Raw genomic sequence first — 221890 nt, 5'->3', positions numbered from 1 at the left:
CCGGAAAAACCGCGGGCAAGGCCGGCAAGACAGGCAGCGGCGGCGAACATGGCGAGCAGCATCGGACTATGCGCGGTGATGAGCGATGAGAAAAAATCGAGATGGGACATGGGGGACGGCACGGTTTCGAATAGCTCTTCATTAATCCCGGCTGCGGGGGCTGTCGCGGAAATTCTCTTTCGCGGTAATCGCGCCGTCCTTTCGAATCGACGTTGCCCGAGAATCATGATTAGAGTTGTAGCGCACGAACAAAGGATGAACAAATGCTCTCTGCCCTGATGCACCGGTTCGAGGCCGCCTCGCAGAAATATGCCGATGACAACGGGATCGCCCGTGATCCGGACTGGTACATGCTGAAGCTTCAGGAAGAGGTGGGCGAGGTCACGCAGGCCTGGAACAGATTGACGGGGAGGGGACGCAGCAAAGGCAGGAGCGAAGAGGAGATGAAACGGGATCTGGCCGATGAGACAGCCGATCTCCTCGGCCATGTGCTGTTACTTGCGCATCATAACGGTCTTGATATCGAAGGATCGATCGAGCGGAAGTGGCGCTTCAAGCCACAGGTCTGACGGTTTTGCCATCATGAGAGCGAGACAACAAAGAACAGAATTGCAAGAACCGCGGATATGGGCGTCATGACCCTCCGCTCCGCGCGGCTTCGCGACATGGCGTTCAACCCGATGCTTACCGCGAGAGTGCAGGCGATGGTCCAGATGCCGGGCTCGATCCATGCTCTTGGCCAGAAACTGACGAAACCTGCCTTTTGCAGCAGAAAAGAAGCGGCAATGGCATAAATCGGCACAGAGGCCACGCTGGCGATGCGCTGCATGGCGGGCAGAACTCTGTATTCTCCGCCCCAGGCGAAACGACCGAAGGGCGCACCGGCCGCAAGGGCAATCTGAAATACGGAAAGAGCGAGCAATATAAATGTTGCGAACGATACGGCGAGAAGCTGCATGACCCCTCCGTTCATGGGTCGCGACAATGAATTCGAACAAACCGGCCCCCAGCCGATATGGGTTTCACCATAAGGGCCTATGGCTAAAGGCATGTGACGTGGTTTTCAGGTCTTTGGAAGCGGCAGCTTTTGCAGCAGGTCCGCCACCGCATGCAGGTCGCTCGCAACGGCAATGCATTTTTCCCGCATTTCATCGGTCGGCGGTGCGACATCCGGCACCATGATGGTCATCATGCCTGCTGAGGAGGCGGAGCGGACGCCGGAATAGGAATCCTCCAGCGCCAGGCACAGGCGAGGCTCAAGCGTTAGCCGCCGCGCGGCGGTGAGATAGGGCATGGGTGCGGGTTTCGGCTCGGTATAATCGCCGCGCGCGACGATGGTGTCGAAACGCCTGAGAAGATCGTAAGGGCCGAGATGGCGCGTCACCGAATCGTGCCGTGACGAGGTGGCGATGGCGCGGCGGATATCGAGCCTGTCGAGAAGATCGAGGATTTCAACGACGCCGGGTTTCAGCGCCACGCCATCCGCCATCATCAGGCCAAGATGCCGAAGCCAGGCGTCCCGGAAGGCCTCGATCGGAAAATCCGCGCCATAATCGGCAAAAATGGTGCCGGTGATCACATCCCACGGGCTGCCGCAGACCTTCTGATAGGTCTCGACCTTCATGCCATGGCCGCCTTCCTCGGAGGCCGCCAGAAACGAATCGCGATAGAGCCTCTCGCTTTCGATCAGCAATCCGTCCATGTCGAACACCACTGCGTGCGGCAGAAAGGGCAGCATGGTCGCTCAACCGAACCGGAAGGGGCGTTCGCCGAGGCTTTCGAACGGGCGGATCAGATACCCGTCCGGATCGGCGACGATGAATTGCCGGTTGCCCACTTCAACCGTGCCGCGCCTGTACCATTTTTCCTCCGGCGGCATCACGAGACCGATCGAGGATCGCTCCAGCCGGGAAAGAATGGGTTGCAGGGAAGGAACGGCGAGCTGCAGGTTCATGCCGCGGCCAAGCGGCACGTCGAGCGCGGCATTGCCCGCCACGAAGGTCCGGGTTGCGCCGATCTGGTCGATCATCAGCTGCGCATCACCCAGCGCCAGATAGGCGAAACCCTCTTCGGGGCGTTCATAAGCCACGTGGAAACCGATGAGATCGCAATAAAAGGCGCGGCTCTTCTGCCAGTCGCTGACGGCAAGTTCAGGAACGAGGGCATTTCGTATGATGGTCAGGGTCTCCTTTGTCGCGCAGGCCCCGGCGATGGGAGGATGGCCCGCCATAAACGGTGATCTTAGCGTCTTCCGGGCGACACGCCAGAGGAAACCTCATCATGGCAGCCATGTGCGGGGCTGTGGGCTGGGGGTGACCGAGACCGGTTCCACTTTTCTTGCAGCCGCAATTCTCCGTGCCGTCATGCCGGACTTGATCCGGCACCCCCCAGCCAGCCCGGGCCTTTGGGCTGGAAGGACCCCTCTCGCCGCGTAGACACGCGGGGCCGGATTCCGGCTCGAGGTCGGAATGACGGATATTGGTTTCGCCACATGACGACACAGGCCGCAGTGCGAGCCGTAGCTGCCGGCCGAAAGCCCTACGCCTTCGTGCCACCCACGGTGATCTGGTCCATGCGCAGATGCGGCTGGCCGACACCCACCGGCACCCATTGCCCGGCCTTGCCGCAATTGCCGATGCCGGTATCGAGCTTGGAATCATTGCCAATCATCGAGACGCGCTTCATCGCATCCGGGCCGTTGCCGATCAGCATCGCGCCCTTCACCGGCGCGCCGATCCTGCCGTTTTCGATGAGATAGGCCTCGGTGCAGCCGAACACGAATTTGCCGGAGGTGATGTCCACCTGGCCGCCGCCGAAGGAAACGGCATAGATGCCCTTCTTCACGGAGGCGATGATTTCTTCCGGCGTCTTGTCGCCCGACAGCATGTAGGTGTTGGTCATGCGCGGCATCGGCACATAGGCATAACCCTGGCGGCGGCCGTTGCCGGTCGCTTTCGCGCCCATCAGCCGGGCGTTCTGGCGGTCCTGCATATAGCCCACCAGCCTGCCATTCTCGATGAGTACATTATATCCCGATGGCGTGCCTTCGTCGTCCACCGTCAGCGAGCCGCGGCGGCTGTCGATGGTGCCGTCATCCACGACCGTCACGCCCGGTGCTGCCACCATCTCGCCCATCAGGCCGGCAAAGGCCGAGGTCTTCTTGCGGTTGAAATCGCCTTCCAGACCGTGGCCGACCGCCTCGTGCAGCATGACGCCCGGCCAGCCGGAGCCGAGCACGACATCCATGGTGCCCGCCGGCGCATCGATGGCGGTGAGATTGACCAGCGCCTGCCGCAGCGCTTCATCCGCACCGCGCTGCCAGTTTTCCGTGGTAATGAAATCGCCGAAGCCGACGCGGCCGCCAATGCCGTAGGAGCCGCTTTCCTGCCGGTCGCCTTCGCCCGCCACCACCGAGATGTTGATGCGGGTCATGGGGCGGATGTCGCTGACCCGATGACCATCGGCGCGCAGAATATCCACGACCTGCCAGCTGGCGGAAATCGTCGCCGTCACCTGCCGCACCTTGTCGTCCCTGTCGCGCAGATAGGCGTCGATATCGGTAAGCAGCTTCACCTTCTCCTCGAAGCTCGGGCTGCCAATCGGGTTCTCGTCACCATAAAGCTTCTTGTTGGTGCGCTGGGGGGCGGCGGCATAGGAGCCGGAATAACCTCGGGTAACGGCACCGACCGCATCCGAAGCGCGCTTCAGCGCGCTTTGCGAAAGCTCGCCCGCATGGGCGTAACCCACCGTCTCGCCGGCAACGGCGCGCAGGCCAAAACCCTGATCGGTGTTGAAGGAGCCGCCCTTCAGGCGGCCATTGTCGAAGGTCAGCGATTCGGCCTGGGCATGTTCAATGAAAAGCTCGCCATCATCGGCCCCGGCAAGCGCCTCGCCAACGAGCTTGCGCAATTGCGTTTCATCGCAATCGAAGAGTTTTACAAGGTCGTCGGTCATCTCAGGCTCCAGTCATGATCGTTCATGACCGATTTAGGCACTGGAGCGGGCAGACGCAAGGCTGCCCTTTACCAACGATGCCTCAGGGAAGTGCGTCGTAGCCCTCGGCAAAGCCGGAAAGCTCGATCGGAATGCCGACCCGGTCCTGATCGACGGATTCGCGCAGCGCAAAGACAGCGTTCTTGCCGGCGCGCAGCACCTTCAGCAGCTCGTCGTCAATATCCACTTCCACATAGCAGCCTTCGGAGAAGCAGCGGGTGAAATAGGCGCGGCCGATATTGTTATTGTCGATATAAAGCTCCATGCCATCCTTCAAAAGCACGCCGAGCGGCGCGAGGATGCGCAGGATACGCGACTTGCGGTCGGCGGTTTTCAGAACCACCACCGAAAGGCCGACTTCCGGGCGGTCATCGGCAATCACGTTTTGCATCAGCGCGCATTGTTCTTCTGATGCGCCGGCCGGCTTGTCGCAGATGACCGACCATGCCCCATGCGTCGACTTCGGCGTTCCGGGCTGCTGCTGTTGCGCCAGCGCCGCAGCGGCGGGGGCGATGATGGCAAGACCGGCGGCGGCAAGAAAAGTGCGCGCGAGCGGGGAAAGACGCATGGATACCTCTGGGATTCGAATCAGTGCGGCTATTTTGACGCCATAATCCGGAAAAAAAAGCCTTGAGCCTTCAATTCCAGCGGAGTTGGGCGGAAATAGGACCTGTTGGCCTGCGCAGGCGTCCAGTTTGCCGGGCGCGTCATTTGTTATCCGGCGATGAAACCGGCTGGAGGACGGGGCTTTGTCGCATTTGGGATGTTCGAAATCGCGTTCGGCCGGTCAGCTTGAACATAGGGTGCGGGAAAGTCGACCGTGGATTGATCAATGGCAAAATTGGGGCGCATCCGTGTCCCGACGCATATTGCGGCAGAGGGCAAACTGTGGTTTGAAGTTAGTACCATTAGCATGGATTCTGCGTCTGTGATTGATCTAGATCAGACGCGTGAGGGAGAGGGTACCGTGAGGAATAGGATTTACGCAGCACTGGCGGGGATGACCTGTCTGCTCACGGCTGTCGGCGCCCACGCCGATCAGCCGGTGCATTGGCAAATGGGCATGCAGGAGGCAGCCACGCCGATCATGCACGAAATACGCTGGTTTGAACAATATACACTGTGGTTCATCATTCCGGTCACGCTTTTCGTTCTTGCGCTGCTCATCATCGTTGCCTTGAAATTCCGCGCCGCGAAAAATCCGGTGGCGTCCAAGACCAGCCATAACACGGCGATCGAGGTGGTGTGGACGCTCGCGCCGGTGCTCATTCTCCTGTTCCTTGCTTTCCCTTCGTTCAATCTGTTGAACGCGCAGCTGACGCAGCCGGAAAACCCGGACCTGACGCTGAAGGCGACCGCCACGCAATGGCTGTGGAGCTATGAATATGCCGCCGCCGAGGGTGCAGAGCCGCTCTCCTTCGACAGCTATCTGCTGAAGGATCAGGACCGCGCCGCCGCCGGCAAGGAAGACAAGGCCCGTTATCCGCGTCTTCTCGCTGTGGACAATGAAATGGTCGTTCCCGTCGGCAAGACCGTTCGCCTTCTGGTGACGGCGGCTCCGACGGATGTGATCCACGCCTTCGCCATGCCCGCTTTCGGCGTCAAGATCGATGCCGTTCCGGGCCGCCTCAACGAAACATGGTTCAAGCCGGAGAAGGAAGGCCTGTATTACGGCCAATGTTCCGAGCTTTGCGGCAAGGACCACGCCTTCATGCCGATCGCCATTCGGGTGGTTTCCGAACAGCAGTACAACGCCTGGCACGCCGCCGCCGCTTCTGACCTGAACGGCGCGAACCGGGCGCTGATGGCCGCAGTCGATGGCGCTCCGCGCACCGTCGACGTTGCCGCCAACGAAACCAACTGACTCTGGAGTGAGGACAATGGCTGGACCTTCCGCACACGACGATCATCACTCGCATGGTCATTCCGCACATGATGGGCACGCTCATGACGACCATTCGCATGATGCACATCATTCCCATAAGCCGGGCTTCTTCGCCCGCTGGTTCCTGTCGACCAACCACAAGGACATCGGCACGCTCTACCTGATCTTCGCGATCATTGCCGGCATCGTCGGCGGCGGGCTTTCCGTCGTCATGCGCATGGAGCTTCAGGAGCCGGGCATCCAGATCTTCCACGGTCTGGCATCCATGGTTTACGGCTTCGAGGGTGATGCTGCCATCGATGGCGGCAAGCACATGTTCAACGTCTTCACCACCGCGCATGCGCTCATCATGATCTTCTTCATGGTCATGCCGGCGCTGATCGGCGGTTTCGCCAACTGGATGATCCCGATCATGATCGGCGCTCCGGACATGGCTTTCCCGCGCCTGAACAACATCTCCTTCTGGCTGATCGTTCCGGCCTTCATCCTTCTCATCCTCTCGCTCTTCGTCGAAGGCCCCGCGGGTGCCTATGGTGTGGGCGGCGGGTGGACCATGTATCCGCCTCTATCGACCAACGGCATGCCGGGACCGGCGGTGGATCTGGCGATCTTCGCGCTGCACGTTTCGGGTGCGTCGTCGATCCTCGGTGCGATCAACTTCATCACCACCATCCTCAACATGCGCGCTCCGGGCATGACGCTGCACAAGATGCCGCTTTTCGCCTGGTCGGTTCTCGTCACCGCATTCCTGCTGCTGCTTTCGCTGCCGGTTCTGGCGGGCGGCATCACCATGCTCCTGACCGACCGCAACTTCGGCACGGCATTCTTCTCGCCGGAAGGCGGCGGTGACCCGATCCTTTACCAGCACCTGTTCTGGTTCTTCGGCCACCCGGAAGTCTACATCCTGATCCTGCCGGGCTTCGGCATCATCAGCCACATCGTGTCCACCTTCTCGAAGAAGCCGGTCTTCGGTTACCTCGGCATGGCCTATGCCATGGTCGCCATCGGCGCCGTCGGCTTCATCGTCTGGGCACACCACATGTACACGGTCGGCCTGTCGCTCGAAGCGCAGCGTTACTTCGTCTTCGCCACCATGGTCATCGCGGTGCCGACGGGTATCAAGATCTTCTCGTGGATCGCGACCATGTGGGGCGGTTCGCTGACCTTCTCGACACCGATGGTCTGGGCGATCGGCTTCATCTTCCTGTTCACGGTCGGTGGCGTCACCGGCGTGCAGCTCGCCAATGCCGGTCTCGACCGTTCGCTGCACGACACCTACTACGTCGTGGCCCACTTCCACTACGTTCTGTCGCTCGGCGCCGTCTTCGCGATCTTCGCCGGCTGGTATTACTGGTTCCCGAAGATCAGCGGCTACATGTATAGCGAGTTCCTCGGCAAGCTGCATTTCTGGGTCATGTTCGTGGGTGTGAACCTGGTGTTCTTCCCGCAGCACTTCCTCGGCCTTGCCGGCATGCCGCGCCGCTACATCGATTATCCCGATGCCTATGCCGGCTGGAACATGGTATCGTCCTACGGTTCCTATATCTCGGCCGTCGGCGTGCTGATCTTCCTCTTCTGCGTCTGGGAAGCCTTCGCCAAGAAGCGGATCGCCGGCAACAATCCCTGGGGTGAAGGTGCGACGACGCTCGAATGGCAGCTATCCTCGCCGCCGCCATACCACCAGTGGGAACAGCTTCCGCGCATTCGCTGATGCGCGGGCCGGAAATCGCGGGCAAGGCTCGCGAGTTCCGGTTGCTGAAAAAGAGGGACGGCGCGGTTCGGTCCGTGCCGTTTCCCGAACGGGCAGCTTCTCCTGCCGCGTGACATTTTGTCCAAGCGATGCCTGCCGTCCGACGTGATACATGCCCCCGGACGTGATAAATGCCAAATCTGGCCTTTATGAAAAGCAAGCGCAGACGAATGGCGGCGGGGTGCGGCGAATGGCCGGCACATGCTGGCATCGGTTTGGTCCGATGCCCTCCCTGCCAGGACATTCGGGACCGATGAATTGACGCATCGCGCATGCCGGAAATCACATTCGTTTTTCGGGCCGGTGCAAGGGATGTCGCCGCAGGCGGCGTCCGAAGGAAACAGGACAGGAAATGACCGTTATCGACAATCGCGAACTGCTGGGCGAAAAAGGCTCCGAACTTTCGGAAGCCGGCGCACGCGATTATTTCGAGCTGCTGAAGCCGCGCGTCATGTCGCTTGTCGTCTTCACGGCCTTTGCCGGCCTCGTGCTGGCGCCGGGAGAAATCAACCCGATCCTCGGCATCATCGCCATTCTGTGCATCGCGGTCGGCGCCGGCGCCTCCGGTGCGCTCAACATGTGGTACGATGCCGATATCGATGCCGTGATGAGCCGCACCGCCAAGCGGCCGATCCCGTCGGGTCGCGTTGCGCCGGGCGAGGCGCTGGCCTTCGGTCTGACGCTGTCGGCCTTCTCGGTGGTCATCCTCGGCCTTGCGGTCAACTGGTTCTCGGCCGGCCTGCTCGCCTTCACCATTTTCTTTTACGCCGTCGTTTATACGATGTGGCTGAAGCGCTCGACACCGCAGAACATCGTCATCGGCGGTGCCGCCGGCGCTTTCCCGCCCATGCTCGGCTGGGCCTGCGTCACTGGCGGCGTTTCGCTGGACAGCATCATCCTGTTCCTCATCATCTTCCTGTGGACACCGGCGCATTTCTGGGCGCTGGCGCTGTTCAAGATGCGCGATTACGGCGCCGTCGGCATTCCGATGATGCCGAATGTGGCGGGTGAGCGCTCCACCAAGAACCAGATGATCGTCTACGCGGTGCTGACCGCGGCGGCGGCTGTTGCGCCTTATTTCACGGGTCTGGCGAGTGTCGGTTATGGCATTTTCGCCGCCGTGCTGAGCGCGATCTTCGTCTACTGTTCGTTCGATGTCCGGCGCATGCCTGAAGGCGACGAGAAGATGTTGCCCGCCAAGAAGATGTTCGCCTATTCAGTGCTTTATCTCTTCGCTATTTTCTCCGGCCTTCTGGCCGATCATTTCGCGCCGGCCCTGAAGGCCGTGATTTCGGGAGTCCTGTGATGGAAACGGTGGAACTGAGCGCGGCACAGAAAAAATCGAGACGCGGGCGCAATATCGCGCTGGGCGTCGTGCTTGCCGGTCTGGTGGTGCTGTTTTACGTCATCACCATCATCAAGATCGGCTCACATTGATCGTCTGAGCGCAGGAGAGGAGGGGAGGACATGGCGAATATGGAAGCAGAAACGACGCGGGCCGGTACGCAGCGGGTGAGCAACCGCTCCATCCTCGTGCTCTGCCTCGTATTTTTCTGCGGCATGATCGGCATGGCCTATGCCGCCGTGCCGCTTTACAGCCTGTTCTGCCGTGTCACCGGTTACAACGGCACGACACAGCGTGTGGAGCAATATTCCGACATCATTCTCGACAAGACCATCAACGTCACCTTCGACGCCAATACGTCGAACGGCCTCAACTGGGATTTCCGCCCTGTCGACAAGATGGTCAAGCCGAAGATCGGCGAAACGATACAGGTGACCTTCAAGGCGACCAACCGTTCGCCTGTGGCGACCACGGGCACGGCGGTCTTCAACGTCACGCCGATGGAAGCCGGGGCCTATTTCAACAAGGTGGAGTGTTTCTGCTTCACCGAAACGACGCTGCAGCCGGGCGAAACGCTGGAAATGCCGGTGGTGTTTTTCGTTGATCCTGACATCGCCACGGCGCGCGAGACCAAGAGCATTCATACTTTAACGCTGTCCTATACGTTTTATCCGGCCAAAACCGAAAAACCGGTTGCGTCCTTGCCGGTAAAAACTGAATCTGGCGAAAGCAAACTGTGAGAGGAGGTCTGGCCTTTTCGTTAAGGCCGGATCAGGGAAGAGACATTCGGGGATTGTCGCAATGGCAGATACGCATCAGAAGAACCACGACTACCACATCATCGATCCAAGCCCATGGCCGCTTCTGGCCTCGATCGGCGCCTTCATTCTGACCTTCGGCGGCGTCTGTTACATGCGTTTCCTGTCGGGCGGCTCCTTCAAGCTGTTCGGCGCGGAACTGGCCAATCCCTGGCTGTTCTATATCGGTCTCGTCATCGTGCTTTACACCATGTATGCGTGGTGGTCCGACACGATCAAGGAAGCCCATGAGGGCAACCACACCCGCGTCGTCTCGCTTCACCTGCGTTACGGCATGATCATGTTCATCGCCTCCGAGGTGATGTTCTTCGTCGCGTGGTTCTGGGCCTATTTCGATGCCAGCCTGTTCCCGAGTGAAGCCATCCAGGCGTCGCGCCTGCAATATACCGGCGGGCAGTGGCCGCCGAAGGGCATTGAGGTCATCGATCCCTGGCATCTGCCGCTCTACAACACCGTCATCCTGCTTCTGTCGGGCACCTGTGTCACCTGGGCGCACCACTCCCTGCTGCACAATGACCGCAAGGGCCTGATTACCGGCCTGCTGCTCACCGTCGCGCTCGGCATCCTGTTCTCCACCGTGCAGATTTACGAATACATGCACGCGCCGTTCGACTTCAAGAACTCGATCTATGGCGCCACCTTCTTCATGGCCACAGGTTTCCATGGTTTCCACGTCTTCGTCGGCACGGTCTTCCTGCTGGTCTGCCTGTTCCGCGCCATTGGCGGCGGTTTCACGCCCAAGCAGCATTTCGGTTTCGAAGCGGCTGCCTGGTACTGGCACTTCGTTGACGTCGTCTGGCTGTTCCTGTTCTTCGCCATCTATATCTGGGGTGGCTGGGGCGCGCCGGTGCATGGCTGATTGCCTACGGTAGTGGATTGAGGTCCAGGCAGGTTATCTGCCTGTGAAACGAGAGGGTGCGGTTTGTCGCCTTCTCCCCGCCGGGGAGAGGGTCGCGACAGCGGGGTGAGGGGGGAGAGGTCTCCGAATTCCGGCAGCGTCGCCCCTCATTCGACCCTTCGGGCCACCTTCTCCCCGGCGGGGAGAAGAAACAAGCCGCAAAACCGGGCGGAAGACGATGCCTTGGTTGAGGCGGTCTTCCAACAGACTCGACGTCATTCTCGGGCTTTGGGCAATTTTGCGGGAGGTCGTCATGTCTGAACCATCAAACGGCAATTTCGCGCCGGTCGATCCCATCAAGGTCGGGCTGAAGGGCTGCTGCCCGCGCTGCGGCAATGGCCGGCTGTTCGACGGTTTTCTGAGCATAAAACCCAGCTGCAGCGCCTGCGGGCTGGATTATGGCTTTGCCGATGCGGGGGATGGTCCGGCCGTCTTCGTCATGCTGATTGTCGGTTTTCTGGTGGTCGGTCTGGCGCTCTGGGTCGATCAGCGTTTTGCCCCGCCCGTCTGGGTGCATGTCATGCTGTGGTTGCCGTTTACGGTGATTGTCTCCCTCGTGCTGCTGCGCAAGCTGAAAGGGATCATGATTGCGCTGCAATACCGCAACAATGCAAGCGAAGGCAGGCTTGATCGTGAATGACGTGTCTCACATGAAGGCTGCGGAACGGCGGGTCTGGTTCGCCGCGCCGCTGGTGCTGCTCGCGCTTGCCATTCTTCTCGGGCTCGGCACCTGGCAGGTGAAACGGCTCTACTGGAAAGAGGCATTGCTGGCCGATATCGAAGAAAGGCGCAGCGCAAGTCCCGCCACGCTTTCAGATATCGAGGCCATCGCGAAAAGCGGCGGTGATATCGAATATCGCCATGTCAGCCTCTCCGGGGTGTTCGATCATGCCCGCGAGCGGCACTTCTTCGCCACCCATCAGGGCCAGACCGGTTATTATATCTATACGCCGCTGATGCTCGCCGATGGCCGCATGGTTTTCGTCAATCGTGGTTTCGTGCCCTTCGAGATGAAGGACCCGGCCAAGCGGCCCGACGGGCAGGTGGCCGGCGCGGTGACGATCACCGGGCTGGCGCGCGCGCCGCTGGTGGCAAAACCCTCCTCGCTTTTGCCGGACAATGATATCGCCAAGAATATCTTCTACTGGAAGGATCTGGCGGCGATGGCGTCCAGCGCAGCGGTCCCGTCCGACCGGCTGGTCAAACTCTTCGTGGATGCAGACAATGCGCCCAATCCCGGCGGCTGGCCGCAGGGCGGTGTGACGCTGATAGATTTGCCCAACAATCACCTGCAATATGCGATAACGTGGTATGGTCTGGCGGCGGCCCTTGTCATCGTCGCCGGTTTTGCCTATTTCCGGAACGGTAAGGCGCAGGGCGAATAAAGCCCGCCCCGTCCGGTAAGGCAGGCTATCGGGCAAGACCAGGGCGCTGGCCAAGGAGCACGAATGAACATCGCCGTTTCCAAACCCCCTTTGACGATAAGGCTGTGCGGACCGCGCGGCTTTTGCGCGGGCGTGGACCGGGCGATCCAGATCGTCGTGCTGGCGCTGAAGGCCTATGGCGCACCGGTCTATGTTCGCCACGAAATCGTGCATAATCGTTACGTTGTCGAAGGGCTGGAAGCCAAGGGCGCGGTTTTTGTCGAGGAGCTGCATGAGATCCCGACCGAACACCGCGAACAGCCGGTGGTCTTTTCCGCCCATGGCGTGCCAAAATCCGTGCCGGAGGATGCGCAGGCGCGCAACCTCTTCTATCTCGATGCCACATGCCCGCTGGTCTCCAAGGTCCACAAGCAGGCCATGCGCCACCAGCGTCTCGGCCGCCACGTCATCCTGATCGGCCATGCCGGCCACCCGGAAGTCATCGGCACCATGGGCCAGCTTCCCGAAGGCACGGTCTCGCTCATCGAAACGGTGGAAGACGTAGACCGCTACGAACCGCTCGACCGTGAAAATCTCGGATTCGTCACCCAGACGACGCTGTCGGTCGATGATACTGCCGGCGTCATCGTCAGGCTTCAGGAGCGGTTCCCCGCCATTCAGGCACCCGCCGCCGACAGCATCTGTTACGCAACCACCAACCGTCAGGATGCGGTGAAGCAGGCGGCCCCCGGCTGCGATCTCTTCATCGTCGTCGGCGCCCCCAATTCCTCAAATTCCAAGCGATTGGTGGAAGTGGCGCTGCGGGCCGGCGCGAAGCGCTCCGTGCTGGTGCAGCGAGCGTCGGAAATCGACTGGGACGCGATCGGCGATATCCGCACCGTCGGCCTCTCGGCCGGAGCATCGGCACCTGAAGTCATCGTCGATGAGATCATCGAAGCCTTCAAGGCGCGTTTCGATACGACGCTTGATCTTGCGGTGACGGTGGAGGAAACGGAACATTTCCTCGTCAACCGCGAGCTGCGCAGCATCGAGCTGACGACGGACGACATGGCTTTCGTCAATGGTGATGCCAGCAACGCATTGCCGCCGAAAAGCGTCGCCGGTATCTAAAGCGGGATGGCACTGAATGGGGGCGGTTTCGCCTCACATGTGTCATCCTCCCCCGAGATTTCCATTCCATCCTTCATCAAGAGATTTGAAATTGGCAGTTTATACGGACATCACCGAAGATGATCTGAGGAATTTCCTCACGCAATATGACGTCGGCAGCCTCACCTCCTATAAGGGCATTGCCGAAGGCGTTGAAAACTCCAATTTCCTGCTGCACACCACAAAGGATCCGCTGATCCTGACGCTTTATGAAAAGCGCGTGGAGAAAAACGATCTGCCCTTCTTCCTCGGCCTCATGCAGCATCTGGCCGCCAAGGGCCTTTCCTGCCCCTTGCCCCTGCCACGCAAGGATGGCGAATTGCTCGGTGAATTGTCGGGCCGGCCGGCGGCGCTCATTTCCTTCCTCGAAGGCATGTGGCTGAGAAAGCCGGAAGCGAAACATTGCCGCGAAGTCGGCAAGGCGCTGGCCGCCATGCATCTTGCGGGCGAGGGGTTCGAAATCAAGCGCCCGAACGCGCTCTCCGTCGAGGGCTGGAAGGTACTGTGGGACAAGTCCGAAGCCCGCGCTGACGAGGTGGAAAAGGGCCTGAAGGCCGAAATCCGCCCGGAAATCGATTATCTCGCCGCCCATTGGCCGAAGGATCTGCCGGCGGGCGTCATCCATGCGGATCTGTTTCAGGACAATGTATTCTTCCTCGGTGACGAACTCTCCGGCCTGATCGACTTCTATTTCGCCTGCAATGATCTGCTCGCTTATGACGTGTCGATCTGCCTCAACGCCTGGTGCTTCGAAAAGGATGGCGCTTACAACGTCACCAAGGGCAAGGCGCTCCTGGAAGGCTATCAGTCGGTGCGGCCGCTGAGCGAAGCGGAGCTGGAAGCGCTGCCGCTTCTGGCGCGCGGTTCGGCGCTGCGTTTCTTCCTCACCCGCCTTTACGACTGGCTGACGACGCCGGAAGGCGCGCTGGTGGTGAAGAAGGACCCGCTGGAATATCTGCGCAAGCTGCGGTTCCACCGTTCCATCGCCAATGTCGCCGAATATGGGCTGGCGGGCGAATGAAGCACGTCGATATTTTCACGGATGGCGCCTGTTCCGGCAATCCCGGTCCGGGCGGCTGGGGCGCCGTGTTGCGTTATGGCGAGGTGGAGAAGGAACTGTCGGGTGGCGAGGCCGAGACCACCAATAACCGCATGGAGCTGCTGGCGGCGATTTCGGCGCTCAATGCGTTGAAGAGCCCCTGCGAGGTCGATCTTTATACCGACAGCGCCTATGTGAAGGACGGCATCACCAAGTGGATTTTCGGCTGGAAAAAGAAGGGCTGGAAAACCGCGGACAACAAGCCGGTCAAGAATGTCGAGCTGTGGCAGGCGCTGGAGGCGGCGCAGGAGCGCCACAAGGTCACGCTGCATTGGGTGAAGGGCCATGCCGGCCATCCCGAAAACGAACGTGCCGATGAATTGGCGCGCAAGGGCATGGAGCCCTTCAAACGCCGGTAATGCAAGCCTGCTTTCTTGCCGGTGGGACAGGCCCGGAATGGGCGCGACGCACAATCCCGATTGGGACCCGATTGAGACCGATTGGGGGTTGTGAAAACCGAAACCCGACTTATCTTGTCGTCAAACAGCCGGACGGCGTTCCAGCGGAGGAGACATCGGATGATCCTGCATTGTGTATTTCTAAGGTTCAAGGCTGCGACGGCATCCTCTGAAAAACATGCCGTTTTCGAGGCGATTGCAGCCCTGAAGGACGAGATACCGGGGATCATCGACGTTAAATACGGCCAGAATGTCTCGCCCGAAGGCCTGAACGGCGGTTTCGTCGACGGCTTTATCGTGACGCTGGAAAGCCCGGAAGCCCGTGACGCCTATCTCGCCCATCCCAAGCACATGGATGTGGGGGAGCGGCTGGTTTCGCTCACCGATGGCGGTCTGGCCGGGCTTCTGGTGTTCGACATGAATGTATAAAAAGGGCGCGGCCGGTCAGACTATGACCTGCCACCCGGCCGAACCCATAGGTCGGCATCGTCGCCCTCCGTGGTGGCGGTCCAGGCCCACGAAATTATATTCGCGGGCCTGATGAATGTGTGGCGTTATTTGTATTTAAGTGGCGAGCTTTTTAAAGCTGCTCGATCATCGCCGCAGCGGCCGAAACGGTCGCCTGGCCGGGGTTCTCTTCGACATTCAGAGATTTCACCACGCCGTCTTCAATCAGCATGGAATATCGCTTGGAGCGCACGCCGAGGCCGCCGGCGGAAAGATCGGCGTCGAGGCCAAGCGCCTTGGTGAAGGCGGCATCCCAGTCCGCCAGGAAGTGAATCTTGCCCTGGCCGCCGGATGATTGCGCCCAGGCGCCCATGACGTGCCAGTCATTGACGGAGACGACGGCGATGTCATCCACGCCCTTGGCGAGAATGGTATCGCGGTTTTCGAGATAGCCCGGCAGGTGGTTCAGCGAGCAGGTTGGGGTGAAAGCGCCGGGCACGGCGAAAAGCACCACCTTCTTGCCGCCGAAAAGGGCGTCCGTGGTGGTTTCCACCGGGCCATCGGCCGTCTTTTCCTTGAAGGTTGCGGAAGGCAGTTTTTCGCCGATCTTGATGGTCATGTCCATGCTCCTGTGGCCGTTCGGTTCGGCGCGACTATAGAGCAGGGACATGAAATCTGTCATGCGGTTTTCGTTTGAAATGCCGCATGCCGGACACCCGCTCAGGGCTTGGGGAAATTCAGCATCGTTTCCATCGCCCGGTCGCCGGATTTGACCAGAATGGGCCAGCTGTTGCCCTGCACCTGATAGGTTTTCGGCAGGCCCTTGATGTTCATGTAGAAGGAGAGCTTGCGCTTGTCGCGCACCATGTTCTGCGGTTCGTAATAGGCAAAACCGGAAGGGCCGGCGATAAAGATCTCGGTCTCCTTCGGTGCGTTTTCCGGCAATTGCAGCTGCACGCCGAGCATGGTCTTGTCGGGCGTGATGTGGAAATCGATCACCTTGAAATCGTCGGAAGCCGCCTCGGGCAGCGTCTCGCGCGCCTCCTCGAGAAGGCGGCGTTCCTCATTGTCGTCAGCGCCAGCATTGCCGCGCTCGATTGAAAACTTCGCCTCGAAGGGAATACAGATATTCTGGCACACGCCGATGAAGGCGGTGAGGTCGATCTTCCCGCTCGCCGCCGGGTCGGCGGCTTTCAGCTGAAAGGGCAGGCTGATGGCGTGATCATAGCCGATATCGGTGATGTCGCCGTTCTTGATGAGCTTCGGAACGGGATAGGCCATGGCAGCAAGCGTCGCGCCGCTGGCCGGATCGAGCGTGATCTGGGGCGGTATGCCGGCTTCACCGGGCTCGCGCCAATAGGTTATCCAGCCGTCCTTCGGCTCGATCTGCAGCACGCCGCGCAGCACGCCATTCGCATCCATGGCAAGGCTTGCCACGCGCATCTGGCCGCCTTCGCTTCTGGCCCAGTCGGTAATTTCGGCCCGGGCAGCTTCAGCGCCGCCGAGGAGGGCGGCAAATGCGGCCACGAGACGAAGATGTGAAAATCGAAAGAATATCCTGACGCTCATACTTTCCGTCTAACCCAACATCGCCCGGCGGACCAGTTACGAATTCGTGCGGTTCATCATTTTCGGTTGATTGATCGGGCGCTATGTCGCATCCTGTCCTTTGTCGAAGTGCGAACGCCGTTTACCGTTTGAATGACGGAATTCGGTCTGCTGGAGGCGCCGGTGAGCTTTTCAACCCTGATGGACAAACGCGAACGTGGCTTTCTCGATGGTCAGTTCCTCATCGCGATGCCGGGGCTGGACGATGGCAATTTTGCCCGTTCGGTGATCTATATCTGCGCCCATTCGGATGCCGGCGCCATGGGCTTCATCATCAACCGGCCGCAGCAGATCACCTTTACCGATATCCTGTTGCATCTGAAGCTGGTGGACAGCAATGACGCCATCATGCTGCCCAATCGCACCCGCGAATTTCCGATCCAGTGCGGCGGCCCGGTCGAATCCGGTCGCGGTTTCGTGCTGCATTCGGATGATTATCTGAGCGAATCCTCCATTCCGGTCAGCGACGATATTTCGCTGACGGCAACGCTCGATATCGTCCGCGCCATCTCCAACGGCCGCGGCCCGCAAAAGGCGACCATGATGCTCGGTTATGCCGGCTGGGGGCCGGGCCAGCTGGAAAACGAGATCGCCAATAATGGCTGGCTGAATTGCCCGGCGGCGGAAGAGCTGATCTTCGACCGTGGGCTGGACAATAAATACGAGCGGGCGCTGGCCCTGATGGGCGTCGATGCCCGCATGCTCTCCACGGATGCGGGCCACGCCTGACACTCCGCAGCACCGCCTGCGCTTGCGGGCTGGAACCAAAACTTGCCCCCTGACGTTACTCACCTGGAAAGCCGGACAGACAGTACGGCTCAACTAGGGAGCAGTCATATGGGTAGCACATCCGACAAGATCGCCGGTAAAGCCAACGAAGTTGCTGGCAAGGTCAAGAAGAACATCGGCGAAGCGACGGGCAACAATGAATTGCGCGCCAAGGGTGCCGCCCAGGAAACCAAGGGCAAGGTTCAGACCTCCGTCGGCAAGGCAAAGGATGCCGTCAAGGGTGCCATCGACCGCATGTAATCCTGCATGAAGTGATGCGCCTCTCCCACGGCAGGGCGCATGGAGCGCATGTGTCATCGCACATGCGCTCTTGTCGTGTATGGGCCAGGGCGACCCGGTCGTCACGCCGTCACGACCGCATTTTATGTCTGCCTCCTCCCGATCATCGCAAGGGTTTCATCCATGAAGCTTTTCTCCTGCGCATCCTGCGGCCAGCCGGTTCATTTCGACAATCGCTTCTGCGTCTCCTGCGGCCATCGTCTGGCCTTCGTGCCGGAACGGCTTGCCATGGAAGCGCTGGCGCCTGTGGGTGAACCGAACTGGCAGATCGTCGCGGAGCCGGAAAAACAGGTGCGGTTTTGTGCCAATGAGGTCAACGATATCTGCAACTGGTCGGTGCCTGCGGAAAGCGCCAGCGCCTTTTGCCCGGCCTGCAGCCACAATCGCCTGGTGCCTGACATTGCGACCGAGCAGGGGATTGCGCAATGGCGCCGCATCAGCCAGGCGCAGCGGCACCTGTTTTATTCGATCCTTCGCCTTGGCCTGCCGCATCCCAATCGGGATGCCGATCCGGCCGGTGGTCTCGTTTTCGACTTTCTGGTCGATGAGGTGGCGCCCGATGGTTCCGTCATACCCGCCATGACCGGCCATGATGAAGGCCTGATCGCCATCCGCGCGGCGGAAGCCGATGATGTGACGCGCGAGCAGGTGCGCGCCAATATGAACGAGCCCTATCGAACCATGCTCGGCCATTTCCGCCACGAGGTCGGTCATTTCATCTGGAACAAGCTGGTGCGGGACGTGAACCGGCTGGAGGCCTGCCGTGCCGTCTTCGGCGACGAGCGCGAGGATTATGACGCGGCGCTGCAACGCAATTACGATGCCGGGCCGCGCCCCGACTGGCAGGAGAATTTCATCAGCTCCTATGCCTCGGTCCACCCCTGGGAGGATTTCGCCGAATGTTTCGCCCATTACCTGCATATCGTCGATACACTCGAGACCGCACGCGCCTTCGGTGTGGCGATCGATCCGGACGGACATGAGGAAATGGCGGCGGAGGTGACCTTCGACCCCTACAATGCCCGCAGCGCCGCACAGCTGGTCAAGGCCTGGATCCCGCTCAGCGTTGCCATCAACTCCATCCAGCGCAGCATGGGGGAGGCGGACCTCTATCCCTTCGTGCTGAAGCCGCCGGTGGTGACGAAGATGGAATTCATTCACGACCTCCTGCATGGGAAGGTGGCGGCGGATGTGCCGCAGGCGGCAATGGGTTAGCGAATACGAGAGTTGATAGTCTGGGAAAGCGCGCTTCCCCATCTCCGTCATACCGGCCTTGAGCCGGTATCCAGCCAGCCCAAGTCTTTGGGCTGAAAAGACTCTTTCCGCCACGCAGACGCGCGTCGGCTGGATTCCGGCTCAAGGCCGGTTGACGGAAGTAATAGAGTGACCTTCTATTACTTCCCGCCTCAATACCCCTTACGAAGCCCGCTTCGTCGGCTGAAACCGTTCCCGCAGAAGCTTCAGCGCCGCATCGCCCGAGACGGGGGTGCCGAACAGGAAGCTCTGGCCGAAATGGCAGTTCATGCGCGACAGTTCCGCCGCATCCTCAGGTGTTTCGATGCCTTCCGCCACCACCTGCATGTCAAGCGCGCGCGCCATGGCGATGACGGAGCGCAAGAGCACGTTGCGCTTGTCGCTGGTATTGGCCACCAGCGCCTTGTCGAGCTTGATGGTGTCGAAGGGGAAGCGGGTGAGATAGGCGAGCGACGAATAGCCGGTGCCGAAATCGTCCATGGCGAGGCTGAGGCCGGTTTCCTTGAGTTTGGAAAGCACGAGCCTCGCCTGTTCCGGGTTTTCCATGACGACCGATTCCGTCAGTTCCAGCTTCAGCTGCTGCGGATTGCAACGTGTGCGGGTCAGCATGCTGCGCACGTCGTTGTACAATTCGTTGTTCAGCAATTGCGCGCTGGAAATATTGACGGAAATGAAGATCGGCATCTTCTCGATGGCGTGCTGCCAGTCCATCAGATCGGTCGCGGCCCGTTCCAGCGCGAACATGCCGAGCGGTTCGATCAGGCCGGAGGCCTCCGCAATCGGAATGAACTCGCTCGGCGGAATATTGCCGCGCTTGGGATGCTCCCAGCGCATCAGGGCCTCGAAACCGGCCAGTTCGCCATCGTCAAGCTTGACGATCGGCTGATAGGCCAGCGACAGTTCCTTGCGCTCGATGGCGCGGCGCAGGTCGCTTTCCATCTGCAGGCGATCGGTGCCGGAGGTGCGGAAGGCGGGGCGGAACGGCTCGACGCGATTGCCGCCGGCGCGCTTGGCGCGGTACATGGCCAGTTCCGCATCGCTGAGCAGTCCGGCAGCACTTTCCTGCTGGTCGATCCACGAGACGAGGCCGATCGAGGCGGTGAGGATGATTTCGCGATTGGCGAAATTGATCGGCACCATGATCGCCTTGTTCACCGCATCGGCGAAATCGGCGACACGCTGCGGATCGCGCTCGGACGTCAGGATCAGGCCGAATTCATCACCGCCGAGACGCGCCAGCGTATCCTGCGGTTTCAGCAGGCGGCGCAGGCGGCGGGTGAGCGCGATGAGGATATTGTCGCCGGCAGCAATGCCGAGTGTGTCATTGACCAGCTTGTAACGGTCGATATCGATCGCCATCACGGTCGGGCGCACGCCCTCGCTGTCGGGAGAGAGGTTCAATATCGATTGCAGACGGTCGAGAAAGACCTGCCGGTTCGGAAGCCCGGTCAGATTGTCGTTCATCGCATCCTGCAACAGCCGCTCCACCGAGTTCTTCTGTTCGGTGATATCGGTGATGGTGCCGACGCAGCGGATGATTTCGCCGTTGGAACCGAGAACCGGACGGGCGCGGATTTGCAGCCAGTGGAAATGGCCATCCTCGGCGCGGATGCGGAATTCGTGGTTGAGGCGGCCCTTGCGATGGTCGAGCAGCACGTCGAGCGTTGCCTTGAAGCGGTCGCGGTCATCCGGGTGCAGGCGCGGCAGCCAGTTGCGGGCCGCACCATGCATGGTGCCGGGTTCCAGCCCCAGCCGGTTGGAAATGTCGGGCGTGGTGACGATGCGGTCACGCGTCACGTCCCAGTCCCACACGGTATCGCCGCTGCCCGTCAGCGCCAGCGATTGCCGCTCGAGATCGGAGAACAGGCCCTGCTGATAGGCGCTGCCGGCAAAGGCATGCTGGATGACGGTGAAGCCGATCAGAAGCACGATCAGCACCAGCCCGCCGCCAAGTGCGGGCTGCACGATGTCGTTGTCCAGCTGTCCCGTCACCGTCAGCCAGCTGCCGAACAGCCAGACGAGGATCAACGCCCAGGAGGGCACGAGCAAAATCGCCCGGTCGTAACGGTTGAAACCGAGATAGATGATCAGCGCGATACCGGCCGTCGCCGTCAGCGCGAAGGAGACGCGGGCGATACCGGAGGCGACCGAAGGGTCGTAGATCGCAACGCCGAACAGCAGCGCCAGCCCCACCACCCAGGCAAAGGTCGCATAACCCAGATGCGCGTGCCATCGGTTGAGATTGAGATAGGTGAAGAGGAAGACCACGAAGCTGGAGGCGAGCGCCACTTCCGCGCCCGCCCTCCATATTCGCTGATCGCTGGATGTGACGGTGATGAGCTTTTCGAGAAAGCCGAAATCGACGCAGATATAGGCCAGCACCGCCCAGGCGAGCGCGGCCGATGCCGGCAGCACCGAGGTGCCCTTGACAACGAAGAGAATGGTCAAAAGCACGGCCAGCAGGCCGGCGATGCCGAGCACGATGCCGCGATAGAGCGTGAACGCGTTGATCGTGTCCTTGTAGGCTTCCGGTTCCCACAGATAGATCTGCGGCAGCTGCGGCGTGGAAAGCTCGGCGACGAAGGTGATGACGGAGCCGGGATTGAGCGTGATGCGGAAAACGTCGGCATCCGGGCTCGGCTGCCGGTCAAGCGCGAAGCCCTCGCTCGGGGTGATGGCCATGATGCGCTGCGAACCGAGATCGGGCCAGAACAGCTTGGAATTGACGAGGCGGAAATGCGGGGCGACGATGACGCGCTCCAGCTGCTCTTCGGAGACGTTGGCGAGCGCAAAGACCGCCCAGTCGCCCTGATGGTCGTTGGAACTGGCGCGCACTTCGATACGGCGGCGGATGCCGTCCGGGCCGGGCGCGGTCGAGACCTGAAAGGCTTCGCCCTGATTGGCATAGATATCGGTCGTCGCGGTGAGATCGAGCGCCGTGTCGTCACGGGAAATCTTCACCGGCTCGAAAGCAAAGGAATGGGAAGCGAAAAGCAGAAACAGCAGGAAAAACGGCGCAGCCAGCGCGATTGCCGCCAGACGTTTCGCAAGGCAAGGCGCAGTGTGAGTGTAGGTCATGTATCGTACTTCGTTCCGCCGGAGCTTTGCTTGTCGGCAAGAAGGGAAAACATCATATGATCCCGCCATTGGCCATTGATTTTCAGATATTCCCGCAAGAGACCTTCCCGCTGGAACCCGGCATTTTCGAGAAGCCGGATGCTTTTGAAGTTTTCCGGAATACAGGCTGCCTCGATACGGTGCAACTGAAGTCCGTTAAAGATGTATGGTATTACCAATTTTAATGCGGCAGACATATGGCCTTGCGCGGCGTAGCGCTCGCCAATCCAGTAGCCGATCATGCAGCTCTGCGCCGCACCCCGGCGGATGTAACCGATGGTGATGCCGCCGACCAAGAGCGTCTCCTTTTCGAAGAGCAGGAACGAGACGGCGGTGCCGGAGGAAAATTCCTGGCCGTTGCGCACCACGCGTGTGCGGAAGGCGCCTTCCGTCAGCTCGTCCGGACGCCAGGTCGGTTCCCAGGGCTGGAGAAACTGCCGGCTTTCCGAGCGGAGCACATGCCATTGCTTGAAGTCGCCGTAACGCGGCAGTCTGAGAAGGTGATTGGCGCTGCGCAGTTCGGGCGTATCGTTATGTCGGGAAAGAAAACGCAGCATTCACGATCCCTGTGCGGCAGACATCGCCATCCGCGAACGGGATGGCGAAAAAGGTGAGCGGTCTTCGCCTTTAAATCCCGCCCTCATATCGGTTTATCCGTTCGCCTTTATCCTTGCGGGCTGCTGCGCGGAAAGCGCGGCAGTGATGTCTGAAAGCGGCGGCAGATGTTCGAGCGGGCCGATTGCAGACAATGTCGGAACTGTATCGAAAAACAGCCGGCCCGCAAGATCGGTCAGGCGTTCCCGGGTGATGTGTTCCAGGCGCTCCATCATCTCCTCATTGGGGATGGGGCGGCCGTAAAGCATCATCTGCCGGGCGATCTGGCCGGCGCGGGCGGCAGGGCTTTCCTGTCCCATCAGCAATTGCGCACGGATCTGTGCGCGGGCGCGGTCGATTTCTTCCTGATGGATGATCTGGGAAGACTTGCGCAATTCGTCAACGATGACGGGCATCAGTTCAGGCAGGTCGTTGCCGCCGGTCGCCGCATGCACGCCGAAAATGCCGGTATCGGAAAAACCCCAATGGAAGGCATAAACGGAATAACACAGGCCGCGCGCCTCACGCACTTCCTGGAAGAGGCGAGAGGACATGCCGCCGCCGAGAATATTGGCGAGAATCTGCGAACAGTAGAAATCCCGGGCGTGATAGGCCTTGCCCTCGAAACCGAGCAGCACCTGCGCGTCCATGAGGTCGCGGGTCTCGCGGATTTCGCCGCCGGTATAGATCGCCTTTTCCATGACGGGCGGTGCCGCGGGCACGAGCGGCAGCGAAGCGAAACGCTCTTCCACCTGCTTCACGAAGCTTTCGTGATCGACCGCGCCGGCCGCGACGACGAAGATGCGGTCCGTGGTGTAATTGCGGGCAAGATAATGACGGATCTCGCCGCTGGTGAAGGATTGCACGGTTTCCGGCGTGCCGAGGATCGGCCGGCCGATCGTCTGGTCGCGATAGGCGACACCGGAGAAATTGTCGAAGATCACGTCGTCAGGCGTATCGGTCGCAGCGCCGATTTCCTGGAGGATGACGTTTTTCTCGCGCTCCAGCTCATCCTCGTCGAAGAGCGATTCCGTCAGGATATCGGCAAGGATATCGACGGCGAGCGGAACATGATCCTTGAGGACGCGGGCATAATAGGAGGTCGTTTCCGTCGATGTCGCAGCGTTGACTTCGCCGCCGACATTCTCGATCTCCTCGGCGATCTGCCGGGCAGTGCGCCGCGCCGTGCCCTTGAACGCCATATGTTCGAGAAGATGGGCGATGCCGTGCTCGGCAGTCGTCTCGTTGCGGGAACCGGATTTGATCCACACCCCAAGAGCGACGCTTTCGAGATGTGGCATTCTTTCCGTAACAACGGTCAACCCGGACGAAAGCCGGGTCAAATTTACTCTCATACTCAACGTCTTTCCGCGTCTCTATTTGCCGGCGCGTGCATGTTTGCCGATGAAGGTTTCCACGGCTTTCAGTTCCGCATCCAGAATATCGAAACGCTCCTCCCGGTTCATAATGTCAGCTAACCATACTGGAAGCGCCGGGTCGATTGCGCAAGCGGATTTTACGGCGGCCGGGAATTTAGCCGGGTGGGCGGTCGACAGAACCACCATCGGGCTTCCCGCCTTTTCGTGCTTTTCCGCTACGAAAACACCGGTCGCCGTGTGCGGATCGATGAGATAACCGGTCTTTTCCAGCGTGTCGCGAATGGTCGCCGCCACCTGCTTTTCGGTGGCACGGCCGGCGCGGAAATCCTTCTTGATGAATTTCAGCGCGTGCGGCGGAATTTCAAATGCGCCGGACTGCTTCAGGCCATCCATCGATGCCTTCACCGCGGCGGAATCGCGCTCATAGGCTTCAAACAGCAGGCGCTCGAAGTTGGACGAGATCTGGATGTCCATCGAAGGCGAGGTGGTGGGCTTGACGCCGCGCATCTCGTAACGGCCGGTCTTCAGCGTACGCGCCAGAATGTCGTTGTCATTGGTGGCGATGATGAGCTTGTCGATCGGCAGGCCCATCTTCTTGGCGACGTAACCCGCGAAAATATCGCCGAAATTGCCGGTCGGAACGGTGAAGGAAATCTTCCGGTCAGGGCCGCCCAGCGAAAGCGAGGCGGTGAAATAATAGACCACCTGCGCCATGATGCGCGCCCAGTTGATGGAGTTGACGCCGGAAAGCTTCACGCCGTCGCGGAACTTCACGTCGTTGAACATCTCCTTCACCAGCGTCTGGCAATCGTCGAAATTGCCGTTGATCGCCAGCGCATGCACGTTGGAAGCCGTCGAGGTCGTCATCTGGCGCTGCTGCACCGGCGAGACCTTGCCGTTCGGGAACAGGATGAAGATATCGGTGCGCTCACGCCCGGCAAAGGCGTCGATCGCTGCACCGCCGGTGTCACCCGAAGTGGCGCCGACGATGGTGGCGCGCTCGCCACGCTGGGTGAGCGTGTAATCCATCAGGCGGGCGAGAAGCTGCATCGCCACATCCTTGAAGGCGAGCGTGGTGCCGTGGAAAAGCTCGAGAACGAACGTATTCGGGCCGGTCTGGACCAGCGGAACGACGGCCGGATGGCGGAAGGTCGCATAGGCGTCGTCGATCATCGCCTTGAACTTGTCGGCCGGAATTTCGCCGCCGGTGAAACGGTAGAGGACCTCAAAGGCGACGTCCTGGTAGGACTTGCCGCGCAGGTTGCGGATTTCCTTCTTCGACATGGAAGGCCATTTGCGCGGAACATAAAGCCCGCCGTCACGGCCAAGGCCCGCCAGAAGCGCGTCGCAAAAACCAAGCGAAGGGGCCGCACCCCTGGTCGATACATATTCCACGAGATAGTCCCTTATCCGTTGCCGGTGTGATCGGCATCTTTTGCGCAGCGTCTCGCCGGAATGAGGCGATTGGGCAGCTAATGAAGGGCTTTTCTGAAAATTCAAGCAAAACCGAACATGCCAATCGATTTTTTCCGGCGTCGCTGCTATAGACCATCGCCAACCTGGGTGAAAGGTCAATAAACAGCGTCTCCGGTTCTGTTCCGGGACAATGGAGAGGGAATTAGAAGAGTGTCAGGGAATTTCTTGCGTTTGTCCGCCGCGATGTCGCTTCTGGCCGTTGTTGCAGGATGCAATTCCTCCAACCCGTCGGACTCGCTTGCCGTCAACCCGCCAACAGCGCAGGCTGCGCCGACGGCTGCCGTGGTTCAGGCCAACTGCCCGGCTGTGACGGTTCTCGACGCCAGTGCCGTTCACCGCGTCTACACCGGTGGCGCCAAGGACGATCCGCAGAAGCTCGCCTATCAGGTCTCGCTGTCCGATACCACGCGCTCCTGCACCGCCAATGAATCGACGCTCACCGTAAACGTGCTGGCCCAGGGCCGCCTCGTTCCCGGCCCGATGGCCAAGCCCGGCCGCGTCACCGTGCCGATCCGCGTGACGGTGAAGGATGGCGATGGCGAGATTTACGGCGAAACGACCAATTTCGCCATCGATGTCCCCGCAGGCGGGGCCGGCACGCAGTTCATCTTCAACAACGACCACGTCGCCATCCCCAACGGACCGGGCGGCGCACCGAAATCGGTCAGCGTCTATATCGGTTTTGCCGAGCAGGGCGCGAAGGCGAAGACCAAGCGCCGGTGATCTGACGGGCAAAAAGCGAAGCCGGAGGCTGCTTTGGCAGGCTCCGGCCTTAAATGGAATGGCGCCTTTAGATTCCGGCAGCTTTCCGCAAAGCGTCGTTGATGCGGCTCTGCCACCCTCTGCCGCCCTCGCGAAAACGCTCCAGCACGTCCTCATCAAGGCGTAAAGTTACCTGTTTTTTTGACTTTTCCAACGCCGGGCGACCACGCGACTTACGAAACTCGTCAATGGCCTCGAAAAAGGCGGGGGGCAGAACCTCTCGGGCAGGACGCGCATTTGCGAGTTCCTCATCGGTCATTTCCGGGAAATCGACAGCGTCCCAATCCGCTTCGGTATAGCCGCGTCCGGGTTTGAATTTTTTTAGTTTTGCAACTTTGGCCATGGCAACCTCCTTCTTTCCCTGGAACTTGCCCGTCGGAAGCTGATGATGGATATCGCTTCTGTTCCGACAGTCGCAAAAACGACAGCCATAGTCCCGTTCCGAAAATATCCGATCGCTTTGAAGCGCGAACTTCCAGGTCCGGTCAGGCTTTTCTCGATGATGGCGTTATCCCAGTCAAAGCCATCGATATCCGCAAAGTCGAAACCGTGCTTCTCGATATTGGCGAGCCTCTTGGGCTCGTCCCATGTGATTTTCATGAATTAATGTAGCTACATTTATTAAAATATCAATGCAGCAAGTCAGATCACGAAAGAAGCGCTTTCACAACTCAAAAAGCGCCTTCCCACTCCGCCATCGCCGCAATCACCGCCGGCAGGTCCTGCATGCGCGAGATCACCGTTTCGGCGCCGGCATCCGTCAGTCGGTCGGCGTGGCTCGGATAGGTGTGGGATGCGCCGGTAAAGCCGATGACCCGCATGCCGGCGGCTCTCGCGCCATGGATGCCGTGCACGGAATCCTCGACCACGACCACGCGGTCGGGAGAAACACCGAATTGCGCCGCACCATGCAGGAAGATATCCGGTTTCGGCTTCACGCGGTCGGCGCCAAGGTCCTTGGCGGAATAGATATGCGGCGCGAAATAGGGCTTCAGGCCCACCTTCGTCAGCATCATGTCAAGCCGATGGCTGGAGGAGTTGGAGCAGATGCAGCGTGGCGTCGTCAGACGCGAGAGTGCGAATTTGACGCCTTCGATGATCTTCACATCGCGTTCCAGCCGCATGTCGAGCAGTTTTTCCGATTTGTCGAGCAGCGAGGCGGAAAGCGGAATGCTCGCTTCGTTTTCCACCTGCAGGAGAATGTTCTTCCAGGTCATGCCGGCGAAGCGCTCGCCCATTTCCTCGACGGAGATCGGATAACCGGCCTCGGTCAAAAGGCGGGATTCCACCTGCGCCGCGATGATTTCGGAATCGACCAGAACGCCGTCGCAGTCGAAAATAATGAGGTCGAAGCCGCTCATGGGCGCTCCCGTATCGGATTTGTTTGGAAGAAATGATGCCGGGCTTTTAGACCATGTCCGCGCCAAGCTCAACCGGCTCACCCGCAAGGGTCGGTCCCGCCCGGCTCATAGCTTGGTGGGGATGCGGCAAGCAAGCCGCGCTTCCAATATTCGGCTTTGCGTATATGGGGCGCGCAAAAACCGCTACACACAGTCGCGCCATATGCGTTATGGGATGTTATGCCCAAGACAGTGAAAAACACGCCTGAAGACACCATTGCCGCACGCATCAGCCGCACGCTGGCCGACCGCATCGTTCGCGGCGAGCTGTCGCCGGGCGAACGTCTTCGGCAGGATCATATCGCCGCCGAATTTGGCGCCTCGCATGTGCCAGTGCGCGAGGCCTTCCGCCGGCTGGAAGCGCAGGGTCTGGCCGCCAGCATTCCGCGCCGGGGTGTGAGGGTCGCGGATTTCGGCCTCGACGACGTGCGTGAAGTGGCGGAAATGCGCGCAGCCCTCGAGGTGCTGGCGCTGCGCCACGCCATTCCCAACATGACACCCGCCATCCTCGATCAGGCGGAGGCTGCGACGCTCGAAGGCGATAGCGCCGTCGATGTGCAGCATTGGGAGGAGGCCAATCGTCGTTTCCACCGCCTCATCACCGCGCCCTGCAACATGCCGCGCCTGATGGAGGCGATCGACGGCCTGCATGCGGCGAGCGCCCGTTTCCTGTTTTCCGCCTGGCGGGCCGGCTGGGAGCGCCGCACCGATACCGATCACCGCGCCATCATCGATGCGCTGCGCGGCGGTCGCGCCGAGGAGGCGGTGCGCATTCTTGACGGACATGTGCAATGGATCGGCCGCAAGGCGATCCGCACCTCGTCCGGCTCGGTGCGTGACGCCTTCGCCATCGTTGGATAGGGCGGGGCCCGTGACCGTCCGCCTGCGGCCCCACCACCTTCTCTGCATGCTGACCTATATCGGCAAGGGCTACACATCCGGCTTCGTGGAAAATTACGACCGTGTCGCCGCCCGGTTGAATGCGGGCGAAGATATCGAACTGGTGGAAGGGGCGGACGACATCTGCGAAGGCCTGCTCTGCGAAAGCCATGCGCACTGTTTCAACGAAGGCGTGGTGCAACGGGACGAGACGGCCCGTCTCTCGGTTTCGGCGCTTCTGGGCGAAACACCAGTCGCGGGCAAAAGGCTGCAGGCGACGCCGGATTTTCTCGCGAAAATGCGCGCGGCTTTCGCTGCCGGAGACATCCGGCAGGCCTGTCGCGGCTGTCAGTGGATCAGGCTTTGCGACCGCATCGCGGCCTCGGGTTTTGCCGGCGTGAAAATCGGTGCGCCGTTACAGGTCGTGCCGAAGGATGCGACGCGTCCTTCGATGCACCCGATGCTCAGGCCCAAATATGGACCATCGGGCCGGAAATTGTGACGCCCCAACGCGACTACTCCGCCACAGTCGTTTCGGTCCGTTCCGCCGCCTTGACGGTCGCCCTGATCTCCTTTGGGTCACGGCCGGATTTCTTGTCGTAGCTTACCTTCACCGAATAATCGCCGGGATGCAGGGTTTCCTGATGTTTCGTGCCGTAACGGCCGGAAATCTCCTTCTGCGTGCCCTGAATATCCCTGGTCGTTTCAACGATATCGATCCGTTCAGCACCAGGGGCGGTGATTGCGAGAACGCCCGCATCGAGATCGACGGTGATTTCCGTGCGTTTTCCGGCCGTCACGGTGAAAGGCTGTTCCACCGTCACCTTGCCGAGACGGGCGCGCATGACGAAATCCCCGGCCGGCATTTCCATCATCTTGCCGGTGCCGTAAATGCCGTTGATGGTCTCGCGCGTGCCATCCAGCGTTTCCTTGGCCGACATGGCCTCGAAGCGGATATCATCCGTTTCGACGGCCCTGCCGCCTTCCGCATAAACCGCCTTGGCGACGACCACCCCGCTCGGAATGACCAGTTCGTGGCTGATCTTCTCGCCGGCCTTGATGGCAAGGGTTTCCTCAGCCCGCGCCGGGCCTATGCTGCCGGTAAGGGTGATCTCGCCCGCCGGCACGAAGACGGTATTCTGGCCGTAGACACTGTCCTTGAAATCGCCCCTGGTGATTTCGGTTTTCGCCTGCGTTTCCACATCGCCGCCCGCGCTGCGTTTCGGCACGACAGTCAGTTCCGTCGCGTCGAAATTCACCTTCGGCCGCGCGATGCTTCCCTCCTTTACCTCAAAGGGCACTTCGCGGGTCACATTACCGAGTGCCGCCACGCCGACATATTTGCCAGTCGGCAGCTTCGCCTCGAAGGTCGCGTCATAGGAGCCGCCGGCATTCACGTCGGTGCGCGCGCCGGTCCGGTCGGCCTTGTAGAAATCCCATCGCACCCTGCCGCTATTGCCGAGCGAGGGGCCGCCATCGAACAGCACCGCGTCGGTGACGACGTTATATTGCGGGGCCGGTTCCTGCGCCTGCGACAGCGCTGGCAGCGCCGTTGCGAAAAGAGCGGCGCAAACGACATTCATGGAAAAAGAAGCCATTTTCATCACGGACCCCATTGCGGATTCCCCCCTGCCAGACCGGTCCTCCCTGAGCCCGGAACAGGCGGAACTGGAGAACCCATTGTGCACAACGTTTTTGCCGCACTTCGGGTTCCCCGCCTGGCGTTGCAAATCGCGCCTGCGCGTTGCAACAGCCATTTATTTCGCATTTTCCGTGACTTGTTCAGGCTTTGATAACCATCTTCGGTAACCATAAGCGTCAGTAGAGAGTAAGCGTATGGAGCGAGTACCAATGGCAGCAGTTTTTCCGCTGGCCGATTTTCGGCGTGCCGGTTTTGATCGTGCGGGCGAGAGCGACGCCTGGAAAGACAGCATCATCAAAGGTGATTGTGTCGCTGCCTTGGATGCCCTCCCGAGCCAGTCGGTGGATGCGATTTTCGCCGATCCGCCCTATAATCTCCAGCTTGGCGGCACGTTGCACCGGCCCGATCAGTCGCTGGTCGATGCCGTCGACGACGAATGGGACCAGTTCGCCTCCTTCGAAGCTTACGATGCCTTCACCCGCGCCTGGCTGCTTGCCTGCCGCCGGGTGCTGAAGCCCAATGGCACCATCTGGGTCATCGGCTCCTATCACAATATCTTCCGCGTCGGCGCCATGCTCCAGAACCTCGATTTCTGGATCTTGAACGATATCGTCTGGCGCAAGACCAACCCCATGCCCAACTTCAAGGGCCGCCGTTTCCAGAACGCCCATGAGACCATGATCTGGGCGAGCCGCGATCCGAAAGCCAAGAACTACACCTTCAACTACGATGCGCTGAAGGCCTCCAATGACGATGTGCAGATGCGCTCGGACTGGCTGTTCCCGATCTGCAGCGGCCACGAACGCTTGAAGGGCGACGACGGCAAGAAGGTGCATCCCACCCAGAAGCCGGAAGCTTTGCTCGCACGCATCATCATGGCCTCCACCAAGCCGGGCGATATCGTGCTTGACCCGTTCTTCGGTTCCGGCACCACGGGTGCCGTTGCAAAACGCCTTGGCCGCCACTTCGTCGGCATCGAGCGCGAACAGGATTACATCGACGCGGCATCCGCCCGCATCGCCGCCGTCGAGCCACTCGGCAAGGCGGAACTGACCGTCATGACCGGCAAGAAGGCCGAACCGCGAGTCGCCTTCAACACGCTGGTGGAAAGCGGCCTCGTCCGCCCCGGCCAGGTGCTGACGGATGTAAGGCGCCGTTATAGTGCCATTATTCGTGCCGATGGTACCCTTGCATCCGGCGGGACCGCCGGCTCCATTCACCGCCTCGGCGCGAAGGTGCAGGGTCTCGATGCATGCAACGGATGGACATTCTGGCATTTCGAGGATGGCGACGACCTGAAGCCGATCGACGATCTCAGAACCATCATCCGAAGTGAAATGGCAAAGGCCGAATAGTCGAGAGCCGTGAAGGCTGGAGACGGACGATCCACCGCCCGCCCTTGTCAGAATACGTCTCTGTCCGGTTTAGTACCTTCAGTCCCGGATGGAGAACGACCAACGCCCGGCACCTCGGTGTCGGGCGTTGGTATTTTCGAATATATAATTTTAGTTAGACAAGTTTCGCGCAAGAGACGGCCAGTACTGTCTCAATCAAAGCAGTGGTTGTGAAAATCCGGTTCGGAAGGCTCACAAAAACATTGCGTCCGATGCCGCTTGCGGCAGGACTGGCGCAGGCCGGAGACCGCCATTTCCGCCTGCGCCAATTTCTTTTCCCGATCTGTTTTGACAAACTTTGCCAAATTCTGCGCCCTGTCTTCAAAGGAGATACAGATGGCGACCATGAATATATCGTTGCCTGGCCCGATGAAGGAATGGGTCGAGGCCCAGTCGAAAACAGGCCGTTACTCCAACGCCAGCGACTATGTGCGCGATCTTATTCGCAGGGATCAGGAGCGGGGCGCGAACGGGACGAATTGCTGCCGCCGCTGCGCATTCATCGCTTCAGGGCGCATCTGGTTGTCTATAGGATCGACGCGGACGACGAAGTGTTCATCGTCCGCGTGCGCCATGGACATGAGGACTGGGTGAATGAACCCTAATCCTTGACATGAAGTGATATCAGGGTCGGTATCCTACACCTCCACCCCATAATCCTGCAGATCCTGCTTCAGCTTTTCCGCGCCGGTGAACTGCACCGCCTGCCAGCCTGCCGCCTTTGCGCCTTCCACATTGATGAGCGTGTCATCGATGAAGAGGGTGGCTGCGGGGTTGAGGCCGAAGTCGCGGGCGTGCAGCTCGTAAATCGCGACGTCCGGCTTGATGAGCTTGATGTCGCCGGAAACGGTGACGCCGCGCGGCAAGGTGAGGAACGGGAACATCTTCTGCGCTTCGCGGAAGGTGTCGGAGGCGAAGTTGGTCAGCATGGTCACATCGTGGCCGCTGTCGATCAGGCCAACCATGATTGCGACGCTGTCGTCATAGGAATGCGAGACCATCTCGTGCCAGAACTTGCGGAAGAAGCGGATGTGTTCTTCCCTCTCCGGGAACTTCTCCACCAGCAGCGCCTCGGCATCTTCCCAGCGGCGGCCGCGATCCTGTTCGAGGTTCCAGTCATGGGTGCAGACATTCTCGAAGAACCACTTGCGCTCGTCGGCATCGGGAATGAGGCGGCTATAGGGAATATGCGGATCGTAGTGGATCAGCACCTTGCCGATGTCGAATACGATATGGTCAATCTTGGTCATCGAACTTTCCTGCTTTTATCGAATGCGGATGGAATAGCCTCTGCAATGACTTTTTTCATCACCGTTGGCAGCGCCTGCGCGTCAAGATTTGTAACCGGCTCCCACCATCCGTCATCAGGGCCGGTTTGAAGGCTATCCGGAACCTGCGCGCGATAGACGGTGAGCCGTAGTTCGAAATGGGTGAAGACATGCACGATGACACCCGCCGCCTGCCAGCCGGCAGCAAAGGGCGCGTGGCTTGCATCCGTGCCGCCATCCATGCGCGCGGTCCATGCCGTTGTCGGCACCTCGGTCATGCCACCCAGAAGCCCGCTCTCGATGCGTCGCCTGAGCAGAATCTCGCCCTCTGTATTCACCGCCACGAAGGCGGCGCCGAGCCGCACGGGCTTTGCCTTTTTGGCGGCCTTGACCGGAAAACGCTCCGGCTCGTCATGGGCAAGCGCAAGACAGGCGCCATTGAAGGGACAGAGCGCGCAGGCCGGCCGTTTCGGCGTGCAGATCGTCGCGCCGAGATCCATCATCGCCTGGGCAAAATCGCCGGGGCGATCAGAAGGCGTAAGCTCGGCCACCTTCGCTTTCATGGCGGGCTTTGAGCCGGGCAGGGGAGCATCGATGGAAAAGAGGCGGGAGATGACGCGCTCCACATTGCCATCCATCACTGCCGCCCGCCGATTGAAGGCGATGGCCGCGACGGCTGCGGCGGTATAATCGCCGATGCCGGGCAGTTCCTTCAGGCCCTCTTCGCTGTCCGGAAAGGTGCCGCCATGTTCGCGCGCCACGGCTTCCGCACATTTTTTAAGGTTGCGGGCGCGGGCATAATAACCGAGCCCCGCCCAGGCGGCCATGACATCCTCGACCGGCGCCGCTGCCAGATCGCTGACGCGCGGCCAGGCGGCAAGGAACTTCAGGAAATAGGGTTTTACCGCCTGCACCGTCGTCTGCTGCAGCATCACTTCGGAGAGCCAGACGTGATAGGGATCGGCGCGTTTTCCCTGTGCCGCCATGGATGGCGAGGTGCGCCATGGCAATTCGCGATGGTGCCGGTCGTACCATGCGAGAAGTTGTTCCGCCGTCGGATGTGATGTTTGTTGTCGCGCATATGTGTTCATCGCCGCTGAACATAGAGACGACGCGGCAATCTGCAACAGCAGCCTGCCGCTGCAACGTGGAAAACCGTGTCCGGCAATGAACGCCACGACAATCGCAACCTGATCCGATTTAGGAGGAAGAGCCCATGCTGAATGCGCTGCAGGATAATATACCGCAACCGTTCCTTTATGTTGTCGGGGTTCTCTCGGCCCTTTGCCTGATCGGAAACCTGTTGAACCATATTGGCCGGCTGTATTTCGGTCGGCAAAACAGCGTGGCGTTTGTGGTCTCCCGCCTGATCGGGGAAGTCCGTGAACTGGAAAAGATGAGAGGCAAACCCTCCCGCCGGTTTCGAATTCTCGAATCCGGTTTCTGGGCGATTTTCTGCCATGGCCTGTGGATATACCTCTCCGTCGTGCTGATCTGCATGTTGGTGATTGCCGCTATCTCGGATAAGCCGGGAACAGGGCATCTGAAGATTTTGGCTGGCGGATATTTCCTCTTTGGATGTTTGGTGGCGAGAATGATACGCTTAGGTGCCTGCCGGGACTGGCGACGATTCCGCACATTGTTGCGCGGTGAAGAAGATGACGATGGCGCGACCGCTTGAGGTCGCTTGGCCTCTGTCGAGGAGAGCATGAAGAAACCCGCAGATTCATTTCGCAAAGGCGTCGTCCAGATCGCCGAAGTCGCCAATGGCATCATGGACCCCGTGCTGTCGAAGCGGGCGGGCATCAACACGGCGCTGCTCGGCTCCTGGGACGAGATTGCCGGTGACGATTTTGCCGATTGCACGCGGCCGGAAAAGATCACCTGGCCGCGCCGCGACGAAGGCCCGGATCGCGGCGGTTATCAGCCCGGCGTGCTGACGATCGCCTGCGAAGGCGCGCGTGCCTTGTTCCTCACCCATGCCCAGGGTGAACTTATCGCCCGCATCAATGGCTTTTTCGGCTTTCCGGCGGTGCGCCAGATCAGGATCGTGCAGAAACCGGTGTCGCAGACCATCAACCGCCGGCGCAAACCGCAGCCCCTGCGTGGCGATGCGGCAAAACGTCTCGATGACATGATGGAAGGCATCGAGAGCGAGGCATTGCGCAAGGCGGTGGAACGACTTGGCACGGCGGTCTTGCAGAAGAAGCCGCGTGGCCGAACGATTTGATCGGTGCGGTTGTCCTTGACTGGTCACAATTCTTTGACAAGAAGAGACCAAAACCCCGCTTGTGATGAACAGGCCGTCGCTATATCGGAATCAACGGACAATAGAGTCTATTACCAACAGGTGCTTTCATGCATTTTCCCGAACTGACCATTTCCCGTCGCAGCCTTCTCGGCGGTGTTGCCCTCGCTGCTGTTGCCACGGCCCTGCCGTTTGCCTTCACGCCCGGTATTGCCGAGGCGCAGGAACTGCCTGAATCCACCGGTGATGTGGACATGGCTGCGGTGATGAAGCCCGGCCCGCTGCCGGAAGCCGCACTCGGCGATGCCAACGCACCCGTCAAGATCGTCGAATATATGTCGATGACCTGCCCGCACTGCGCCAACTTCCACAACAAGACCTTCGAAGAAATCAAGAAGAAGTACATCGATACCGGCAAGGTCTATTTCGTGCTGCGCGAATTCCCGTTCGATCCGCGCGCCGCTGCTGCCTTCATGCTGGCACGCTGTGCACCGGAAGGTCAGTATTTCCCCTTCGTTTCCATGCTGTTCAAGCAGCAGCAGAGCTGGGCCGTAGCCCAGGATGCGCGCGCCGCCCTGCTGCAAATGTCGAAAATGGCCGGTTTCTCACAGGAGTCTTTCGAGGCCTGCTTGACGAACCAGAAACTTCTGGATGATGTGAACGCAACCATGCAACGCGGTGCGACGGAATTCGGCGTCAACTCCACGCCGACTTTCATCATCAACGGCAAGAAATACGCAGGAGACATGTCGGTTGAAACCATGTCGGCTGTCATCGACAAGCTGCTCTGATCACCGAAGCCTTCAGAAAGCGGGCGGCGGATATTTCCGCACGCCCGTTTTTTATTGCCGTTTTTCTAGCCGGGGCGTGAGGGCATGAAGTTCAACAAGCTCCGCCTCGTCGGTTTCAAGTCCTTCGTTGAACCTTCCGAATTCATCATCGAGCCGGGGTTGACCGGTGTCGTCGGTCCCAATGGCTGCGGCAAGTCCAATCTGGTCGAAGCGCTGCGCTGGGTGATGGGCGAAAACTCCTACAAGAACATGCGCGCATCCGGCATGGATGACGTCATCTTCTCCGGTTCCGGCAACCGCCCGGCCAGAAATACCGCCGAAGTCGGCCTTTATCTCGACAATTCCGACCGCACCGCGCCCGCCGCCTTCAACGATGCCGATGAAATTCAGGTGACGCGCCGCATCGAGCGTGAAAACGGCTCCGTCTACCGCATCAACGGCAAGGAAGCCCGCGCCAAGGATGTGCAGCTGCTGTTTGCGGATGCCTCCACCGGCGCGCGCTCGCCCTCCATGGTGGGGCAGGGGCGTATCGGCGAGCTCATCAACGCCAAGCCGCAGGCCCGCCGCCAGCTGCTGGAAGAGGCCGCCGGCATTTCCGGCCTGCATTCTCGCCGCCACGAGGCAGAGCTTCGCCTGCGCGCCGCCGAGACCAATCTGGAGCGGCTGGAAGATGTGACCGCCCAGCTGGAAAGCCAGATCGAAAGCCTGAAACGCCAGGCGCGGCAGGCCAACCGCTTCAAGATGCTGTCCGCCGATATCCGCGCCCGCGAGGCGACCCTTCTGCACATCCGCTGGGTGGAGGCGAAGGAAGCGGAAGGCGAGGCGGAAAGCGCCCTCAACCAGGCCACAAACATCGTCGCTGAAAAGGCGCAAGGCCAGATGGAAGCAGCCAAGCAGCAGGGCATCGCCAGCCTGAAACTGCCGGAGCTGCGCGAGGACGAGGCACGCGTGGCCGCCGCCTTGCAACGCCTGCAGATCGCCCGCACCCAGCTGGATGACGAGGCGAACCGCCTGCTGCGCCGTCGTGATGAGCTGGCGCGCCGTCTCTCGCAGCTTGGCGAGGATATCGTCCGCGAGGAACGGCTTGTCTCTGATAACGCCCAGATACTCGCGCGGCTGGATGAGGAAGAAGCGGAACTCCTCGAAATCCTCTCCGATTCCGGTCGCCATGCGGACGAGATGCGCGAAGCCTTCGAGGCTGCGACCGTCAAGCTCTCGGAAAGCGAAGCGATCTTCACTGCCATCACCGCCGAACGCGCGGAAGCAGCTGCCGGCCGTCAGCAACTGGAGCGGGCGATCCGCGATCTTTCCGACCGCAAGCTGAGGCTTGAGCGGCAATCGCAGGAGGCATCCGCCGAGATCGAGGCCATCGACGAAAAACTCTCCGGCCTTCCCGATCCCGCGGAGCGGCGCGAGGCGGTCGAGGCGGCGGAGATTGCCGTCGAGGATGCGTTGATCGTGGCGGAAGAGGCCGAGGCTGCCGTTGCAGAGGCGCGTTCCGCCGAAGCACTGGCGCGCGGACCGCTGGAAACCGCGAAAAACCGGCTGAATGCGCTGGATACCGAAGCACGCACCATCACCAAGATCCTCGCCTCCAGTGCCGCCGCCAATGGCAGTTTCACGCCGGTGGCGGAAGAAATGACGGTAGAGCGCGGTTATGAGGCCGCATTGGGCGCAGCGCTCGGCGACGATCTCGAAAGCCCGCTCGATGCGGCTGCGCCCGCTTATTGGGGCGGTAATGGCGATGGTGCGGATGATCCCGCCCTGCCGCAAGGCGCGAAACCGCTTCTGGATTATGCGCAGGCACCCGCGGCTCTCAGGCGTGCTCTCGCACAGATCGGCGTCGTTGCAGACGTTTCGGAGGCCCGGCGCCTTCTGCCGTCGCTGAAAGCCGGCCAGCGGCTGGTAACGCGCGAGGGCGCGCTGTTTCGCTGGGACGGCCATATCGCTAGCGCAGATGCGCCGGGCGCTGCAGCCCTTCGCCTGTCGCAGAAGAACCGCCTCGCCGAAATCGAAGCCGAACTGGACGAGGCCCGTTCCATTCTGGAAGAGGCCGAAGACCAGCTTGCCGCGAAAACCGAGGCCATCAGAAGCAGCGAATTGCGGCTTTCGGAAGTGCGCGACCGGAGCCGGCTTGCGACCCGGCAGCTGGCCGAGGCACGCGAGGCGCTCACCGCCGCCGAACGGGCCTCGGGCGATCTGCTGCGCCGCCGGGATATCGTTTCCGAAGCACTGAACCAGATCGGCGCGCAGATCGACGAGATCGCCATTCAGGAAGACAATGCCCGCATCGAAATGGAAGATGCGCCGGACCTTTCCGTGCTCGATCTCAAGCTGCGTGAAAGCCAGCTCGAAGTCGCGACCGATCGTGGTCTGCTGGCGGAGGCCCGCGCCCGTCATGAGGGCGTTAGCCGCGAGGCGGAAAGCCGCCAGCGCAGACTTCAGGCAATAGGGCAGGAGCGTTCCACCTGGCAGTCGCGGGCAGCAAGTGCAGCCGACCATATCGCCACGCTGCGCGAACGCGAGGAAGAGGCGCGCGAGGAAATCGCTGAACTCGACATAGCGCCGGAAGAATTCGACGAGAAACGCCGCAACCTCCTCAACGAATTGCAGAAGACCGAAGACGCCCGCCGCGCGGCCGCCGACCGGCTGGCCGAGGCGGAAAACCTGCAACGCGCCGCCGACCGGGTGGCTGCAACAGCCCTTTCCGAACTGGCCGAAGCCCGCGAAAAGCGCGGCCGTGCCGAAGAGCGGCTGGTTTCCGCCCGCGAGAAACGGCAGGAGGCCGAACACCGCATCCGCGAAACGCTGAATTCCGAGCCGCATATGGCGTTTCGCCTGACCGGCCTTGGCCCGGACCAGCCGAAGCCGGATATTCGGGACGTTGAACGTGATCTCGACCGGCTGAAGATCGAGCGCGAAAGGCTTGGCGCGGTCAATCTGCGCGCAGAGGAGGAGCAGGCGGAGCTTTCCGCCAAGCTGGAAGCGCTGATCAAGGAGCGGGACGACATCATTGATGCCGTGCGCAAGCTGCGCGCCGGTATCCAGAACCTCAACCGCGAAGGCCGCGAACGGCTGATCGCCGCCTTTGATGTGGTCAATTCGCAGTTCCAGCGGCTGTTCACCCACCTCTTCGGCGGCGGCACGGCGGAATTGCAGCTGATCGAATCCGACGACCCGCTGGAAGCCGGCCTCGAAATCCTCGCCCGGCCGCCGGGCAAAAAACCGCAGACCATGACGCTGCTTTCCGGCGGCGAGCAGGCGCTGACGGCCATGGCGCTGATCTTCGCGGTCTTCCTCACCAACCCCGCGCCGATCTGCGTGCTGGACGAGGTGGACGCGCCGCTCGATGACCACAATGTCGAGCGCTACTGCAACCTGATGGATGAAATGGTGGCCTCCACCGAAACCCGCTTCGTCATCATCACCCACAATCCCATCACCATGGCGCGCATGAACCGCCTGTTCGGCGTCACCATGGCAGAGCAGGGCGTATCGCAGCTCGTCTCCGTGGATTTGCAGACCGCCGAACAGCTGCGCGAAGCCGTCTGAGGCGGCTTGTTCGGGATCATCTCCCGACTTTTGCTCAATGTGAATTTATCTTGCCGTATCACCCATTCGGGTGAGCGACAATGCGCTGCATTTTGCTATGTATTGGTCACAAGCCTAGGGTTCTCTCCAGACCCCACCATCCGGTTTCCTGTACCGGATGGAATGCCTTGCGAGGCCGCTGCCGTGGCCTCGCAAGGCTTTCTTTTCAGGGCGGGTCATAGGGTTGCTCGGGATGCGAGCTGGTAATGTTCCCGGTCTGCAAACTGCCTCCGTCATACCGGCCTTGAGCCGTTATCCAGCCAGCCCAAGTCCTTGGGCTGAAAAGACCTCTCCCCTCCGTGCGAGAGCCGCCTCGGCTGAATTCCGGCTCAAGGCCGGAATGACGGGAGGAGGGGACGAAACGAATCGCTTTAAACACCTGGCCTGCTGCAACTGCCAATCGCGTGATGTGCGAGTTTCTCCGTGCATCATGCATGGAGGCCTGCCATCACTCACCCCGGCACCAGCCGCAGCCGCGTGCCCCAGGGATCGATCGCCTCCACCACATCGTTCTCCATCTCCACCAGCACATAACCGGCGGCCCGCAGCCGCTCCTTCTGCGCTTCGAGATCGGCGGGATTTCGAATGGTGAGAGAAAACCAGTCGAGGCCGGTTTCCATGGTGTTGCGTTCCTTTGCGCCGCGGCTGTTCCATGTATTCACCGCCAGATGGTGGTGATAACCGCCGGAGGAGAGGAAGGATGCATCCGAGCGGGCATCCTGCGTCGGTTGCAGGCCGACGGCCGCTTCGTAAAAGGCGCGGGCGGCGGCAATTTCGCCGACCCTGAGATGAATATGCCCGATGCGCATCGCCGGAGGCGCGGCCTCGTAATCGCTGGTTTTGGTATCGGTGAGCGTCACGAGATCATCGACATCGAGCGGTTCGGTGCCCATCTTCACCACACGGCCGCTCCAGACCCATGTGTCCTTCGGTCGGTCGCTGTAAACCTCGATGCCATTGCCTTCGGGATCGTTGAGATAGATCGCCTCGCTGACATTGTGATCGGCAAAACCTGACAGAGGCACCTGCTTCAGCGCCGCATGCACCAGCCAGCGGGCGAGATCCTTGCGGGAGGGCATCAGATAGGCGATGTGAAAGAGGCCGGCGGAGGTGGGGCTTTCGAAATCGGCCGCCGGCTTGTGCACGAGATCGAGCAGCGGCACGGCGCCGACACCGAGCGTCACGCCCCTTGCGGTGCGTTCCACCTCGTTCATGCCCAGCACCGAACGGTAATACTCGATCATCGGGTCAAGTTCGCGCACGCGCAGCGCCGCCTGGCCGACATGCATCGGTGTCGTTAATGCGAAGGGCAGGGCGGCATTTGCGGGGGGCGTGCCCCCCTCGGCTTTGAGCGCACCGGCAAGAGCGGTGGCGGCACAGGAAATTCCGGCAAATTTCAACGTATGGCGGCGGGTAAATTGCATGAACAATCTCTTTGCGGCGATTTGAATGGCTTAGGCAACACTCCGTTTCAGCGCATTACACGAATGCGTCAATCATGCCGTTATTTGGCCTTTGCGGCAATTCTTGCGCGCAATTCGCCGCAATTATGCTGCACTGCGATGTAAACTGCACGTTGCGGCGTTCCCAACATGCCGCCAATGCTGTAGATGATAGAAAAATGACAACGCTTCTGGGTGGAGAGCGTGGAATGAAAAAGTGGGTTTATACCTTCGGCAATGGTGCTGCCGAAGGCAGGGCAGGTGACGTTGCGATATTGGGCGGCAAGGGCGCGAACCTTGCCGAAATGGCAAGTCTCGGCCTACCCGTTCCCCCCGGCCTCACCATCATAGCCGATGCCTGTGCGCTTTATCACAAGAATGGTCGCGATCTTCCCGAAGAGCTGAAGCTGCAGGTCATGGCCGGCCTGCATGGCATGGAGCTCGTGACCGGCAAGACCTTCGGCGGAAGCCATTCGCCATTGCTTCTTTCCGTCCGCTCCGGCGCCCGCGCTTCCATGCCCGGCATGATGGACACGGTCCTCAACCTCGGTCTCAACGATCGCACGGTCGAGGCGCTCGGCCATGATGCGGGTGATGCCCGATTTGCCTGGGACAGTTATCGCCGCTTCATCCAGATGTATGGCGATGTCGTCATGGGCCTCGATCATGAAATGTTCGAGGAAATCCTGGAGGACGAAAAAGGCCGTCTCGGTCATGAATATGATACCGACATGTCGGCGGTCGAATGGCAGCACGTCGTTTCGCTCTATAAGAAGCTGATCGAGGATGAACTCGGCGAAGCCTTCCCGCAGGACTGTCATGTGCAGCTCTGGGGCGCCATCGGCGCTGTTTTCGCCAGCTGGACCAACCATCGCGCCGTCACTTACCGCCACCTGCATAATATTCCGGGTGACTGGGGTACTGCGGTTAACGTGCAGGCCATGGTCTTCGGCAATCTCGGCTCGTCCTCGGCAACCGGCGTCGCCTTCACCCGCAATCCCTCGACCGGCGAGGCGGAGCTTTACGGCGAATTCCTCGTCAATGCGCAGGGGGAAGACGTGGTGGCGGGCATCCGCACGCCGCAATCCATCACCGAGGCGGCACGGCTGGCGTCGGGTTCCGATAAGCCCTCCATGGAAAAGCTGATGCCGGAGGCTTTCGGCGAATTCCTGACCATCTGCAAGCGGCTGGAAACGCATTACCGTGACATGCAGGATCTGGAATTCACCATCGAGCGCGGCAAGCTCTGGATGTTGCAGACCCGTTCCGGCAAGCGCACCACCCGCGCCGCCATGAAGATCGCCGTCGATATGGTGGAAGAGGGGCTGATTTCGCAGGAGGAAGCCGTCTGCCGCATCGAGCCCTCGTCGCTTGACCAGCTCTTGCACCCCACCATCGATCCCGGCATTGCCCGCCCCATCATCGGCTCCGGCCTGCCGGCCTCCCCGGGGGCGGCGACGGGCGAAATCGTCTTTACCGCGGAAGAGGCGGTTGCGGCGGAAGCGGAAGGCCGTCGCGTCATTCTGGTGCGCATCGAAACCAGCCCGGAAGATATTCACGGCATGCATGCCGCCGAAGGCATTCTGACGACGCGCGGCGGCATGACCAGCCACGCCGCCGTCGTTGCGCGCGGCATGGGCATTCCCTGCGTCACGGGCGCGGGCTCCATGCGCGTCGATATGCGCAACAGGGTGCTGATCGGTGTCGGCTGCATGCTCAAACGCGGTGATGTCATCACCATCGACGGCTCTTCCGGCCGAGTGCTGAAGGGCGAAGTGCCGATGACGCAGCCGGAACTTTCGGGCGATTTCGGCAAGCTGATGGAATGGGCCGACAATCTACGCAGGATGACCGTGCGCACCAATGCCGATACGCCGGCCGATGCCCGCGCCGCCCGCGCCTTTGGTGCGGAAGGCATTGGGCTGTGCCGCACCGAACATATGTTCTTCGAGGGTGACCGTATCCATGTGATGCGCGAAATGATCCTCGCCGAAAGCGAAAAGGGCAGGCGGGCCGCGCTCGATGAGCTTCTGCCGATGCAGCGTTCGGATTTCACCGAACTTTTCCAGATCATGCATGGCCTGCCGGTAACGATCCGCCTGCTCGATCCGCCGCTGCACGAATTCCTGCCGAAGACCGATGGCGAGATCGTCGAGGTGGCCGCCGCCATGGGCATGCCGCAGACGGTGTTCCGCCAGCGACTGGATGCGCTGCATGAATTTAACCCCATGCTCGGCCACCGCGGCTGCCGGCTGGCGATTTCTTATCCCGAGATCGCGGAAATGCAGGCCCGCGCCATTTTCGAAGCCGCCGTTGAGGCGGCGCGCATCACCGGCGCACCCGTCGTGCCTGAGATCATGGTGCCGCTGGTCGGTCTGCGCTCGGAGCTGGATTATGTCACTGAGGTCATCGACGGCGTCGCCGCTGCCGTGGCGCAGGAAACCGGCATGGAGATCGAATATCTCACCGGCACCATGATCGAACTGCCGCGCGCCGCCCTTCGCGCCCATGTCATCGCGGAAGCGGCGGAGTTCTTCTCCTTCGGCACCAACGACCTGACGCAGACCACCTTCGGCATTTCGCGCGATGACGCGGCGCGGTTCATCAATACCTATCAGCGCAAGGGGATCATCGAGCGCGACCCGTTCATTTCGCTCGATTTCGACGGTGTGGGGGAACTGATCCGCATTGCCGCCGAACGCGGCCGCCAGACGCGGCCGGAATTGAAGCTCGGCATTTGCGGCGAACATGGCGGCGACCCGGCCTCCATCCATTTCTGCGAGGATGCCGATCTCGACTACGTGTCCTGCTCGCCCTTCCGCGTGCCCATCGCCCGCCTGGCCGCGGCGCAGGCAACGCTTGCGGCGAAGAGGGATGAGGGCAGGGTGGCGAGCAATGTCGCCTTCATTCCCGTCAGGGGTTCTGTTGGACGATGATGCGCCGCTCCACCACCACGGGGCGGTAGAACATGTCGCGGTTCATCTGCGCCTGCCAGGCGCGGTTGTCGGCGCGGCGGTCCATTTCCAGATCGAGAAGGCACCCGGCCATCGGGTCCGTACCGGGGCGGAAACCATAACCCCGGCATGTCGCCTCATCCCGCGCACGGCGCTCTTCCGGCGTCAGTGTCTGGCAGGCGGTGAGCGCCAGGAGCGCGGCAAGCGAACCGAGGACGATGGAAACACGCATCTTGTTTCTCCCTTAACATGACAGCCTTGCGGCACTTTTATTGCCGCGATTGATACGCCTGTTTGCATTTGGGGAAAAGCCGCGTCGGGGTGGAAAGTTGCGTTTGGTCCAAGAACATATCAGTCGTTCAAGCCGGCTTGGAGATCGCCATTTCAGCGCGCATCCAGCTTGAATCCCCCCATGTCGAGAGCCAGATCATCAGGTCGGTGAGAAAGCCGATAATCGGCAGAAGAAGCCTGTGACCCAAGCCGTGTGACGTCTGGTTTTTCTCGGCTTCCTGTAGATGCGCCAATTCCTGCTCCTGAATTGAGGCGATAAGCTTGTGAAGCTCTGGATCTCTTGTTTGCAGAAAGGCCAATTGATCTTCCAGATGGCGGTGAACAGTACTTTCAACGGCTTCAGTGCAAATCCAGATCATGTTTCGTCCGCCGAGCGCGGTCAGGAAGCCGAGCAGAAGACCTCCGAGGCTCCAAAACGCCATGACGCGACAAGGCTTTGCGTTTCTGGCTGGCATGGCTTCTCTGAACAGGCGGCAATGATCGATCTCGTCTTCCCGCATCTCTTGAAGAGCGGGGACGACGTCCGGAAACAGCCAGCGAGCCACCCATATCTGCGCTCCATAGATACGAATAGCGCCAAACTCGCCCGCGTGATTGACCTTGAGAATACGCCGAACGGTGAGAGCTGGGTCGTGTTTACCGGAACGGCCAGACATTCGAAACTTTTCCAAAGCGCGTTCCAGTCCAACCGGATGTGGCAGATTTTACCGCCGCAATGCGAGCAGTTGTCGCCGCCATTGATAAGTCGGTTCTTGTGTGGGGAAAACCCCATCCCGGTGGAAAGTTAGGCCCAACATGGTGGAAGATGCGGGTCTGCGAGCTTCCGTCGATCACGAAACCAAATGTCCTGGTTCCATTCAAAGTTCGCGAAGAAAAGAGGGCGGGAAAATGCCCTGCAGGATGAGCCAGTCACTCAATAGAAGCGTGAGGATGGCGGCGAGAAGGATGCCGCCCATGAAGGCGATGAGGCCGAGCGTGGCGCGTGGCCACCGACGGGTCTGATAAAGATAGATGGCAAGACCGACAGGCGCGAGCAGAATGGTCGCGATCTTGGCGGCGGAACTGCGCCGGAGATCCCGTTTTTCGGCATCCTCTATCTGCCACCAGGCAAACAGCGTGATGATGCCGATCATCTGCACCAGATCGTTTGCGGTAAAGGAAGTTGGAGGTCCGGCAGGCCAGACGGCCGCGTCTATGAGAAGACCGAGGGAGAGGAAGGCGAGCAGACCGACATAAATCCAGTTACGTTTCGCCATGCACAGGTTCCGCGGAAAGTTGCGTTAGTGTCTGTACCGCTATGGCTATCGATCAAACCATCTCCGTCAACCCCAAACTCTTGTGGAACAACGGAATTGGTCATCGTGGGGCGCCTCCCTTTCGAATGGAAACACCCCACGATTATTATTGTCAGGCCGTCGCTATTTCCCGGTCATCGAGCGCGTCGATGTCCTTGGCGTTGTTGTAGACGGCTTCATTCAGAATGCCCTCGCGCTTGGCGACGAGGGTGGGCACCAGCGCCTGACCGGCGACGTTGACCGCCGTGCGGCCCATGTCGAGGATCGGATCGATGGCGAGCAGCAGGCCCACACCTTCGAGCGGCAGGCCGAGGGTGGAGAGCGTCAGCGTCAGCATTACCACCGCGCCTGTGAGACCCGCCGTTGCAGCGGAACCGAGCACCGAGACGAAGACGATCAGCACATAGTCCTGAATGCCGAGCGGCACCTGGAAGAACTGCGCGATGAAGATCGCCGAAATCGCCGGATAGATGGCGGCGCAGCCGTCCATCTTGGTGGTGGCGCCGAGCGGCACGGAGAAGGCGGCATATTCGCGCGGCACACCAAGGCTCTTTTCCGTCACGGTTTCGGTGACCGGAAGTGTGCCGATGGAGGAGCGCGAAACGAAGGCGAGCTGAATGGCCGGCCATGCGCCCGCAAAGAACCGCGATGGCTTCAGGCCATGGGCGATCAGCAGCGCCGGATAGACCACGAAGAGCACCAGTGCCAGACCGATGTAAACGGCCGCCGCATACCAGCCGAGCTGCGAGAGCGTCGTCCAGCCATATTGGTCAACCGCGCGGCCGAGCAGGCCGATGGTGCCGATGGGGGTGAGGCGGATGACCCACCACAGGATTTTCCGCACGATGGCAAGCAGCGACTGGTTGAGGGCGAGGAATGGTTCCGCCGCCTTGCCGGCCTTCAGCGCCGCGACACCAAAGGCAATCGACACGACAAGCAGCTGCAACACGTTGAAGTTCAGCGAGGTGCTGGCCGCGCCATTATTGACCTTCGTCGAGGCTTCGAGGCCGAAGACGTTGGCCGGGACGAGACCCTTCAGGAAATCCAGCCAGGAGCCGGTGGAAGAAGGGGCCGCCGCTGCCGTATTGGCAATCGCGGTGTTGACGCCCGGCTGGATCACGAGGCCGAGCACGATGCCGATGACGACGGCAATCAGTGCGGTGATGGCGAACCACAGAAGCGTCTGCCAGACGAGCTTTGCCGCATTGGAGAGGTTCTTGAGATTGGCAATGGAGGCGACGATGGCCGTGAAGATCAGCGGCGGCACCAGCGCGCGCAAAAGCTGCACGAAAATGCTGCCGATGGTCTGCAGCGTCACCGAAAGCCAGTTCTGGCTGCCGGCGGCATCGGGACCGATGTTGCGCGCAAGGAGGCCGAGCAGCAGGCCGATGACCATGGCACTCAGAACCTGAAAGCCGAAATTGCGATAAAAGGGTTTGGGCCCGGAGGGGCCGGCGGACGTCGTTGCCTGTGACATGACATGTCTCTTTATTGTGCAAGAAAACGAGAATGTTGCACTTTTTACACGCATTCTCGAGGGAGGTCGCCGAGGATACGCCGATTTCCTCAGCAATTAAGGGATGGACTTGCGTATTTGTTGCATTGTCGGGGTATTATTCTCTCGGAACGACGATATGCGGAAAAATATTCTGCATTTTAGAAGGACCAGCTTTTCATAACGCACTCACATGTCATTCTCGGGCTTTGTCCCGAGGATCTGCAACGTTTGATCTGGCATGGCGTTGGCGGTTGGGATCAGCCGGAATTTAAGGATCAAACCCCTCCTTTGTTTTCCTCGCCGCAAATCCGGTCTATGACATCATATGCAGGTGATTCCCTGCCAGAATTCGGGTGCAACGCTTTTAAGCCAATGCGATCTAACGGATATCCGCTTTCATGACTGTGCGTTTCGTCCGGCCTTTTTCGGTTGCAGCCTATCTTTCCCGGTATCTGGGTCTTGCGGCGCTTGCGCTTTTTCTCATCGCCGCCGGCATCCACCGTTTCGGGCCGCTGACGACGCCCGATCTTGTCGGGCTGCTCATCATTGCCGCCGGCATTGCTCTTCTGGCCGTGCTTCTGGCGCTGATCGGCCTGGAGCGGCTGTGGACGACGGGTGCGCGCGGCGGGCTTTCGGCGCTGGCCGCGCTGCTTCTCTCGGCCCTGCCGCTCGGTGTCGTCGGTTATGGCGCGTTTCTTTATTGGCAGCAGCCGAAGATCTACGACATTTCCACCGATCTGAGCGATGTGCCGGAATGGCTGGTGACGCCGGCCGCCAACCAGCAATGGCTGGTGCGGCCCGCGACCGTGACCAAAGCCGACCGCGATGCGCAGATGGAGGCCTATGCGAGCCTGGCCGGCCGCCGTTATGAAGGCGCGATCGACCGCATCTATGCCGCCGCCAAAAAAATGGCGACCGCCCAGAATATCCGCATCACCCACACCAAGGGGGTGATCGGCGCGGAAGATGCCCCCTCCATCGGCGTGCCGCCACAGGACAGGACGCAACCCGCGGAGGACGCGCCAGTGGAAGACCTGCCCTCCATCGTGCCCGTGCCCATGGCCCGCCCGGCTGAAGCGCCGCAGCCCACCTTCTTCAATGGCAGCGGCGTGGTGCTGATGCAGGGCGAAACCCGCACCCGCATCTGGGGTCTGCGTTTCGACCTCCTCATCCGCCTGAAGGAAGAGGCGGAAACCACCATCGTCGACGTGCGCGTCGCCTCCCGTTACGGCCCGCATGATCTCAGCATGGGTGCGGCGATTGCGGAGGCCTATCTCGATGCGCTGGATGCGGAAATGCAGGGTCTGAACGATAATTGAGTTCCTGACGCCGAAGGCCTAGCTGGCGCTAAGCTTCGGCAAGGTCAGGGCTCTGCATCGCCGCGAGTTTCTTCTCCCCGCCGGGGAGAAGGTGGCCCGAAGGGTCGGATGAGGGGGCTAGCTCTCCGAATATCTCTATCCTCGCCCCTCATCCCGCTGCCGCGGACTTCTCCCCGGCGGGGAGAAGAAACGAGTGGCACTCGCCCGCGCCATCAATGGGAGAGCGATGGCTGAGGCGATAGCAAGATTTGAAATGCTGCTGTCAAAACCCCGTCAGGCCGGAAAATATTCGCCCAGCAGCGAAGGCGCGCCATCCGTTCGCACTTCGCCTTTTTCGATCAGGTCCTCGATATGCGCGAGCACGGAAAGGGCTGCCGCGCCATGCAGGCGCTTGTCGGTGCTGGCATAGATCACCTTCACCATATCGGCGATCAGCCTGTCACCTTGCCTGATCCGCTTCAGAACGGCCTTTTCCCGCATGCGGCGGTGGGCGCGCAAGCCCCGCATGAAGGCGGCCGGATCAGTGACCGGTCCGCCATGGCCGGGCAGAAACAGCCGGTCGTCGCGGGTCAGCAGCCGCTCCAGCGAGGCCATGTAATCGCTCATCGCTCCATCCGGCGGTGCGACAATGGTGGTGGCCCAGGCCATGACATGATCGGCCGAAAAGACGATGCCGTTGCCCTCAAGTGCAAAGGCGGCGTGATTGGCGGTATGTCCCGGCGTATGCAGCGCGGTCAGCGTCCAGCCATCGCCGGAAAGACTCTGCCCGTCGCCTAGCGCAATGTCGGGTGCGAATGCCGTATCGGAACTTTCGGCAAAGGGATTGGTTTCGCCCACATGCAGCGGCCGGGCGGCGCGATGCGGGCCTTCCGCTACCGTCAGCGCCCCGGTCGCCTGCTTCAGCCGCCGGGCGAGCGGCGAGTGATCACGATGGGTGTGGCTGACGAAGATATGGGTCACCTCGCGGCCATCAAGCGCCGCCATCAAAGCCTGAAAATGCGCCTCATCCTCCGGGCCGGGATCGATGACGGCAACGGAGCGGTCACCGACGATATAAGAGTTGGTGCCGTGGAAGGTGAAGGCGGAAGGGTTGTTGACGGTGATGCGCTGGATGAGCGGGGCGACAGGAACCGCCTCGCCATAGGCCGGCTTGAAGTCGAGATCGAATGCCGGGTCCGCCATCGAGACCTCCTGAATGAATGCCATGCCGCCCGTGCCGGCGGCACCCGCCGCACAATCGCCAAGCCCTATCATGCCGTCTGCGGCGCGGCACCCAAAAAGCTTGGATTTTGTGAAAAAATTGGTCGCCGGGTCATTGCCGCGCCGGGCAGGCTTTGCTAATCAGGCGCGGTTCAGGCAGCGGCGTTTCGCTCTCGCTGCCCTGTTGGGGCGTCGCCAAGCGGTAAGGCACCGGTTTTTGGTACCGGCATTCCCAGGTTCGAATCCTGGCGCCCCAGCCATCACTTCCAAAGTCAAAACAGTGTCCGCAGGTCCCGGCGACCGTCGATCACACGAATGATTTCCACGCAGCATACGTCGTCGCCGTCCGTATCCGGCACGGTTTCGTAGAGAATGACGTAGGGTGCTTCGACGAGCATGCGGGCAGACGGAAAAATTTCCGGATGGCGTTCGCCGAGGTGGGGATGATCGACCAGGCTTTCCGCTTTGGCCCGGAATCGGGCAAAATACCGTTCCGCAGCCAAGGGCTGTGACTTGCCGATATCGACGTAGATTTTCTTCACATCGCTGCGTGCGCGGGGCGTCCAGACAAGTCTAATGGTCACGATTTTTCAACGAAGCCAGTTCCGCCCGCGCTTCATTGAGCGTCTCGTCAAAATCCACTTCGGTTGAATTGCCGCTGGCTTTGCCCTCGGCCCACAACGTGCGCAACTTGGTGATGTCCTCGCGTCGCTGAACCCATTTCGCCGACCAGTCGCGCATCGCCTCACGGATGACTTCGCTGCTGCTGGCATAGGCACCGCTTTCCACGGCGTCACGCAAGATTTCGGCGTGCTGGGGCGTCATGGAAACGCTGATCTTCTCCACATTGGCCATATGTGATCTCCTCGGCATTTGGTGGCAATTATTACTACCAAATGGATTGTGATACTATCATTTTCGGCGTGCGAAGTGGCCATCCGACCCGGACCTGCCCCCCGAGCATCTGCAGCCGATTGATTCTGTGAGATGTGAGCAAATCCTCGGCACAAGGCTGAGGATGACGGTGCGTATCGAGAAGTCGCGTCTAACAAAAACGCCGCGCGTCCAAAGACACGCGGCGTCCAATCTCAAAGATCGTGGCTAGGCCTTAAAGCGCGATATCCGGCACCTTCTTCACCGGCGCACCCGCAGGAGCCGCACCGGCGCCCTTCAGCGCTTCGAGATCGATCTGCGGCGGGGTCGGCAGCTGCAGGTGTTCGGCGGTGTAGGCCCACTCCTCGCGCACCTTTTCCGGGTCGTCATTCAGCTTGGTGCCGTAGCTCGGCACGATCTGGCGCAGCTTTGTCTGCCACTCAGGCGTTGCCACCTTGTCCTTGAAGACTTTTTCCAGAACGCTGAGCATGATCGGGGCTGCGGTGGAGGCGCCCGGCGAAGCGCCGAGCAGGCCGGCGATGCTGCCATCCCCTGCGGCGACGACTTCGGTGCCGAGCCGCAGCACGCCGCCCTTTTCTTCGTCGCGCTTGATGATCTGCACGCGCTGGCCGGCCTGCCACAGGCGCCATTCGCCCTGTTTGGCATTGGGGAAATATTCCTTCAGCGCGGCAAAACGGTCGTCATCCGACATCATCAGCTGGCCGGCGAGATATTCCACCAGCGGATATTCATCGATGCCCACGCGCACCATCGGCCAGGCGTTGCTGGTCGTGACGGAGGAGACGAGATCGAAATAGGAGCCTTCCTTCAGGAACTTGGTGGAGAAGGTGGCGAAAGGTCCGAACAGGATGACACGCTTGCCACCCAGCACGCGGGTATCGAGATGCGGAACCGACATGGGCGGCGAGCCGACCGAGGCCTTGCCATAGGCCTTGGCCAGATGCTGCATCGTCACATCAGGGTTTTCGTTGATGAGGAACGAGCCGCCCACCGGGAAGCCGGCATAATCATCGGCTTCCGGAATGCCGGACATCTGCAGCAGGTGCAGCGCACCGCCGCCGGCGCCGATGAACACGAATTTTGCATCCACCACCTGTTCGGCATCGGTCTTGGTGTTGGTGTAGGTCACGCGCCAGCTGCCGTCGGCGTTGCGCTGGATATCGGACACCTCGCTATTGACCTGCAGGTCGAAATTCTGGTCGCTCTGCAGATGCGATACGAATTGCCGGGTGATCTCGCCGAATTCCATGTCGGTGCCGAGCGGCGACCAGGTTGCGCCGATCTTCTGGGAAGGATCACGGCCTTCCATCATCAGCGGCACCCACTTCTTGATCTGCTCGGGATCGGTGGAGAATTCCATGCCGGCGAAAAGCGGGCTGGCCTTCAGCGCCTGATAACGCTTTTCCAGATAGGCGACGTTCTCGTCACCCCAGACGAAGCTCATATGCGGCGTGTGGTTGATGAAGGAGCGCGGGTTCTTCAAAACGCCGTTGCGCACCTGCCATGCCCAGAACTGCCGGGAAATCTGGAAGGATTCGTTGATGTTGATCGCTTGGCTGATCTTGATGTTGCCGTTTTCGTCCTGCGGCGTGTAGTTGAGCTCGGCAAGGGCGGAATGGCCGGTGCCGGCATTGTTCCAGCCGTTCGAGCTTTCAAGCGCAACGCCATCCAGTCGCTCCAGCATCTGCATGGACCAGGTGGGCTCCAGTTCGCGCAGCCACACACCGAGCGTCGCGCTCATGATGCCGCCGCCGATCAAAAGCACATCGACCTTCTTGGCAGCCGTATTGGCGAGAAGCGGGGAAGAGGGCAGTGCCGCTGCGGCAATTCCGGCGAGCGCGCCGCCCAGAACTTGTCGGCGGTTCAGCGGAAATGCATGGGAGAGATCAGTGAGCTGGGATTTGTCTTGATCGATAGGAGTCACGGCCATACCTGATTCTTGTTTTGTGTTAAAAACATTCCTCCCGATCGCCCCGTTATAGCAAAGCGCAAAGCGGCACAACCCGGACTCATTCACTCCAGTTCAAGCGTTTTTGCAGGGATTTGGCCGGGACATATGGTCGCGCCGGCAAATTTTGCGCATTTGCGGATCGTCATTTTCAGCGCAGTGAAGATTAGGCGATGCTTTCAAACGGTTGAAAGGGTTCTATGAGCCGGATATCGCAAAAAGCCCAACCGACTGCGCCTTGCAGGCCATGACGATTGGCGCGGCGCTACTGCGGGCTGAATTTTTTTCAGAAAAATGACGATAATCCCGAAAAAGTGAAAGGCCCGCCGTTTCGGGCGGGCCTTGTATTGTGTTCGGTCTGAGGCCGAAAGCTCAGTTTGCGGCGAGGAATTCCGCGCAATAGCTCGGGCCGTTGACGCCGGGGCGGTCGGAGACCGTGCGCACGGCAGTGATCTTGTAGTCGCTGGAAACGACGAGCTGCACCGTGCAGGAGAGCGAAGCGGTACGGGCCGGCGAGATCTGGCGACCCTTCTTGCCGTCCTTGCCTTCTTCGAATTTGGCGGGAATGGTGGCCTTCTTGTAGCCGCCGCGCCAGTTGTAGACGGTGGAGCTGCCGCTTTCCGTATCGCTCAGCGGCGGGCCGAATTTTGCGAAGAAAATGCCTGCGGACTGGCCGACCCAGCGGGTTTCAACCGGGCTCTTCTGGGCAAAAGAGGGGGCGGAGCCGCCGGTGGAGGTGGTGCAGGCGGAGAGCGCAATGGCAAACGCTGCGAGCGTTACGCTGCGGAATAGCATGGTGAAATGTCCTTTGTGCCGTGTCCGGCTTCCCGCCGGTCATTCCGTTCCCCTAGCAGATTTGGCGGCGGCGGGCAGGGGAGGTGTGCGGCTTGATGAAAATTTCCTGCCACAATTGCTTTTTTGTAACGTTTTCCGCCCTTCCGCCCCGCTTTGCAGGCGCTTGGCGGGGCTGTTTCACCGGATGGAAAAAACTTGTCATAAAAAATGCAATAAGCCGCTTGTCGAATGCCGGAGGCTGGTCTATAGAAGCGCCGCTGGTCACGGAGTGTAGCGCAGTCTGGTAGCGCACCACGTTCGGGACGTGGGGGTCGGAGGTTCGAATCCTCTCACTCCGACCAGCTTAAAGCCAATGAGAACAGTGGCTTGCAAATGATCCCGAAAATCCCTGAAATCAAAGTCGCGTAGTTAAACCGGACGGTTTGAAACCTCACCGATTGAGGGTATTCGTTGTCCGCGTCTGCAAAATCCGGCTTTACATGCGAACAGGCTCGCTTCGGCGGGCTTTTTATTGCAGTACCCGGCGCCCGAACGAAAGAGGCCCGTCGCTCCGCCAAGCGCCAGGCCTCAATGTCGCGGCCTTGTTTCAGGGGACGCGCGACATCCGACGTCTTAAAAGCGTCAATTCCGATCCACAACCTCAGAAGTTACCCGTCACCGCCCTTAGCCCCGAATTTTCGGGGCGTCGTGATGATCAACTTATCGCGATCAAAAAAGAGGCCCGCTGTTCTTTCGAACAACGAGCCTCTGTTGGATCGCTTGGCGGAGCGACCGCATGCAAATTCGCCTTTTGCGCATGAACGTCAAATGAACAAACGGCTTTCTTGAGGGCCGAGAAACAACCCGTAAAAATCAGGGGCGCATGGATCGGAAAGCTGCCCCAGCCGTTATCTCCCCACAGCAACAATGGAGGATAACATGCTGAAGGGTATCGCATTGTGGGTTATGGGCGTTCCGGTCGTCGTGATCATTCTGCTTTATATGTTCGTGTTTTAAGTCGCGCCTGACGACAGGCGCAAAACAAAAAGGCGACCACATCGTGGTCGCCTTTTGTCGTTTATGCGGGCATTTTCAGTCGAGATCACCGATCAGCCGCGAGGCTGTCGCCGCATCCGTGCGGCGGATGTCGATCTCGTCGCGGTGTTTGGCGAGCAGTTCACCGGCGAGCAGCTTTTCCGCAAGTCCGGCGGGGAGTGAGAGGATGACGCGGTCGCCCTGTTCCTCCGTCGCACCCGTGCTGCGCTTGCCGGCGATCATGCCGCCCGCAACCGTATTGTTGGTGTCGGGGTCGATCAGGATGAAGGAGCCGGTCGCCCGGTTCTGTTCATAGGGATCGAAGATCGCCGTCTCGTCGAAGGAGAGGCGCACCTTGCCGATGGCGTTCATCGGCAGCGAGGTCTCATGCGCCTGCCATTCGCCTTCCTTCAGGTTCAGCTGGCTGACGGGCTGGACGCTGACGCGCTGGCGGCGGCTGCCGCTTTTGAGCCAATAACGTTTGCCGGCCTCGATGCCGCCCGGCTGCAGCGCAACAAGCTGTGCGTCGAAGGCAAGTCCCGTGAGCGGCTGCGCCTCGATGGAGACGATCATGTCGCCGCGCGAGACATCCACCTGACGGTCGAGCACCAGCGTGACGGCATCACCCGCCACGGCGGCGTTGCGCACCAGATCGAAGGTGACGATCTGTTTGACATTGGCGACCATGCCCGAAGGCAGGACCACGACGCTGTCGCCCGGCTTCACCGAGCCGCCGGCAACCGTGCCCTGATAGCCACGGAAGCTTTCACCCGGACGCGACACGCGCTGCACCGGCAGGCGGAAGCCGCCGGATTGCGCGGAGCGCACGGTGGCAAGCTCCAGTGTTTCAACCAGTGTCGGGCCTTCGTACCAGGGCATGGAGGCTTTGCCGGAAAGAACGACGTTTTCGCCCTTCAGCGCCGACATCGGAATGGCGGTGATCTGCTTGATGCCGAGATTGGAGGCAAACTCGCGGAACTCGTGGGCGATCAGTTCGAAACCGGCCTTGTCGTAATGAGTCAGGTCGATCTTGTTCACGGCCAGCACGAACTGCCGGATGCCCATCAGGGCGGCAATGGTGGCGTGGCGGCGTGTCTGTTCGAGAATGCCGGTGCGCGCATCGACGAGCAGCACGGCGAGATCGGCCGTGGAAGCGCCGGTCGCCATGTTGCGGGTATATTGCTCATGGCCGGGTGTGTCGGCCACGATGAAGGCGCGCCGGTCGGTGGCGAAATAACGATAGGCGACATCGATGGTGATGCCCTGTTCGCGCTCGGCCTGAAGACCGTCGAGCAGCAGCGCGAAATCGGGCAGTCCGAGATCGTTCTGCTTGCCGCTGTCGCGGTGCAGCGTGGCGGCCTGGTCTTCCTTGACGGCCTTGGTGTCCCAGAGGAGACGGCCGATCAGGGTCGACTTACCATCGTCCACGCTGCCGCAGGTGATGAGGCGGAGCGGACGCGTGTCGCGCGCCACCTTCGAATGTTCTGCAAAGGGCAGGATGGTGGCGGAAGAGGAGGGGGTGTTGACGGCGGCAGTGCTCATCAGAAATAGCCCTCGCGCTTCTTTTTCTCCATGGAGCCGGACTGGTCGCGGTCAATCGCGCGGCCCTGCCGTTCGGAGACGGTGGCGATTTCCAGTTCGGCGATGACGTCCTGAAGCGTCGCCGCCTCGGAGCGGATCGCGCCGGTCAGCGGGAAGCAGCCGAGCGTGCGGAAGCGGATCGAGCCGTGCTTGATCTCTTCGCCGGGCAACAGTTCCAGCCGCTCGTCTTCGGCCAGGATCATCATGCCGTCGCGTTCCACGTAAGGACGCTCGGCGGCGTAATAGAGCGGCACCAGCGGAATGTTTTCCGCCTCGATGTAACGCCAGATATCCACTTCGGTCCAGTTGGAGAGCGGGAAGGCGCGCACGCTTTCGCCCTTGCGGACCATGCCGTTATAGATGTTCCACAGTTCCGGGCGCTGGTTGCGCGGGTCCCATTTGTGGTCGGGCGTGCGGAAGGAATAGATGCGTTCCTTGGCGCGGCTCGCCTCTTCGTCGCGCCGTGCGCCGCCGAAGGCCGCGTCGAACTGGCCGGCGTCGAGCGCCTGGCGCAGCGCTTCCGTCTTCATGATGTCGGTGTAAAGCGCCGATCCATGGGAGAAGGGGGTGACGTTTTCGCTCTCGCCACGCGGGTTGGTGTAGGAAATCAGATCGAGATCGTATTCCTTGACGATATTGTCGCGGAACTCGATCATTTCCTTGAACTTCCAACCGGTATTGACATGCAGCAGCGGGAAGGGGATGCGGCCGGGGAAAAACGCCTTGCGCGCCAAATGCAGCAGCACGGACGAATCCTTGCCGATGGAATAAAGCATGACGGGCTTGTCGAATTCGGCGGCGACTTCGCGGAAGATGTGAATGGCTTCGTTTTCAAGCGCCTTCAGATGGGGATCGAGAGGCGGCTTGGCTGCGACAGTATTCTTGCTGTCCGTCTCGTGGACTGCGTTGGACATTGTAAACTCCGGGATTACTGAATGATTATCGTTGCGGGATGGCGGAAACGGCGGGTGTCTGCTCCGCACCGGCGACGTGAAGACCGCATTCGCGCTTCTCGTCGTTTTCCCACCACCATCGTCCGGCGCGCTCAGGCTCACCGGGCTTGATGGCGCGCGTACACGGCTCGCAGCCGATGGAGGGGTAACCGCGCGCATGCAACGGATTGACGGGGATGTTCTCCTTGGCGACATGCGCCCGGATGAGGTCGATATCCCAGTCAGCCAAGGGATTGATCTTGATGAGATTGCGATCCGCGTCGAACTCGGCGAATGGCGTCGTCGCGCGATTGCCCGACTGGCCGCGTCTGAGGCCGGTGATCCAGAAGGCTGCACCCTCCAGCGCCTTGCCGAGCGGGATCAGCTTCCTGACATGACAGCAGGCGTGGCGCGCCTCGACGCTTTCGTAAAAGCCGTTGAGACCATACTTCGCGGCATAGGCGTCGATATCGTCCTGTTCGGGCCGGAAGCGGCGGATTTCGATGCCGAAACGTTCTTCGGTTTCATCGATGAGATCGACGGTTTCCTTGAACAGCCGGCCGGTCTCCAGCGTCACGACGTCGATCGGCAGACGATGCGTGCCGATGGCGGCGGTGATGACCTGATCCTCTATGCCGAGGCTGGTGGTGAAGACCGCCCGCCCGCCGAGGCCGGCGATAAACGAAAGCCGACCCGCCAGATCGAGCCCGGCAAGCGTGGCGTCGAGGGAAGCGGCATCGGCAGAGGCATTTGCTGAATTGATCGTCATTGTCACGTCCGGGATTTCCATGGCCGATTATTGTTGAAATCCGGCTATGGGAACAGAAATGACAGTCTTTGTGCGCTGCACTTGAGAGCAAAAATGCCTCATGCGCGCGTGGTATGAGCAAAAGATGCCCGTTCACCTTCTTTGCAGCTTGGATTTGAATTGTGACAACTTCTGCGCTAAGCCGGAATTGCCGGGTTTCCGGGCTTGTGGTCTACTGGTTTTACGATGATTTCGCAGAAGGCAAAATATGCGCTGAGGGCGCTTCTTTCGCTGGCAAAGGCCGACGGCGGCTGTCCTGTGCAAATTTCCGACATTGCCCGTGAACAGGCCATTCCGAAAAAGTTTCTGGAGCAGATCCTTCTTGAAATGAAGAAGGAACGGATCGTCGAAAGCCGGCGCGGCAAGCAGGGCGGCTACCTTCTGGCGCGCCCGGCCGCGGACATCACCTTCGGCGAGGTGCTGCGCCTTATCGACGGACCGCTCGCCCCCTTGCCCTGCCTGTCACAGACCGCCTATCGCCGCTGCGAGGATTGTGACGGCGAGAAGCAGTGCGAGATCCGCCACGTCTTCGCCCGCGTGGCCGATGCCACCCGCAACATCCTGTTCAACACCACCATCGCCGATGCCGTGGCCGGTGTCGAAGTGCCCGAGCTTTTGACGGCCTAACGAAAAAATCGTCTAAAACCCCATAATATTTTTCGCCATCGCGGCAAAAAACCGTCAAAAATGTGAAATGCTTTTGCATTCAGAAAAGTTTTACACGACGCTTGTTGCGCCTTTCGCTTATGCTGCGCTGTATTTGTTGCCTGGGAAAACGCTCTCGGGAAACACTTTTTCGATCGTATTCGGCCTCATTGACCAACTCTACTCAACCGGTAGAGTTAAGCCATCGCAATCAGGAGGGAATACCGATGTCCAAGCTTCTGTCCGGTTTGAGCGTTATTGCTCTTAGCCTTTCACTGGCTTTTGGCGGCGCTGGCTCGGCCGCCGCGCAGACCAAGCTGCTTAATGTGTCCTATGATCCGACCCGTGAGCTCTACAAGGATTTCAACGAGGCCTTCGCCAAGAAGTGGAAGGCTGACACCGGTGAAGACATCACCATCCAGCAGTCGCATGGCGGCTCCGGCAAGCAGGCACGCTCGGTCATTGACGGTCTGGAAGCCGATGTTGTGACGCTCGCTTTGCAGAGCGACATCGACGCCATCGTCCAGAATTCCGGCAAGATCAACAAGGATTGGCGCACCCGCCTGCCGCATAATTCCTCGCCCTACACCTCCACCATCGTTTTCCTGGTGCGCAAGGGCAACCCGAAGGGCATCCACAATTGGGGCGATCTGGTGAAGGGCGACGTGCAGATCGTGACGCCGAACCCGAAGACATCCGGCGGTGCCCGCTGGAACTATCTTGCTGCCTGGGCCTGGGCCAATGAAGAATTCAAGGGCGATCAGGCCAAGATCAAGGCCTATGTCGGTGAACTCTACAAGCGCGCCCCGGTTCTCGATACCGGCGCCCGTGGCTCCACGGTCACCTTCGCACAGCGCCAGATCGGTGATGTGCTGCTCGCCTGGGAAAACGAGGCCTATCTGGCCGGCCAGGAATTCGGCGCGGATGCCTTTGACATTGTCGTGCCGCCGATCTCGATCCTTGCCGAACCGCCGGTCGCCGTGGTTGACGCAAACGTCGACGCCAAGGGCACCCGCAAGGCGGCGGAAGCCTATCTGCAATATCTCTATTCCGACGAAGGACAGAACATTGCGGCCAAGCACTTCTACCGTCCGTCCAATCCCGCCGTTGTCTCCAAGGACCTGCTGAAGCAGCTGCCGGACATCAAGCTCGTCACCATCGATGACCCGATCTTCGGCGGTTGGGCCAAGGCGCAGCCGGAACATTTTGGTGACGGCGGCGTCTTCGACCAGATTTACAAGCCCGCAAAGTAAGCGGATGATGGGGTGAAACGCGATCACCCCGTCCACAGGGACAAGACAAAAGAACCTGTTCGACCGGACAACCGTGCCGGTCGAACTTTTATAAGAAAAACGCCGGGGAACACCGGCTCCCAGAGGGCATTTCCAGGAAAAGCGAACTCCGGTTTCCTGGCCTGGAAATGTACAAAACAAAGATTATCCGGAGCCTTGATGAGCAATAATACATCCGGAAACAGGTGGAAATGGCGGCAGTCGAGCGTCATACCCGGCTTCGGCCTGACGTTTGGTTACACAGTGACCTATCTGTTTCTCATCATTCTTATTCCGCTCGGCGGCCTTGTCTGGTCCACGGCGAAACTGGGTTTTGCAGATTTCATTGCGATTGCCACCGATAGCCGCACGCTGAACGCGCTGCGGGTCAGTTTCGGAACGGCCTTCCTTGCCGCGCTGGTCAATGCGGTTTTCGGCGTCATCGTTGCCTGGGTGCTGACGCGCTACCGGTTTCCCGGTCGCCGTTTCGTTGATGCCATCGTTGACCTGCCCTTCGCCCTGCCGACGGCGGTGGCCGGTATCGCGCTCACCACGCTTTATGCCAATCGCGGCTGGGTCGGTTCGCTGTTCGAACCCCTGGGTATCAAGATCGCCTTTACCCCGACCGGCATCGTCATCGCGCTGATCTTCATCGGCCTGCCTTTCGTGGTCCGCACCGTGCAGCCGGTCATGGAAGAGATCGACCGGCAGGTGGAGGAGGTGGCGGCGACGCTTGGCGCCAACCGGTTCCAGACCATCACCCGCGTTCTGCTGCCGAGCCTCACACCCGCGATCCTCACGGGTTTTGCGCTCGCCTTCGCCCGCGGTGTCGGGGAATATGGCTCGGTCATCTTCATCGCCGGCAATATTCCTTACGTCTCGGAAATCGCGCCGCTCCTCATCGTCATCCGGCTGGAGGAATTCAATTATGCGGCGGCGACCGGCATTGCGACCATCATGCTGATCATCTCGTTTGCCATGCTGTTCCTCATCAATCTCATTCAGGCCTGGAGCCGCAAGAGGTACGGTTATGTCTGAGACCGCTTCCCGCACCACGCCCCGGCCGTTCCGCGATCCCGCCAGCGAGAGCTTTCCCGCCCGGCTGGCGCTGATCGCCATCGCCTTCCTGTTCCTTGCGGCCTTTCTGGTCCTGCCGTTGATCTCCGTCTTCTTCGAGGCTTTCCGCAAGGGTGCGGAAAGCTTCTGGGAGGCGATCGTCGAGCCGGATGCGCTCTCCGCCATCCGCCTGACGCTGCTCGTCGCCGCCATTTCGGTGCCGCTCAACCTCATCTTCGGGGTTGCCGCCGCCTGGGCGATCGCGAAATTCGAGTTCAAGGGCAAGGCTTTCCTGATCACGCTGATCGACCTGCCGTTCTCGATCTCGCCGGTCATTTCGGGTCTCGTTTATGTCATCCTGTTTTCCGCCCACAGCGTGCTCGGGCCATGGCTGAAGAGCTACGGCATCGAAATCCTCTTCGCGGTGCCCGGCATCGTGCTGGCCACCATCTTCGTCACCTTTCCCTTCGTCGCGCGTGAACTGATCCCGCTGATGCAGGAGCAGGGCAATGGTGATGAGGAAGCGGCGATCTCGCTCGGCGCGACCGGCTGGCAGACTTTCTGGTATGTCACGCTGCCCAATATCAAATGGGGCCTGCTTTACGGGGTGCTGCTCTGCAACGCCCGCGCCATGGGCGAGTTCGGTGCCGTCTCGGTGGTCTCCGGCCATATTCGCGGCGAGACCAACACCATGCCGCTGCATGTCGAGATACTCTATAATGAGTACAATATCGGCGCCTCCTTCGCCGTGGCGACGCTGCTTGCCGGTCTCGCGCTCGTGACGCTCGTTCTCAAAACCATTCTCGAAATACGCTTTGGCGCGGGCAACGCAGCCGGCAAGCATTGAAAGGCATCTTCATGGAAGTGAAAGTTTCCGGCATCACCAAGCAGTTCGATCGCTTTCCGGCGCTGAACGACGTGTCGCTCGACATTCGTTCCGGCGAGCTGATCGCGCTGCTCGGTCCTTCCGGTTCCGGTAAGACGACGCTGCTGCGTCTGATCGCCGGTCTCGAGCAGCCGACGCAGGGCCAGATTTTCTTCGGCGACGAGGATGCCTCGCACCGCACGGTGCAGGAGCGCAATGTCGGTTTCGTGTTCCAGCATTACGCTTTGTTCCGTCATATGACGGTGGCCGACAATATCGCCTTCGGGCTGAAGGTGCGCCCTTCCGCCAAACGTCCGCCGAAGGCGGAAATCCGCAAGCGGGTGTCCGAGCTTCTCGACATGGTGCATCTCTCGGGCCTTGAGAAGCGCTATCCTTCGCAGCTTTCCGGCGGCCAGCGCCAGCGCGTGGCGCTCGCCCGCGCCGTCGCCATCGAACCGAAGGTCCTGCTGCTCGATGAGCCCTTCGGCGCGCTCGATGCCAAGGTTCGCAAGGAGTTGCGCCGCTGGCTGCGCGAATTTCACGACCGCACCGGCCACACCACCGTCTTTGTCACCCACGATCAGGAAGAGGCGCTGGAACTGGCGGACCGCGTCGTCGTCATGAGCCAGGGCAAGATCGAGCAGGTGGGCACGGCGGACGACGTTTATGACACCCCCAACTCTCCCTTCGTTTTCTCCTTCATCGGTGAATCCTCCAGCCTGCCGGTAACGATCCGCGACGGTCATGTGCTGTTTCAGGGCGAAAGCATCGGCATCGATGAAAGCGGCACGGGCGAGGGCGAACTTTTCTTCCGTCCGGAAGATGTGGTGCTGACGGAGGCGAAGGACGCGCTATACGGCAAGGTCACCACCTGTCGCCGCCTCGCGGGCACCCGCATTGCCGAAATCGACATCGCCAATAACGGCCATGACCCCTATCACCTCGAAATCGAAGTGCCGCTCAACGCCGCTGTAGCAGTGGGCGCGGAGCTGCGGTTCCGCCCGACGCGGTGGAAGGTGTTCGGGAAGAAGTAGGCAGAGGCGGCGCGATTGGCGGCCTTGGTTCTGCAGTCGCCCTCAGCTCTCCGTCATATCGGCCTCGAGCCGGCATCCAGTCAGCCCAGGTCCCTGGGCTGAAAAGACCTTCTTCGCCGCGCAGACGCGCGTCGGCTGGATGCCGGGTCAAGCCCGGCATGACGGGAGAAAGCTTTCCGGGCAATGCAGAACACCTAACCTGCCGCAGGAGCATCCCGGCGCGTGATCGTCAAAGACAGATAACCCCGAAAACGGAAAAGGGCCGCCGAAGCGACCCTTCCATGAGTTTGGTTCTGTATACAAACCCGGGACTGTTTCTCAACGTTCCGAAGGTAAAGCTGTTTACGCCGAGGGCTGCCCCGTCGAAAACACACCCTTTCCATTGCCTGCACCAGAGACCGAAATCTCATTAGACATTGGATCACCTCCTTCCGATACGTTGAACATAACTAGAAGGTAGTACGATTCGTCATTAATGCAAGAGGGTTACTTTTAACAGGCGTCCGGCATCTATGCCGCATCTGCGGCATTCACGTCGAATTCGAAGTGAATGCTGTCATAGGGAAATTCGATACCAGCCTCGTTCCGGTCGATAACGCCCGCATGGAGGAGCGTCGTCACATCGCGGTGAACGGCCTGCACATCCCGCCCGATCCGGCGGGCAACTTCACGGATCGAAAGCGGCCCCTGTCCCGCAAGAGCCTTGACGATGGCAAGGCGCAATGGTGCGAGAATGCGGTGCAGGTCCTCATAACTTGAAAATTCGATGGATGGTTTCGCCTCGACCGGTTTTCCGGACATTGCCAGATTACCTGCGGCAACAAAGCGGCTCTTGATATCCTTGACCGTGCTGAGACGTACCGTGAGCGTCGTCATGACAAAACCCTTTCCATATCCGCCTGAAATGCATCGAAGAGCGCTTCGAGCGTGGTGAATGCGATGGCATCTTCACGCCCGTCCATATGGCGATGATCGCCCTTGCCGCGTTCATTGTCATAAGGCAGAACGCATTCCCCTTTTATCACCAGCGCCAGCCGATATTTGAAGAGATGGGCGCTACCGGGAACGGGCTCGAGAAGATGCCACAGGACAACCTCGAAAAAGGCCGTCTCGTCGATCACTTTGCGCGTCTTTTCGAGCAGAACGGCCTTCATGTTGTTATTCATGACAACGCTCTGACCTGTTGTCAATGAAAACAACGATCTCGTTCAATGTGTCACGACACCCGCATCACGATCTTGCCGATATGATTGCTGCTTTCCATCAGCCGGTGCGCTTCAACAACCTCGTCCAGCGTGAAGACCCGGTTGATGACCGGTGCGACCTGACCGTTTTCGATGAGCGGCCAGACCTGTTCGACGAGCTCATCGCGGATGGCGCGTTTCTCGTCTGCCGTGCGGGGACGCATGGTGGAGCCGGTGACGGTGAGGCGTTTGACCATGATTGGGGTGAGATTGACCTTCTCAGCCGTGGCACCGCCCAGAAAGGCGATGATGGAGAGGCAACCGTCCCTGGCGAGCGCCGCAAGGTTCTTTTCGAAATAGGTCGCGCCGATCATGTCGAGAACGACATCGACGCCCTTGCCGCCGGTTTCGGATTTCACGACGTCGGCGAAATCCTCCTCGCGGTAATTGATGGCGCGCTTGGCGCCGAGCTTTACGCAGGCCTCGCATTTTTCCGCCGAGCCCGCCGTGGCATAGACCTCCGCGCCAAAGGCTTTTGCGAGCTGGATGGCCGTCGTGCCGATGCCGCTGGTGCCACCGTGGATGAGCACGGTTTCGCCTTCGGTGAGGCCCGCCATCTGGAAGAGATTGGCCCAGACGGTGAAGAATGTTTCCGGTAGTGCTGCGGCCTTGACGGCGTCATAACCTTTGGGGAAGGGCAGGGCCTGTCCGGCGGGGACGGTGCAATATTGCGCATAACCGCCACCATTGGCGAGCGCGCAGACCCTGTCGCCCGGCCTGAATTCGGTAACGCCTTCTCCCAGCACCACCACTTCGCCGGCGATTTCCAGCCCGAGGATCGGGCTTGCACCCTTCGGCGGCGGATAGGTGCCCTGTCTCTGCGCGACATCGGGACGATTGACCCCCGCCGCCTCGACCTTCACCAGGATCTCGCCTTTGGCGGGTTTCGGCAAAGGCGCCTCGGAAAGCCGCATCACCTCCGGCCCGCCATGGGAGGGAAGGTCGATGAAGCGCATTGTTTCGGGCAGGGTCTTGGTGTCGGACATGGGCAGGGGCAACTCCTCGCTTGTCGGCGTCACCTGAAGATGTAGGTCAGATGTGCGCTTGAGGGAAGGAGGCCGTTTGTCGCGAGTGTCAATTTGCCTCGCCGAACACCCGCACGACGAGACCGCTTTCATTTTCCTTCGCGGCCGCCTTGACGCCGGCGATCTCGCTGCCGATACGCTCGGGATTGGCGATGATCAGCCCCTTCGGCAAGGTGAGGACGCCGATGGAGCAGCGCAGCAGCGCAAAGTCCCGCTCGTTGCCATGGCGATCCTGGCCCTTCATGCATCCGGCGGCGCGGTCTTCGTCCGAATAGAGTTCGGCGACATCGTCGTGAAAATCGCTGAGCAACCGCTCGAGAATTTCCATCAGCTCCTCCACCGTCCAGTCCCGCACGCCGATGAAGAAATCATCGCCGCCAATATGGCCGAGGAAACAATCGCCCGCGAAAAAGTAACGGCGCATCAGCGCCGAGAACAGGGTGATGGCGTGGTCGCCGGCGTTGAAGCCGTATTTGTCGTTGAAGGGTTTGAAATTATCGAAGTCGCAATAGCAGAAGAAGCGCGTCTCGTCGCCGTCGCTGCAACGGTCGGCAATAAAGCCGCCAATCGCGCGGTTGCCGGGCAGCGCCGTCAGCGGGTTCTGGTCCTGCGCCATCTTCAGCTGTTTTTCGTTGATGACCTTGATGAGCGAAGCGGCCGAGACGATGCCGGCATAACGCATGTTCTCGGTGAGGATGATGCAGGCGCTGCCGCCCATGCTGGCGAACATGTTCATCAGCTGGTCGGCATCGGCATCGAGGCCGACGATCGGCGCGGGGTCGACGAAATGCGATATGGTGCGCTCATAGATCTTGTTCTTGAGCAGGTCGCGGCCGAAGGGGCGGTAGATATATTCTTTCAGGTGATATTCGTTGATGACGCCGCGCGGTTCGCCATTGGCGTTGAGAACCGGAAAAAACGCCTGCTGCGGATTTCTGCGGAACAGTTCGAAGACACTGTCGACACTGTCATGCTCGAAGACGGTGGGGAGGCGCTCTATCTCCCGGCGGATCAGGATTTCGTCCAGCGTCTGGCTGCTGCGCCGCGCAACGCCGATGCGGTTGAGATGCGGGAAGCTTTCCGGGAGCTCGCTGGTGAAGATCGTCGGCTTGGCGATCAGCCAGCCCTGCACCAGATCGACGCCGAATTCGCGGCAGGTCAGAAATTCCGCTTCCGTTTCGATGCCTTCGGCAATGACCCGCACGCCGAGAACATGGGCGATGTTGACGATGTTACGGACAAGATGCTGCTTGCGCGGCAGATGGTCGACACCGGTGATGAAATGCCGGTCGATCTTCAGGTAATCCAGCGGAAAATCGCAGAGCAGCTTCATCTCGCCATGGCCAACGCCGAAATCGTCGATCGCCAGCTTGAAGCCTTCCTTGCGCATGCGGGCAATCAGCGCCGTGAATTCCGGCACGCTGGTATTGTCGAACCGTTCGGAAAGCTCGAAGCAGATGGAGGAGGCAGGAATGCCGGCACGCGCCAGATGACCGACCAGCTTGTCGAGGATGGCATCACCATGCGGGATCAATCGTACATCGAGATTGAGGAACAGGGTGGCGGAGGAGAAATCAGGCAGGGTGGAGAATTTCGCCAGCGCGCGGCTCGCCAGCATCTGCTCGAAGGCCTTTAATTCGCCATCCACGGCAGCCTGGTCGAGAAGGGCCAGCGGATTGGAAAATCCAAGCCGGTCATGGCCGCGCATCAACGATTCATAGCCGAAAATCGTGCCTGTCGTCGCCTCGACAATCGGCTGGAACGCCGTCTCAAGCACCAGCTTCGCCATGGGAAACATATGCCCGGAGGCAAAACGTCTGACGACATCGTTCTCCAGCGTGACGGCCTGCATTTCTGTTCTCCGCTATTGCCGATCCCCAGCTTGGCTAACGTAAGGGGAGCCTGTCTCTTTTGAGGCGAACAATCGCAGATTACAGGTCAACAAAAGCTTTCACGACTGTGAAGCTTTCATGAACGTTTTGTTACAACCCCACGAACCCATGGGGTTGTTGCGCCGGGCCTCATGCCCGGCGGATATGTCCGGTGTGCGCGGCGTAAAGTTCCGCCACATTCATGCGTTCCCGGTCCGCTTCCACAGGTTCCGTGGACTTTACGCCGACGCCGTGCTCGGCGGAGGCCGCCCATAGTCTCAGCGCTGCCCTGACGACCTCGCTGCCGGACGCGTAAGCGCCGCAATTCACGGCCTCGCGCATTCTTGCTGCCTGTTCCGGGGAAATCGATACTGTCACCATTGGCATGATATCACTCCCTTCTTTTGATGGCCGCCACGCGAAACCCGATAGATGCCCGCTTATGCGGGCGGGGCGAGGGCGGTCTTTCTGGGCGGTCGTTTTTTTAAGTTTTCGTCTGGACGCCGCCTCCAGCGAAATTGGTATCACTGCTTATCTTACCACGAAACGCGTTCCATACCCAATTTGCAGTATATTGGGGTTTAGTTTTTCCCCGTTCGGCGTGGTTCCGATACGGCGTTGCACATGCCTTTATGAACGCATTGCCAGCGCCAGCGTCACCATCGCGAAGCCCTGCATGATGAGGTCTATCGCGAGAAACAGGCCAAGCACCCAGAGGCTGTTGACCGGCCAGCCGGCGGCAATCACCAGACCCGCAAGCGTCGTCACCGCGCCGGCCGTGGCGACCCAGCCCCAGCCCGTCGCCGGTTTCAGCCTGAAGCCGACAACGAGGCGGAAAATGCCGGCGACAATCAGCGAGATCGCCATCAGCAGGGTCAGCACGGCGGCCGTCAGATCGGGGTTCTGGAAGGCGATGACGCCGGCAATGGCATAAAGCAGGCCGCTCAGCGTCCAGAACAGCGCGCTTTCCCATCCCTTCACCTGAAAGGCATGAAAAAGCTGCAGCACGCCGCCAGTCAGCATCATGACGCCGATATAAAAGACGGAGGCAACGGTGGCGATGAAGAGATTGCCAAGCGCGATGACGCCAAAGGCCAGAAGAACGAGGCCGAGGGCCAGCAACCAGCCCCACTTTGCTTTCAGCGGTGAAAATCCGGATGCATTGAGACTCTGCGTCATGTCGCTGTCTCCATGAATGGGTCGGGTAAAGCTATCACGATTGCACCGTAGCGCAATGTGCATGCCGAATATTTGATCCAGATCATGAGCCCAAGGGGGCGATAAACCGCCTCTATCCTTCACCCCGTTTCACGCCAGCCGATCCGCGACATGAAATGGCGTATTTTTTATTGATTGATCGATCAATCAAGAATATTTTGCCTGCCGTCAAGGAGACACTTATGCCCAAGATCGGAATGGAGCCTTTGCGCCGCAAGGCGCTTGTGGATGCGGCTTTGCGCACCATAGGCCACCATGGTTCGCTGAATGTGACAATGTCGGATATTGCCCGGGAAGCGGGCGTGTCGGCGGCGCTGGCGCATCATTATTTCGGCAGCAAGCAGCAGCTGCTTCTGGAAACCATCCGCAGCCTGCTACGTGACTTGCGGCGTGATGCGGTTGCGGCGCTGACCCGCGCTTCCGGCCCGCGCGAAAGACTGAGCGCCATCGTGCATGTCTCTTTCCAGAGCGACCAGTTCACGCCCGAAACGGTGGCGGCATGGCTTGCCTTTTACGTCGAGGCGCAGCGCTCGGAAGAAACCCGCCGCCTGCTCGTGCTTTATTCCCGCCGCCTGCGCTCCAATCTCATGGCCAGCCTCAACCGGCTTTGCCCGCCCGATGATGCCGCGCGGATCGCCGAAGGTGCGGCGGCGCTGATAGACGGGCTTTACATTCGCCACAGCCTGCGTTCCGCCCCGCTCGGCCTCGCTTCCGCGCCGGTGCTCGTCGAGGATTATTTCGACATGCAGCTCAAATCTTTTCCCGATGGACAGCGCCCGAAGCCGTCCGTCCGCGTTCTTTAAGGAGACTTCGACATGACCATCGCGGCAACTGGCGACAGGGGGCTCAAGGCCCAGCCGAAAGCCTCGCATTTCATCGACGGCGATTATGTCGAGGATAATACCGGCACGCCGTTCGAAAGCATCTTCCCGGCCACCGGCGAGGTGATTGCAAGGCTGCATGCGGCAACGCCTGCCATCGTCGAGCGCGCCATCGCCTCGGCCAAACGCGCCCAGAAGGAATGGGCGGCGATGAGCCCCATGGCGCGCGGCCGCATCCTCAAGCGCGCCGCCGATATCATGCGCGAGCGCAATGATGCGCTTTCGACGCTCGAGACGCTGGATACCGGCAAGCCAATTCAGGAAACCATCATCGCCGATCCCACCTCCGGTGCCGATGCCTTCGAATTCTTCGGCGGCATCGCCCCTTCCGCGCTGAACGGTGATTACATCCCCCTCGGCGGCGATTTCGCCTATACCAAGCGCGTGCCGCTCGGCGTCTGCGTCGGTATCGGCGCCTGGAACTATCCGCAGCAGATCGCCTGCTGGAAGGCGGCGCCGGCCCTCGTTGCCGGCAATGCCATGGTCTTCAAGCCCTCGGAGAATACCCCCCTCGGCGCGCTGAAGATCGCCGAAATCCTCATTGAGGCCGGCCTGCCGAAGGGCCTCTTCAACGTCATCCAGGGTGACCGCGATACTGGCCCGCTGCTGGTCAACCATCCCGATGTCGCCAAGGTTTCTCTCACGGGTTCAGTGCCGACCGGCCGCAAGGTGGCGGCTGCCGCTGCCGGGCATCTGAAACATGTGACCATGGAACTCGGCGGCAAGTCGCCGATGATCGTTTTTGATGATGCCGATATCGAAAGTGCCGTCGGCGGTGCCATGCTCGGCAACTTCTATTCCTCCGGTCAGGTCTGCTCCAATGGCACGCGTGTCTTCGTGCAGAAAAAGGCGAAGGACCGTTTCCTCGAAAACCTGAAGCGCCGCACCGAGGCAATGATCCTCGGCGATCCGCTCGATTACGCCACCCATCTCGGTCCGCTGGTCTCCAAGGCCCAGCAGGAAAAGGTTCTTGCCTATATCGAAAAGGGCAAGGCGGAAGGCGCGACGCTCGTCACCGGCGGCGGCATTCCCAACAATGTTTCGGGTGAGGGTGCCTATGTGCAGCCGACCGTTTTTGCGGATGTAACCGACGATATGACCATCGCCCGCGAGGAAATCTTCGGGCCGGTCATGTGCGTGCTGGATTTCGACGATGAGGACGAGGTTCTCGCGCGCGCCAATGCCACCGAATTCGGGCTGGCCGGCGGTGTCTTCACCGCCGATCTCGCCCGCGCCCACCGCGTCGTGGATCGGCTGGAGGCGGGTACGCTGTGGATCAATACCTATAACCTCTGCCCGGTGGAAATCCCCTTCGGCGGCTCCAAGCAATCCGGTTTTGGCCGGGAGAATTCAGCGGCGGCGCTGGAGCATTATAGCGAGCTGAAGACGGTTTATGTGAGCACGGGGAAGGTGGACGCGCCTTATTGATGGTTGTTGGGTGGGGCTTACCCCCCTCTGCCCTGCCGGGCATCTCCCCCTCAAGGGGGGGAGATCGATATGCGGCGAGGGTCGCGCCCATCTCAAGGTCAGAGAATGAAGTGGCGGTAGCGCCTCTTGCCGATCTCCCCCCTTGAGGGGGAGATGCCCGGCAGGGCAGAGGGGGGTAGCCCACCCGCCGACAGTCAATCGGAACAACCGCTCATCGGAGAGCACAAATCATGCAAGCAGATTACGTCATCGTCGGTTCGGGTTCCGCGGGCTCCGCCATCGCTTATCGCCTGTCGGAAGACGGTCGTTATTCTGTCATCGTCATCGAGGCTGGCGGTTCCGATTTCGGCCCCTTCATCCAGATGCCGGCGGCACTTGCCTGGCCGATGAGCATGAAGCGCTACAATTGGGGTTATCTTTCCGAGCCTGAGCCCAATCTCCACAACCGCCGCATCACCGCCCCGCGCGGCAAGGTCATCGGCGGCTCGTCCTCCATCAACGGCCTCGTTTATGTGCGCGGCCATGCCGAGGATTTCAATCGCTGGGAGGAGCTTGGCGCGCATGGCTGGGCCTATGCGGATGTGCTGCCTTATTTCAAGCGCATGGAGCATAGCCATGGCGGCGAAGAGGGCTGGCGCGGCACGGATGGGCCGCTGCATGTGCAGCGCGGGCCGGTCAACAATCCGTTGTTTCACGCCTTCATTCAGGCGGGCGCGCAGGCCGGTTTCGAACTGACGGATGACTATAACGGCTCCAAGCAGGAGGGTTTCGGCCTGATGGAGCAGACCATCCACCATGGCCGTCGCTGGTCTGCCGCCAATGCCTATCTGAAACCCGCACTGAAACGCGGCAACGTCACGCTGGTCAGCGGTTTTGCCCGCAGGATCGTCATCGAGAATGGCCGTGCCGTGGGCGTCGAGATCGAGCGTAAGGGCGTGGTGGAAACCATCAAGGCCGGTCGCGAGGTTATTGTTTCCGCCTCCTCCTTCAATTCGCCGAAACTGCTGATGCTCTCGGGCATCGGGCCTGCCGCCCATCTGCAAAAAATGGGTATCGAGGTGAAGGCGGATCGCCCCGGCGTGGGTGCAAATCTTCAGGACCATATGGAGTTTTATTTCCAGCAGGTCTCCACCAAGCCGGTCTCGCTCTATTCATGGCTGCCCTGGTTCTGGCAGGGCGTGGCGGGCGCGCAATGGCTGCTGTCGAAAGGCGGGCTCGGCGCCTCCAACCAGTTCGAGGCCTGCGCCTTCCTGCGCTCCGCACCCGGCCTGAAACAGCCGGACATCCAGTATCATTTCCTGCCGGTCGCCATATCCTATGACGGCAAAGCCGCCGCGAAAAGCCATGGTTTTCAGGTGCATGTCGGTTACAACCTGTCGAAATCGCGCGGCAACGTCACGCTTCGCTCCGCCGATCCGAAGGACGATCCGGTTATCCGCTTTAACTATATGAGCCATCTGGAAGACTGGGAGAAATTCCGCCATTGCGTGCGCCTGACCCGTGAAATCTTCAGCCAGAAGGCCTTTGACGATTTTCGTGGCCCGGAAATCCAGCCGGGTGAAAAGGTGGAAACGGACGAGCAGATCGACGCCTTTTTGCGGGAGCATCTGGAAAGCGCCTATCACCCCTGCGGCACCTGCCGCATGGGTGATCGAAACGATCCGCTGGCCGTTGTCGACCCCGAATGCCGGGTGATCGGCGTCGAAGGATTGAGGGTTGCTGACAGCTCGATCTTCCCGCATGTGACCTATGGCAACCTCAACGGCCCGTCGATCATGACGGGCGAAAAGGCGGCGGATCACATCCTCGGCAAAACCCCGTTGCCGCGCTCCAATCAGGAGCCGTGGGTGAACCCGCGCGCGGCCGTCAGCGATCGATGAGGATCAGTGGTAGTCATCCTCGCGCTGGTGGCGGTTCGGGGCTGTCGATGCCGAAATAACCGAGCCCCGGTATCTTCACGCCGGGCCGGATGAAATCGATGCCCGCGACCAGACCGAGGAAATTGATCTCGAAGCCGCTGCGCGCGCCTGCCGAAATGCCGAACAGCCCGCCGAGCGACAGGCTCGCATCCTTCCAGTCATCGGCGATGTGGTAAAAGGCGCCGTTGGGCAGATAATCGCGGCCCACCGCATCGGGCGGCAGCACCGCGCCCAGTTCCGGCACGCTGCGCAGCACATGCGCAACGAAGGTGCTGGAGTTGGGGCCGGGATAGATGCGGTAGCCGCCCGGTTGCCCGTAGGGATAATCGGCAATGGCTTTCTCGATTTTCGGAATGAGCCTTTCCGCTTCCGCGCCGTGAATGGCCACGACCTCGCGCGGCATGTTGGAATACCAGTAGGCGTCCGCGGCATAGCCGTTGCGGCGGATCGGCATGCCCCAGCCCACCTTGTCATAACGGTCATAAGCTTTCGCACCCGGCTTTTTCAGCACGATCCAGGCATGGCTGGCGACGGAGCCCTTGAAGCCGCCGGTCATGGCGGAAAAGACGTAAACCGCCGCCTGACCATCGGCGCTGGCTGCCGGCAAAGTGCCGGACGAGGACCAGCGGGCGTCACGCCAGCCCTGCGGATGTTCCCGCATGGCCCACAGACCGGCCGACGCCAGTGCGGGAAGCAAATAGACAACGGCAATCGCCAGTAGCAGACGTTTTGCAAATTTCACGAACAGCCCCGTGCATCGAAAAATCAATTGCGGTATCAACGGCATAAAATCAGAATTTTTTGAGGCTGCGAAAATGAACAATTCCGTTACCGTCGAAGTCACCCGTGGCAATCTCGTTGAAAGTCGCCATCAGGGCCTTGCGGTGGTGGTGGATGGTGATGGCGGCGTGCTGTTTTCGGCGGGCGATATCGAACGCGGCGTTTTCCCGCGTTCCGCCTGCAAGGCCATGCAGGCACTGCCGCTGGTGGAAAGTGGCGCGGCGGATGCCTATGGTTTCGGCAACCGCGAACTGGCGCTTGCCTGCTCCTCCCATTCCGGCGAGGACGCGCATGTGGAACTCGCCGCCGCCATGCTTGCAAAAGCCGGCCGCAATGTAGAGACGCTGGAATGCGGCGCGCATTGGTCTTCCGACCAGAAGACCATTATTCGTCAGGCCCGCACGCTGGAAAAGCCGACGGCGCTTCACAATAATTGCTCCGGCAAACATTCCGGCTTCATCTGCGCCTGCTGCCACACGGGCACCGACCCCAAGGGTTACGTCGGTTTCGACCATCCCCTTCAGAGGCAGATTCGCGCCACCATGGCAAGCCTGATGGGGGCGGCGCTCGGCCACGACAATTGCGGCGTGGATGGTTGCTCCATTCCCACTTATGCCGTGCCGCTCAAGGGGCTGGCGCATGGTTTTGCCAGGATGGCGACGGGCAGGGGCCTTGAAGCGGGCCGCGCCACAGCTTCGCGCCGTCTCATCGAGGCCTGCATGGCCGAGCCCTTTTACGTGGCGGGCACCGGCCGCACCTGCACCAGGCTGATGGAGATCGCGCCGGGCAAGATTTTTGCCAAGACCGGCGCGGAAGGCGTCTTCGTGGCCGCCCTGCCGGAAAAGGGCATCGCGATGGCGGTGAAATGCGAAGACGGAACGGCGCGTGCGGCAGAAGCGATGGTTTCGGCACTGCTCGCCCGGTATTTCGATGAAGGCAGCGCCGAGCAGCAGGCGCTGAGCGGCATGGCCAACCGGCAGATGCGCAACTGGAACGGCATCCATGTCGGCGATATCCGCGTCGTCGGCGCTTAAATAACCTTTGACGCGGCCGGTTGCCGGCACGATGATGGCTTGCCCCTGCGCGTCATGGCTGCCTCAAGGCCGCCAGCGAGGGCCGGCGTCCGCGTGAGGAACAGGCGGGCGCCCTCATTGCTTTGGAGGTTGCATATCCATGTTCACACTGTTTTTCTCCCCCGGTTCCTGCTCCCGCGCCAGCCATATCGTGCTTGAGGAATCCGGCCTGCCTTACAAGGCCCAGCGCGTCAATTTCGCGGAGGGCGAGCAACGCTCCGAGGCATTCCTGAAGATCAATCCGAAAGGCCGCGTGCCGGCACTGGCCACAGCGAGTGGGGTGCTGACGGAGACGCCCGCCATCCTGGCCTTCATCGCCCAGATGGCGCCGGAGAAGAAGCTCGCGCCACTCGACGATCCCTTCGAATTCGCGCTGATGCAATCCTTCAACGCCTTCATCTCCTCCACCGTGCATGTCGCCCATGCCCATGGCCGTCGCGGCAGCCGCTGGGCGAATGAGGACAGCTCGCTTGCGGATATGAAGGCCAAGGTGCCGCAAAATATGGGGGATTGTTTCGAACTGATCGAGCACGGCATGCTGCACGGCCCCTGGGTTCTGGGCACGGCCTATTCGGTGGCCGATCCATATCTCTTCGTCATGTCCGGCTGGCTGGAAAGCGATGGCGTGGACATTGCCCGTTTTCCCAAGGTGCACGACCATTTCCGCCGCATGAACGACCGCCCGGCGGTGCAGCGGGCGTTGGCAGGGGAGAGGGGCTGAAAGGCTCAGTATTTCCGTCATGCCGGATCAGGTCCGGCATGACGAAAGGAAAGGGGGCTTGACGATCAAGCCGCCTCGGCGGTCCGGCTGTCCCACATGGATTTGAACGCCGTGCGCGCCTGGCAGCGGGTGAGCCAGGCTTTCAGCGCCGGATGCGCATCGAACAGCGACGTGTGACCCTGCGCGTAACGAACGATTTCCGCGGCATTGAGGTCGGCCACGGTGAAGCGGTCTCCCACCAGATAATCATGGGTAGCGAGATGCTGCTCCAGCACCCGGAAGGGGCGCTTCAGCAGGCGCCCGGCGACATCGATCACCGCCTTGCCGGCATCGCTTTCCGACAGGCCTTCGGCGATGGCGGAGGAAATCTTCAGCGAATTGGTCTCGATTTCGGTGGCGGCGAAGAAAGACCATTGCAGCATCGCCGCATCTTCCTTCAGGTCGACCGGGGCGAGCGGCCCGCCATATTTGCGGGCGAGATAGAGATTGATGGCCATGGATTCGTAAAGCACCATGCCGTCATCCTCGATGCAGGGAATGGTGCCCATCGGGTTGATGGCGAGAAAGGCGGGAGACAGCGTGTTGAGCGGCGCATCGGCTGCCAGCGGGTCGGCAAGGCGGCGGGCCTGGATGACCGGCACATGCTTGAATTCTATGCCCAGTTCTCCCGCCAGCCACAGCGTGCGCGTGGCGCGGGAACGGTAAACACCGTAAATCGTCAACATCGACATTACCCCTTCAACCTGTTCAATGCCGGCACGTTACGGTCTCGTCGTTTTAAAGTGAAGTTGCAGATCGCCGGGTCACTCATGATTTTTTCTGATCCGTGAAGACGTCCGTATCCGGCGAGAGCCGGCATTCGAAACGGTCGATGAACCGTTCGAACAGGCGGGCGAATGTCTCCACATCCTCCGCCGGCCAGCCATCCATCACGTCCTCGATGACGCTCATCTTGGTTCGGCGCATTTCCTGCAGCAGGCTGGTGCCGAGCGGCGTGATCTCGACGATGCTGCGGCGGCCATCCTCCTGGGAAACGCCACGTTTCAGCAACCCGCGCCCCACCATATCAGCCACCACCCGGCTACCGCGCGAAGGGTCGATGCGCATGCCCTCGGCAATCGCACCAACGGTGACATCGCCTTCCGCACGGCGCAGAATGTCGAGCACGTCGATATGGGAGAGTTCAAGACCAGGAGCGATCTTGGCAAGCGCCATGCGGCCGATGATGCGGCGGCCGATCATGATGCGCATGCGCGTCATCGTATTGCCGATCCGCTTGATGTCGTCGGGCAAATCCTCGTTCCAGTCTTCCTCAGTCGCCACGCTTCGCCGTTCCTTTCCTGTCAGTCGGTGATCACATTTAGCGTCATTAGCACAGATGTCAAAAACTTGCCATTGACATATATGTGCTGATAGCACACAAATTGCCGCAGCAAAATCGCCGGAACTCAACGAGATTTTTCATGGATATGTCCACCGCCCCCGTGGCGCCGCTTGTGTCGGATCACCGGCGCAGGCTCATCGTCTTTCTGTTTCTGATGCTGGCCATGTTCATGGCCACGCTCGACAACCAGATCGTCTCGACAGCGCTTCCCACCATCGTCGGTGAATTCGGCGCGCTGGAGCGCTTCGGCTGGATCGGCTCGGCCTATCTTCTGGCGACCAGCGCGGTCATGCCGGTCTATGGCAAGCTCGGTGATCTGTTCGGCCGCAAATATGTGATGATCGCGGCGGTCGTCATCTTCACGCTCGGTTCGCTCGCCTGCGGTCTCGCCTGGTCGATGGATTCGCTGATTGCGGCCCGTGTCCTGCAGGGGCTGGGCGGCGGCGGCATCATGGTGTCGATTTTCTCCGTTAATGCGGATCTGTTCGAACCGCGTGAACGCGCCCGTTACCAGAGCTATTCCAGCCTCACCATCATGGCATCCGGCAGCGTCGGACCCATCCTCGGCGGCACGATGAGCGATCTCTTCGGCTGGCGCTCGATCTTTCTCATCAACCTGCCACTCGGGCTCATCGTCATCACCGGCCTTGCGCTGTTGCTGCCCTATCGCCGGCCGGCCCGTCAGCCGAAGATCGATTATCTCGGCGCAGTCCTTCTCGCAGCCACCATTGCCAGCGTGGTGTTCTGGGCCGATAGCAGCGAATTGTTCGGCTCGCTGATCGCCGGCCCCAGCCTCGGCATCATCGCCTTCGCCGTCATTGCCGCCTTCCTGTGGGTGCAGGTGGAGCGCCGCGCGCCGGAACCGGTCGTGCCGCTCAGGCTCTTCAAGGACAGCACCTTTCCGCTGTTGATGATCGTCTCGCTGACGAGCGGCGGTATCGGCATCGGCATGGTCAATTATTACGCCCTGTTCCTGCAGACCACGACCGGGCTTTCTCCCTCCCACGCCGGCCTGTTCTTCATCGCCGTCACCGGTGGCATCGTCATGGGCTCGCTTTCGGCGGGACGGCTGATCTCGATTACCGGCGTCTACAAGCCCTTCTCGGTGGCCGGCCTCACCATCAATGTCATCGCCATGCTGGCCTTCACGCAGATGCATGCCGGAACGCCGCTTTGGCTGATCGCGGTACTGATGCTGGCGCAGGGTTTCGCCGTTGGCCTCGGCCAGCAGGCGCCGATCATCGGTGTGCAGAATTCCGCTCCCAAGGCGGATATCGGTGCGGCGAGCGGCGCGGTGACCCTGACCCGCATGGGTGGCGCTGCCATTGCCATCTCGGTCTATGGCGCCATCGTGTCGTCGAGCCTGAAAGGTGTCGCGGTCGATATTCCCGGCGTCGGCAAGATCGAGGAACTGACACCGAAAATGCTCGCCGAACTGCCCGCCGCCTCCCAGGCCGCCGTCGCCTCGCTTTATTCGGATGCCTTCACGCCGCTGTTCTTCGCCGCTGCCGCAACCGCCGCCATCGGCCTTGCTGCTGCGCTGATGCTGAAACCGGTGCGCCTGCCGGCGGCGGTTGAGGCGAAGCCGGCGGAAGCGGCGGGGGAGTAGCGCGGCGGCAAACGTTGTCACCTTTGTTTCTCGCTGAGACCTCTCCTCCGTCATACCGGCTCAAGGCCGGAATGACGGAATCTCTCCAAAAAACAAAAACACGTTCACTGGAAATATAAGGCCCGTTCCGCGTTAACATCGAAAATCTCTCGATTCGCGCGGGCGGCCTTATCTCAATGAATATGAAGCCGGAACAGCTTTTGAATTCCACGCCGAAGGGCCTTTATTGCCCGGCGGGTGACTTTTACATCGATCCCGTGCGCCCCGTGGCGCGGGCGCTCATCACCCATGGCCATTCGGATCACGCCCGCGCCGGCCATGGTGCGGTGCTGGCCACGCGCCAGACGCTCGATATCATGCGCATTCGGTATGGCGAGGATTTCTGCGGCAGCGAGCAGGCGGTTGCCTTCGGCGAGACGGTGGTGGTGAATGGCGTCACCGTCGGTTTCCATCCGGCCGGCCATGTCCTGGGCTCCGCACAGATTTCCGTTGAAATGAACGGCCTGCGCATTGTTGCCTCCGGCGATTACAAGCGCGGCATCGACCCCACCTGCACGCCTTTCGAGACAGTGCCCTGCGATGTCTTCATCACCGAGGCCACCTTCGGCCTGCCGGTGTTTCACCATCCGCTGCCGCGTTTGGAAATCGGCAAGCTGCTCACCTCCATCCGGCAGTTTCCCGAGCGCACCCATCTGGTCGGAGCCTATTCGCTCGGAAAGGCGCAGCGCGTCATCCGGCTTTTGCGCGACAATGGTTATGCCGACCCAATCTACATCCACGGCGCGCTGGCGCGGCTTTGCGATTATTATGTTTCGCAGGGTATCGATCTCGGCGATCTCAGGCCCGCGACGCTTGAGAAAAGCGATCCTGCCGATTTCAGGGGCGCCATCGTCATCGGCCCGCCTTCGGCCTTTCAGGAGCGCTGGGCGCGGCGTTTCAACGAACCGCTGATCGCCTTTGCCTCCGGCTGGATGATGGTGCGGCAGCGCGCCATGCAGGGTGGCGTGGAACTGCCGCTGGTGATCTCCGACCATTGCGACTGGCCGGAACTCCTGGAAACCATCAGGGAAATCGGCCCGCAGGCCGTCTGGGTGACGCATGGCCGCGAAGAGGCGCTGGTGCGCTGGTGCGAATTGCAGGGCATTGCCGCCAAGCCGCTGCATCTCGTGGGTTACGAGGATGAGGGGGATTGAGATGAAAGCCTTCGCCACGCTTCTCGACCGCCTCGTTCTCACCCCATCCCGCAATGGCAAGCTGAAGCTGCTGACTGATTATTTCCGCGATACGCCCGATCCCGACCGGGGTTATGGGCTGGCGGCGATTGCCGGCACGCTGGACCTGAAGAGCGTCAAGCCGGCCCTGTTGCGCGAGCTGGTGCTGGAGCGCATGGATGAGGTGCTGTTCCGTTATTCCTATGATTATGTCGGCGATCTGGCCGAGACCATCTCGCTGGTCTGGGGCAATATCGGCGGCGCGGATGACGCCGAGGCACAGGATCCGCGCCTTGGCGAGGTAGTAACGCTGATGAATTCGCTCGGCCGCACCGAGGTGCGCGGTGCGGTGCGCGATCTGCTCGACCGGCTGGATACGTCCTCGCGTTTCGCCTTCCTCAAACTCGCCACCGGCAGCCTGCGCATCGGCGTTTCGGCAAGGCTGGCGCGGCAGGCGCTGGCGGATTTTGCCGGCAAGGACATCACCGAAATCGAAACCCTCTGGCACGGCCTGACGCCGCCCTATCGGTCTCTCTTTGCCTGGCTGGAGGGCAAGTCGGACCGACCGGTGCTGGCGACGCCCGCCATCTTCCATTCGGTGATGCTGGCGACGCCGGTGGCGGAAGGCGATCTTGATGCGCTCGACCCCGCCGATTATGCGGCGGAGTGGAAATGGGACGGCATTCGCGTGCAATTGTCCCGCTCAGGCGCCACGCGCAAACTTTATTCCCGCTCCGGCGACGATATTTCCGGTGCCTTTCCCGATGTTCTGGAAGCGATCGATTTCGAAGGCGTGATGGATGGCGAATTGCTGATCGGCGGCACTGCGCGCTCCAACAATCTCACCCGCACCTTCTCGGATTTGCAGCAGCGGTTGAACCGCAAGACGGTGACGGCAAAGATGCTGGACGACTATCCGGCCTTCATTCGCGCCTATGACCTGCTGTTCGATGGCGAGAGCGACATTCGCGCGCAGAACTACCTGCAACGCCGCGGCCGGTTATCGGATATCATCGAGCACGCCCCGCATGATCGCTTCGACCTCTCGCCGCTGATCGGCTTTTCCAGCTGGGCCGAGCTCGACGCGCTGCGCGCCGCCCCGCCCGATCCGGTGATCGAGGGGGTGATGATCAAGCGCCGTGACAGCACCTATCAGGCCGGGCGCGCCAAGGGACCGTGGTTCAAGTGGAAACGCGATCCCTACAATATCGATGCGGTGATGATGTATGCGCAGCGCGGCCATGGCAAAAGATCGAGCTATTATTCCGATTTCACCTTCGGTGTATGGGCGGAAGGTGAGGATGGCGAACAGCTCGTGCCTGTGGGCAAGGCCTATTTCGGTTTCACCGATGCGGAGCTCGAAGTGCTGGACAAATTCGTGCGCGACAATACGGTCGAGCGTTTTGGCCCGGTGCGGGCGGTGCGCGCCACGCCGGATTTCGGTTTCGTGCTGGAAGTGGCCTTTGAAGGTATCAACCGCTCCAACCGCCACAAATCCGGCGTCGCCATGCGGTTTCCGCGCATTGCGAGGTTGCGCGCCGACAAGCTGCCGGCCGAGGCGGACCGGCTCTCGACGCTGGTGGCGCTGATCGACGGCGCGGAAGGGTAGGGTGGCCGTCCAGAAATTGCCATGAAGGCTGCGAATACATTGTTGTCCTTCGCGAATCCGTGATTGGACAGCCTCCCGCCGCAGTGCTGAACTGCAACCACAATCATCCCGTCAGGTGCACCCATGGTAGAAAAGCGCTTTCTTTCCTCAGCCTTCGGACAGGAAGAGAGCGGCATGATTTCCCCGAGCCTGACGCGGCGCAGCCTGCTGGCCGGCGCCATGGGCCTGTCTGCGGCCGCGCTTCTGCCGCCGGGTGCAAAAGCCTCCATTGCCGCGCCGGAGGTTCTGCCGCTGGAACGGCAGGATTATGCGGAGGCGCGGCGGCATTTTCACACCCATCTGTTGCGCAAGATGGCCGCGCCAGAAAAATCCTCAGCGCTCGGCACGCCGCCCGGTGCGGATCGTGTCACCTATCCCGGCGGGCCGGATGGCTCCATCGAGCTCGTGGCCTGGCTTTCCCGCTACCAGCCTTCCAAAACGCCAAGACCGGCGGTGCTTTTCCTTCACGGCGGCAATGCCACGGGGGATGGCCATTGGGCGATGATGAAACCCTATTGGGAAGCGGGCTTTGTCGTGCTCCTGCCATCCTTCCGGGGCGAGAACGGCCAGAACGGCAATTATTCCGGTTTCTACGATGAGACGGCGGATGCGCTGGCGGCTGCGACCTATCTGGAAAGCCTGCCCGGCATCGACAGGAATCGATTCTTCATCGCCGGCCATTCCAACGGCGGCACCCTGACGCTTCTGGCCGCCATGAGCCGCAAATTCCGCGCCGCCACGCCCATCTCCGCCGGCGTCAACTCATGGCGTTATTTCAATCGCTATACCGAAGAGATCTGTTTCGACGAAACCGACGAGCGCGAATTCATCATGCGCTCCTCCGTCTGTTTCGGCCCCAGCCTCAAATGTCCGGCGCTGCTTTTGCGCGGCACGGAGGAGCGGCCTTTCGACGCTGATCACCAGCTTTTCGTGGATCGCGCCCTGACATCCGGGTTCAAGGTCGACAAAAAACTGCTGCCCGGCACGCATAATGGCGTTGTTCCGGGCGCGGTGGCGGAAAGCATCCGCTTTTTCAATCAATTCATTTAAGAAGTTTCGTAGTCGACCTCATCCCCGGTGGGACCGGGGACGAGGTGACGGAGTTTTCATGCCTTTCGGCAACCGTCAGGCGCTCTTCTTGAAATAACCGAGCAGCCGCATGGCATTGGCGGTTACCAGAACCGTGGCACCCGTGTCGGCGAAGACGGCGAGCCACAGGCCGGAAACGCCGGTGACGGTCGTGACCAGGAACACCGCCTTCAGGCCGAGCGCGATCGTCACGTTCTGGCGGATGTTGCTCATGGTGGCGCGCGACAGGCCGATGAGGCGGGCGGCATCGCCGACATTGTTGCGCATCAGCGCCGCATCCGCCGCTTCCATCGCCACGTCGGTGCCCGAGCCGATGGCGACGCCGACGCTGGCCGCCGCAAGGGCCGGCGCGTCGTTGATGCCGTCGCCCACCATCACCACGGTCTTCTTTTCGGCGAGCTTGCGGATTTCCTCGACCTTGTTCTGCGGCAGCAATTCGCCGCGCGCCTCAAGACCCAGCTTGTTGCCGATTGCCTTCGCCGTGCGGGCATTGTCACCCGACAGCATCAGCGAGGAAATACCCATATCCTTCAGCGCCTTGATGCCTTCGGCCGCATCCTTGCGCGGCTCGTCGCGCATGGCGAAGAGGCCGCTTGCCGCACCCTCGGCTATGACAACGGCCACGGTCTTGCCTTCGCTTTCCAGCTTGGCGATGCGATCGGACAGGTCCTTCGAAACGTTGCCGACTTCGGTGGCGAAGCGCGGTGCGCCGATGAAGAGGCGCTTGCCGCCGACATTGCCCTGCATGCCGCGTCCGGAAATCGCCTTGATCTCGGAGCCGGGCAGGGGCTTCACGCCCAGCTTTTCGGCGTGGTTGACGATGGCCCGTGCCAGCGGATGGCTCGATTCATGTTCGATGGTCGCGGCCTGCGCAATCAGCTCGGCCTCGTTGCCGTCAAGCGCCACCACGTCAGTCACCACGGGTTCGCCGAGTGTCAGCGTGCCGGTCTTGTCAAAGGCGACGGTTTCGGTGCGTGCCAGCATCTCGATGACCGCGCCACCCTTCACCAGCATGCCGTGGCGTGCCGCAGCCGAAAGGCTGGAGGCGATGGCCGCGGGAACCGAGATGACCAGTGCGCAGGGGCAACCGATCAGGAGCAGGGCGAGACCGCGATAAATCCAGGTATCCCAGTCCCCAAGGCCGGCGAGCGGCGGCACGATGATCGTCAGCACCGAGATCGCCACGATCAGCGGCATGTAATAACGCGAGAAGCTCTGGATGAAGCGTTCCGTCGGGGCGCGGGCATCCTGGGCTTCTTCGACAAGCGTGATGATGCGGGCAATGGTGTTGTCTTCCGGCGCGCGGTCGACACGGATGCGCAACGAGCCGTCATGGTTGATCGACCCGGCAAAGACGCGAGCGCCCTTTTCCTTGGCAACGGGAATGCTTTCACCGGTCATCGGCGATTCATCGACGCTGGACTGACCTTCCATGACGACGCCATCGGCGGCGATGCGGTCGCCGGGGCGTGCCACGACCACCTGGCCGATGCGCACCTGATCGGCGGCGATCTGCCGAAGCGAGCCGTTTTCCTCCACCAGCGCCGTTTTCGGCAGCAGCGAACCGAGCGTCTTGATGCCGGAGCGTGCGCGGGCGGCCGCGAAACCTTCCAGCAATTCGCCGACGGAGAACAGCAGCACGACGATGGCCGCCTCTTCCGCCTCACCGATGATGATCGCGCCGATGGCGGCAATCGTCATCAGCATCTCGATGGTGAAGACCGCGCCGAAACGGGCGGCGTTGAAGGCATTCCTCGCGATCGGGAAAAGCGTGACCAGCGTGGCGACGATGAAGGCATAACCACCCCAGGCCGGGAAGGTCAGTTCCGCCGCATAGGCAATGGCGACCAGAATGGTGCCGGTGAAGGTGTTGCGCGCCTTTGCGGTGCGCCACCATGCGCCTTTTTCATCCGCGCCATGGGCATGGCCTATCTCGGCGCTCTGGCTTGCGGCGGCAGGTGTAGCAGCGTGTGAGTGGCCCGCATGGTCGTGGCCGGAATGATCGTGGCCTGAATGATCATGGCCGGCGTGATCGTGGTCATGCCCCTTGCAGGACTGGTGATCGTGTCCCGAATGGTCATGCGCCGCGTGGTCGTGCCCTGAATGGTCATGGTCTGAATGATCATGCCCGGAATGGTCATGATCGTGGTGATGGCCGCCGCATGTCGCGTGGTCATGCTCGTGATTCTGCTCCGGCGCCTTTTCGCGCGTGGCCTTTTCCTGCGGCAGCAGAGCGGGTTTGAAGCCGAGCTTGCGCAGCGTGTCTTCGATCTTTTCGACCGGGGTTTTGTTTTCGGCCAACGAGAGGTTCAGCCTTTCGCGGGCCACGGATACCTTGACGTCGCCAACGCCGGGCAGGCGGGAAAGCGCGGTTTCGATCTTCGCCGCGCAGCTGCCGCAATCCATGCCGCCCACCGAAAACGTCAGCGCATTGTTCTTGTCGGCAGCCGTTTCGGCCTCGTCATGGTGGTGGCCGCCGCAGGTGGAATGATCGTGGTGATCGGCCTCCACCTTGGCCTGGGGAGCTTTGTCGCGCGGCAGGAGGGCGGGTTTGAAGCCGAGCTTGCGCAGCGTATCCTCGATCTTTTCGACCGAGGTTTTCTGTTCGGCGACGGAGAGGTTCAGCCTTTCGCGAGCGACCGACACCTTGACGTCTGCAACGCCGGGCAGGCGGGAAAGCGCGGTTTCGATCTTCGCCGCACAGCTGCCGCAATCCATGCCACCGACCGTGAAGGTCAACTCCTCCGATGTCCCATTCAAACTGCCACGTGTCGAAATATTCATGGTTCTCGCTCCTGAATTCCAGTAGACAGCCAATCTGGCACCTCTAGCAACTAGAGCTTCAAGAGGAAAAATGCGGTTTTCCGATTTTTTTTGAAAAACCCGACGCCAGCTTCGCGCCAGCCGCGCGGTTCATCATGCCGGCAGATTGGATTCCATGAAGCGGTTCAGATGATAGCACTCCTTTTGAAAAACGGTCGCCGGGCGGCCTCTCTGGTGGGCCTTGCGGTTCTGCCGCTCCTGAGCGGCTGCCTTTTCGTGACGGATACGACCCGGATGGACCCGGATGTCTTCGTCAGGGAAACGGCGCCGGTCTTCAATTTTAACTCCGTCAGCTCCAATCGCCAGCCGGAACTGCCGCCGCAGCCGGGCCAGCTTTCGACACGCCCGCCGGATCTGTTCAGAACGCGCTTCCATCAGGAGTACGGCCCGCCGGTGCGCGGGCAGGGGCTGCAAGCCCCGCAGGTGCAGGGGTCTAACAACGCATCGCAGCCGCAGGGTCAGACGATGGCCTATGGCCTGCCTGTCTCCAACCCGCTGCACCGGGTCATGTATGGCCCGATCCGCGACGAGGACCGCTCGTTGCCGGCCATTCCCTATGGCCGTATCGATCCGCGTTATCTCAGGCAGGAAGTCAGCTACCAGACGGCGGAGGCGCCGGGCACCATCGTGGTCGATACCAGGCAGCATTTTCTCTATCTCGTGCAGTCCGGCGGCAAGGCGATCCGTTACGGCGTCGGGCTCGGGCGTGATGGTTATGCCTGGTCGGGCCGCGGCAAGATCCAGTGGAAGGCGAAATGGCCGCGCTGGACGCCGCCCGATGAAATGGTCAAGCGCCAGCCGGAACTCGCCTCCATCTCCGCCGCCAATGGCGGCATGACGCCGGGTCTCAACAACCCGCTCGGGGCGCGTGCGCTTTATATTTTCAAGGATGGCAAAGACACGCTTTACCGCGTCCACGGCACGCCGGACTGGCAGTCCGTTGGCAAGGCGACGTCCTCCGGCTGCGTGCGCATGCTCAATCAGGATGTGATCGATCTCTACGAACGGGTGCCGCAGGGCGCGCAGATTGTGGTTATCTGACCACGTTCTAAAAGAAAGAGATGCGGGCGCGGTTCCGCCAGCGCCTTGTGACTCGCTTTTAGCGGTCGGTTAACTATTTTCGCAATACGCATGACACGGAACAAATGACGTACAACGGCGATCTAGCCGTTCGAAATGTGGGACAAACCGGCCTTATGACAAGCACCGACACAGATCTTTCCAGACGCACCTTCCTTTCCCTCCTCGGCCTCTCTTCCGCTTCGCTTCTCGCAGGCTGTGCCTCCTCGGGCACGGGAGACGCCATCCGCCAGCAGGCAAGCGCCATCGGCAGCGATTTCCGGCAGATGTTCTCGCCGGGCGTCAGTGATGCGGAACTGGCCGTCATGTACGGTTCGGTTGAAGATGGCGGTTACGTCATTCCCGCTGTGCCCTACCAGAAAATCGACCGCCGTTATTACCGCCAGCGGGTTGTCGACCCGACCGGCGAGCGCCCCGGCACCGTTGTCGTCGATACGCGCTCGCGCTTCCTTTACGTCGTGGAGCAGGGCGGCAGCGCCATGCGTTACGGCGTCGGCATCGGCCGCGATGGTTTCGCCTGGTCGGGCGAGGGTGTCATCCAGTGGCGTCAGAAATGGCCGAAGTGGACCCCGCCGGACGAAATGGTCGCCCGCCAGCCGGAACTGGTCAAATATTCCTCCAAGAACGGCGGCATGCCGCCGGGCCTGAAGAACCCGCTCGGCGCCCGCGCGCTCTATATCTTCCAGAACGGCAAGGACACGCTTTACCGCCTGCACGGCTCGCCGGAATGGAACTCCATCGGCAAGGCCGTCTCCTCCGGCTGCGTGCGCCTGATGAACCAGGACGTCATCGACCTCTACGACCGCGTGCCGCAGAAGGCGCGTGTGGTGGTGTGGCAGTAAGCCGAAAATTCTTCGCATAAAAGGCGGCCTCCGGCCGCCTTTCGTTTATGGGGCCTGCCCCACATACTCGGCGTCATCCTCGGGCTCGCCCCGGGGATCTAGTCGCGTCGTATTTAATCAATGCGTTGCAGATGCTCGGGACAGGCCCGAGCATGACGGACGAGAGCTTCTAGCCCTTGTGGTTTGCCGGAGGATTACGGCCTGGAGAGGCCTTCCTTCAGCGCATTCACCTGATCGCGCAGCTGCGCCAGTTCTTCCAGCCCGCAGCCGGTGGCGCCGCCGATTGCGGTCATGATCTTCACACCCTCTTTCTTGAGGTCGGCACCCTTTGGGGTCAGCGCCACCAGCACCTGCCGCTCGTCCACCGTGCCGCGCTTGCGGGTGATCAGACCGGCATGTTCGAGCCTCTTGAGAAGAGGGGAAAGCGTGCCCGAATCGAGACCCAGCATTTCGCCGAGCGCCTTGACGGTGGAAGTCTCCTTTTCCCACAGCGCCATCATGACGAGATATTGCGGATAGGTGAGCCCGATCGGGTCCAGCAGCGGTTTATAGGCGCGGGTAAAGGCATGCGCCGCGCCGTAAAGGGCAAAACATATCTGCTGGTCCAGCCTCAACAGGCTTTCCATTGTCTTCTCGTTGCCCTCTGCGCCCATTGTCCTGCTCCAAAATCAACCGGGAAGGGAACAATCAGCCCCCGCTTTCGGTTCCTGCCGCATGGATGCGCGGCGAAATTTCGTGAAAATTATCGCAAAAAACAATTTCGCATTCAACGTACAAAATTATATTGCGCACAATTGAATTGTTCGCTATAAGAACGTCAACACCAACCCGAAGGAGTAAATGCCATGCCCATTCTCTACACGACCAAAGCATCCGCCACCGGTGGCCGCGCTGGCAACGCCAAGTCGGAAGACGGCGTTCTCGACGTAACGCTCACCGTTCCGAAGGAACTGGGCGGCGATGGCGCCCGTGGCACCAATCCGGAACAGCTTTTCGCGGCCGGTTATTCCGCCTGCTTCCTCGGCGCGCTGAAATTTGTCGCCGGCAAGGAAAAGGTAAAGATTCCTGAAGACACCACTGTGACGGCAACCGTCGGCATCGGCCCGCGCGAAGACGGCGGCGGCTTCGGCATTGAAGTCTCGCTGAAGGCCAATATTCCGGGCGTTGAGCGCGAAGTCGCCGAAAAGCTGGTTGCTGCCGCACACATCGTCTGCCCCTATAGCCACGCCATGCGCACCTCCACGGAAGTGCCGGTCTCGGTGGCCTGATAAAGCGGCTACGCACTGGATTGTCACTCTTGGGGCCGGGTTCATCCCGGCCTTCTTGTTTACAGAAAGAAATATGCTATATTCTTTCCAAGGAAAGGATAGGAGCCATGAATATTCACGCCAAGACCGCCATGGATCCCGCATCGCAGGGCAGGGTCGTCACCAAGGCCGTCATCGCCGCCGCCGAGCGGCTGGGCCTGAACGCTGCCCGCACGGCCGATATTCTGGGTGTCTCCGCGCCAACGGTCTCGCGCATGAAGCGGCTCGATTTCCTCCTGGAGCCGGGCGCCAAGTCCTTCGAGCTTGCGGTGTTGCTGATCCGGGTTTTCCGCTCGCTGGATGCCATTACCGGCGGCGACGAGGCGGTGGCCAAAAACTGGCTGCGCAATCACAATACGGCGCTGGATGCCGTGCCTGCCGAAAGGCTCACCACCATTACCGGATTGATCGATGTCCTCTCCTATCTGGACGCCCGACGCGCTCCTGTCTGAAAAACGCGCCGCATCGGGAAAATACTGGCGGCTGGTGGAAGCGCAGCATCAGGTTTCCACCATGAAGCTGGTGGATACGGTGGAGGAGCAATCCCTGCTGGAAGACATTCTGGAGACGAGCAAACGGCCGTTTCCGCCGGAATGCGCCGGTTTCGATTATCTTCTCGCCACGCCTTTCCGATATGGCGCCGCTTATCCACATGGCTCGCGCTTCCGCCGCGCGGGTTATACCGAAGGCGTTTATTACGCCGCCGCGAAGGTGGAAACGGCGCTCGCCGAAATGGCCTTTTACCGGCTGCTGTTTTATGCCGAATCCCCCGGTACGCCGCTGCCGGCCAATCCCGCCGATTATTCCGCCTTTGCCGCCCGTATCGCCACCGATGCGGCGCTTGATCTGACGCAACCGGAACTGAACCGCGACGAAGCGCTCTGGACCGATCTTACGAATTACGAGCCATGCCAGGCGCTGGCCGAGCAGGCGCGACTGGCCAAGGTGGAGGCGATCCTCTACCGTTCGGTGCGCGATCCCGCCGCTGGCCTCAATATCGCGATCCTCTCTCCCAAAGCCTTTGCCGAAAAAGCACCGGTGGAACGCATGAGCTGGCGCATCCGCCTGTCGAAGACGGGTGTGCAGGCATTGTGCGAATTTCCGATGCGCAGAACGGGTTTTGCGGTCTCGGATTTCGCCGGCGATCCACGCCTCGCCAGCCTGCTGGGCTGACAAGGCGTTATTATCGGCAGTTTCATGCCGAGGCGAAAAACGCCTCGGGATCATCGACTTCCACAAGCTTGCGCTTTTCGATCAGCCAGAAGCGGGTTCCGACCGTCCGCACGAAACTCCGGTCGTGCGAGACAAGCACGCAGCTGGCTTCACGGCTGATGATTTCCGCCTCCAGCGTTTCCTGGCCATCTATATCAAGATGGTTGGTGGGTTCGTCCAGCAGGTAGAAATTCGGCTCCGCCAGCCGCAGTGCCAGCATGGCAAGCCGCGCCTTCTGTCCGCCGGACAACCTCGCGATGCGGCGTTTCTGCATTTCCATGTCGATGCCGGCGCCGGCGAGCAGGCCGTGGATGCGCTGGTCGCCAATGTCGAAACGGCGGGACAGCAGCGCCGCCGGCGTGCTGTCGTCGTCGATTGCGGCCAGCGACTGATCGACATATCCGGCCACCAGCGACGGCGTGGCCTTTATGCCGTCCTGTATCTGGCCGGCACCCGTCACCGCTGCCTGCAGCAGCGACATCAGCCGCGTCTTGCCGACGCCATTGCGGCCGAGAATGACGATGCGGTCGCCCTGGCGGATAAATTGCCGGCCGGTGCGAAACAGCACTGTTCCATCCGGCGTCGAGACCGGCACGTCCTCCAGCGTGATGAGAACCTTGGCATGGGTGCCGCGATTGGCGAGCTGGATCTTGCCGGCGGATCGCTCGATATGGGCGGGCCGCGCTTTATCCTCGATTTTTTCTGCACGCTCACGCAATTGCTTGGTCTTGATGGTCAGGAGATCGCTGCCGGAATTGATGCCGATATTGTTGAGCTTGGCCGCCTGCCGGCGCAATTGCTGCGCGGTTTTCATGTCGCGCTGGAAACGTCGCTCATCGGCGGCATCCTCCTCCTCCAAGGCTGCGCGCGCATGGCCATAGGGCAGGCGGAACAGCGCCGAGTTTTCCGGCCGCAGAAATAGCGTCGTCCGTGTGACGTTGTCGAGAAAGGCGCGGTCATGGCTGACGATGATGACGGCGGTATCGCGCGGCAATTCACCGAGCCAGCTTTCCAGCACGTTGATCTTTTCGAGGTCGAGATGGTTGGTCGGCTCGTCGAGCAGCAGCACGTCAGGTTCGGTGATCCAGGCCTTGGCCAGCATGGCAAGCCTCTGCCAGCCGCCGCTCAATTCTTTCAAGCGGCGCTCGCGGAACGGTTCGGGCACCAGCATGGCGTCGAAGATGATGTCGGCGCGCCAGCTTTCGCTGTCGATCGTGTCCGCCGGCAGGGCGGAAAGCACGGCATCCCGCATCGTGTGGTCCATCAGCGCGGAGGGCAGATTCTGGTGGACGATCGACTGCGTCAGCCCGCGCAGCCGGGTCATGTCGCCGCTGGTGGGCTCCATGTCTCCCGCAAGGCAGTTGAGCAGGGTGGATTTGCCGCAGCCATTGGCGGCAACGATGCCGATGCGGTCTCCCGCATTCACGGTGAGGCTGAGATTGGAGAAAAGCGGCTTACCCAGAATGATTCCGAGGTTTCGAAGCGTGATGATGGTCATGAAGTCGTCTCTGGCAGGACGGACCCGTCAAGAACCGTGGTCTGCCGCAGGCAGTACCGGGTTTCGGTTCGTGGTGATCCGTCGTGAAAACATGCGCAACGGCAGACAAGCTGCATTCTGCGCGGCCTTTTAGGCAAACCAGAGTGTTCGTGTTCCGGTCAGCCCTGCAAACGTGTCCGCAGGGCAAAAAGGTGGCAGAGCTGACGATTGCGCCAGAAGCAGGAAATATCCATGCGAAGCCTCCTTTCTTGAAACGGGTTGAACTGCTCGACCATTACCAGCCACGGCTGTTCGTGACAACCATTTTGACGCGGGATAAAAGCCGGAAGATGCGGGAGGGGGCGGTGCGGCAAGTGCCTTCCCCAGGGCGGGGGAGGCGATGAAGGCCGCACCTCATCGGTTCATTCGGGTTTTGCTCTCAGCCGGAAGGGCCTATTGTTTGGCGACACGCGCGCGCAGCTCTTCCACATGCGCGGCGATTTCCGGTGTCACCGCCTCGCCGAAATCTTCCATCTCGAACATCGGGCGGATTTCGATCTCGCTCTTTTCCAGCATCGGGTTCGGGCAGCGTTTCACCCATTGCACCGCCTCGTCCATGTCCTTCACGTTCCAGATCCAGAAGCCGGCGACCAGTTCGTTGGTGTGCGGGAAAGGGCCGTCGATGACGGTGCGGCTGTCGCCGTCGAAAACAACCCTCTTGCCTTTGGAGGAGGGGTGCAGGCCGTCACCGGATTGCATGATGCCGGCATTGACCAGTTCCTCATTGAATTTTCCCATTGCCTCCATGAGTTCGGTGGTGGGCATGACGCCTTCTTCGCTGCTCTTGGTGGCTTTTACAAAAACGATTGCACGCATGATCATTCCTCCTTGATTTGCGCTTTCTTGGTAGTTTCGCTCCCGGGCACGACGGCCGGATGACATTGTTGCCGACAAAAGTGGCACCATGCCGTCAATCCGGTCAGCCGAGGTCGATAAGGTCGCGGCGCAGCCGGTCGGGGTCGCCGCTGCCGATACGCGCTTCGACTTCGGCGTGAGTGTCCTGCCAGATGGGGAAGGCCGCAGCGAGAACGGCCATGCCGTCCGCCGTCAGCCGCAACCGCTTGCCGCGTTTGTCTTTCGGGTCCTGCTCAATGCTGACCAGCCCGCGCCGCTCCAGCGGCTTCAGCGCCGCCGTCAGCGTCGTGCGGTCCATGGCCAGAAGATGTGCGACCGGCCCCATCGGCGGCGGCTCCGGCCGGTTGAGCGACATCAGCAGCGAAAACTGGCCATTGTTGATGCCGATGGGTTTCAGCGCATTGTCGAACAGTCGCGCCAAAGCCCGCGCCGCACGCTGCGCATGCAGGCAGAGACAGGCGTCCCGCACGAAAAGAGTTGTCGAAAAAGGAATCACACCGGTGTTTGACATGGGATAAATATGTTGATATCAACCTAATTAGTCAAGCGGAACTTGATGCCCCGCAGACTGTTTATTGCCTTTCAACACAGAAATAAGCGGTGCCCACCGGTGGAGCGGAGCGGTGCCGTGGTGAAAGACGGATCCAAGGAGGAAAGATCATGTCTCATCCCGTCGTTTCGAAAGACGAGTGGCTTGCGGCCCGCCGCGATCTGCTGGTGAAGGAAAAGGAACTGACCCGCGCCCGGGACAGGCTGAACGAGGCGCGGCGCGCGCTGCCCTGGGAAGAGGTGACGAAGGATTATATCTTCGACGCACCTTCCGGCCCCAGATCGCTAAAGGAGCTGTTCGGTGATTGCAGCCAGCTCATCGTCTATCATTTCATGCTGGCGCCGGACTGGGAGGAGGGCTGCGTCGGTTGCTCCTTCTTTGCCGATCATGTCGATGGCGCGCTGATCCACCTCAAGCATGGCGATGCGGGTTTCGTCGCGGTTTCGCGCGCGCCGCTTGAAAAGATCGAAAGCTACAAAAAACGCATGGGCTGGAAATTCCCGTGGGTTTCAGTCGAGGGCACTGATTTCAACTATGATTACCAGGCCTCGTTTCGCGACGAGGACATGGCCAAAGGCGAAATCACCTATAATTACCGTGACATGGCGCCCTATGGCGACCTGAAGGACCTGCACGGCATCAGCGTTTTCGCCAAGGGCGATGACGGCAAGATCTACCATACCTATTCCACTTACGCCCGCGGCGCGGAACAGACGCTCGGCACGCTGATGCTGCTCGATCTGGTGCCAAAAGGCCGTAATGAAGAAGAGGTAATGGATTGGGTGCGCCGCCACGACCAGTATGAGGACGCGCCGAAGGCCGCAGCCTGCTGCCACTGAAAAGAGAGACGAGGAGGAGACGACAATGGAAATGCCAAGTGTGAAGCCGCAGAAGGAACACGAATTCCTGTCGAGGCTCGTCGGCGACTGGATCATGGTCGCCGGCCATGACGGATACAACCCCGATGATCCCAACCAGCGTTTCACCGAGACCGTCCGCTCCATCGGCGGCTTGTGGGTCATCGGTGAAGGCAGTGGCGGAATGCCCGACGGCGACCGCATGACGGCCGTGATCACGGTTGGTTTCGACCCGGCCAAGGGCAATTTCGTCGGCACCTGGGTGGGCTCGATGATGACCAATCTCTGGGTCTACAAGGGCTGGCTGGAAGAGGACGGCAAGACGCTGACGCTCGAAGCGGAAGGTCCGGCCTTTGACGGTTCCGGAGACACCGCCACCTATCACGACGTGCTGGTGCTGCATGACGACAATCACCGCAGCTTTTCCGGCAGCGTCAAACAGCCGGACGGCACCTTCAAGACCTTCATGACATCGGAGTTTCGGCGCAAGGCATAAGCTGCGCCGGGTTCTGCCTGCACGACAAGCGCCGCCGCACGCTGCGGCGGACACCCAACAAATCCTATGCACTCAATCTCCAGAGGAGACGACAATGTCCGATACACACGGAAAATTCATCTGGGTCGAACTGATGACGCCCGACATGGAGGCGGCGGCCCGCTTTTATGGTCATGTCGTCGGCTGGCAGACCAAGGATTTCGGCTCACCGGAAATGCCCTATCTGGTGCTGGAGGCCGACGGCAAAGGCATGGGCGGCGTCATGGAACTGACGGACGAACACAAGGGCCAGGGCATTCCCCCGAACTGGACGGCCTATGTCGATGTCGATGATGTCGACGCCACGGCGAAACAATTCGCGGCGAAGGGCGGCGCGATCAGACGCCCGCCACAGGATATTCCCGAAATCGGCCGTTTTGCCGTGGTCGCCGATCCCTTTGGTGCTGTACTCTGCATCATGACGCCGCAGCCGATGGAAACCGGCGGTTTCCCCGAGGATATGCAGGAAAAGCAGGGCCATGTCGGCTGGCATGAGCTCTTCACCGACAATGTCGATGAGGCCATGGCCTTTTACGGCGATGTTTTCGGCTGGACCAAGGACCATGATTTCGACATGGGGGAAATGGGCCCGTACCGCATCTTCGCCTATAAGGGCAAAGCCGTCGGCGGCATGATGAAGCGCATGCCGCAGGTCCCCGTCTGCCATTGGGGTTATTATTTCAATGTCGACGGCATCGACGACGCGATCACCCGTGTCAGCGCTGGTGGCGGCAAGGTCGTCAACGGCCCGATGGAGGTGCCCGGCGAAAGCTGGATCGTCAACTGCATCGACCCGCAGGGTGCTTATTTCTCTCTGGTTTCGCAGAAGAAATAGCCGTGTTTTCTGACGATCTGCCGGGGTTCGCTCCGGCAGATCACCGTTCTCTCGACAGCCGGACGTGATCGATGAAGGCCCGCAGTTTCGGGGCAAGATGACGGCGGCTGGGATAATAGAGATAAAACCCCGCAAATGTCGGGGAATAGTCCTCCAGCATGGAAACTAGTTGCCCGCTCGCCAGATAGGGGCGGAATGTCTCCTCCATGCCGAAGGTGATGCCGGCGCCGGCGCAGGCCAGCTTTATCATCAGCTGCATGTCATTGGTGGTGAAGGACGGCTCCACCGCCACCGCAAATTCGCGGCCGTTTTCGGCAAATTCCCACCGATATGGTGCCACACCCGGACGGGACCGCCAGCCGATGCATCTGTGATCGATCAATTCGCGAGGCTGCTTCGGCACGGCGAAGCGGTCACGATAGTCAGGGGAACAGACGGCGAGCTGCCGTTGTGGAGCCGAAACCGGAACGGCAATCATATCCTGCGCGATCAGCTCTCCCAGCCGCACGCCGGCATCGTAATGTTCGGCGACGATATCAAATTCCTCGTCCGTCACGACGATATCGAGCTGCACCCCGGGATGCATTTCGGCAAAGCCTGCCAGCAATGGCCCCGACAGGAAGCGCTCCGCTATGGAAGAAACGGCAAGCCTGAGCTGCCCGCGCACGGTGCCGCTTAATGAAGAGGCGGCCGTTGCGGCCTGCATCAGGTTGCCGATCGATGGTGAAACATCCGCATAAAGCTGCTGCCCCGCTTCCGTCAGGCTGACGCTGCGTGTCGTGCGCCGCACCAGCGCTATTCCCATTGTCTCTTCAAGCTTGCGGATGGTCTGGCTGACGGCGGACCGCGTGACGCCGAGCCTGTCCGCAACGGCCCGGAAGTTACGCTCCTCGGCAACCATGCAGAATGTTGAAAGCGCGTTGAGATCGATATTCATTGGTTAGAAAGTCTACCCATTGAGGTTAGGATTGAGACGGTTATCACGACAATGCCCAAGCTTTATCTTGTCCGCAACGGCCACTTCCGGAAAAAGCCGGCCGTCACATCAAGGAGAAAGCCATGACATTGAACAAAGTCGTTCTCATCACAGGTGCATCGAGCGGGATCGGTGAGGGTATCGCAAGGGAACTTGCGGCCGCCGGGGCGAAGCTGGTGCTGGGCGCTCGCCGCATGGACCGTTTGCAGGCCCTGGCGGAAGAATTGCGCCAGAAGGGTGCCGAGGTCGCCATCCATCCGCTTGATGTAGCGGAGAGGCAGAGCGTCGAGGCCTTTGCCGAGGCGGGGCGCAAGGCCTTCGGGCGGATCGACGTCATCGTCAACAATGCCGGCATCATGCCACTATCGCTGATGTCGTCGCTCAAGGTCGATGAATGGGATCGCATGATCGACGTCAACATCAAGGGTGTGCTTTATGTCGTCGCCGCCGTTCTGCCGGAAATGACCGCACGCGCCTCCGGCCATATCATCAACATCGCCTCCATCGGCGCGCTGGCGGTTTCGCCCACCGCTGCCGTCTATTGCGCAACGAAATTTGCGGTGCGTGCCATTTCGGATGGCTTGCGGCAGGAAAACCGCGATCTGCGCGTCACCTGCATTCACCCCGGCGTGGTGGAAAGCGAACTTGCCCACACCATCACCGATCCGGCCGCCGCCGAACTGATGCAGAGCTACCGGGCCATCGCCCTGAAGCCCGACGCTATCGGCCGTGCGGTGCGTTACGCCATCGAGCAGCCCGATGATGTCGATGTCAACGAAATCGTCGTCCGCCCCACCGCGGCATGAGGAGGATTTGGCAATGAATATTGTTTCGACGTCAGTTGCGGTTCTGCTTGCAACGGCTTCTGCCGAGACGGATTCCCGCAAAACAAATAACACCATGGATGTGAAGATGACCGAAACGGCTCAAACCCAGAACCATCCATATGTCGGCATGTGGGTCACCGGCGATGGCCATGTCCGTCAGGAGCTTCTGCCGAACGGCCGTTATGACGAGGCGCGGGGCAAACGCAAAAGCGCCTATCAGGGACGATACGAGGTGAGGGGAAACCACATCAACTATTGGGACGATACCGGTTTTACGGCCGACGGCGAATTCGTGGACGATGTACTCTATCACGGCGGCATGATCTTCTATCGCCAGAAGTAGCCGTCACGCCAATAAAACGCCGCCTGCTCCATTAAGAGCGGGCGGCGTATGTTTTTACCGCTTCAGACTTCCCAAAATCCCGCGAACGAGGGCGCGTCCCACCGAGGTTGCGACCGAGCGGGCCGCACTTTTCATCGCCGCTTCGATCACCGTTTCGCGCTGGTAGCCGCTCGTCTTGCGCGCGCCGCCGTTGCGGGAGCCGTTGGAGGTCTGCGCGGGTTCCTCGTCGCCGAAACCGGGCAGGCGCCAGCGGCCGGAAGCGCTTTCGGACTGGCTGGATGCGTTTTCCTCTTCCGCACGCTTGGCGGCTTCCGCTTCGGCGACCTTCTGGGCGCGGGCGGCGAGGATTTCGAAGGCCGATTCCCGGTCGATATCCTGGTCATATTGCCCGGCGACGGGGCTTAGATCGATCAGGGACTTGCGCTCCGCATCCGTCAGCGGCCCGACGCGGCCGGAGGGCGGCCTGACGAGGGTGCGCTCGACGATGGAAGGCGCACCTTTGTCATGCAGGGTGGAAATCAGCGCCTCGCCGGTGCCGAGCGTGGTGATGGTGTCGGCCGTGTTGAAGGCCGGGTTCTGGCGGAACGTATCGGCCGCCGTGCGCACCGCCTTCTGTTCGCGCGGCGTATAGGCGCGCAGTGCGTGCTGCACGCGGTTACCGAGCTGGGCGAGAACGGTTTCCGGCACGTCGAGCGGGTTCTGCGTCACGAAATAGACGCCCACGCCCTTGGAGCGGATAAGGCGTACGACCTGTTCCACGCGCTCCACCAGCACGCGGGGTGCATCGTTGAAGAGCAGATGCGCCTCATCGAAAAAGAATACCAGACGCGGCTTTTCCGGGTCGCCCACTTCCGGAAGTTCCTCGAAGAGTTCCGAAAGCATCCAGAGCAGGAAGGTGGCGTAAAGGCGCGGGTTCATCATCAGCTTGTCGGCGGCGAGAACCGAAATCGTGCCAAGCCCATCCGTACCCACGCGCATGATGTCGGCGATCTTCAGCGCCGGTTCGCCGAAGAAATTCGCCGCACCCTGCTGTTCGAGGACGAGCAGCCCGCGTTGCAGCGAGCCGACCGAAGACTTGGAAATCAGGCCGAACTGGTTGGAAAGTTCGGTTGCGTTTTCGCCCATGTAATTCAGGAGCGATTGCAGGTCTTTGAGATCGAGCAGCGGCAGGCCGCCCTGATCGGCGATCTTGAAGGCGATGTTGAGCACACCTTCCTGCGCTTCCGAGGCGTCCATCAGCCGGGCGAGCAGCAGCGGCCCCATTTCGGCGATGGTGGCGCGCACGCGATGGCCTTTTTCACCATAGAGATCCCAGAAGATCACCGGCGATTTGCCATAGGCAAAATCGGTGAAGCCGATCTGTTCGGCGCGTTTCTGCACCCAGTCCTTCGCTTCGCCCTGCGCCGCGATGCCGGAAAGGTCGCCCTTGATATCGGCGCAGAAAACCGGAACGCCGGCCTTGGAGAAACCTTCGGCCAGAACCTGCAGCGAAACGGTCTTGCCCGTTCCCGTCGCACCGGTGATGAGGCCGTGGCGGTTGCCGAATTTCAGTTCCAGATATTCGCCCTTGTTCAGGCTGTCATCCGGATTGCGGCTGGTCCCGATATAGAGCTGTCCGTCCTGCAACATCGACCATTTTCTCCTGCGGCTGATACGTGCCCCCCAAAATCCCGATGGATTTCACAAAAGTCACGTCCGAATTAAAAGCGTGGCTGGCATGCCTTGCCGTTTCCGGCGAAAGCGGCCTTTTCATAGTTTGGTTGTGATGATCTTATAAGGACAGTTTCAAGGCGCAACAACTGCTTGATGGCGATGAAGAAAAACCGTCTGGTGAAAGTTGCCGCGCCCGCCCGCCGCCCGCTTGAATGCGGGGAGAGATTGTTTTACGTTGACGTTAACGTCAGTTATTCGATGTTGGCGTCGTTTTCAACAGGAGGCAAGAATGAACGAAGTCGTGGATCAGATCGCCGTAAAGGCGGGAATTGACCCGGAACTGGCTGAAAAGGCCATTGGCATGATTCTCGGTTTTCTCCAGCGCGAGGCGGAAGACGGCCCGATCGCCCGGATGATCGAAGCCATTCCCGGCGCCAGCGATCTGGTGGCGCAGTATAATGGCGAAGGCGCCGGCAATGGCGGCGGTCTGCTCGGCGGCCTGATGAGCGCGCTCGGTGGCGGCGGTATCATGGGGCTGGGCCAGCAGCTGATGAGCCAGGGCCTCGGCATGAGCGAGATTTCCACGCTTGCCAAGGAAACCATCGCTGTTGCCCGCCAGCATGCCGGCGATGAGGTCGTCGACCAGGTGATCGCTTCGGTGCCGGGCCTCAGCCAGTTCGCGTAAGGCGAATTCACTCCATCGCGGGGCGCGGCGGCTGTTCATTGAAACGCCGCCGCGCCTCTTCTATTTCGGCATGGTGCGTTTCCGCCCAGATCCACACGCCGCAAAAGGCGCTGCCCAGCGTGCGGCCGAGATCAGTCAGGCCATAATCCACATGCGGCGGAATGACGGGGTGCACGGTGCGGCGCACCAGCCCGTCGCTTTCCATCTGCCGCAGTGTTTTTGTCAGCATCTTCTGGCTGATATTGCCCACATGTTTGCCGATCTGCGTGAAGCGCTGCGTGCCGTGCTCTTCCAGCACTTCCAGAATGAGCATCGTCCATTTGTCGGCGACTTTCGCAATGATGTCCTGAACCAGCGCCTCTATCGCCGGATCGCTTTCCGTTGGCGGCGGAACCTTGCGCCGGCTCTCGATGGCCGGATCGGCGGCGTGCCGTTTCATCTTATACTCTCCTTTTTGTAAGTATAAATCTTTTGGGTGCCTACTTTCGATTGGAGAGTATCATAGCTAACTTCCTTTCACCCAACAAGCAAAGGATGCTGCAATGAAAATCACCGGCAATACCATTCTCATCACCGGCGGCGGTTCGGGCATCGGCCGGGCGCTGGCGGAAGCTTTTCATCAGGCGGGCAACAAGGTCATCATTTCCGGCCGCCGCCAGGCCGTGCTCGACGAGGTGACGGCCGCAAATCCCGGCATGGCCTCGATGGTCATGGATGCGACGGATGCAGAAGGCATCCGCGCCTTCGCCGAGGCGCTGGTGAACGCCCATCCGGCCCTCAACGCCGTCATCAACAATGCCGGCATCATGCGCCCGGAAGAAATCGCCGCCGCGCCGGATTACCTCGACACGGCGGAAGAGACCATCGCCACCAATCTCCTTGCCCCCATCCGCCTGACGGCGGCGCTTTTGCCGCATTTCCTCAGGCAACCGGCCGCCACGGTGCTGACGGTCTCCTCGGGGCTTGCCTTCGTGCCGATGGTACTTACCCCCACCTACAGCGCTACCAAGTCGGCCATCCACGCCTATTCCGTTGCGCTGCGCGAGCAGCTGAAGGAAACGCCGGTGGAAGTCATCGAAATCGTGCCGCCCTATGTGCAGACGACACTGATGGGCGAGGGGCAGGCCAATGACGAAAGAGCCATGCCGCTCGAGGCCTTCATTTCCGAGGTAATGGATATTCTCGGCAATCGCCCGGATGAGAAGGAAGTGGTGGTGGAACGCTGCAAGCCGCTGCGTTTTGCCGCGCAGAATGGCAATTTCGATCACGTCTTTGCCATGGTCAACCACATGCACCCGTAAACCGGGCGGCGCCTGTCGCGGGCAGGCATCCTGTGATAGCGTGGCGCTCTTTCCTGCGGAGCGCGCGCTTTCATGGCCCAAGGCCAGTTCCTGATGCCGAAAACCGTTCTGCCCGGCGTTGCCGCCGTGGTGGCGGATAGCGACCGCGCCTTTCCGCGCCACATGCATGACCAGTTCGGCATCGGTCTCATCCATCGCGGTGCGCAGAAATCCCTCTCCGGTCGCGGCATGGTGGAGGCCGGCGCCGGCCACGTCATCACCGTCAATCCGGGCGAGGTGCATGACGGCATTCCGCTCGGAGAGGGCGGTCGCGCCTGGCGCATGCTTTATCTCGACATCGATATCGTTCGCGACGCCATTGCCGATATCGGCGAAAGGGATCGCGGTGCGTTCGAATTCGCCTATCCGGTCGATACGAGACCTCTGGCGGCTCGGTTCAATGCGGTCTTTTCAGCCATGACGGCAAGGGAGCGGCCGGGCGAAACCCTGCATGGCGACGAGACCCTGCTGATGCTTCTGGCGGGCGCGATGGAGACGGCGGCGAAGCCGCCCGCCATGGCTGCGCCCGACAATATCCGGCGGGCAAAAAGCAGCATCGATGACGATCCCGCCCGGTCGTTTCGCTTGGCCGGTCTGGCCAGGGAGGCCGGCATGAGCCAGTTCCGCTTCCTGCGGGCCTTCTCCAGGGCGACGGGCATGACACCGCACAGTTACCTTCTCCAGCGCCGCATCCATCTGGCGCGGCACGCGCTGGCCGGCGGCACCCCACCTGCCCAGGTCGCCTTCATCGCCGGCTTTGCCGACCAGAGCCATCTCAACCGGTTCTTCGTGCGGCAATTCGGCGTGACGCCGGCGGCCTATCGGGCGGCGACAGGCGGCTGATCGTCGCTCTCTTCCGTCATGCCGGAACTGAGCCGGCGGGGGCCAGGGTTACGGTGTGCGGATGTGGCGCTGCAATTTCATCCAAGACACCAACCCCACGCGCCATCATGCTCCCATCCTCCACCCCAGGAGGACATACCCGCATCATGACACCCGAATTCCTCATCACATCCTTCATCGTCGCCGCCTCTCCGGGAACCGGCGTGGTCTACACGCTCGCCGCCGGTCTTTCGCAGGGGGTGAGGGCAAGTATCGTTGCGGCCTTTGGCTGTACGCTCGGCATCGTGCCGCATCTTCTGGCCGCCATCACCGGCCTTGCCGCCATTCTACACACCAGCGCGCTGGCCTTCAGCGTGGTCAAATATCTGGGGGTTGCCTATCTCCTTTACATGGCGTGGAACACGCTGCGGGAGGACGGCGCGCTGAAGATCGATGACGCCCGGCAACGGCAAAAGGCCGCCCGCGTCATCGGTGAGGCGATCCTTATCAATCTGCTGAACCCGAAACTGTCGATCTTCTTTTTCGCCTTCCTGCCGCAATTCATCGCGCCGGGCGAGCTTTCACCGACAGGGCGCATGATCGATCTCGGGCTGATCTTCATGGCCATGACGTTTCTCGTCTTTGCGCTCTACGGCTGCTTCGCCGCCTCGGTGCGGCGGCAGGTGGTGTCACGCCCGGCCGTGCTCACCTGGCTCAGGCGCAGTTTCGCCGCCGCCTTCGTGGCGCTGGGCGCGAAACTGGCCCTCTCCGAACGGTGAGACCGAACCGGACGCCCCCGCCGCCTCAGTCGTCCCAATCGGGCGCAAGGTGGCCGGGGTTGACGATGCGGCCATTCGGCCGGGCAAGCGCGTGGATCGCCTGCATTTCCTCTTCCGTCAGGGTGAAATCGAAAATGTCGAAATTCTCCTTGAGGCGGCTTTCCGTCGCCGTCTTGGAAAGCGCCACGACATCCGGCTGCTGCACCGCCCAGCGCAGGGTCACCTGCGCCGCCGTCTTGCCGTATCTCGCGCCGATATCCTTCAGCAGCGGATCGTTCGGCACCTTGCCATCGGCCATCAGATAATAGGCCGTCACCGAAAGCCCGTGTTTGCGCGCGGCCGAAATCACCTTCGTCTGGTCGAGATAGGGGTGATATTCGATCTGGTTGGTGGCAAGCGGCGTGTCGGAGAGTTTCACGGCCTCTTCGGTCAGCGCCACGTTGAAATTGGAAATGCCGATATTGCGCACCTTGCCGGCCTTGCGCACCTCGTTCAGCGCGCCGATCCTCTCCGCCAGCGGCACATCGCTTTGCGGCCAGTGCAGGAGCAGCAGATCGACATAATCGGTCTTCAGCTTCGCGAGGCTTTCATCGACAGAGGCGAGGAAATCGTCGTGGCGGAAGCGGTCCACCCACACCTTGGTGGTCAGGAAAATATCATGCCGGGAAATGCCGGACTGCGCGATGACCTCGCCGACGGCGCCCTCATTCTTGTAGATCTGGGCCGTGTCGACATGGCGGAAACCGAGTTTCAGCGCTTCCGGCAGAATGCGCTGCACATCGTCTTCCGGAATGCGGAAGGTGCCGAAACCGAGGGCGGGAATAGTCGCGCCATTCGCGTTGACGTGATACATGGGTGTCTCTCCTGTTTGCTGAAAACATGGCCGGCGGAAGAGGCCGGATGGGGAAGCCGTCTTTCTTTTAACTGGTGTCGGCGTGATCGGTTTCAACCGTGCCGGAACGATATCACATCAGCACATAATCCACCGGGCGCGGGTCTTCAGGCAGATCGGTCTCGCCCATCGCCTCGCGCAGGTTGATCTCGATGGTGGTGGCGAGCGCATTGATCGGCAGCGCATTGAGGCCGGTGCCGAAGGGATCTTCCAGCTCGTCGGACAGCGCATCGAGACCGAAAAACGTATAGGCGACGAGCGTGCTGGTAAATGGCGTTGCCCAGCCGAGCAGATCGGTAAAACCGAATGGCAGGAGAAGGCAGAAAAGATGCGCGGTGCGGTGCAGCAGCAGCGAATAACCGAAGGGAACCGGCGTGTGGCGAATGCGCTCGCACGAAGCCTGCGCGGCCGCCATCTGCTGCACGGTTGCATCCAGCATCTGCAGCTGGATATCGCTGATCTGCCCCTTCGCGTTGGCGGCGATGAAAGCGCCGGAGATTTCGCGCAGCAGCATGTCCGGCCGGTTGCGGCTGCGGGTATAGGTCTCAGTGAAATCGTCCGGGATGAAGCGGGCAGCGTTGGCGGTCGCCTCACCGGGCCGCAGATGCGAGACCAGCGTGTGGCAGAAGGCGATGGCGAGATCGATCACCCGCCGGCGCGCCACCGGTTCGGCCACATCCTGCCGGTTCTCGAGCAGCGCGCTTTGGCGCGCCAGCGTGCGGGCCACGGTAATCAGCGCGCCCCATTGTTTGCGGGCTTCCCACCAGCGGTCGTAACAGGCATTGGCGCGAAAACCGAGGAACACCGAAAGCGCGATGCCGAGCAGCGAAAACGGCGCACCGTTCAGCGCCGGCACCAGATCGGGCCGATCCTTGTGTGCCCAGACGACCAGCGTCGACAGCACAAAAACGGCGAGCACCTGCGGAAAGATGCGGACGATGATGGAGCCGCGCACAATGAATAAAAGCTGCAGCAGGTTCGGTTTTGAACGAACGATCATGGCGAAAACCCGAAAGGCCTGGGATGGTGGCGAGGATGCGAAAATCCCGGCCCCTATCTACATGATGGCGGCTCGGGCTTGTCCACCCTTTTTTGCACGGTTGCGCCCGGCGACGGGCGGGGTTACCCCTCGGGGCACCGGGAAACGTCACCGGTATGATCCGACGATGCGGATGGAAGGAAATCTCGCGTGTCACGCTCACAACGGCTTCTTGATCTCCTGCAGATCCTGCGCTCCCACCGCATGCCGGTCAGCGGTGCGGACCTTGCCGCTGAGACCGGCGTCAGCCTGCGAACGCTCTATCGCGATATAGCGACGCTGCAGGCGCAGGGCGCGGATATCGGGGGCGAGGCCGGCGTGGGTTATGTGCTGCGCCCCGGTTTCCTGCTGCCGCCGCTGATGTTTTCGCAGCAGGAAATCGAGGCGCTGGTGCTGGGTTCGCGCTGGGTGGCAGGCCGCGCCGATGCGGGGCTGGCCGAGGCCGCGCGCGCCGCACTCGTCAAGATCGCCGCCGTCCTTCCGGATGGCTTGCGGGAAGAACTCGACAATTCTACGCTGCTTGTCGGGCCGGGACAGTCTGCCGCGCCGATAGGGTTCGATCTTTCGGCGGTGCGCAGCGCCATCCGCGCCGAGACAAGGGTCGCGATCGCCTATCGTGATGAAAAGGGAGAACCGACGGAGCGGGTGATCTGGCCTTTCGCGCTCGCTTTTTTCGATCTGGTGCGGGTGGTGCTGGCATGGTGCGAGACCCGGCAGGATTTCCGCAGTTTCCGGGCCGATCGCATCGAAAGCTTCCGTCCCCTCGACAGCCGTTACCCGCGCCGCCGCCAGGTGCTGCTGAAAGAATGGCGCGAGCGGGAAAAACAGCGGCGACGCAATCATGCTGACAAAAACTGACAGCAGGCGGGTCTAGAAACCGTTCATCCGCAACACAGGAGAACGACCATGACCCACCCCGATTTCACCATCCTTTATGTCGACAACCCGCCGGCCAGCACGGAATTCTACAAGGCGCTGCTGGGTGTCGATCCCGTCGAATCCTCCCCGACTTTTTCCCTCTTCGTCCTTCCTAACGGCATGAAACTCGGCCTCTGGTCGCGGCACACCGTGGAGCCCAGGGCATCCGTGACGGGCGGCGGCGGAGAGCTTGCCTTCCGTGTCGAAAACGATGCGCAGGTGGATGAGACTTTTGCCGGGTGGAAAGCAAGAGGTGTCGCCATGCTGCAGCAGCCCGCGAAAATGGAGTTCGGTTATACCTTCACGGCCGCCGACCCCGACAGCCACCGCCTCCGGGTCTACGCCTTCGCGGGCTGACGACAAGGGCTTTGGGCTGGCTGGATTTCTGTGACAGGCACAGGAATGAGGGTAGAGGGGATGCGCCCGCGTGCGATAACGCGCGCATCGCGTGCCCTGCTACTTCTTCACTGCCACCACGAAAAGCCGCGGAAAACGCAGCAGTAACCGGCCATCTGCCATGGGCGGATAGGCCGTCCCGATGCGCCGTGTATAATCGGCGAGGAAGGCCTCGCGGTTTTCCTCGCCGGCGGCGGTGAGATAGGGGCGCAGCCCCGTGCCCTTCACCCATTCGACGATGCTTTCCGCATCCTTCATCGGGTGATTGTAGATGGTGTGCCACACATCCACGCGGGCCGATTTCGGTGCCAGCGCGTTGAAATAGTCTGCTGGCGCGGGCAGGGGCTTGCGGCGCAACTTGCCGCCGGAAAACGTCTCTTTCCACGGACCGTTTGCGCCGGTTTCCTCCATGGCGGTATGGGTCGGCTCCTGCAGGTTGTCCGGCATCTGCACGGCCAGAACGCCGCCGCTTTCCAGCTGGTCCATCAGTTGCGCAAGAACGGCAAGATGATCCGGCACCCACTGGAACACCGCATTGGCGTAAAGCAGGTCCGCCTTCTGCACCGGTTTCCAGTGTGCGAGATCGGCTTTGCCGAAACGGGTGTTGGGCAGCCGGTCCGCCGCCTTTTCCAGCATGTCGTCATCGCTGTCGATGCCGGTGATGACATTGACGCCGTAACGGTCGGTCAGGAGTTCGGTGGAGTTGCCGGGGCCGCAGCCGAGATCATAACCGTTCAGCACCCGCTCCAGCGGCACCTGCGCCAGAAGATCCCGCGCGGGGCGTGTCCGCTCGTCTTCGAATTTCAGATATTGGTGGGCGGACCATGCCATGATTGCCTCCTGCGGACTGCCGTCAGATCGTCAGCATCGCATGGCCGAAACGGCCCCGCCATCATCGGATCAATGAATTATTGTGATGAATCTATTCATCAACCTTTTGTTTCGCCTCACAAAACGTCTTTGTCAGGGCCTGCATTTGTTATTTTCCATCAAAATCAAATATGGTGGCAATTAAAACTTGACCTGTCTGGGCGAGAGGCATTCACTCCGGCCGATTTCCAGCAGATGCCGGTTAAGAACGCGCAGCGTTTTGCTTCCGGAAATGCATCAAGACAAAAGACGGAGCGTTTTCGCCGGACGGAAATGCTTGAGACAGGAGACTATCATGAGCGTCGATACCGCACCCCGATCAACCACCTGGACCTATGTTGACGGTCAATGGCTGCCCGGCAATCCGCCGCTCATCGGCCCGACCTCGCATGCCATGTGGCTGGCCTCGACGGTGTTCGACGGCGCGCGCTGGTTTGATGGCGTGGCGCCCGATCTCGATCTGCATTGCCAGCGCGTCAACCGCTCTGCGGTCAACATGGGCATGAAGCCGACCATGACGGCGGAGGAGATCGAGGCTCTGGCGCTGGAAGGCGTCCGGAAATTCGATGGCAAGGTCGCGATCTATATCAAGCCGATGTATTGGGCCGAACACGGCATGCCGGGCAGCGTCGTGGCGCCGGATGCCGGTTCCACCCGTTTTGCACTCTGCCTGTTCGAAGCGCCGATGGATGCCGGCAAACCGCTGACGCTCACCGTCTCGCCGCTGCGCCGTCCTTCGCCCGAAACCGCGATGACCGACGCCAAGGCCGGCAGCCTTTATCCCAATAGCGGCCGCGCCATTCTGGAAGCCCGCTCGCGCGGTTTCGACAACGCCCTGATGCGCGACATGAACGGCAATGTCGCCGAATCCGCCTCGTCCAACATCTTCATGGTCAAGGACGGTGTCGTTCTCACGCCCGTGCCGAACCGCACCTTCCTTGCCGGCATCACCCGTTCGCGGGTGATCGGCCTTCTGCGGCAGGCCGGTTTCGATGTCCGTGAGGCAACGCTTTCGGTCGAGGATTTCCGCGAGGCCGATGAGATTTTCTGCTCGGGCAATTATTCGAAGGTTTCGCCTGTGGTGAAGCTGGATGACCGCGAATTGCAGGCAGGTCCGGTCGCCCGCAAGGCACTCGATCTCTACATGGACTGGGCGCGTCTCGGCGCGGATGTCTGAGACCTGTCAATAATCCTGTTTTCAAAGGCCGCGGCGGGTCGGACCCGTCGCGGCTTTCTGCTTTGAACGGTAAGATTTCCCGTGGAAATTAAGGGGCGATTTAATCCAATCTTAGAAAAATACCCTGTAGTTTGCGGCACTATCCTTTTGGGCTATGGGGGCCGCAAATGTCTTTCAGCATACGCAATATACTTGTGGGCTTTTTCCTGCTTGTCGGCATCGCGCTGGCGGGTTTCGTGGGCAATGCCATGTGGCAGTCCGTTCATCGCGCCCGAACTTTTTCGGAAGTCGCGCATCTCGTTTCGCTCGACAGGCTTCTCTTTAACACCCTGCTGAATTTCCGCAGCGAACGCGGCAACAGCGCCTCGGCCCTGACGGTCGATCCGGCGAAGACAGCCAATACCATCGCCAGCGTGCAGGCATCGCGCCAGAAGGTGGATGCGGCGATGAGCGCTTTCCTCGAACAGTCCGCTGCAATCGATCACGCAGCGCTCAAGGCCTCGCTTGACCGGGTGAAGGAGATTTACGCGCAGTTTCTGGATTTGCGTAAAAAGGTCGATGCCAACGTGACCCTGCCGCTCGACCGCCGCGAAACCGGCCTCGACAAGACCGTGCTGACGCTCGGCCAGGATTTCCTGACCACGCTCGAAACGGGATCGACGGCGGTGGAGGGCGAAATCCGTTCGCTCGATCAGAGCCTCACCGGTCTTATCCAGCTCCGGTCCTACGGCTGGTCGGCGCGCGCTCTCGGCGGCAGCGCCACGGTCGTTATCAACGCGGTGGTAGCGCAGCAGCGACCACTCACCCCGCAGGAAACCCAGCAACTCAACAATTTCGATGCAGGCGCGGCCTTCGCGTGGAAAGCTACCGGCGACCTCGTTGCGCATGAATCGACACCACAGGCGCTGAAGGATCTGTACGCCACCGCCGACCGGACCTATTTCAAGGGTGATTTCATCACCCAGCGCACCAAGCTGATTGATGATCTGAACAACGGCCGCACGCCGGCCTTCACCATCGACACCTGGCGCAACACCGTCACGGCCAACCTCGACACGGTCGCGAAAATCGCGTCGGAAGCCATGGATACGCTCAACGCCAACGCTGAGAAAGCCAAGCAGGACGCCTTTATCGGCTCGATGATCTATCTCGCTGCCTTCATTGTAACGCTGGGCGTCTGCATTCTCTGCCTGGGCGTCATCGTTGGCCGTGTCACTCGTCCGATCAGCAATCTCACCCGGGCGATGATGGAACTGTCCACCGGCAATCTGACCATCGACGTGCCCGGCGCCCGGCGCTCCGACGAAATCGGCGAAATGGCCCGCGCGGTGGAGGTCTTCCGTGAGGCGGCCATCCGCAACCGGCAGCTGGAAACGGACGCCGTCGCCAACCGCGAGCAGGCCGAGCGCGACCGTATCGAGTTGCAGCAGCGTGCGGAGGCCGAGGCCGAAGAACGGCTCAATCAGGCCACGGGTTCGCTGGCGGGCGGTCTTCGCCGTCTCGCTTCGGGTGATATGGTCTGCGAGATCGCCACGCCTTTCGCTCCGCAATTCGAGGCCCTTCGCCACGATTTCAACAGCTCCGTGCATCAGCTGCGCGAGGCGCTGACAAGCGTCGGCCAGTCCGTACAGACGGTGAATGGCGGCGCCCACGAGGTTTCCTCGGCATCCGACGATCTCTCCCGCCGCACCGAGCAGCAGGCCGCTTCTCTGGAAGAGACCGCCGCCGCGCTGGAAGAGATCACCGCCAATGTTTCCGCCACCTCCAAGCGCGCCGGCGAGGCGCGTGATACGGTGCGGGAAGCAAGGGCAAAGGCCGATCTTTCCGGCAAGGTGGTGCGCGACGCCGTCTCCGCCATGGAACGCATCGAACATTCCTCGCGCCAGATCGGCCAGATCATCGGCGTCATCGATGAAATCGCTTTCCAGACCAACCTTCTGGCGCTGAATGCGGGCGTCGAGGCGGCAAGGGCGGGCGATGCCGGCAAGGGTTTTGCTGTCGTGGCGCAGGAAGTGCGCGAACTGGCGCAGCGTTCCGCCAATGCGGCCAAGGAAATCAAGCAGCTCATCAATACCTCGGCCGTTGCGGTGGGCGAGGGCGTGAAGCTGGTTGCCGATACCGGCGTCGGGCTCTCCGAAATCGAGCAGCTGGTGCTGTCCGTCAACACCCATATGGATGCCATCGCCACCGCGGCGCAGGAACAGTCGGCGGGTCTCTCCGAGGTCAATACCGCTGTCAACCACATGGACCAGGCCACGCAGCAGAATGCCGCCATGGTCGAGGAAATGAACGCGGCGGGTGCCGGTCTCGCGCAGGAATGTACCAATCTGCACACCCTGCTTGCGCAATTCCAGCTCGGCCAGCAGACCTCTGCATTGCGGGAGACGGCGCGGCAGATGCAGCGCGCAGCAAGCCCGGCGCGCGCGCCTGCCGCCCAAACCTCCCCGGCTGCGAAGGCCCGCCCGGTTGCCGCTTCGCGCGGTAACGCGGCGCTGGCCGTGAAGGGGGACGACTGGACGGAGTTTTGAGGACGGAGCAAGTTTGCCGGATATAACGGTGAACGAGCTGTCGCACCCCGTCACCCCGGACTGGATCCGGGGTCCAGTGCGATCAAGCCTTGATCGCAGAAAGCTCCTTCACCGCGCAGACGTGCGGTGGCCGGATGTCGGCTCTAGTCCGGCATGACGGAGGAGAAGATACAGGTCCTCGTCATCAACAGGTCGAAGCCCGCGCCCGAAACCGGTGCGGGCCTCATCCTTTCCGGATAGCCGGCAGCGCAGTGGCAAGTGCCCTGAGCGGTGCAGTCATATGTTTGTCGCGCCGCAGCGCGAGCGCGATCCGCCGTTCGAGCGGCGGGTCAAGGGAGCGCCATTCGAGCCCGGATGCCTCCCCCTCATGTTCCACGGCCATGCGCGGCACGATGGCAAGGCCAAGCCCCGCACCCGCGAGTTTCTTGATAGCCTCGACGCTGCCCAGTTCCATGGCGGGCTGCACGGTGCGGCCGCTTGCGGCAAACCATTGGTCCACGAGCTTGCGCGTATTGCCGCCCTCGTAAAGCAGCAGCGGTTGCGCCAAAAGCGTTTCGGCGGTCAGCGCCATTGCGGCAGGTACGGAGCTATGCGGGAAGACTGCGACGAGTTCGTCGAGGTGGATATCGCGGATATCGAGGCTACGGCCGCTGGCGGGCAGGGCCACCACCGCCGCGTCGATGGTGTTGGCCTCCAGAAGCCGCAATATATCGTGGGTATTGCCGGTCTGCACGACGATATCGATACCCGGCATGGCCTGCCGGATTTTGCCCAGCACCGGCGGCAGCAGATAGATGCAGGCGGTGGCGCCCGTGCCGATGCGGAGCCGCCCCGTTACCCCGCTGCGATGCGGCGCGACGGTATCGATTGCATGCGCCACCTCTTCGGCAATGCGCCTTGCATGGATAAGGAAATCCCGCCCCGCCGCCGTCGGCTGCGCGCGCCTGCCCACTCTTTCGATCAGCCGCACGCCCAACTGCTTTTCAAGCAATCTTATGTGCAGGCTGATGGCCGGCTGTGTCAGCCCCGCCTTGTCGGCGGCCGCGGAAAAACTGCCGAGATCGGCCACATCCATGAAACTGCGCATCTGCCTGAGATCGAGGTCCATCATCAAAGAAAACCTTATCGTTTGTATAAGACAGATAATCTTTATTTTGGCTGCGTCGCAATGCACAATGATGGCGTGAATGATCCGCAGGACAAGAGAATGACCCTTTCCACCGTTTCCAGCCTTTTGATCCGCCCCTGTGAAGAGGCGGATATTGCAGCCATTACCGAAATCTACCGGGATGCCGTATTGCATGGCCGCGCCAGCTTCGAGATCGATCCGCCGAATGTGGAGACGATGGCCGAGCGCCGCCGCCTGCTGGTGGAAGGCAATTATCCCTATCTCGTCGCCGAGCGCGATGGAAAGGTAGCCGGATATGCCTATGCCGGCGCCTATCGCGCCCGCCCGGCCTATGGCGCGACGGTCGAGGATTCCGTTTATATCGATCCGGCCATGAAGGGCATGGGCATCGGCCGCAAACTGCTCGATGCGCTGATCGTGGAAGCCACTGCGCGTGGCTTCCGGCAGATGATCGCCGTCATCGGCGACAGCGCCAATGCGGCTTCAGTCGGCGTGCATCGCGCTGCCGGTTTCGAACTTGTCGGCACCTTCAAATCCATCGGCTGGAAACATGGCCAGTGGCTGGACACGGTGCTGATGCAGCGTGCGCTCGGCGAAGGCGACACCACGCCGCGTTTCTGAACCGTCAGGACGGGATGGCGGAAAGTGTGAGCGGTTTTCGCCTGAAATCCCGCTCTCACTCCAGGAATCAAGGCTTCGCGGAGCCCGGGATTTCCACCTTCAGCGTATCGCCGGCAAGCTCGCTGCCCAGCTCCACCGCCTGGGTCTTCTTGTCATAGACGCAGATATGGCTGACCGTCGCATCCGCGCCCCCACTCTTCCCGGTGAGTTTGACCTTGCCGGTCAGGATGGCGAGACCGTAATTTTCGCTGCCGACCGGATCGACCACAACCTTGGCGTCCTCGATCATGTCCCTGGATGCGCCGAGGCAGGCCGTCTGCACATCCGCCACGAATTCCTTCCAGGCATCGTCCGACGATGCGGCAGCCGGCAGTGCGAGGGTGGAGAGGGCGGCGACGAGGATAAGGGGGCGGATCAGAGGGTGGGTCATGGAATTTCTTTCCTGCAAATTTGGTCCGGAGCGAACCGATAGGGTGGAAAACGGTACGCCGGGGTTGTGAAACAAATATGGTCGCCGCCGGCAGGAGAGGAATTTTCTCCTTTGTCGGAACATTTTGATATTTCGCAGGTTGCCCAAACGGAGCTTCGCTCCTATGGTCCGCTCACACGGTTTCTAGGAGCGGTAACCCGCTGCAAAAAGGAGTAAAAACCATGGCCTTCGAACTTCCCGAACTCCCCTACGACTACGACGCGCTTGCACCTTACATGTCGCGCGAGACGCTCGAGTTCCATCACGACAAGCACCACAAGGCATATGTCGACAACGGCAACAAGCTGGCTGCCGAAGCCGGTCTTTCCGACCTGTCGCTGGAAGAAGTCGTGAAGAAGTCCTTTGGCACCAATGCCGGTCTCTTCAACAATGCTGCCCAGCACTACAACCACGTCCATTTCTGGAAGTGGATGAAGAAGGGCGGCGGCGGCAACAAGCTGCCGGGCAATCTTGAGCAGGCCATCGCTTCCGATCTCGGCGGCTACGACAAGTTCAAGGCCGATTTCATCGCTGCCGGCACCACGCAGTTCGGCTCCGGCTGGGCATGGCTCTCCGTCAAGAACGGCAAGCTTGAAATCTCCAAGACCCCGAACGGCGAAAACCCGCTGGTTCACGGTGCAGAGCCGATCCTCGGCGTCGACGTGTGGGAACACTCCTACTACATCGACTACCGCAACCTGCGTCCGAAGTACCTCGAAGCCTTCGTTGATAACCTCATCAACTGGGATTACGTCCTCGAGCGTTACGAAGCCGCTGCCAAGTAAGGCTTGCGGAACGGAATTTTCGAACACCCGGCCTTCGTGCCGGGTGTTCTGCTTTTGGTATGTCGGGTATTGTCACAAGCCTGTCATCAGCCGGGGTTATCGCGGCGCATCATGACTGAAAAAAGCACACCTCTCTTCTCCTTCGGCATCGTCGCCGATCCCCAATATGCCGACGCCGATCCCCGCCCGGACATGGGCCGTTATTATGCCGAAAGCCCGAAAAAGCTGGCTGAGGCGATTGACGCCTTCAACCGCGAGGAGCTGGCCTTCGTGGTGACGCTCGGTGATATCATCGATCGCGGCTTTGAAAATTTCGATGCGATCCTCAGCGTTTATGACGCGCTTCGTCATCCTTCGGTGCTGCTGCCGGGCAATCACGATTTCGCCGTCGCGCCCGAGCATCTTTCCGCCATCCATGCCCGCCTTGGCATGAAGGCGCCATGGCATGATTTCGCCATCGGCAACATCCGTTTCGTCGTGCTTGACGGCAACGAGGTCAGCCTCTTCGCCCCGCCTCCCGGTGATCCGCGCCGCGCGATCGCGCAGGAGCGATTGAAGGGTCTCAAGGATGCGGATGCCATCAATGCGCAGGACTGGAACGCCTCACTGAGCGACGGGCAATTCGAATGGCTGCGCACCGTTCTGGAAAAGGCGGATGCGGCGGGCGAAAAAGTGATCGTGCTGTGCCATTATCCCGTTTATCCGGAAAACGCCCACAACATGTGGGACGCGCCCCGTATCCTCGATCTTCTCGGCTCCCATCCGTCCGTTGCCGCATGGTTCAACGGCCATAATCACGAGGGCAATTACGGCCTGCTCGGCACCACCCATTTCGTGAATTTCAAGGGCATGGTGGATACGCCGGACCAGAACACCTTCGCCATCGCCGATGTGTTTGCGGACCGGATCGTCATTCGCGGTTTTGGGCGGGAGGAGAATCGCCTTTTACGGCTGTGAGTGCGGGCTCGCCGGCTGGTTGCTCTGCCAGCCGCTCATCCACAATTGCCGCAGCTTCTCCCCTTCCATCTTGAAGAAGCTGCCCGTCGCGGCGCAGCCCAGCACCCGGTCGGAACGGAAATTGCGGATCGCGTGGCGCAATTCGCACCAGGCGACGATATTCACCGTCTCGGAATAATAGATCACCGCAATCGGCCGAATCCGTCGCTGTGTCTCCGCGCCGGTCTCGTCGCGATAGCTCAGGTCCAGCCGCTCTTCATCACGCACCGCCCGCCTGACCATCGCAAGATCGATGCCGGCGGGGGCTGGCGCGATACTGCCCCAGGCGTGCAGAGCATTGGCGGAAAGCGTCTTCGACAGCGGTTCGGGCAGGGAGGCGGCGATCTTGTCGCTGACCTTTTTCGCCGCCTGGCGCAGTTCCGCATCACTGGAGCGGCCGACCATGGCGAGCGCCAGCACGATAGCCTCGGTTTCTTCGATGGAAAACATCAGCGGCGGCAGGTTGAAGCCGGGACGCAGGATGTAGCCGACGCCGCGCTCGCCTTCGATGGGCACGCGCATGGTCTGAAGCGCGGCGATGTCGCGATAGACCGAGCGCACCGTCACTTCCAGCATGTCAGCAATCGTCTGCGCGGTCACCGGGCGGCGCGCCAGCCGCAGGATCTGGATGATCTCGAACAGTCTCGATGCCTTGCGCATTGCCGTTTCCTGGTGGTTCTCCCGACACAACTGACACAACGCTGTCAGTTGGCTTTCCCTATAAACGGAAAAACACATTGAGAAACATGGATTTTCCCGAATGTGTCGTGAACCGTTTTGGGAGATACTGACATGAGTTACGCCGAAAATCTCTGGCTTTTCTTTCTCGTCCTGTTCGGCATCATCATCCTGCCGGGCATGGATATGCTGTTCGTGCTGGCAAGCGCGCTGACGGGCGGCAGGAGAACCGGCCTTTCCGCCGCAAGCGGCATGAGCGCCGGCGGCATGGTGCATTCGCTTTATGGCGCCCTGGGTGTCGGCATGCTCGCCGCCTGGATGCCGTCGCTGTTCCTGCCGCTGCTGGTCGCGGGGGCGGCCTACATGGTCTGGATCGGCATCGGCCTGATGCGCAGCGCAATCGTCGTGAATGGTGACGAAGCGCAGGCGAGCGCCTCGGTCAGAAAAGCATTCTGGCGGGCGGTGCTGACCTGCCTTTCCAACCCGAAGGCCTATCTGTTCATGATGGCGATCTATCCGCAATTCCTCAAACCCGCCTATGGCCCGATCTGGATGCAGGGGCTGGTGATGGGCGCGATGGTGGCGGTGACGCAATTCACCGTTTATGGCGCATTGGCGTTGACGGCGGACAGGAGCCGGCAATGGCTCGTGTCCTCGCCTGCCGTCACCATCTTCATCGGCCGTGCGGCTGGTTTCATGCTGATTGCCGCTGCACTTCTCACGCTGTGGGAGGCCCTCTCCTAGACTTCTGTTTTCACGATGGAATTCACCGCAATGTGACTTCTTTTCGCCATCCGGAAAGGGCATCCTCGCGCCGTTCCATCTAGCGCCCGGTGTCCCAGCCGGAATCAAGGAGAGTGTGCATGAAACTGAAAACCATCACGGCGGCCATGCTGTTCGGCTGTCTTTGCGCCGGAGCTGTCTATGCTGCCGGCGAAGTCGAAAAACGTGAAGGCTTGATGAAGCAGATCGGCGGCTCCATGGGTGCGCTCGCCGCCATATCCAAGGGTGAGAAGCCCTTTGACGCTGCCGCTGTCAAGGCCGCCGTGACCACCATCAGCACCAATGCCAAGGCTTTCCCCGATCAGTTCCCCGCCGGCACCGAGACCGGCAGCGCGGCCGCTCCCGCCATCTGGGAAAACTTTGCGGACTTCAAGGCCAAGGCCGCCAAGCTTGGCACGGATGCGGATCTGGTTCTCGCCAATCTGCCCACCGACCAGACCGGCGTTGCCACCGCCATGAAGGCGCTCGGCGCCGATTGCGGCACCTGCCACCAGACCTATCGTCTGAAGAAGTGATCCTTTTCAAAACGCCGCTTCCCGGCGGCGTTTTTTCAGCTCGAAAGACGCCTGATCCGGTCAGGTGAGAATGGGGAGGGGCATGTCTTCCATCTGGACCAAACTTGCGGGCGGCATCGTGGTCGCGGCCATTGCGGGTTACGGTATTTTCGCCTGGGTCACCGCGCCCCAGCGTCAGGCGCCCAGCCATTGGGTCAGCCTTGGCGAGCCGGATCTGGCCAATGGCGAAACGCTGTTCTGGGCCGGCGGCTGCGCAAGCTGTCATGCCGCACCCGACGCCAATGGCGAGGCGCTGTTGACGCTTTCGGGCGGGCAGGCGCTGAAAAGCCCCTTCGGCACCTTCCATGTCCCCAATATTTCCTCCGATCCGCAGCATGGCATCGGTGGCTGGACGCTGGCGGAATTTGGTGACGCCATGACGCGCGGTGTGGGCAGGAACGGCGAACATCTTTATCCGTCCTTTCCCTATGCCTCCTATGCCCGCATGACGCAGAAGGACATCAACGATCTCTTCGGATATCTGAAGGTCCTCCCGGCCAGCCAGAACGACGCGCCGGATCACGAGCTGCCGTTCCCCTTCAACCTGCGCATGGCGCTGGGCGGCTGGAAATTCCTCTATTTCGATCCCGCCGCACCGCCGCGCATCGAACTTGCCAATGCCAATGCCGAATTGCTGCGTGGCCAATATCTGGTGGAAGGGCCGGGCCATTGCGGCGAATGCCACACGCCGCGCAATGCGCTTGGTGGTTTCGTGAAGGATCAGTGGCTGGCCGGCGGCCCCAATCCGGAAGGCGAAGGCCGCATTCCTGATATCACGCCCGGTTCGCAAAGCATCGGAAGCTGGGCCGAAGCCGATATTGCCAGCTATCTGGAAACCGGCTTCACCCCGGAATTCGACAGCGTCGGCGGCTCCATGGTCAAGGTGCAGCAGAACATGGCGCATCTGACAGCCGAAGACCGCGATGCGATTGCCGCCTATCTGAAGGCCATTCCGGCGCGGTAACCCTCAGCCGTCATGCCGGACTTGATCCGGCATCCAGCCACGGCGCGTCTACGCCGTGAAAAGAGTGTCTTGCGATCAAGGACTTGATCGCGCTGGACCCCGGATCAAGTCCGGGGTGACGGGAAAACTCTGCACATAGGCCCAATGGCAACCCCGCGAGCACATCAAACGTGTTGCCGCCATTGACTCCCGCCCGCACCCGACGGATAACAACCCTGTGATGGTTCCTTCCGGGCGTTCCGGAAGGTGAAAAGGGAACACGATAGGGAGAAATCCTCATTCGTGGCTGCCCCCGCAACTGTGAGCGGAGAGCCTGAAACGAAATGCCACTGGCAAGCCATCTCGCCCGGAACCGGAGTTTCCGAGCAGGGTGAGGGCGATACCGGGAAGGTGTTTCAGGTTTTGACCCGCAAGCCAGGAGACCTGCCATCACGGAAATATCCATGCCGGCGGGGTGTCCGGAAGAGCGGAATTTCAGGGCGGCGGGATCAATGCCTCCCTGTGTCAGTCTCGTATCCCCGTGGTGAAGTATATCGCATGTGGTCTTGCGGCTTGTGCCGTTCGGCCGTGTCCAAAGGCGCGGGGTCGCGCCGGAGAGGGGTCACCATGTCCATCAACCAGAATACGGCCAATTCAGCCGCGTCTGCAAAAACAGCCAGCTTCGCGCAATCGCTGACGGCGATCGTGCTTGGCCTGTTCGTCGTCGGTTTTGTCGGCTTTTCCCATGTGGAAGCCGTTCACAATGCCGCGCATGACACGCGCCATGCCAATGCCTTCCCCTGCCATTGAGGGGAAACGGCATGTCATCTTTTCGCAATATCGTCTTTACCGCCATTCTCGTCGGCATTCTCGGCGGTTTCGCCGTGTCTGCCATGCAGGCTTTCGGCACCACGCCGCTCATCCTGCAGGCGGAAACCTATGAAAGCGCCGGTGAAGCGCCGCATAGCCATGATGCGCCGGCGCCCGGCGCTGCCGTTCCCGCCCATGAGCATAATGACGAGGCCTGGGCCCCGGCCGATGGTTTCGAGCGCACCGCCTATACGGTTGCCGCCAATGTGCTGACCGCCATCGGTTATGCGCTGGTGCTGACCGGCCTCATCTCCTTGCGCGGCACCAATACCGGCTGGCGTGAAGGGCTTTTGTGGGGCGTCGCCGGCTTCGCCGCCGTCATGCTGGCCCCGATGATCGGCCTGCCGCCGGAACTGCCGGGAAGCCCGGCCGCCGCACTTGAGGCACGGCAGATCTGGTGGCTCGCAACCGTTGCCGCAACCGCGGGCGGCATTGCGCTCATCGCCTTCCGCCGTGAACCCTGGGCCATTGTGCTGGCGCTGGTGCTGATCGTCGCGCCGCATGTGGTGGGTGCGCCCTTGCCGCCGGAAGGTGAACATGCGCTGGCACCGCTGCCGCTGGAGCGTCAGTTCATCGTTGCCGCCACCATCACCAGCTTCGTCTTCTGGGCGTTGCTCGGCACATTGAGCGCGTTTTTCCTGAAGCGCTTCCAGCAGGCATAAGCCCATGCAGGACGCAGCGGAATGGAGTGAGGAACTCGATGCGCTGCGTTTTGCCGTTCCCGGTCACGACGCGCCCTGCGCCGTGCACCGGCTTGCCTTCAAGGCAATCCTCGGGGCAACCCCGGGACGCGAGGCGGCTCTCGCCTGTTTTCATGATCACGAGGCCGCCTTTACCGCTGCGGCGCTCAGCAAGATAAAACGCTCGAATTTACCCGCCGGCCGCAGCCTGCATCTGAACAGCCGCGATATTCGCCGGGCGATAGCGGGTGAGGGCGATGCGTCGGCGCCTCGCGTTTGCCGGGTGCTTGATCAGTCTTGACTGGCTCGATATTCCCACCTCCGTCATCCCGGCCTTGAGCCGGGATCCAGTCGACGCGCGTCTGCGCGGCGGCGAGAAGAGTCTTTTTCAGCCCAAGGACTTGGGCTGGCTGGATTCCGGCTCAAGGCCGGAATGACGGGGAAGTGGAGGGTTGTAAAGCATTGAGGCGGATGCGCCTCACCGATGCTCCGCCGCAAAAACCTGAAGTTCCGCCTCGGCTTCCGGACCAAAGAGGCCGAGGCTTTTCAGAATTTCCACCGCAAAACTCACCGGCGCGCTGCCGGCCGCCGTGATGATGCCGCCATCGCTGACCGCTTTCGGCTGGTCGCGATAAAGCGCCTCACCGTTGTACGCCGGATAGGCCTTGTGCGATGCCAGTGCATTGCCGGTATGGGCGACATTGTTCAGCACACCCGTGCCCGCAAGCGCGCTTGCCGCCGCGCAGATACCGGCGACCAGCCGGTCCTTCTCGCGAAACCGCTTGACCAGCCCGCCAAGATCGGCAGCCGTTCCCTTTTCCCAGCTGAGACCGCCGGGAATGACGAGCGCATCGATATCAGCGGGATCGAGCGCGTCATAGGAGGTGTCCGGCGTCACCTTCAGCCCGCCCATCGAGGTCACCGGCCTGCCATCAGGTGTGGCGTGAATGATCTCGGCACCGAGATAGCCGCGCGCTGCAGCAGCAAGCAGCGCCGGCTCCCAGTCAGCAAAATCCTGTGCCAGCGCAATGGCGATCCGTGTCATGGTGGTCTCCGTCGGTTTTAATCAGGCGATGGACTGCATGTAGCGCATGCCGGTGACCGGCCGCGGTGCGAAATCCATGTTTTCGTAGAAACGATGCGCCGCGACATTGCCGGTCGTGGCGCTGACGGAAAGATAGTCGCAGCCAAGGCGCTTGGCGATATCGCGGGCGCGGGACACCAGATGCTGGCCGGTGCCATGGCCACGATGGCCGTCACGCACGAAGAGATGGTGCAGCTCCAGCCCGCGCCGGCCTTCCTGCGCCCTGTAGAGCGGCAGAAGCAGTGCGTAGCCGATCAGCGCGCCATCGGCCTCGGCCACAAGGCCATGCACCCAGGGAAGGGGGCCGAACAGGTCGCGTTCCAGCTTTGCGGGCGTGATGGCCGCCGCATCGCCGTGGTAGGAGGCAAGCAGCGTGATCATCTCGTTGAGTTCGGGCAAATCCGACTTGCGCGCGCCGCGAATGATGACGACGGGCGGTCTTTCCAGTGTGAGGGAGCTATCTTCGGTCATTTTTTTTGGTCCTTTGGTCTTATCGGTGCCGTCAGGACGTTTGAAAACAACAAAGCCGCCTGACGGCGGCTTGTTGACAATATGATCTGTCGAGCCGCCTCTTAGAGGTAGGCCCAAAAGTACGAGCAGGAGATGGGTGCGCGTTCGTTGATCATGGAAAATGCAATGCGCCCGAATCCGCAATCTGTCAAGCGGCTTCAGGAGGCAAAGCGTGCGATTGCTGAAACAATGGCGTCTTCCATCCCCGCATCGCCCGTGGAATGCCCGGCTCCGTCGATGGCGATCAGCTCGCTTCCCGGCCATGCGGCTGCAAGTTCATAAGCGGTGACGGGCGGTCCCTGCAAATCGCGCATGCCCTGAATGAGCACGCCGGGAATGCCCGCCAGACTACCGGCATTGCGGAGAAGCGCGCCATCCTCGAGCCAGGCGGCGTGGTGAAAATAATGGGCGCAGAGGCGGGCGCGAGCGAGAATATAGCCGCTGTCGCGCCATTTTTTCGGGAAGGCTGAGGTGCTTTCCGCGGTAATGGAACCCGCCTCCCACAGATGCCATTCGAAGGCGGCCATCGCGCGGATGGCAGGGTCGGGGTCGTGCAGAAGTTGGTGATAGGCGGCAACCGGGTCATCCTTCGGCAGATGATCCGGTATCGCGGCAATGAAGCGTTGCCATTGCTGCGGCAGGAACATCGCCAGCCCCTTGTAGAGCCAGTCGATTTCTTTCCGCCGCGTGGTGGTGACGCCCGCCAGCACCATGGCGCGCACCCGTTTCGGATGGCGCTGGGCATAGGCCAGCGCCAATGTGGCTCCCCAGGAGCTGCCGTAAACCAGCCAGTCATCGACCATGAGCGCGGAATGGATGGCTTCCATGTCAGCGATCAGATGATGCGTGGTGTTGTGTTCGAGGCTCTCGGCGGCGTTGGGCGTGCTTTTGCCGCAGCCGCGCTGGTCGAACTGGATGATGCGGTAAAGGGCCGGATCGAAATAGCGCCGCGCCGTCGCCGACAGTCCCGAACCGGGGCCGCCATGCAGCAGGATCGCATCGCGACCCGCCGGATTGCCGGCAATCGTCACATGCAGCCGGTGTCCTTCGGAAACCTCAAGGAAAACGGTCTCGAACGGGGTGATTTCGGGAAATATCTCGGCCATCCGGCATCCCTTCTTCAAGCGGGTGGGAGGCGCATACAGGGCACGGATGACAGTTGAATGTCAGCCCCGTTCCGGGCCGGGTCTAGTGCTCACCCTCGCACATGCCGTGGTTGGACAGCGCGCGGATGACGTAACAATCCTCGATCGAATGGCCATGGCAATGGGAGACGATGCGTTCCAGCTCGTGCTCCAGCTTTTTGAGGCTGGCGATTTTTTCGCGCACATGGGCAAGATGTTCGGCGGCGATGCGGTCCGCGCCTTCACAGGGCATCTGGCGATGCTGGCTAAGTGCGATCAGCTCGCGGATGGCCTCGATATTGAGCCCGAGATCGCGCGCATGGCGGATGAAGGCCAGCCTTTCGAGGTCGGATTTTTCATAACGGCGCTGGTTGCCGTCCGAACGGTCCGCCTCACGGATGAGGCCCATCTGCTCGTAATAGCGGATCGTCGGCACCTTGACGCCGGTGCGTTTCGACAGTTCACCGATGGACAGCATGGCTTTCTCCATATCCGTGGCGCAACGGCGGGAGAACGGGGTGTTTCACCGCTCCGGGGTCCGATGCTCTAGTCTCTAGAGATATGGCTTTTCCGCCCGCGGTTCAATGGGGTTCAGGCGGTCTCTTCCACACCCAGCGCCTGTGCCAGCGCCTTGAGAACCTCATTCTCGAGGCTGGGTGCGGCTTCCGGCTGTGCGGCGGCCATCTCAGCGGCGGGCGTGGTCATGGCGGATGCGCCGCTGTCGAGGTTCCACAGGGCGGCGGCAAGGCTGGCGGAAACGCTCGCGGCGGGCGCGACAGCCGTGGTGACGCTTTCGACGCCTGAAATGGCGCGATGCGCGGTCTGGGTCAGCTCCAGCAGGGCCTCGGTGGCGGATTGGGTTTGCTTGCCCTTTGCGGGCTCAAGGCTCCGGGTCGGAATGGCATAAAAGCTGCTGCTGGTTGCTGCGATAGTCGTCATGACTGAGTCCCCCTAGGTTCTGAGGGTCCTTTTAGGAGCCGAAACATTCGCGAAGATTGCGCCAGTCGGGACTTGAACGGAAAATCATCGCAATATAGTATACCCCCCTATAGTATATGAGGTGCTCATGTCCCATACGATCCGCAACAAGGAAAAGCTTCTCGCCCGCATCCGCCGCCTGAAGGGGCAGATGGAGGCGGTGGAGCGCGCATTGGACGAGGCCAAGCCCTGCGGCGAGGTGCTGCAATTGCTGGCTTCGGTGCGCGGCGCGCTTTCCGGCCTGACGGGGGAGGTGATGCAGGAGCATCTGCACGAACACGTGGTGCATGCCGAAAACGAAGACGAACGGGCGCGGGCGGCGGAAGAGCTGGCCCAGGTGCTGAAGACCTACATTCGCTAGCAAGTCTCCAAAAGCGCGCTTTTCCGAGGAAGAGGCGCGCGCAATAAACCGCTCTAAAAACGAACAGGATCAGCGACATGACGACGACATCCGAATTTCCCGCCGCAGCCGGCCATGAGCATGTTTTTCTCGGTCAGGACCATGAACGCAACGAAAGACGCGTATGGATGGTGATTGTGTTGACCGCCGCGATGATGGTGGCCGAAATCGTCGCCGGTCACTGGTTCGGCTCCATGGCGCTGACAGCGGATGGCTGGCACATGTCCACCCATGCCGGCGCGATGCTGATCTCGGCGCTCGCTTATCTTTATGCGCGGCGCGAGGCACGCAATCCGCGCTTCACCTTCGGCACCGGCAAGTTCGGTGATCTGGCGGGTTTTGCCAGCGCCATCGTGCTGGCGGTGGTGGCGCTGCTCATCGCCGTTGAAAGCGGTATGCGCCTCATCAATCCTGTCGAAATCGATTTCAACCAGGCGATCCTCGTCGCCATCATCGGCCTTGCCGTCAATCTCGTCAGCGCCGTGCTTTTGAAGGATGACCATCACCACGATCATGGCCACGGTCATGCTCACGGTTCACATGCCCATCACGACCATGGCAGCCACGCCCATCACGATCACGGTTCGCACGCGGATCATGGTGGGCACGGCGCAAAGGGCGGCACGGACAATAATCTGCGGGCGGCCTATCTGCATGTGCTTGCGGATGCGCTGACTTCGGTTCTCGCCATCGTCGCGCTGCTGCTCGGCAAGTGGAACGGCTGGTCCTTCCTCGATCCGGCCATGGGCATTGTCGGCGGTCTGGTCATCGCCCGCTGGTCATGGGGGCTGATCCGCTCGACGGCAACGACCCTGCTCGACGCGGTGCCGCCGACGGAATATCTGCCGCAGGAAATCCGTGAGAGCGTGGAGACGGAAGAGGACCGCATCACCGATCTGCATGTCTGGCAGGTGGGGCCGGGGCATCACGCAGCCATCGTCGCCATCTATTCGCAGGCGCCGAAGGCGCCGGCCTTTTACAAGCAGAAACTTGCCGCCATACATGAACTCTCGCATGTGACGGTGGAAGTCAGCCCGGCAAGGGTCTGATCGGAATCGCTTATTCGGTATATTCCGAATAGGCGCCGCGCACCCATTCGGCCTGTGCTTCCGCCCTGTCTTCGGCGGAGGCGGCCGGGGTGTCCTGATAAGCGGGCGCGCTGCCATTGCCGACGGCCCACAACACATTGGCCAGCGACTGGGAGAGAATGGTGCTGGAAACGGTGGGGTTGCCGGGGCCATGTTTCACGGTCTGTTCCTCCGGCGCGTTCTGCGCGCCGCCGGCTTTCTCGATGTCGCGAATGCGACCCTGATAATTATATCCGCCAATATTGCTTTCGATCTGCATGTTGGTGATTCCGCGTTCAAAAGTTAACGAATGGTTAATGGCGGCGACTTGTCTGAAGCTTGCGCTTGCTGCATTGCAACGACGGTCAAGGGTTGACAGCCGGCGAAGTAGTGCTTCGTTTTCGCGTGGGGAACATGCAGAAGTGCACAGGGTGTTTGTTCTTGCAGCTTCATGCCGCTGACAGCAAAGGCACCCCATCCCGTCATTCCGGCCTTGAGCCGGAATCCAGCCGACGCGCGTCCGCGCGTTGAGAAGAGTCTTTTCAGCCCAGGGACCCGGGCTGGCTGGATACCGGCTCAAGGCCGGTATGACGAAAACACTAGACGTCGTGAACGCAGTAACGCGGTCGGTTCCTACTCACGCTCACGCCGTTTCCTTCTCAGCCGGAGCAGCAGGCTCCCGCATCTTCTCCTCCACCTCACCCGTCGCCACCGTCTCCTGCGGTGCGGGTGTCACCATGGCTGCCACCAGCGTGTCGAGACCGATGCTGCCGACCGGCTTGCCGTCCTCGTCCACCACATGAGCCTGGGTCTCGTTGGCTTCGGACATGTCGCGGGCGATGGTCTCCAGCGTCGCGGTTTCCGGCACCGGCATGCCTTCCGGGCGGCTTTCGAGCGGTTCCATGACAGTGGTCGCCTGCAGCACGCGGCCGCGATTGACGTCGCGCACGAAGTCGGTGACGTAACCATCGGCCGGGGAAAGGATGATGCTCTGGCCGTCACCCTGCTGCACCACCTCGCCGTCCTTGAGAATGGCGATGTGGTCGCCGAGCCGCAGCGCCTCGTCCAGATCATGGGTGATGAAGACCACGGTCTTCTTCAGCTCCTGCTGCAGATCGAGCAGCATGGTCTGCATATCGACGCGGATCAGCGGATCGAGCGCCGAATAGGCCTCGTCCATCAGGAGAATATCGGCATCATTGGCAAGTGCCCGGGCAAGGCCCACACGCTGCTGCATGCCGCCGGAAAGCTGGTTCGGATAATAATCCTCGTAACCGGCAAGGCCGACACGCTCCAGCCAGTACCGGCCCTTTTCTTCGCTCCTGCTGCGCGGTACGCGCTGGATATCGAGGCCGTAGACGCTGTTTTCCAGCACGGTGCGGTGCGGCAAAAGGCCGAATTTCTGGAACACCATCGCCGTTTTGTGGCGGCGGAACTGCCTGAGCGCCGAAGCGCTCATGCCGCAGATATCCTCGCCATCGTAAAGAACTTCACCGGCCGTTGGGTCGATCAGCCGGTTGATATGGCGGATCAGTGTCGACTTGCCGGAGCCGGAAAGGCCCATGACGACGGTAATCTTGCCGCCCGGCATGGTGATGTTGATGTTGTTGAGGCCAAGAACGTGGTTGTGCCTGTCGTTCAGTTCGGTCTTGTCCATGCCGGATCGCACCGCTTCGAGATATTTCTCGGGATGCTTGCCGAAGATCTTGTAAAGATTCCTGATTTCGATGCTTTTAGCCATGGGAGACCTCCCGGTATTTCTGCAGGCGCTTGCCAAAAGCCTGGCTCGCCCGGTCGAACATGATGGCGATGGCGACCAGAGCGAAACCGTTCAGGAAGCCCACCGTGAAGAACTGGTTGTTGATGGCCTGCAGCACGTTCTTGCCGAGCCCGCCGACACCGACCATGGAGGCGACGACGACCATGGCGAGCGCCATCATGATGGTCTGGTTGATGCCGGTCATGATGGTGGGCAGCGCCAGCGGCAGCTGCACGTTGAACAGCTTCTGGCCGTTGGAGGAGCCGAAGGCATCGGCTGCTTCCAGCACTTCGCGATCAACGAGGCGAATGCCGAGGCTGGTCAGGCGGATGACGGGCGGAATGGCATAGATCACCACTGCGATCAGGCCCGGTACCTTGCCGATGCCGAAAATCACCACCACGGGGATGAGATAAACGAAGCTGGGCAGGGTCTGCATCACGTCGAGCACGGGATTGATGAGGCGTTGCAGGCGCTCCGAACGACCCATCAGGATGCCGAGCGGCAGGCCGATGACGATGGCGATCAGGGTGGCAATGGCGACGATGGAGAGCGTTGTCATGGCGTCGCGCCAGAGGCCGACCGCGCCGATCATCAGCAGGGAGATGGCGGTGCCGCCGGTGATCTTGATGCTGCGTCCGGCCAGATGCACGATGGCGAGAATGACCAGCATCGTGATGATCCACGGTGTCTGGATGAACAGCCGCTCCGAGGCATTAAGGAAAAGCTGCAGCGGATGCACGATGACGTCGATCGCATCACCGTAATTGCGTACGACATCGCGAAAACCGTCATCGATGGTCTTGCGTGCCACACGCATCGTGGAGTTGTCGATTGCCGGGAACTTGCAGAGCATGTCCGGCAGGTAAGTGCAGAGGGGCATTGTTGTTGTTTTCCGTTTGGGGTTTGGGGATGGGGGGAKGTTGGTGCGCGGGGCACCCCCCTCTGTCCTGCCGGACATCTCCCCCACAAGGGGGAGATCGACCTGCGGCAAAGTCTCGCCCATCTAGATGGTTGAGGATGAAGCGTGAAAGCGCGCCCAGCCGATCTCCCTCCTTGTGGGGGAGATGCCCGGCAGGGCAGAGGGGGGTAAAGCCCCGGATACCACCGAAGCTTCTCCTCCCATCAACCAATCACATCGAAGCCTTGATCTTCTCCGCCACCTCGGCCGGAACCCACTTCGTCCAGATTTCCTCGTGGTTCTCGAGGAAATATTCCGCGCCATCCTCGTTGGTGCCCTGGTTTTCATTCATCCAGGCAAGGATTTCGGCGACCATCCTGTTGTCCCAGTTGCGGGCCTTGATGTAGTCCATCGTCACCCCGGCCTTGCCCTCGAAATCCTTGGTAATGACGGTATAGACATCGGCCACCGGATAGGCGTTCACCTTCGGGCTGGCGCAATCGACCTTCGCCGTGCAGTCGTCGAAATGGGCGCGGTCGAGTTCGACGCCGTCATCCAGCTTCACCATCTCGTATTTGCCGAGAATGGCGGTGGGTGACCAATAATAGCCGAGCCAGCCCTGCTTCTTTTCGAACGCATTGGCGATCGAGCCATCAAGACCCGCGGCCGAGCCGGTGTCGACCAGCGTGAAGCCCTTTTTGTCGCCTTCGCGCGCCTTGTAGAGATTGGCGGTGGTTACCTGGCAGTTCCAGCCGGACGGGCAATTGTGCACGGCGCCCTTGCTGGCGTCTTCCGGGGCGGGGAAAAGTTCGGGATGTTTCAGCGCGTCCTCGACGGTCTTGATATCCGGGTGCGCGTCGGCGATGAATTTCGGAATCCACCAGCCTTCGATGCCGCCCTCGCTCAAAATCTTGGAAGCCTCGATCATGCGGCCTTCCTTGACGGCGGCGTCGAGCGGCTCGCGCACGGCGTTCACCCACAATTCGGGCGCCATGTCCGGCTGGCCCTTTTCGTTCATGGAAGCGAAGGTTGGCATGGTGTCGCCGGTCACGACATTGACCGTGCAGTCATAGCCGTTTTCCATGATGAATTTGTCGACGTAAGCCGCGACACCGGCGGATGCCCAGTTCATTTCGGCAATCGTGATGCTGCCGCACGTTTCGGCGGCCTTGGCGGAATGTGCTGCACCGGCAGCGATGGTAAAGCCCGTTACGAGAATGGTCGAGGCCAGGAGTTTCTTCATGTGGAGACCTCCAAGTCTGATGCAGTGTTTTCAGTTGGCAAAGCGGGAGCACTGCAAAGCCCGGATTGCCAAGGGCGAACTGACATGGCGCGTGGAGAAGCCGAAAAAATCCGGCAGAAAGAATATCCGCAAGACGTGCTGCGGGGTTACCGCGAGAAGGGCGGCGAAAAGGCGCATGAATATGTCAACGACCGGCATAATACGGCCAAAAAGTGATATTGCAACGCGAAATGGCGCATCGCAGCCATGCGATCGATTTTCGGAACGTTTTTAGATTTGGCGTAATACATAAAATGTATTTCGCATTTACGCGGGTATATTTAGTAATTCAGTAAAATGAAATAGAAAACCAATGGATATCAAGTCTGAGTTTAAAGAGAAAATAAACTCGTGATTTTGTAGAAAAAATATTCAGAAAGAGGTTTTTTGAGGGTATTTTCGCACTGTTGAGGTCCGGGCGGCCACCCTGTCGCCGCCCGTTTCACGGTCAGGATGTCACACGGCGTCTTTGCCGGCCACCTTCAGCGCGAAGGCATATTCGAAGGCTATTTCCTCCAGCCGCTGGAAACGGCCGGACTTGCCGCCATGGCCCGCCGCCATGTTGGTCTTGAGCAGGATCGGGGCTTCCCCCGTCGTGTTCTCGCGCAGCTTCGCCACCCATTTGGTCGGTTCCCAGTAGGTTACGCGCGGATCGGTGAGGCCGGAAAGCGCAAGGATCGGCGGATAGGCCTTGGCGCCGACATTGTCATAGGGGCTGTAGGCGGCGATCCACTGATATTCCTCCGCCGATTCCAGCGGATTACCCCATTCCGGCCATTCCGGCGGGGTGAGCGGCAGGGTGTCGTCCAGCATGGTGGTCAACACGTCCACGAAGGGGACGGCGGCGATGATGCCGGCGAATTTCTCCGGCGCCATATTGGCGACAGCCCCCATCAGCATGCCGCCGGCAGAACCGCCTTCGGCGATGATGCCCTCATAGGAGGTGAAACCTTCCTGCACCAGATGATCGGCAGCGGCGATGAAATCCTTGAAGGTGTTCTGCTTGGCTTCCATCTTGCCGGTCTCGTACCATTCGAAACCCTTGTCCTTGCCGCCGCGAATATGGGCGATGGCATAGATGAAACCACGGTCGGCGAGCGACAGCGTCGTGGTGGAGAAGGAAGCGGGAATGGTGATGCCGTAAGCGCCATAACCATAGAGCAGGCAGGGGGCGGAACCGTCGAGCGCCACATCCTTGCGGTAGAGCAGGGAGACCGGCACCAGCTCGCCATCATGGGCAGGGGCCATGATGCGACGGGTAATGTAATCATCCGGATTGTGGCCGGAGGGTACTTCCTGCGTCTTCAGCAGCGTGCGCTCGCGCGTCACCATGTCGTAATCGAACAACTGGCTCGGCGTCGTCATCGAGGAATAGGAGAAGCGGATGACGTCGGTGTCATATTCCGCCGCACCATGCAGGCCGAGAGAATAGGCCTCTTCGGCAAAGGCGATGGAATGCTCCTCGCCCGTGCGGCGGTCGCGAATGACGATGCGCGGCAGGCCATCGCGGCGCTCCAGCCAGATGAGATGGCGGGCATAGGCATCGACGGAAAGAATGAGACGGCCCGGCTCATGCGGCACGACTTCTTTCCAGTTTTCCTTGCCCGGTGCTGAGACCGGTGCTTCGACGATGCGGAAATCCTTGGCGTCGCCGTCATTGGTGAGGATGAAGAAGACGTCGCCGCCTTCGCACATCGAATATTCGATGCCCTCTTCGCGCTCCGCCACCACCTTCGGCTCGGCCGTCAGGTCACCGGTGGAAAGAATGCGATATTCGCTGGTCTCATGGTCGTGAATGTCGATGAAGATGAAATCGTCGAGCACGGATGCACCGACGCCCATGAAGAAGCCGGGGTCCTTTTCCTCATAGACCAGACGGTCGGTCGATTGCGGCTCGCCGATAATGTGGTGGAAGACCTTCGAGGGACGGTGGTTCTCGTCCTGCAGCGTATAAAAGAAGCTCTTGCCGTCCGGCGCCCAGGCCCCACCGCCGCCGGTGTTTTCAACGATATCGGCAAGATCTTCGCCGCTTTCGAGGTTGCGGATGCGCAGGGTGAAATATTCCGAGCCCTTGTCGTCGTAACCCCAGATACCGTGGCTGTGATCGGAGGACTGGTCGAGACCGGAAAGGCGGAAATAATCCTTGCCCTCGGCCTCCTTGTCGCCATTCAGCAGCACATGTTTTTCGCCGCCGCCGCGCGGGGTGCGAAAATAATGCGGCTGTTCGCCACCGGTCACGAACAGCGTGCCATAGGCATAAGGTCCGTCATTGACCGGCACGGAGGAATCATCCTGCTTGATGCGGCCCTTCATCTCCTCGAACAGCTTTTCCTGAAGCGCCTTGGTGTCGCCCATGGCCGCTTCCATATAGGCGTTTTCCGCCTCCAGATGGGCGCGGATGGCGGGGTCGAGGATGGAGGTGTCCTTGAACATGGCCTGCCAGTTATCGGCCCGGAACCATGCATAATTGTCGGTGCGGGTAATGCCGTGATGCGTGTCCTGAACGGGCCGTTTTTCGGCGGTCGGGGCAGCGGGGAGATTCTTGAAAATCGGCAAGGGAAACTCGCTTTCGTATGAAAATCGATATGCGCACCAGATGTAGAGCGCGCCTCCCGGCCGATCAAGTTTCAAATCTCCACAGGCGGAATGCAGCTCGGGCACAATTTCGTCAGCTTTCGATCACATTTTGGCAATATCCGGCAAATCGGCGATGATGTGCGTCGGTCGCCCGGCCTGCCGCACCTGCTAAGACAATTGCCAAGAACAAACGAAAAAACTGACAGGACCCCATGCGAAAGCTTCTTCCCGCTGCCCTTTCTGCCTTTTTCCTCAGCCTGCAGGCCTTCACCCCCGCTTTCGCGATCGACGCCAGCGTCATGCGGCAACTGAACGCGCTTGCTCCCGAAGAACGGCTTGAGCAGCGCTGCGATATCGAGGCGATGGAGAGGATAGCGACCGAGCAGAAGGGTATGCGGCCGGACAAGGTCATCGCCTACACGTTCGGTGATCCGGAAGTGGGCAAGAACTCCATCAAGGCGCCGGGCGCGGTCTTCAGAAGTTCGGGTGAATGGTACAAGCTCAAATACAAGTGCCAGCTGAAGAGCGACAGCCTCAGCATCCAGTCTTTCGATTACCGGGTCGGCGACAAGATTCCCGAAGAGCAGTGGAAGAAGTTGTATCTTTATGACTAAGCAAGGATTTTTTCGGTTGTCGGCAGGCGTTTAGCCTCCGCTTTTCTTGCCGCTCCGCCGGCGGCTCTGTAACCCTGCCTGCTGATCGAAGCGAGGGAGACGGACATGGCGACACGATTCAGGGGACTTTCGGCTTTTCCGATCACGCCGGCTGACGAGGCCGGGCGGGTCGATGTTGAGGCCTTCTCCGCCCTGATCGCGCGGCTGGATGCGGCGGCGGTCGATTCCGTCGGCATTCTCGGCAGCACCGGTATCTATATGTATCTCACGCGCGAGGAGAGGCGCCGCGCCGTCGAGGCCGCCGCCGCCATTCTCAAGGGCAGGCGCACGCTGATGGCAGGCGTCGGCGCCTTGCGCACCGATGAGGCGGTTGCGCTGGCCAAGGATGCGGAAGCGGCCGGCGCCGATGCGCTGCTGCTCGCGCCCGTTTCCTATACGCCGCTGACGCAGGAAGAGGCTTACCACCATTTCGCCGCCGTGGCCGGTGCTACGGCGCTGCCGCTCGCCATCTACAACAACCCGACGACCACCCGCTTTACCTTCAGCGACGAGCTTCTGGTGCGGCTMGCCTATATCCCGAATATCCGCGCCATCAAGATGCCGCTGCCGGTCGATGCCGATTATGCCGGCGAGCTTGCGCGGCTCAAGCCGAAGCTGACGGATGGTTTCGCCATCGGTTACAGCGGCGACTGGGGCTGCGCCGAGGCCACGCTTGCCGGCGGCGACACCTGGTACAGCGTGGTTGCCGGCCTGCTGCCGGTTCCGGCGCTCCGGCTGATGCGCGCTGCCCAGGCCGGCAATGCGGAAGAGGTCAAAAACATCGATGTGGCCTTCCAGCCGCTCTGGGCGCTGTTCAAGGAATTCGGCAGCATCCGCGTGATTTATGCCGCCGCCAATATTCTCTCGCTGACGGTGAGCGAGCCGCCCCGGCCGATCCTGCCGCTCACCAGCGCGGAGCGCCAGCGGGTGGAAGAGGCGCTGGAGGCGCTGTCCGTGCTGGAAACCGCGCCATAATTCGGGCGCTTTGCGGGCGGATTGCCACGGGAATACACTGCATGACACTGCGGAAAATGAAAATGATACGTCGCTTCCTCCTTGCTGCCCTGTTCGCCTCTGCCGCCTCCGCCGCCTTTGCGGGGAACGGCCTTGTCGAGCCATCGCTGAAAATGACGCCGCAGCATGATGGCAAGGTGCGGGTGGCGATGACGCTCGATGCCTGCATGGGCAAGACCGACCACCGCATCCTCGATACGCTGGTGAAGGAGCGTATCCCCGCGACGATCTTCGTCACCGCCCGCTGGCTGAAGCACAATGGGGAAGCGCTATCCGTGCTTCTGGCGCATCCCGATCTGTTCGAGATCGAAAATCACGGCGAAAACCATGTGCCGGCGGTCGATAAGTCCGTCTCGATCTATGGCATCGCCGCCGCCGGTTCTGAAGCGGCGGTCGAGCAGGAGGTGGAAGGTGGCCGTCAGGCGATCGTCGCCGCCACCGGTCTGCAGCCGCAATGGTTCCGTGGCGCGACGGCGAAATACACTAACTCCTCCATGGCCACCATCAACCGGCTCGGCATGCGGGTGGCGGGTTATTCCGTCAATGGCGATGGCGGCTCGCTTCTGGGTGCTGCCGCGACGGCAAAACACATCGCTTCCGCCAGGAACGGCGATGTCATCATCTCCCACATCAACCAGCCCACCCATGAGGCGGGCGAGGGTGTGGTGAAGGGCCTTCTGGCGCTGAAAGCCCGTGGCGTCATCTTCGCCCGGCTGGACGACCCATCCTTCGCGCCTCCGGGAAATTGATCCGAAACGTTGCCGCCCGTTTCTTCTCCCCACCGGGGAGAGGATGCCCGAAGGGCAGATGAGGGGGCAAGCTCTCCGCATCTCTCTACCGCCGCCGCCTCATCCGGCGCCGCGCGCCATCTTCTCCCCGGCGGGGAGAAGAAATATGCCGCACCCTCTCGCTCCACTGGAAGCAGCGGTCGTCATGGCTGGGGGGCGAAGATAAATCCTCCCACATCCACGCCCGTTTTTCGGCGGCATGCCGCTCAAAATTGCGCTAGCATCCCCTCATGATGCTGTTCAAACGCCCCGACACCGAAACCCTCTATTCCGCCCTTGTGAACAAGGATCCCGCCTATGAAGGCGTGGCCTATGTCTGCGTGACGTCCACCAAGATTTTTTGCCGCTTCACCTGCACGGCGCGCAAGCCGAAGATCGAGAACTGCCGGTTCCGCGAGACCATCGCCGAATGTCTGGAGGCGGGTTTCCGTCCCTGCAAGCGCTGCAAGCCGATGTTATCCTATGGCACCGCCGATGAGACCGTCACCTCGCTCCTGACGGCGCTGGAAAACGAACCGGCGCGGCGCTGGCGTGAGGAGGATGTGGTGGCGCTCGGCCATGATCCCTCCACCGTGCGGCGCACCTTCAAGCGCCGCTTCGGCATGAGCTTTCTGGAAATCGCCCGGCTGCGACGGGTGGGGGACGCGGCGGAAAGCCTTGCCTCGGGCGAGGCGGTGATCGGCGCGCAGATCGATGCCGGTTACGAATCCGGCAGCGGTTTTCGTTCGGCCATCAACCAGTTCTTCGGCACCTCGCCCGCCGCCATGAAGGGCAGGGGTTTCCTGAAGGGCGACTGGATCGATACGCCGATCGGCCCGATGCTCGCCATCGCCGATGACCATGCCCTGCATCTCCTCGAATTCGCCGACCGGCCAGCCCTTCCGGCCGAGCTGAAACGGCTGAAGACCCGCACCGGCGCGGATATGGTGCTGGGCCGGACGGCGGTGACAGGCCAGATTGAAGCGGAACTCGCCGCCTATTTCGCCGGCAGCTCGGGCGCCTTCGAAACCCGGCTTGCAGGCCATGGCACGCCCTTCGAGCGCGACGTCTGGCGGAACCTGCGGGAAATCCCGGTGGGTCAGATCGTCAGCTATTCTTCACTCGCAACCAGCATGGACAGGTCCTCCGCCGTGCGCGCCGTGGCCCGCGCCAATGGCGCCAACCAGATTGCGATTGTCGTTCCCTGCCACCGAGTGCTGGGGGCGGATGGCAGCCTGACGGGCTATGGCGGCGGTTTGTGGCGTAAGAAATGGCTGATCGAACACGAGCGCCGCATGGTGCAGGGACAGATGCAGGGAATGCCGCTCGCTTCCTGAGCGGCCTGGCCGCTGGGTTTCAAGAGGTTGCTGGTTGTTGGCGGGCGTGTTGGGTTTACCCCCCTCTGCCCTGCCGGGCATCTCCCCCTCAAGGGGGGAGATCAGCTGGAAGCGAACGCCCGCTCACTCGCAACGTGAGAGATGGGCTGGTGGGTGCCGCATATCAATCTCCCCCCTTGAGGGGGAGATGCCCGGCAGGGCAGAGGGGGGTAAACCCCACGCGCCCACCGCCCGCCGTCAACGGACAATCTCCTGAAAGCTCAAACCCGGAGCGGTTTCGCTTTTCTCCGAATCACGAAAACCCTCAGACTCCTTTTTTGTCGCATTTCCGGCCGCAAAGCCGGTGTTTAATCCGGCAGGTTTGGCACCACCCGGCGCGAGGGGAAGAGTTCCCGCGTCACCGTCATGGCGATCAGCGATAGCGGCAGGGCGAGCATGGCGCCGGCAGCCCCCCACATCCACGTCCAGAAGATGATCATCACGAAGACGAGGAAGGGGTTGATTTCCATGTTGCGGCCGACAACCGCCGGAAAGGCGAGGTTTTCCATCAAAAGGTGAATGGTGAAGAAGATCGCGGCCGGCAGAAGCGCGAGAACAATGTTGTCATGGGTGATGATGCCCGCCACCGTCAGCGAGATCGTCATGGCGGTGATGCCGAGAAACGGCACGAAGCTGGAAAGGAAGGCGAACAGCCCCCACAGCAGCGGCATGGCGAGCCCGCCGAAATAGGCGATGATCACCATCGTCACGCCAAGCCCGGCATAGATCAGCGCCGCCGTGGCGAAATAGGTGCCGAGCACCTCTTCCACCGAACCGATGATGCGAATGGTGCGCAGCCTTTGGTGGCGGGCCGGAAAGGCCATGATGATCGCCTTGCGCAGCCGTAAGCGGCTATAGAGAAACATCAGCAGCGCGGCGAGGAAGATCAGGCCCTGAACGATGGCGGGGGTGACGTTGGAACCGAGGAGGGAGATGATCTCGCCGCTGCGCGAAATCAGCGATTCCATCGACATCGACCCCATGCTGAAACTGGCCGCAGAAATATTCAGCCATTTGAGACTTTGCAGATAGGGCAGGAAACGGTCGATGCTGCGCTCCACCAGCGCCGGGCCTTCCGAAGCCAGTAGCGAGAGCGGCTCGGTCAACGAATTGATAACGAAGAACATCACCGCCGCGACAAGGCTCGAAAGAATGAGCGCGACGCCGAAACCGGGAATGCCATAAGAACCGAGTTTTTCGGCGGCGATGCCGAGGATCATGCCCACCACGATTGCCATCACCACCGGAATGAGGATGAGCGACAATTCGTGGATGACGGCCATCAGCATGATGAGGAAGATGCCGATCACCGACCAGGCGACGACCACATCCAGCGCTTCCCGGCCAAGCGGCTGCTGGCTGCGCGCATCGTCGCGGCGCGGGCCGGATACCGGAGTTTCCAGCGGGTCCGCTCTTGTTGCCGGAACGGTTCCGGCGGTGGCTCCGCCGGTAACCAAAGTGCCGGTCTTTTCCGGTCTGGCATTTTCATTCATCGAACGGCTCCCCAATCAGGTGACAAACGTTCGAAGAATGTGGCGGTTCCGGGGCAGCGTAAATTTCTGCTGCCCTTTTTTGCTTTAGGCGGRAAGCTTTAGCCCGATACCCCACGGATCTTTCAAAACGATCCCGTCACTTTGCCGCTCGGTGGCGATTTCCAGCCGGTCGAGCGCGGCAACTGCCCTGTCGAGCGCTGCGGCGTCGTTGAATTTCAGCGAATAGCCGGAAAGGCCGGTCATGTTGTCCTTGCGGGCCGCAGCACCGCGGCTGTTCCAGATATTGGCGGCGACATGGTGGTGATAGGCACCCGAGCCGAAGAAGCTTGCGCCCGGATAACGCGCCATGATCTTCAGCCCCAGCACATCCTGATAAAATTCATCCGCCTGCGGGATATTGCCGACCTGCAGGTGAATGTGGCCGATGGCGGTGCCGTCCGCAGCACCCGTAAAGGCCGTTTTCGGCGCGCTGTCGTAAAGCGCCTGCAGGTTGAGGCCGATCGTTGCCATCTCCACCGTGCCGTCCGGCTGGTAGGACCATTCGTCGGGTGAACGGTCGCGATAGACCTCGATGCCGTTGCCTTCCGGGTCGGCAAGATAGATCGCCTCGCTGACCAGATGGTCGGATGCGCCCTGAAGCTGGACATTGTTGTGTGCGGCATGGGCCAGCCAGTGCGCGAGATCATTGCGGCTCGGCATCAGGAATGCGGTGTGGAACAGGCCGGCGGCATTGCGCGGCGCGCGCTCGGCGACGTCGGAGGTGGACAGCGTCAGAAGCGGTTGGCCGTTTACCCCCAGCACTTCGCCGCTCGGGTTCTTTTCGAGAACGGAAAGACCGATGATCTTCTGGTAAAAATCTGAAACGCGCGGCAGATCGTGAACGACGAGATGCGCCTGACCGACATAGGCCGGCCGCGTCAGGGCGAATTGTTTGATTTCACTCATCATGATCTCCATATTGAATCCGAAGCGCCATGGGGCGGATCGGTCGCCGATGATATCGGCCGACGCCGCTTTGCGGCGTTTGTCGAAGGCGAATATGGGCTGGTTTCGTCGTTCAGCAAAGATCGCGGTGTGGCGATTGACCGTCTACTATTCGTTGACAATGCCCCGGTGCGGTGCGGCTCCAGCTTTGACTTCGATCAAGGTGAAGGCTGCGCCGAAGGGGAAATATAAGCCTAACCCGACACGCTAAATGGCGGATCAAGCCAAAGGAGACAGCCATGTACAAGAAGATCATCGTACCGGTAGACCTCAGCGCCACCGACAAGGGGGAAAAGATCCTCGAAAAGGCCAAGGCGCTGCTGGACCCCGATGGCGAGATCGTTCTCATCAACGTGGTCGAGGAACTGCCGGGTTACATGGCGATCGACCTGCCTGTCGACCTCATCGAAAACGCCATCAAGGACGCCAAGGCCAAGCTTTCGGACCTCAGGACCAGGGCCGGTTTCAAGGGTAGCCAGGAAATCAGAAGCGGCGCACCCGCCCGCGAGATCATCGCCGCCGCCGAGGAGCACAAGGCGGACCTCATCATCATCGCGTCGCACACGCCGGATTTCAGCAATTATTTTATTGGCGCCACCGCCGACCGTGTGGTGCGCCACGCCAAATGCTCGGTGCTGGTCGATCGGTAAAGGCGTGATGTCTAGGGTTGCGGGCGGGTTTTCCGCCCGCTCGGGCTGGAGGAAAAGACCATGAATGTTGAAAGTTACGAGAAAATCCTGAGAAACCGCCAGCGCGAGCTTTATCGCCGCCTGCACAGGATCGAGGCGGATTTCGAGGAGCCGCGCAATCCCGATGACGAGGATCGCGCCATCGAGCGCAACAATGACGAGGTGCTCGATGAAATGGGGCAGGTGGGGCAGGACGAGCTGCGCGCCATCGATGCGGCACTGGACCGCGTCGCAAGCGGCACCTTCGGCATCTGCGTGAAATGCGGCAAGAAGATTTCGGAGGATCGGCTGAAGGCGGTGCCCTATACGCCGTTCTGTCAGGAATGTGCCGCGGCTTTGTGAGCGCGGTTGAAAAGGGGTTCGACGTCGCCGCTCCTTTCTTCTCCCCGCCGGGGAGAAGGTGGCCCGAAGGGCCGGATGAGGGGCAACCTCTCGGTCTCTCGCTAACGTCGCCCCTCACTCCGCTGCCGCGGACTTCTCCCCGGCGGGGAGAAGAAGCAAGCGGCATCCGCTCGCCCCTCAGGCGATTGCTCCGACGTGAGGGAAACGGCGGACCTCTCCTTTCGCAACAGCCTCGAACGCAATTTGATTGCCGTTAACCGGCCGCTGTCTTGTTCCTGTCTAATATTGTCTCCATGCTTTGATGAAAGCACGCAGACGGGATTGGACCAATGAGCGAGATGTGGCGGTTCGGGCGCCAGTATGATTTTTACGAGATCGTCGCCGATGGCATCGTCCACGGCGTTGGAATCGTATTTGCGCTGGTGGGCGCCACGGCGCTGATTTTTTACGCGACCGCCTGGGGCACGCTGAGCGCGATCGCCGCCGCCTGGATTTATGGTCTCGGTCTCGTTGCCTGCCTCTCCGTGTCCTTCACCTACAATATCTGGCCGCATTCCAGGGTGAAATGGTTCCTGCGTCGGCTCGACCATTCGGCGATCTTCATCCTGATCGCCGCCACCTATACGCCCTTCCTGATGCGCGGCATCAACGATCCGCTGATTGCCGTCATGCTGGGTCTCATCTGGGTTGCGGCGCTCTGCGGCATCCTGCTGAAATGCCTGTTTCCCGGCCGTTATGACCGGGTGGCCATCGGTCTTTATCTCGCCATGGGCTGGAGCGGCGTCATGGTGGTCGAGCCCCTGTCGTCGCATCTCGCCCCCGTCACGCTCTGGCTCATCGTGGCCGGCGGTGTCATCTATTCGCTCGGCGTGATCTTCCATGTCTGGGAAAAGCTGCGCTTCCAGAATGCCATCTGGCACGGTTTCGTCGTTTCCGCCGCTGCGGTTCATTATTTCGCCGTGGTCACCGCCTTCAGCCTCGTTCCCCTGGCGTCGTAAGGCTCGACGCACTGGACATTGCTCGGCGTCATCGCTTAAGGCTCGTCGCAGGAGCCGCCGCCTTTCCGCAGCCGCTCGTTGGGAAATATGAGGGCGAAGCAATATGAGCGTGGAACTGCGCGACGCGACCGTGGACGATCTCTCCGGCATCATGGAGATTTATAACGATGCGGTCGTGAACACGACGGCGATCTGGAACGAGGTGGTGGTCGATCTGGAGAACCGCAAGGAATGGTTCGCCGCCCGCAAGTCACGCGGTTTCCCGGTCATCGTCGCCATTCTCGACGGCAAGGTCGCCGGTTATGCTTCCTACGGCGACTGGCGCGCCTTTGACGGTTATCGCCACACCCGCGAACATTCGGTCTATGTGCACAAGGATGCCCGCGGTCACGGCATCGGCAAGCGGCTGATGCAGGCGCTGATCGACCATGCCAGCGGCAACGACGTGCACGTTCTGATCGCCGCCATCGAGGCGGAAAACACCGCCTCGATCCGCCTGCACGAAAGCCTCGGTTTCAGGGTCGTCGGGCGGTTCTCGGAAGTCGGCACCAAGTTCGGCCGCTGGCTGGATTTGACCTGCATGGAGCTGAAATTAGGCTAGCAGGCTGGCCGGGTTCCCTTCAGGCCGGACGCCGGGCGAAGGCGAGCATGACGCCGAAGGCCATCATCATCGAGCCGCTGATCCGGTTGACGCGCTTCAGGGCTCGCGCATTGCGCATGAGACCGGACAGGCGTGAGCCAATAAAAGCATAAACGGCAATGGCCACCACCTCGAGCAGAAGGAAAATCGCCCCGAGCGTGGCGAAACTCTGCCAATAGGCGTCCTGCTGGATGAATTGCGGGAAAAAGGCCGTGAAGATCAAAATAGCCTTGGGATTGCCGGAGGCGACGAAAAACTCCTGCCGCAGATAGGTTTTGAGAACATTGCCGTTGGCCGAGGATACATCGGGGGCGGTGACTTCAGCGTTTGAGCGGATGAGCTTGAAGCCGATCCACAGCAGATAAAGAACGCCGATCCATTTGATCAGTGAGAACATCATCTCGGACGCCATCAAAAGTGCGCCGAGCCCGAGTGCTGCAATCGCGATCATCCCCGCGAAAGCGACCAGCCTGCCGCTTGCCGCCATCACCGCCGTCGCCATGCCGTAGCGCGCGCCCACCGTCATCGACAGAAGATTGTTCGGCCCGAAGGCCATGTTCAGGGCAAAGCAGGCGGGAATAAAAATGAGGATGGTTTCGAGCGCCATGGTGATGATCCGGAAGGAGTGAGACGGTGATGATCTCACTCTCCGGTCCGGCTGTCGAGACGACCTTTTCAGCGGTGAAAGGCCGGCAGGGGCAGCCGGCCTTTCACCGCATCGTTCATCAAACCGGCTCGAACACCATCGAATGGCCGTTGATGCAATAACGCAGGCCGGTGGGCGGCGGGCCGTCGGGGAAGACGTGGCCGAGATGGCCGTCGCAATTGGCGCAGCGGATTTCCGTGCGCACCATGCCGTGGCTCGCATCGCGATATTCCGTCACGGCACCGGGCTTGACGGGCTCGAAATAGCTCGGCCAGCCGCAGCCGGCATCGAATTTCGTATCGGAGAGGAACAGCGGTTCGTCACAGGCCGCGCAGCGATAGAGGCCCTTCTGGAATGTGTCCCAATAGGGGCCGGTAAAGGCGCGCTCGGTGCCGTGTTCGCGCAGGATGCGATATTGCTCCGGCGTCAGCTGCTCACGCCACTCCGCATCGGTCTTGGTCACTTTGGGGGAAGTCAGATCGCTCATGGAATGATCCTTTCTGTTCCCGCCTCAAATAGTCATCGCCGCCGCCGATTGAAAGGGGCAGCCTGTCATAACGCGTTCGTTATGGGCCGTGAATGTCGATTTGGGTTGAGATGCATTTATCTATGCCTTAACTGAAAAATCGATTTGAAAGAGAACGCCATTCATTGGCGCGCAGGGGTGGGGGACATCCCGGGAGATGTGAATGACCTCCGATGTCACGGCGCTGACATTCCTGTCGCTGTTTCTGCCGTTTCTGGCAGCGCTTGCCGCGCCGGCCCTGGTGAAAAGATTCGGTCACAATGCCGCATGGATCGTTGCGATAGCGCCGGCTCTCGCCTTCGTGCATTTCGCGCTGATGCTGCCGCAGATCGCGGCGGGCGGCGTGGTGACGGGCGGTTATGCCTGGGTGCCAAGCTTTAATCTCAGCTTCTCCTGGTTCCTCGATGGCCTGTCGCTCACCTTCGCGCTGCTGATCACCGGCATCGGCCTGCTGATCGTGCTTTATGCCGGCGGTTACATGAAGGGCCATCCGCAGCAGGGCCGGTTTCTCTCTTTCCTGCTTCTGTTCATGGGCGCGATGCTGGGCGTCGTGGTCTCCGACAGCCTGCTGATGCTGTTCGTTTTCTGGGAACTGACCTCCATCACCTCCTTCCTGCTGATCGGTTTCGATCATGAGCGCGCCGCCTCGCGCCGGGCCGCGCTGCAGGCGCTGGTGGTGACGGGCGGCGGCGGTCTGCTGCTGCTCGCCGGGCTGATCTTCATCTGGGATATCAGCGGCATGACGCAACTCTCAATGCTGGTGCGCGGCGGCGATATCCTGCGCGACAGCCCGTTTTATCTGGCGGCGCTGCTTCTGGTCCTCGGTGGTGCCTTCACCAAATCGGCGCAGTTTCCCTTCCATTTCTGGCTGCCCAACGCCATGGAAGCGCCAACCCCGGTCTCGGCCTATCTGCATTCGGCCACCATGGTGAAGGCCGGCGTCTATCTGCTGATGCGGCTCAACCCGGTGCTTGGCGATAGCGCCGCCTGGCAGATCCTGCTGCCCTTCTTTGGTGGCTTGACCATGCTCACTGGCGCACTGCTGGCCGTGCGCCAGACCGATCTCAAGCTGATGCTTGCCTATACGACGGTGTCGTCGCTCGGCCTGCTGGTCATGCTGACGGGGTTCGGCTCGGATCATGCCATCGAGGCGGCGGTGCTTTATCTGGTGGCGCATTCGCTGTTCAAGGGCGCGCTGTTCATGGTCGCCGGCATCATCGACCACGAGACCGGCACGCGCGACGTGACGAAGCTCGGCGGCCTGCGCAAGGCCATGCCCATCACCTTCGCGGCGGCGCTCGCGGCAGCCATCTCCATGGCCGGCCTGCCGCCGTTTTTCGGTTTCCTCGCCAAGGAAGAGATTTATTACGCGCTGGCGCATGGCAATCCGCGCGCCGTGCTGTTCACCGGCATCGCCATTCTCGGCAACGGCCTGATGTTCGCCATCGCCTTCGCCGTGGCCCTGAAACCCTTCCTCGGCAAGCCGGTGAAAACCCCGAAACATGCGCATGAGGGTCCGCTGCTGCTCTGGCTCGGCCCGGCGCTTCTGGCATTGAAGGGGCTCACCATTGCGCTCTTTGCCGGCATCGCGCATTTTTACATCTCCACCCCCATGGCAAGCGCCATTGCAGGCGAGCCGCGCCCGGTGGAAATCTCGCTCATTCCCCATATCGGCGTGCCGCTTGGCCTGTCGCTGCTGACAATCGCGCTCGGCATCGCCCTTTACACGCAGCTTTCCACGGTCCGCAGCCTGATCGACCGTACCTTCAAGGCGTTGGGGGCAGGGCCGGACAGGGGCTTTGACGTCTTCATCGAAATGCTGGTGAAAGTCTCGTTCCACATCACCCGGCGCATCCAGCCGGGCCGGCTGGAATTTTACGTCACCGCCACCTTCGCCGTCATCGCCGCCGTGCTGCTCGTGCCACTGTTCCTTTATGGCGAATTGCCGTCCATGCCGTCATGGCCGCGCGATATGCCGGTCCATGAGCTGACCTTCATCGCCATTGCCGTGGCGGGCCTCATCGCCGTCCTGACGGCGTCGAGCCGGCTCACCGCCATCATCGCGCTCGGCATTCAGGGCTTTGCGGTGGCGGTTATCTTCCTGCTGTTCGGCGCGCCCGATCTCTCCTTCACGCAATTCATGGTCGAGACGCTCTCGGTCGTCATCCTGACGCTGGTGATGACGCGGCTGCGCCTGTCGCCATCGGACCATCGTGGCCTTGGCCAGAAGCTGCTGGACAGCACCATCGCCATTGCCTGCGGAGCGGGCTTTGCCCTGTTCCTGATGCGCGCGACTGAAGCGAGCTTCGACAACCGCCTGACGGATTTCTACAACACCTATTCCAAGGTCATCGCCCATGGCGCGAATGTGGTGAATGTCATCATCGTCGATTTCCGCGGCACGGATACGCTCGGCGAAATCGCGGTGGTGATGATTACCGGTCTTGCCATTCTCGCGCTCATCCGCATCCGCCCTGCCGCCGTCCCCAAGGGACCGGCGAAGACGGCGAAAAAGAAGGGAGCGCGGGCATGAACACGCTCATCCTGCGCACCGTCGCGCCGGTTGTCACAAGCCTCATGGTGCTGTTTTCCATCTTCGTGCTGCTGCGTGGCCATAACGAGCCGGGCGGCGGCTTCATCGGCGGGCTGATCGCCGTCTCGGCGCTGGCGATCTATGGCATCGCCTATGGTGTCACGGCGGTACGGCGCGCCATCCTGTTTCATCCGCTGGCCATTGCAGGCGCGGGGCTGCTGCTGTCGATGCTCTCGGGCCTTGTCTCCATGGCCGCCGGCGTGCCCTTCATGACCGGCCTCTGGGTCTATCCGAGCCTGTTCGGGGTCGAGGTGCCGCTTTCCACCGTCATGTCCTTCGATATCGGGGTCTATCTCGTCGTGGTCGGCGCCATCACCTCCATTGCGCTGGCGCTGGAAGAAAGGGAAAGCGACTGATGGAAGCGGTCTTCTCCATTCTCGTCGGCATCTTCTTTTCGGTGGCGATCTATCTCATGCTGTCGCGTCACAGCATCCGCATGCTGCTTGGCATCGCCATTCTCGGCAATGCGGTCAATCTGCTCCTGTTCACGGCCGGCAGGCTGACACGGGAAGTGCCGCCGATCATTCCGGCAGGCATGGATACGCTGCCGGCAGGTGCCGCCAATCCGCTGCCGCAGGCGCTTATCCTCACGGCAATCGTGATTTCCTTTTCCTTCTTCTGTTTCCTTCTGGTTCTGACCTGGCGTGCCTTCCAGGAATTGCAGACCGACGACACGGATGAAATGCGCACCGCAGAACCCGCTGGCGAGCCCTTGCCGCCGCTCGGTTATTGAGCGGCGAGGCTGAGACGACATGGCTTCTTCCACCACTTCCGCAGTGACCGATCTTTCCGCCGCACTCGTCATGGCGCCCGTGCCGCTTGCCGACTGGCTGATCATCCTGCCCATCGCCCTCTGTATCGGCGCAGGTGCGGTGCTGATGATGATGCGCCACGCCATCCGCCACCATGCGGCTGTCGCTGTTGCCGCGCTCGTGCTGCTGGTAATCCTCGACGCCGCGCTGCTCTGGAAGGTTGCCACGCAGGGCCCGTTCACCATGGTCATGGGCCGCTGGCTGCCGCCCTTCGGCATTGCCTTCACCGCCGATCTCACCGGCGCGCTGCTGTCGCTCGCCGCCGCCATCGTGGCGCTGGCCGGCGCCATCCATGCGGGCAGCGATATCGACGCCAGCGGCAGGCGTTACGGTTTTTATCCTTTCCTGATGCTGCTGATGGCGGGTGTGACCGGCGCTTTCCTGACCGGCGATATCTTCAACCTCTACGTCTGGTTCGAGGTGCTGCTGATCTCGTCCTTCGGCCTCATCGTGCTCGGTTCCACCCGCGAACAGATCGACGGCGCGCTGAAATACGCCGTTCTGAACCTCATCGGCACGACGCTGTTTCTGATCACGGTCGGGTATCTCTATGCCATATTCGGCACGCTCAACATGGCCGATATTGCGCGCAAGGCGACGGAACTGCGCAGCACCGCGCCGCTGATGACGCTTGCGAGCCTCTTCGCGCTCGCCTTCGCCATGAAGGCGGCGGCCTTCCCGGTGAATTTCTGGCTGCCCGCCTCCTATCACACGCCGCGCATCGTCGTTTCCGCGCTCTTTGGTGGCCTGCTCACCAAGGTCGGCATCTATTCGCTGCTGCGCGTCATGGTCATGCTGTTTCCGGTGGAGCGGGAAGAGCTCAGCATCGTCATCGCCGTTTCCGCCGCGCTCACCATGGTGCTGGGCGCCATGGGCGCGCTTGCCCAGAACGATATCCGCCGCATGCTCGGTTATATCGTCATATCGGGCATCGGCTACATGATGGCCGGCATCGCCATGGGCACGCCCTCCGCCGTCACGGGCGCGATCTTCTACGCGCTGCATTCCATGGTGCTGATGACGGCGCTTTATCTCGCCGCCGGCCATGCCGCCCGTCTCGGTGACGGCTTCAGCCTTGCCACGCTTGGCGGTCTTTACCGGCGGGCCCCGTGGTTTTCGGCGCTGGCGCTGGCGCTGTTCTTCGCCGGCTCCGGCCTGCCGCCCTTTTCCGGCTTCTGGCCAAAGGCGGTTCTGGTCAAGTCGGCCATCGATATAGGCGCCTGGTGGCTCGCCGCCGCCATCCTCGTCTCCGGTTTCATCGTCACCATCGCCTTCGGGCGGATATTCCTGTTGTGTTTCTGGCGTCCGGTTGCAGCATCTGCCGCCCGGCCCGCCTTGCAGCCTGCATCGCCTCCGGCCGCCCCGTCTTTCGCACCGCTGGTGGGGCTGACGCTGCTGGTGGTATTCTTCGGCCTGTTCCCGGAAAGCCTGCTCAATCTCAGCCAGCAGGCCGCGGCGGGCCTTGGTAACCCACAGGCCTATATTCAGTCGGTCTTTCCGCAAGGGGGCAAGCCATGAGCCTCTATGTCGTGCAATTGCTTTTCGTTGCCGTATGGCTTGCCGTGACGGGCAGCATCACGCTGGCGAACATCGTCTTTGCCCTCATCGTCTCGACGCTGGCGCTGGGGCTGATCCGCCACCAGCTGCCGGGCGGGCAGAACCATTGGCTCAAGCTTTCCCGCGTGCTGTCGCTGGTGCTGCTGTTCTTCAAGGAACTGGCGCTCTCGGCCTGGAAGGTGGCGGTGCTGGTGACGCGGCCGAAGCTCGAGGTCCAGCCCGGCATTTTTGCCTATCCGCTGACGGTGACGACGGATTTCGAGATCACGCTGCTCGCCAATCTCATCACGCTCACACCGGGCACGCTCTCTGTCGATGTTTCGGCGGACAGAAAGACGCTTTACGTACACGCGATCGATTGCAGCGATATTGAAGCCACGAAAAACGACATTAAAAACGGCTTCGAAAGAAAGATCATGGAGGCATTTCAGCCATGATGCCGGAACAGATAGTTTCAATTGCAACTATACTTGCATCGGTTGTCCTCTCGGCTGCGTTTTTGCTGACGGTCTATCGTGTTGTCGTCGGTCCCACCTTGCCGGATCGCATCGTTGCGCTCGACATGCTGGTCGGCATTGCCATCGGTTTCATTGCGGTGATCGCCATCCGCACCGGCTTTACCCTCTATGTCGACATCGCCATTGCGCTGGGGCTGGTCGGGTTCCTGGCAACGGTCGCCTTCGCCCGCTTCGTGCTGTCGCGCGGCGCGGATGGCCGGCGGAGGTCGAAGGCGGTGCTCGATGGCGAGCGGGCGGCGGAAGCTTCTGAAAAACCTATGGAAACAGGTGTGAATGGCGGAAAGGGCAGGCGATGATGGGCTGGATTATGGCACTTCTCGTTGCGGTATTGACGGTCTCGGGCGCCCTTTTTTCGCTGGTCGCGGCAATCGGGCTTAATCGTTTGCCCGATGTTTACACGCGCATGCACGCGGCCTCCAAGGCGGGAACGGTGGGGTCCGGCCTGCTGCTTCTTGCCGTCGGCATCCACTCCATGGAGCTATCGACCCTGGCGCGGGCTCTGGCCGGTTTCTTCTTCTTTGTCCTGACCGCGCCGGTCTCCGCACATCTTCTTGCCATGGCCGCGCACAAGGCAGGTTATCCGCTGGCTGTTAAATCGGTAGTTGATGAGACGAAGAAAATTTGAAGTTGAAAATCCCCCCAATAATTGGGGGTATTCATTTTCAATTACTACTTGGCATAGTATTTTATTACCCGTGATTTTTTGTATTCAAATTAGACTGTTTTGAACTGAAAAATTGACACTAGGAATTTGACTTTTGCTGTTTTGCTGTTATCCAAATTAAGTGTAAAGTTGCTAATCGCGATTTGCATCTAGCCTCTTCATAGTCGGCATAGGCATTTTATTAATGTCTAATCTATGGTCCATCGGACCATTGCTGCCCATGTCTCGGGGCCATAAGTTGAATCTCGGATTAAATCGTTTCCGGTTTTCGCTCGAAATCTAGGGGTAGGTTTCACGTTGGTTTCAACAAGGCGAAGGTGGGGCACCGGGTAACTTCACATCGCTCGATGCGGCGCTTGCCCGCTTCAGGGGATTAATAAACAGGAGATACTTAAATGACGGAAACTGCATACGGTAACGCCCAGGATCTGCTGGTCGAACTGACGGCGGATATTGTGGCTGCCTATGTTAGCAACCACGTCGTTCCGGTCACAGACCTTCCCGGCCTTATTTCGGATGTTCACACGGCACTCAGCGGAACATCGGCACCGGCATCGGTGGCGGTCAATGTCGAAAAGCAGAAGCCTGCCGTCTCGGTCCGCAAGTCGGTCCAGGACGATCACATCGTCTGTTTGGAATGCGGCGGCTCGTTCAAGTCGCTGAAGCGGCATCTCACGACGCATCACAGCATGACGCCGGAAGAATACCGCGAAAAATGGGACCTGCCGGTCGACTATCCGATGGTTGCTCCTGCCTATGCCGAAGCCCGCTCGCGGCTCGCCAAGGAAATGGGTCTCGGCCAGCGCCGCAAGGCCAGCCGCTGATTGTAACGACGGTCCGGCCTGGCCGTTCTTCTCCCCGCCGGGGAGAAGGTGGCCTGAAGGGCCGGATGAGGGGCCAGCTCTCCGAATATCGCTGGCCTCGCTCCCTCAAGCCGCTGCCGCGCCCTTCTCCCCAGCCGGGAGAAGGCGGCAAGGTTCTCACGCTTGCCCATATGGGTATCTTCGGCGCCGTCTCTTTCCGCATAAAAATGTCCCAGCCGGTCTATCGACCGGCTTTTTTGTTGCCGCGCAGAATTTCGCTTGAGGAAAAAAATCCTTATCCGATGGTGCTTTCTTCCAAAAAACAACGCAAAATCAATCGATGAATTTGCTGAGGTAAATTCACACTTCCCCATATCTGTTGGCAGGTGTATGAATTAATTCCTATTCGTAGAGGAGTTGCATATGCCGTCGGATACATCGCTTCTGTCTGCCGCCGCGCGGCCCCGCATGCAGGCCGTCAATCGTCCCTTTCGTCACTGGCCATCGGTTGCCGGGCGGGAGGAGATTTCCCGTCTTTGCCGGCTGGTGCGGCAGCTCACCGGCGAGATGGTGCAATTGACGGGCGATCGTTCGCTGGTGCGCCGCGACAACCGGCGCACGGAATGCCATATCCGCCAGATTGCCATGTATGTCTGCCATGTGGAGCTTGGCATCCCCATGTCGGATATCGGCCCCTGTTTCGGCCGGGACAGGACGACAGTGGGGCATGCCTGCCAGGTGGTCGAGGACCGGCGGGACGAACCGGCTTTCGATGAGTTCGTCGCGGCGCTGGAGCGGCTTACCGGCAGCATTTTCAATGCGATGAAAGGTATCCGGGATGAGTGAGGCAAAAGGCGCCCCGGCTTCTCCGGATCCTGTCCTCCTGCGGCTGTTGCGTTGCATCGCCGCCGGCGCGGCCGAGGTGATGGAGGAGGGCGGCGATATCGTTCTGCATCGGGCACAGGCGGGGCAAAGGGCCCTGCGCTTTCCCGCCGCGACCATGCGCCTTGCCGTGTCCTGCGGGCTGGTCGAGCAACGGGAAAACACCCTCTGCGCGGCGCCGCCGCTCGCTTCCTATCTGAAGCGGGCGATGGCGAAAGACCGCGACGAGGTTTTTCAGGAGCAGCACCGGGATATGCAGGTGGTCGTTGTGGATGTCGGCGAGACGAAGCAGCCGGCGAGGCGCAACCTCAACACCTCTCCCCTGACCAGCCTTTCAAGGCTGAAGGAGCGGGATGGCAGCGCATTTTTCCCGGCGGATGCGCTGGAGGCGGGTGAGCGCCTTGCTTCGGATTTTCATCGCGGCCACCTCAATCCCAGGGTCACGGCGACGTGGGAGCCGCGTATTGCAAGCCGCACCAGGGGGGAGGCGGGAGGCGGGCTCGATCTGACCGAGGCGGCTATGGCCGCAAGGGCGCGGTTTTCCCGCGCGGCGGAGGCGATGGGCCCGGAACTTTCGGGCGTCGCCATTGATATATGCTGCTTCGAAAAGGGGCTGGAGACGGTGGAGCGGGAAAGACTATGGCCGGCGCGTTCGGCAAAATTGCTGCTCAGGGCCGCGCTGCTCTCACTCGCCCGCCATTATGCGCCGCCCGCCGCCCGTCAACGAGGCAGAGACCACCATTGGGGCGATGCGGATTATCGTCCCTCTCTGGCAACGGGGATGGCAACGCGATGATGGCTCAGGCGGCCAGCAGCCGGGCTTCCTCGCGGATGCGCTTGATCATGGAGCGCAGGCCATTGGCCCGCTGGGCGGAAAGGTGCTCCACCAGTCCGATCCGGTTGAACACCTCGATGGCATCCAGATCGGCAATCTCGGAGGCTTGTTTGCCGGAATAGACGGCGAGAACGATGGCGACGAGGCCGCGCACGATATGCGCATCCGAATCGCCCTCGAAGGTCAACAGAGGGTCTTCGGCGCCGTCGCTGTGGCTGACGAGCCAGACCTGGCTGGCGCAGCCATGGACCTTGTTCTCGGCCGTACGCTTGTCTTCCGCCAATTCGGGAAGCGCCTTGCCGAGTTCGATGACATAACGATAGCGGTCCTCCCAGTCGTCAAGGAAGGCGAAATCGTCAAGGATCGTTTCGAGAGAGGCCATTTGCGCGCCGTATCATCCGTTATTTAATGTCTTTCCTAGGATATAGGGGAAGTGTGCGCGGTTTTGAACCATCTGCAAGAAAAAGCCCACGGAAAACAGGTTTCCGTGGGCAAGTCAGGCAGGCAGTCGGCAACCGAATATCTTCGGCTGCAAGAATGGCGCGGCGCGGCGGCCCTCGAAAATCAAGGGGCCGGCAAGATCAGGGGGCAGGGCGCTTCTGCGGCAGGGGGATGACGGTGCCGGTCTTCAGCATATCGGCCTCAGCGGGAAATTCGACGCTGACCACGGGTGCTGCGACAAGCTTTTCGGCCTCGGCGGCGATTTCAGCGGCGGGAGCGGGTTTGTCACCGGAAGCAAGCTGCTTGTCCAGCAGTTCATAGGCAACCTTTGCGCCTTCCTTGGCCCGTTCACCAAGCGCGTGGAAGGTTTCGGCGCCCTTGACGCAGACATCGGGCTTTTCGATGCAGATGGCGCTGACATAACGATAGGCCTCACCCGCTGCCGAAACGGCGCTGGGAATATCGAAGGCCGAAGGTTCCTTGGTCGGATCGTTGCTGCTGCCGAAATAGGACAGCGCCACCAGCACCAGCGAAAACCAGAATGTTCCTTTGATCAGAAACCACATTGTCAGACACCCTGCCAGATGATCTTTGTTTTCTTGAAGCCCCGCCCGGTTTCGGGTCGTCGGCCTTTGTCCCGTTTTTCGGGCTTGTGAAGAAGCTACACGCGACCGGCGAACAGCCGATTGCAAAAAGCGGCGCAATTTAATTCAAATTGTATCTATTCTCCTCGTATCGGGACGCCTGCCATCAATTCATTCGCATTTTAACAGTCCATGTTAAGCATAATTGCGACAGAGGCCGCGCGTTCCGGACGAAAGCGGCCGCCCGCTTTGCCACAAAGGTTAACACGATGGCAAAAATGAAGCGAAATCCGTCGCTTACCCGTCATTAACCATGATTGGCAAAGCTTGGAATAAATGCCCCGTAATGGGACTGCGGCGCATTTGAGAGGCCTTTGAGGCCATTCTTTTTATCCATTCCTTAAGCCGCGGCCTTCTATTGTCGGAGCCGTTGGAACCGCCTCAGGGATTCGGTGTTGGTATTGCGTAATATGAGAGAAAAAGCGGTCGCATTGGTCGACCATGCCGCGGGCAGATGGCTTGCGCGCATGGAAGAGGACGCCGAAAGGCGCGCCGGAACCGTTGCGCGCCTGCGCTGGCTGATCGCCTTCAGCGCCGTCGGCCTTCTTGTCGTACCAGCCCTCTTCAGCCTCGTTTTCAGCCCCGCCATCGCGCTGCCCATCGGCGCTGCCCTGGTGCTGGCGCTGTTTCTGGCCGCCGCCGCGCTGCTGATTGCCTTTTCACGTCCCGCACGCGGTGCGTCCCCGTTTGCCACAGCGTCTGGCGATAACGACCTGATCGCCGCTTCGCAGGTGCCGGGCCTCGTACTGGTCATCGGTGAAACCGGCTTCGTTGAACACGTCTCCGGCCGCGATCGCGCAACCTTCCCGGCCGATCTTCAGGCCAGCAAGGGCCATGCCATCGTCGAATATGTCTATGTCTCCGATCGCCTCGAGCTGATGCAGGCTTTCGATCTGCTGCGGCAGGGCGAGGACAGGGCCGGCGCCGAGCTTCGCTTCGAAACAGGCGCGAAGTCGCGCCAGGCGCAGTTCATGCACGCCCGTATAGAGATGACGGCGATCCGCAGCGCCGGTGGCCGCCTGCGCCGCATCATCGCCCAGCTTTCCGATGTCACCGAGGTGGAGCGCCTGCGCCGCGATGTCGCCCGCAAGGCAGCGGAGGCGGAATCGGCCAATGACGCCAAGTCGCGTTTCCTTGCCGCCGTCAGCCATGAGCTGCGCACGCCGCTCAACGCCGTTCTCGGTTTTTCCGACATTCTGGCGGGCGAATATTTCGGCCGGCTGGAAAATGACCGCCAGCGGGAATATGTCGGCCTGATCCGCCAGTCCGGTGCGCATCTGCTGTCCGTCGTCAACACCATGCTGGATATGAGCAAGCTGGAAGCCGGCCGTTACGAGCTGATGATGGAAAGCTTCCCGATTGCCGAAACCATCTCGTCCTGCGAGGCCATGCTCGGCCTGCAGGCGAAGGAAAAAGGCCTGACATTGACCAGCCGCATCCAGCGCGGTATCGGCGAAATCTCGGCCGACCAGCGCGCCATCCGGCAGGTTCTCATCAATCTCGCCGGCAATGCCATCAAATTCACCGATGCCGGTGGTGTGGTGTCGATCGACGCCGCGCGTGAGGGTGGGATGCTGAAGCTGACGGTCAGCGATACCGGCATCGGCATCGCGTCCGACAAGATTGACCTGCTGGGCCAGCCCTTCATGCAGGTTCAGAATGAATATACCCGTCGCTATGAGGGCACGGGTCTGGGATTGTCCCTGGTCAAGGGGCTTGTGGCACTGCATGGCGGCACTTTCGCCATCGCCAGCAAGCCCGGCGAGGGGACGGTCGTAACGATCACCCTGCCTGCCGACGGTTCCGGCATGGCGGGTGGCGGCGAAAGCGCTGAAACCGAAAGCATGGTGGAATTTCCCCCACGTATCCGGCAGCTCGGCGACATGGCCGCGAAGATGAAGAAGGATGGTGACGATGGCTCCGCGAAAGCGAAAATCGCCTAAGAAAACAACGGCCCAGATCGGCGCCGGGCTTGTTTCCTTGGTGGTTTCGGCCATCGGGCGCGAAATCCTGCGCCATCCGAGAATGGTGGGCGGCTGCGGGGCCTTCGTGGTCGTTTTCGGTTTCGTCGCCGCCAATGCGCTCTGGTATCAGCCGGGCGTGCACCCGTCGCCTTTCCTGCGCACGCGCGATGCGGAAAATCCGAACGGCATTGCCGGTTATCGCCCGACCGAACATCTCGGCGCGCAGGGCAATGTCACGACCTTCCGTATAGAGCGCCCCGCCGAGACCGAAACGGCACAGACACCGCCCGCTGAAACCGCCGCACTTCCCACCGCCGAAAGCCAGAAGCCGCAGCAGATCGTTGCCGATATTCAGGCCGAACTGAAGAAGCGCGGGCTTTACGAGGGCGAGGCGGATGGCCGCATGGGGCCGAAGACCGCTGCCGCCATCATGTTCTTTGAAGAAACGCTCGGCATGGAACAAACTGGCGAGCCGACGACCAGGGTGCTGGCCGCACTCAGGATCGATGGCGCAACGGTTGCGGCAATTCCCAAAGACCGGCCTTCCGACACTGGCGGTGGCGTGGAGATCGATCCCGTCGCGGCCGCCATCCGCAAGGCGGAAACACCACGCCCAAAGGCCGAACCCGCCTCGCTCAACAGCGCGGCAGCCGCTCTCCGGCCGGCAAACCGCGAATTGATCGCCAAGATCCAGCAGGGCCTGATCAATATCGCCTATGCCGGCGTGAAGGTGGACGGCGTGGCCGGCGACCAGACCCGCAACGCCATCCGCGCTTTCGAAAAACATTATCGCCTGCCGGAAACCGGCGAGCCGAGCGAAGTGGTGCTGAAGAAGCTGAAGTCGATCGGGGCGCTTTGAGGCTTTGACTGCGGCCGAGGGTGCGTGGGGCTTACCCCCCTCTGCCCTGCCGGGCATCTCCCCCACAAGGGGGGAGATCGGCAAGCGGCGCTACCACCACCTCATTCGCTGATGTTGAGATTGGCACGACCTTGCCGCACATCGATCTCCCCCCTTGAGGGGGAGATGCCCGGCAGGGCAGAGGGGGAAGCCCCACGACCTTCAGCCGCGTAAAATCAACATCGAGAGCACGTCCAACCGTTTTCATCGAAAGCAAACCCATGCGTCTCAAATCCGAAATGTTCGTCTCAGCCCTCATCCGCCGGGTCTTTGCCGCCGGTGGATTTGCCGCTGTCGAAAAGAAGGGGGCGGAGGAGGCGGGGGCGATCTTCATTCGCCAGCGGCTGCGCGATGGCCGCGAGAACCTCTATGGGCCCGCGCCGCAGAGTTTTGCCGATGACGAGTATATCCGTATCGAGCGCCGTTTCGAAACGCGTCTCGCCGGTGTGGAGGGTGAGGAAAGCGCCGCATTGCTGGAAAGGGAACGGCGCTTCGACAGCGATCTGTGGGTCGTGGAGATAGAAACGGACGAGATCGGCAATCTCCTGACGCTGGTGGACCAGCCGCAGGCATAAAGCGTTTGCGTAAAGGCAAAAATGCAAAGCGCGTCAATGCGTTCGATTGAACGTGACGCGCTTTGGATGGTCGGCCGCTGGCTTTATCCCCGCGTTCCGGTTCGGTGAACAACCGGTGTGCTGCGGGCTGGCCGTTCGCGGCCATGTGTATAGCTGTCGGCCCGCCGCCAGCTTTCCAGCCGCTCTTCGCTTTCTATGATGTCCAGGCGGTCGAGCAGGGCTTCGGCGCGGCTCATGTCGCCTTCGGCGGCGGCAAGATGCGGATAAAAGCATTGCAGGACGAAAGCCGCTTCGGAAAACTCCATTCCAAGGCCGGTCAGCGTCGTCGCCAGCTGAGCGCCGGAAATATCGAGCATGATGCGCTCCGACAGCCAGTAGCTGGAAGACAGAGAATCCGCCAGTGCCACCGCAAATTGCCGGGCATTGCGCTCGCGGGCGAAACGCACCAGCAGCGCCTCCTGCACCTCGCTCAGACGGCGAAGGCCGAGCGTGTCGCTTTCCGGGCGGTTGAGGTGATGCGCCATCTGCTTGATGCGCTGGCGCATTTCTTCCTCGAGTGCGGAAACGGCGGCGATCTTGTCCGTCTTTTCTTCCGCTTTCGGCTCTTCGGGGCCGGCCGCCGCCTGCGGTTCGGCGGCAACCGTTTCTTCCTCGGGCCGTTTCAGATCTTCCGCGTGGCGCAGGCCGACAAGCGCGTCGATGACGGTGGGGGACAGGTCTTCGCGCCGGACGATGGCACGCGCATGGGCCGCCCCTTGCGTTCGGGCGATGGTGATCAGCGTATCGTCATCGAGGCTCTTCGACGCGATGAGGAAAGGGGCAGCAAGCGAAATCGGCTGGCAGGCGATGAAGAAGGCGACGGCCGAAGGCACGCTCGGGTGCTGGGAAAGTGCGGCGATGGCTTCCCGTTTGGCTTCGTCGGTGGAGGCAACAAAGAGCGGCATGAAAAGCTCGGCGAACTGCCGAAGGTCCGTTTTTGACGGATGAGACACATTCTCGAAATTCGTCACAGTGGCCATAAGTACCACATCTTTCTTCCTCGCGGCTCTTGGCCTCTCAAGTTCTCGAAACCGGTCGGTCAACGCACTACCCAACAAACGCAAACACAATATCGGCTCAAATTAGAGCAAATCCGTTGACGTCCTGTTAACTATGGGGGTGGGCAAGAGAGAAACTGCACCTATCAACAAGGAAATTTTAAAACCTTCACGACGGGTGAAATGCCATGGAACCCTGTCGGTTCGCCCTGGTTTTAAACGGATCTGGCGCGAGGAGGAATAAACCGGCGTCCGGCAATTAAGGTTAACGGATCATTAACCTCTGTCTGTTTGTAATTTCATGGGCAGTATTAGGATTCCATGTTATTCTGATTGACGGAATAAAATGCGAAAATGGCATGCTGAAGCCTGAATCTGCGCACGATCTCCGTTTACGAATCGTTTTGGATTTTTGGATCGTGCGAAAACCAGTCTGTGGACTGGCCTATGCGCAATGTGATGGTGATGACATTCCCGACGCAAGACGAGGCTTGCGCGGTTCCCATGGGCAACATTGACAATCATGTCCCGAAGAGGAGATGAGCATGGCAGAGATTATTCCAATTGGCGACGCGCGACGAAGCCTGCGCCCCGCCGGCGTGGTCGGCAAGGTGTTCGGCCCGGCGAAGGTGGTGCTGTTTACCGGCGTGCGTTATGAAAAACGCGATACCGAGTCGACCGGCAAGGTCGCGCGCAAGGGCAAATCCGCAGCGGAAACCGCCCTCAAATCCTGATTAATGAGAATGACCGGCGTTATTTCCACGGCGTCGGCTGGCATTTTGCCTCGTTCAGGAACCGTTCCGCCTCTTCGCCGAAACTCGGCTGCGGCACCATGGTCCGCAACACCACATACCCTTCCGTCTGATCCGATTCCGCCAGAATGGCCTGCGAGAGCAAAGGCGGCTGCGCCTTGCGGATGGCGGCGATCTGCACCGCATCGGCCACCAGAATATCCATCTCGCCGCCGGCGGAGGTGCGGTCGTTCATGCTGAACACCTCGTTCGAGGCCTTGTCGTAAACCGCAACGGACCAGAAGGGCACCGCGCCGATGGCTGTCAGCCTGACCGGCTTTTCCTCGATGTTGAAGGTGCACACGGCCACCCGCATGAAGGGATCGCCGCTGCCCAGCGTCTTTTTCTCCGTCGTTTCCTCGAGCAGATGAAATAGATGCGGTTTTCCTTCCGCGACTGCCCGCGTATAGGCGTCGCGATTGCTGAAATGTGGTATCGCCAGAAGAATGATGACATGCAGCACGGCGGCGGCGACGAGGCCGGTGACGATGGCGAGCAGGATCCTAAGCATTGCCACACCCCAGCTTGCGGATTTGCGGCATGGAAATGTCGATCAGGCCGGAACTGCCGGCAACCGGCGTATCGAGCAGCGTCATGACGAGCTTGAAGGTCTGGCCCTGCGGCACCGCCAGCCAGTTGTAGGTCTGGGCGTCGGGGGCAATGGTGATGTCGATGCCGCCATCGGCGCTGCGCAGAAGCGTGCGGGAATTCAGCGCGAAGGGCCGCCCGGCATCTTCGGCCAACACATTGCCCTGCTGGTCGGCGGTATAAAGCGTCCAGAACCGTGCGGGCGGCACGGTGCCGGCCAGCCGGTAGCGGCATTCACCGCTCAGGCGCTGGCCATCGCTGTCGACGGAGGCGGTGAAAGCCAGCCCTTCCGCTGTTCCGTAAAGCAGCTTGCCGGCATCGGCGCGGTGCGATTTGGCGTAGGGGTCGGCTTCGATGGTCTGCGCCTCGGGAAAGGCATCCCACGAGCCGATGCGGATCGAGCCGAAGCCGGATGTCGCCTCAAGCGCTGCGAGCGTTACGGCAATACCGCCGCCAAAGGCGACCAGAAGGGCGATGCCGACAAGGAATGGAACTCGGAACACGCTGTTTTCCCGTTTATGATCAGGTCGAGGACTATCACTGATTCCCCATTTGGAAAATGGCGCGCCTTGTTTAGTCTTGGTGAAAATGATCGGATGCTTTAATTCCGTTGCTCACGCGCCCGCCACCAGCTTGAAGGCAATCGCCCACATGGTGACGGCGATGACACCTTCGAGAATGCGCCAGGCGGAAGGCTTTTCGAAAATCGGCCGCAGCCAGCGCGCGCCATAACCCAGCGAAAAGAAAAACAGCAGCGAGCCGGTGGCCGCACCCGCCGCAAAGGTCTTTTCGAAACCGGGAAACTGCGTGGAAATGGTGCCGAGCAGCACGACGGTATCGAGATAGACATGCGGATTGAGAAAGGTCAGCGCGAGACAGATGGCGAGCGTCTGCCACAGGCTTGCCTCCCGCCGTTCGGCCACCGAAAGCGCCTCGGATGAGCGCAGCGCCGAATGCAGGCTTTTGGCCCCATACCAGATGAGGAAGGCGGCGCCCGCATATCGCATGATCGGATCGAGCGCTGGCATGATGGCGCTGATCCGCTGAAAACCGAATACGCCGACGGTGATCAGCAACGCATCGGAAATGGCGCAGGTGGCGCAGACGGCAAAGACATGCGAACGCGCCAGCCCCTGTTTCAGCACGAAGGCATTCTGCGCGCCGATGGCGACGATGAGGCTTAGGCCCATGGTGAGACCGGTGAAGAAAATCTGGATGTCCATGCGGGTCGGTGGCCTCTTGTCTCTGTCCGTGCGGAATGGCGGACGCCGTTGCTTGCGGATCGAGTGCTTGGATATTTCGCCAAGATGGTTTAATCCAATTAAATAAACTCAGTTCGGATAAGCTAAGCTAATGCGCGGCAGTGCAACTCTATTCGAGAGACGAAACTCGTGAGCCATTGCCTCCGCTCCACCTTCACCGCCCCCCAACCTCATTATTCGGTACCGTAATGCTCGACTACCCCTCCATGCGCGCCGTGGCGCTCGTCGCCCAGACCGGCAGTTTCGAAAAGGCGGCGCAGGTGTTGTGCGTCACGCCGTCCGCCGTCTCCCAGCGCATCAAGCAGCTGGAGGAGCGGCTGGGCGTGGTGCTGATCGTGCGCGGCAACCCCTGCGTGGCGACGGAGAAGGGTGAGTGGCTCTGCCGGCACATGGACCATGTCGGCATGCTGGAAAACGAATTGTTCCGAAAACTCCCGGCGCTTGCGGAGGCCGGTGCTGGGCAGGAGCGGGTGACGCTCAACATCGCCACCAATGCCGACAGCCTCGGCACCTGGTTTCTGGATGCGGTGTCGAAATTCACCGGCGGTAGCGATTATCTCGTCAATATCGCGGTGGACGACCAGGATCACACGGTGGAATGGCTGCGTGGCGGCAGGGTGCTCGCCGCCGTCACCGCCCATGACAAGCCGGTGCAGGGCTGCCGGGTGACGCCGCTCGGCGTGCTGCGCTATCACGCCACCGCCAGCCCGGATTTCATGGCCCGCCATTTTGCCGACGGCGTGACGCTCGCCGCGCTTGCCCGCGCGCCGGGGCTTACCTTCAACCAGAAAGACCGGTTGCAGGCGGGCTGGATCCGGCAGGCGCTGGGCGAGGATGTCTCCTATCCCACCCACTGGTTGCCTTCGACCGATGGTTTCGTAAAGGCAAGCCTTGCCGGCATGGGTTGGGGGCTCAATCCGGTGCAGCTGGTGGGCGAGCATCTGGCCGCCGGACGGCTGGTTGAGCTGATACCCGGCATGCCGCTCGATATTCCGCTTTATTGGCAGGTGAACCGTTTGGCCGCCGACCGCCTCAGCGCGCTGACATCGCATATGGTGGAAACGGCGAGGGCGGTGTTGTTGCGGTGAGGCGTCGCGCGCGGGATTGCGTTTTTGCGATTTGGAGAGACGGGAGCCGTAGAGCAAGTGGCTCGCCCCCCTCTGTCCTGCCGGACATCTCCCCCTCAAGGGGGGAGATCAGCAGGAGGCGCTAACACCACTTCATTCGGAAAGGTTGAGATGGGCGAGACCTTGCCACTTGTCGATCTCCCCCCTTGAGGGGGAGATGCCCGGCAGGGCAGAGGGGGGTGAGCCTTGCGCTCCGCCGGTAACCTCTTAACGCGACATGGTGTCAACGCCGCGTGGCGTCGATGCCCTCATGCGAGGAAGCATCCGCCACCTTCTGCGTCGTCACACTCAACGCCGTGGCTTCCTTCATCTTCCGCCCGATCGAGCGGATCACACGCGTCGCCTCGGCGGAAAGCGAGCGCGGGCGGGTCAGCGCCGGCATGGCGGGTGTGTTGGCGGAGGCGGCCGCCACTTCCGCCGAAGGCTGCGGGCGGGCGCCCGTCGGCAGCGGGTTCTGGATGCCGGGGATGGGGCGCAGCTCCATGCCCTGATGGGCATAATCCATCAGCCGCTTGAAGGTCATGGCGGGAAGCGCGCCGCCGGTCATGTTGTTCATCGGCGTGAATTCGTCGTTCCCGAACCAGACCGCAGTCGTGTAGTTGCCGGTGAAGCCCACATACCAGGCGTCGCGATAGGCCTGCGAAGTGCCGGTCTTGCCGCCGGAGACGATGCCGTTTTCCAGCGCGCCGCGCCGGGCCGTGCCCATGACGGGAATGGTCACCAGCATCTGGTTCATCTTGGAATTGGCTTCTTCGGAAAGCACCCGTTTGGCGGGCGGCTCGTTGTGGCTGAAATCGTAGAGAACATTGCCCTCGTAATCCAGCACCTGCTCGATGCCGTGGCGGCGTGACTGCATGCCGTCGGCCGGGAATACGGCATAGGCCGTCGCCTGATCGAGCACGGTCACTTCCGACGTGCCGAGCGGAATGGTCTTGTCGCTGCGCAGCGGCGTGGCGACACCCATCGCCTTGGCGGTATCGACGATCACCTGCGTGCCGAGCACATCCTTGGCGAGCCGGACCGGCACGGTATTGTAGGATTTGGCGAGCGCCATCTGCAGCGTCACCTTGCCGGCATAGGAACGGCCGTAATTCTGCGGCGACCAGCCGCGCCAGGTCACCGGCGCGTCGGAGATCAGCGTCTCGGGCTTCATGCCCTTTTCCATGGCGGCCGAGTAGGTATAGACCTTGAAGGAGGAACCCGGCTGGCGAAGCGCCGCCGTGGCGCGGTTGAACTGGCTTTCGCCATAATCGCGCCCGCCGACCATGGCGCGCACGCCGCCGCCATTTTCGATCATCACCATCGCGCCCTGCTTGACGCGGTAACCTTCGCCATATTCGCGCAGGCCCATTTCCATCGCCTGTTCGGCTGCCTGCTGCAGGCCGGTATCGATGGTGGTGCGCACGACGACGGTGTGGTCCTTGAATTTGCCTTCGGCGGCCAGCCGCTGCACTTCGTCGAAAGCCCAGTCGAGGAAATAATCCGGCGCCTTCACATCGGCGCGGTCGATGACGGTGGCCGGGTTGCGCCGCGCGCCGATCACCTGGCCCTCGGTCATCAGCCCGCTCTGCACCAGGTTGGAAAGCACGGTGTTGGCACGGGCGCGGGCCGCCGGCAGGTTCACATGTGGCGCATATTTGGCCGGCGCCTTGAACAGGCCGGCCAGAATAGCGGATTCGGCCAGCGTCACGTCGGTCAGGTTCTTGCCGAAATAAAACTGCGCCGCCGCCGCGCCGAAGGTGCCGCCGCCCATATAGGCGCGGTCGAGATAAAGGCTGAGGATTTCCTTCTTCGACATGTTGGTCTCGAGCCACAGCGCGAGGAAGGCTTCCTTGATCTTACGCTCCAGCGAGCGCTCATTGGTGAGGAACAGGTTCTTGGCGAGCTGCTGCGTCAGCGTCGAGCCGCCCTGTACCACGCCGCCGGCGCGGGCGTTTTCGCTCATGGCGCGGGCAAGGCCGATGAAATCGATGCCGAAATGGTCGAAGAAACGCCGGTCTTCGGTCGCCAGCACCGCCTTGATGAAATGATCCGGCATCTGGTCGATCGGTACGGAATCTTCATGAATGATGCCGCGATGGCCGATGGTATTGCCGTAACGATCAAGGAAGGTGACGGCGAAATCGCCGCGGTAACGCCAGTCCTTCTTGGTTTCCTCAAAAGCCGGCATGGCGAGCGCCAGAAGCACGACGGAACCCGCCGTTCCGAAGGTCAGCGCGTCGCAGGTGAGGTTGACGAGAAGCTTTCTCCAGCCGCGCACATGCAGCTTGCGTGAAGCGATGGTGACGTCTTCCCAGAAATCCACCAGCCGTGCCGCAGCCGTCCACAGGCCGGAGTCGATGAAGCTATCGATCCGGAGCAGGATATGCCGTTTTTTACGGCCTTTTTTATCGTCTTTTTCTTCCTGCACCTGGCGATGTTTTCCTGTTCAACGCAACGCGGACGTCGGTATTTCTGCGTTTCAACCCATTCCCGACGCAAAACCATGGCATGCTTGTGTCGGAATTGCTTGACGCGGCGGCTTCTTGCGGGCCAATGACCCTCTGCCGTCCGCCAATCTTCATAAAATATCGTACAAACCAGCCCTTGGCGATACGATATAAAGGATTAGGGACCGGTTAAATACTCCCGTCCAAGAGATCAAAATGAAACGGAAATGTTAACGATGAATGACGCGCCGTTCTGGAAAACCAAATCACTCGCGGAGATGACCGGCGAGGAATGGGAAAGCCTGTGCGACGGCTGCGGCCTGTGCTGTCTCAACAAGCTGGAGGACTGGGACACCGGCGAAGTGGCCTTCACTTCGGTGCGCTGCGTGTTGCTGGATGGTGAAAGCTGTCGATGCTCCGACTATGAGAACCGCCGCGCCACCGTGCCGGACTGTATCCAGCTCGACCTGAAGAAGGTGCATGAGATCGGCTGGCTGCCGCCCACCTGCGCCTATGCGCTGGTGCGTGACGGAAAAGACCTCTACTGGTGGCATTATCTCGTTTCCGGCGATACGCAGACGGTGCATCAGGCCGGCATTTCGGCGCGCGGGCGCACCGTCAGCGAGGCCGATGTGGATGTTGACGACTTCGAGGATTATGTGGTCGACTGGCCCCTGACAGTGGGTGAGAAGGCGGGCGAAAAGGAGCGGACCTGACGGAAAGCGGCAATTTTCGTTTTGGTCCTATTCCTGCCCCATCCGTTACCTAAACCGCTCTCACCATTCCGGCAAATGATCCGCAAAATGTGGACAAGGGACATCAAAACGCATGCGCTACCGGCTGCCCGCCATCGTTCTTTCGTGCCTTGCCCTTCCGGGCCTCCTGCCGCTTTCCGCTTTTGCCCAGCAACAACCGCAGGCCTTCGAGTGCACGCTGGTCACCTCCATCGAAACGGGGGCGATCATCAACCAGCAGGGCGCCTGCGACCAGCGCGTGGCGCCGGCCTCCACCTTCAAGGTGCCGCTGGCGCTGATCGGTTACGATGCCGGCATACTTCTGGATGAGAAGTCGCCCGCCTGGGACTGGAAGCCGGGCACGGAAGCCCGCGCCTCGGACCGCAAGACGGTCGATCCCTCGATATGGGAACAGGATTCGGTGCTGTGGTACTCCCGCGAAATCACCCGCCGCCTCGGCCCGGAAAAATTCGCGGCCTATGTGAAGCGCCTCGGTTATGGCAATGCCGATGTGTCCGGTGAGCCGGGCAAGAATAACGGGCTCACCCATTCCTGGCTCGGCTCGTCGCTCACGGTTTCGCCGGTGGAACAGGTCGGCTTCCTCCGCCGCCTTCTGGCCGGCAATCTGCCGGTTTCGCGTGATGCGCAGGCCAAGACAAGGGCGATCGTGCCGGTCTTCGATGCGCCGGAAAGCTGGAGCGTGCATGGCAAGACAGGCACCGGCTATATGCGCGACGAAAAGGGCAATCCCGACCGAAACCGCCCCTTCGGCTGGTTCGTTGGCTGGGCGGAAAGAGAAGGCCAGCATATCGTCTTCGCAAGGCTGCGCGTCTCCGACAAGCCATCGAACGAGCCGCTCGGACCGGCGGTGCGCGACGCCTTCCTGCGCGATATTCCGCGGCTGGCGGTGCATCGGTAAAGAACCGCGCGGCCGGAGCGCCTTGAACCCGGAAAAGGATGTCGGGATATGTCGAACGCCTCCCGCGATGTCATCGGGCTCTATACGGACCACGGCGCCGATTTCGACAGGGAGCGCGGTCGTTCCCTTGCCGAAAGACCCTGGCTGGACAGGTTCACCTCGCTTTTGCCCGACGGCGGCTCCATTCTCGATATCGGCTGCGGTTCAGGCGAGCCGATTGCCGGCTATTTCATCGCCAACGGTTATGATGTCACGGGCATCGATGCATCGCTGCCCCTGATCCAACTTTGCCGCAGCCGGTTTCCGGAAAATCTCTGGGCGGTCGCGGATATGCGCGAACTGGCCCTTGGCCGCCGCTTCGATGGCCTGATTGCCTGGCACAGTTTTTTCCACCTGAGCCCCGAGGACCAGCACCGGATGTTCGGTATCTTTCGCCAGCATGCCAATGAGGGTGCGGCCCTGATGTTCACCGCCGGGCCGGGGCGAGGCGAAGCAATAGGCACCTTTCAGGGCAGGCCGCTCTATCACGCCAGCCTTGCGCGCGAAGACTATGAAAGCCTGCTGGTCGCACACGGTTTCCGCCTCCTCGATCACATCGTCAACGATCCGCAATGCGGTGGGGCGACGGTTTATCTCGCCAGACGAGTGGCGGCCTGAAAAGCGACCGCGCGGTCGTCCGATCGCAGCGATAAGAGGTGCAAATTCCTGCTTTTATGGTCGATGCCTATGCTCACGATTCCGTGTTCAACAAAAAACTTGCCGTACCTTGACCTTCCCATCATGGGAAGCCCTACATAAGGTCTCGAAAGGGGATTTCCCATGAACGAGACAGTCAGACACGCCCATTCAAATCAACCGGTTTCCGTGCCCGTCGAGGGCATGACTTGCGCCTCCTGCGTGCGTCGTGTGGAAACCGCCGCGGCCAAGGTGCCGGGTGTTGCTTCGAGCTCCGTGAACTTCGCCACGAAGAAGCTTACCGTCGAGCCGGCCGAAGGATTCTCAGCGAGAACGCTCGGCGCCGCCATCAAGAAGGTCGGTTACGATATCGCGCCGGAGCGGCAGGAGTTCGCAGTCGAGGGCTTGCACGGTGAGGCGGAGGCCGCGCGGCTGAAGGCCGTTCTGGAAGCCGTCGCCACCACCGTCGACGTGAAGGTGGACGCGGCGGCCGGCAAGGTCACCGTGGAAACCATCGGTGGCCGGCGTGAGCGGGATACGCTGGTCGAGACGGCGAAGCTCGCCGGCTTTGCGTTGAAGACACCGAAACCGCACGACCACTCCGCCCATCACGATCACAGCCAGCACCATGGCCACCATCAGGGCCACGGCCAGATGCCGGCCGGTGAAAGTGGCGGCCATGACCATATGCAGCAGGGCGGCGAGGAGGGCGCGTTGAAGCGTGACCTGACGATTGCCGCCATCCTGACGGCGCCGCTTTTCGTGCTGGAAATGGGCGGCCATCTCTATGAGCCGATGCATCACTGGTTGATGGGTATCATCGAGACCCAGAACCTCTATTACATCTATTTCGCGCTGGCGACCGCGGTGATTTTCGGACCGGGCCTGCGCTTCCTCAAGACCGGTTTTCCGGCACTCTTGCGCGGCGCGCCGGAAATGAACTCGCTGGTGGCGCTGGGTGTCACGGCCGCCTATCTCTATTCCGTAGTGGCGACCTTCGCGCCTGGCCTGCTGCCGGAAGAAGCGCAGTTCGTCTATTATGAAGCGGCAACCGTCATCGTCACGCTGATCCTCACCGGGCGGCTTCTTGAAGCCCGCGCCAGCGGCCGCACGGGAGACGCCATCCGCAAGCTGATGAGCCTGCAGGCGAAGACCGCCCGGGTGGAGCGCGACGGCGCCACCATCGATATTTCCCCCGATGATCTGGTGGCCGGCGATATCGTCGTCATCCGTCCCGGCGAAAGGCTGGCGGTGGATGGCGAAGTCGTCGAGGGCTCGTCCTATGTCGATGAATCGATGATATCGGGCGAGCCCGTGCCGGTGGAAAAGACGGTCGGCGCAACCGTTGTCGGCGGCACCATCAACAAGACCGGCGCCTTCAAGTTCAAGGCAACCAAGGTCGGCGCGGATACCATGCTGTCGCAGATCATCCGCATGGTGGAAGAGGCGCAAGGCTCCAAGCTGCCGATCCAGCTGCTGGTGGACCGTGTTACCGCGCTCTTCGTGCCCGTCGTCATCGCGATTGCGGTGCTGACCTTCATCGTCTGGGCGATCTTCGGCCCTGAGCCTGCCTATACATTCGCGCTGGTCAATGCGGTCGCGGTGCTCATCATCGCCTGCCCCTGCGCCATGGGTCTCGCCACGCCGACATCCATCATGGTCGGCACCGGAAGGGCGGCGGAGCTGGGCGTGCTGTTCCGCAAGGGACAGGCCCTGCAGGAACTGCGCTCGGCACAGATCGTCGTGGTCGACAAGACCGGCACGGTGACCAAGGGTCGCCCGGAACTGACCGATCTGGTGGTTGCGGAAGGGTTTGCCGATAATGAGGTTCTGGCGCTGGTCGCTGCCGTCGAAGGCCGTTCGGAACATCCGATCGCGGAGGCCATCGTCCGGGCTGCGGAAGATCGGGGATTGGTAGCGGGAGAGGGACTTGAACCCCCGACTGTCGAAAACTTCGAAAGCGTGACGGGTTACGGCATCGCCGCAACCGTCAATGGCCGCAAGGTCGAAGTCGGCGCGGATCGTTACATGGCGAAACTCGGCCATTCCGTGGGTATCTTCGCTGAAGCCGCCGCAAGGCTGGGAGACGAAGGCAAGACGCCGCTTTATGCCGCCATTGACGGCAGGCTGGCGGCCGCGATTGCCGTTGCCGATCCGCTGAAACCTTCGAGCGTTACCGCCATCAAGGCGTTGCAGGCGATGGGCATCGAAGTGGCGATGGTGACGGGCGACAATGAACGCACGGCGAACGCCATTGCCCGGCAGGTTGGCATTTCCCGCGTGGTGGCCGAAGTGCTGCCCGAGGGCAAGGTGAAGGCGATCCACGAGATGCGCGCCGGCGGCAAGGTGCTGGCCTTTGTGGGCGATGGCATCAATGACGCGCCGGCGCTCGCCGAGGCCGATATCGGCATTGCTGTCGGCACCGGCACGGATGTCGCCATCGAAAGCGCTGATGTGGTGCTGGTCGGCGGCGATCTTCTGGGTGCGGTCAATGCCATCGAGATGAGCCGTGCGACCATTCGCAACATCAAGGAAAACCTGTTCTGGGCTTTCGGTTACAACGTGGCACTGATACCGGTTGCGGCAGGCGTGCTTTATCCCGCCTTCGGCATCACACTGTCGCCGATGATCGGCGCGGGCGCCATGGCGCTCTCCAGCGTCTTCGTTCTTGCCAATGCGCTGCGGTTGAAACGGGCGAAGGTGGCCCATCGGGAGGTGACGTCGTGAATATCGGCCAGGCATCGGAAGCATCGGGCGTTTCCGCCAAGATGATCCGGTATTACGAGCAGATCGGCCTCATCACGCCTGCCGCCCGCACCGGCAATAATTATCGGGTCTATGGCGAGCAGGATGTGCACAATCTGCGCTTCATCAAGCGGGCGCGCACCCTCGGTTTCTCACTGGAGGAAACCGAGACGCTGCTGAAGCTCTGGCAGGACAAGAGCCGCGAGAGTTCGGCGGTGAAGGAAATCGCGCTCGTCCACATCGCCGATCTAGAGAAGAAGATCGCCGAGATGAAGAGCATGGTGAAGACGCTCTCCCATCTCGCTCATTGTTGCGGCGGCGACCACCGGCCCGATTGCCCCATCCTCGATGATCTCGCGGGTGCCGACAAGACAGACGGCAAGCCCGCCAGAACCCACTGAATTCATTGACAGCCGGCGCGAAAATAGCGGCGTCGGCCAAAAGGAGAAAACCATGAGTGCAACCACCTTCCTGATCCCGGACATGACCTGCGGCCATTGCGAAAAGACCCTGCGCGGCGCTCTCGCCGACGTGCTCCCGGACGCCGCCGTCAATATCGACCTTTCCACCCACAGGCTCACGGTAACGGGTGATGCCGCAACCGCGGAGGAGGCGATCCGCGAAGCCGGTTATTCGCCGGAACGGGCGGGCTGACGCATCTCGTCGCTGGAATGAGGAGGAAAGATGTGCTACTGAGTAGCATTATCTTTCCTTCGAAGGCAGAGCCCCCAATGTCCGTCAAGGCATCAGTGTCCATTTCCGATCAGCAGGACAGCTTCGCCCGCAGGCTGGTGGAGGAGGGGCGTTATGCCAGTCTTAGCGCTGTCGTGCAGCGCGGTCTGGATCTGCTTCGTCAGGAAACCGAAGTAAAGGATGCGGAGCTTGCCGCGCTTCGCGACCTGCTGGGCGAGCGGGATAAGGGGGAGTTCGTCTCGCTTAATGACGGCAAGGACAGAACTGCGGCGATGATAGCAGCCAGGAAGGCCAGCTATGGCCTTTAAGGTCCTGCGTTCGGCGCAGACGGATCAGGACCTTGGCCTCATTCTCGACCATCTCGTTCAATCCTATCGCGACCTTGGCGACACCCTGCCGGACGCTTTCGAGCGGGCTGTCCTGCGCATCGGCGCCATCGAGGCGGATATGCAACTCCTCGGCAAAGCGCCGTTTCAGGGTACATTGATGCCCGAATTGTTGCCCGGCCTTCGTCGGGTCACAAAAAATCAGGCGATCTTTTATTTCGATGTTGTTGAAGGCGAGAAAACGTTGCGCATTCTCGCCGTCTTCTTCGGTGGGCAGGATCATCAGCGGCATATGCTGAAGCGCCTCGTATCCGGCCAGCCAAGCGATTAAACCTCGTCGAACGCTCCACCCTCGCGCGAGGGATTGCGGTTGATCACTCGCTCCTCCGCGTCATCGGGAAGAGCTTCGTCGCTTTCCTGATAGGGGTCGTCCTCGGTTTCGGCCTCTTCTTCCTCAATTTCCTGTTCGATGGTTTGCGGAATTTCGCCCTTGGCGGGAAGGGCGTCGATGTCGAGATCGAGCAGATCTTCGTCCATGGCGTCTTCATTGCGGGGTATGATCTTGTTGCGGTCCATGGCGGTATCCTTTCTATCGGTTCACCCGGCAAACGGTCGGTAAGGCAGAGGGTTCCTGCCGCCGCTCATTCATTCAGTCCGGATCGGATGAAAAAAGCCCGCTTGACCTCAATGGCGCTTGAGGTTCTAGTTTGCCCGCCGTATCGCAAAAATGGAAAGGATACGGCTTTGTCGAGTATGGAAATGGTGGAGAAAAACGGCTGGGGCGAATTGCTGAGCGGGGCTAACCTCTCGCTTCTGACCGTCATCTCCTCCGGTATAGGTCTGCACGCCTTTAATCAGTTCGCGGTGGTGACGGCATTGCCCGTCGCCGTCAATGAAATCGGCGGTGCGGGTTTTTATAGCTGGGCCTATAGTCTCTATTTCGTCGGTTCCGTGGCCGGCGGCGTCACCGCCGTGCTGTTTCGTGAACGCTTTGGCGCCCGCGCCGTCCTGCTTCTGTGCTGCCTCATCTTTTCCTTCGGCTCGGTTCTTTCGGCAATTGCCGGCGATTTTTTATGGGTCGTCGTCGGCCGGGCGTTGCAGGGGGTGGCGGACGGGCTGATCGTGGCGGTGTGTTACAGCCTCATTCCCGCAGGCTTCCGCTCCGGCCTGTTGCCGAAGGTCTTTGCCATCGAGGCGGCGATCTGGGCGGTGGCCTCCTTCATCGGCCCGCTGACCGGCGGTTTCGCCACCCAGCACATCTCCTGGCGCGCCACCTTCCTGCTCTCGGCGCCGCTGATCCTGCTGCTGCTGGTCTATACGGTGGTTGCCGTTTCCGCCGAGCGGCCGGTGGCGGCCACGCGCAAGCCGCTGGTGCCGCTGCTGCTCTGCCTTGTCGGCGCACTGGCCTTTTCCGCGCCTTCGGCCTTTGAGGATGCGAGCCTGCGGGCGATCTCCCTGCTTGCGGGTGCGGCGTTGTTATGGGCTTCCCTGCGGGCAGGTATCCAGCCTTCCTCCGGCCTGTTCCCGAAGGATTCCTTCCGGCTGAAAACGGTGCTCGGCAGCGGCTTCTGGGTGCTGTTCCTGATGTCCTATGCCCATGCACTGGGCAGTGTCTATCTTGCTTATGTCGCCATCAATCTCTGGCAGCATGAGCCGACCTTTGCCGGTTTCATCGTCGTCACCATGCCGCTCGCCTGGAGTTTCGTGGCGATGCTGATCGGCAGCCTGCGCTCAAACCGGCTGCGGGAAATCTGCCTGCATTACGGCCCCTACCAGATGGTGCCGGGCTGCGTCATGCTTGGGCTCGGGCTTGCGACGGGCAACTGGGGAGAGATGCTGCTTGGGCAAATCCTGATAGGGTCTGCCTTCGGTATGTCTTGGGCCGGCATCAGCCAGGCGGCCATGGAAGCTGCCCCGGAAGAGGAGCGCAAGATGACCGGCGCATTGCTGCCCACGGTCGCGACCCTCGGTGCTGCGGCGGGTGCGGGCGCCAGCGGCACCGTCGCCGCCGCGACCGATCTTGTCGTGCAGATCGACCGTGCGGATGTGACGATGCCGATGCTTTATCTTTATGGGCTGGGTGTCGCCGTGTCGCTGCTGGCGATCATCACCGCGAGGGGCTTGCGGGGCGCGCGCCGATAGGCCGCTCGCCCGCGCCGTCACGATTGGGTGGTGGCGATGGTGATCGCCGCCAGATAAACGACGAAGGCCATGATGGCGATCGCGCCGATAATGATGATGATGCCCTTGCCGGCCCGTTTCTTTTCCGCCTTGTTTTCGTTGGCTTCGGTCGGAAACAGGATCGGATCGCTGGTATCGCGGATTTTGGTCATGCCGTTTCTCCTTATCCGTGGATTGGGCGGTTTCGGTCTATCAACCGCCCAGTCCGTCAAAAGGTTCCTCACGGTTTCAGCGCCCAACTGGTGGCATGCACCACCGCCCCGGGGTCGGCGCGAAGCAGCGCCGAGCGCACCGGTTCGAAACCTTCGATGCGTTTCGTGCCGACATAACGGCCGCGATCGGCGAAGACCTCAAGCGAGCCGTAATCCAGGAAGATGCGGATGCGGGATGCCCTTGCGCCCCTGGCGATATAATGCGGCGAGGGGCCTTCGCGCCCATCCTCGTGGCGGATCCACAGGCCGGTTTCATCGGAAACGAGACCGAGCCTGACCGTCGGGTGATCGAGCGCCAGCTCGAACGCGGCGCCGGGTGAGGCAAGCTCGATCAATATTTCCACCGCACCGTTGATGAAGGTGACGCGCTCGCCGGCGGCCAGCCGCGTGCGGTCGAGAATATGGCTGCGCAGGCTTTCCGCCGCGCCGATCGGCGGGGTCAGGAGTTCGCCATTGGCGTAGTGAATCCGGCGCGGCAGGGTCATGGAGGTGGGGAAATCGATTTCGGGATTGGCATCCGCCCAGTTTGCCAGCCAGCCGATGCCGACGATGCTGTCGCCATCGAGAAAGGCCTGAAAGGCGTAATTGTCGGTGCCGAAATCCAGTTCCTGGCCAAATTCCTTAGTGAAGATCTTGCCGTCGAACCAGCCGACATCGGCCATGGTCAGGTTCTTGCGGCCGGTCTCCGGGTCTTCCGAATGCATCAGCCCGTAGATCAGCACCCAGCGGGTGGAGCGGGCATTGGCAGGGCCATCGAGCGGCAACAGACAGGGGCATTCGATGGCGGTCGTCCTGTAGCGCGTTTCCACCCACAGCTTGCCCACATAGGTCCAGCCGGAGGCGGCGGTGGGGTCCAGCGTTTCGTAAAGCAGGATGACGCCGCCGCCATCGCTCTGGCTGCCAAGCACCATCTTCCACAACCCGTCAGGACCACGAAAGACATGCGGATCGCGAAAATCGGGCGTCAGTCCCTGTCCGTCCGGGCGCTGGCCCAGAATGACCTCGGCCTGCCCGGCCATGATGAGATCGGAGGAGGTGGCGGTGAGCTGAATCTGTGCTTCGGGAATGCGGTCCTGCACCTGTTCGGTGAAAAAGACGCGGATGCCGGAACCCTCCACCAGCGGAATGGTCGAGCCGGAATAGGCGCCACCGCGTTTGTCCGGCCGCGTCGTCAGATCCTCGGAGGGGAAGAGGAAAATCGGCAGATGCCGCCAGCGCAGATAATCCGAAGAGACCGCATGGCCCCAATGCATGGTGTTCCAGCGCAGCCCGTGTGAATAATGCTGATAGAACAGATGCGGCCGGCCCTCGAAACGGCCAAAACCGTTCGGGTCGTTCATCCAGCCGAAGGGCGGGCGGAAGTGATAGCTGCCCGGCAGTTCGGGTGCGGCATTGTCGGGCTTGGTGTGGACGACGGTGATGCCGGTTTCCAGCACGTCCGAAGCGGTAAACCAGTAGATGACGGAAACGGCGGTGGTCACCGTGTCGTAGCTCAGCTCCACATGGCCGCCACCGAAGACCTGATAGATTCGAAAACTGAACTCTTCGGTGTTGACGCTTGAAACTTCGGCGAATTTTCCGTTCTGGTTGGAGAAGGACACGGCGCCGGGTTCGCCGTCTTTTTTCGCCTTCAGCCACACATGGAAGGTGGCGTTGACCGGCAGGTCGGTGTGGAGGGTGCGGATGGCGCTTTCCGGCTCGGCGCTTACGGCTTCAACGACGGTCATTCCCGTTCCTTTCGTTGCGGCTATTCTGGTTCAGAAAACGCAACGAATGGGACGAAAGAAAGTTCAACCGCCGGCCTGTTCCCGTGCCGCCGTTTCGTATTTGCCGTCCAGCTCGAACACCAGCCCGCCCGGATGGTAGAAGGTGCGGCCCTCACCGGAAAAATAAGCCGCGACGATCTGGTTGGTGAGGCGCGAGCCGAAACCCGTGCGTGTCGGCGGCCGGACGGGCGGTCCGCCGGTTTCGCGCCAGCGCAGTTCGAAACGGTTATTCTCACCCAGCATCCAGGCGATTTCGACCCTGCCGTTTTCATTGGAAAGCGCGCCATATTTCAGGGCATTGGTGGCGAGTTCGTAGACCGCGAGAGACAGGCCGAGCGCCTGCTGCGGAGCGATGTCCATCTCCGGGCCGGAAATCGTCACCCGCGCCCGGTCGTCGAGATGCGGATAAACGGAATCGCAGACGAGGCTGGTGATGCCGGTGCCCTTGCCGGAAGCATGCATGAAGTTCTGGGCGTTGCCGAGGGCGGCGATGCGCCTCTTGATGGTGTCGCGCGCCTCTTCCAGTGTTTGGGAATGGCGCATGGTGGCGCTGACGACGGCGGTGGTGATCGCCATGGTATTCTTCACCCGGTGGACGAGTTCGCGGCGCAGCACCTCTTCCCGTTTGCGGCCTTCCACCGTTGCCGTCGTCTCCACCGTGATGTTGATCAACCCGGCGATATTGCCGTCATCGTCATAAAGCGGGCTGTAGGAGAAGGTCCAATAGGTATCTTCCGGAAAACCGTTGCGGTCCATGACCAGATGCAGGTCTTCGGCAAAGGTGCCTCTGCCGGAAAGCGCTTCATCCACAAAGGGTTTCACGTCGTCCCAGACATCCGACCAGATGATGTGAAACGGTTTGCCGAGGGCGTCCCGTTCCTTCAGCCCGAGAAACGGCCGGTAGGCGTCATTGTAGATGATGTTGAGATCCGGCCCCCAGAACAGGCAGATGGCATGGCCCTGCTTCAGGATCGTCCGCACCGTTGTCTTCAGCGCAACGGGCCATGTTTCCACCGGTCCCGCCGCCGTTGATGCCCAGTCGAAAAGCCGGATGGCTTTGCCCATTTCACTATCGTCATCGGGGAAATGCGGCACTAATTCATCCTGCGGTATGGGGCTGATTACCGTGCCTATGTAGGGATAAAGGTATCCCCAGTTCAAACTGAATTTCACTAAAGTCCGATATGGCCTGTCGAATTTGCCGAAGGCACTCTCGCAACCCGGCGTAAAAACCGCCATATCAGGCAAAAGCAGGGAGTTTACCCGTGATGAAATTCGACAATTCCTATGCCCGCCTGCCGGAGCGTTTCAGTGCCGCCGTGCTGCCGACGCCGGTGAAGGCGCCGCGCCTCATTGCCTTCAACCGCGCGCTGGCGGATGAGCTCCTTCTCGATGTTTCGGGCCTTGACGATGACAGGCTGGCGGCGATCTTTTCCGGCAATGTCGTGCCGCAGGGGGCCGAGCCGCTGGCCATGGCCTATGCCGGCCACCAGTTCGGCGGTTTCGTGCCGCAGCTCGGTGATGGCCGCGCCATTCTTCTCGGCGAGGTGATCGACAGGAACGGCAAACGGCGGGATATCCAGCTTAAAGGCTCCGGCCCCACACCGTTTTCGCGCAGGGGCGATGGGCGCGCCGCACTCGGCCCGGTGCTGCGCGAATATATCGTTTCGGAAGCGATGAATGCGCTCGGCATTCCCGCCACGCGGGCACTGGCGGCGGTGCTGACGGGTGAAAGGGTGCAGCGGGAAGTGGGCCTGCCGGGCGGCGTTTTCACCCGCGTGGCGGCAAGCCATATCCGCGTCGGCACCTTCCAGTTCTTCGCCGCCCGCGAAGACGACGAGGCGATCAGGAACCTTGCTGATTACGTCATCGACCGCCACTATGCCGAGGCGAAAGACGCCGATAATCCCTATCTCACCCTGTTGCAGGGGGTCGCTGCGCGGCAATGCGAGCTTATCGCCCGCTGGATGATGGTGGGCTTCATTCATGGGGTGATGAATACCGACAATATGGCTGTCTCCGGCGAGACCATCGATTTCGGTCCCTGCGCCTTTCTCGACGAATACCATCCGAACAAGGTGTTCTCGTCCATCGATGCACAGGGCCGTTATGCCTTCAACAACCAGCCGGGCATTGCCCAGTGGAACATCGCAAGGCTGGCGGAATGCCTGTTGCCGCTGCTCGACCCGGAGGTGGAGAAGGCTGCGGAACGCGCCAATGCCGTGCTCGCCGATTTCGCCGCCGATTTCCCGAAACGCTGGCTTACCGGCATGCGCGAAAAACTCGGCCTGAGGCAGGAGGAAGAGGGCGATGTCGATCTGGTGCAGGCGCTTCTTTCGCTGATGCAGGCATCGGAGGCGGATTATACGCTGACCTTCCGGCGTCTTTCCCATGCGGCCAATGGCGATGCCGAGCCGTTCCGCGGCATGTTCATCGATATTGCCGGGGCGGATGAATTTCTGGCCCGCTGGCGGGAAAGGGCCGGGCGGGAAGGGATATCCGATGCCGAAAGGTCACGGGAGATGCTGGCCGTCAATCCGGCCATCATTCCGCGCAATCACCGTATCGAGGAGCTGATCGAGGCGGCGGTGGAGGAGGGTGATTTCGAACCGTTCCATGCCATGCTGGCGGCAACCGCGAAACCCTTCGAAGAGCGGCCGGATAATTTCGTCTACATGCAGCCGCCGATGAGCCATGAGCGGGTGTTCAGGACGTTTTGCGGGACGTAAGCGAAAAGCCGATCCACAGCGCTGGAACGAGCGGGGTGGGGCAAGGGGTATCAGGGGCCATGAAGAATGAATGACGCATCAAAGCTTGTTTTCCTGCTTGGCCTGACCATGACCGCTGCGTCGCCAAATCTGGCGTCTGCGGATGCCGGCCATGGTGACCTGACCATCTTGATGACGGCCGAAAAAGGGGCGCTCACGCTCCAATATCACAAGCCGGGCGAGCGTCCTGGAGACAATCCTTCAATGCAGTGCGCCATTGGCGATAAAATCACCTTGCCCGCGGGCGAGGTCGTGAATCTGCAATTCATCTCGGCAGATGTGCCTTACAGCTTTGAGATAGCAGGGTACGTGGAGAAGGTGGATATTGTGCCCGGTCTCGTGAGCTATAGCCAGATTGAGACGCCCACGGAGGCCGGGCAGGTCCGTGCGGTGCTGCAAACGGACGCAGACGGTTCGAAGAACGTCGTGGCGGTGCGCTTCCGTTCAGGTTCGAACGCCTTCGACAGCCAGATGTTCTGCGCCCCCTAGCGCATTGCAGTGGGCGCTTCTTCCATAAGGCAGGCCGGTTGCGGCCGCATCAGCGGCCGCCCCGATGGATATCCTTGAATTAGCCCACCCGGGCCAGCGGTTCATGCGAGCCATAATAACGGCCAAACCGGTTTTCGAGGAATTTCGGCAGGGCCACTTCCTCCTGCCGCACGAAGCCCTTCTGCGGCAGGGCACCTTCGGCCAGAAGGTCGAGAACCGTGCAGATGCCGGCGGCGGTGGTGATCTGGATGGCGCTCATCATGCGGCCGGAAACCGGGCCGGCATAGACCTTGTTGGCATAGGTTTCCTGCAGGAAACGGCCGTTGCGGGTGCCGCAGACGGTGACGAAAACGATGACCACATCCTGCATGGTGCCGGGCAGGGCGTTTTCGAACAGGTCCTTCAGCACGTCGCGGCGGTTGCGCAGGTTGAGGTCGTTTAAAAGCGCCTTCATGATTGCTACGTGGCCGGGGTAACGGATGGTGCGGTAATTCATGGTCCGCACCTTGCCTTCCAGCGTGGCGCAGAGCGTGCCGAGGCCGCCCGAGGTGTTGAATGCCTCATAAGTGACGCCGTCGAGCGAAAATTCCTCGCGTTCCTCAAGGGCAGGAACGGCGGTGAGACGGCCTTCGACGATGGCTTCGCAGGGTTCGATATATTCGTTGATCAGCCCGTCCGTGCTCCAGGTGAGGTTGTAGTTCAGCGCATTGGAGGGATATTGCGGCAGCGCGCCGACACGCATCCTCACGCTGTCCAGCTTGTCGAAGCGGGCGGCGAGATCGGCGGCCACGATGGAGATGAAACCGGGGGCGAGGCCGCATTGCGGGATGAGCGCGGTCTCGGCCGTTTCCGCCAAGGCCTTGACCTTGCGGGTGGATTCCACGTCTTCGGTCAGATCGAGATAATGGGTACCAACCGCGACCGCCGCCTCTGCAATGCCGGCCGTCAGATGGAAGGGGGCGGCGGAGAGCACGGCGAACTTGCCTTTCAGCAGTGCTTCGAGCGCCGGACGGTCGGTGATGTCGACGATCTCGGTGTCGACGCGCTCATGCGCCGGCACATTGGCCAGCTGATCGGTCGAACGGTCGGCGACGGTGATGCGATAATCGCCGGTGGCGGCCAGCATCCAGGCAATGGCCGAACCGATATTGCCCGCACCGATGACGACAATGTTTTTCATGTTTTTGTTCCCCGCAGTAAATTCGCATGTGTCTGCGCAACGAATGCGCTTCAAAGACAGAATGCCAGCTTTTATTGACGATTCGCAGCTTCACTATGTGCAAATAGTGGTCTATTATTGGACAGTTAGACGACAGGATTGATCACTATGACGATCGCCGACAAGGACCGGGCGCTGCTTGCCCTGCTTTCCGAAAATGCCCGCATGCCGGTGGCGGAACTGGCGCGCCGGCTCGGCCTTTCTCGCACCACGGTGCAGGCGCGAATCGAGCGGCTTGAGGCTGACGGTGTGATTGCGGGTTATGGTTTAAGGCTTTCGGAAAGTTATCTTTCCGGGCTGGTGCGTGCCCATGTGCTGATCACCATCGGCCCGAAGGCGCTGCCGGCGGTAACGGCGGCGCTCACCGCCATCAAGGAGGTGACGACGCTGCATTCGGTGAGCGGCACCTTCGATCTCATCGCCATTCTGGCCGCACCCTCGATCCTCGATCTCGACCGGCTGATCGACCGCATCGGCGCGCTGGATGGGGTGGAGCGCACGCTGTCGTCGATTATTCTATCGACGCGGATTTCGCGGTAGGGGATGGTGGGGAGTAGGGGGCTGCCGCGGACTAAACCACCGCCCGCTCATCATAAGCCCTCTGCGCCGCCATCACCGCATCGATATTGCCTTCCGCCCAATGGGCAAGCGCCGCCACCGTTTCGGTCAGCGTCCGCCCCAGCGGCGTCAGTGAATATTCGACCGTTACCGGCACGGTCGGAAAGGCCTGCCGTGAAATCAGCCCGTCCCGTTCGAGCTTCTTCAGCGTCTGCGACAGGACCTTCTGCGAAATGCCCTTGATCTCCCGCCGCAGCACGTTAAAGCGCACCGCATCCACCCGCAGTTTGTCGAGTATCAGCAGCGCCCATTTGTCGGCGATCCTGTCCAGCACCATGCGGGTGGGGCAGCGATCCTCATAGACGTCATAGATGCGTTCCATCGGTTTGTTCCGTGCTTTCAGGGTCTTGCCGGTTTCCACGAGGAAACCAGATAACCGAAAAGTGCTCTCTTTTCATGATTTCGATCACGCAGTATCTGTGTTTTCGAAACATGGTTTCCATTAGATACTAAGGAGATTTGAGATGACAGGCAAGATACTCGTAATCGGTTCGACAGGCACCATCGGCACGCCGCTGGTCAAGGCGCTGGTGGCCAAGGGTGAAAGCGTCAAGGCGGCTTCGCGCACCGGCATCGCGACGAATGGCGCGGCAGGCGTGCGCTTCGATTATACCGACCACACCACTTACGCCGATGCATTCGAAGGCGTGGACCGTCTGTTCCTGATCCTTGCCGGCGGGCGTCTCGATGCGATCGATGCGCTGACCCCCGTTGTTGAAGAGGCCGCGCGCCGCAAGGTGAAGATCGTGTTCCTCAGCGTGCTGGGTGTAGATGCCGATGATTCCATTCCCTATCGCCAGATCGAACTGAAGATCATCGCGTCCGGCACGCCTTACGTCATCCTGCGCCCCAACTGGTTTGCCGATAATTTCCACAGCTATTGGAAGGCTGGCATCGAACACGGTCAGATCGCCGTGCCTGCTGGCGAGGGCAAGTCGAGCTTCATCGATGTGCGTGACATCGCCGACAGTGCTGCCGCGGCGCTCACCTCTGACGCCTTCAACGGCAAGGCCTTCAACCTCACAGGCCCGAAGGCCTTCGGTTACGCCGAGGCGGCCGCGCTGATCTCGCAGGCGATCGGCAAGCCAGTGTCTTACAGCGCCGTTTCGGATGAAGTCTTCATCGGCATCCTCACCGGCGCCGGTGTGCCTCAGGATTACGCTTCCTTCCTCGCCTCGATCTTCTATCCCGTGCGTGAAGGCTGGACGGCCGTGGTGACCGGCGACGTGGAAACGCTGGCTGGCCGCGCCCCGCGTTCGCTCGAAACCTATGTCGCCGACAATCTGGACCTGCTGAAGGGCTGAGGCTCAAAGCAGGCCCGCCGCGCTTACGCCGGATCGGTGGAGCCGCGGCGGGCCTTGAAGAGCATCTTCAGCCGCTGGATATCCTCCGCATTCCAGCCCTGAGGCTGGGTCACTTCCATCCACGCATCGATATAGTGCTCCGGCGCATAGACATGGCCATACCCCATCGGCGCGGTGGTGGCGGCGGCGACATCGAGACCGAGCTGCAGCAGGGTGACGACCGGGAACCAGCGGAAGGACGTGGAAACGTCAGGGCCGTGATGCACCATCCATTGCGGCCGCCGGTAAAGCGAGGCGGCCTCGAAGAAGGTGATGGGGTCGCTCGCATATTGCAGATAGACGATCCGCATCGGCCCCCAGTTCACACCCGGCATATGGGCTGTCGTATATTGGTTGGCGAAGCGGATGACGGAGGAATCGCGGAAACGTGGCAGCCACTCCGGCGTGTCCTTCACCCGGCCATTGGTGGCCATGCGCCAGGTGGGGCTGGAAAAGGGCGGGCCGCTCCACAAAGCGCCCTGGAACGGGTCGGACAGCACATCATAGAGATCAGAGGACTTCTGCGAATTGAGCGAACCGAGGCTGAGGCCATGCAGGTAGAGCTTCGGCCGCGTCTCCTTCGGTAATGTGGTCCAGTAACCATAAACGGCTTCGAACAGGGCGCGTGCCGTCTCGACGCCGTAATCCGGTTCGGTCAGCAGCGCGATCCAGCTGGAGAGATAGGAATATTGCACGGCGACACTGGCGATATCGCCATCGTGCAGATATTCCACCGTATCAAGCGCCTCCGGGTCGATCCAGCCGGTGCCGGTGGGGATGACGACGAGCAGCACCTTGCGCTCGAAACCGCCGACCCGCTTCAGCTCCTCCAGCGCAAGGGAGGCCCGCTCTTCGGGTGTGGAGGCGGAATTCAGGCCCGCATAGACCCTCAGCGGCTCCTTGGCGGGGCGATGGGTGAAGGTGGAAATCTGCGTGCCGGCGGGTCCTTCCGCTACGAATTCCCGCCCGCGTCGACCGAGCGACTCCCATGTCATCAATGAGGCGCTGCTGCCGGTTTTCAGCGGATCGGACGGGCGCGGCACATCTGGCTCGATCAGCGAATCTACCTGTTTCAGCGAGGAATCGGCAAATCTGAGGCCGATATCGAAAATCAGCCCGTTGAGCAGCATCCATGACAGCACGATGGCGGCGGTGATGCCGAGAACATTGGCGAGCCGGCGCGGCAGGAAATGCTGGCTGCGTGCGGCAAAGAACCGGCGGATCAGCTGGAAAAGCCGGCCGGCGCCGATGAGCAGGGCCGCAACCAGCACGGCAAGGCCGCCGGTCTTGGTGGGATGGGCGCTCGGTAGCGGATCGAGCTCCATCAGCACGCGAATGGAATTCTGCCAGTCCTTCGCCTGCCAGAGGAACGCAATCGCCGTGATGGCAGCGGCAAGGGCGATGAGAAACCGAACGCCGCGGGCATTGTGGCGCGAGGGTTCGGGCAGCTCCAGATAGGCCCAGATGGCGTGCAAGGCGACGCCGATCAGATAACCGATCGCGAAGGAAAAACCGCACAGAACGCCCTGCATCAGCCATGTGCGCGGCAGCAGCGAGGGCGTGAGTGAAGCGCAGAAGAGAACCGTGCCGAAGACGATGCCGGTTGCCGAAAGACCCGCAAACAACCGCTCAACCCATTGTTTTACCAACTTGACTTGCCCCTTCTGTCCACCGCTTGCGGCGCGAGTGTAATATGTGGCGGGCCAGGGTGCAAATGCCGGCGTCAGGATAAAAATCACGATAATAGGAAAATAATCCTTTACAGCGTGACGGTGGTTTGATAGTGTTTGGTTACGGTCGGAGATTTGCGGCTGACAGAGAGTTTTACACGCTTCCCTCATTCCTGTGACAAGCACAGGGAAGAGGGTGCTGGATAAACCGCTTTGCACCCATCCCCTGTCCATCTTATTTCTCCGCAGGCCAATCCCATGACACGCTCTCACAACTGCGACCCGGCGCTCTACGGAGCCTGGCCGGACAGGCCTGTCTATCCCGGTGAGGACATGCCGGAAGCCGCGCCCGAAACCAAATCGCGGGCCGACAGGCTGGCCCCAGAGGATGCGGCGCGCAACGGCAGTCTGCGGCAATTGCTGAACGAGCTGACGGTGGAGATGCGCGAGCAATTCTCGATGTACCGCAATCTGCGTGAAGCGAGCGAGGCGGGGCTCTTGCCGGGCAGTGACGATACGGATGCCAAGCAGGCGCGCGCCGATGTGAAAATCGCAACGGATCAGCTGTCGCTCATCGTTCGCACGCTGGAACGGATCGACGCCCTGCAAAGGGTGCTGGCGGAGGAGCGGCAGGCGCTTATGGACGAGGATGAAACCGATACGGAAGATTACAAGGCGGCGGTGGCGCATTTCCTCAAACGTATCGACGAACTGGCCGAGCAGAAATGCCGCGAGAGGCTGGAGACGATAGCCGCATCCGGCACTGCAGCGGGGTCTGACTGAAGAATGGTGGACCCTTCCACGGAAGCCGCTCGGCAGGAACAGGTCTTCAACCTGCTGCGCGACTGGCGTTTCATCGGCAACCTGCCGCAACAGGCGCCGGAAGGCGACTGGCGGACATGGCTGCTGATCGGCGGGCGCGGCTCCGGCAAGACCCGTGCCGGGGCCGAATGGGTGCACAGTATCGCTTCTGCCGGCAAGCAGTCGGATCTGCGCATCGCGCTGGTGGCGGAAACGCTGGGCGATGCCCGCGAGGTGATGATCGACGGCATTTCCGGCATCTGCCGCATTGCCCGCCGCAATCGGCCCGCCTTCGAAGTGTCGCGCCGCCGGCTTGTCTGGCCAAATGGCGCGATGGCGCAGGTGTTTTCCTCGGAAGACCCGGAAAGCCTGCGCGGCCCGCAATTCCACATGGCCTGGGCGGATGAGCTGGGTAAATGGAAATATCCGCAGGAAACCTGGGACATGCTGCAATTCGGCCTGCGCCTGGGCGAGGCACCAAGGCAACTGGTGACCACCACGCCGCGGCCCATTCCCTTGCTGAAGGCGCTGCTTTCCGATCCAACAAGCCGGGTGGCGCGGATGCCGACGGCGATGAATGCACAGAACCTCTCGCCCGGCTTCCTGAAGGCCATGGAGGAGCGTTACAGCGGCACGCGGCTCGGCCGTCAGGAAATCGGCGGCGAGCTGATCGATGAACGGGAGGGCGCGTTGTGGAAACGTGCCGATCTGGAGGCAATAATCGAGGCGGCGCATGAGCCGCTGTCGCGGATCGTGGTGGCAGTCGATCCACCCGCCGGAATGGGCGAGAATTCCTGCTGCGGCATCGTCGTGGCGGGGCTCGGCATGTCCGGGCGGCTCATGGTGCTGGCGGATTGTTCGGTGGAAGGTGAAACGCCGGCGGGCTGGGCCCGCGCCGTGGTTGCCGCCTTCCGCCGCCAGGAGGCCGACCGGGTGGTGGCCGAGGTCAATCAGGGTGGCGAAATGGTGCGGGCCATGCTGCAGAGCATAGACGCGAACCTGCCTCTGACTTTGGTGCGGGCAAGCCGTGGCAAATTCACCCGCGCCGAGCCGGTCGCGGCCCTTTACGAGCAGGGCCGGGTGCGCCACGCGGGCCGGTTTGAAAAGCTGGAGGACCAGATGACGGATTTCGGCCCCGATGGCCTGTCATCCGGGCGCTCGCCGGACCGGCTGGACGCGCTCGTCTGGGCGATCACGGCGCTGACGACGATGGTGGCGAGTGAGCCGAGGGTGCGGGGGATGTGAGCCGTTCAATCATCGCTTCCGCGCATGAGAGCCACTTGGCTTTCAAGCGAGCGTATGCCGCTTGTTTCGTCTCCCTGCGGGGGAGAAGGTCGCGGCAGCGGGATGAGGGGGCGAGGGCAAAGATATTCGGAGAGGTTTCCCTCTCATCTAACCCTTCGGGCCATCTTCTCCCCGGCGGGGAGAAGAAATTCGCGGTGCCATCCACGCCCACAAGCGGGCGCCCGGCAGGTCTTACTTCTTCGGAGATTGCGCCGGTTTCGGCTGCGAGCCGGTTTCGCGCATCTGGCGCCATTCGTTTTCGAGGCGGTCATAAACGGTCTGGGGGATTGTCGCTGTCATGGTGGCATTCCTCCTTGAATGGTTAACGCTGCAAGATTGCGCGGTGAATGGAGTTAGCGCGCTAAGGTTCCGGAATTCAAGGAATTTTTTACCTCAAAACCCCGGCCGGCGGATTAAAATCGATTAAGGTTTTTTCAAATCGATTTAGTCCCTGTGGCCGTCATGTGGAAAACCGGGTGTCATATTGCCCGTCATTTTCAGGAGCCGTCCATGGCCTATGACGAGGCGCGATTCTTCGCGTCGGTGCGAAGTTCCATCTTCGGCGGCCGCCTGCGCGCCGCCCAGCTTGCCGGTACGAAAATAATGCTGGCGGGGTTCGAAAAGGCGATGCCGGGTGGCGACCCCCGCTGGCTGGCCTATATGCTGGCGACAGCCTTTCACGAGACGGCGGCGACCATGCAGCCGGTGCGCGAGACATTGGCGGCAAGCGATGCGGAGGCGATCGCAAGGCTCGACCGCGCCTTTGCGGCTGGCCGGCTGCCGATGGTGCGCAAACCCTATTGGCGGCCCGATGCCGACGGGAAAAGCTGGCTGGGGCGCGGTTTCGTGCAACTGACCCATCGCCGCAATTACGAGGCCATGTCAGCGCTCACCGGCATAAACCTTGTGGAACGCCCCGAGCGGGCCATGGAGGCGGAGGTGGCGACGGCGATCCTGATCCACGGCATGGCGGGCGGCCGCTTTACCGGTCGCAAGCTTTCGGATTTCTTCAGTGGCGCGCGTGAGGATTGGGATGGCGTGCGTGCCATCATCAATGGCAGTGACCGGGCGCGGCTCGTCGGCGGTTATGGGCGCGCATTTCATCACGCGCTTGTCGCTGCGCGGATTGAACCGGGGCGGGCCAGATGATAACCCGTTACACGGCGCCGAAAAGGCCGCCTTTTAAGTTTGCATGACAGGTGACACCGTGATCCGCCATATCGTCTTTTTCACCGTTCCCGAAGAAAACCGCGACGCCGTGCGCAAGGGGCTTTCCGGCCTCACCGCGATACCGCATGCGCTGAAGCTTGAAATCGGCGAGAATGTGAAGAAGGACCAATGGGGCAACTCGGTCGATTTCATCGTTTATGGCGAGTTCGAAAACGAGGCGGCGCTGGCGGCCTACAAGGCCGACCCCGCCTATGATCTTTCCACCCGCACGGTAAAGCCGTTGCGCGAGACCCGTGTTGCCGCCGATTTCGACAGCGATACGGCGGTTAAGGCGCCGATCCGGTAACGTCTGCTTTCGTCTGCGAAGGCAAGGCGCATGCGCACTTAGCCTGCTGACAACGGGCGCAAACTTTCCTCCGTCATGCCGGACTAGATCCGGCATCCAGCCGACGAGCGTCTGCGCGGCGGGAAGAGCCTTTTCAGCCCAAGGACTTGGGCTGGCTGGACCCCGGATCCGGTCCGGGGTGACGGCATAGGGGCGCTGTAAGCCATCACAACAAGGACAACTCCATGCGATTTCCTTTCTCCCTGCCGCGGCGGCGCCCGGCGGATGGCAAAGCCGTGCCTGAAAGCCGGAAGATGGCCGAGGGCTTTGTGGCGGTGGCGGTGCAGGGCGGGCAGGCCTTCTGGTCCGGCCGTTCCTATGCCGCCCTTGCCCGCGAAGGCTTCATGAAAAACCCGGTCGCCCACCGCGCCGCCCGCATGGTGGCGGAGGCGTCCGCCTCCATGAGCTGGCTGATTTATGACGGCGATGAGGAACTGGTCGATCACCCGCTCCTGGCACTGCTGTCGCAGCCGAGCGCCCATATGGGCGGGCCGGATTTTTTCGAGGCGCTTTATGGCCATCTCATGCTGGCCGGAAACGCTTATATCGAACCGCTAACGGTCGGCGGGCGGTTGCGCGAGCTGCATCTTCTGAGGCCCGACCGGGTGAGCATCGTCGAGGGGCCGGATGGCTGGCCGGTGGCTTATGAATACCGCGCCGAGGGCCGCGCCGCCCGCCGCATCGCCGCCGAGCGGGATGGGCTGGCGCTTCTGCATCTGAAGCTCTTCCATCCGCTGGACGACCGGGTGGGTTTTGCGCCGCTCGCCTCCGCCGGTGCGGCGCTCGATCTTCACAATGCGGCCAGCCATTGGAACAAGCGCCTGCTCGACAATTCCGCCCGGCCTTCCGGTGCGCTGGTCTATCAGCCGAAGGAGGGTGGCAATCTCTCCACCGAGCAATATGAGCGGCTGAAGCGTGAGCTGGAGGAGGGCTATCAGGGAGCGATGAATGCCGGCCGACCGCTGCTTCTGGAGGGCGGGCTGGACTGGAAGGCCATGGGTCTTTCGCCGCGCGACATGGATTTTCTGGAGGCACGCAACGGTGCGGCGCGCGATATCGCGCTCTCGCTCGGCGTGCCGCCGATGCTGATCGGCATTCCCGGCGACAATACCTACGCCAATTACCAGGAGGCGAACCGCGCCTTTTATCGCCTCACTGTGCTGCCGCTCGTTTATCGCACGGCGGCAAGGCTCTGCGGCTGGCTGGCACCGGTTTTCGGCGCTGGCTTGAGGCTCGAGCCCGATCTCGACAGGATCGCCGGGCTTGCCGGCGAACGGGATGCGCTCTGGACACGCATTGGTGCGGCATCCTTCCTGAGCGACGAGGAAAAACGCGAAGCCGTCGGTTACTGAGCGGCCGAAACCACGTTCTGGAAGTGTGTGATGTTCAGCTGAATCATTTTCTGAAGAAGCGGACTCTCTCTGTGAGCTCTTCCGCCCAAGCGATTCCGAAGATTCGTAAAATCACAGAAGCGCAGGCGCGCAAAAAGCGCCTGCGGGCGGCGCGATGCGTTCGCCCGATTGCAACATCCTAAACGGGAATGATTACCCATGTCTGAATTCGCCAATGAGGCCGGTATCTGGGCCGCCCGCATCACCGGCGCCGTGGCGGGCGCGGGTGTGTCACTCGTTTACCTGCTGCCGAAAAGCAAACGCGAGGCGGCGAGCCGTTTCGTCACCGGCGTTTCCTGCGGCATGATCTTCGGCGGGCCGATCGGCCTGTGGATCGTGCAGCAGCTCGATATTGCCGGGGCACTTTCGGGCCGGGAAATCATGGTGGCCGGCTCGGCCGCCGCCAGCATGGGCGCCTGGTGGGGGCTGGGTGTTCTGGTGCGCATCGCCGACCGATACGGCACGCGCCCGCGCGCCTGACAGGCACCGCCCTTTCCCCTTCATATCGCAGGAGTTTTTCATGCACGTTTATCGCGGGCCGCGTCCCGCCACGCGCAAATTCGCCAATCTGGAGCTGCGCGGCATTACCAGCGACGGCACGTTTTCCGGTTATGCCAGCGTCTTCGGCGAGGTCGATCTCGGCAAGGATGTGATCGAGCGCGGGGCTTTCCGCCGCTCCATCGAGGAGCGCGGTGCGGGCGGTATCCGCATGCTTTACCAGCATGATCCGGCCGAGCCGATCGGCGCATGGCGCACCATCCGTGAGGACGAGCGCGGTCTTTACGTCGAAGGCATCCTCGCGCCCGGCGTCGCCCGTTCCCGCGAGGTGCATTCGCTGATGAAGACCGGCGCGTTGGACGGGCTGTCGATCGGCTTTCGCACCGTTCGCTCCGGCAAGGCGGCAAGCTCGGGCGTTCGGCGCATTCTGGAAGCCGATCTGTGGGAAATCTCGGTCGTGACCTTCCCGATGCTGCCCTCGGCCCGCGTCTCCGACGTCAAACACGCCCGCTTCTTCCGCGACCGCGAGACCGAACTGGTGCGAACCATGCGCCGCGCCGCCCGCTTGCTGTTCGACAACACCTTCAAGCGCTGACCCTCAGGCATCCAAGAACAAGGAAACCGACATGACAGACCAGATGACGAAACCGGCCCCGATGACCGTCGCCCCGCAGGTGAAGGCCGTGCCCGATACGGTGACAGCCGCCTTCGATGACTTCATGGAAGCCTTCGAAGCCTTCCGCGAAACCAACGACCAGCGTCTTGCCGATATCGAACGCAAGATGGGGGCAGATGTCGTGACCCGCGACAAGCTCGACCGCATCGACAAGGCGCTCGACAACAACCGCAGGATCATGGACGATCTGGCGCTCAAGAAGGCGCGACCCGCGCTTGGCCGCAAGGATGCGCTTTCCCACGATGCCGAGGAGCACAAGGCGGCTTTCGAGGCCTATATCCGCCGGGGTGAGGAGGGCGCGCTGCGCGATCTGGAGGCCAAGGCCTTTGCCGGTTCGACCGGGGCCGATGGCGGTTTTCTGCTGCCGAGCGAGACGGATGGCGAGATCGGCCGGCGCATGACGGCGATTTCGCCAATCCGGGCGCTGGCGACCGTGCGGCAGGTTTCCGCCGCCGTGCTGAAGAAACCCTTCGCGCCCGGCGGGATGACKACCGGCTGGGTCTCCGAAACGGCGGCACGCCCGCAGACGGCAACGCCGCAGCTTGCCGAACTGTCCTTCCCGACGATGGAGCTTTATGCCATGCCGGCGGCGACCCAGGGGCTGCTGGATGATGCGGCGGTCGATATCGAAGCCTGGATTGCCTCGGAGGTGGACATCGCATTTGCCGAACAGGAGGCCGCCGCCTTCATCGCCGGTGATGGCGTCAACAAGCCCAAGGGTTTTCTCTCCTATACCACCGTCGCCAATGATGGCTGGAGCTGGGGCAATATCGGTTATGTCGCGACCGGCGTTTCGGCCGGTTTCGCCTCCTCTGGTCCGATGGATGTGCTACTCGATGCCGTTTACGCGCTGAAGGCCGGCCATCGCCAGAACGGCACTTTCCTGATGAACCGAAAGACGCAAGGGGCGCTGCGCCGCTTCAAGGATACCAGCGGCGCCTATCTCTGGCACCCGCCAGCCGTCGCAGGCCAGCCGGCCTCGCTGATGGGCTTTCCGGTGACGGAGGCGGAGGACATGCCGAATGTGGCGGCCAACAGCTTCGCCATCGCCTTTGGCGATTTCCGCGCCGGTTACCTCGTCGTCGACCGTACCGGCGTGCGCATCCTGCGCGATCCCTATTCGGCCAAACCCTATGTGCTGTTCTACACCACCAAACGTGTGGGTGGCGGCGTGCAGAGTTTCGAGGCGATCAAGCTGGTGAAATTCGGGGTGAATTGATAGCCGCAGTATTGGCCTTTTCTTCTCCCCGTCGGGGAAAAGATGTCCCGAAGGGACAGATGAGGCGGCAACCTTGCCAGATGTCGGAGAGCTTGCCCCTCAACCCGCTGCCGCGACCTTCTCCCCGGCGGGGAGAGGGCGAAAGACGCACCTACTCGCCCACTCGACTACCTTCTTCTCCGGAGACCCCATGACCTATGCCCTCATTCATCCGCCACAGGCGGAGCCGCTGACGCTTGCCGAGGTCAAGGCGCATCTGCGTCTCGACGGTAGCGACGAGGACGCGCTGCTTGCCGCGCTGCTGCGCACTGCCCGCGAGCATCTGGAACGCGCGACCGGGCTTTGCCTCATCCGCCAGACCTGGCGGCTTTATCTCGACCGGTGGCCTGAGAAGGGCGTGATTCTGATTGGCAAGGGACCGGTGCAAGCCATCGAAACGATTCTGGTTTTTGATGGTGAAGGCCGCACGGCGGACATTACCGGCGCCGACAGATTGCTCGACGGCACGGCGCGCCCGGCACGGCTGTGGCTGCGTGACCCGCCGAGCCCGGGGCGGGCGATGAACGGCATCGAGATCGATTTCATCGCCGGTTACGGCGAGGCCGGCACCGAGGTGCCCGACACGCTGAAACGCGCCATGCTGATGCATGTGGCGCAGATGTTCGCCTTTCGCGGTGCGGTTGCCCCGGAAAACCAGCCTGTGGCGGTTCCTGCCGGTTACGAGCGGCTGGTGGCTCCTTTCTGCCGCCTGGGGCTTTGAGCCATGAACCTCGTTTTTCTCGACCCTGGCAAGCTGACGGCGCGGCTGGAGCTGGGGCTGTGCACAGAAACACCGGACGGGCAGGGCGGTGCGACGGAAGGCTGGACTGTGCTGCGGTCGCTCTGGGCGGCCATCGAACCGGTTTCCGAGGCCTCCCACGAGCGGGCCTCGGCCGAGGGTGTGACGATCACCCACCGTATCTGGCTGGCCTTTCGCAGCGACATTACCGTCGGCATGCGCTTTCGCAAAGGCAACCGGATTCTGGCGATCCGGGCGGTGATGGATCCGGATGAGACCCGCCGCTTCATCGTCTGCCGTTGCGAGGAGGAAAGCCGATGAGCGCTGCCAACCCATTGCTGCGGGCGATTTTCACGCGGTTGACGGGCGATGCGGCGCTGACGGCGCTCATCCCCGGCGGCATGGTCGACCGGCTTCTGCCACGCGCGGTTCTGCCATGCATCGTTATCGGCGATCTTGAAAGCCGGGATTATTCGACGGCGACGGAAAAGGCCGAAGAACATTTCCTGTCACTGCAAATCTGGAGCGATGCCAATGGCCGCAAGGGCGCGGGGGAGATCGCCGCTCGAATAAAAGGCCTGCTCGATGATGCGGCTTTGCCGATGGCCGGCGTCTCTCTCGTCAATCTGCAATTTGTCTCCAGCCGCTCGCGGCGCGAGGCGAAGACCCGGAATTTTGTTACGGAGATGCGTTTCCGGGCGGTGACGGAATAGCGCTGTTTCAGAAGCCTTGTCTGCGCACGGTTCGCCACAGAGCGATCAGCAGCACAAACGAAATGCCGATCAGCACGGCGGCGATGCCAAGCATGGCCGCCACCCCGCCGCGATCCAGCGCCAGCGTGAAGATGACCGGCGCGACGGCGATGGCAAGGTTCTGCGGCAGGGAGATGCGCGCAGCCTGAAGCCCATAGTCCTCCGGCGAAAACACGGCGAGCGGCAGCACCGCCCGGCTGACGGTGAGCACGCCAGCACCGAAACCGAAAAACACGATGAAACCGATGAAGGACGGCATGGCCGGGGCAAAGCCAAGCAACAGCAGTAGCGACAGGAACAGGAGACAGAGGCCGATCGCGGCGGTGACGAAGGGGCTGCCGCGTTTTCCAAGCAGGAAATCCAGCCCGCGCGCGGTAATTGCCAGCAGGCTGCGCGCCGATGCCAGCTGCACGGCAAACGATTGCGACGCGCCCGCCTGCACCAGGAACAGCGGCAGCAGCGGCGACAGGCCGAAGGTCGTAAAGGCGCTGATCGTCGTCATGGCCGCCAGAAGCAGAAAGGCCCGGCGTGTATCGACCGGTGACGGCAAAAGGGCGTCCGCTTTCTGCCGCTTTGCCTGCGTGCTGGCCGGACGGCCGGGAAGCACGAAGAGATAGAGCGGCAGAAGGACGAAGATCTGCAGACAGGCATAGAGCAAAAGCGTGCCGCGCCAACCAAGATGCTGTTCCACAAGCGCGGTAAGGGGCAGGAAAACCGCCCCGGAAAGCCCGGTAAACAGCATCAGGAGCGCCAGCAACCGGCCACCTTCCGCACCCACGCGTTCCACCACGGCGGTATGGGCAGCCGTCGTCAAGCCGCAGGTTGCAGCCAGGCCCATCACGGCCCAGCCGAAAAGATAACTTGTGACACCGCCCGAAAAGGCGAGCACGGCAAAACCGGCGGCGAAAAGCAGCGAACCCGCCACCAGCACGGGTGCCGCGCCGCGGCGGACGAGCGTTCTTCCAAGCAGCGGGCCGCAAAATGCGCTGATCAGCATCATGATGGTGAGACCGGCAAAAACGATCTCGTTGCCGATCGCCAGTTCGCTGCCGATGCGTGGCGCCAGAATGGCCAGCATGTCGAAACCGCTGCCCCAGCTGACGATCTGCCCAAGCGCCAGCACACCGATAAGGCGCACGCGGGACGTCGTGGGGGAAGCGTCGGACATGGTGAAATCGCGGGGTGCGAGGGGCTGGAAACCATTTGGTAGCAGGCCCACCGCACCCCCGCAACAGCAATCGAGAAAGGAAAACAACATGGTGGCGCAAAAGGGCAAGGACCTGCTGCTGAAGATCGACAATGGCGGTTCCTATGAAACGGTGGCCGGCCTCCGAACCAAGCGGCTGGCCTTCAATGCGCAGGCGGTCGACGTGACGGATGCACAAAGTGCCGGCCGCTGGCGCGAGCTTCTCTCCGGCGCCGGCGTGCAGCGTGCGTCGCTGACGGCTTCCGGCATCTTCAAGGACCAGACGAGCGATGCGCTGGTGCGCGGCGCGTTTTTTGCCGGCACCATTCCGGGCTGGCAGATTGTCATTCCCGATTTCGGCACCATTGCCGGACCGTTCCAGATCGTCGCGCTCGAATATTCGGGCCGCCACGATGGCGAGGTGCAATTCGAGATCGCGCTGGAATCCGCCGGTCTCCTCACTTTCGGAGTGCTGTGATGCCTGAGCGTTTGCGTTACGGGCGGGCGAACCGCCATCGCGGTGAGATAGAGGCGCTGATCGACGGCGAAAGGCGCATCCTGTGCCTGACGCTCGGGGCTCTCGCCGAACTCGAAACCGCCTTTGCTGCCGATGATCTGACGGCGCTCGCCGAGCGTTTCGCCAGCGGCCGCATGAAGGCGGCCGACATGATCCGGGTCATCGGCGCGGGCCTGCGCGGCGCGGGCAACGTGTTTTCCGACGAGGATGTGGCGGCCGCGACGGTGGAAGGTGGCATTGCCGGCCACGCCGCGATCGTCGCCGATCTTCTGACTGCAACCTTCGGCGGCTTCAAAGGTGATGCAACGCCGGACCCTTGAGCGCCGCAGCAGGTGAGGCGACAACACGCCCCTTTCCCTGGCCGGCGGCCATCCATGCCGGCCTCTGCCTGCTGCGGCTTTCCCCTGAAATCTTCTGGCGGCTGACGCCGAGGGAGTTCTTCGCGATGACGGGCGGTAACGCCGTTCCGCGCGGCCCTGACCGTCAGGCGATGGAGGCGATGATGCGGCGGTTTCCGGATGGGTGAGGGCGTCAGGGCATCTTTCGCGGCCGGCCGCCCTTCACACCGTTGGCGCGGCTGGCAGCCGCCTTGGCCGGGGAGCGGGATTGCCCGCCCTTGCGCTGCGCTTCCATGAATGTGCGGCTGCCGAAGATGCCGTTCATCAGGCCGGCGATCGTATAGTCGATATCGAGGTTTTCCCAATGCAGGCCCGTCTCGCCGAGAAGTTCGACTTCGGCGAGCTGCTCTGCCGTGGCGTCCTGCAAGCCTTCCAGTGCCCGGGCCGGAAACATGAAGCAGGCGCCATTGGTGAAATCGACGATGACGCGCGCCGACGCCGCTTCGAAACGCACGGAGACCGGAATGGGACGCCCGGCACGTTCCTTTTGCCAGCGCTCCTTGGCGGCTGTGAGTTCGGCGTCGCTGATTTCAACCATGATATCGTCTCCAGATTTCCATAAACAGCGTCCGGTTCTCTTCGATAACGGCAACGGCGCGCCGCACATCCCGGTCCGACATGCCGCCCTGCGTGAGAACGGTGAGGCTGACGATATCGATACGGGCTTCACCCTCTCCGTAGACATGGGCATGCGGCGGCTCGTGATCAGCCGTGTAGATGACGAAACGCATGCCATGCTGGCGCAGAACGGTGACCATGAGAACCATAACCCAAGAAGTTGGGTTTTGAAAGGATTTGGGCTGAGGCAATGGATTTTTAAAAAGCTGTTTCAGCACCATGCATTCCCCAGTTGAATCAGAAAGGCAAGCGCGATGGCGGGCGAAGGATCGATTGCGGAGAACCGGGAGGAGGCGGAAGCGCTCTCCGAGGTGATGGGTGATCTCGAGAGGCGCTCGGAGCGGTTCGGGGCGGCGCTGACCTCCGCGCTCCAGGCGGCGACGACGGGTGGCAGGGGGCTCGATGATGTGTTGCGCGGGCTCGGGCAGCGGCTGTCGGGCATCGCGCTTTCGGCCGGGCTGAAACCGCTGGAGAACATGATCGGCAACGCCGTCGGCGGGTTGTTGAACGGCGGCGGTTCGCTTTTCGCCTTTGCCGATGGCGGCGTGCCGGGGCGGGGTATCACGCCTTTTGCGGAGGGCGGCGTGGTCTCCAGCCCCGCCTTCTTTCCGATGGGCGGTGGGCTTGGCCTGATGGGGGAAGCGGGGGCGGAGGCGATCCTGCCGCTGAAGCGCGGTTCGGACGGTGCTCTCGGTGTCGCGGCACCCTCGGGCGGGAGTGGGGCGCAGATCGTTTTTAACGTGACGGCCACGGATGCGGCAAGCTTCCGGAAAAGCGAAGGGCAGATTGCCGCGATGCTGGCGCGCAGCGTCGGGCGTGGCCAGCGGGGATTGTGACACAGGCGCGCGCCCATCTCCATTCCTGTGCCTGACATAGGAATCCAGCCAACCAAGTCATTGGGCTGAAAGGACTGCCTCGCCGCCCTGTGGTTAGCACAGGGATGAGGAGAGGAGAGCGAACGACGCATGGGCTCCTCCGCTCCTCCTTCTTGCCGTGCGTCGTCCTTCCCATTTCCCAACCATCAAAACGAATCCAGGAACAACCACATGGCGGCATTTCATGAAGTGCGGTTTCCGCTGCGGCTGGCGCTCGGCGTCAGCGGCGGGCCGGTGCGGCGGACTGATATCGTCAATCTTTCCAACGGCCGGGAGAATCGCAACCAGCGCTGGAGGAACGCCAGACGCGCCTATGACGCCGGCTCCGGCATCCGCTCCGTTGCCGATCTTTATGAGGCGCTGGCCTTTTTCGAGGCAAGGCGCGGGGAACTCTACGGTTTTCGCTTTCGCGATCCCGTGGATTTCAAATCCTGTGCGCCGGGAGAGACCCCCGCCGCGACCGATCAGGCGATCGGCACCGGCGACGGGGCGACGGCGGGTTTTCAACTGATGAAGACCTATGCGGATGCAGGCGGCTCGTTTTCCCGCCGCATCGACAAGCCGGTCGAAGGGTCGGTCATCGTTTCGGTCGAGGGGGTGAAGGCCACACCGTCCGATCTGTCGGTCGATCATATGACCGGCATGGTGGCATTCCGAACCGGGCGGGTGCCGCCTGCCGGTGCCGTCATTCGCGCCGGTTTTGAGTTCGACGTGCCGGTGCGCTTTGCCATCGACCGTATCGATATCAACGTGACCGCCTTTGAAGCCGGCCGCATTCCCTCCATTCCGCTGACGGAAATCCTGCCATGAAGACCATGCCCGCTGCCCTTGCCGATCATCTGAAGGGGGATGCCACGACCACCTGCCATTGCTGGCGGGTGACGCTGGCGGACGGCGTCGTGATGGGTTTTACCGACCATGACGAGGCGCTGTCCTTCGGCGGCACAGCCTTCCTTGCCGCCAGCGGATTTTCGGGGCGCGAACGCTGGCGAGGTGGCGGGCGGTTTTTCGAGCGAGGCGATTGTGGAGGACGATCTTGCCGCCGGGCGTTTCGATGGCGCGAAGGTGGAACTGTTCCTCGTCAACTGGCAGGCGCCGGACGAACATGCGCTGCTCAGCCTGCGCGAGATCGGTGAGGTGACGCGGGCGGGCGGGGCCTTCCGCGCCGAATTGCGCAGCATCGCCCACCGTCTTGGCCAGCCGCAGGGCAGGAGCTATGGGCGGCGTTGCGATGCCGCACTCGGCGACGGGCGCTGCGGCGTTGATCTTGCGCGGTTTGCCGGGCATGGCAGCGTGGCGGCGGTGGATGTTTCAGGCAAGCTGCTGGTCGCCAGGCTCGATGCTTTTGCCGAGGGTTTCTTTAACCGGGGCAAACTCAGATTTTTGACCGGCAGCCTCGCTGGCAAGGCTTTCGACCTTGACGGCCATGAGCGGCGTGATGGCGACGTGCTTCTTTCCTTCTGGCTGGCGCCGGACCGGATGCCATCGCCGGGCGATCGTTTTTCGGTGACCGCCGGCTGCGACAAGAGTTTTGCCACCTGCCGGGCGAAATTCGCCAATCATCTGAATTTCAGGGGCTTTCCGCATCTGCCGGGGGCGGATTTCGCCTATTCCTATGCAAACGGCGGTCAGAGCCATGACGGCGGAGCGCTGTTTCTATGATCGATACGGCAGAAAGAGTGCTGGCGCTGGCCGAAAGCTGGATCGGCACGCCCTACAGGCACCAGGCCTCGTTGCAGGGTGTCGGCTGCGACTGCCTCGGCCTGATCCGCGGCGTCTGGCGCGGGCTTTACGGGCACGAACCGGAATTGCTGCCACCCTATGCGCCGGACTGGGCCGAACGCGGCGGCGAAGACCGGCTGATGGCGGCGGCGAAACGCCATTTCACAGTACTTGCGGGCATATCGGAGGCGCGGCCGGGAGATCTGCTGCTGTTTCGCTGGCGGGCCGATGCGGCGGCAAAACATCTCGGCATCCTCGCCGGGCCAGAGCATTTCATCCACGCCTATGAACAGGCGGCGGTGGTGCGGTCGGCTCTCGTGCCGGGCTGGAAGCGGCGTATTGCCGGTGCCTTCCGTTTTCCTGATCCCTGAAATTTTTCGAGGCAAACATGGCGACAATCGTTTTTCAGGCGGCGGGTGCGGCGCTCGGCGGCATTTTTGGCCCCGTTGGCGCCATCATCGGCCGGGCGGCCGGCGCACTGGCAGGAAATGCCGTCGACCGCGCACTGCTTTCGAACGGCCGGACGGTGTCCGGCAGGCGTCTTTCGACGGCGCGTATTCCCGGTGCGGATGAGGGGGCCGCGATCAACCGGCTCTATGGCACGGCAAGGATCGGCGGCACGCTGATCTGGGCGACGCGTTTCGAGGAAAACGTCGAGGTTGAGCGGCGTGGCGGCAAGGGCAATCGCGGCCCGAAGGTGGAGAGCTTCCGTTATTTCGCCAATCTCGCCGTGGGCCTGTGCGAGGGTGAGGCAGCCATGGTGCGGCGCGTCTGGGCCGATGGGCGCGAAATCGACCTCACCGGCGTAGAGATGCGTTTTTACCCCGGCAGCGAAACGCAATTGCCCGATCCGCTGATCGAGGCGAAGCAGGGGACCGGCAACGCGCCGGCCTTTCGCGGACTTGCCTATGTGGTCTTCGAACGTCTGCCGCTCGAGAGCTATGGCAACCGCATTCCGCTGATGCAGTTCGAGGTCGTGCGGCCGGTTGGAACGCTCGAACGCCAGATCCGCGCCATCACCGTCATTCCGGGCGCGACCGAACACGGTTATGCCACCACGCAGGTCAGCGAACGCACGGGTATCGGCCAGAGCCGCATCATGAACCGCAATAATCTGACCGCCGGGACCGACTGGCAGGCGGCGATCGACGATTTGCAGGCGCTTTGCCCCAATCTCGAAAGCGTTGCGCTGGTGGTGAGCTGGTTCGGCACGGATATGCGGGCGGGAGAATGCCGCATCCTGCCCGGCGTGGAAGTGGCGGACCGAGATGGGGAAACGACGCCATGGTCCGTCGCCGGCCTTTCGCGCGGGGAGGCGCATCTGGTCAGCCACCATGGCGGCGGCCCCGCCTATGGTGGCACACCGGATGATGACAGCGTGTTGCAGGCCATTGCCGATCTCAAGGCCCGGGGCCTGCGGGTCTGCCTTTATCCTTTCGTGATGATGGATGTGCCCGCCGGCAACGGCCTGCCGGATCCCTATGGCGATGGCGAGCAGGCCGCCTATGGCTGGCGCGGCCGCATCACCTGTTTTCCCGCACCCGGCAGGGCCGGCTCCCCGGATCGCAGCGCTGCTGCACGGGCACAGGTTTCAGCCTTCTGCAACCGCGAGGATGGTTACCGCCGCATGGTGCTGCATTATGCGGGGCTGGCGGCCAAGGCGGGCGGGGTGGATGCTTTCCTGATCGGCTCGGAACTGCGCGGGCTCACCGCACTCCGCGGCCAGAACGATGCCTTTCCTTTCGTCGAGGAGCTGGTGCGGCTGGCGGGCGATGTGCGCGGCATCGTGGGGCCAGCGACGAAGCTCACCTATGCGGCGGACTGGAGCGAATATTTCGGCCACCAGCCGGCGGACGGTTCAGGCGACGTGTTCTTCCACCTCGATCCGCTCTGGGCGAGCCCTGATATCGACGCCATCGGCATCGACAATTACATGCCGCTTTCCGACTGGCGTGACGAGGATGCCACCAACGGCAATCCCGATGGCATGAGCGGCCCGGACGATGCCAGCGCCTTCAGCTACGCCATCACGGCGGGCGAGGGTTTCGACTGGTATTATGCCAGCGATGCCGACCGCGCGGCGCGGCGGCGCATGCCTATAACGGACGGGCTGACGGGCAAGCCATGGATGTTCCGTTACAAGGACCTTCGCAGCTGGTGGGGCAACCTGCATTACGACCGAGTGCGCGGCGTGGAAAATTCCGCGCCGACCGCATGGGTGCCGGGCGCAAAACACATCTGGTTTACCGAACTCGGCTGCCCGGCGGTGGACAAGAGTGCGACGCGGCCCAACGTCTTTCCCGATCCGAAATCGGCGGAAAACGCCTTTCCCCATTTTTCTCGCCGCAACCGCGCCGACAGCCAGCAGCGGCGGTTTCTGGAAGCCCACCTCGACCACTGGGGTGAGGGGGAGGCGGCGATGGTGGATAAAGACCGGGTCTATCTCTGGACGTGGGATGCGCGGCCTTTCCCCGCCTTTCCGCAGAATGGCGCGGTTTGGAGCGATGGCGCCAACTGGCGCACCGGCCACTGGCTGAACGGGAGGCTGGGAACGGCCACTCTTGCCGACACCATCGCCGCCATACTGACGGATCAAGGTTTTTCCGCCTTCGACGTCTCGGCCGTCAGCGGCGATCTGACCGGTTATGTGCAGGGCGACATAACCTCGGCCCGCAACCTGCTGGAGCCGCTGATGGCGGCGTTCCAGGTGGATGTGGCGGAGGAGGGAGGTATGTTGCGTTTCCGCTCCCGCAATACGGCATCTATGCCCGTCCGCGATATCGCCGTGCTGGCCGATCTGGAGGGCGAGCCGCTCTGGTCTGAAAATCGCGGCCATGACAGTGATTTCGCAGCAGAAGCCGTGCTGTCCTCGTTCAATCCGGCGCTCGACTACGAGCAGGCGAGCGCGCGTTCCCGCCGCATCGACAATGCCGGCAGCCGGGTGATGCGGCTCGATCTTAACGCCGCTTTGCCAGCGGAAACGGCGGAAGTAGCCGTGGAAGCGCTGTTGCGCGACAACCGTCAGGCCCGGCGCAGCCTGCGCTTCGCCCTGCCGCCATCCGATATCACGCTTGAACCCGGCGATTGCATCCGCCTGCCGGAGGGTGTCTTTCCGCAGGCGCCGGCCGGGCGGTTTCTGGTCAGCCGCATCGAGGATGGCGCGGTGCGGCAGGTGGAGGCGCGGGCTTTTTCGCCGGCCTTTTCAGCCGTCGCCAACGGCACGGAGGAGCGGCGCAGCGTCGGCGCAAGCGGTGCCGAAGGTTTCGCCCCGGAGGTGCTGTTTCTCGATCTGCCATATCACGATGGCGCCACGCCGGAAGAATCAGCACGGATTGCCGCCCTTGCAAGGCCCTGGCGGCCCATCGTCGTTTCTTCATCGCCCGGCACGGAAGGGTATCGCCAGCGCGTGCTGCTCGACCGGCGCGCGACGATCGGCGCGCTGGCACAACCGCTGACGCCCGGACCCTCCGGCCGTTTCGACCGCAAGAACACCATACTGATCGATCTTCCCGCCGGTGAAGTGTCATCGGCCGCAGAGCTTTCGGTGCTGAACGGCGAGAACCGTCTCGCCATCAAGGCTGCAAACGGCGTTTGGGAGATCGTCGCCTTCGCGAAAGCCGAAGAAATCGCACACTCGCGCTGGCAGCTCTCCGCGCTCTTGCGGGGTCTCGCCGGTACGGAGGATGCGCTTGCCGCAGGCGCGCCGAAAGGGGCTCCGGTGGTGGTTCTCGATGCGGCGGTGCAGCCGCTCGGTCTTGCCGCAAACGAGCGCGGGCGACGCCTGAACTGGATTGCGGAAGCGGCGGGCATGGCGGGCGCATCGGCCGGGCCCTTTGCCTTTGAGGGTGGCGTGCGGGCGCAGACGCCGCTTGCGCCGGTGCATCTTTCCGGCGAGCGCAGGAGGGACGGCATTCTCCTCAAGTGGAAGCGTCGCGGCCGAGTGGAGGCCGATGGCTGGGATGCGAGCGACATCCCGCTGGAGGAGCCCTTCGAGCTTTACCGCGTCGAGGTGCTGGACGGCGAAACCGTGCGGCGCAAGGTGGAGGTTGCAGAACCCTTCTGGTTTTACCCGGCCGCAGATGAACTCACAGATTTCCCGGTCCTGCGGGATCACATTTCCGTGCGTGTCCGCCAGCTTGGCCGCGCGGTGCCCTCGGGGGTGGTGGCGCAGGCCCTTCTCCCGCTCTGACATGTGCCTGAAAAACAACGCAAAGGACGAGATTATGGACAGTACCAAGGCATGGTATCAATCCCGCACGATCTGGGGCGCGCTGATTGCGGTTTTTGCTCCGCTTTTCAGCATTGCCGGTTTCGATCTGCCCGCCGGCGTGCAGGGCGAACTCGCCGAAGGGCTGGTGACGGTCGCGGGCGGAATCGGCGGCCTGATCGCACTTTACGGCCGCCTTTCAGCGACCCGCGCCATCCGCTGACGCCGCCCGCAAACACGCCGTTCCCGCCATGCAACGCTGCGGCGGGGGGCGGCATTCATTTGCCATTCAGACGCTTTGCGCTACATATTCGGTCACGATAGGGTTCGAGACGCACCCGGTTCTTGTGGAAGTTTGTAGAATGGCATCACCTCTCATCATCGCGACGCTTGCAGCCGGGCTTTCCGGTTTCACGGCGCCCGAGGCTGATCTGCAGGGCCACTACATTCTGGCTGCCAGCGATTGCGGCGCAGCCGTGGCCCGCGTGGTGCGTGAAACCGGCGGCCAGCTGCTTTCAGTCTATCCTTCCGGCGACGGTCAGTCCTGTGTCGTCACCGTTCTCGTCCAGGGCAATGGCGAGCGCCCGCGCAAGGTAACGATGCGCGTGCCGATGTAGCTTGCCCGCATCGCCGAAATATCGGAAAACAATCCGACACATTTAGCATGACCGGCCACGCGCGCGGGCCGGGACGTAAGGAAAGGGCGGACAATGCGTATTCTCGTTGTTGAGGACGATGCCAATCTCAATCGTCAGCTGACCGATGCTCTCAAAGAGGCCGGTTATGTCGTCGATCAGGCATTCGACGGCGAGGAGGGGCATTATCTCGGCGATACCGAGCCCTATGACGCCATCGTCCTCGATATCGGCCTGCCGCAGCTTGACGGTATTACCGTCGTTGAAAAATGGCGCGCGGCCGGCAAGGCCATGCCGGTGCTCATCCTCACCGCCCGCGACCGCTGGAGCGACAAGGTGGCCGGCATCGACGCCGGTGCCGACGACTATGTGACCAAGCCTTTCCATGTCGAAGAAGTGCTTGCCCGCGTGCGCGCGCTCATCCGCCGCGCCGCCGGCCATGCTTCTTCCGAACTTGTCTGCGGCCCGGTCCGGCTCGACACCAAATCCTCCAAGGCGACCGTTAACGGCACGACGCTGAAGCTCACCTCGCACGAGTTCCGGCTCCTGTCCTATCTCATGCACCACATGGGCGAGGTCGTTTCGCGCACGGAGCTGGTCGAACACATGTACGATCAGGATTTTGACCGCGATTCCAATACGATCGAGGTGTTTGTCGGACGTCTGCGCAAGAAGCTCGGGGTTGATCTGATCGAGACGATCCGTGGTCTCGGTTACCGGATGCAAGCGCCGGCAGATGCGAAGTAATTCCCTCACCGCCCGCGTTCTGCTGCTCGCCTCGCTCTGGTCGGTGCTGGCGCTGGTGGTGATCGCCGTCGTGATCTCGACGCTGTACCGGCAGGGCGTTGAGCGCAGCTTCACCGATCTTCTGAGGGCGCAGCTCTATAACGTCATCAACTCGGTGACGATTTCTAACGAGAATACGCTGGCCGGCAGCCCGCAGCTCGGCGATCTCCGCTTCTCGCAGCCCGATACCGGCTGGTACTGGGTTGTCGAGCCGCTCGGCAATTTCCAGACCGCGCCGCTGGTTTCTTCCTCGCTCGGCGTATCTACGCTGCCGGTGCCGAGCATTCTCGATGCGCCCTTCGACAACAGATATGAGCGTTTTTATGCCGTGACCGATGAGGCCGGCAACAAGGTGCGCGTGGCGGAAACGGAAGTCGTGCTGGATGGCGAAGGCCGTGCCGCGCGGTTTCGTGTTTCCGGCAACCTGAACGTCGTGGAAGACGATGTGCGCGATTTCTCCAATAGCCTTTATCTGGCGCTGGCCGTCTTCGGTGTCGGCAGTCTGGTCGTCAACGGCCTCGCCATTCTCTACAGTCTCAGGCCGCTCGATCAGGCACGCGTGGCGCTTGGCAAGATCAGGGGCGGGGAGGCGGAAAGCCTCGAAGGCGAATTCCCGCGCGAAATCCAGCCGCTGGCCAATGAGGTCAATGCGCTGATCGACAGCAACCGCCGCCTCGTGGAGCGTGCCCGCATGCAGGTGGGTAATCTCGCCCATTCGCTGAAGACGCCGATTGCCGTTCTTCTGAACGAGGCACGCACGCTGGAGCCACAGCATGGCGATCTGGTAAGGGCGCAGGCGGATGCCATGCAGGCGCAGGTGCAATCCTATCTCTCGCGGGCCCGCATCGCCGCCCAGCGCGGCTCGATCCTCGCCCGTGTGGAAGCGGAACCGGCGCTGGAACGGCTGGTGCGGGTGATGCGCCGCCTGAACCCGGAGAAGCAGTTCGTGCTGAATTTCGAGCAGCCGGGCGCGGTGCTCGGCATGGAACAGCAGGATCTCGAAGAGGTCGTCGGCAATCTTCTCGAAAATGCCGCGCGTTTTGCGCAGACACGCGTGGTCATCACGCTTGCCGCCGGCACGCACCCGTCTTCCGACGCGGAAATGGCACGTCGCTCCTGGGTGGAGCTGACGGTGGAAGACGATGGTCCGGGGCTGGAACCGGAACAGATCAGCGAAGCGATGAAACGCGGCCGCCGGCTGGACGAGAGCCGGCCGGGCACGGGCCTCGGCCTGTCGATCGTTTCCGAGGTGGTGTCAGAGTACCATGGCCGCTTTTCGCTGTCGCGCAGCGCCATTGGTGGGCTGAAAGCCGATCTGATTTTGCCGGGCCTTTCGAAAGAGCTTGCGTGAACCGAGAAAAAAGGCAAGAAATTCAATGCCGGTACATTAGAGCATTTCCAGGGAAAGTGGACCCCGGTTTCTCGTCAGGAAATGCGCCAGAACAAAAAGCTAGAGTTTTTTCACGGTTCGAGGAACAGTGGAAATGCTCTGGGTGCAATGCGGTAGGAAAGAGGACAGGGTTTGGTTGACGTGTATGATGGCTGCCGCTCCGTGACAATGCGTTCGCTGGTGTCACGCCCGGCACTTCTCTCGATCCTGTGCGTTTCGATGCTGAGCGCCTGCACCACCACGGGCACCCGCCCGGCTGGCGGCAGCCTTTTTGGCCGTTCGGCCCAGCCTTCCACGCCTTTCCTTGCCAATCTGCAAGGCGGCATCGTCGGGAAAAGCGGCGTGGAGCTCGACAGGGGCGACCAGACCAAGGCGCTGGAGGCGGAATACAAGGCGCTGGAAACGGCGCCGGTCGGCACGCCTGTCGCCTGGACCGGTGATGACGCCAAGGGTCAGGTGGTCGCCAATGCGCCCTATCAGGTCGGTAACCAGAACTGCCGGCAATATTCGCACAGCCTCACCGTCGATGGACGCGAAATCAAGGTGCGCGGCGCGGCCTGCCGCAATGATGATGGAAGCTGGTCTCCGCTGATCTGATCAGTTTGACGTAAATCAAGGTCATGGGCCTTCCGCGGTGACAAGAAGAGGCACTGCGGAACAGCGAAACGGGATCTGCGGTGCGGCGTGATGTCTCAAATTCACGTCATCCCCGCGCTTCGTGTTTCCATGTGCCGCGCATTCGAGTAATTGAGCCTTATGTTCTGGATTGTCGTTGCGATATTGACGGCGGCTGTCGCCATCGTCCTGATGTACCCGCTGATGCGGAAGACCGAGGTGCCCGAAACGCGCCGCGACGGTGAGGTTGCCGTTTATCGCGACCAGCTGGCCGAACTGGACCGCGAACGCGCCGCCGGCCTGATCGGCGAGACCGAGGCGGATTATGCCCGCGCCGAAATCGGCCGTCGCCTGCTGGCCGCCGCCGAGGCGGAAGAGGTGGCGACGAAGGATGCCCGGCCGCGCCGGCACAATCTTGCCGCCAGCCTCATCACCCTCCTGCTGCCAGTGCTCGGGCTCTGTCTTTACATCTGGAACGGCAGTCCGGAAACGCCGGACATGCCGCTCGAGGCACGCCTTGAAAACCCCGGCAACGACATGAACCTGCTGGTCGCGCGGGCCGAAAGGCATCTGGCGCAGAACCCGGAGGACGGCGGCGGCTGGGATGTTCTGGCGCCGATCTATTTCAAGACATTGCGGCTTGGCGACGCCGAGCTTGCCTATCGCAATGCGCTTCGTATTCTGGGCCCGAGCGCGGAGCGGCTGACGGGCCTTGGCGAAACGCTGGTGGCAGGCAATGACGGCATCGTCATCGAGGCGGCGCGGGATGCGTTTGCTGAGGCCGAAAAGCTGAAGCCCGGCAATCCGCGCGCCCGTTTCTACCTGGCGCTGTCGCTGGAACAGGCAGGCAAGGCGGAAGAAGCACGCGCGGCCTTTACAGCGCTGGCGGCCGATGCGCCGGCCGGCGCGCCGTGGCTTTCGCTGGTGCAAGAACATATCGCCCGCACCGGTGGCGCGGCGAGCCCTGCCGCGCCCGGCCCGACCGCTGAGGACATGGCTGCGGCGAATGACATGACGGCCACCGACCGGCAGGCGATGATCGAGGGCATGGTGGCGAGCCTCGATGCCAAGCTGAAGGACAACCCGGCCGATTTCGAAGGGTGGATGCGGCTTGTCCGCGCCTATTCCGTGCTGAAGAACCAAACCAAGGCCGGTGAAGCCTTGCGGGCCGGGCTGCAGGCTTTCCCGCCGGAGGGCGAACAGGGCAGGCAGCTTCTGGCGCTGGCGAAGGAACTGGGCGTTTCCGCAGGGCCCATCCGCATGGATGGCCAGAAGGATTCCACGCCGCAGGGAGTGACGCAATGACCCGCAAACAGAAACGGCTGGCGATCATCGGCGGCGGCATGAGCTTCATCGTTGCGGCGGTGCTGCTCGTGATGTTCGCCTTCGGCCAGTCGATCGCCTATTTCTACATGCCCGCCGATCTGGAAAAGACGCCGGTCAACCCCGGCACCCGTATCCGCCTTGGCGGGCTGGTGGCGGAAGGTTCGATCAAGCGCGGCGAGGGTCGCACGGTCAGCTTCACGGTGACGGATGGCGAGGCCAATGTGCCGGTCAGCTATACCGGCATCCTGCCCGATCTCTTCCGCGAAGGGCAGGGCGTGGTGACCGAAGGCATGTTCGATGCCGCCACCCATGGTTTCGTGGCCGACAGTGTGCTGGCCAAGCATGACGAGAACTACATGCCGAAGGAAGTGGCCGACCGGCTGAAGGACAAGGGCCTGTGGCAGCATGCAGGAGAGGGCGAAGAGCCTTCCGCCGCAACGCCGTCGACCAGCGCGGCTTCGGCCGACAAGACCGGAGCGACGAAATGATCAACGAGATCGGCCATTATGTCCTGGTTCTGGCGCTCGGCGTGGCGCTGATCGTCTCGACGCTGCCGGTGATCGGCGCGCGCCGCAATGACCGGGCGCTGATGGATGTCGCCTCGCTCGGCTCGGTCCTGATGTTCCTGCTGGTGGGCTTTTCCTTCGCGGCGCTGACGCGGGCCTATGCCGTCTCGGATTTTTCCGTGCGCAATGTCTGGGAGAACTCCCATTCGCTGATGCCGATGATCTACAAGCTGACCGGTGTTTGGGGCAACCACGAAGGCTCCATGCTGCTGTGGCTGCTCATTCTGGTGTTTTTCAGCGCGCTCGTCGCCGCTTTCGGCCGCAACCTGCCGGAGACGCTGAAAGCCAATGTTCTGGCCGTACAGGCGTGGATTTCCGTCGCCTTCCTGCTGTTCATCCTGCTTACCTCCAACCCGTTCCTGCGGCTGGAGCGGGTGCCGGCGGAAGGGCAGGACCTCAATCCCATCCTTCAGGATTTCGGCCTCGCCATCCATCCGCCGCTGCTCTATCTCGGTTATGTCGGCTTTTCCGTCTGTTTCTCTTTCGCCGTTGCCGCGCTGCTGGAAGGCCGTATCGATGCCGCATGGGCGCGATGGGTGCGGCCGTGGACGCTCGCCGCATGGACCTTCCTGACCGCGGGCATCTCCATGGGCTCCTACTGGGCCTATTATGAACTCGGCTGGGGCGGCTGGTGGTTCTGGGATCCGGTGGAAAACGCCTCCTTCATGCCCTGGCTTGCCGGCACGGCGCTGCTGCATTCGGCGCTCGTCATGGAAAAGCGCGAGGCGCTGAAGATCTGGACCGTGCTTCTGGCGATCATGACCTTTTCGTTGTCGCTGCTCGGTACCTTCCTCGTCCGCTCCGGCGTGCTGACCTCCGTGCATGCCTTCGCCACCGATCCGAGCCGTGGCATCTTCATTCTCGGCATTCTGACCGTCTTCATCGGCGGCGCCTTCGCGCTCTTCGCATGGCGCGCGCCGGCCCTGAAGGCCGGTGGCCTGTTCGCGCCGATCTCGCGTGAGGGGTCGCTCGTCCTCAACAACCTGATCCTGACGGTCTCGACCGCCACCGTGCTGATCGGCACGCTCTATCCGCTCATTCTCGAAACGCTGACGGGTGAAAAAATCTCGGTCGGTGCGCCATTCTTCAACCTCACCTTCGGCCTGCTGATGATCCCGATCCTGATCGTCACCCCGTTCGGGCCGATGCTGGCGTGGAAGCGTGGCGATCTTCTCGGCGCATTCCAGCGGCTTTATGTGGCGGCAGCGCTTGCCGCGCTTGCAGGGCTGACGCTCTGGTACATTGAAAATGGCGGCCCGGTGCTGGCGGCACTCGGCATTGCCGCCGGTTTCTGGCTGATTTTCGGGGCGCTGACCGATCTCTGGTATCGCGCCAATTTCGGCAAGCTCGCCTTCGGCATCGCGTTTCGCCGCCTGAAGGGCCTGCCACGCTCGGCCTTCGGCACGGCGCTGGCGCATATCGGCCTCGGCATCACCGTGCTCGGCATCGTCATCGTCACCACCTTCGAGACCGAAACCGTGCTGGAAATGAAAGAGGGCATGGCGGTGGAAGCGGGCGGTTACAGCCTGACCTTCGATGGCGTCCGCCATGCCGTCGGCCCGAATTTCACCGAGGATCGCGGCCATTTCACCGTGCGCAAGGCGGGTGTCGAGGTGGCCGATGTCTGGTCGTCCAAGCGGCTTTATACCGCAAGGCGCATGCCGACGACGGAAGCCGGCATCCTGACCTTCGGCCTCAGCCAGCTTTATGTCTCGCTCGGTGACCCGATGGCCGATGGCGGCATGGTGGTACGCATCTGGTGGAAACCCTTCATCCTCTGCATCTGGGGTGGCACGCTGTTCATGATGGCGGGCGGCTTCATCTCGCTCTCCGACAGGCGGTTGCGGGTGGGTGCGCCGACCCGCAAGGCGAAGCCTGTACGGGCTGCAATGCCGGAGGCGGCGGAATGACTTTCACACGCGCTCCCTCATTCCTGTGCTCGTCAAGGGAATCTAATCGAGACTCGTCTGCGCGGCGGGAGAGTCTTTCCAGCCCGAGGATTTGGGCTGGCTGGATGCCTGTGACGGGCACAGGAATGAGGGAGGGTGTGGTGAGACTCACTCTTCTTCTCACCCTCCTGTTTGCCGCCACGCTTCCCGCTCTCGCCTTTAACCCGGACGAAGTCCTCAAAGACCCCGTGCTGGAACAGCGCGCCCGCAACCTCACCTCGCAACTCCGCTGCATGGTCTGCCAGAACCAGTCGATCGACGACAGCAATGCCGAGCTCGCGCGGGATCTGCGCGTCCTCGTGCGTGAGCGGTTGGTGCAGGGCGACAGTGACAAGGCCGTCATCGATTATGTCGTCTCGCGTTACGGCGAGTTCGTATTGCTCAAACCACGCCTCAGCCTGCGCACCGTGCTTTTGTGGGGCGCGCCCATCGGTCTCACCCTTGCCGGGATTTTCGCCGTCTTCGTGTTTTCTCGCCGCCGCGCAAGTCAGGAACAACCGCAGAAACTGAGCGCGGACGAAGAAGAGCGAATTCGCAATCTCATTGAAAAATAAACGGTTTCCATTTCCGTCCCCGGTTCTTTTTCAACATTACGGATTTTTCATTCCGCAGACACTTCGCCGTAAGGTGTTGCCTCCTATATCTTCATCATCCACCGCTTCCCCGGTCATACGGGTTCCAGTCTGAATGAAGAAAGAAGGTACACCATGTCTCATTCGCAAAACGGACGTTCCTCGCTGAAGACGGCTTTGAAGGCCACGACCGTCGGCGGTCTTGCCGCTCTGATGCTGTCGACCGGCATCGCCGCACCGATCCTCCATTCGTTTGCCGCTCCCGTCGAAGTGACCGCGCCGCAGGTTCCGAGCTTCGCCAACGTGGTCGATGCGGTCTCGCCCGCCGTCGTTTCCGTTCGCGTGCAGTCGAACGTGCAGCCCGCTTCCGACGATTCCAGCAATTTCTCCTTCAATTTCGGCGGTCGTGGCCTCGACCAGCTGCCGGATGACCACCCGCTGAAGCGTTTCTTCAAGGAATTCGGTGGCCCGAACCAGGATCGCTCCGACCGTGGTCCGAACCGCCACCGTGACGGCAAGGGTCCGCTGCGCCCGGTCGCTCAAGGCTCCGGCTTCTTCATTTCTGAAGATGGTTATGTCGTCACCAACAACCATGTGGTCGATGACGGCTCCGCCTATACGATCGTGATGAATGACGGCACCGAACTCGACGCCAAGCTCGTCGGTCGCGATCCGCGTACCGATCTGGCGCTCCTGAAGGTCGATGTGAACCGCAAGTTCACCTATGTGAAATTCGCCGACGACACCAAGATCCGTGTCGGTGACTGGGTTGTCGCCGTCGGTAACCCCTTCGGCCTCGGCGGCACGGTGACGTCGGGTATCATTTCGGCCCGTGGCCGCGATATCGGCTCCGGCCCCTATGACGACTACCTGCAGATCGACGCCGCCGTGAACCGCGGCAACTCGGGTGGTCCGGCCTTCAACCTCAACGGCGAAGTGGTCGGCATCAACACCGCCATCTTCTCGCCCTCGGGCGGCAACGTCGGTATTGCCTTCGCCATCCCGTCCTCGGTCGCCAAGGATGTGATCGCCGACCTGCAGAAGGACGGCAAGGTGGAGCGCGGCTGGCTTGGCGTGCAGATCCAGCCCGTCAGCAAGGATATCGCCGAATCGCTCGGCCTTTCCGAAGCCAAGGGTGCGCTGGTCGTTTCGCCGCAGTCCGGCTCGCCGGGCGACAAGGCCGGCATCAAGCAGGGTGACATCATCACCGCCGTCAATGGCGAGCCTGTCAAGGATGCCCGCGACCTGTCGCGCCGCATCGGCGGCATGGCACCCAACAGCAAGGTTGAAATCTCGCTGTGGCGTGGCGGCAAGTCGCAGTCCGTGACGGTGACGCTCGGCGATCTCACCAGCGACGACGCCTCCAAGGCAACCCAGAGCCAGAACGACGACAAGGGCGGCAGCCAGTCCTCCAGCGAGAAGGTGCTGTCCAGCCTCGGCCTGACGGTAGCGCCAGCCGATGACGGCAATGGCCTTGCCATCACCGATGTCGACCCTGACAGCGATGCTGCTGCCCGTGGCCTGAAGACGGGTGAGAAGATCACCTCGGTCAACAACCAGCAGGTGGCTTCCGCAGCCGATATCGAGAAAATCCTCGAGCAGGCCAAAAAGGACGGACGCTCCAAGGCGCTGTTCCAGATCCAGACGGATGATGGCAGCCGCTTCATCGCTCTGGACATCGACCAGGGTTGATAGGCTGAAAGGCGATGCCGGTTCTTTCGGGAGCCGGCGTCGTATCCCGCTCTTCAGATGGGCGGTTGAGTATGACAGGGCGTTGCAGCCCGTTTCTTCTCCCCGAGGGGGAGAAGGTGGCCCGAAGGGCCGGATGAGGGGGCCAGCTCCCCGAATATCTCTACCGTCGCCCCCTCATCCCGCTGCCGCGGACTTCTCCCCGGCGGGGAGAAGAAACAAGCGGCGACCACTCGCTCCATAGGTTATTGCCCGTCTTGAGGCGAGATAACGCAATAGGCCAGATCTTCGGAGGAAACCTCATGGAAAACAAGGTTCAGGAAATGTCTGTCGCATCTGTTTCCGGTTGTGCGGAAAAGGGCGAGGGCGCTATTGTCCCGCACATGAAGATTCTAGTCATTGAAGACGACCTAGAGGCTGCGGCCTATATGACCAAGGCGTTCCGCGAAGTCGGGATCGTCGCCGATCACGCGAGTGATGGCGAAAGCGGCCTGTTCATGGGCTGCGAGAATGCCTATGACGTCATGGTGATCGACCGCATGCTGCCGCGCCGCGACGGGCTTTCCGTCATCAGCGAGCTGCGCCGTCGCGGTATCGATACGCCGGTGCTCATCCTTTCCGCACTGGGACAGGTGGATGACCGCGTGACGGGCCTGCGCGCCGGCGGTGATGATTATCTGCCGAAACCCTATGCCTTTTCCGAATTGCTCGCCCGTATCGAGGTGCTGGGCCGCCGCAAGGGCAAACCCGAGCAGGATATGATCTACCGGGTCGGCGATCTGGAGCTCGACCGGCTGTCGCATGATGTGCGCCGTGGCGGCAAGGAAATCCTGCTGCAGCCGCGCGAATTCCGCCTGCTGGAATATCTGATGAAGAATGCCGGCCAGGTGGTGACCCGCACCATGCTTCTGGAAAACGTCTGGGACTACCACTTCGATCCGCAGACCAATGTCATCGACGTACATGTCTCCCGCCTGCGCTCGAAGATCGAGAAGGACTTCGAGAAGCCGCTCTTGAAGACCATTCGCGGCGCCGGTTACATGATGAAGGACGAGGGCTGATTGGCGAAGATGGCCCGCCTCAGAATAGTGTTCAGATCGACGGCGGTGCGCCTTTCGGCGCTCTATATCCTGCTGTTCGCACTCTGCGCCGCCTTCCTCGTTTTTTACGTCACCGCCCTTTCCGAACGGCTGCTGAACCAGCAGACGCGCGATGCCGTCCTGCAGGAAGTCTCGGATGTACAGCGCATCTATAATCGCGGCGGCATCAACCCGCTGCTGAGGATGATGGAGCGCCGCGCCCGCCAGCCGGGCGCGAGCCTTTACGTCATTGCCGGGCCGAATGGTGAAATCCTTGCCGGCAACGTCGCTTCCGTGCAGCCCGGCGTCTTCGACAGGGAAGGCTGGACGGGCTTCCCGTTCCGTTACGAGCGTTATTCCGAAAGCGGCGACAGCGTGCAGCATCTCGCCACCGCCAATGTCTTCATGCTGGATAACGGCCTGCGCATTCTGATCGGCCGCGACCTTGGCGAGCCGACCAAGTTCCGTGCGCTGGTGCGCAATGCGCTGATGGTGGCGCTCGCCATCATGGGCGGCGGCGCGCTGCTCATCTGGTTCGGCATCGGCCGCAATGCGCTGAAACGCATCGACCGCATGTCGGCGGCGACGAAGAAGATCATGGCCGGCGACCTTTCCCAGCGTCTGCCGCAGGGCCGCTCCGGTGATGAATTCGACCGGCTGTCCGGCTCGCTCAACGCCATGCTCGGCCGCATCGAAAAGCTCAATGAAGGCCTGCGGCAGGTCTCCGACAATATCGCCCATGACCTGAAGACACCGCTGACGCGGCTGCGCAACAAGGCCGCCGCAGCCCTTGACGACGATGACGAGACGAAACGGCGCGCCGCACTTGAGGGCATCATCGCCGAATCCGACCAGCTCATCCGCACCTTCAACGCGCTGCTGATGATTTCCCGTGTTGAGGCAGGCTCCATCGCAGCAGAAATGACCGATGTGGATGTCTCGGCGATTGCCGCCGACAGCGCCGAGCTTTACGAGCCGGTGGCAGAGGATGCGGGGCTTGCGCTGGAAGCGCAAATCGAACCGGGCCTTACCGTCAAGGGCAATCGCGAACTGATCGGCCAGGCGCTTTCGAACCTCATCGACAATGCCATGAAATATGCCTGCGAAGGCGAGGGTGACAAAAAGCTCGTCGTGCGACTGGCAAAGGAGCCGGAGGCGATCGTGCTCTCCGTCGCCGATAGTGGCCCCGGCATTCCCGCCGACAAGCGTGGCGAGGTGCTGAAACGTTTTGTCCGGCTGGATGAGAGCCGTTCCAAACCCGGTACGGGGCTTGGCCTGTCGCTGGTGGAAGCCGTGATGGAGCTGCACGGCGGATCGCTGGTGCTTTCCGACACGGATGTGACAAATGCGGCCTGCCCGGGCCTGACGGTTTCAATGGTGTTTCCCGACAATAATCGCTGAGGAGCATCGGGAGCGTATCCAGCGGGGAAGATATCCCCGCCGGGCTGTTTTCGAGGCTCAGAACGTGTAGGCCACGCCGATCATCGCGAAGGGCTGAATATCCTTCTTCACCACCGGGCTGTTCTTCGCGTCGCCCAGCAGGAAGCCGACGCCGCCCGTGCCGGTGATCATCCAGTTTTCGGTCATCATGTAGGAGACCGAGGCGCTGGCGTCGATGCGCTTGAAACCGGCTTTCGCATCATAACGGCGCAGGCCGGAGCGAGCGGATTGGGCCGATGTGACGCCGAAATAGGATTTCATGTGGTTGTCGTCGGCCCAGGTGGCGGAGAGGTCAGCCCCGAGGATGAACTGGTCGACCTTGTGCGAGACGCTGGCGCCGACGGTTGCGGTCAGGCCTTCGCTGCCGCCGATGGTCTTGTCCACCTTGGCGTAGATTTCGAAGGGTTCCACGCCATAGGCGATCACGCCGCCGACCACGCCGCCGGCCTTGATGTCGCCGAGCCCGCGCAGGTTCTTCCTGTCGTCCTTTTCCTTGCGTCCCGCTTCCCAGCCGCCCTTGATGCCCAGCCTGAAACCGTTATTGTTCAGCAGATTGACGGTAGCGCCGCTGAAATCGATGCTCAGCGTGTCTCCATATTGCACGGAAACCAGCGGAACGGCGCCGGCTTCCAGCTTGTCCGAACCCTCATATTTCGGGGCATAGGCCGCACCCACGCCGAGCGTGATCTTCCAGTCGCTGGAACTGCTGTAACGCGCATCGTCGAAATTGCCCTGCGGGTCGACCACCCGGTTCGATTTGCCGATATCGGCGGCGAAGACGTGCGTGCAGACGGCCTGCGCCGCGGACAGCGTCGTCAGGCAGAGCGCCATGGCGCGCAGGTTCTTTTGCCATTTCACTGTAAAAAACTGTTTCATGATCCTATCCGTTGCAGCACCGGGCCTTGGAAAACCAGGGAGTGGGTTCCATTGGGGAGGACGCTACGCGGGCACAATTGCGGAGACATTACGCGAGATTGCCATTGGCGGATGAAATGGCGCTTCCGCGTGCCAGTCCCTGGAAAAGATCGGCAAAAGCGGTTTTCCTGATCGCAAAGCGCCCCGCATTTGTTACAACGCGGAGTATATGCGCCCGCAGGCTTCGTTGACGTGTGGCGGCAGGAGGGTTTTCGCGGGGAGCGGACCGTCCTGAACGTCAGGCACAACCGAAGCGCAAAGATGGGCTCGGAAGAGGGAGAGAGACAGTGACGAAACGGGAAACCGTCGAGAGGCGGCTGAGCGAGGTTCTGCCGGGCGTGATCCGCCCCTATACGCAGACGGAACTGAAATCCGTTCTTTCGACGCTGAAGGATATCGGCAAGGCGGAGCCGGCGGTGGCCGCGCTCCTCGCCGGCGAAAGTCAGCTGAAGGACTTCATCGCTGCGGCTTTCACCCTGTCGCCCTATCTGCGTGATATGGCGGCGGCGGATGAGGGGCTTTTGTCGCTGGCCATTTCCAGGCCGCTCGAGCCGTTGCTCACCGATCTCGTCGGTGAGGCGCGCGCGTGCTGGAAGCCGGGTGAAGAGGGCGGGGTGCCCACCGAAAACGAGGTGATGTCACGGCTGAGGATCGCCAAGCGGCGGCTTTCCTTCATTGCGGCCCTTGCCGATCTGGCGCGCATCTTCACCGCCCGCGATACGACGCGCTGGCTGAGCGACATGGCGGATGCCTCGCTCTCCGCCGCCATCGATCACCTGCTGCTTTCCGCCCATGAAAGCGGCAAGCTGAAACTGAAGAACATTGCCGCGCCGAGCGAGGGTTCCGGCCTGATCGTGCTCGGCATGGGCAAGCTCGGCGCGCGCGAACTCAACTATTCCTCGGATATCGATGCCGTCGTGTTCTTCGAGCCTTCGGCCGGCATCATGGACGATCCCTATGATGCGACGGAGAATTTCGGCCGCATGATGCGCCGTCTCGTGCGCATCATGCAGGAGCGCACGGCCGATGGTTATGTCTTCCGCACCGATCTGAGGCTACGGCCCGATCCCGGCTCGACGCCGCTCGCCATCCCCGTGGAAGCGGCGCTGCTTTATTACGAGGGCAGGGGCCAGAACTGGGAGCGTGCCGCCTATATCAAGGCGCGGCCGGTCGCCGGTGATATCAAGGCGGGCGAAAATTTCCTGCGCGAACTGACGCCCTTCATCTTCCGCAAATATCTCGATTATGCGGCGATTGCCGATATCCACTCCATCAAGCGGCAGATCCATGCCCATAAGGGCCACGGTGCGATTGCGGTGAAGGGCCACAATGTCAAACTCGGGCGCGGCGGTATCCGCGAGATCGAGTTCTTCGCCCAGACCCAGCAGCTGATTGCCGGCGGCCGCATGCCGCCGCTGCGCGTGCGGGCGACCGAGGAGGCGCTGGCGGCGCTGACCGAGGCGAAATGGATCGACGCCGAAACCCGCGACAGCCTGACGGAAGCCTACTGGTTCCTGCGCGAGGTGGAGCACCGCATCCAGATGGTGCGCGACGAGCAGACCCATGTGCTGCCGGACACAGAAGCCGAATTGAAGCGCATCGCCTTCATGCTCGGTTTCGAGGACACAAAAACTTTTTCCGAAAAGCTGGAAGAAGTGCTGCGGCTGGTGGAGCGGCGTTATTCGGCTTTATTCGAGCAGGAAGTGAAACTGTCAGGCGAGGCGGGCAATCTGGTCTTTACCGGCCAGAAGGACGATCCCGATACGCTGAAGACGCTTTCCACGCTTGGTTTTCAGCGGCCGGAGGATATTTCCCGCGTCATCCGCACCTGGCACAATGGCCGTTACCGGGCGACGCAGTCGGTCGAAGCACGCGAACGGCTGACGGAGCTGACGCCGGACCTGCTGCGCGCCTTTGGCGAAAGCAAGCGGGCGGACGAGGCGCTGCTGCGGTTCGATAATTTTCTCTCGGGCCTGCCGGCTGGCATTCAGCTCTTCTCGCTGCTCGGCAACAATCCGGCGCTGCTCGATCTGCTGGTGACGATCATGTCTTCGGCCCCACGCCTTGCCGAAATCATCGCGGCCCGCCCACATGTCTTCGATGGCATGCTCGACCCGGCGCTGATGAGCGACGTGCCGACCCGCGATTATCTCGCCCACCGCATGGGCAATTTCCTCTCCAATGCCCGTCATTACGAGGATATTCTCGACCGGCTGCGCATTTTCGCCGCTGAGCAGCGGTTCCTCATCGGTGTTCGGTTGCTGACCGGCGCGATCCGCGGCGAGGTTGCCGCCCGCGCCTTCACCCATCTTGCCGATCTGGTGATCGAGGCGGCGCTGAATGCCGTCCTTTCGGAAATGGAGGCGGCGCATGGGCCTTATCCCGGCGGTCGCGTGGCCGTCATGGGCATGGGCAAGCTCGGCTCCTTCGAGCTGACCGCGGGTTCGGATGTCGATCTCATCCTGCTTTACGATTATGACGACACCGCCCATGAATCCACCGGTACAAAACCGCTCGATGTCGTGCGTTATTTCACCCGCGTCACCCAGCGGCTGATCGCAGCGCTCTCGGCCCCGACGGCGGAAGGCGTGCTCTATGAGGTCGACATGCGGCTGCGCCCCTCCGGCAACAAGGGACCGGTGGCCACCCGCATGTCCGCCTTCGAGAAATACCAGCGTGAGGAGGCCTGGACCTGGGAGCACATGGCGCTGTCGCGCGCCCGCCTCATCTGCGGCGACGCCTCGCTGATGGAGGATGCGCGCCGCATCATCGCCTCCATCCTTTCGCAGAAACGCGACGTGGCCAAGGTTTCCGCCGATGTGCTGGAAATGCGTAATCTCATCGAGCAGGAAAAGCCGCCGGAAAACAACTGGGACTTCAAGCTCATCAATGGCGGGCTGATTGATCTCGAATTCATCGCCCAATATCTGGCGCTGGTCGGCCCGGTGAAGGGCCTTGCGGTGCACGAACCCGGTCGCAATACGGCCGAGGCCCTGCAGGCGCTGGCCGCGCCTGTCATGGAGCCGCAGGCTTTCGATGACTGCATGGCGGCGATGGGGCTTTACACTGAAATCTCGCAGATCGTGCGGCTGTGCATCGATGGCGCGTTTAATCCGAAGGAGGCGCCGGCGGGCCTCACTGATCTCGTTTGCCGGGCCGGGGATTGCCCGGATATTCCGACGCTGGAGGGAGAGGTGAAGCGGTTGGCGAAGGCGGTGCGGAAGGCGTTTGTGGCGGTGGTGAAGAATGGGGGGTGATGTCGGTGGGTGTGGCTTACCCCCCTCTGCCCTGCCGGGCATCTCCCCCACAGGTGGGGAGATCGATATGCGGCGAGGTTTTGCCCATCTCGACGTTAGAGTATGAAGTGGTGACAGTGCGTCTTGCCGATCTCCCTCCTTGTGGGGGAGATGCCCGGCAGGGCAGAGGGGGGTGAACCACACCCACCAAGCTTCAATGCACCGTCCCACAAACCCCCGCCGCATGCGGAATGATAATCGTCACCACCGTACCCCGGCCTTCACACGAGCGAATTTTCATCGTGCCGCCATGCAGTTTCACCAGCGAGCGGGAAATCGCAAGCCCGAGGCCGGAGCCGCCCTGGCTTTTGGCATATTGGCTCTGCACCTGTTCAAAGGGCTGGCCGATCTTGTTGAGCGCCTGGGCGGGAATACCGATGCCCGTGTCCGCAATAGTGAGGATCATGGCGGCCTGATGCACATGGGTGCGCAGCGCGATGCGGCCGCCGTTACCGGTGAATTTCACGGCGTTTGACAGAAGGTTGAGCATGATCTGCTTCATGGCGCGGCGGTCGCCCTGCATGGTCAGCCCGGCGCAGACCTTCTGCTGCACGGTGATGTTCTTCTGTTCGGCCTGAATGGCGGTGAGACGCAGCGTTTCCTCGATCAGCGGCGCGAGATCAATGGTCTCGCGGTTGATGCGCATATGGCCGGCTTCAATCTTCGACATGTCGAGAATGTCGTTGATGACGTTGAGCAGGTGTTTGCCGCTGTCGTGGATATCACGGGCATATTCGGAATATTTCGGCGAGCCGACCGGCCCGAACATCTCGTTTTGCAGGATGTCGGAAAAGCCGAGAATGGCGTTGAGCGGCGTGCGCAGCTCGTGGCTCATATTGGCGAGGAATTCCGACTTCGCCCGGTTGGCGGCCTGGGCGCGTTCTTTTTCGGCAAGGTAATTGGCGTTGGCGTCGGAAAGCTCGGTCTTCTGCCGCTCCAGCTTGTGCTGAGAGGCGGAGAGATCGCCGATGGTCGCCATCAGCCGGCGCTCGGAATCGCGCAGCCGTTCCTGATGACGCTTCAGAAGCGTGATATCGGTGCCGACGGAGACGAGGCCACCATCGCGGGTGCGGCGTTCGTTGATCTGCAGCCAGCGGTCATCGGCAAGCTGTACTTCCGTGGTGCGCGACAGGCCGGACTGGTCCGGATCGGCAACGCGGCGCTCAACGACCGGGCGGGCTGCCGCGGCATAGACCGTGCTTTTTTCCGTGCCGGCCACCAGCACGCTGTCAGGCAGGCCATAGGCCTTCTGGTAATGGGTGTTGCACATCACGAGGCGATCGTTCTTGTCCCAGAGAACAAAGGCTTCCGAGGTGGATTCGATGGCGTCGGCAAGGCGCTGATCGGCCTCGGCGTAACGCTGGGCAAGGCGGTGCTGTTCGGTGACATCCATGGCGATACCGATGACACGCGGACCGTTATTGGTGCGGATAACCTGGGCGCGGGCGCGAAGCCAGACATAATGACCCTTGGCATGGCGCATGCGGAAAATCTGGTCGATCTGGCGCAGGTTGCCGCATCCGACGGCGCGGGCGAGTTCGTAGAGATTGCCGTCTTCGGAATGCATCATCCGTGCCGCATCGGAGAAAGAAAGCGGGGCCGCCTTGGGTGGAAGGCCAAGAATTTCATAAAGCGAACCGGACCAGAACATGCGCCGGCTGGAAAGATCGAAATCCCACAGGCCACAGCGGCCGCGTGACAGTGCCGTCTCCACCCGCAGGTTGGATTCGGCAAAGATGTCATCGGCGTCGCGGGCGCGTTTCACCTGCATGTAATAGGCATAAAGCACGACGAGCAGGATGGAGGAGATGCCGGCGAACAGCGTCACGTTCATGGCGATTTCGCTGCGCCAGAAGGAGCGGATCGGCTGCAGCGAACGCGCTGCGATCACCATCGCGCCGTCGTCGCCGAAGGGGATCATCGTCGCATAATGCTGCTGGCCATCGATGTTGGTCTCGATGGTGCCGGGCGCACCAGGGAAACGCTGCACGATGGCGATTTCGGGAAGCAGGGCCGGCAGCGAGGTGCCGATATAAAGCGTGGCGTCCTTGCCGGCGCCCGCGAAGATGCGGCCATTGCTGCCAGAGAGCAGCACCATGGTGCCATCGGCAAGGCTGCCCGACGGCAATGCGGCAACAAGGTTCGCTTCGGCGCGGGTACGATCCTGCGCGGTGAAGATCGTATCATTGTTGAGAAGTGCTGCCTTGGCGGTCAGTGCCGTCAGCGCGGTGGAGTGGCGGGCGGCCTCTTCCATGCGGCCATATTCGGCGACGATGCCCAGCATGCGCGAGGCGGCAACAACGACGAGGAAAGCGAGGATGAGAATGGGGATCAGGCGTTTCAGCAGGGTCTCGACCTGCGGCATCGGTCGGTCGGCGCCATTCATCAAACCCATCAGGTCGCTGGAAAGCCTTTCGCCCCAGGCTGCAAGATCAGAAAATTTGGCATACGGCCGCTCATCGCCCGCAGTCGCCCGCCGCACGTTCGTCATTGTCCCGCCTTTTAGAAGTCCCTCGTGATTCGAAGCGCCGCCGCTCGAATATCCCTAATGAATCAAATGCGATTCGCCGTGTCCAGAGGCAAAAGTTAAAAGAATTTTAACCCTTTGAACCGACTCCGTATTTTTTCGGGACAATCTCTTCCCGCTTTGGGAAAAGCGGGATTCATGAAGGAAATCAGTGAGCCGGCACGTCAATTCCGGCTGCTTCGGGATGCCGTCTGGAAGGTGTTTCAGGCTCCGTCGAAAGCATCAAGCGCGGGAGCGAGCGCGCCGATTACGCCATTGCCGGCGGCGGGGAGGCCGGTGAGCACCGCGCTGATGATATCCTCACGGCTTGCACCGCGCGCCTTGGCTTCCATCACATGAAAACCGATGCCGCTTTCCAGGCGAAGTGCGGCCAGAATGCCGATATAGATCAGGCTCTGCGTCTTCACATCGAGCGTGGAGGCAGTACCGAGACCCTGCACCGCCTGAAGCCACGCCGCCTTGTGGGCCGGGGCATCGGTTATGAAGCGCTGAAACGAAGCGCTGGTCCTCGACATGTCCGTCATCCGCATTTCCTTTCTGATCTCGAGCCGTTTTGGCCCCTTGCACAGCATGATGCTGCGCAATGCACGACGCCGCCTTGATGGAAATCAAGACGGCGTCGTGGCCTGGATCAGAAACGTGGTTGAGCTTTGCCGGACATCAGCCCTTCAGGATACGACCGACAATATCGCTCACATCCGTCGAGAGACCCTTGGCCTCTGCGATGGTCGAAAGCGCTGCTTTCGCGTGTTCGGCGCGGCTTGCCTCCAGCGAACGCCAGGAGCGCATGGACGTGAGGATACGCGCGGCAAGCTGCGGATTGCGCTTGTCGATGGCGATGATCTGCTCCGCGAGGAAACGATAGGCCGCACCATCCGCACGGTGGAAACCGGTGGGGTTGGAGAAGGCGAGCGTACCGACCAGCGAGCGCACCCGGTTCGGATTGGTGGCGATGAAATGTTTCGATTTCATCAGTGCCTTGATGCGATCCAGCGCACCTTCGCCGGGAATGGCGGCCTGCAGCGAGAACCACTTGTCGAGAACGAGCGCATTGTCGGCAAAGCGCTTTTCGAAGGCGGCAAGCGCTTCCTTCGTCTCGGCGCTGTCGGGAAAACGCTGCGTCAGGACGCTGAGCGCATGCGCAAGGTCGGTCATGTTGGTGGCGTCAGCATAGGCCTTGGCTGCCCGCTCCGGTGTTCCCTCGGCAAAGGCGAGGAAGCTGAGGGCACCGTTTCGCAACGAACGGCGTCCGGCACTGTCGGCATCGGGGCTGTAGGCTTCACCATTGGCGGCGCTGTCGGCAAGGCGCCGCAGCGTTTCGAGACCGGCCGTGGCAATTGCCGTGATCGTGGCATTACGCGCCTTGTGGATGGCGTCCGGATCGGTGTTGCCGCCGAGTTCGCGGGTGATATCCGTTTCGCTTGGCAGGGCCAGCGCCTGCGCCCGGAATGCCGGCTCAAGCGCGTCGTTGCCGATGATCTCGATGAGCGTGGCGGAGAGGGCCGCATCCGTGCGGATTTCTTCGCCGTTCTGCACCGCCTTGGTGGCGGCAATCAGCGCCGGCAGGGCAAGATCGGTCAGCGCCTGGAAACGGGCGAACATGTCTGTTTCATGCCGGGCGATCTGCACCAGATCATCAGCATTCTGTTCGAAATCCAGATTGATCGGCGCGGAGAAGCTGCGATTGATCGACAGCACCGGCCGCGAGGAAATGCCGGAGAAGGAGAAGGTCTGGTTGCGTTCGGTCAGATGCAGCACGCCATCGCGATAGTCGCCGCCTTCGACGGTCTTCGGCTCGGCGATCTGGCCGTTGTCGAGGATCAGCGCCAGCGACAGCGGTATGTGGCGCGGCTGCTTCAGAGGCTGGCCGGGCGTTGGTGCCACGGTCTGTTCCAGCGTCAGCTTGAAGGTGGCATTGCCCGCATCATAGGCCGATGAAATGGAGACGAGCGGCGTGCCCGCTTCCGTGTACCACAGCGAAAACTGTGAAAGATCGCGGCCGCTGGCATCGGTGAAGCTCTTGACGAAATCTTCGACGGTCGCCGCTTCGCCGTCATGACGTTCGAAATAAAGGTCCATGCCCTTCTTGAAGTCATCCTCGCCGAGAATGGTGGCGATCATGCGGGTGACTTCGGCGCCCTTTTCATAAACGGTCGTCGTGTAGAAATTGTTGATTTCGCGGTAGCTATCCGGGCGCGGCGGATGCGCCAGCGGGCCGGAATCCTCCGGGAACTGCTCCGACTTCAGATGCCGCACATCGGCAATACGCTTGACCGGGCGCGAGCGCATGTCCGAAGAAAATTCCTGATCGCGATAGACCGTCAGGCCTTCCTTCAGGCAGAGCTGGAACCAGTCGCGGCAGGTGATGCGGTTGCCCGTCCAGTTGTGGAAATATTCATGCGCGATGATGCGCTCGATATTGGCGTAGTCAGCGTCAGAGGCGGTTTCCGGGTCGGCCAGCACGAATTTGTCGTTGAAGACGTTGAGACCCTTGTTCTCCATCGCGCCCATGTTGAAATCGGACACGGCGACGATCATGAAGATATCGAGGTCGTATTCGCGACCGAAGCGCTCTTCGTCCCATGTCATCGAACGTTTCAGCGCATCCATGGCATAGGCCGCGCGCGGCTCCTTGCCGTGTTCGACGTAAATCTTCAGCGCCACTTCGCGACCGGACATGGTGGTGAACGTGTCTTCCACCACGCCGAGATCACCGGCGACGAGCGCGAAGAGATAGCTGGGTTTCGGGTGCGGATCGAACCAGGCCGCGAAATGGCGGCCTTCGTCGTAATTGCCGCCGCCGAGGAAATTGCCGTTCGAGAGCAGCAGCGGGTTGCCTTCCTTCGCCGCGATGATTGTCACCGTATAGGGCGCCAGAACATCCGGACGGTCGGGGAAATAGGTGATGCGGCGGAAACCTTCCGCCTCGCATTGGGTGCAATAAACGCCATTGGTGCGATAAAGCCCCATCAGCTGCGTATTGACCTGCGGATTGATGTAATTGGTGACGCAGATCTCGAAGGGAGATTCGGCCGGCAGGTCGCGAATGGTCAGGCTGTCGGGCGTGGCGTCATATTGATCGGCGGGAAGCTCCACCTGATCGAGCAGCAGGCCGGAAAGCTTCAGTTCGTCGCCATCGAGAACCAGCGGTGCCTGCCGGTCAGCGCCTTCGCGGCGGTGAAAGATCAGACGGGCTTCGACCTTGGTATTCTTGGGGTCGAGTTCGAAGGTGAGATCCACCCGCTCCAGAACGAAATCGGTGGGGCGGTAATCTGCCAGGTGAACGATCTGGCCCGTGTCTGTTCGCATGACTATCCCTGAATAACTTAGCGTGGTCTTCCCGCCATCATGTCGTCATAAGGCCGGGATGTAAAATAGGTGGAGTATTCGTCACGTTCATGTGCGCATCGGAGGACATTCTGTCCCGCCATAAAGGCTCTACCGGCCATGCAGACGATCCTCCCGCCGCCGGACCCGTGGACCATCGCAGCAAATGTTGAACGATTGCTGAAATTATATTTTATTTTCTTCAAATTTTAGCGCGTGTCGCTTTTGGTCTGGTTCTTTCTTCGTCATGCCGGCCGGATCCGGCATCCAGCCGATGCGCGTCTACGCGTCGGATGGGGCTCTTCAGCACAAAGACTTGGGCTGGCTGGATTCCGGCTCAAGGCAGGAATGAAGGAGGGAAGGCAACAGCCGCGGGAACAATCCCTGACCGGATCAACCGAATTCATGGGTAAATAACATTTTTTGTTGTAAAGCGCCGGAGGAATGCTCTAGCCTTGCGCTAATCCAGTCCCCCCGCGTCGTCCTCCCGCATGAAAATCCCCCGATGGCGTGTCTGCGCAGCCGATATGAGTAACTGCCAATGAACGCCGAACCGATGAATCCCTTCCGCGGGATCAGCATGAAGCTGATTTCGGTTGGCTTTTTTCTGGTCATGCAGACCTGTATCAAGGCCGCAGGCGATGTGCCGGCCGGCCAGATCACCTTCTTCCGCTCTGCCTTCGCCATTTTGCCCATCATCGTCTATCTCGCTTGGCTGCATGCGCTGGCAAGCGCGCTGCACACCAATAATCTCCTCGGCCATTTCAAGCGCGGCTTTCTCGGCATTCTCTCCATGGCCTGCGGTTTTTACGGGCTGACCATGCTACCGCTGCCGGAATTCATCGCCATCGGTTATGCCTCGCCGCTGCTTGCGGTCGTCTTCGCCGCCGTCATTCTGCATGAGAAGGTGCGGGTCTATCGCTGGAGCGCGGTGTTCGTGGGCATGATGGGCGTGCTGGTGATTCTGTGGCCGAAGATGACGCTTTTGCAGGAAGGCGGTTTTGCCGCGGGTGAGGGGTTGGGCGCCATAGCCGTTTTGTGCGGCGCAGCGCTGGGCGGGCTGGCGATGATCCAGGTGCGGCAGCTGGTGGAAACCGAAAAGACGCCGACCATCGTGCTCTATTTTTCGCTGACCGCCACTTTGTTATCGCTCATCAGCGTGCCCTTCGGCTGGAACGCGCTGACGATGACGCAGGCCATGCTCCTGATCACCAGCGGCATCTGCGGCGGTGTCGCACAGATTTTCCTGACGGAAAGCTACCGTCACGCCGAAGTCTCCGTCATCGCCCCCTTCGAATATAGCTCCATCGTCTTCGGGATTGTGGTCTCCTACATTCTGTTCGGCGATATTCCCACGATGACAATGCTGATCGGCACGGCGATCGTCATTCTCGCCGGCATCTTCATCATCTTCCGTGAGCATCAACTGGGTCTGGCGAGACGCGCGGCGCGCAAGGCTTCGACGCCGCAGGGGTGAGGTTGCTGCTCCCACGGTATGGTTGCGTGCCGTTCTCTTGAAGTTAGCGACGACGGGTCTCTCTTCTCTGGGCGTCATCCTCGGGCCTGTCCCGAGGATCTGCCTACGTTTTGATTTTGTTGAGGTGCTTAGATCCTCGGGGCAAGCCCGAGGATGACGTCGCGGAAAATGCGCCCCCTACGCCCTCAATTTGATGTCACGTAGCGTGCCGAAGTCTGAATCGGACAGCGCCAGGAAAACTCGAGGATGACGTCAGACGCCACAAAAGCAAAAGGCGCCTTCCCGAAGAAAGACGCCAGCGCGCAATCATATCTATCGACCAGCGACTAAACTGGCCTGAGTGCTTCTCAGCGCTCGCGGAAATCCGCGAAGACTGCCGAAGGACGCGTCACGCGGACCTGCTGCATGGCAGCGCGTGCGGTCATCTGTTCGTTTGCGGCAGCGCCGAAACGATGGTAGCCCTGACTGGAGCGAGGGCCGAGGCCCGCCAGGCGGAGCGATTCAAAGCCGGAATGTACCGGACGGAAGCGAGTGGTCATTGCCTTGGTTCCTTAAACCGAATTCCTCCCAAGACATGATCGCTATATCGCAGCGCAGCATGGATTCGGCAAGCCGGCCAAATGCGCCGCTGTTATGCGTAATGCGCATGGCTTTTTTCATAATTCATTTACATTGGATAAGAATGAGGCAATCAGCCTTCAGCAATCTTTGCCTGAAAAGCCAATAAATCCTGCCATGCCAAGGACTTGCTGGCCGGTGCGTTCAACAGTTCCTGCGGGTGCAGGCTGGCCAGCGCCGGCAAAACAAGGTGACCGGCTGCGACATCACGCCACTGTCCGCGCAACGTATGGATGGTGCCGGTGCCGCCAAAGAAGAAACGTGCGGTGAAGTTGCCGAGAAGCAACAGGTGTTTTGGCTCCGCCAGCGCAATCTGGCGTTCGATGAAGGGCCGGCAAATATCCATTTCGGCCTGAGTCGGCGGGCGGTTGCCCGGCGGCCGCCACGGCACGACATTGCCGAGCATGATGGCGCTGCGTTCAAGGCCGATGGCCGCCAGCATGCGTTCGAGCAGCAGGCCGGTCTTGCCGGCAAAGGGCAGGCCTTCGCGGTCGTCATCCGCGTCCGGCATGGGGCCGATGACCATGATGGCGGAGGCGGGGTCGCCTTCACTGAAGATCGTGTTACGGGCGCTGTTTTTCAGATTGCAGCCGCTGAAACCCTCGAGTGCGGTTTTCAGTTCGGCAAGCGATCTTGCGCTTTCGGCGGCAAAACGTGCTGCGGAGACGGCCTGCTCGTCCGGCATGGCGACATTCTGCTGAACCGCGGGGGCCGATGGTGCGCCGCGCGCCGGGGCGCTCCGGCCGGGGGCCTGCCGCTGCGGCGCGTCGGCACGGCGATCCGCCGGCCTGTCCATCTGGCGTGACGCTGCGGCCGCCTCCTGCCCCGGCATGGGGCGGGCAGGGCGGGCG

The 221890-nt window shown here is 61.3% G+C and carries 230 protein-coding genes, 2 tRNA genes, 3 pseudogenes and 1 riboswitch (1 of these 236 cut by a window edge); of the genes and pseudogenes, 144 read left to right on the top strand and 91 right to left on the bottom strand.

All coding sequences use genetic code 11. From position 1 onward, the window contains the following. Positions 1–110, bottom strand: partial view of a sulfite exporter TauE/SafE family protein gene (locus QD336_RS04140; RefSeq protein WP_499169503.1) — the 5' end (the start) only. Its footprint begins 670 nt before the window's first position; the window shows 110 of its 780 coding nt (coding positions 1–110); its start codon is at positions 108–110; the stop codon falls past the left edge of the window. Positions 111–263: 153 nt separating this feature from the next. Here QD336_RS04140 and QD336_RS04135 point away from each other — a divergent pair, with 153 nt between their 5' ends. Continuing rightward, entirely contained in the window at positions 264–569 is a 306-nt protein-coding gene (locus tag QD336_RS04135; RefSeq protein ID WP_269342279.1) for a pyrophosphohydrolase domain-containing protein, read from the top strand. An 11-nt stretch (positions 570–580) separates the two neighbouring features. Here the strand turns inward: QD336_RS04135 and QD336_RS04130 are convergent, their stop codons facing one another. The 5 genes from QD336_RS04130 to QD336_RS04110 all read right to left on the bottom strand — a co-directional run bounded on the left by QD336_RS04130 (position 581) and on the right by QD336_RS04110 (position 4561). Further along, positions 581–958 carry a hypothetical protein gene (locus tag QD336_RS04130; RefSeq protein ID WP_499169501.1) on the bottom strand — a complete coding sequence of 126 codons (378 nt, stop codon included), beginning with the start codon at positions 956–958 and terminating at the stop codon, positions 581–583. A 105-nt stretch (positions 959–1063) separates the two neighbouring features. Next, entirely contained in the window at positions 1064–1738 is a 675-nt protein-coding gene (locus QD336_RS04125) for an HAD family hydrolase (RefSeq protein WP_499169499.1), read from the bottom strand. A 6-nt stretch (positions 1739–1744) separates the two neighbouring features. Beyond that, entirely contained in the window at positions 1745–2182 is a 438-nt protein-coding gene (locus tag QD336_RS04120; protein WP_269342444.1) for a bleomycin resistance protein, read from the bottom strand. Positions 2183–2538: 356 nt separating this feature from the next. Continuing rightward, positions 2539–3954, bottom strand: a complete 1416-nt coding sequence (tldD, locus tag QD336_RS04115) for a metalloprotease TldD (protein WP_499169497.1) — start codon at positions 3952–3954, stop codon at positions 2539–2541. Between the two features lie 82 nt (positions 3955–4036). Next, a complete protein-coding gene (locus QD336_RS04110; RefSeq protein ID WP_269342283.1) occupies positions 4037–4561 on the bottom strand; it encodes an invasion associated locus B family protein in 525 nt (174 codons plus the stop codon). A gap of 432 nt (positions 4562–4993) precedes the next feature. On the opposite strand from QD336_RS04110, the gene coxB reads away from it, so the two are divergent. From coxB to QD336_RS04050, 12 genes are all read left to right on the top strand, one after another. Beyond that, complete coding sequence (gene coxB / locus QD336_RS04105; protein ID WP_442864895.1) at positions 4994–5857, top strand: cytochrome c oxidase subunit II; 864 nt, start codon at positions 4994–4996, stop codon at positions 5855–5857. Between the two features lie 16 nt (positions 5858–5873). Continuing rightward, the gene (ctaD, locus tag QD336_RS04100) at positions 5874–7589 is read left to right on the top strand and encodes a cytochrome c oxidase subunit I (RefSeq protein WP_269342285.1); all 1716 of its coding nucleotides are present in this window, start codon (positions 5874–5876) and stop codon (positions 7587–7589) included. 391 nt (positions 7590–7980) lie between these two features. Beyond that, positions 7981–8934: a heme o synthase gene (locus tag QD336_RS04095; protein ID WP_499169495.1), complete on the top strand. Its 954-nt coding sequence runs from the start codon at positions 7981–7983 to the stop codon at positions 8932–8934. Then, positions 8934–9065, top strand: coding sequence for a cytochrome c oxidase system small membrane protein (locus tag QD336_RS04090; protein ID WP_499169494.1), 132 nt, complete (start codon positions 8934–8936; stop codon positions 9063–9065). Before QD336_RS04095 ends, QD336_RS04090 begins: the two co-directional genes overlap by 1 nt. A 30-nt stretch (positions 9066–9095) precedes the next feature. Beyond that, a complete protein-coding gene (locus QD336_RS04085; RefSeq protein WP_499169492.1) occupies positions 9096–9713 on the top strand; it encodes a cytochrome c oxidase assembly protein in 618 nt (205 codons plus the stop codon). A 61-nt stretch (positions 9714–9774) separates the two neighbouring features. Further along, positions 9775–10650 (top strand): cytochrome c oxidase subunit 3, encoded by an 876-nt coding sequence (locus QD336_RS04080; protein ID WP_269342290.1) that lies wholly within the window; start codon positions 9775–9777, stop codon positions 10648–10650. Positions 10651–10942: 292 nt separating this feature from the next. Next, positions 10943–11329, top strand: a complete 387-nt coding sequence (locus QD336_RS04075) for a DUF983 domain-containing protein (protein ID WP_499169490.1) — start codon at positions 10943–10945, stop codon at positions 11327–11329. Between the two features lie 10 nt (positions 11330–11339). After that, positions 11340–12074, top strand: coding sequence for an SURF1 family protein (locus tag QD336_RS04070; RefSeq protein WP_269342445.1), 735 nt, complete (start codon positions 11340–11342; stop codon positions 12072–12074). Positions 12075–12137: 63 nt separating this feature from the next. After that, complete coding sequence (ispH, locus tag QD336_RS04065) at positions 12138–13184, top strand: 4-hydroxy-3-methylbut-2-enyl diphosphate reductase (RefSeq protein ID WP_499169489.1); 1047 nt, start codon at positions 12138–12140, stop codon at positions 13182–13184. Between the two features lie 91 nt (positions 13185–13275). Next, positions 13276–14244, top strand: a complete 969-nt coding sequence (locus QD336_RS04060; protein WP_499169487.1) for a homoserine kinase — start codon at positions 13276–13278, stop codon at positions 14242–14244. Continuing rightward, positions 14241–14681, top strand: a complete 441-nt coding sequence (gene rnhA, locus QD336_RS04055) for a ribonuclease HI (RefSeq protein WP_003494262.1) — start codon at positions 14241–14243, stop codon at positions 14679–14681. Before QD336_RS04060 ends, rnhA begins: the two co-directional genes overlap by 4 nt. Before the next feature lie 159 nt (positions 14682–14840). Beyond that, positions 14841–15149, top strand: a complete 309-nt coding sequence (locus QD336_RS04050) for a Dabb family protein (protein WP_499169485.1) — start codon at positions 14841–14843, stop codon at positions 15147–15149. A 151-nt stretch (positions 15150–15300) separates the two neighbouring features. Here the strand turns inward: QD336_RS04050 and QD336_RS04045 are convergent, their stop codons facing one another. Both QD336_RS04045 and QD336_RS04040 read right to left on the bottom strand, forming a co-directional pair. Next, the gene (locus QD336_RS04045) at positions 15301–15786 is read right to left on the bottom strand and encodes a peroxiredoxin (RefSeq protein ID WP_269342447.1); all 486 of its coding nucleotides are present in this window, start codon (positions 15784–15786) and stop codon (positions 15301–15303) included. A gap of 101 nt (positions 15787–15887) precedes the next feature. After that, on the bottom strand, positions 15888–16736 hold the full coding sequence (locus tag QD336_RS04040; protein ID WP_499169484.1) for a protein-disulfide reductase DsbD domain-containing protein: 849 nt from the start codon (positions 16734–16736) through the stop codon (positions 15888–15890). Between the two features lie 162 nt (positions 16737–16898). Between QD336_RS04040 and QD336_RS04035 the strand changes: the two genes are divergently transcribed. The 3 genes from QD336_RS04035 (at position 16899) to QD336_RS04025 (ending at position 19058) form a co-directional block, all read left to right on the top strand. Next, on the top strand, positions 16899–17504 hold the full coding sequence (locus tag QD336_RS04035) for a YqgE/AlgH family protein (RefSeq protein ID WP_448747772.1): 606 nt from the start codon (positions 16899–16901) through the stop codon (positions 17502–17504). Between the two features lie 108 nt (positions 17505–17612). After that, positions 17613–17804, top strand: coding sequence for a CsbD family protein (locus QD336_RS04030; protein ID WP_269342303.1), 192 nt, complete (start codon positions 17613–17615; stop codon positions 17802–17804). Positions 17805–17966: 162 nt separating this feature from the next. After that, positions 17967–19058: a zinc-binding metallopeptidase family protein gene (locus QD336_RS04025; protein WP_499169482.1), complete on the top strand. Its 1092-nt coding sequence runs from the start codon at positions 17967–17969 to the stop codon at positions 19056–19058. A gap of 201 nt (positions 19059–19259) precedes the next feature. Here QD336_RS04025 and QD336_RS04020 read toward each other — a convergent pair whose 3' ends face one another. The 4 genes from QD336_RS04020 to thrC form a co-directional block, all read right to left on the bottom strand. After that, the gene (locus QD336_RS04020) at positions 19260–22175 is read right to left on the bottom strand and encodes an EAL domain-containing protein (protein WP_269342307.1); all 2916 of its coding nucleotides are present in this window, start codon (positions 22173–22175) and stop codon (positions 19260–19262) included. Beyond that, entirely contained in the window at positions 22172–22771 is a 600-nt protein-coding gene (locus QD336_RS04015) for a GNAT family N-acetyltransferase (RefSeq protein WP_269342308.1), read from the bottom strand. Before QD336_RS04015 ends, QD336_RS04020 begins: the two co-directional genes overlap by 4 nt. A gap of 93 nt (positions 22772–22864) precedes the next feature. Beyond that, positions 22865–24163, bottom strand: a complete 1299-nt coding sequence (locus QD336_RS04010; protein ID WP_269342310.1) for a M16 family metallopeptidase — start codon at positions 24161–24163, stop codon at positions 22865–22867. A gap of 21 nt (positions 24164–24184) precedes the next feature. After that, positions 24185–25582 (bottom strand): threonine synthase, encoded by a 1398-nt coding sequence (gene thrC / locus QD336_RS04005; protein ID WP_499169479.1) that lies wholly within the window; start codon positions 25580–25582, stop codon positions 24185–24187. A gap of 264 nt (positions 25583–25846) precedes the next feature. Between thrC and QD336_RS04000 the strand changes: the two genes are divergently transcribed. Further along, positions 25847–26386 carry a PilZ domain-containing protein gene (locus tag QD336_RS04000; RefSeq protein WP_331284190.1) on the top strand — a complete coding sequence of 180 codons (540 nt, stop codon included), beginning with the start codon at positions 25847–25849 and terminating at the stop codon, positions 26384–26386. Between the two features lie 67 nt (positions 26387–26453). On the opposite strand, the gene QD336_RS03995 is transcribed toward QD336_RS04000, so the two are convergent. The 3 genes from QD336_RS03995 to QD336_RS03985 form a co-directional block, all read right to left on the bottom strand. Next, entirely contained in the window at positions 26454–26768 is a 315-nt protein-coding gene (locus tag QD336_RS03995) for a BrnA antitoxin family protein (RefSeq protein ID WP_499169478.1), read from the bottom strand. Then, positions 26747–27025, bottom strand: coding sequence for a BrnT family toxin (locus QD336_RS03990; RefSeq protein ID WP_499169477.1), 279 nt, complete (start codon positions 27023–27025; stop codon positions 26747–26749). Before QD336_RS03990 ends, QD336_RS03995 begins: the two co-directional genes overlap by 22 nt. Before the next feature lie 71 nt (positions 27026–27096). Beyond that, a complete protein-coding gene (locus QD336_RS03985; protein WP_448734444.1) occupies positions 27097–27786 on the bottom strand; it encodes an HAD family hydrolase in 690 nt (229 codons plus the stop codon). 219 nt (positions 27787–28005) lie between these two features. Here QD336_RS03985 and QD336_RS03980 point away from each other — a divergent pair, with 219 nt between their 5' ends. Both QD336_RS03980 and QD336_RS03975 read left to right on the top strand, forming a co-directional pair. Beyond that, positions 28006–28686: a GntR family transcriptional regulator gene (locus tag QD336_RS03980; protein ID WP_065654301.1), complete on the top strand. Its 681-nt coding sequence runs from the start codon at positions 28006–28008 to the stop codon at positions 28684–28686. Between the two features lie 46 nt (positions 28687–28732). Beyond that, positions 28733–29206 (top strand): DUF1284 domain-containing protein, encoded by a 474-nt coding sequence (locus tag QD336_RS03975; RefSeq protein ID WP_499169684.1) that lies wholly within the window; start codon positions 28733–28735, stop codon positions 29204–29206. 13 nt (positions 29207–29219) lie between these two features. Here QD336_RS03975 and QD336_RS03970 read toward each other — a convergent pair whose 3' ends face one another. Further along, entirely contained in the window at positions 29220–30320 is a 1101-nt protein-coding gene (locus tag QD336_RS03970; RefSeq protein ID WP_499169474.1) for a hypothetical protein, read from the bottom strand. Between the two features lie 235 nt (positions 30321–30555). On the opposite strand from QD336_RS03970, the gene QD336_RS03965 reads away from it, so the two are divergent. From QD336_RS03965 to QD336_RS03955, 3 genes and pseudogenes are all read left to right on the top strand, one after another. Continuing rightward, on the top strand, positions 30556–31701 hold the full coding sequence (locus QD336_RS03965) for a site-specific DNA-methyltransferase (protein WP_269342326.1): 1146 nt from the start codon (positions 30556–30558) through the stop codon (positions 31699–31701). Positions 31702–32076: 375 nt separating this feature from the next. Further along, a pseudogene (locus tag QD336_RS03960) lies at positions 32077–32202 on the top strand (ribbon-helix-helix domain-containing protein); the annotation flags it as partial. Between the two features lie 2 nt (positions 32203–32204). After that, positions 32205–32345, top strand: a pseudogene (locus tag QD336_RS03955) (type II toxin-antitoxin system RelE/ParE family toxin); the annotation flags it as partial. A 33-nt stretch (positions 32346–32378) separates the two neighbouring features. Here the strand turns inward: QD336_RS03955 and QD336_RS03950 are convergent. Both QD336_RS03950 and mutY read right to left on the bottom strand, forming a co-directional pair. After that, positions 32379–32990, bottom strand: a complete 612-nt coding sequence (locus tag QD336_RS03950; RefSeq protein WP_499169472.1) for an HAD family hydrolase — start codon at positions 32988–32990, stop codon at positions 32379–32381. Then, the gene (mutY, locus tag QD336_RS03945) at positions 32987–34099 is read right to left on the bottom strand and encodes an A/G-specific adenine glycosylase (protein ID WP_499169470.1); all 1113 of its coding nucleotides are present in this window, start codon (positions 34097–34099) and stop codon (positions 32987–32989) included. The genes QD336_RS03950 and mutY overlap by 4 nt, the downstream gene beginning before the upstream one ends. A 125-nt stretch (positions 34100–34224) precedes the next feature. Here mutY and QD336_RS03940 point away from each other — a divergent pair, with 125 nt between their 5' ends. From QD336_RS03940 to QD336_RS03925, 4 genes are all read left to right on the top strand, one after another. Beyond that, a complete protein-coding gene (locus QD336_RS03940; RefSeq protein ID WP_269342333.1) occupies positions 34225–34689 on the top strand; it encodes a hypothetical protein in 465 nt (154 codons plus the stop codon). Between the two features lie 27 nt (positions 34690–34716). Then, positions 34717–35238, top strand: coding sequence for a DUF721 domain-containing protein (locus tag QD336_RS03935; protein WP_269342334.1), 522 nt, complete (start codon positions 34717–34719; stop codon positions 35236–35238). A 128-nt stretch (positions 35239–35366) separates the two neighbouring features. Next, a complete protein-coding gene (locus tag QD336_RS03930; protein WP_072494057.1) occupies positions 35367–36047 on the top strand; it encodes a DsbA family protein in 681 nt (226 codons plus the stop codon). Between the two features lie 84 nt (positions 36048–36131). Next, positions 36132–39599, top strand: a complete 3468-nt coding sequence (locus QD336_RS03925; protein ID WP_499169469.1) for a chromosome segregation SMC family protein — start codon at positions 36132–36134, stop codon at positions 39597–39599. A gap of 491 nt (positions 39600–40090) precedes the next feature. Here the strand turns inward: QD336_RS03925 and QD336_RS03920 are convergent, their stop codons facing one another. After that, positions 40091–41062, bottom strand: a complete 972-nt coding sequence (locus tag QD336_RS03920) for a VOC family protein (RefSeq protein ID WP_499169467.1) — start codon at positions 41060–41062, stop codon at positions 40091–40093. Positions 41063–41289: 227 nt separating this feature from the next. Between QD336_RS03920 and ppdK the strand changes: the two genes are divergently transcribed. Beyond that, the gene (ppdK, locus tag QD336_RS03915) at positions 41290–44016 is read left to right on the top strand and encodes a pyruvate, phosphate dikinase (protein ID WP_499169465.1); all 2727 of its coding nucleotides are present in this window, start codon (positions 41290–41292) and stop codon (positions 44014–44016) included. On the opposite strand, the gene QD336_RS03910 is transcribed toward ppdK, so the two are convergent. The 4 genes from QD336_RS03910 to QD336_RS03895 all read right to left on the bottom strand — a co-directional run bounded on the left by QD336_RS03910 (position 43994) and on the right by QD336_RS03895 (position 47097). Continuing rightward, complete coding sequence (locus QD336_RS03910) at positions 43994–44266, bottom strand: hypothetical protein (RefSeq protein WP_269342341.1); 273 nt, start codon at positions 44264–44266, stop codon at positions 43994–43996. The genes ppdK and QD336_RS03910 overlap by 23 nt on opposite strands. Before the next feature lie 127 nt (positions 44267–44393). Next, positions 44394–44981, bottom strand: a complete 588-nt coding sequence (locus tag QD336_RS03905) for a demethoxyubiquinone hydroxylase family protein (protein ID WP_499169463.1) — start codon at positions 44979–44981, stop codon at positions 44394–44396. 201 nt (positions 44982–45182) lie between these two features. Further along, positions 45183–45581: a hypothetical protein gene (locus QD336_RS03900; RefSeq protein WP_499169461.1), complete on the bottom strand. Its 399-nt coding sequence runs from the start codon at positions 45579–45581 to the stop codon at positions 45183–45185. A 151-nt stretch (positions 45582–45732) separates the two neighbouring features. Beyond that, positions 45733–47097: a dicarboxylate/amino acid:cation symporter gene (locus QD336_RS03895; protein WP_499169459.1), complete on the bottom strand. Its 1365-nt coding sequence runs from the start codon at positions 47095–47097 to the stop codon at positions 45733–45735. Between the two features lie 419 nt (positions 47098–47516). On the opposite strand from QD336_RS03895, the gene QD336_RS03890 reads away from it, so the two are divergent. Beyond that, positions 47517–48437, top strand: coding sequence for a DUF1499 domain-containing protein (locus QD336_RS03890; RefSeq protein WP_499169457.1), 921 nt, complete (start codon positions 47517–47519; stop codon positions 48435–48437). A 273-nt stretch (positions 48438–48710) separates the two neighbouring features. Here QD336_RS03890 and QD336_RS03885 read toward each other — a convergent pair whose 3' ends face one another. Continuing rightward, the gene (locus tag QD336_RS03885) at positions 48711–49619 is read right to left on the bottom strand and encodes an MBL fold metallo-hydrolase (protein ID WP_499169683.1); all 909 of its coding nucleotides are present in this window, start codon (positions 49617–49619) and stop codon (positions 48711–48713) included. Between the two features lie 203 nt (positions 49620–49822). Here QD336_RS03885 and QD336_RS03880 point away from each other — a divergent pair. Then, a tRNA-Gln gene (locus QD336_RS03880) sits at positions 49823–49897 on the top strand. 12 nt (positions 49898–49909) lie between these two features. Here QD336_RS03880 and QD336_RS03875 read toward each other — a convergent pair. The 4 genes from QD336_RS03875 to QD336_RS03860 all read right to left on the bottom strand — a co-directional run bounded on the left by QD336_RS03875 (position 49910) and on the right by QD336_RS03860 (position 53274). Further along, positions 49910–50221: a type II toxin-antitoxin system RelE/ParE family toxin gene (locus tag QD336_RS03875; protein ID WP_499169456.1), complete on the bottom strand. Its 312-nt coding sequence runs from the start codon at positions 50219–50221 to the stop codon at positions 49910–49912. After that, complete coding sequence (locus QD336_RS03870; protein ID WP_499169454.1) at positions 50211–50492, bottom strand: type II toxin-antitoxin system ParD family antitoxin; 282 nt, start codon at positions 50490–50492, stop codon at positions 50211–50213. Before QD336_RS03870 ends, QD336_RS03875 begins: the two co-directional genes overlap by 11 nt. A gap of 253 nt (positions 50493–50745) precedes the next feature. Continuing rightward, complete coding sequence (gene mqo / locus QD336_RS03865) at positions 50746–52461, bottom strand: malate dehydrogenase (quinone) (protein WP_269342352.1); 1716 nt, start codon at positions 52459–52461, stop codon at positions 50746–50748. Between the two features lie 390 nt (positions 52462–52851). Further along, positions 52852–53274 carry a hypothetical protein gene (locus tag QD336_RS03860; RefSeq protein WP_269342354.1) on the bottom strand — a complete coding sequence of 141 codons (423 nt, stop codon included), beginning with the start codon at positions 53272–53274 and terminating at the stop codon, positions 52852–52854. A gap of 264 nt (positions 53275–53538) precedes the next feature. Here QD336_RS03860 and QD336_RS03855 point away from each other — a divergent pair. After that, a tRNA-Pro gene (locus QD336_RS03855) sits at positions 53539–53615 on the top strand. Positions 53616–54345: 730 nt separating this feature from the next. Here QD336_RS03855 and cysN read toward each other — a convergent pair. From cysN to QD336_RS03840, 3 genes are read right to left on the bottom strand one after another with little or no spacing between them, the layout of a single operon-like run. After that, complete coding sequence (cysN, locus tag QD336_RS03850; RefSeq protein WP_499169453.1) at positions 54346–55830, bottom strand: sulfate adenylyltransferase subunit CysN; 1485 nt, start codon at positions 55828–55830, stop codon at positions 54346–54348. After that, entirely contained in the window at positions 55830–56783 is a 954-nt protein-coding gene (gene cysD, locus QD336_RS03845; RefSeq protein WP_499169452.1) for a sulfate adenylyltransferase subunit CysD, read from the bottom strand. Before cysD ends, cysN begins: the two co-directional genes overlap by 1 nt. Positions 56784–56808: 25 nt before the next feature. Next, entirely contained in the window at positions 56809–57591 is a 783-nt protein-coding gene (locus QD336_RS03840) for a phosphoadenylyl-sulfate reductase (protein ID WP_499169450.1), read from the bottom strand. Positions 57592–57795: 204 nt separating this feature from the next. Here QD336_RS03840 and QD336_RS03835 point away from each other — a divergent pair, with 204 nt between their 5' ends. The 5 genes from QD336_RS03835 (at position 57796) to QD336_RS03815 (ending at position 62480) form a co-directional block, all read left to right on the top strand. Next, positions 57796–58236: an RrF2 family transcriptional regulator gene (locus QD336_RS03835; protein ID WP_153513330.1), complete on the top strand. Its 441-nt coding sequence runs from the start codon at positions 57796–57798 to the stop codon at positions 58234–58236. Between the two features lie 245 nt (positions 58237–58481). Further along, entirely contained in the window at positions 58482–59507 is a 1026-nt protein-coding gene (locus QD336_RS03830; RefSeq protein ID WP_499169448.1) for a sulfate ABC transporter substrate-binding protein, read from the top strand. Positions 59508–59705: 198 nt separating this feature from the next. Then, complete coding sequence (gene cysT / locus QD336_RS03825) at positions 59706–60563, top strand: sulfate ABC transporter permease subunit CysT (protein ID WP_269342365.1); 858 nt, start codon at positions 59706–59708, stop codon at positions 60561–60563. Beyond that, complete coding sequence (gene cysW / locus QD336_RS03820; RefSeq protein ID WP_269342367.1) at positions 60556–61428, top strand: sulfate ABC transporter permease subunit CysW; 873 nt, start codon at positions 60556–60558, stop codon at positions 61426–61428. The genes cysT and cysW overlap by 8 nt, the downstream gene beginning before the upstream one ends. A gap of 11 nt (positions 61429–61439) precedes the next feature. Beyond that, complete coding sequence (locus tag QD336_RS03815; protein ID WP_499169446.1) at positions 61440–62480, top strand: sulfate/molybdate ABC transporter ATP-binding protein; 1041 nt, start codon at positions 61440–61442, stop codon at positions 62478–62480. A 510-nt stretch (positions 62481–62990) separates the two neighbouring features. On the opposite strand, the gene QD336_RS03810 is transcribed toward QD336_RS03815, so the two are convergent. The 6 genes from QD336_RS03810 to QD336_RS03785 all read right to left on the bottom strand — a co-directional run bounded on the left by QD336_RS03810 (position 62991) and on the right by QD336_RS03785 (position 67799). Continuing rightward, positions 62991–63356, bottom strand: coding sequence for an HVO_A0114 family putative DNA-binding protein (locus QD336_RS03810; RefSeq protein WP_499169444.1), 366 nt, complete (start codon positions 63354–63356; stop codon positions 62991–62993). Continuing rightward, positions 63353–63634: a toxin-antitoxin system TumE family protein gene (locus QD336_RS03805; RefSeq protein ID WP_499169681.1), complete on the bottom strand. Its 282-nt coding sequence runs from the start codon at positions 63632–63634 to the stop codon at positions 63353–63355. Before QD336_RS03805 ends, QD336_RS03810 begins: the two co-directional genes overlap by 4 nt. A 62-nt stretch (positions 63635–63696) precedes the next feature. Further along, complete coding sequence (locus QD336_RS03800; protein WP_499169443.1) at positions 63697–64710, bottom strand: NAD(P)H-quinone oxidoreductase; 1014 nt, start codon at positions 64708–64710, stop codon at positions 63697–63699. A gap of 88 nt (positions 64711–64798) precedes the next feature. Then, entirely contained in the window at positions 64799–66601 is a 1803-nt protein-coding gene (locus tag QD336_RS03795) for a GGDEF domain-containing protein (RefSeq protein WP_499169441.1), read from the bottom strand. A gap of 169 nt (positions 66602–66770) precedes the next feature. Beyond that, a complete protein-coding gene (locus tag QD336_RS03790) occupies positions 66771–67007 on the bottom strand; it encodes a ribbon-helix-helix domain-containing protein (protein ID WP_269342376.1) in 237 nt (78 codons plus the stop codon). Positions 67008–67250: 243 nt separating this feature from the next. Beyond that, positions 67251–67799: an HdeD family acid-resistance protein gene (locus QD336_RS03785; protein WP_269342379.1), complete on the bottom strand. Its 549-nt coding sequence runs from the start codon at positions 67797–67799 to the stop codon at positions 67251–67253. Between the two features lie 221 nt (positions 67800–68020). On the opposite strand from QD336_RS03785, the gene betI reads away from it, so the two are divergent. The 3 genes from betI (at position 68021) to betA (ending at position 72027) form a co-directional block, all read left to right on the top strand. Then, a complete protein-coding gene (gene betI / locus QD336_RS03780) occupies positions 68021–68641 on the top strand; it encodes a transcriptional regulator BetI (protein ID WP_269342381.1) in 621 nt (206 codons plus the stop codon). 12 nt (positions 68642–68653) lie between these two features. Beyond that, on the top strand, positions 68654–70147 hold the full coding sequence (gene betB, locus QD336_RS03775) for a betaine-aldehyde dehydrogenase (protein ID WP_499169439.1): 1494 nt from the start codon (positions 68654–68656) through the stop codon (positions 70145–70147). A 230-nt stretch (positions 70148–70377) separates the two neighbouring features. After that, positions 70378–72027 carry a choline dehydrogenase gene (gene betA / locus QD336_RS03770; RefSeq protein ID WP_499169438.1) on the top strand — a complete coding sequence of 550 codons (1650 nt, stop codon included), beginning with the start codon at positions 70378–70380 and terminating at the stop codon, positions 72025–72027. Positions 72028–72040: 13 nt separating this feature from the next. Here the strand turns inward: betA and QD336_RS03765 are convergent, their stop codons facing one another. Then, positions 72041–72808 (bottom strand): DUF3750 domain-containing protein, encoded by a 768-nt coding sequence (locus QD336_RS03765; protein WP_499169437.1) that lies wholly within the window; start codon positions 72806–72808, stop codon positions 72041–72043. Positions 72809–72881: 73 nt separating this feature from the next. Between QD336_RS03765 and QD336_RS03760 the strand changes: the two genes are divergently transcribed. Together QD336_RS03760 and QD336_RS03755 are read left to right on the top strand one after the other, a co-directional pair. Continuing rightward, positions 72882–73880: an asparaginase gene (locus QD336_RS03760; RefSeq protein WP_499169436.1), complete on the top strand. Its 999-nt coding sequence runs from the start codon at positions 72882–72884 to the stop codon at positions 73878–73880. Between the two features lie 139 nt (positions 73881–74019). Next, entirely contained in the window at positions 74020–74640 is a 621-nt protein-coding gene (locus QD336_RS03755) for a glutathione S-transferase family protein (RefSeq protein ID WP_269344405.1), read from the top strand. A gap of 65 nt (positions 74641–74705) precedes the next feature. Here QD336_RS03755 and QD336_RS03750 read toward each other — a convergent pair whose 3' ends face one another. Beyond that, complete coding sequence (locus QD336_RS03750) at positions 74706–75365, bottom strand: glutathione S-transferase family protein (RefSeq protein WP_499169434.1); 660 nt, start codon at positions 75363–75365, stop codon at positions 74706–74708. 82 nt (positions 75366–75447) lie between these two features. Next, positions 75448–75963, bottom strand: coding sequence for a MarR family winged helix-turn-helix transcriptional regulator (locus QD336_RS03745; RefSeq protein WP_499169432.1), 516 nt, complete (start codon positions 75961–75963; stop codon positions 75448–75450). A 140-nt stretch (positions 75964–76103) separates the two neighbouring features. Between QD336_RS03745 and QD336_RS03740 the strand changes: the two genes are divergently transcribed. From QD336_RS03740 to QD336_RS03725, 4 genes are all read left to right on the top strand, one after another. Next, complete coding sequence (locus tag QD336_RS03740) at positions 76104–77633, top strand: MDR family MFS transporter (protein WP_269344399.1); 1530 nt, start codon at positions 76104–76106, stop codon at positions 77631–77633. A 182-nt stretch (positions 77634–77815) separates the two neighbouring features. Next, entirely contained in the window at positions 77816–78826 is a 1011-nt protein-coding gene (locus tag QD336_RS03735) for a ligase-associated DNA damage response exonuclease (protein ID WP_499169679.1), read from the top strand. A gap of 1 nt (position 78827) precedes the next feature. Then, positions 78828–80453 (top strand): cisplatin damage response ATP-dependent DNA ligase, encoded by a 1626-nt coding sequence (locus tag QD336_RS03730; protein WP_499169431.1) that lies wholly within the window; start codon positions 78828–78830, stop codon positions 80451–80453. A gap of 123 nt (positions 80454–80576) precedes the next feature. Continuing rightward, complete coding sequence (locus tag QD336_RS03725; RefSeq protein WP_499169430.1) at positions 80577–81542, top strand: alpha/beta hydrolase family protein; 966 nt, start codon at positions 80577–80579, stop codon at positions 81540–81542. A gap of 75 nt (positions 81543–81617) precedes the next feature. Here the strand turns inward: QD336_RS03725 and QD336_RS03720 are convergent, their stop codons facing one another. Then, positions 81618–84365, bottom strand: coding sequence for a heavy metal translocating P-type ATPase (locus QD336_RS03720; protein ID WP_499169428.1), 2748 nt, complete (start codon positions 84363–84365; stop codon positions 81618–81620). Between the two features lie 168 nt (positions 84366–84533). Between QD336_RS03720 and QD336_RS03715 the strand changes: the two genes are divergently transcribed. After that, positions 84534–85445, top strand: coding sequence for a L,D-transpeptidase (locus QD336_RS03715; RefSeq protein WP_269344392.1), 912 nt, complete (start codon positions 84534–84536; stop codon positions 85443–85445). Positions 85446–85600: 155 nt separating this feature from the next. Further along, positions 85601–86326: a L,D-transpeptidase gene (locus QD336_RS03710; protein WP_003509381.1), complete on the top strand. Its 726-nt coding sequence runs from the start codon at positions 85601–85603 to the stop codon at positions 86324–86326. A gap of 194 nt (positions 86327–86520) precedes the next feature. Here the strand turns inward: QD336_RS03710 and QD336_RS03705 are convergent, their stop codons facing one another. Beyond that, positions 86521–86979, bottom strand: coding sequence for a MarR family winged helix-turn-helix transcriptional regulator (locus QD336_RS03705; RefSeq protein WP_499169425.1), 459 nt, complete (start codon positions 86977–86979; stop codon positions 86521–86523). 192 nt (positions 86980–87171) lie between these two features. Between QD336_RS03705 and QD336_RS03700 the strand changes: the two genes are divergently transcribed. The 3 genes from QD336_RS03700 (at position 87172) to QD336_RS03690 (ending at position 88806) form a co-directional block, all read left to right on the top strand. Next, complete coding sequence (locus QD336_RS03700; RefSeq protein WP_003509379.1) at positions 87172–87594, top strand: organic hydroperoxide resistance protein; 423 nt, start codon at positions 87172–87174, stop codon at positions 87592–87594. A gap of 107 nt (positions 87595–87701) precedes the next feature. After that, positions 87702–88085, top strand: a complete 384-nt coding sequence (locus tag QD336_RS03695) for an MbcA/ParS/Xre antitoxin family protein (protein WP_269344386.1) — start codon at positions 87702–87704, stop codon at positions 88083–88085. Beyond that, positions 88045–88806: an RES family NAD+ phosphorylase gene (locus QD336_RS03690; RefSeq protein WP_167305606.1), complete on the top strand. Its 762-nt coding sequence runs from the start codon at positions 88045–88047 to the stop codon at positions 88804–88806. Before QD336_RS03695 ends, QD336_RS03690 begins: the two co-directional genes overlap by 41 nt. 22 nt (positions 88807–88828) lie before the next feature. Here the strand turns inward: QD336_RS03690 and QD336_RS03685 are convergent, their stop codons facing one another. From QD336_RS03685 to QD336_RS03675, 3 genes are all read right to left on the bottom strand, one after another. Then, positions 88829–90343, bottom strand: coding sequence for an ABC-F family ATP-binding cassette domain-containing protein (locus tag QD336_RS03685; protein WP_499169422.1), 1515 nt, complete (start codon positions 90341–90343; stop codon positions 88829–88831). Between the two features lie 432 nt (positions 90344–90775). After that, entirely contained in the window at positions 90776–91198 is a 423-nt protein-coding gene (locus QD336_RS03680) for a YciI family protein (RefSeq protein ID WP_269344380.1), read from the bottom strand. Between the two features lie 103 nt (positions 91199–91301). Next, the gene (locus QD336_RS03675) at positions 91302–91748 is read right to left on the bottom strand and encodes a MarR family winged helix-turn-helix transcriptional regulator (protein ID WP_499169421.1); all 447 of its coding nucleotides are present in this window, start codon (positions 91746–91748) and stop codon (positions 91302–91304) included. A 149-nt stretch (positions 91749–91897) separates the two neighbouring features. On the opposite strand from QD336_RS03675, the gene QD336_RS03670 reads away from it, so the two are divergent. The 3 genes from QD336_RS03670 to QD336_RS03660 all read left to right on the top strand — a co-directional run bounded on the left by QD336_RS03670 (position 91898) and on the right by QD336_RS03660 (position 94014). Beyond that, a complete protein-coding gene (locus tag QD336_RS03670) occupies positions 91898–92626 on the top strand; it encodes a DUF899 domain-containing protein (RefSeq protein WP_269344376.1) in 729 nt (242 codons plus the stop codon). Positions 92627–92651: 25 nt separating this feature from the next. Next, positions 92652–93140, top strand: a complete 489-nt coding sequence (locus QD336_RS03665; RefSeq protein WP_499169419.1) for a DUF1579 domain-containing protein — start codon at positions 92652–92654, stop codon at positions 93138–93140. Positions 93141–93234: 94 nt separating this feature from the next. Beyond that, positions 93235–94014, top strand: coding sequence for a VOC family protein (locus QD336_RS03660; protein ID WP_269344373.1), 780 nt, complete (start codon positions 93235–93237; stop codon positions 94012–94014). Between the two features lie 40 nt (positions 94015–94054). On the opposite strand, the gene QD336_RS03655 is transcribed toward QD336_RS03660, so the two are convergent. Further along, positions 94055–94951 (bottom strand): LysR family transcriptional regulator, encoded by an 897-nt coding sequence (locus QD336_RS03655; RefSeq protein WP_499169417.1) that lies wholly within the window; start codon positions 94949–94951, stop codon positions 94055–94057. A gap of 122 nt (positions 94952–95073) precedes the next feature. On the opposite strand from QD336_RS03655, the gene QD336_RS03650 reads away from it, so the two are divergent. Both QD336_RS03650 and QD336_RS03645 read left to right on the top strand, forming a co-directional pair. After that, positions 95074–95796 (top strand): SDR family oxidoreductase, encoded by a 723-nt coding sequence (locus tag QD336_RS03650; protein ID WP_499169415.1) that lies wholly within the window; start codon positions 95074–95076, stop codon positions 95794–95796. Between the two features lie 13 nt (positions 95797–95809). Next, a complete protein-coding gene (locus QD336_RS03645) occupies positions 95810–96160 on the top strand; it encodes an Atu4866 domain-containing protein (protein WP_499169414.1) in 351 nt (116 codons plus the stop codon). A gap of 54 nt (positions 96161–96214) precedes the next feature. Here QD336_RS03645 and QD336_RS03640 read toward each other — a convergent pair whose 3' ends face one another. Next, positions 96215–97789: a helicase HerA-like C-terminal domain-containing protein gene (locus QD336_RS03640; RefSeq protein ID WP_499169413.1), complete on the bottom strand. Its 1575-nt coding sequence runs from the start codon at positions 97787–97789 to the stop codon at positions 96215–96217. A gap of 313 nt (positions 97790–98102) precedes the next feature. On the opposite strand from QD336_RS03640, the gene QD336_RS03635 reads away from it, so the two are divergent. Then, positions 98103–98498, top strand: coding sequence for a hypothetical protein (locus tag QD336_RS03635; protein WP_269344367.1), 396 nt, complete (start codon positions 98103–98105; stop codon positions 98496–98498). A 7-nt stretch (positions 98499–98505) separates the two neighbouring features. Here QD336_RS03635 and QD336_RS03630 read toward each other — a convergent pair whose 3' ends face one another. Continuing rightward, on the bottom strand, positions 98506–98937 hold the full coding sequence (locus QD336_RS03630; protein WP_269344365.1) for a winged helix-turn-helix transcriptional regulator: 432 nt from the start codon (positions 98935–98937) through the stop codon (positions 98506–98508). A gap of 103 nt (positions 98938–99040) precedes the next feature. Here QD336_RS03630 and QD336_RS03625 point away from each other — a divergent pair, with 103 nt between their 5' ends. The 3 genes from QD336_RS03625 to QD336_RS03615 all read left to right on the top strand — a co-directional run bounded on the left by QD336_RS03625 (position 99041) and on the right by QD336_RS03615 (position 101439). Continuing rightward, positions 99041–99799 (top strand): SDR family oxidoreductase, encoded by a 759-nt coding sequence (locus tag QD336_RS03625; RefSeq protein ID WP_499169411.1) that lies wholly within the window; start codon positions 99041–99043, stop codon positions 99797–99799. A gap of 72 nt (positions 99800–99871) precedes the next feature. Next, complete coding sequence (locus QD336_RS03620; protein WP_499169410.1) at positions 99872–100681, top strand: AraC family transcriptional regulator; 810 nt, start codon at positions 99872–99874, stop codon at positions 100679–100681. 146 nt (positions 100682–100827) lie between these two features. Beyond that, positions 100828–101439 (top strand): LysE family translocator, encoded by a 612-nt coding sequence (locus QD336_RS03615; RefSeq protein ID WP_499169408.1) that lies wholly within the window; start codon positions 100828–100830, stop codon positions 101437–101439. 25 nt (positions 101440–101464) lie between these two features. On the opposite strand, the gene QD336_RS03610 is transcribed toward QD336_RS03615, so the two are convergent. Beyond that, positions 101465–102292 carry an aldo/keto reductase gene (locus tag QD336_RS03610; protein ID WP_499169406.1) on the bottom strand — a complete coding sequence of 276 codons (828 nt, stop codon included), beginning with the start codon at positions 102290–102292 and terminating at the stop codon, positions 101465–101467. A gap of 112 nt (positions 102293–102404) precedes the next feature. Further along, positions 102405–103331: a bestrophin family protein gene (locus QD336_RS03605; RefSeq protein WP_499169405.1), complete on the bottom strand. Its 927-nt coding sequence runs from the start codon at positions 103329–103331 to the stop codon at positions 102405–102407. Between the two features lie 189 nt (positions 103332–103520). Between QD336_RS03605 and QD336_RS03600 the strand changes: the two genes are divergently transcribed. Both QD336_RS03600 and QD336_RS03595 read left to right on the top strand, forming a co-directional pair. Then, entirely contained in the window at positions 103521–104228 is a 708-nt protein-coding gene (locus QD336_RS03600; protein WP_499169404.1) for a helix-turn-helix transcriptional regulator, read from the top strand. Positions 104229–104276: 48 nt separating this feature from the next. Next, positions 104277–104645: a VOC family protein gene (locus tag QD336_RS03595; RefSeq protein WP_499169402.1), complete on the top strand. Its 369-nt coding sequence runs from the start codon at positions 104277–104279 to the stop codon at positions 104643–104645. Positions 104646–104744: 99 nt separating this feature from the next. Here QD336_RS03595 and tam read toward each other — a convergent pair whose 3' ends face one another. Next, on the bottom strand, positions 104745–105515 hold the full coding sequence (gene tam, locus QD336_RS03590) for a trans-aconitate 2-methyltransferase (protein ID WP_269344354.1): 771 nt from the start codon (positions 105513–105515) through the stop codon (positions 104745–104747). A gap of 334 nt (positions 105516–105849) precedes the next feature. On the opposite strand from tam, the gene QD336_RS03585 reads away from it, so the two are divergent. Continuing rightward, the gene (locus QD336_RS03585; protein WP_269344353.1) at positions 105850–106731 is read left to right on the top strand and encodes a branched-chain amino acid aminotransferase; all 882 of its coding nucleotides are present in this window, start codon (positions 105850–105852) and stop codon (positions 106729–106731) included. 167 nt (positions 106732–106898) lie between these two features. Beyond that, positions 106899–109259: a methyl-accepting chemotaxis protein gene (locus QD336_RS03580; protein WP_499169400.1), complete on the top strand. Its 2361-nt coding sequence runs from the start codon at positions 106899–106901 to the stop codon at positions 109257–109259. Between the two features lie 223 nt (positions 109260–109482). On the opposite strand, the gene QD336_RS03575 is transcribed toward QD336_RS03580, so the two are convergent. Then, positions 109483–110370 (bottom strand): LysR family transcriptional regulator, encoded by an 888-nt coding sequence (locus QD336_RS03575; RefSeq protein ID WP_499169399.1) that lies wholly within the window; start codon positions 110368–110370, stop codon positions 109483–109485. 96 nt (positions 110371–110466) lie between these two features. Between QD336_RS03575 and QD336_RS03570 the strand changes: the two genes are divergently transcribed. Next, complete coding sequence (locus QD336_RS03570) at positions 110467–111009, top strand: GNAT family N-acetyltransferase (protein ID WP_269344347.1); 543 nt, start codon at positions 110467–110469, stop codon at positions 111007–111009. A 67-nt stretch (positions 111010–111076) separates the two neighbouring features. Here QD336_RS03570 and QD336_RS03565 read toward each other — a convergent pair whose 3' ends face one another. Further along, positions 111077–111439, bottom strand: coding sequence for a hypothetical protein (locus tag QD336_RS03565; protein WP_499169398.1), 363 nt, complete (start codon positions 111437–111439; stop codon positions 111077–111079). Positions 111440–111660: 221 nt separating this feature from the next. Here QD336_RS03565 and QD336_RS03560 point away from each other — a divergent pair, with 221 nt between their 5' ends. Both QD336_RS03560 and QD336_RS03555 read left to right on the top strand, forming a co-directional pair. Next, positions 111661–112263: a superoxide dismutase gene (locus QD336_RS03560; RefSeq protein ID WP_499169396.1), complete on the top strand. Its 603-nt coding sequence runs from the start codon at positions 111661–111663 to the stop codon at positions 112261–112263. Between the two features lie 111 nt (positions 112264–112374). Next, the gene (locus QD336_RS03555; RefSeq protein ID WP_499169395.1) at positions 112375–113220 is read left to right on the top strand and encodes a manganese-dependent ADP-ribose/CDP-alcohol diphosphatase; all 846 of its coding nucleotides are present in this window, start codon (positions 112375–112377) and stop codon (positions 113218–113220) included. On the opposite strand, the gene QD336_RS03550 is transcribed toward QD336_RS03555, so the two are convergent. Continuing rightward, positions 113209–113919 carry a helix-turn-helix transcriptional regulator gene (locus QD336_RS03550; RefSeq protein WP_499169394.1) on the bottom strand — a complete coding sequence of 237 codons (711 nt, stop codon included), beginning with the start codon at positions 113917–113919 and terminating at the stop codon, positions 113209–113211. The genes QD336_RS03555 and QD336_RS03550 overlap by 12 nt on opposite strands. 132 nt (positions 113920–114051) lie before the next feature. On the opposite strand from QD336_RS03550, the gene QD336_RS03545 reads away from it, so the two are divergent. The 6 genes from QD336_RS03545 to QD336_RS03520 all read left to right on the top strand — a co-directional run bounded on the left by QD336_RS03545 (position 114052) and on the right by QD336_RS03520 (position 118068). After that, positions 114052–114681, top strand: a complete 630-nt coding sequence (locus QD336_RS03545; RefSeq protein WP_499169393.1) for a LysE family translocator — start codon at positions 114052–114054, stop codon at positions 114679–114681. 119 nt (positions 114682–114800) lie between these two features. Beyond that, positions 114801–115235, top strand: a complete 435-nt coding sequence (locus QD336_RS03540) for a c-type cytochrome (protein ID WP_499169391.1) — start codon at positions 114801–114803, stop codon at positions 115233–115235. Positions 115236–115317: 82 nt separating this feature from the next. Beyond that, positions 115318–116238 (top strand): c-type cytochrome, encoded by a 921-nt coding sequence (locus QD336_RS03535; RefSeq protein WP_269344340.1) that lies wholly within the window; start codon positions 115318–115320, stop codon positions 116236–116238. 204 nt (positions 116239–116442) lie between these two features. Next, positions 116443–116683: riboswitch (cobalamin riboswitch) on the top strand. Positions 116684–116844: 161 nt separating this feature from the next. Continuing rightward, positions 116845–117027, top strand: coding sequence for a CbtB domain-containing protein (locus QD336_RS03530; protein ID WP_269344339.1), 183 nt, complete (start codon positions 116845–116847; stop codon positions 117025–117027). An 11-nt stretch (positions 117028–117038) separates the two neighbouring features. Next, positions 117039–117749, top strand: coding sequence for a CbtA family protein (locus QD336_RS03525; RefSeq protein ID WP_269344338.1), 711 nt, complete (start codon positions 117039–117041; stop codon positions 117747–117749). Between the two features lie 4 nt (positions 117750–117753). Then, positions 117754–118068 carry a hypothetical protein gene (locus QD336_RS03520; RefSeq protein WP_499169389.1) on the top strand — a complete coding sequence of 105 codons (315 nt, stop codon included), beginning with the start codon at positions 117754–117756 and terminating at the stop codon, positions 118066–118068. Positions 118069–118245: 177 nt separating this feature from the next. On the opposite strand, the gene QD336_RS03515 is transcribed toward QD336_RS03520, so the two are convergent. The 5 genes from QD336_RS03515 to QD336_RS03495 form a co-directional block, all read right to left on the bottom strand. After that, positions 118246–118812 (bottom strand): type 1 glutamine amidotransferase family protein, encoded by a 567-nt coding sequence (locus QD336_RS03515; protein WP_499169387.1) that lies wholly within the window; start codon positions 118810–118812, stop codon positions 118246–118248. A gap of 21 nt (positions 118813–118833) precedes the next feature. Next, entirely contained in the window at positions 118834–119322 is a 489-nt protein-coding gene (locus tag QD336_RS03510; RefSeq protein WP_269344335.1) for a GNAT family N-acetyltransferase, read from the bottom strand. 197 nt (positions 119323–119519) lie between these two features. Then, positions 119520–120467, bottom strand: a complete 948-nt coding sequence (pip, locus tag QD336_RS03505; RefSeq protein ID WP_499169386.1) for a prolyl aminopeptidase — start codon at positions 120465–120467, stop codon at positions 119520–119522. Between the two features lie 82 nt (positions 120468–120549). Next, positions 120550–120963 (bottom strand): MerR family transcriptional regulator, encoded by a 414-nt coding sequence (locus QD336_RS03500; RefSeq protein WP_269344333.1) that lies wholly within the window; start codon positions 120961–120963, stop codon positions 120550–120552. Between the two features lie 113 nt (positions 120964–121076). After that, the gene (locus QD336_RS03495) at positions 121077–121424 is read right to left on the bottom strand and encodes a hypothetical protein (RefSeq protein WP_499169385.1); all 348 of its coding nucleotides are present in this window, start codon (positions 121422–121424) and stop codon (positions 121077–121079) included. 127 nt (positions 121425–121551) lie between these two features. Here QD336_RS03495 and dmeR point away from each other — a divergent pair, with 127 nt between their 5' ends. Both dmeR and dmeF read left to right on the top strand, forming a co-directional pair. Further along, complete coding sequence (gene dmeR, locus QD336_RS03490; RefSeq protein WP_269344331.1) at positions 121552–121824, top strand: Ni(II)/Co(II)-sensing transcriptional repressor DmeR; 273 nt, start codon at positions 121552–121554, stop codon at positions 121822–121824. A gap of 77 nt (positions 121825–121901) precedes the next feature. Beyond that, complete coding sequence (dmeF, locus tag QD336_RS03485) at positions 121902–122912, top strand: CDF family Co(II)/Ni(II) efflux transporter DmeF (RefSeq protein WP_499169382.1); 1011 nt, start codon at positions 121902–121904, stop codon at positions 122910–122912. Between the two features lie 10 nt (positions 122913–122922). On the opposite strand, the gene QD336_RS03480 is transcribed toward dmeF, so the two are convergent. The 4 genes from QD336_RS03480 to QD336_RS03465 all read right to left on the bottom strand — a co-directional run bounded on the left by QD336_RS03480 (position 122923) and on the right by QD336_RS03465 (position 126833). Then, complete coding sequence (locus QD336_RS03480; protein WP_499169381.1) at positions 122923–123210, bottom strand: hypothetical protein; 288 nt, start codon at positions 123208–123210, stop codon at positions 122923–122925. A 363-nt stretch (positions 123211–123573) separates the two neighbouring features. Next, a complete protein-coding gene (locus QD336_RS03475; protein ID WP_499169379.1) occupies positions 123574–124671 on the bottom strand; it encodes a quaternary amine ABC transporter ATP-binding protein in 1098 nt (365 codons plus the stop codon). After that, positions 124664–125572 carry an ABC transporter permease gene (locus QD336_RS03470; RefSeq protein WP_269344327.1) on the bottom strand — a complete coding sequence of 303 codons (909 nt, stop codon included), beginning with the start codon at positions 125570–125572 and terminating at the stop codon, positions 124664–124666. Before QD336_RS03470 ends, QD336_RS03475 begins: the two co-directional genes overlap by 8 nt. A 250-nt stretch (positions 125573–125822) precedes the next feature. Beyond that, on the bottom strand, positions 125823–126833 hold the full coding sequence (locus tag QD336_RS03465) for an ABC transporter substrate-binding protein (RefSeq protein ID WP_499169376.1): 1011 nt from the start codon (positions 126831–126833) through the stop codon (positions 125823–125825). Here QD336_RS03465 and QD336_RS03460 point away from each other — a divergent pair, their 5' ends adjacent. Beyond that, positions 126834–127049, top strand: a complete 216-nt coding sequence (locus QD336_RS03460) for a hypothetical protein (protein ID WP_499169374.1) — start codon at positions 126834–126836, stop codon at positions 127047–127049. A gap of 279 nt (positions 127050–127328) precedes the next feature. On the opposite strand, the gene QD336_RS03455 is transcribed toward QD336_RS03460, so the two are convergent. Beyond that, entirely contained in the window at positions 127329–129428 is a 2100-nt protein-coding gene (locus tag QD336_RS03455; RefSeq protein WP_269344324.1) for a S9 family peptidase, read from the bottom strand. A gap of 233 nt (positions 129429–129661) precedes the next feature. Between QD336_RS03455 and QD336_RS03450 the strand changes: the two genes are divergently transcribed. From QD336_RS03450 to QD336_RS03435, 4 genes are all read left to right on the top strand, one after another. Next, positions 129662–130063 carry a DUF930 domain-containing protein gene (locus tag QD336_RS03450; protein ID WP_499169372.1) on the top strand — a complete coding sequence of 134 codons (402 nt, stop codon included), beginning with the start codon at positions 129662–129664 and terminating at the stop codon, positions 130061–130063. A gap of 105 nt (positions 130064–130168) precedes the next feature. Continuing rightward, a complete protein-coding gene (locus QD336_RS03445) occupies positions 130169–131077 on the top strand; it encodes a dihydrodipicolinate synthase family protein (RefSeq protein ID WP_499169371.1) in 909 nt (302 codons plus the stop codon). Between the two features lie 62 nt (positions 131078–131139). Next, positions 131140–131865, top strand: coding sequence for a polysaccharide deacetylase family protein (locus QD336_RS03440; protein ID WP_499169369.1), 726 nt, complete (start codon positions 131140–131142; stop codon positions 131863–131865). A gap of 269 nt (positions 131866–132134) precedes the next feature. Beyond that, positions 132135–133220 carry a bifunctional transcriptional activator/DNA repair enzyme AdaA gene (locus tag QD336_RS03435; protein ID WP_499169368.1) on the top strand — a complete coding sequence of 362 codons (1086 nt, stop codon included), beginning with the start codon at positions 132135–132137 and terminating at the stop codon, positions 133218–133220. Positions 133221–133567: 347 nt separating this feature from the next. On the opposite strand, the gene QD336_RS03430 is transcribed toward QD336_RS03435, so the two are convergent. Together QD336_RS03430 and QD336_RS03425 are read right to left on the bottom strand one after the other, a co-directional pair. After that, the gene (locus tag QD336_RS03430; protein WP_269344317.1) at positions 133568–134752 is read right to left on the bottom strand and encodes an AI-2E family transporter; all 1185 of its coding nucleotides are present in this window, start codon (positions 134750–134752) and stop codon (positions 133568–133570) included. Between the two features lie 84 nt (positions 134753–134836). Further along, positions 134837–135697: a VOC family protein gene (locus tag QD336_RS03425; protein ID WP_499169366.1), complete on the bottom strand. Its 861-nt coding sequence runs from the start codon at positions 135695–135697 to the stop codon at positions 134837–134839. Here QD336_RS03425 and QD336_RS03420 point away from each other — a divergent pair. The 5 genes from QD336_RS03420 to QD336_RS03400 all read left to right on the top strand — a co-directional run bounded on the left by QD336_RS03420 (position 135680) and on the right by QD336_RS03400 (position 138366). After that, positions 135680–135928, top strand: a complete 249-nt coding sequence (locus QD336_RS03420) for a hypothetical protein (protein ID WP_269344312.1) — start codon at positions 135680–135682, stop codon at positions 135926–135928. The two genes, QD336_RS03425 and QD336_RS03420, sit on opposite strands and share 18 nt — an antisense overlap. Positions 135929–135975: 47 nt before the next feature. Next, positions 135976–136386, top strand: coding sequence for a universal stress protein (locus QD336_RS03415; RefSeq protein WP_269344310.1), 411 nt, complete (start codon positions 135976–135978; stop codon positions 136384–136386). A gap of 60 nt (positions 136387–136446) precedes the next feature. Next, on the top strand, positions 136447–136767 hold the full coding sequence (locus QD336_RS03410) for a TraR/DksA family transcriptional regulator (protein WP_499169364.1): 321 nt from the start codon (positions 136447–136449) through the stop codon (positions 136765–136767). Positions 136768–137096: 329 nt separating this feature from the next. Then, positions 137097–137765, top strand: a complete 669-nt coding sequence (gene trhA / locus QD336_RS03405; RefSeq protein ID WP_499169363.1) for a PAQR family membrane homeostasis protein TrhA — start codon at positions 137097–137099, stop codon at positions 137763–137765. Positions 137766–137868: 103 nt separating this feature from the next. Then, entirely contained in the window at positions 137869–138366 is a 498-nt protein-coding gene (locus QD336_RS03400) for a GNAT family N-acetyltransferase (protein WP_269344306.1), read from the top strand. 19 nt (positions 138367–138385) lie between these two features. Here the strand turns inward: QD336_RS03400 and QD336_RS03395 are convergent, their stop codons facing one another. After that, complete coding sequence (locus tag QD336_RS03395) at positions 138386–139012, bottom strand: LysE family translocator (RefSeq protein WP_499169678.1); 627 nt, start codon at positions 139010–139012, stop codon at positions 138386–138388. A 118-nt stretch (positions 139013–139130) separates the two neighbouring features. Then, a complete protein-coding gene (gene msrB, locus QD336_RS03390) occupies positions 139131–139538 on the bottom strand; it encodes a peptide-methionine (R)-S-oxide reductase MsrB (protein WP_269344304.1) in 408 nt (135 codons plus the stop codon). 202 nt (positions 139539–139740) lie between these two features. Between msrB and QD336_RS03385 the strand changes: the two genes are divergently transcribed. The 10 genes from QD336_RS03385 to QD336_RS03340 all read left to right on the top strand — a co-directional run bounded on the left by QD336_RS03385 (position 139741) and on the right by QD336_RS03340 (position 148202). Continuing rightward, a complete protein-coding gene (locus tag QD336_RS03385; protein ID WP_499169360.1) occupies positions 139741–142110 on the top strand; it encodes a putative monovalent cation/H+ antiporter subunit A in 2370 nt (789 codons plus the stop codon). Continuing rightward, positions 142107–142526 (top strand): Na(+)/H(+) antiporter subunit B, encoded by a 420-nt coding sequence (locus tag QD336_RS03380; RefSeq protein WP_269344301.1) that lies wholly within the window; start codon positions 142107–142109, stop codon positions 142524–142526. The genes QD336_RS03385 and QD336_RS03380 overlap by 4 nt, the downstream gene beginning before the upstream one ends. After that, complete coding sequence (locus QD336_RS03375) at positions 142526–142903, top strand: Na+/H+ antiporter subunit C (RefSeq protein ID WP_003497192.1); 378 nt, start codon at positions 142526–142528, stop codon at positions 142901–142903. Before QD336_RS03380 ends, QD336_RS03375 begins: the two co-directional genes overlap by 1 nt. Before the next feature lie 19 nt (positions 142904–142922). Next, entirely contained in the window at positions 142923–144500 is a 1578-nt protein-coding gene (locus QD336_RS03370) for a Na+/H+ antiporter subunit D (protein WP_499169358.1), read from the top strand. After that, complete coding sequence (locus QD336_RS03365) at positions 144497–144976, top strand: Na+/H+ antiporter subunit E (RefSeq protein ID WP_269344299.1); 480 nt, start codon at positions 144497–144499, stop codon at positions 144974–144976. The genes QD336_RS03370 and QD336_RS03365 overlap by 4 nt, the downstream gene beginning before the upstream one ends. Then, the gene (locus QD336_RS03360; protein WP_269344298.1) at positions 144973–145353 is read left to right on the top strand and encodes a cation:proton antiporter; all 381 of its coding nucleotides are present in this window, start codon (positions 144973–144975) and stop codon (positions 145351–145353) included. Before QD336_RS03365 ends, QD336_RS03360 begins: the two co-directional genes overlap by 4 nt. Then, positions 145350–145682 carry a monovalent cation/H(+) antiporter subunit G gene (gene mnhG / locus QD336_RS03355; protein WP_269344296.1) on the top strand — a complete coding sequence of 111 codons (333 nt, stop codon included), beginning with the start codon at positions 145350–145352 and terminating at the stop codon, positions 145680–145682. The genes QD336_RS03360 and mnhG overlap by 4 nt, the downstream gene beginning before the upstream one ends. 434 nt (positions 145683–146116) lie before the next feature. Next, positions 146117–146545, top strand: coding sequence for a MucR family transcriptional regulator Ros (ros, locus tag QD336_RS03350; protein WP_003497181.1), 429 nt, complete (start codon positions 146117–146119; stop codon positions 146543–146545). 402 nt (positions 146546–146947) lie between these two features. Beyond that, on the top strand, positions 146948–147370 hold the full coding sequence (locus tag QD336_RS03345) for a helix-turn-helix domain-containing protein (RefSeq protein ID WP_499169355.1): 423 nt from the start codon (positions 146948–146950) through the stop codon (positions 147368–147370). Further along, a complete protein-coding gene (locus tag QD336_RS03340; RefSeq protein ID WP_499169353.1) occupies positions 147363–148202 on the top strand; it encodes a DUF6456 domain-containing protein in 840 nt (279 codons plus the stop codon). The genes QD336_RS03345 and QD336_RS03340 overlap by 8 nt, the downstream gene beginning before the upstream one ends. A 4-nt stretch (positions 148203–148206) precedes the next feature. Here the strand turns inward: QD336_RS03340 and QD336_RS03335 are convergent, their stop codons facing one another. After that, positions 148207–148623, bottom strand: a complete 417-nt coding sequence (locus QD336_RS03335) for a SufE family protein (protein WP_269344289.1) — start codon at positions 148621–148623, stop codon at positions 148207–148209. A 199-nt stretch (positions 148624–148822) separates the two neighbouring features. After that, positions 148823–149248 carry a DUF5330 domain-containing protein gene (locus tag QD336_RS03330; RefSeq protein WP_269344288.1) on the bottom strand — a complete coding sequence of 142 codons (426 nt, stop codon included), beginning with the start codon at positions 149246–149248 and terminating at the stop codon, positions 148823–148825. A 488-nt stretch (positions 149249–149736) separates the two neighbouring features. Between QD336_RS03330 and QD336_RS03325 the strand changes: the two genes are divergently transcribed. The 3 genes from QD336_RS03325 to QD336_RS03315 all read left to right on the top strand — a co-directional run bounded on the left by QD336_RS03325 (position 149737) and on the right by QD336_RS03315 (position 152763). Beyond that, positions 149737–151269, top strand: a complete 1533-nt coding sequence (locus tag QD336_RS03325; RefSeq protein ID WP_269344286.1) for a sensor histidine kinase — start codon at positions 149737–149739, stop codon at positions 151267–151269. Continuing rightward, the gene (locus tag QD336_RS03320) at positions 151241–152149 is read left to right on the top strand and encodes a peptidoglycan-binding domain-containing protein (RefSeq protein ID WP_269344284.1); all 909 of its coding nucleotides are present in this window, start codon (positions 151241–151243) and stop codon (positions 152147–152149) included. The genes QD336_RS03325 and QD336_RS03320 overlap by 29 nt, the downstream gene beginning before the upstream one ends. Before the next feature lie 260 nt (positions 152150–152409). Next, the gene (locus QD336_RS03315; RefSeq protein WP_499169350.1) at positions 152410–152763 is read left to right on the top strand and encodes a DUF1491 family protein; all 354 of its coding nucleotides are present in this window, start codon (positions 152410–152412) and stop codon (positions 152761–152763) included. 83 nt (positions 152764–152846) lie between these two features. On the opposite strand, the gene QD336_RS03310 is transcribed toward QD336_RS03315, so the two are convergent. Next, positions 152847–153845, bottom strand: a complete 999-nt coding sequence (locus tag QD336_RS03310; protein ID WP_499169348.1) for a DUF2336 domain-containing protein — start codon at positions 153843–153845, stop codon at positions 152847–152849. Positions 153846–154345: 500 nt separating this feature from the next. Between QD336_RS03310 and QD336_RS03305 the strand changes: the two genes are divergently transcribed. Further along, positions 154346–154534 (top strand): hypothetical protein, encoded by a 189-nt coding sequence (locus QD336_RS03305; RefSeq protein WP_499169346.1) that lies wholly within the window; start codon positions 154346–154348, stop codon positions 154532–154534. A 19-nt stretch (positions 154535–154553) separates the two neighbouring features. On the opposite strand, the gene QD336_RS03300 is transcribed toward QD336_RS03305, so the two are convergent. From QD336_RS03300 to QD336_RS03290, 3 genes are all read right to left on the bottom strand, one after another. Beyond that, positions 154554–155102, bottom strand: coding sequence for a DUF1254 domain-containing protein (locus QD336_RS03300; RefSeq protein ID WP_269344279.1), 549 nt, complete (start codon positions 155100–155102; stop codon positions 154554–154556). After that, a complete protein-coding gene (locus QD336_RS03295) occupies positions 155095–155682 on the bottom strand; it encodes a DUF1214 domain-containing protein (protein ID WP_499169344.1) in 588 nt (195 codons plus the stop codon). Before QD336_RS03295 ends, QD336_RS03300 begins: the two co-directional genes overlap by 8 nt. Positions 155683–155793: 111 nt before the next feature. Continuing rightward, positions 155794–156402: a LysE/ArgO family amino acid transporter gene (locus tag QD336_RS03290; protein WP_269344275.1), complete on the bottom strand. Its 609-nt coding sequence runs from the start codon at positions 156400–156402 to the stop codon at positions 155794–155796. A gap of 227 nt (positions 156403–156629) precedes the next feature. Between QD336_RS03290 and QD336_RS03285 the strand changes: the two genes are divergently transcribed. Continuing rightward, a complete protein-coding gene (locus QD336_RS03285) occupies positions 156630–157529 on the top strand; it encodes a LysR family transcriptional regulator ArgP (RefSeq protein ID WP_499169342.1) in 900 nt (299 codons plus the stop codon). A 262-nt stretch (positions 157530–157791) separates the two neighbouring features. Here the strand turns inward: QD336_RS03285 and QD336_RS03280 are convergent, their stop codons facing one another. Continuing rightward, entirely contained in the window at positions 157792–159978 is a 2187-nt protein-coding gene (locus QD336_RS03280; protein WP_499169340.1) for a transglycosylase domain-containing protein, read from the bottom strand. A 255-nt stretch (positions 159979–160233) separates the two neighbouring features. Here QD336_RS03280 and QD336_RS03275 point away from each other — a divergent pair, with 255 nt between their 5' ends. The 8 genes from QD336_RS03275 to QD336_RS03240 all read left to right on the top strand — a co-directional run bounded on the left by QD336_RS03275 (position 160234) and on the right by QD336_RS03240 (position 166420). Next, positions 160234–160713, top strand: a complete 480-nt coding sequence (locus QD336_RS03275; RefSeq protein WP_499169339.1) for a YcgN family cysteine cluster protein — start codon at positions 160234–160236, stop codon at positions 160711–160713. Between the two features lie 112 nt (positions 160714–160825). Continuing rightward, positions 160826–161650, top strand: coding sequence for a class D beta-lactamase (gene blaOXA, locus QD336_RS03270; protein WP_499169337.1), 825 nt, complete (start codon positions 160826–160828; stop codon positions 161648–161650). Between the two features lie 48 nt (positions 161651–161698). Beyond that, entirely contained in the window at positions 161699–162307 is a 609-nt protein-coding gene (locus tag QD336_RS03265; protein WP_499169336.1) for a class I SAM-dependent DNA methyltransferase, read from the top strand. A gap of 162 nt (positions 162308–162469) precedes the next feature. Continuing rightward, entirely contained in the window at positions 162470–165052 is a 2583-nt protein-coding gene (locus tag QD336_RS03260; RefSeq protein ID WP_499169334.1) for a heavy metal translocating P-type ATPase, read from the top strand. After that, positions 165049–165471, top strand: coding sequence for a Cu(I)-responsive transcriptional regulator (gene cueR, locus QD336_RS03255; RefSeq protein WP_499169333.1), 423 nt, complete (start codon positions 165049–165051; stop codon positions 165469–165471). Before QD336_RS03260 ends, cueR begins: the two co-directional genes overlap by 4 nt. 52 nt (positions 165472–165523) lie before the next feature. After that, positions 165524–165724: a heavy-metal-associated domain-containing protein gene (locus QD336_RS03250; RefSeq protein WP_269344261.1), complete on the top strand. Its 201-nt coding sequence runs from the start codon at positions 165524–165526 to the stop codon at positions 165722–165724. A 77-nt stretch (positions 165725–165801) separates the two neighbouring features. Further along, positions 165802–166071, top strand: coding sequence for a ribbon-helix-helix domain-containing protein (locus QD336_RS03245; protein ID WP_499169331.1), 270 nt, complete (start codon positions 165802–165804; stop codon positions 166069–166071). After that, complete coding sequence (locus tag QD336_RS03240) at positions 166061–166420, top strand: type II toxin-antitoxin system RelE/ParE family toxin (protein WP_499169329.1); 360 nt, start codon at positions 166061–166063, stop codon at positions 166418–166420. Before QD336_RS03245 ends, QD336_RS03240 begins: the two co-directional genes overlap by 11 nt. On the opposite strand, the gene QD336_RS03235 is transcribed toward QD336_RS03240, so the two are convergent. Then, positions 166417–166665: a hypothetical protein gene (locus tag QD336_RS03235; protein ID WP_499169327.1), complete on the bottom strand. Its 249-nt coding sequence runs from the start codon at positions 166663–166665 to the stop codon at positions 166417–166419. The genes QD336_RS03240 and QD336_RS03235 overlap by 4 nt on opposite strands. A gap of 177 nt (positions 166666–166842) precedes the next feature. Between QD336_RS03235 and QD336_RS03230 the strand changes: the two genes are divergently transcribed. Further along, positions 166843–168231, top strand: coding sequence for an MFS transporter (locus tag QD336_RS03230; protein WP_499169677.1), 1389 nt, complete (start codon positions 166843–166845; stop codon positions 168229–168231). 17 nt (positions 168232–168248) lie between these two features. Here the strand turns inward: QD336_RS03230 and QD336_RS03225 are convergent, their stop codons facing one another. From QD336_RS03225 to QD336_RS03215, 3 genes are all read right to left on the bottom strand, one after another. Beyond that, the gene (locus QD336_RS03225) at positions 168249–168422 is read right to left on the bottom strand and encodes a hypothetical protein (protein WP_080852464.1); all 174 of its coding nucleotides are present in this window, start codon (positions 168420–168422) and stop codon (positions 168249–168251) included. A 68-nt stretch (positions 168423–168490) separates the two neighbouring features. Further along, positions 168491–170209, bottom strand: coding sequence for a glycoside hydrolase family 32 protein (locus tag QD336_RS03220; RefSeq protein WP_499169325.1), 1719 nt, complete (start codon positions 170207–170209; stop codon positions 168491–168493). A gap of 63 nt (positions 170210–170272) precedes the next feature. Further along, positions 170273–171313, bottom strand: coding sequence for a sensor histidine kinase (locus tag QD336_RS03215; protein ID WP_269344253.1), 1041 nt, complete (start codon positions 171311–171313; stop codon positions 170273–170275). Positions 171314–171516: 203 nt separating this feature from the next. Between QD336_RS03215 and QD336_RS03210 the strand changes: the two genes are divergently transcribed. Beyond that, complete coding sequence (locus QD336_RS03210; RefSeq protein ID WP_499169676.1) at positions 171517–172977, top strand: protein adenylyltransferase SelO; 1461 nt, start codon at positions 171517–171519, stop codon at positions 172975–172977. A gap of 66 nt (positions 172978–173043) precedes the next feature. After that, positions 173044–173505, top strand: coding sequence for a cupredoxin domain-containing protein (locus tag QD336_RS03205; protein WP_499169324.1), 462 nt, complete (start codon positions 173044–173046; stop codon positions 173503–173505). Between the two features lie 79 nt (positions 173506–173584). On the opposite strand, the gene QD336_RS03200 is transcribed toward QD336_RS03205, so the two are convergent. Further along, positions 173585–174685: a saccharopine dehydrogenase family protein gene (locus QD336_RS03200; protein WP_269344249.1), complete on the bottom strand. Its 1101-nt coding sequence runs from the start codon at positions 174683–174685 to the stop codon at positions 173585–173587. A 147-nt stretch (positions 174686–174832) separates the two neighbouring features. Here QD336_RS03200 and QD336_RS03195 point away from each other — a divergent pair, with 147 nt between their 5' ends. Next, positions 174833–175264 carry an Lrp/AsnC family transcriptional regulator gene (locus QD336_RS03195; RefSeq protein ID WP_269344247.1) on the top strand — a complete coding sequence of 144 codons (432 nt, stop codon included), beginning with the start codon at positions 174833–174835 and terminating at the stop codon, positions 175262–175264. 31 nt (positions 175265–175295) lie between these two features. Here QD336_RS03195 and QD336_RS03190 read toward each other — a convergent pair whose 3' ends face one another. Continuing rightward, positions 175296–175664, bottom strand: a complete 369-nt coding sequence (locus tag QD336_RS03190; RefSeq protein WP_499169321.1) for a winged helix-turn-helix transcriptional regulator — start codon at positions 175662–175664, stop codon at positions 175296–175298. A gap of 142 nt (positions 175665–175806) precedes the next feature. Here QD336_RS03190 and QD336_RS03185 point away from each other — a divergent pair, with 142 nt between their 5' ends. Then, positions 175807–176646 carry an SDR family oxidoreductase gene (locus tag QD336_RS03185; protein ID WP_499169320.1) on the top strand — a complete coding sequence of 280 codons (840 nt, stop codon included), beginning with the start codon at positions 175807–175809 and terminating at the stop codon, positions 176644–176646. A 23-nt stretch (positions 176647–176669) separates the two neighbouring features. On the opposite strand, the gene QD336_RS03180 is transcribed toward QD336_RS03185, so the two are convergent. Then, entirely contained in the window at positions 176670–178310 is a 1641-nt protein-coding gene (locus QD336_RS03180; protein WP_499169675.1) for an alpha/beta hydrolase, read from the bottom strand. A 303-nt stretch (positions 178311–178613) separates the two neighbouring features. Between QD336_RS03180 and QD336_RS03175 the strand changes: the two genes are divergently transcribed. The 11 genes from QD336_RS03175 (at position 178614) to QD336_RS03125 (ending at position 187270) form a co-directional block, all read left to right on the top strand. After that, a complete protein-coding gene (locus tag QD336_RS03175; protein ID WP_499169319.1) occupies positions 178614–179138 on the top strand; it encodes a hypothetical protein in 525 nt (174 codons plus the stop codon). 3 nt (positions 179139–179141) lie between these two features. Next, on the top strand, positions 179142–180401 hold the full coding sequence (locus tag QD336_RS03170) for a DNA-packaging protein (protein WP_499169317.1): 1260 nt from the start codon (positions 179142–179144) through the stop codon (positions 180399–180401). Positions 180402–180950: 549 nt separating this feature from the next. Continuing rightward, on the top strand, positions 180951–181589 hold the full coding sequence (locus QD336_RS03165; protein ID WP_499169316.1) for a hypothetical protein: 639 nt from the start codon (positions 180951–180953) through the stop codon (positions 181587–181589). A gap of 58 nt (positions 181590–181647) precedes the next feature. After that, positions 181648–181956: a Dabb family protein gene (locus tag QD336_RS03160; protein ID WP_006700091.1), complete on the top strand. Its 309-nt coding sequence runs from the start codon at positions 181648–181650 to the stop codon at positions 181954–181956. Positions 181957–182180: 224 nt separating this feature from the next. Then, positions 182181–183347, top strand: coding sequence for a phage portal protein (locus QD336_RS03155; RefSeq protein ID WP_499169314.1), 1167 nt, complete (start codon positions 182181–182183; stop codon positions 183345–183347). 198 nt (positions 183348–183545) lie between these two features. Further along, positions 183546–183866 (top strand): DUF6107 family protein, encoded by a 321-nt coding sequence (locus QD336_RS03150; RefSeq protein WP_092769526.1) that lies wholly within the window; start codon positions 183546–183548, stop codon positions 183864–183866. Positions 183867–183906: 40 nt separating this feature from the next. Beyond that, positions 183907–184479, top strand: coding sequence for an HK97 family phage prohead protease (locus QD336_RS03145; RefSeq protein ID WP_499169312.1), 573 nt, complete (start codon positions 183907–183909; stop codon positions 184477–184479). A gap of 31 nt (positions 184480–184510) precedes the next feature. Then, a complete protein-coding gene (locus QD336_RS03140) occupies positions 184511–185779 on the top strand; it encodes a phage major capsid protein (protein WP_499169311.1) in 1269 nt (422 codons plus the stop codon). A 190-nt stretch (positions 185780–185969) separates the two neighbouring features. Next, positions 185970–186539: a head-tail connector protein gene (locus QD336_RS03135; protein ID WP_499169310.1), complete on the top strand. Its 570-nt coding sequence runs from the start codon at positions 185970–185972 to the stop codon at positions 186537–186539. A gap of 3 nt (positions 186540–186542) precedes the next feature. Then, on the top strand, positions 186543–186878 hold the full coding sequence (locus tag QD336_RS03130; protein ID WP_499169308.1) for a phage head closure protein: 336 nt from the start codon (positions 186543–186545) through the stop codon (positions 186876–186878). Next, on the top strand, positions 186875–187270 hold the full coding sequence (locus QD336_RS03125) for a DUF3168 domain-containing protein (RefSeq protein ID WP_499169306.1): 396 nt from the start codon (positions 186875–186877) through the stop codon (positions 187268–187270). Before QD336_RS03130 ends, QD336_RS03125 begins: the two co-directional genes overlap by 4 nt. Positions 187271–187277: 7 nt before the next feature. Here QD336_RS03125 and QD336_RS03120 read toward each other — a convergent pair whose 3' ends face one another. After that, positions 187278–188477, bottom strand: coding sequence for an MFS transporter (locus QD336_RS03120; protein WP_499169305.1), 1200 nt, complete (start codon positions 188475–188477; stop codon positions 187278–187280). 88 nt (positions 188478–188565) lie between these two features. Between QD336_RS03120 and QD336_RS03115 the strand changes: the two genes are divergently transcribed. The 3 genes from QD336_RS03115 to QD336_RS03105 are packed head-to-tail and all read left to right on the top strand — an operon-like array spanning position 188566 to position 189538. Then, complete coding sequence (locus tag QD336_RS03115; protein ID WP_269344234.1) at positions 188566–188973, top strand: phage major tail protein, TP901-1 family; 408 nt, start codon at positions 188566–188568, stop codon at positions 188971–188973. Beyond that, positions 188973–189332 (top strand): gene transfer agent family protein, encoded by a 360-nt coding sequence (locus QD336_RS03110; RefSeq protein WP_499169304.1) that lies wholly within the window; start codon positions 188973–188975, stop codon positions 189330–189332. Before QD336_RS03115 ends, QD336_RS03110 begins: the two co-directional genes overlap by 1 nt. Further along, complete coding sequence (locus QD336_RS03105; RefSeq protein ID WP_269344232.1) at positions 189329–189538, top strand: rcc01693 family protein; 210 nt, start codon at positions 189329–189331, stop codon at positions 189536–189538. Before QD336_RS03110 ends, QD336_RS03105 begins: the two co-directional genes overlap by 4 nt. 5 nt (positions 189539–189543) lie before the next feature. Here the strand turns inward: QD336_RS03105 and QD336_RS03100 are convergent, their stop codons facing one another. After that, the gene (locus QD336_RS03100; protein WP_499169302.1) at positions 189544–189948 is read right to left on the bottom strand and encodes a DUF2442 domain-containing protein; all 405 of its coding nucleotides are present in this window, start codon (positions 189946–189948) and stop codon (positions 189544–189546) included. Continuing rightward, on the bottom strand, positions 189941–190168 hold the full coding sequence (locus tag QD336_RS03095) for a DUF4160 domain-containing protein (RefSeq protein ID WP_269344230.1): 228 nt from the start codon (positions 190166–190168) through the stop codon (positions 189941–189943). Before QD336_RS03095 ends, QD336_RS03100 begins: the two co-directional genes overlap by 8 nt. A gap of 114 nt (positions 190169–190282) precedes the next feature. Between QD336_RS03095 and QD336_RS03090 the strand changes: the two genes are divergently transcribed. The 17 genes and pseudogenes from QD336_RS03090 to QD336_RS03010 all read left to right on the top strand — a co-directional run bounded on the left by QD336_RS03090 (position 190283) and on the right by QD336_RS03010 (position 208840). Continuing rightward, positions 190283–190864, top strand: a complete 582-nt coding sequence (locus QD336_RS03090) for a phage tail tape measure protein (protein ID WP_499169301.1) — start codon at positions 190283–190285, stop codon at positions 190862–190864. A gap of 210 nt (positions 190865–191074) precedes the next feature. Beyond that, positions 191075–191713 (top strand): phage distal tail protein, Rcc01695 family, encoded by a 639-nt coding sequence (locus QD336_RS03085; protein WP_499169299.1) that lies wholly within the window; start codon positions 191075–191077, stop codon positions 191711–191713. Next, positions 191710–192565: pseudogene (locus QD336_RS03080) on the top strand (phage/gene transfer agent baseplate hub protein). The gene QD336_RS03085 and the pseudogene QD336_RS03080 overlap by 4 nt, the downstream one beginning before the upstream one ends. Then, positions 192562–192996 carry a C40 family peptidase gene (locus QD336_RS03075; RefSeq protein ID WP_499169297.1) on the top strand — a complete coding sequence of 145 codons (435 nt, stop codon included), beginning with the start codon at positions 192562–192564 and terminating at the stop codon, positions 192994–192996. The pseudogene QD336_RS03080 and the gene QD336_RS03075 overlap by 4 nt, the downstream one beginning before the upstream one ends. A 17-nt stretch (positions 192997–193013) precedes the next feature. Continuing rightward, positions 193014–196814 (top strand): baseplate multidomain protein megatron, encoded by a 3801-nt coding sequence (locus tag QD336_RS03070; protein ID WP_499169296.1) that lies wholly within the window; start codon positions 193014–193016, stop codon positions 196812–196814. Between the two features lie 34 nt (positions 196815–196848). After that, positions 196849–197055 (top strand): hypothetical protein, encoded by a 207-nt coding sequence (locus QD336_RS03065; RefSeq protein WP_499169294.1) that lies wholly within the window; start codon positions 196849–196851, stop codon positions 197053–197055. A 139-nt stretch (positions 197056–197194) separates the two neighbouring features. Beyond that, positions 197195–197449 carry a hypothetical protein gene (locus QD336_RS03060; protein ID WP_003497070.1) on the top strand — a complete coding sequence of 85 codons (255 nt, stop codon included), beginning with the start codon at positions 197195–197197 and terminating at the stop codon, positions 197447–197449. Between the two features lie 93 nt (positions 197450–197542). Continuing rightward, a complete protein-coding gene (locus QD336_RS03055) occupies positions 197543–198214 on the top strand; it encodes a response regulator transcription factor (RefSeq protein WP_003509815.1) in 672 nt (223 codons plus the stop codon). After that, entirely contained in the window at positions 198204–199604 is a 1401-nt protein-coding gene (locus tag QD336_RS03050) for an ATP-binding protein (protein WP_269344223.1), read from the top strand. Before QD336_RS03055 ends, QD336_RS03050 begins: the two co-directional genes overlap by 11 nt. A gap of 207 nt (positions 199605–199811) precedes the next feature. Then, positions 199812–200240, top strand: coding sequence for an RT0821/Lpp0805 family surface protein (locus QD336_RS03045; RefSeq protein ID WP_269344451.1), 429 nt, complete (start codon positions 199812–199814; stop codon positions 200238–200240). 159 nt (positions 200241–200399) lie between these two features. Then, on the top strand, positions 200400–201563 hold the full coding sequence (gene ccmI / locus QD336_RS03040; protein ID WP_269344221.1) for a c-type cytochrome biogenesis protein CcmI: 1164 nt from the start codon (positions 200400–200402) through the stop codon (positions 201561–201563). Then, the gene (gene ccmE / locus QD336_RS03035) at positions 201560–202072 is read left to right on the top strand and encodes a cytochrome c maturation protein CcmE (RefSeq protein ID WP_269344219.1); all 513 of its coding nucleotides are present in this window, start codon (positions 201560–201562) and stop codon (positions 202070–202072) included. The genes ccmI and ccmE overlap by 4 nt, the downstream gene beginning before the upstream one ends. Beyond that, a complete protein-coding gene (locus tag QD336_RS03030) occupies positions 202069–204060 on the top strand; it encodes a heme lyase CcmF/NrfE family subunit (RefSeq protein WP_499169292.1) in 1992 nt (663 codons plus the stop codon). Before ccmE ends, QD336_RS03030 begins: the two co-directional genes overlap by 4 nt. A gap of 125 nt (positions 204061–204185) precedes the next feature. Next, positions 204186–204653, top strand: coding sequence for a cytochrome c-type biogenesis protein (locus QD336_RS03025; protein ID WP_499169291.1), 468 nt, complete (start codon positions 204186–204188; stop codon positions 204651–204653). Positions 204654–204806: 153 nt separating this feature from the next. After that, positions 204807–206363, top strand: coding sequence for a Do family serine endopeptidase (locus QD336_RS03020; RefSeq protein WP_499169290.1), 1557 nt, complete (start codon positions 204807–204809; stop codon positions 206361–206363). Between the two features lie 299 nt (positions 206364–206662). Beyond that, complete coding sequence (locus tag QD336_RS03015; RefSeq protein ID WP_499169289.1) at positions 206663–207421, top strand: response regulator transcription factor; 759 nt, start codon at positions 206663–206665, stop codon at positions 207419–207421. Positions 207422–207430: 9 nt separating this feature from the next. Continuing rightward, positions 207431–208840 (top strand): sensor histidine kinase, encoded by a 1410-nt coding sequence (locus tag QD336_RS03010; protein ID WP_269344447.1) that lies wholly within the window; start codon positions 207431–207433, stop codon positions 208838–208840. A 57-nt stretch (positions 208841–208897) separates the two neighbouring features. On the opposite strand, the gene QD336_RS03005 is transcribed toward QD336_RS03010, so the two are convergent. Then, positions 208898–209755: a MipA/OmpV family protein gene (locus tag QD336_RS03005; RefSeq protein WP_499169287.1), complete on the bottom strand. Its 858-nt coding sequence runs from the start codon at positions 209753–209755 to the stop codon at positions 208898–208900. Positions 209756–210081: 326 nt separating this feature from the next. Here QD336_RS03005 and QD336_RS03000 point away from each other — a divergent pair, with 326 nt between their 5' ends. Beyond that, positions 210082–213051 (top strand): bifunctional [glutamine synthetase] adenylyltransferase/[glutamine synthetase]-adenylyl-L-tyrosine phosphorylase, encoded by a 2970-nt coding sequence (locus tag QD336_RS03000; RefSeq protein ID WP_499169285.1) that lies wholly within the window; start codon positions 210082–210084, stop codon positions 213049–213051. A gap of 193 nt (positions 213052–213244) precedes the next feature. Here QD336_RS03000 and QD336_RS02995 read toward each other — a convergent pair whose 3' ends face one another. The 3 genes from QD336_RS02995 to pepN all read right to left on the bottom strand — a co-directional run bounded on the left by QD336_RS02995 (position 213245) and on the right by pepN (position 218926). Beyond that, positions 213245–215581 carry a PAS domain-containing sensor histidine kinase gene (locus QD336_RS02995; protein ID WP_499169283.1) on the bottom strand — a complete coding sequence of 779 codons (2337 nt, stop codon included), beginning with the start codon at positions 215579–215581 and terminating at the stop codon, positions 213245–213247. A gap of 239 nt (positions 215582–215820) precedes the next feature. Continuing rightward, on the bottom strand, positions 215821–216141 hold the full coding sequence (locus QD336_RS02990) for a carboxymuconolactone decarboxylase family protein (protein ID WP_269344208.1): 321 nt from the start codon (positions 216139–216141) through the stop codon (positions 215821–215823). A gap of 136 nt (positions 216142–216277) precedes the next feature. Further along, on the bottom strand, positions 216278–218926 hold the full coding sequence (gene pepN, locus QD336_RS02985) for an aminopeptidase N (protein ID WP_499169281.1): 2649 nt from the start codon (positions 218924–218926) through the stop codon (positions 216278–216280). Between the two features lie 559 nt (positions 218927–219485). On the opposite strand from pepN, the gene QD336_RS02980 reads away from it, so the two are divergent. Further along, positions 219486–220421 carry a DMT family transporter gene (locus tag QD336_RS02980; RefSeq protein WP_499169279.1) on the top strand — a complete coding sequence of 312 codons (936 nt, stop codon included), beginning with the start codon at positions 219486–219488 and terminating at the stop codon, positions 220419–220421. Positions 220422–220768: 347 nt separating this feature from the next. On the opposite strand, the gene QD336_RS02975 is transcribed toward QD336_RS02980, so the two are convergent. Both QD336_RS02975 and QD336_RS02970 read right to left on the bottom strand, forming a co-directional pair. Next, positions 220769–220960, bottom strand: a complete 192-nt coding sequence (locus QD336_RS02975) for a hypothetical protein (protein ID WP_269344202.1) — start codon at positions 220958–220960, stop codon at positions 220769–220771. A 152-nt stretch (positions 220961–221112) separates the two neighbouring features. Beyond that, positions 221113–221890, bottom strand: a 778-nt coding sequence (locus QD336_RS02970) for a uracil-DNA glycosylase (protein ID WP_499169278.1), incomplete at its 5' end; no start/stop codon positions are given.

Origin of the sequence: Rhizobium sp. BR 250, assembly GCF_047445855.1 — a bacterium.
GTDB classification, from domain to species: Bacteria; Pseudomonadota; Alphaproteobacteria; order Rhizobiales; family Rhizobiaceae; genus Agrobacterium; species Agrobacterium tumefaciens_I.
Note: the sequence above shows the minus strand (reverse complement) of the source record. Positions and strands in the feature narration are given on the sequence as shown.

What these genes read in the sequence shown, in the direction of transcription:
- QD336_RS04135 (WP_269342279.1), top strand. Translation starts at nt 264, where the DNA reads ATGCTCTCTGCCCTGATGCACCGGTTCGAGGCCGCCTCGCAGAAATAT.
- QD336_RS04130 (WP_499169501.1), bottom strand. Translation starts at nt 958, where the DNA reads ATGCAGCTTCTCGCCGTATCGTTCGCAACATTTATATTGCTCGCTCTT.
- QD336_RS04125 (WP_499169499.1), bottom strand. Translation starts at nt 1,738, where the DNA reads ATGCTGCCCTTTCTGCCGCACGCAGTGGTGTTCGACATGGACGGATTG.
- tldD (WP_499169497.1), bottom strand. Translation starts at nt 3,954, where the DNA reads ATGACCGACGACCTTGTAAAACTCTTCGATTGCGATGAAACGCAATTG.
- QD336_RS04110 (WP_269342283.1), bottom strand. Translation starts at nt 4,561, where the DNA reads ATGCGTCTTTCCCCGCTCGCGCGCACTTTTCTTGCCGCCGCCGGTCTT.
- coxB (WP_442864895.1), top strand. Translation starts at nt 4,994, where the DNA reads ATGACCTGTCTGCTCACGGCTGTCGGCGCCCACGCCGATCAGCCGGTG.
- ctaD (WP_269342285.1), top strand. Translation starts at nt 5,874, where the DNA reads ATGGCTGGACCTTCCGCACACGACGATCATCACTCGCATGGTCATTCC.
- QD336_RS04095 (WP_499169495.1), top strand. Translation starts at nt 7,981, where the DNA reads ATGACCGTTATCGACAATCGCGAACTGCTGGGCGAAAAAGGCTCCGAA.
- QD336_RS04090 (WP_499169494.1), top strand. Translation starts at nt 8,934, where the DNA reads ATGGAAACGGTGGAACTGAGCGCGGCACAGAAAAAATCGAGACGCGGG.
- QD336_RS04085 (WP_499169492.1), top strand. Translation starts at nt 9,096, where the DNA reads ATGGCGAATATGGAAGCAGAAACGACGCGGGCCGGTACGCAGCGGGTG.
- QD336_RS04080 (WP_269342290.1), top strand. Translation starts at nt 9,775, where the DNA reads ATGGCAGATACGCATCAGAAGAACCACGACTACCACATCATCGATCCA.
- QD336_RS04075 (WP_499169490.1), top strand. Translation starts at nt 10,943, where the DNA reads ATGTCTGAACCATCAAACGGCAATTTCGCGCCGGTCGATCCCATCAAG.
- QD336_RS04070 (WP_269342445.1), top strand. Translation starts at nt 11,340, where the DNA reads ATGAAGGCTGCGGAACGGCGGGTCTGGTTCGCCGCGCCGCTGGTGCTG.
- ispH (WP_499169489.1), top strand. Translation starts at nt 12,138, where the DNA reads ATGAACATCGCCGTTTCCAAACCCCCTTTGACGATAAGGCTGTGCGGA.
- rnhA (WP_003494262.1), top strand. Translation starts at nt 14,241, where the DNA reads ATGAAGCACGTCGATATTTTCACGGATGGCGCCTGTTCCGGCAATCCC.
- QD336_RS04050 (WP_499169485.1), top strand. Translation starts at nt 14,841, where the DNA reads ATGATCCTGCATTGTGTATTTCTAAGGTTCAAGGCTGCGACGGCATCC.
- QD336_RS04045 (WP_269342447.1), bottom strand. Translation starts at nt 15,786, where the DNA reads ATGACCATCAAGATCGGCGAAAAACTGCCTTCCGCAACCTTCAAGGAA.
- QD336_RS04040 (WP_499169484.1), bottom strand. Translation starts at nt 16,736, where the DNA reads ATGAGCGTCAGGATATTCTTTCGATTTTCACATCTTCGTCTCGTGGCC.
- QD336_RS04030 (WP_269342303.1), top strand. Translation starts at nt 17,613, where the DNA reads ATGGGTAGCACATCCGACAAGATCGCCGGTAAAGCCAACGAAGTTGCT.
- QD336_RS04025 (WP_499169482.1), top strand. Translation starts at nt 17,967, where the DNA reads ATGAAGCTTTTCTCCTGCGCATCCTGCGGCCAGCCGGTTCATTTCGAC.
- QD336_RS04020 (WP_269342307.1), bottom strand. Translation starts at nt 22,175, where the DNA reads ATGACCTACACTCACACTGCGCCTTGCCTTGCGAAACGTCTGGCGGCA.
- QD336_RS04015 (WP_269342308.1), bottom strand. Translation starts at nt 22,771, where the DNA reads ATGCTGCGTTTTCTTTCCCGACATAACGATACGCCCGAACTGCGCAGC.
- QD336_RS04010 (WP_269342310.1), bottom strand. Translation starts at nt 24,163, where the DNA reads ATGAGAGTAAATTTGACCCGGCTTTCGTCCGGGTTGACCGTTGTTACG.
- QD336_RS04000 (WP_331284190.1), top strand. Translation starts at nt 25,847, where the DNA reads ATGTCGCTTCTGGCCGTTGTTGCAGGATGCAATTCCTCCAACCCGTCG.
- QD336_RS03995 (WP_499169478.1), bottom strand. Translation starts at nt 26,768, where the DNA reads ATGGCCAAAGTTGCAAAACTAAAAAAATTCAAACCCGGACGCGGCTAT.
- QD336_RS03990 (WP_499169477.1), bottom strand. Translation starts at nt 27,025, where the DNA reads ATGAAAATCACATGGGACGAGCCCAAGAGGCTCGCCAATATCGAGAAG.
- QD336_RS03985 (WP_448734444.1), bottom strand. Translation starts at nt 27,786, where the DNA reads ATGAGCGGCTTCGACCTCATTATTTTCGACTGCGACGGCGTTCTGGTC.
- QD336_RS03980 (WP_065654301.1), top strand. Translation starts at nt 28,006, where the DNA reads ATGCCCAAGACAGTGAAAAACACGCCTGAAGACACCATTGCCGCACGC.
- QD336_RS03975 (WP_499169684.1), top strand. Translation starts at nt 28,733, where the DNA reads ATGCTGACCTATATCGGCAAGGGCTACACATCCGGCTTCGTGGAAAAT.
- QD336_RS03970 (WP_499169474.1), bottom strand. Translation starts at nt 30,320, where the DNA reads ATGGGGTCCGTGATGAAAATGGCTTCTTTTTCCATGAATGTCGTTTGC.
- QD336_RS03965 (WP_269342326.1), top strand. Translation starts at nt 30,556, where the DNA reads ATGGCAGCAGTTTTTCCGCTGGCCGATTTTCGGCGTGCCGGTTTTGAT.
- QD336_RS03950 (WP_499169472.1), bottom strand. Translation starts at nt 32,990, where the DNA reads ATGACCAAGATTGACCATATCGTATTCGACATCGGCAAGGTGCTGATC.
- mutY (WP_499169470.1), bottom strand. Translation starts at nt 34,099, where the DNA reads ATGAACACATATGCGCGACAACAAACATCACATCCGACGGCGGAACAA.
- QD336_RS03940 (WP_269342333.1), top strand. Translation starts at nt 34,225, where the DNA reads ATGCTGAATGCGCTGCAGGATAATATACCGCAACCGTTCCTTTATGTT.
- QD336_RS03935 (WP_269342334.1), top strand. Translation starts at nt 34,717, where the DNA reads ATGAAGAAACCCGCAGATTCATTTCGCAAAGGCGTCGTCCAGATCGCC.
- QD336_RS03930 (WP_072494057.1), top strand. Translation starts at nt 35,367, where the DNA reads ATGCATTTTCCCGAACTGACCATTTCCCGTCGCAGCCTTCTCGGCGGT.
- QD336_RS03925 (WP_499169469.1), top strand. Translation starts at nt 36,132, where the DNA reads ATGAAGTTCAACAAGCTCCGCCTCGTCGGTTTCAAGTCCTTCGTTGAA.
- QD336_RS03920 (WP_499169467.1), bottom strand. Translation starts at nt 41,062, where the DNA reads ATGCAATTTACCCGCCGCCATACGTTGAAATTTGCCGGAATTTCCTGT.
- ppdK (WP_499169465.1), top strand. Translation starts at nt 41,290, where the DNA reads ATGAAAAAGTGGGTTTATACCTTCGGCAATGGTGCTGCCGAAGGCAGG.
- QD336_RS03910 (WP_269342341.1), bottom strand. Translation starts at nt 44,266, where the DNA reads ATGCGTGTTTCCATCGTCCTCGGTTCGCTTGCCGCGCTCCTGGCGCTC.
- QD336_RS03905 (WP_499169463.1), bottom strand. Translation starts at nt 44,981, where the DNA reads ATGTCTGGCCGTTCCGGTAAACACGACCCAGCTCTCACCGTTCGGCGT.
- QD336_RS03900 (WP_499169461.1), bottom strand. Translation starts at nt 45,581, where the DNA reads ATGGCGAAACGTAACTGGATTTATGTCGGTCTGCTCGCCTTCCTCTCC.
- QD336_RS03895 (WP_499169459.1), bottom strand. Translation starts at nt 47,097, where the DNA reads ATGTCACAGGCAACGACGTCCGCCGGCCCCTCCGGGCCCAAACCCTTT.
- QD336_RS03890 (WP_499169457.1), top strand. Translation starts at nt 47,517, where the DNA reads ATGACTGTGCGTTTCGTCCGGCCTTTTTCGGTTGCAGCCTATCTTTCC.
- QD336_RS03885 (WP_499169683.1), bottom strand. Translation starts at nt 49,619, where the DNA reads ATGGCGGACCCGGCATTCGATCTCGACTTCAAGCCGGCCTATGGCGAG.
- QD336_RS03870 (WP_499169454.1), bottom strand. Translation starts at nt 50,492, where the DNA reads ATGGCCAATGTGGAGAAGATCAGCGTTTCCATGACGCCCCAGCACGCC.
- mqo (WP_269342352.1), bottom strand. Translation starts at nt 52,461, where the DNA reads ATGGCCGTGACTCCTATCGATCAAGACAAATCCCAGCTCACTGATCTC.
- QD336_RS03860 (WP_269342354.1), bottom strand. Translation starts at nt 53,274, where the DNA reads ATGCTATTCCGCAGCGTAACGCTCGCAGCGTTTGCCATTGCGCTCTCC.
- cysN (WP_499169453.1), bottom strand. Translation starts at nt 55,830, where the DNA reads ATGAGCACTGCCGCCGTCAACACCCCCTCCTCTTCCGCCACCATCCTG.
- cysD (WP_499169452.1), bottom strand. Translation starts at nt 56,783, where the DNA reads ATGTCCAACGCAGTCCACGAGACGGACAGCAAGAATACTGTCGCAGCC.
- QD336_RS03840 (WP_499169450.1), bottom strand. Translation starts at nt 57,591, where the DNA reads ATGGAAATCCCGGACGTGACAATGACGATCAATTCAGCAAATGCCTCT.
- QD336_RS03835 (WP_153513330.1), top strand. Translation starts at nt 57,796, where the DNA reads ATGATTTCGCAGAAGGCAAAATATGCGCTGAGGGCGCTTCTTTCGCTG.
- QD336_RS03830 (WP_499169448.1), top strand. Translation starts at nt 58,482, where the DNA reads ATGTCCAAGCTTCTGTCCGGTTTGAGCGTTATTGCTCTTAGCCTTTCA.
- cysT (WP_269342365.1), top strand. Translation starts at nt 59,706, where the DNA reads ATGAGCAATAATACATCCGGAAACAGGTGGAAATGGCGGCAGTCGAGC.
- cysW (WP_269342367.1), top strand. Translation starts at nt 60,556, where the DNA reads ATGTCTGAGACCGCTTCCCGCACCACGCCCCGGCCGTTCCGCGATCCC.
- QD336_RS03815 (WP_499169446.1), top strand. Translation starts at nt 61,440, where the DNA reads ATGGAAGTGAAAGTTTCCGGCATCACCAAGCAGTTCGATCGCTTTCCG.
- QD336_RS03810 (WP_499169444.1), bottom strand. Translation starts at nt 63,356, where the DNA reads ATGACGACGCTCACGGTACGTCTCAGCACGGTCAAGGATATCAAGAGC.
- QD336_RS03805 (WP_499169681.1), bottom strand. Translation starts at nt 63,634, where the DNA reads ATGAAGGCCGTTCTGCTCGAAAAGACGCGCAAAGTGATCGACGAGACG.
- QD336_RS03800 (WP_499169443.1), bottom strand. Translation starts at nt 64,710, where the DNA reads ATGTCCGACACCAAGACCCTGCCCGAAACAATGCGCTTCATCGACCTT.
- QD336_RS03795 (WP_499169441.1), bottom strand. Translation starts at nt 66,601, where the DNA reads ATGCAGGCCGTCACGCTGGAGAACGATGTCGTCAGACGTTTTGCCTCC.
- QD336_RS03790 (WP_269342376.1), bottom strand. Translation starts at nt 67,007, where the DNA reads ATGCCAATGGTGACAGTATCGATTTCCCCGGAACAGGCAGCAAGAATG.
- QD336_RS03785 (WP_269342379.1), bottom strand. Translation starts at nt 67,799, where the DNA reads ATGACGCAGAGTCTCAATGCATCCGGATTTTCACCGCTGAAAGCAAAG.
- betI (WP_269342381.1), top strand. Translation starts at nt 68,021, where the DNA reads ATGCCCAAGATCGGAATGGAGCCTTTGCGCCGCAAGGCGCTTGTGGAT.
- betB (WP_499169439.1), top strand. Translation starts at nt 68,654, where the DNA reads ATGACCATCGCGGCAACTGGCGACAGGGGGCTCAAGGCCCAGCCGAAA.
- betA (WP_499169438.1), top strand. Translation starts at nt 70,378, where the DNA reads ATGCAAGCAGATTACGTCATCGTCGGTTCGGGTTCCGCGGGCTCCGCC.
- QD336_RS03760 (WP_499169436.1), top strand. Translation starts at nt 72,882, where the DNA reads ATGAACAATTCCGTTACCGTCGAAGTCACCCGTGGCAATCTCGTTGAA.
- QD336_RS03755 (WP_269344405.1), top strand. Translation starts at nt 74,020, where the DNA reads ATGTTCACACTGTTTTTCTCCCCCGGTTCCTGCTCCCGCGCCAGCCAT.
- QD336_RS03750 (WP_499169434.1), bottom strand. Translation starts at nt 75,365, where the DNA reads ATGTTGACGATTTACGGTGTTTACCGTTCCCGCGCCACGCGCACGCTG.
- QD336_RS03740 (WP_269344399.1), top strand. Translation starts at nt 76,104, where the DNA reads ATGGATATGTCCACCGCCCCCGTGGCGCCGCTTGTGTCGGATCACCGG.
- QD336_RS03735 (WP_499169679.1), top strand. Translation starts at nt 77,816, where the DNA reads ATGAAGCCGGAACAGCTTTTGAATTCCACGCCGAAGGGCCTTTATTGC.
- QD336_RS03730 (WP_499169431.1), top strand. Translation starts at nt 78,828, where the DNA reads ATGAAAGCCTTCGCCACGCTTCTCGACCGCCTCGTTCTCACCCCATCC.
- QD336_RS03725 (WP_499169430.1), top strand. Translation starts at nt 80,577, where the DNA reads ATGGTAGAAAAGCGCTTTCTTTCCTCAGCCTTCGGACAGGAAGAGAGC.
- QD336_RS03720 (WP_499169428.1), bottom strand. Translation starts at nt 84,365, where the DNA reads ATGAATATTTCGACACGTGGCAGTTTGAATGGGACATCGGAGGAGTTG.
- QD336_RS03715 (WP_269344392.1), top strand. Translation starts at nt 84,534, where the DNA reads ATGATAGCACTCCTTTTGAAAAACGGTCGCCGGGCGGCCTCTCTGGTG.
- QD336_RS03710 (WP_003509381.1), top strand. Translation starts at nt 85,601, where the DNA reads ATGACAAGCACCGACACAGATCTTTCCAGACGCACCTTCCTTTCCCTC.
- QD336_RS03705 (WP_499169425.1), bottom strand. Translation starts at nt 86,979, where the DNA reads ATGGGCGCAGAGGGCAACGAGAAGACAATGGAAAGCCTGTTGAGGCTG.
- QD336_RS03700 (WP_003509379.1), top strand. Translation starts at nt 87,172, where the DNA reads ATGCCCATTCTCTACACGACCAAAGCATCCGCCACCGGTGGCCGCGCT.
- QD336_RS03695 (WP_269344386.1), top strand. Translation starts at nt 87,702, where the DNA reads ATGAATATTCACGCCAAGACCGCCATGGATCCCGCATCGCAGGGCAGG.
- QD336_RS03690 (WP_167305606.1), top strand. Translation starts at nt 88,045, where the DNA reads ATGTCCTCTCCTATCTGGACGCCCGACGCGCTCCTGTCTGAAAAACGC.
- QD336_RS03685 (WP_499169422.1), bottom strand. Translation starts at nt 90,343, where the DNA reads ATGACCATCATCACGCTTCGAAACCTCGGAATCATTCTGGGTAAGCCG.
- QD336_RS03680 (WP_269344380.1), bottom strand. Translation starts at nt 91,198, where the DNA reads ATGCGTGCAATCGTTTTTGTAAAAGCCACCAAGAGCAGCGAAGAAGGC.
- QD336_RS03675 (WP_499169421.1), bottom strand. Translation starts at nt 91,748, where the DNA reads ATGTCAAACACCGGTGTGATTCCTTTTTCGACAACTCTTTTCGTGCGG.
- QD336_RS03670 (WP_269344376.1), top strand. Translation starts at nt 91,898, where the DNA reads ATGTCTCATCCCGTCGTTTCGAAAGACGAGTGGCTTGCGGCCCGCCGC.
- QD336_RS03665 (WP_499169419.1), top strand. Translation starts at nt 92,652, where the DNA reads ATGGAAATGCCAAGTGTGAAGCCGCAGAAGGAACACGAATTCCTGTCG.
- QD336_RS03660 (WP_269344373.1), top strand. Translation starts at nt 93,235, where the DNA reads ATGTCCGATACACACGGAAAATTCATCTGGGTCGAACTGATGACGCCC.
- QD336_RS03655 (WP_499169417.1), bottom strand. Translation starts at nt 94,951, where the DNA reads ATGAATATCGATCTCAACGCGCTTTCAACATTCTGCATGGTTGCCGAG.
- QD336_RS03650 (WP_499169415.1), top strand. Translation starts at nt 95,074, where the DNA reads ATGACATTGAACAAAGTCGTTCTCATCACAGGTGCATCGAGCGGGATC.
- QD336_RS03645 (WP_499169414.1), top strand. Translation starts at nt 95,810, where the DNA reads ATGAATATTGTTTCGACGTCAGTTGCGGTTCTGCTTGCAACGGCTTCT.
- QD336_RS03640 (WP_499169413.1), bottom strand. Translation starts at nt 97,789, where the DNA reads ATGTTGCAGGACGGACAGCTCTATATCGGGACCAGCCGCAATCCGGAT.
- QD336_RS03635 (WP_269344367.1), top strand. Translation starts at nt 98,103, where the DNA reads ATGAACGAAGTCGTGGATCAGATCGCCGTAAAGGCGGGAATTGACCCG.
- QD336_RS03630 (WP_269344365.1), bottom strand. Translation starts at nt 98,937, where the DNA reads ATGAAACGGCACGCCGCCGATCCGGCCATCGAGAGCCGGCGCAAGGTT.
- QD336_RS03625 (WP_499169411.1), top strand. Translation starts at nt 99,041, where the DNA reads ATGAAAATCACCGGCAATACCATTCTCATCACCGGCGGCGGTTCGGGC.
- QD336_RS03620 (WP_499169410.1), top strand. Translation starts at nt 99,872, where the DNA reads ATGGCCCAAGGCCAGTTCCTGATGCCGAAAACCGTTCTGCCCGGCGTT.
- QD336_RS03615 (WP_499169408.1), top strand. Translation starts at nt 100,828, where the DNA reads ATGACACCCGAATTCCTCATCACATCCTTCATCGTCGCCGCCTCTCCG.
- QD336_RS03610 (WP_499169406.1), bottom strand. Translation starts at nt 102,292, where the DNA reads ATGTATCACGTCAACGCGAATGGCGCGACTATTCCCGCCCTCGGTTTC.
- QD336_RS03605 (WP_499169405.1), bottom strand. Translation starts at nt 103,331, where the DNA reads ATGATCGTTCGTTCAAAACCGAACCTGCTGCAGCTTTTATTCATTGTG.
- QD336_RS03595 (WP_499169402.1), top strand. Translation starts at nt 104,277, where the DNA reads ATGACCCACCCCGATTTCACCATCCTTTATGTCGACAACCCGCCGGCC.
- tam (WP_269344354.1), bottom strand. Translation starts at nt 105,515, where the DNA reads ATGGCATGGTCCGCCCACCAATATCTGAAATTCGAAGACGAGCGGACA.
- QD336_RS03585 (WP_269344353.1), top strand. Translation starts at nt 105,850, where the DNA reads ATGAGCGTCGATACCGCACCCCGATCAACCACCTGGACCTATGTTGAC.
- QD336_RS03580 (WP_499169400.1), top strand. Translation starts at nt 106,899, where the DNA reads ATGTCTTTCAGCATACGCAATATACTTGTGGGCTTTTTCCTGCTTGTC.
- QD336_RS03575 (WP_499169399.1), bottom strand. Translation starts at nt 110,370, where the DNA reads ATGATGGACCTCGATCTCAGGCAGATGCGCAGTTTCATGGATGTGGCC.
- QD336_RS03570 (WP_269344347.1), top strand. Translation starts at nt 110,467, where the DNA reads ATGACCCTTTCCACCGTTTCCAGCCTTTTGATCCGCCCCTGTGAAGAG.
- QD336_RS03565 (WP_499169398.1), bottom strand. Translation starts at nt 111,439, where the DNA reads ATGACCCACCCTCTGATCCGCCCCCTTATCCTCGTCGCCGCCCTCTCC.
- QD336_RS03560 (WP_499169396.1), top strand. Translation starts at nt 111,661, where the DNA reads ATGGCCTTCGAACTTCCCGAACTCCCCTACGACTACGACGCGCTTGCA.
- QD336_RS03555 (WP_499169395.1), top strand. Translation starts at nt 112,375, where the DNA reads ATGACTGAAAAAAGCACACCTCTCTTCTCCTTCGGCATCGTCGCCGAT.
- QD336_RS03550 (WP_499169394.1), bottom strand. Translation starts at nt 113,919, where the DNA reads ATGCGCAAGGCATCGAGACTGTTCGAGATCATCCAGATCCTGCGGCTG.
- QD336_RS03545 (WP_499169393.1), top strand. Translation starts at nt 114,052, where the DNA reads ATGAGTTACGCCGAAAATCTCTGGCTTTTCTTTCTCGTCCTGTTCGGC.
- QD336_RS03540 (WP_499169391.1), top strand. Translation starts at nt 114,801, where the DNA reads ATGAAACTGAAAACCATCACGGCGGCCATGCTGTTCGGCTGTCTTTGC.
- QD336_RS03535 (WP_269344340.1), top strand. Translation starts at nt 115,318, where the DNA reads ATGTCTTCCATCTGGACCAAACTTGCGGGCGGCATCGTGGTCGCGGCC.
- QD336_RS03530 (WP_269344339.1), top strand. Translation starts at nt 116,845, where the DNA reads ATGTCCATCAACCAGAATACGGCCAATTCAGCCGCGTCTGCAAAAACA.
- QD336_RS03525 (WP_269344338.1), top strand. Translation starts at nt 117,039, where the DNA reads ATGTCATCTTTTCGCAATATCGTCTTTACCGCCATTCTCGTCGGCATT.
- QD336_RS03520 (WP_499169389.1), top strand. Translation starts at nt 117,754, where the DNA reads ATGCAGGACGCAGCGGAATGGAGTGAGGAACTCGATGCGCTGCGTTTT.
- QD336_RS03515 (WP_499169387.1), bottom strand. Translation starts at nt 118,812, where the DNA reads ATGACACGGATCGCCATTGCGCTGGCACAGGATTTTGCTGACTGGGAG.
- QD336_RS03510 (WP_269344335.1), bottom strand. Translation starts at nt 119,322, where the DNA reads ATGACCGAAGATAGCTCCCTCACACTGGAAAGACCGCCCGTCGTCATC.
- pip (WP_499169386.1), bottom strand. Translation starts at nt 120,467, where the DNA reads ATGGCCGAGATATTTCCCGAAATCACCCCGTTCGAGACCGTTTTCCTT.
- QD336_RS03500 (WP_269344333.1), bottom strand. Translation starts at nt 120,963, where the DNA reads ATGCTGTCCATCGGTGAACTGTCGAAACGCACCGGCGTCAAGGTGCCG.
- QD336_RS03495 (WP_499169385.1), bottom strand. Translation starts at nt 121,424, where the DNA reads ATGACGACTATCGCAGCAACCAGCAGCAGCTTTTATGCCATTCCGACC.
- dmeR (WP_269344331.1), top strand. Translation starts at nt 121,552, where the DNA reads ATGTCCCATACGATCCGCAACAAGGAAAAGCTTCTCGCCCGCATCCGC.
- dmeF (WP_499169382.1), top strand. Translation starts at nt 121,902, where the DNA reads ATGACGACGACATCCGAATTTCCCGCCGCAGCCGGCCATGAGCATGTT.
- QD336_RS03480 (WP_499169381.1), bottom strand. Translation starts at nt 123,210, where the DNA reads ATGCAGATCGAAAGCAATATTGGCGGATATAATTATCAGGGTCGCATT.
- QD336_RS03475 (WP_499169379.1), bottom strand. Translation starts at nt 124,671, where the DNA reads ATGGCTAAAAGCATCGAAATCAGGAATCTTTACAAGATCTTCGGCAAG.
- QD336_RS03470 (WP_269344327.1), bottom strand. Translation starts at nt 125,572, where the DNA reads ATGCCCCTCTGCACTTACCTGCCGGACATGCTCTGCAAGTTCCCGGCA.
- QD336_RS03465 (WP_499169376.1), bottom strand. Translation starts at nt 126,833, where the DNA reads ATGAAGAAACTCCTGGCCTCGACCATTCTCGTAACGGGCTTTACCATC.
- QD336_RS03450 (WP_499169372.1), top strand. Translation starts at nt 129,662, where the DNA reads ATGCGAAAGCTTCTTCCCGCTGCCCTTTCTGCCTTTTTCCTCAGCCTG.
- QD336_RS03440 (WP_499169369.1), top strand. Translation starts at nt 131,140, where the DNA reads ATGATACGTCGCTTCCTCCTTGCTGCCCTGTTCGCCTCTGCCGCCTCC.
- QD336_RS03435 (WP_499169368.1), top strand. Translation starts at nt 132,135, where the DNA reads ATGATGCTGTTCAAACGCCCCGACACCGAAACCCTCTATTCCGCCCTT.
- QD336_RS03430 (WP_269344317.1), bottom strand. Translation starts at nt 134,752, where the DNA reads ATGAATGAAAATGCCAGACCGGAAAAGACCGGCACTTTGGTTACCGGC.
- QD336_RS03415 (WP_269344310.1), top strand. Translation starts at nt 135,976, where the DNA reads ATGTACAAGAAGATCATCGTACCGGTAGACCTCAGCGCCACCGACAAG.
- QD336_RS03410 (WP_499169364.1), top strand. Translation starts at nt 136,447, where the DNA reads ATGAATGTTGAAAGTTACGAGAAAATCCTGAGAAACCGCCAGCGCGAG.
- trhA (WP_499169363.1), top strand. Translation starts at nt 137,097, where the DNA reads ATGAGCGAGATGTGGCGGTTCGGGCGCCAGTATGATTTTTACGAGATC.
- QD336_RS03400 (WP_269344306.1), top strand. Translation starts at nt 137,869, where the DNA reads ATGAGCGTGGAACTGCGCGACGCGACCGTGGACGATCTCTCCGGCATC.
- QD336_RS03395 (WP_499169678.1), bottom strand. Translation starts at nt 139,012, where the DNA reads ATGGCGCTCGAAACCATCCTCATTTTTATTCCCGCCTGCTTTGCCCTG.
- msrB (WP_269344304.1), bottom strand. Translation starts at nt 139,538, where the DNA reads ATGAGCGATCTGACTTCCCCCAAAGTGACCAAGACCGATGCGGAGTGG.
- QD336_RS03385 (WP_499169360.1), top strand. Translation starts at nt 139,741, where the DNA reads ATGACCTCCGATGTCACGGCGCTGACATTCCTGTCGCTGTTTCTGCCG.
- QD336_RS03380 (WP_269344301.1), top strand. Translation starts at nt 142,107, where the DNA reads ATGAACACGCTCATCCTGCGCACCGTCGCGCCGGTTGTCACAAGCCTC.
- QD336_RS03375 (WP_003497192.1), top strand. Translation starts at nt 142,526, where the DNA reads ATGGAAGCGGTCTTCTCCATTCTCGTCGGCATCTTCTTTTCGGTGGCG.
- QD336_RS03370 (WP_499169358.1), top strand. Translation starts at nt 142,923, where the DNA reads ATGGCTTCTTCCACCACTTCCGCAGTGACCGATCTTTCCGCCGCACTC.
- QD336_RS03365 (WP_269344299.1), top strand. Translation starts at nt 144,497, where the DNA reads ATGAGCCTCTATGTCGTGCAATTGCTTTTCGTTGCCGTATGGCTTGCC.
- QD336_RS03360 (WP_269344298.1), top strand. Translation starts at nt 144,973, where the DNA reads ATGATGCCGGAACAGATAGTTTCAATTGCAACTATACTTGCATCGGTT.
- mnhG (WP_269344296.1), top strand. Translation starts at nt 145,350, where the DNA reads ATGATGGGCTGGATTATGGCACTTCTCGTTGCGGTATTGACGGTCTCG.
- ros (WP_003497181.1), top strand. Translation starts at nt 146,117, where the DNA reads ATGACGGAAACTGCATACGGTAACGCCCAGGATCTGCTGGTCGAACTG.
- QD336_RS03345 (WP_499169355.1), top strand. Translation starts at nt 146,948, where the DNA reads ATGCCGTCGGATACATCGCTTCTGTCTGCCGCCGCGCGGCCCCGCATG.
- QD336_RS03340 (WP_499169353.1), top strand. Translation starts at nt 147,363, where the DNA reads ATGAGTGAGGCAAAAGGCGCCCCGGCTTCTCCGGATCCTGTCCTCCTG.
- QD336_RS03335 (WP_269344289.1), bottom strand. Translation starts at nt 148,623, where the DNA reads ATGGCCTCTCTCGAAACGATCCTTGACGATTTCGCCTTCCTTGACGAC.
- QD336_RS03330 (WP_269344288.1), bottom strand. Translation starts at nt 149,248, where the DNA reads ATGTGGTTTCTGATCAAAGGAACATTCTGGTTTTCGCTGGTGCTGGTG.
- QD336_RS03325 (WP_269344286.1), top strand. Translation starts at nt 149,737, where the DNA reads ATGAGAGAAAAAGCGGTCGCATTGGTCGACCATGCCGCGGGCAGATGG.
- QD336_RS03320 (WP_269344284.1), top strand. Translation starts at nt 151,241, where the DNA reads ATGGCTCCGCGAAAGCGAAAATCGCCTAAGAAAACAACGGCCCAGATC.
- QD336_RS03315 (WP_499169350.1), top strand. Translation starts at nt 152,410, where the DNA reads ATGCGTCTCAAATCCGAAATGTTCGTCTCAGCCCTCATCCGCCGGGTC.
- QD336_RS03305 (WP_499169346.1), top strand. Translation starts at nt 154,346, where the DNA reads ATGGCAGAGATTATTCCAATTGGCGACGCGCGACGAAGCCTGCGCCCC.
- QD336_RS03300 (WP_269344279.1), bottom strand. Translation starts at nt 155,102, where the DNA reads ATGCTTAGGATCCTGCTCGCCATCGTCACCGGCCTCGTCGCCGCCGCC.
- QD336_RS03290 (WP_269344275.1), bottom strand. Translation starts at nt 156,402, where the DNA reads ATGGACATCCAGATTTTCTTCACCGGTCTCACCATGGGCCTAAGCCTC.
- QD336_RS03285 (WP_499169342.1), top strand. Translation starts at nt 156,630, where the DNA reads ATGCTCGACTACCCCTCCATGCGCGCCGTGGCGCTCGTCGCCCAGACC.
- QD336_RS03275 (WP_499169339.1), top strand. Translation starts at nt 160,234, where the DNA reads ATGAATGACGCGCCGTTCTGGAAAACCAAATCACTCGCGGAGATGACC.
- blaOXA (WP_499169337.1), top strand. Translation starts at nt 160,826, where the DNA reads ATGCGCTACCGGCTGCCCGCCATCGTTCTTTCGTGCCTTGCCCTTCCG.
- QD336_RS03265 (WP_499169336.1), top strand. Translation starts at nt 161,699, where the DNA reads ATGTCGAACGCCTCCCGCGATGTCATCGGGCTCTATACGGACCACGGC.
- QD336_RS03260 (WP_499169334.1), top strand. Translation starts at nt 162,470, where the DNA reads ATGAACGAGACAGTCAGACACGCCCATTCAAATCAACCGGTTTCCGTG.
- QD336_RS03250 (WP_269344261.1), top strand. Translation starts at nt 165,524, where the DNA reads ATGAGTGCAACCACCTTCCTGATCCCGGACATGACCTGCGGCCATTGC.
- QD336_RS03245 (WP_499169331.1), top strand. Translation starts at nt 165,802, where the DNA reads ATGTCCGTCAAGGCATCAGTGTCCATTTCCGATCAGCAGGACAGCTTC.
- QD336_RS03240 (WP_499169329.1), top strand. Translation starts at nt 166,061, where the DNA reads ATGGCCTTTAAGGTCCTGCGTTCGGCGCAGACGGATCAGGACCTTGGC.
- QD336_RS03235 (WP_499169327.1), bottom strand. Translation starts at nt 166,665, where the DNA reads ATGGACCGCAACAAGATCATACCCCGCAATGAAGACGCCATGGACGAA.
- QD336_RS03230 (WP_499169677.1), top strand. Translation starts at nt 166,843, where the DNA reads ATGGAAATGGTGGAGAAAAACGGCTGGGGCGAATTGCTGAGCGGGGCT.
- QD336_RS03225 (WP_080852464.1), bottom strand. Translation starts at nt 168,422, where the DNA reads ATGACCAAAATCCGCGATACCAGCGATCCGATCCTGTTTCCGACCGAA.
- QD336_RS03220 (WP_499169325.1), bottom strand. Translation starts at nt 170,209, where the DNA reads ATGACCGTCGTTGAAGCCGTAAGCGCCGAGCCGGAAAGCGCCATCCGC.
- QD336_RS03215 (WP_269344253.1), bottom strand. Translation starts at nt 171,313, where the DNA reads ATGGGCAAAGCCATCCGGCTTTTCGACTGGGCATCAACGGCGGCGGGA.
- QD336_RS03210 (WP_499169676.1), top strand. Translation starts at nt 171,517, where the DNA reads ATGAAATTCGACAATTCCTATGCCCGCCTGCCGGAGCGTTTCAGTGCC.
- QD336_RS03205 (WP_499169324.1), top strand. Translation starts at nt 173,044, where the DNA reads ATGAATGACGCATCAAAGCTTGTTTTCCTGCTTGGCCTGACCATGACC.
- QD336_RS03200 (WP_269344249.1), bottom strand. Translation starts at nt 174,685, where the DNA reads ATGAAAAACATTGTCGTCATCGGTGCGGGCAATATCGGTTCGGCCATT.
- QD336_RS03195 (WP_269344247.1), top strand. Translation starts at nt 174,833, where the DNA reads ATGACGATCGCCGACAAGGACCGGGCGCTGCTTGCCCTGCTTTCCGAA.
- QD336_RS03190 (WP_499169321.1), bottom strand. Translation starts at nt 175,664, where the DNA reads ATGGAACGCATCTATGACGTCTATGAGGATCGCTGCCCCACCCGCATG.
- QD336_RS03185 (WP_499169320.1), top strand. Translation starts at nt 175,807, where the DNA reads ATGACAGGCAAGATACTCGTAATCGGTTCGACAGGCACCATCGGCACG.
- QD336_RS03175 (WP_499169319.1), top strand. Translation starts at nt 178,614, where the DNA reads ATGACACGCTCTCACAACTGCGACCCGGCGCTCTACGGAGCCTGGCCG.
- QD336_RS03170 (WP_499169317.1), top strand. Translation starts at nt 179,142, where the DNA reads ATGGTGGACCCTTCCACGGAAGCCGCTCGGCAGGAACAGGTCTTCAAC.
- QD336_RS03165 (WP_499169316.1), top strand. Translation starts at nt 180,951, where the DNA reads ATGGCCTATGACGAGGCGCGATTCTTCGCGTCGGTGCGAAGTTCCATC.
- QD336_RS03155 (WP_499169314.1), top strand. Translation starts at nt 182,181, where the DNA reads ATGCGATTTCCTTTCTCCCTGCCGCGGCGGCGCCCGGCGGATGGCAAA.
- QD336_RS03150 (WP_092769526.1), top strand. Translation starts at nt 183,546, where the DNA reads ATGTCTGAATTCGCCAATGAGGCCGGTATCTGGGCCGCCCGCATCACC.
- QD336_RS03145 (WP_499169312.1), top strand. Translation starts at nt 183,907, where the DNA reads ATGCACGTTTATCGCGGGCCGCGTCCCGCCACGCGCAAATTCGCCAAT.
- QD336_RS03135 (WP_499169310.1), top strand. Translation starts at nt 185,970, where the DNA reads ATGACCTATGCCCTCATTCATCCGCCACAGGCGGAGCCGCTGACGCTT.
- QD336_RS03130 (WP_499169308.1), top strand. Translation starts at nt 186,543, where the DNA reads ATGAACCTCGTTTTTCTCGACCCTGGCAAGCTGACGGCGCGGCTGGAG.
- QD336_RS03125 (WP_499169306.1), top strand. Translation starts at nt 186,875, where the DNA reads ATGAGCGCTGCCAACCCATTGCTGCGGGCGATTTTCACGCGGTTGACG.
- QD336_RS03120 (WP_499169305.1), bottom strand. Translation starts at nt 188,477, where the DNA reads ATGTCCGACGCTTCCCCCACGACGTCCCGCGTGCGCCTTATCGGTGTG.
- QD336_RS03115 (WP_269344234.1), top strand. Translation starts at nt 188,566, where the DNA reads ATGGTGGCGCAAAAGGGCAAGGACCTGCTGCTGAAGATCGACAATGGC.
- QD336_RS03110 (WP_499169304.1), top strand. Translation starts at nt 188,973, where the DNA reads ATGCCTGAGCGTTTGCGTTACGGGCGGGCGAACCGCCATCGCGGTGAG.
- QD336_RS03100 (WP_499169302.1), bottom strand. Translation starts at nt 189,948, where the DNA reads ATGGTTGAAATCAGCGACGCCGAACTCACAGCCGCCAAGGAGCGCTGG.
- QD336_RS03095 (WP_269344230.1), bottom strand. Translation starts at nt 190,168, where the DNA reads ATGGTCACCGTTCTGCGCCAGCATGGCATGCGTTTCGTCATCTACACG.
- QD336_RS03090 (WP_499169301.1), top strand. Translation starts at nt 190,283, where the DNA reads ATGGCGGGCGAAGGATCGATTGCGGAGAACCGGGAGGAGGCGGAAGCG.
- QD336_RS03085 (WP_499169299.1), top strand. Translation starts at nt 191,075, where the DNA reads ATGGCGGCATTTCATGAAGTGCGGTTTCCGCTGCGGCTGGCGCTCGGC.
- QD336_RS03075 (WP_499169297.1), top strand. Translation starts at nt 192,562, where the DNA reads ATGATCGATACGGCAGAAAGAGTGCTGGCGCTGGCCGAAAGCTGGATC.
- QD336_RS03070 (WP_499169296.1), top strand. Translation starts at nt 193,014, where the DNA reads ATGGCGACAATCGTTTTTCAGGCGGCGGGTGCGGCGCTCGGCGGCATT.
- QD336_RS03065 (WP_499169294.1), top strand. Translation starts at nt 196,849, where the DNA reads ATGGACAGTACCAAGGCATGGTATCAATCCCGCACGATCTGGGGCGCG.
- QD336_RS03060 (WP_003497070.1), top strand. Translation starts at nt 197,195, where the DNA reads ATGGCATCACCTCTCATCATCGCGACGCTTGCAGCCGGGCTTTCCGGT.
- QD336_RS03055 (WP_003509815.1), top strand. Translation starts at nt 197,543, where the DNA reads ATGCGTATTCTCGTTGTTGAGGACGATGCCAATCTCAATCGTCAGCTG.
- QD336_RS03050 (WP_269344223.1), top strand. Translation starts at nt 198,204, where the DNA reads ATGCGAAGTAATTCCCTCACCGCCCGCGTTCTGCTGCTCGCCTCGCTC.
- QD336_RS03045 (WP_269344451.1), top strand. Translation starts at nt 199,812, where the DNA reads ATGCGTTCGCTGGTGTCACGCCCGGCACTTCTCTCGATCCTGTGCGTT.
- ccmI (WP_269344221.1), top strand. Translation starts at nt 200,400, where the DNA reads ATGTTCTGGATTGTCGTTGCGATATTGACGGCGGCTGTCGCCATCGTC.
- ccmE (WP_269344219.1), top strand. Translation starts at nt 201,560, where the DNA reads ATGACCCGCAAACAGAAACGGCTGGCGATCATCGGCGGCGGCATGAGC.
- QD336_RS03030 (WP_499169292.1), top strand. Translation starts at nt 202,069, where the DNA reads ATGATCAACGAGATCGGCCATTATGTCCTGGTTCTGGCGCTCGGCGTG.
- QD336_RS03025 (WP_499169291.1), top strand. Translation starts at nt 204,186, where the DNA reads ATGAGGGAGGGTGTGGTGAGACTCACTCTTCTTCTCACCCTCCTGTTT.
- QD336_RS03020 (WP_499169290.1), top strand. Translation starts at nt 204,807, where the DNA reads ATGTCTCATTCGCAAAACGGACGTTCCTCGCTGAAGACGGCTTTGAAG.
- QD336_RS03015 (WP_499169289.1), top strand. Translation starts at nt 206,663, where the DNA reads ATGGAAAACAAGGTTCAGGAAATGTCTGTCGCATCTGTTTCCGGTTGT.
- QD336_RS03010 (WP_269344447.1), top strand. Translation starts at nt 207,431, where the DNA reads ATGGCCCGCCTCAGAATAGTGTTCAGATCGACGGCGGTGCGCCTTTCG.
- QD336_RS03005 (WP_499169287.1), bottom strand. Translation starts at nt 209,755, where the DNA reads ATGAAACAGTTTTTTACAGTGAAATGGCAAAAGAACCTGCGCGCCATG.
- QD336_RS02995 (WP_499169283.1), bottom strand. Translation starts at nt 215,581, where the DNA reads ATGACGAACGTGCGGCGGGCGACTGCGGGCGATGAGCGGCCGTATGCC.
- QD336_RS02990 (WP_269344208.1), bottom strand. Translation starts at nt 216,141, where the DNA reads ATGACGGACATGTCGAGGACCAGCGCTTCGTTTCAGCGCTTCATAACC.
- pepN (WP_499169281.1), bottom strand. Translation starts at nt 218,926, where the DNA reads ATGCGAACAGACACGGGCCAGATCGTTCACCTGGCAGATTACCGCCCC.
- QD336_RS02980 (WP_499169279.1), top strand. Translation starts at nt 219,486, where the DNA reads ATGAACGCCGAACCGATGAATCCCTTCCGCGGGATCAGCATGAAGCTG.
- QD336_RS02975 (WP_269344202.1), bottom strand. Translation starts at nt 220,960, where the DNA reads ATGACCACTCGCTTCCGTCCGGTACATTCCGGCTTTGAATCGCTCCGC.